Source organism: Mycobacterium sp. BK086 (genome assembly GCA_004362315.1).
Classification (GTDB): domain Bacteria; phylum Actinomycetota; class Actinomycetes; order Mycobacteriales; family Mycobacteriaceae; genus Mycobacterium.
Map to the genome: position 1 here is coordinate 115,343 of SNWL01000010.1, position 230,686 is coordinate 346,028.

The 230,686-nt window shown below is 64.6% G+C and carries 211 protein-coding genes, 1 tRNA gene and 6 pseudogenes; 82 read left to right on the forward strand and 136 right to left on the reverse strand.

The annotated features are described in order from the left end of the window. Window positions 1-257: 257 nt before the first annotated feature. Entirely contained in the window at window positions 258-920 is a 663-nt protein-coding gene (locus EV580_RS32385) for a sensor domain-containing protein (protein WP_166654988.1), read from the forward strand. 142 nt (window positions 921-1,062) lie between these two features. On the opposite strand, the gene EV580_RS33990 is transcribed toward EV580_RS32385, so the two are convergent. Both EV580_RS33990 and EV580_RS32395 read right to left on the reverse strand, forming a co-directional pair. Beyond that, entirely contained in the window at window positions 1,063-1,377 is a 315-nt protein-coding gene (locus tag EV580_RS33990; RefSeq protein ID WP_158279031.1) for a DUF4333 domain-containing protein, read from the reverse strand. 534 nt (window positions 1,378-1,911) lie between these two features. After that, window positions 1,912-3,375 carry a neutral zinc metallopeptidase gene (locus tag EV580_RS32395; protein ID WP_132163785.1) on the reverse strand — a complete coding sequence of 488 codons (1,464 nt, stop codon included), beginning with the start codon at window positions 3,373-3,375 and terminating at the stop codon, window positions 1,912-1,914. Between the two features lie 301 nt (window positions 3,376-3,676). Here EV580_RS32395 and EV580_RS32400 point away from each other — a divergent pair, with 301 nt between their 5' ends. The 4 genes from EV580_RS32400 (at window position 3,677) to EV580_RS32415 (ending at window position 5,019) form a co-directional block, all read left to right on the forward strand. Beyond that, a complete protein-coding gene (locus EV580_RS32400) occupies window positions 3,677-4,024 on the forward strand; it encodes a hypothetical protein (protein ID WP_133696926.1) in 348 nt (115 codons plus the stop codon). A 105-nt stretch (window positions 4,025-4,129) separates the two neighbouring features. After that, window positions 4,130-4,315 carry a hypothetical protein gene (locus EV580_RS32405; RefSeq protein WP_133696927.1) on the forward strand — a complete coding sequence of 62 codons (186 nt, stop codon included), beginning with the start codon at window positions 4,130-4,132 and terminating at the stop codon, window positions 4,313-4,315. Window positions 4,316-4,506: 191 nt separating this feature from the next. Next, complete coding sequence (locus tag EV580_RS32410; RefSeq protein ID WP_133696929.1) at window positions 4,507-4,752, forward strand: hypothetical protein; 246 nt, start codon at window positions 4,507-4,509, stop codon at window positions 4,750-4,752. A 78-nt stretch (window positions 4,753-4,830) separates the two neighbouring features. Continuing rightward, window positions 4,831-5,019 carry a hypothetical protein gene (locus tag EV580_RS32415; protein ID WP_133696930.1) on the forward strand — a complete coding sequence of 63 codons (189 nt, stop codon included), beginning with the start codon at window positions 4,831-4,833 and terminating at the stop codon, window positions 5,017-5,019. Here the strand turns inward: EV580_RS32415 and EV580_RS32420 are convergent, their stop codons facing one another. After that, window positions 5,020-5,472, reverse strand: coding sequence for a hypothetical protein (locus EV580_RS32420; RefSeq protein WP_133696932.1), 453 nt, complete (start codon window positions 5,470-5,472; stop codon window positions 5,020-5,022). 450 nt (window positions 5,473-5,922) lie between these two features. Between EV580_RS32420 and EV580_RS34405 the strand changes: the two genes are divergently transcribed. From EV580_RS34405 to EV580_RS32440, 5 genes are all read left to right on the forward strand, one after another. Continuing rightward, window positions 5,923-6,084, forward strand: a complete 162-nt coding sequence (locus EV580_RS34405) for a hypothetical protein (RefSeq protein ID WP_286171964.1) — start codon at window positions 5,923-5,925, stop codon at window positions 6,082-6,084. Between the two features lie 5 nt (window positions 6,085-6,089). Then, window positions 6,090-6,443 (forward strand): ParB/RepB/Spo0J family partition protein, encoded by a 354-nt coding sequence (locus tag EV580_RS32425; protein WP_286171988.1) that lies wholly within the window; start codon window positions 6,090-6,092, stop codon window positions 6,441-6,443. A gap of 280 nt (window positions 6,444-6,723) precedes the next feature. Further along, the gene (locus EV580_RS32430; RefSeq protein WP_133696934.1) at window positions 6,724-9,846 is read left to right on the forward strand and encodes a hypothetical protein; all 3,123 of its coding nucleotides are present in this window, start codon (window positions 6,724-6,726) and stop codon (window positions 9,844-9,846) included. 449 nt (window positions 9,847-10,295) lie between these two features. Continuing rightward, window positions 10,296-10,700 (forward strand): hypothetical protein, encoded by a 405-nt coding sequence (locus EV580_RS32435; protein WP_133696935.1) that lies wholly within the window; start codon window positions 10,296-10,298, stop codon window positions 10,698-10,700. A 127-nt stretch (window positions 10,701-10,827) separates the two neighbouring features. Beyond that, on the forward strand, window positions 10,828-11,118 hold the full coding sequence (locus tag EV580_RS32440; protein WP_133696937.1) for a YiaA/YiaB family inner membrane protein: 291 nt from the start codon (window positions 10,828-10,830) through the stop codon (window positions 11,116-11,118). Between the two features lie 33 nt (window positions 11,119-11,151). Here EV580_RS32440 and EV580_RS32445 read toward each other — a convergent pair whose 3' ends face one another. After that, on the reverse strand, window positions 11,152-12,078 hold the full coding sequence (locus tag EV580_RS32445) for an FHA domain-containing protein (RefSeq protein WP_286171989.1): 927 nt from the start codon (window positions 12,076-12,078) through the stop codon (window positions 11,152-11,154). A gap of 251 nt (window positions 12,079-12,329) precedes the next feature. On the opposite strand from EV580_RS32445, the gene EV580_RS32450 reads away from it, so the two are divergent. Further along, the gene (locus EV580_RS32450; RefSeq protein ID WP_133696941.1) at window positions 12,330-12,629 is read left to right on the forward strand and encodes a DivIVA domain-containing protein; all 300 of its coding nucleotides are present in this window, start codon (window positions 12,330-12,332) and stop codon (window positions 12,627-12,629) included. Window positions 12,630-12,670: 41 nt separating this feature from the next. Beyond that, window positions 12,671-14,164: a neutral zinc metallopeptidase gene (locus tag EV580_RS32455; RefSeq protein WP_208114685.1), complete on the forward strand. Its 1,494-nt coding sequence runs from the start codon at window positions 12,671-12,673 to the stop codon at window positions 14,162-14,164. Here the strand turns inward: EV580_RS32455 and EV580_RS32460 are convergent. From EV580_RS32460 to EV580_RS32475, 5 genes are all read right to left on the reverse strand, one after another. Next, window positions 14,153-14,527, reverse strand: coding sequence for a WhiB family transcriptional regulator (locus EV580_RS32460; protein WP_166654990.1), 375 nt, complete (start codon window positions 14,525-14,527; stop codon window positions 14,153-14,155). The two genes, EV580_RS32455 and EV580_RS32460, sit on opposite strands and share 12 nt — an antisense overlap. A 50-nt stretch (window positions 14,528-14,577) precedes the next feature. Then, complete coding sequence (locus EV580_RS34410; RefSeq protein ID WP_286171965.1) at window positions 14,578-14,706, reverse strand: hypothetical protein; 129 nt, start codon at window positions 14,704-14,706, stop codon at window positions 14,578-14,580. A gap of 161 nt (window positions 14,707-14,867) precedes the next feature. Beyond that, on the reverse strand, window positions 14,868-16,913 hold the full coding sequence (locus tag EV580_RS32465; RefSeq protein ID WP_133696942.1) for a hypothetical protein: 2,046 nt from the start codon (window positions 16,911-16,913) through the stop codon (window positions 14,868-14,870). A 493-nt stretch (window positions 16,914-17,406) separates the two neighbouring features. Then, window positions 17,407-19,395, reverse strand: coding sequence for a serine/threonine-protein kinase (locus EV580_RS32470; RefSeq protein WP_133696944.1), 1,989 nt, complete (start codon window positions 19,393-19,395; stop codon window positions 17,407-17,409). Window positions 19,396-19,404: 9 nt separating this feature from the next. Continuing rightward, window positions 19,405-20,676, reverse strand: a complete 1,272-nt coding sequence (locus EV580_RS32475) for a DUF7373 family lipoprotein (protein WP_133696945.1) — start codon at window positions 20,674-20,676, stop codon at window positions 19,405-19,407. Window positions 20,677-21,071: 395 nt separating this feature from the next. Here EV580_RS32475 and EV580_RS32480 point away from each other — a divergent pair, with 395 nt between their 5' ends. Then, entirely contained in the window at window positions 21,072-21,359 is a 288-nt protein-coding gene (locus EV580_RS32480; RefSeq protein ID WP_133696947.1) for a hypothetical protein, read from the forward strand. Further along, the gene (locus EV580_RS32485; RefSeq protein ID WP_133696948.1) at window positions 21,356-21,928 is read left to right on the forward strand and encodes a DnaB-like helicase N-terminal domain-containing protein; all 573 of its coding nucleotides are present in this window, start codon (window positions 21,356-21,358) and stop codon (window positions 21,926-21,928) included. Before EV580_RS32480 ends, EV580_RS32485 begins: the two co-directional genes overlap by 4 nt. 48 nt (window positions 21,929-21,976) lie before the next feature. Here the strand turns inward: EV580_RS32485 and arr are convergent, their stop codons facing one another. Continuing rightward, complete coding sequence (arr, locus tag EV580_RS32490; RefSeq protein ID WP_133696950.1) at window positions 21,977-22,399, reverse strand: NAD(+)--rifampin ADP-ribosyltransferase; 423 nt, start codon at window positions 22,397-22,399, stop codon at window positions 21,977-21,979. A gap of 540 nt (window positions 22,400-22,939) precedes the next feature. Between arr and EV580_RS32495 the strand changes: the two genes are divergently transcribed. Further along, complete coding sequence (locus tag EV580_RS32495) at window positions 22,940-23,479, forward strand: hypothetical protein (protein ID WP_133696951.1); 540 nt, start codon at window positions 22,940-22,942, stop codon at window positions 23,477-23,479. 71 nt (window positions 23,480-23,550) lie between these two features. On the opposite strand, the gene EV580_RS32500 is transcribed toward EV580_RS32495, so the two are convergent. Then, complete coding sequence (locus EV580_RS32500; protein WP_133696953.1) at window positions 23,551-23,997, reverse strand: hypothetical protein; 447 nt, start codon at window positions 23,995-23,997, stop codon at window positions 23,551-23,553. 202 nt (window positions 23,998-24,199) lie between these two features. Here EV580_RS32500 and mobF point away from each other — a divergent pair, with 202 nt between their 5' ends. Further along, window positions 24,200-29,263, forward strand: a complete 5,064-nt coding sequence (mobF, locus tag EV580_RS32505; protein WP_133696954.1) for a MobF family relaxase — start codon at window positions 24,200-24,202, stop codon at window positions 29,261-29,263. 468 nt (window positions 29,264-29,731) lie between these two features. Here mobF and EV580_RS32510 read toward each other — a convergent pair whose 3' ends face one another. From EV580_RS32510 to EV580_RS32520, 3 genes are all read right to left on the reverse strand, one after another. Then, window positions 29,732-30,088, reverse strand: a complete 357-nt coding sequence (locus EV580_RS32510; protein WP_133696956.1) for a hypothetical protein — start codon at window positions 30,086-30,088, stop codon at window positions 29,732-29,734. A gap of 42 nt (window positions 30,089-30,130) precedes the next feature. Further along, window positions 30,131-30,685 carry a hypothetical protein gene (locus tag EV580_RS32515; protein WP_286171967.1) on the reverse strand — a complete coding sequence of 185 codons (555 nt, stop codon included), beginning with the start codon at window positions 30,683-30,685 and terminating at the stop codon, window positions 30,131-30,133. Window positions 30,686-30,893: 208 nt separating this feature from the next. Further along, window positions 30,894-31,424 (reverse strand): GNAT family N-acetyltransferase, encoded by a 531-nt coding sequence (locus EV580_RS32520; protein ID WP_133696958.1) that lies wholly within the window; start codon window positions 31,422-31,424, stop codon window positions 30,894-30,896. A 169-nt stretch (window positions 31,425-31,593) separates the two neighbouring features. On the opposite strand from EV580_RS32520, the gene EV580_RS32525 reads away from it, so the two are divergent. Further along, window positions 31,594-32,127, forward strand: a complete 534-nt coding sequence (locus EV580_RS32525; protein WP_133696959.1) for a uridine kinase family protein — start codon at window positions 31,594-31,596, stop codon at window positions 32,125-32,127. A gap of 43 nt (window positions 32,128-32,170) precedes the next feature. On the opposite strand, the gene EV580_RS32530 is transcribed toward EV580_RS32525, so the two are convergent. Further along, window positions 32,171-32,383, reverse strand: coding sequence for a hypothetical protein (locus EV580_RS32530; RefSeq protein WP_133696961.1), 213 nt, complete (start codon window positions 32,381-32,383; stop codon window positions 32,171-32,173). 155 nt (window positions 32,384-32,538) lie between these two features. Between EV580_RS32530 and EV580_RS32535 the strand changes: the two genes are divergently transcribed. From EV580_RS32535 to pknB, 3 genes are read left to right on the forward strand one after another with little or no spacing between them, the layout of a single operon-like run. Continuing rightward, window positions 32,539-32,823, forward strand: coding sequence for a type II toxin-antitoxin system Phd/YefM family antitoxin (locus EV580_RS32535; protein ID WP_502703954.1), 285 nt, complete (start codon window positions 32,539-32,541; stop codon window positions 32,821-32,823). After that, a complete protein-coding gene (locus EV580_RS32540) occupies window positions 32,820-33,095 on the forward strand; it encodes a type II toxin-antitoxin system RelE family toxin (protein ID WP_133696962.1) in 276 nt (91 codons plus the stop codon). The genes EV580_RS32535 and EV580_RS32540 overlap by 4 nt, the downstream gene beginning before the upstream one ends. 19 nt (window positions 33,096-33,114) lie before the next feature. Then, entirely contained in the window at window positions 33,115-35,001 is a 1,887-nt protein-coding gene (pknB, locus tag EV580_RS32545) for a Stk1 family PASTA domain-containing Ser/Thr kinase (RefSeq protein ID WP_133696964.1), read from the forward strand. Between the two features lie 101 nt (window positions 35,002-35,102). On the opposite strand, the gene EV580_RS32550 is transcribed toward pknB, so the two are convergent. Together EV580_RS32550 and EV580_RS34560 are read right to left on the reverse strand one after the other, a co-directional pair. After that, the gene (locus EV580_RS32550; protein WP_133696965.1) at window positions 35,103-36,395 is read right to left on the reverse strand and encodes a cytochrome P450; all 1,293 of its coding nucleotides are present in this window, start codon (window positions 36,393-36,395) and stop codon (window positions 35,103-35,105) included. 211 nt (window positions 36,396-36,606) lie between these two features. Further along, window positions 36,607-37,218: a maleylpyruvate isomerase family mycothiol-dependent enzyme gene (locus EV580_RS34560; RefSeq protein WP_353619874.1), complete on the reverse strand. Its 612-nt coding sequence runs from the start codon at window positions 37,216-37,218 to the stop codon at window positions 36,607-36,609. A gap of 144 nt (window positions 37,219-37,362) precedes the next feature. On the opposite strand from EV580_RS34560, the pseudogene EV580_RS32560 reads away from it, so the two are divergent. Further along, window positions 37,363-37,757: pseudogene (locus EV580_RS32560) on the forward strand (nitroreductase/quinone reductase family protein). A gap of 336 nt (window positions 37,758-38,093) precedes the next feature. Next, complete coding sequence (locus EV580_RS32565) at window positions 38,094-38,516, forward strand: hypothetical protein (protein ID WP_133696967.1); 423 nt, start codon at window positions 38,094-38,096, stop codon at window positions 38,514-38,516. Window positions 38,517-38,670: 154 nt separating this feature from the next. Here EV580_RS32565 and EV580_RS32570 read toward each other — a convergent pair whose 3' ends face one another. The 3 genes from EV580_RS32570 to EV580_RS32580 are packed head-to-tail and all read right to left on the reverse strand — an operon-like array spanning window position 38,671 to window position 40,920. Then, window positions 38,671-38,850: a hypothetical protein gene (locus tag EV580_RS32570; protein WP_133696969.1), complete on the reverse strand. Its 180-nt coding sequence runs from the start codon at window positions 38,848-38,850 to the stop codon at window positions 38,671-38,673. Next, entirely contained in the window at window positions 38,847-40,262 is a 1,416-nt protein-coding gene (locus EV580_RS32575; RefSeq protein WP_133696970.1) for a type IV secretory system conjugative DNA transfer family protein, read from the reverse strand. Before EV580_RS32575 ends, EV580_RS32570 begins: the two co-directional genes overlap by 4 nt. Further along, entirely contained in the window at window positions 40,255-40,920 is a 666-nt protein-coding gene (locus tag EV580_RS32580) for a hypothetical protein (protein WP_133696972.1), read from the reverse strand. Before EV580_RS32580 ends, EV580_RS32575 begins: the two co-directional genes overlap by 8 nt. A gap of 190 nt (window positions 40,921-41,110) precedes the next feature. On the opposite strand from EV580_RS32580, the gene EV580_RS32590 reads away from it, so the two are divergent. The 5 genes from EV580_RS32590 to EV580_RS32610 are packed head-to-tail and all read left to right on the forward strand — an operon-like array spanning window position 41,111 to window position 48,166. Next, a complete protein-coding gene (locus EV580_RS32590; RefSeq protein ID WP_166654991.1) occupies window positions 41,111-42,139 on the forward strand; it encodes a discoidin domain-containing protein in 1,029 nt (342 codons plus the stop codon). Between the two features lie 24 nt (window positions 42,140-42,163). Continuing rightward, entirely contained in the window at window positions 42,164-43,084 is a 921-nt protein-coding gene (locus tag EV580_RS32595) for a conjugal transfer protein (protein WP_133696977.1), read from the forward strand. Between the two features lie 23 nt (window positions 43,085-43,107). Next, window positions 43,108-43,380, forward strand: a complete 273-nt coding sequence (locus EV580_RS32600; RefSeq protein WP_108055181.1) for a glycosyl transferase family 39 — start codon at window positions 43,108-43,110, stop codon at window positions 43,378-43,380. Further along, entirely contained in the window at window positions 43,377-46,223 is a 2,847-nt protein-coding gene (locus EV580_RS32605; protein ID WP_133696979.1) for an ATP-binding protein, read from the forward strand. Before EV580_RS32600 ends, EV580_RS32605 begins: the two co-directional genes overlap by 4 nt. Beyond that, the gene (locus EV580_RS32610) at window positions 46,220-48,166 is read left to right on the forward strand and encodes a hypothetical protein (RefSeq protein WP_133696981.1); all 1,947 of its coding nucleotides are present in this window, start codon (window positions 46,220-46,222) and stop codon (window positions 48,164-48,166) included. Before EV580_RS32605 ends, EV580_RS32610 begins: the two co-directional genes overlap by 4 nt. A 485-nt stretch (window positions 48,167-48,651) precedes the next feature. Here the strand turns inward: EV580_RS32610 and EV580_RS32615 are convergent, their stop codons facing one another. From EV580_RS32615 to EV580_RS32635, 7 genes are all read right to left on the reverse strand, one after another. Beyond that, window positions 48,652-49,368, reverse strand: a complete 717-nt coding sequence (locus tag EV580_RS32615) for a hypothetical protein (RefSeq protein WP_133696983.1) — start codon at window positions 49,366-49,368, stop codon at window positions 48,652-48,654. Between the two features lie 718 nt (window positions 49,369-50,086). Beyond that, complete coding sequence (locus tag EV580_RS32620) at window positions 50,087-50,749, reverse strand: DUF3887 domain-containing protein (RefSeq protein WP_133696984.1); 663 nt, start codon at window positions 50,747-50,749, stop codon at window positions 50,087-50,089. Window positions 50,750-52,035: 1,286 nt separating this feature from the next. Then, entirely contained in the window at window positions 52,036-52,623 is a 588-nt protein-coding gene (locus EV580_RS32625; protein WP_133696986.1) for a hypothetical protein, read from the reverse strand. Window positions 52,624-52,635: 12 nt separating this feature from the next. Next, window positions 52,636-53,292, reverse strand: coding sequence for a papain-like cysteine protease family protein (locus EV580_RS32630; RefSeq protein WP_166654992.1), 657 nt, complete (start codon window positions 53,290-53,292; stop codon window positions 52,636-52,638). Window positions 53,293-53,320: 28 nt separating this feature from the next. Next, a complete protein-coding gene (locus tag EV580_RS33995; RefSeq protein WP_166654993.1) occupies window positions 53,321-53,824 on the reverse strand; it encodes a hypothetical protein in 504 nt (167 codons plus the stop codon). Next, on the reverse strand, window positions 53,821-53,949 hold the full coding sequence (locus tag EV580_RS34415; protein ID WP_286171970.1) for a hypothetical protein: 129 nt from the start codon (window positions 53,947-53,949) through the stop codon (window positions 53,821-53,823). The genes EV580_RS33995 and EV580_RS34415 overlap by 4 nt, the downstream gene beginning before the upstream one ends. Window positions 53,950-54,033: 84 nt before the next feature. Further along, on the reverse strand, window positions 54,034-55,839 hold the full coding sequence (locus EV580_RS32635) for a phospholipase D-like domain-containing protein (protein WP_133696990.1): 1,806 nt from the start codon (window positions 55,837-55,839) through the stop codon (window positions 54,034-54,036). A gap of 197 nt (window positions 55,840-56,036) precedes the next feature. Between EV580_RS32635 and EV580_RS32640 the strand changes: the two genes are divergently transcribed. After that, window positions 56,037-56,681 carry a hypothetical protein gene (locus EV580_RS32640; protein WP_286171971.1) on the forward strand — a complete coding sequence of 215 codons (645 nt, stop codon included), beginning with the start codon at window positions 56,037-56,039 and terminating at the stop codon, window positions 56,679-56,681. A gap of 84 nt (window positions 56,682-56,765) precedes the next feature. Here the strand turns inward: EV580_RS32640 and EV580_RS32645 are convergent. From EV580_RS32645 to EV580_RS32750, 23 genes and pseudogenes are all read right to left on the reverse strand, one after another. Then, window positions 56,766-57,056: pseudogene (locus EV580_RS32645) on the reverse strand (MFS transporter); the annotation flags it as partial. A gap of 133 nt (window positions 57,057-57,189) precedes the next feature. Beyond that, complete coding sequence (locus tag EV580_RS32650; protein ID WP_133696992.1) at window positions 57,190-57,687, reverse strand: hypothetical protein; 498 nt, start codon at window positions 57,685-57,687, stop codon at window positions 57,190-57,192. Between the two features lie 148 nt (window positions 57,688-57,835). Then, window positions 57,836-58,006: a hypothetical protein gene (locus EV580_RS34000; RefSeq protein WP_166654984.1), complete on the reverse strand. Its 171-nt coding sequence runs from the start codon at window positions 58,004-58,006 to the stop codon at window positions 57,836-57,838. 122 nt (window positions 58,007-58,128) lie between these two features. Further along, entirely contained in the window at window positions 58,129-58,443 is a 315-nt protein-coding gene (locus tag EV580_RS32655) for a WXG100 family type VII secretion target (protein ID WP_133696994.1), read from the reverse strand. Between the two features lie 20 nt (window positions 58,444-58,463). Further along, entirely contained in the window at window positions 58,464-60,329 is a 1,866-nt protein-coding gene (gene eccA, locus EV580_RS32660) for a type VII secretion AAA-ATPase EccA (protein WP_133696996.1), read from the reverse strand. A gap of 31 nt (window positions 60,330-60,360) precedes the next feature. Next, window positions 60,361-61,941, reverse strand: a complete 1,581-nt coding sequence (gene eccE, locus EV580_RS32665) for a type VII secretion protein EccE (protein ID WP_133696997.1) — start codon at window positions 61,939-61,941, stop codon at window positions 60,361-60,363. A 3-nt stretch (window positions 61,942-61,944) separates the two neighbouring features. After that, window positions 61,945-63,651: a type VII secretion-associated serine protease mycosin gene (gene mycP / locus EV580_RS32670; protein ID WP_286171972.1), complete on the reverse strand. Its 1,707-nt coding sequence runs from the start codon at window positions 63,649-63,651 to the stop codon at window positions 61,945-61,947. Continuing rightward, window positions 63,651-65,174 carry a type VII secretion integral membrane protein EccD gene (gene eccD, locus EV580_RS32675; protein ID WP_286171973.1) on the reverse strand — a complete coding sequence of 508 codons (1,524 nt, stop codon included), beginning with the start codon at window positions 65,172-65,174 and terminating at the stop codon, window positions 63,651-63,653. The genes mycP and eccD overlap by 1 nt, the downstream gene beginning before the upstream one ends. After that, window positions 65,171-66,709 (reverse strand): hypothetical protein, encoded by a 1,539-nt coding sequence (locus tag EV580_RS32680; RefSeq protein ID WP_133697000.1) that lies wholly within the window; start codon window positions 66,707-66,709, stop codon window positions 65,171-65,173. The genes eccD and EV580_RS32680 overlap by 4 nt, the downstream gene beginning before the upstream one ends. Window positions 66,710-66,809: 100 nt before the next feature. Further along, a complete protein-coding gene (locus EV580_RS32685; RefSeq protein ID WP_133697002.1) occupies window positions 66,810-67,730 on the reverse strand; it encodes an ESX secretion-associated protein EspG in 921 nt (306 codons plus the stop codon). Between the two features lie 87 nt (window positions 67,731-67,817). Continuing rightward, window positions 67,818-68,108: a WXG100 family type VII secretion target gene (locus tag EV580_RS32690; protein WP_133697004.1), complete on the reverse strand. Its 291-nt coding sequence runs from the start codon at window positions 68,106-68,108 to the stop codon at window positions 67,818-67,820. 30 nt (window positions 68,109-68,138) lie between these two features. After that, window positions 68,139-68,453 carry a WXG100 family type VII secretion target gene (locus tag EV580_RS32695; protein WP_108055164.1) on the reverse strand — a complete coding sequence of 105 codons (315 nt, stop codon included), beginning with the start codon at window positions 68,451-68,453 and terminating at the stop codon, window positions 68,139-68,141. A 133-nt stretch (window positions 68,454-68,586) separates the two neighbouring features. Beyond that, window positions 68,587-69,798, reverse strand: a complete 1,212-nt coding sequence (locus EV580_RS32700; protein ID WP_133697005.1) for a PPE family protein — start codon at window positions 69,796-69,798, stop codon at window positions 68,587-68,589. A gap of 13 nt (window positions 69,799-69,811) precedes the next feature. Then, on the reverse strand, window positions 69,812-70,108 hold the full coding sequence (locus tag EV580_RS32705; RefSeq protein WP_133697007.1) for a PE family protein: 297 nt from the start codon (window positions 70,106-70,108) through the stop codon (window positions 69,812-69,814). A 67-nt stretch (window positions 70,109-70,175) separates the two neighbouring features. Beyond that, window positions 70,176-74,417 (reverse strand): type VII secretion protein EccCa, encoded by a 4,242-nt coding sequence (gene eccCa / locus EV580_RS32710; RefSeq protein WP_133697009.1) that lies wholly within the window; start codon window positions 74,415-74,417, stop codon window positions 70,176-70,178. Further along, window positions 74,414-75,949 carry a type VII secretion protein EccB gene (eccB, locus tag EV580_RS32715; RefSeq protein ID WP_286171974.1) on the reverse strand — a complete coding sequence of 512 codons (1,536 nt, stop codon included), beginning with the start codon at window positions 75,947-75,949 and terminating at the stop codon, window positions 74,414-74,416. The genes eccCa and eccB overlap by 4 nt, the downstream gene beginning before the upstream one ends. A 438-nt stretch (window positions 75,950-76,387) precedes the next feature. Next, window positions 76,388-77,416 carry a C40 family peptidase gene (locus EV580_RS32720; RefSeq protein WP_133697011.1) on the reverse strand — a complete coding sequence of 343 codons (1,029 nt, stop codon included), beginning with the start codon at window positions 77,414-77,416 and terminating at the stop codon, window positions 76,388-76,390. Between the two features lie 222 nt (window positions 77,417-77,638). Then, a complete protein-coding gene (locus EV580_RS32725) occupies window positions 77,639-78,064 on the reverse strand; it encodes a hypothetical protein (protein WP_133697012.1) in 426 nt (141 codons plus the stop codon). A gap of 2 nt (window positions 78,065-78,066) precedes the next feature. Further along, on the reverse strand, window positions 78,067-79,794 hold the full coding sequence (locus EV580_RS32730) for an Rv0964c family protein (protein WP_133697014.1): 1,728 nt from the start codon (window positions 79,792-79,794) through the stop codon (window positions 78,067-78,069). Window positions 79,795-80,279: 485 nt separating this feature from the next. Beyond that, entirely contained in the window at window positions 80,280-80,765 is a 486-nt protein-coding gene (locus EV580_RS32735) for a hypothetical protein (RefSeq protein ID WP_133697015.1), read from the reverse strand. Between the two features lie 61 nt (window positions 80,766-80,826). Continuing rightward, a complete protein-coding gene (locus EV580_RS32740; protein ID WP_286171975.1) occupies window positions 80,827-81,708 on the reverse strand; it encodes an EspK C-terminal domain-containing protein in 882 nt (293 codons plus the stop codon). 2,148 nt (window positions 81,709-83,856) lie between these two features. After that, on the reverse strand, window positions 83,857-84,129 hold the full coding sequence (locus EV580_RS32745; protein WP_133697017.1) for a hypothetical protein: 273 nt from the start codon (window positions 84,127-84,129) through the stop codon (window positions 83,857-83,859). A 162-nt stretch (window positions 84,130-84,291) separates the two neighbouring features. Continuing rightward, window positions 84,292-84,975, reverse strand: coding sequence for a hypothetical protein (locus EV580_RS32750; RefSeq protein WP_133697019.1), 684 nt, complete (start codon window positions 84,973-84,975; stop codon window positions 84,292-84,294). 153 nt (window positions 84,976-85,128) lie between these two features. On the opposite strand from EV580_RS32750, the gene EV580_RS32755 reads away from it, so the two are divergent. Further along, window positions 85,129-86,502: a PPE domain-containing protein gene (locus EV580_RS32755; RefSeq protein WP_133697020.1), complete on the forward strand. Its 1,374-nt coding sequence runs from the start codon at window positions 85,129-85,131 to the stop codon at window positions 86,500-86,502. Between the two features lie 33 nt (window positions 86,503-86,535). On the opposite strand, the gene EV580_RS32760 is transcribed toward EV580_RS32755, so the two are convergent. Further along, the gene (locus EV580_RS32760; protein ID WP_133697022.1) at window positions 86,536-87,018 is read right to left on the reverse strand and encodes a helix-turn-helix domain-containing protein; all 483 of its coding nucleotides are present in this window, start codon (window positions 87,016-87,018) and stop codon (window positions 86,536-86,538) included. A 351-nt stretch (window positions 87,019-87,369) separates the two neighbouring features. On the opposite strand from EV580_RS32760, the gene EV580_RS32765 reads away from it, so the two are divergent. Then, on the forward strand, window positions 87,370-87,729 hold the full coding sequence (locus EV580_RS32765) for a WhiB family transcriptional regulator (RefSeq protein ID WP_133697180.1): 360 nt from the start codon (window positions 87,370-87,372) through the stop codon (window positions 87,727-87,729). Window positions 87,730-88,032: 303 nt separating this feature from the next. Here EV580_RS32765 and EV580_RS32770 read toward each other — a convergent pair whose 3' ends face one another. Next, on the reverse strand, window positions 88,033-88,521 hold the full coding sequence (locus EV580_RS32770) for an ion channel (RefSeq protein WP_133697024.1): 489 nt from the start codon (window positions 88,519-88,521) through the stop codon (window positions 88,033-88,035). A 273-nt stretch (window positions 88,522-88,794) separates the two neighbouring features. Between EV580_RS32770 and EV580_RS32775 the strand changes: the two genes are divergently transcribed. Both EV580_RS32775 and EV580_RS32780 read left to right on the forward strand, forming a co-directional pair. Further along, window positions 88,795-90,474 carry an HsdM family class I SAM-dependent methyltransferase gene (locus EV580_RS32775; RefSeq protein ID WP_133697025.1) on the forward strand — a complete coding sequence of 560 codons (1,680 nt, stop codon included), beginning with the start codon at window positions 88,795-88,797 and terminating at the stop codon, window positions 90,472-90,474. Beyond that, window positions 90,464-91,453: a hypothetical protein gene (locus tag EV580_RS32780; protein WP_133697027.1), complete on the forward strand. Its 990-nt coding sequence runs from the start codon at window positions 90,464-90,466 to the stop codon at window positions 91,451-91,453. The genes EV580_RS32775 and EV580_RS32780 overlap by 11 nt, the downstream gene beginning before the upstream one ends. 479 nt (window positions 91,454-91,932) lie before the next feature. Here EV580_RS32780 and EV580_RS34570 read toward each other — a convergent pair whose 3' ends face one another. Beyond that, a complete protein-coding gene (locus tag EV580_RS34570) occupies window positions 91,933-92,052 on the reverse strand; it encodes a DUF1508 domain-containing protein (protein ID WP_133697181.1) in 120 nt (39 codons plus the stop codon). 14 nt (window positions 92,053-92,066) lie between these two features. On the opposite strand from EV580_RS34570, the gene EV580_RS32790 reads away from it, so the two are divergent. After that, entirely contained in the window at window positions 92,067-92,381 is a 315-nt protein-coding gene (locus EV580_RS32790) for a PD-(D/E)XK nuclease domain-containing protein (RefSeq protein ID WP_133697029.1), read from the forward strand. 138 nt (window positions 92,382-92,519) lie between these two features. Here EV580_RS32790 and EV580_RS32795 read toward each other — a convergent pair whose 3' ends face one another. The 3 genes and pseudogenes from EV580_RS32795 to EV580_RS34420 all read right to left on the reverse strand — a co-directional run bounded on the left by EV580_RS32795 (window position 92,520) and on the right by EV580_RS34420 (window position 94,900). Further along, the gene (locus tag EV580_RS32795; RefSeq protein ID WP_133697030.1) at window positions 92,520-92,768 is read right to left on the reverse strand and encodes a DUF2188 domain-containing protein; all 249 of its coding nucleotides are present in this window, start codon (window positions 92,766-92,768) and stop codon (window positions 92,520-92,522) included. A gap of 48 nt (window positions 92,769-92,816) precedes the next feature. Next, window positions 92,817-94,031: pseudogene (locus EV580_RS32800) on the reverse strand (IS3 family transposase). A 71-nt stretch (window positions 94,032-94,102) separates the two neighbouring features. Next, the gene (locus EV580_RS34420; protein WP_286171976.1) at window positions 94,103-94,900 is read right to left on the reverse strand and encodes an HNH endonuclease; all 798 of its coding nucleotides are present in this window, start codon (window positions 94,898-94,900) and stop codon (window positions 94,103-94,105) included. 440 nt (window positions 94,901-95,340) lie between these two features. On the opposite strand from EV580_RS34420, the gene lysS reads away from it, so the two are divergent. Together lysS and EV580_RS32815 are read left to right on the forward strand one after the other, a co-directional pair. Next, complete coding sequence (gene lysS / locus EV580_RS32810) at window positions 95,341-96,783, forward strand: lysine--tRNA ligase (RefSeq protein ID WP_166654995.1); 1,443 nt, start codon at window positions 95,341-95,343, stop codon at window positions 96,781-96,783. A gap of 102 nt (window positions 96,784-96,885) precedes the next feature. Next, a complete protein-coding gene (locus EV580_RS32815; RefSeq protein WP_133697034.1) occupies window positions 96,886-97,911 on the forward strand; it encodes a hypothetical protein in 1,026 nt (341 codons plus the stop codon). On the opposite strand, the gene EV580_RS32820 is transcribed toward EV580_RS32815, so the two are convergent. Continuing rightward, the gene (locus EV580_RS32820) at window positions 97,890-99,074 is read right to left on the reverse strand and encodes a M20 family metallopeptidase (RefSeq protein WP_133697036.1); all 1,185 of its coding nucleotides are present in this window, start codon (window positions 99,072-99,074) and stop codon (window positions 97,890-97,892) included. The two genes, EV580_RS32815 and EV580_RS32820, sit on opposite strands and share 22 nt — an antisense overlap. A gap of 6 nt (window positions 99,075-99,080) precedes the next feature. Further along, window positions 99,081-99,395 carry a hypothetical protein gene (locus EV580_RS32825; RefSeq protein ID WP_133697038.1) on the reverse strand — a complete coding sequence of 105 codons (315 nt, stop codon included), beginning with the start codon at window positions 99,393-99,395 and terminating at the stop codon, window positions 99,081-99,083. A gap of 660 nt (window positions 99,396-100,055) precedes the next feature. Between EV580_RS32825 and EV580_RS34575 the strand changes: the two genes are divergently transcribed. Beyond that, on the forward strand, window positions 100,056-100,241 hold the full coding sequence (locus EV580_RS34575; protein ID WP_166654996.1) for a helix-turn-helix domain-containing protein: 186 nt from the start codon (window positions 100,056-100,058) through the stop codon (window positions 100,239-100,241). Between the two features lie 391 nt (window positions 100,242-100,632). Here the strand turns inward: EV580_RS34575 and EV580_RS32835 are convergent, their stop codons facing one another. Together EV580_RS32835 and EV580_RS34580 are read right to left on the reverse strand one after the other, a co-directional pair. After that, window positions 100,633-101,130: an ImmA/IrrE family metallo-endopeptidase gene (locus tag EV580_RS32835; protein WP_133697040.1), complete on the reverse strand. Its 498-nt coding sequence runs from the start codon at window positions 101,128-101,130 to the stop codon at window positions 100,633-100,635. A 300-nt stretch (window positions 101,131-101,430) separates the two neighbouring features. Then, window positions 101,431-101,904, reverse strand: a complete 474-nt coding sequence (locus tag EV580_RS34580) for an avidin/streptavidin family protein (protein ID WP_133697041.1) — start codon at window positions 101,902-101,904, stop codon at window positions 101,431-101,433. A gap of 104 nt (window positions 101,905-102,008) precedes the next feature. On the opposite strand from EV580_RS34580, the gene EV580_RS32845 reads away from it, so the two are divergent. The 4 genes from EV580_RS32845 (at window position 102,009) to EV580_RS32860 (ending at window position 106,129) form a co-directional block, all read left to right on the forward strand. Next, window positions 102,009-102,188, forward strand: coding sequence for a hypothetical protein (locus tag EV580_RS32845; protein WP_133697043.1), 180 nt, complete (start codon window positions 102,009-102,011; stop codon window positions 102,186-102,188). Window positions 102,189-102,573: 385 nt separating this feature from the next. After that, on the forward strand, window positions 102,574-104,040 hold the full coding sequence (locus EV580_RS32850; protein WP_133697045.1) for a flavin-containing monooxygenase: 1,467 nt from the start codon (window positions 102,574-102,576) through the stop codon (window positions 104,038-104,040). 4 nt (window positions 104,041-104,044) lie between these two features. Then, window positions 104,045-104,497 (forward strand): DUF6314 family protein, encoded by a 453-nt coding sequence (locus EV580_RS32855; RefSeq protein WP_208114687.1) that lies wholly within the window; start codon window positions 104,045-104,047, stop codon window positions 104,495-104,497. A gap of 1,038 nt (window positions 104,498-105,535) precedes the next feature. Next, window positions 105,536-106,129, forward strand: a complete 594-nt coding sequence (locus EV580_RS32860; protein WP_133697046.1) for a hypothetical protein — start codon at window positions 105,536-105,538, stop codon at window positions 106,127-106,129. A 53-nt stretch (window positions 106,130-106,182) separates the two neighbouring features. Here EV580_RS32860 and EV580_RS32865 read toward each other — a convergent pair whose 3' ends face one another. Then, window positions 106,183-106,845: a hypothetical protein gene (locus tag EV580_RS32865; protein ID WP_133697048.1), complete on the reverse strand. Its 663-nt coding sequence runs from the start codon at window positions 106,843-106,845 to the stop codon at window positions 106,183-106,185. A gap of 82 nt (window positions 106,846-106,927) precedes the next feature. On the opposite strand from EV580_RS32865, the gene EV580_RS32870 reads away from it, so the two are divergent. The 4 genes and pseudogenes from EV580_RS32870 to EV580_RS34585 all read left to right on the forward strand — a co-directional run. Beyond that, window positions 106,928-107,353, forward strand: a complete 426-nt coding sequence (locus EV580_RS32870; protein ID WP_133697050.1) for a helix-turn-helix domain-containing protein — start codon at window positions 106,928-106,930, stop codon at window positions 107,351-107,353. A gap of 14 nt (window positions 107,354-107,367) precedes the next feature. Further along, window positions 107,368-107,679 (forward strand): helix-turn-helix domain-containing protein, encoded by a 312-nt coding sequence (locus tag EV580_RS32875; protein ID WP_133697051.1) that lies wholly within the window; start codon window positions 107,368-107,370, stop codon window positions 107,677-107,679. Then, on the forward strand, window positions 107,676-107,879 hold the full coding sequence (locus EV580_RS32880) for a hypothetical protein (RefSeq protein WP_133697053.1): 204 nt from the start codon (window positions 107,676-107,678) through the stop codon (window positions 107,877-107,879). Before EV580_RS32875 ends, EV580_RS32880 begins: the two co-directional genes overlap by 4 nt. A gap of 51 nt (window positions 107,880-107,930) precedes the next feature. After that, window positions 107,931-108,671: pseudogene (locus EV580_RS34585) on the forward strand (tyrosine-type recombinase/integrase); the annotation flags it as partial. Window positions 108,672-108,865: 194 nt separating this feature from the next. Here EV580_RS34585 and EV580_RS32900 read toward each other — a convergent pair. Further along, a tRNA-Lys gene (locus EV580_RS32900) sits at window positions 108,866-108,941 on the reverse strand. Window positions 108,942-109,096: 155 nt separating this feature from the next. On the opposite strand from EV580_RS32900, the gene EV580_RS32905 reads away from it, so the two are divergent. Then, window positions 109,097-111,139, forward strand: a complete 2,043-nt coding sequence (locus tag EV580_RS32905) for a recombinase family protein (RefSeq protein WP_166654998.1) — start codon at window positions 109,097-109,099, stop codon at window positions 111,137-111,139. A gap of 125 nt (window positions 111,140-111,264) precedes the next feature. On the opposite strand, the gene EV580_RS32915 is transcribed toward EV580_RS32905, so the two are convergent. The 5 genes from EV580_RS32915 to EV580_RS34435 form a co-directional block, all read right to left on the reverse strand. Next, window positions 111,265-112,836, reverse strand: a complete 1,572-nt coding sequence (locus EV580_RS32915) for a hypothetical protein (RefSeq protein WP_133697060.1) — start codon at window positions 112,834-112,836, stop codon at window positions 111,265-111,267. Window positions 112,837-112,843: 7 nt separating this feature from the next. Then, window positions 112,844-113,146 carry a type VII secretion target gene (locus EV580_RS32920; protein ID WP_133697062.1) on the reverse strand — a complete coding sequence of 101 codons (303 nt, stop codon included), beginning with the start codon at window positions 113,144-113,146 and terminating at the stop codon, window positions 112,844-112,846. Window positions 113,147-113,226: 80 nt separating this feature from the next. Beyond that, entirely contained in the window at window positions 113,227-113,526 is a 300-nt protein-coding gene (locus EV580_RS32925) for a hypothetical protein (RefSeq protein WP_133697064.1), read from the reverse strand. A gap of 7 nt (window positions 113,527-113,533) precedes the next feature. After that, a complete protein-coding gene (locus tag EV580_RS32930) occupies window positions 113,534-114,955 on the reverse strand; it encodes a DUF4226 domain-containing protein (protein WP_166654999.1) in 1,422 nt (473 codons plus the stop codon). 668 nt (window positions 114,956-115,623) lie between these two features. Continuing rightward, the gene (locus EV580_RS34435; protein WP_286171977.1) at window positions 115,624-115,782 is read right to left on the reverse strand and encodes a hypothetical protein; all 159 of its coding nucleotides are present in this window, start codon (window positions 115,780-115,782) and stop codon (window positions 115,624-115,626) included. 54 nt (window positions 115,783-115,836) lie between these two features. Here EV580_RS34435 and EV580_RS32935 point away from each other — a divergent pair, with 54 nt between their 5' ends. Together EV580_RS32935 and EV580_RS32940 are read left to right on the forward strand one after the other, a co-directional pair. Then, window positions 115,837-116,784: a helix-turn-helix domain-containing protein gene (locus EV580_RS32935; protein ID WP_286171978.1), complete on the forward strand. Its 948-nt coding sequence runs from the start codon at window positions 115,837-115,839 to the stop codon at window positions 116,782-116,784. Further along, window positions 116,781-117,443: a WhiB family transcriptional regulator gene (locus tag EV580_RS32940; protein WP_133697069.1), complete on the forward strand. Its 663-nt coding sequence runs from the start codon at window positions 116,781-116,783 to the stop codon at window positions 117,441-117,443. Before EV580_RS32935 ends, EV580_RS32940 begins: the two co-directional genes overlap by 4 nt. Before the next feature lie 81 nt (window positions 117,444-117,524). Here EV580_RS32940 and EV580_RS32945 read toward each other — a convergent pair whose 3' ends face one another. The 5 genes from EV580_RS32945 to EV580_RS32965 all read right to left on the reverse strand — a co-directional run bounded on the left by EV580_RS32945 (window position 117,525) and on the right by EV580_RS32965 (window position 122,628). After that, complete coding sequence (locus EV580_RS32945) at window positions 117,525-118,370, reverse strand: ParB/RepB/Spo0J family partition protein (RefSeq protein WP_133697070.1); 846 nt, start codon at window positions 118,368-118,370, stop codon at window positions 117,525-117,527. 1 nt (window position 118,371) lies between these two features. After that, entirely contained in the window at window positions 118,372-119,082 is a 711-nt protein-coding gene (locus EV580_RS32950) for a nucleotide-binding protein (protein WP_133697190.1), read from the reverse strand. 624 nt (window positions 119,083-119,706) lie between these two features. Beyond that, on the reverse strand, window positions 119,707-120,375 hold the full coding sequence (locus EV580_RS32955; protein WP_133697072.1) for a hypothetical protein: 669 nt from the start codon (window positions 120,373-120,375) through the stop codon (window positions 119,707-119,709). Then, complete coding sequence (locus EV580_RS32960) at window positions 120,372-121,310, reverse strand: ParA family protein (RefSeq protein ID WP_133697074.1); 939 nt, start codon at window positions 121,308-121,310, stop codon at window positions 120,372-120,374. Before EV580_RS32960 ends, EV580_RS32955 begins: the two co-directional genes overlap by 4 nt. A gap of 880 nt (window positions 121,311-122,190) precedes the next feature. Further along, the gene (locus EV580_RS32965; protein WP_133697076.1) at window positions 122,191-122,628 is read right to left on the reverse strand and encodes a hypothetical protein; all 438 of its coding nucleotides are present in this window, start codon (window positions 122,626-122,628) and stop codon (window positions 122,191-122,193) included. Between the two features lie 184 nt (window positions 122,629-122,812). On the opposite strand from EV580_RS32965, the gene EV580_RS34005 reads away from it, so the two are divergent. Further along, on the forward strand, window positions 122,813-122,989 hold the full coding sequence (locus tag EV580_RS34005; protein WP_165934768.1) for a hypothetical protein: 177 nt from the start codon (window positions 122,813-122,815) through the stop codon (window positions 122,987-122,989). A 12-nt stretch (window positions 122,990-123,001) separates the two neighbouring features. On the opposite strand, the gene EV580_RS32970 is transcribed toward EV580_RS34005, so the two are convergent. After that, window positions 123,002-123,784: a hypothetical protein gene (locus tag EV580_RS32970; RefSeq protein ID WP_133697078.1), complete on the reverse strand. Its 783-nt coding sequence runs from the start codon at window positions 123,782-123,784 to the stop codon at window positions 123,002-123,004. A gap of 178 nt (window positions 123,785-123,962) precedes the next feature. Here EV580_RS32970 and EV580_RS32975 point away from each other — a divergent pair, with 178 nt between their 5' ends. Together EV580_RS32975 and EV580_RS32980 are read left to right on the forward strand one after the other, a co-directional pair. Beyond that, on the forward strand, window positions 123,963-124,907 hold the full coding sequence (locus EV580_RS32975) for a DNA-processing protein DprA (protein WP_133697079.1): 945 nt from the start codon (window positions 123,963-123,965) through the stop codon (window positions 124,905-124,907). Next, window positions 124,897-125,655 carry an amidophosphoribosyltransferase gene (locus EV580_RS32980; RefSeq protein WP_133697081.1) on the forward strand — a complete coding sequence of 253 codons (759 nt, stop codon included), beginning with the start codon at window positions 124,897-124,899 and terminating at the stop codon, window positions 125,653-125,655. The genes EV580_RS32975 and EV580_RS32980 overlap by 11 nt, the downstream gene beginning before the upstream one ends. A gap of 198 nt (window positions 125,656-125,853) precedes the next feature. Here EV580_RS32980 and EV580_RS32985 read toward each other — a convergent pair whose 3' ends face one another. The 3 genes from EV580_RS32985 to EV580_RS32995 all read right to left on the reverse strand — a co-directional run bounded on the left by EV580_RS32985 (window position 125,854) and on the right by EV580_RS32995 (window position 129,236). Continuing rightward, window positions 125,854-126,897, reverse strand: coding sequence for an IS110 family RNA-guided transposase (locus tag EV580_RS32985; protein ID WP_502703955.1), 1,044 nt, complete (start codon window positions 126,895-126,897; stop codon window positions 125,854-125,856). A gap of 345 nt (window positions 126,898-127,242) precedes the next feature. Continuing rightward, window positions 127,243-128,364, reverse strand: coding sequence for a hypothetical protein (locus EV580_RS32990; RefSeq protein WP_133697083.1), 1,122 nt, complete (start codon window positions 128,362-128,364; stop codon window positions 127,243-127,245). Between the two features lie 188 nt (window positions 128,365-128,552). Further along, entirely contained in the window at window positions 128,553-129,236 is a 684-nt protein-coding gene (locus tag EV580_RS32995; RefSeq protein WP_108055425.1) for a sensor domain-containing protein, read from the reverse strand. Between the two features lie 320 nt (window positions 129,237-129,556). Between EV580_RS32995 and EV580_RS33000 the strand changes: the two genes are divergently transcribed. Together EV580_RS33000 and EV580_RS33005 are read left to right on the forward strand one after the other, a co-directional pair. Next, window positions 129,557-130,591 carry a sensor domain-containing protein gene (locus EV580_RS33000; protein WP_133697084.1) on the forward strand — a complete coding sequence of 345 codons (1,035 nt, stop codon included), beginning with the start codon at window positions 129,557-129,559 and terminating at the stop codon, window positions 130,589-130,591. A gap of 282 nt (window positions 130,592-130,873) precedes the next feature. Then, window positions 130,874-132,001 (forward strand): FHA domain-containing protein, encoded by a 1,128-nt coding sequence (locus EV580_RS33005; protein ID WP_166655000.1) that lies wholly within the window; start codon window positions 130,874-130,876, stop codon window positions 131,999-132,001. 347 nt (window positions 132,002-132,348) lie between these two features. Here the strand turns inward: EV580_RS33005 and EV580_RS33010 are convergent, their stop codons facing one another. Together EV580_RS33010 and EV580_RS33015 are read right to left on the reverse strand one after the other, a co-directional pair. After that, window positions 132,349-132,732 carry a hypothetical protein gene (locus tag EV580_RS33010; RefSeq protein WP_132165612.1) on the reverse strand — a complete coding sequence of 128 codons (384 nt, stop codon included), beginning with the start codon at window positions 132,730-132,732 and terminating at the stop codon, window positions 132,349-132,351. A gap of 511 nt (window positions 132,733-133,243) precedes the next feature. Beyond that, a pseudogene (locus tag EV580_RS33015) lies at window positions 133,244-133,516 on the reverse strand (WhiB family transcriptional regulator); the annotation flags it as partial. A gap of 287 nt (window positions 133,517-133,803) precedes the next feature. On the opposite strand from EV580_RS33015, the gene EV580_RS33020 reads away from it, so the two are divergent. Both EV580_RS33020 and EV580_RS34695 read left to right on the forward strand, forming a co-directional pair. Next, entirely contained in the window at window positions 133,804-134,538 is a 735-nt protein-coding gene (locus EV580_RS33020; RefSeq protein ID WP_166655001.1) for a sensor domain-containing protein, read from the forward strand. A 25-nt stretch (window positions 134,539-134,563) separates the two neighbouring features. Further along, the gene (locus tag EV580_RS34695) at window positions 134,564-135,064 is read left to right on the forward strand and encodes a hypothetical protein (RefSeq protein ID WP_133697090.1); all 501 of its coding nucleotides are present in this window, start codon (window positions 134,564-134,566) and stop codon (window positions 135,062-135,064) included. A gap of 269 nt (window positions 135,065-135,333) precedes the next feature. Here the strand turns inward: EV580_RS34695 and EV580_RS33030 are convergent, their stop codons facing one another. The 3 genes from EV580_RS33030 to EV580_RS33040 form a co-directional block, all read right to left on the reverse strand. Further along, the gene (locus tag EV580_RS33030) at window positions 135,334-136,044 is read right to left on the reverse strand and encodes an SDR family oxidoreductase (protein WP_108055418.1); all 711 of its coding nucleotides are present in this window, start codon (window positions 136,042-136,044) and stop codon (window positions 135,334-135,336) included. A 1-nt stretch (window position 136,045) separates the two neighbouring features. Continuing rightward, entirely contained in the window at window positions 136,046-136,861 is an 816-nt protein-coding gene (locus EV580_RS33035) for a cyclase family protein (protein WP_286171980.1), read from the reverse strand. A 257-nt stretch (window positions 136,862-137,118) separates the two neighbouring features. Next, on the reverse strand, window positions 137,119-137,580 hold the full coding sequence (locus EV580_RS33040; RefSeq protein WP_108055416.1) for a VOC family protein: 462 nt from the start codon (window positions 137,578-137,580) through the stop codon (window positions 137,119-137,121). Window positions 137,581-137,714: 134 nt separating this feature from the next. On the opposite strand from EV580_RS33040, the gene EV580_RS33045 reads away from it, so the two are divergent. From EV580_RS33045 to EV580_RS33075, 7 genes are all read left to right on the forward strand, one after another. Next, the gene (locus EV580_RS33045) at window positions 137,715-138,638 is read left to right on the forward strand and encodes a LysR substrate-binding domain-containing protein (protein ID WP_108055415.1); all 924 of its coding nucleotides are present in this window, start codon (window positions 137,715-137,717) and stop codon (window positions 138,636-138,638) included. Between the two features lie 117 nt (window positions 138,639-138,755). Further along, on the forward strand, window positions 138,756-139,613 hold the full coding sequence (locus EV580_RS33050) for an NAD(P)-dependent oxidoreductase (RefSeq protein WP_108055414.1): 858 nt from the start codon (window positions 138,756-138,758) through the stop codon (window positions 139,611-139,613). A 14-nt stretch (window positions 139,614-139,627) separates the two neighbouring features. Continuing rightward, on the forward strand, window positions 139,628-140,731 hold the full coding sequence (locus tag EV580_RS33055; protein WP_108055413.1) for a mandelate racemase/muconate lactonizing enzyme family protein: 1,104 nt from the start codon (window positions 139,628-139,630) through the stop codon (window positions 140,729-140,731). A gap of 87 nt (window positions 140,732-140,818) precedes the next feature. After that, window positions 140,819-142,162, forward strand: a complete 1,344-nt coding sequence (locus EV580_RS33060) for an MFS transporter (protein WP_108055527.1) — start codon at window positions 140,819-140,821, stop codon at window positions 142,160-142,162. Next, the gene (locus EV580_RS33065; protein WP_286171981.1) at window positions 142,159-143,391 is read left to right on the forward strand and encodes an acetyl-CoA C-acetyltransferase; all 1,233 of its coding nucleotides are present in this window, start codon (window positions 142,159-142,161) and stop codon (window positions 143,389-143,391) included. Before EV580_RS33060 ends, EV580_RS33065 begins: the two co-directional genes overlap by 4 nt. Window positions 143,392-143,422: 31 nt before the next feature. Next, window positions 143,423-144,118 (forward strand): 3-oxoacid CoA-transferase subunit A, encoded by a 696-nt coding sequence (locus EV580_RS33070; protein ID WP_133697094.1) that lies wholly within the window; start codon window positions 143,423-143,425, stop codon window positions 144,116-144,118. Then, a complete protein-coding gene (locus EV580_RS33075; RefSeq protein WP_133697096.1) occupies window positions 144,115-144,798 on the forward strand; it encodes a CoA-transferase in 684 nt (227 codons plus the stop codon). Before EV580_RS33070 ends, EV580_RS33075 begins: the two co-directional genes overlap by 4 nt. A 347-nt stretch (window positions 144,799-145,145) precedes the next feature. Here the strand turns inward: EV580_RS33075 and EV580_RS33080 are convergent, their stop codons facing one another. The 3 genes from EV580_RS33080 to EV580_RS33090 all read right to left on the reverse strand — a co-directional run bounded on the left by EV580_RS33080 (window position 145,146) and on the right by EV580_RS33090 (window position 148,699). Further along, window positions 145,146-146,432, reverse strand: coding sequence for a DUF7373 family lipoprotein (locus tag EV580_RS33080; RefSeq protein WP_133697097.1), 1,287 nt, complete (start codon window positions 146,430-146,432; stop codon window positions 145,146-145,148). Then, on the reverse strand, window positions 146,429-146,869 hold the full coding sequence (locus EV580_RS33085) for an Rv0361 family membrane protein (protein WP_133697099.1): 441 nt from the start codon (window positions 146,867-146,869) through the stop codon (window positions 146,429-146,431). Before EV580_RS33085 ends, EV580_RS33080 begins: the two co-directional genes overlap by 4 nt. 111 nt (window positions 146,870-146,980) lie before the next feature. Further along, window positions 146,981-148,699 (reverse strand): serine/threonine-protein kinase PknH/PknJ, encoded by a 1,719-nt coding sequence (locus EV580_RS33090; protein ID WP_133697195.1) that lies wholly within the window; start codon window positions 148,697-148,699, stop codon window positions 146,981-146,983. 719 nt (window positions 148,700-149,418) lie between these two features. Here EV580_RS33090 and EV580_RS33095 point away from each other — a divergent pair. Next, complete coding sequence (locus EV580_RS33095; protein ID WP_133697101.1) at window positions 149,419-150,459, forward strand: IS110 family RNA-guided transposase; 1,041 nt, start codon at window positions 149,419-149,421, stop codon at window positions 150,457-150,459. A 489-nt stretch (window positions 150,460-150,948) separates the two neighbouring features. Here the strand turns inward: EV580_RS33095 and EV580_RS33100 are convergent, their stop codons facing one another. Next, window positions 150,949-151,545: an ATPase gene (locus EV580_RS33100; protein ID WP_133697103.1), complete on the reverse strand. Its 597-nt coding sequence runs from the start codon at window positions 151,543-151,545 to the stop codon at window positions 150,949-150,951. A gap of 34 nt (window positions 151,546-151,579) precedes the next feature. Further along, a complete protein-coding gene (locus EV580_RS33105; RefSeq protein ID WP_132165391.1) occupies window positions 151,580-151,966 on the reverse strand; it encodes a TA system antitoxin ParD family protein in 387 nt (128 codons plus the stop codon). 154 nt (window positions 151,967-152,120) lie between these two features. On the opposite strand from EV580_RS33105, the gene EV580_RS33110 reads away from it, so the two are divergent. Together EV580_RS33110 and EV580_RS33115 are read left to right on the forward strand one after the other, a co-directional pair. Then, window positions 152,121-152,357, forward strand: coding sequence for a type II toxin-antitoxin system Phd/YefM family antitoxin (locus EV580_RS33110; RefSeq protein WP_108055404.1), 237 nt, complete (start codon window positions 152,121-152,123; stop codon window positions 152,355-152,357). Window positions 152,358-152,395: 38 nt separating this feature from the next. Further along, the gene (locus EV580_RS33115) at window positions 152,396-152,776 is read left to right on the forward strand and encodes a type II toxin-antitoxin system VapC family toxin (protein ID WP_286171982.1); all 381 of its coding nucleotides are present in this window, start codon (window positions 152,396-152,398) and stop codon (window positions 152,774-152,776) included. Between the two features lie 204 nt (window positions 152,777-152,980). Here the strand turns inward: EV580_RS33115 and EV580_RS33120 are convergent, their stop codons facing one another. From EV580_RS33120 to EV580_RS33165, 10 genes are all read right to left on the reverse strand, one after another. After that, on the reverse strand, window positions 152,981-153,370 hold the full coding sequence (locus tag EV580_RS33120; RefSeq protein ID WP_133697105.1) for a type II toxin-antitoxin system VapC family toxin: 390 nt from the start codon (window positions 153,368-153,370) through the stop codon (window positions 152,981-152,983). Beyond that, a complete protein-coding gene (locus EV580_RS33125) occupies window positions 153,367-153,606 on the reverse strand; it encodes a type II toxin-antitoxin system Phd/YefM family antitoxin (protein ID WP_108055401.1) in 240 nt (79 codons plus the stop codon). Before EV580_RS33125 ends, EV580_RS33120 begins: the two co-directional genes overlap by 4 nt. Window positions 153,607-154,311: 705 nt before the next feature. Continuing rightward, a complete protein-coding gene (locus tag EV580_RS33130) occupies window positions 154,312-156,915 on the reverse strand; it encodes a LuxR C-terminal-related transcriptional regulator (RefSeq protein WP_108055400.1) in 2,604 nt (867 codons plus the stop codon). A gap of 156 nt (window positions 156,916-157,071) precedes the next feature. Further along, entirely contained in the window at window positions 157,072-158,193 is a 1,122-nt protein-coding gene (locus tag EV580_RS33135; RefSeq protein WP_133697107.1) for a catalase family protein, read from the reverse strand. Further along, complete coding sequence (locus EV580_RS33140; protein ID WP_133697197.1) at window positions 158,190-160,025, reverse strand: peroxidase family protein; 1,836 nt, start codon at window positions 160,023-160,025, stop codon at window positions 158,190-158,192. Before EV580_RS33140 ends, EV580_RS33135 begins: the two co-directional genes overlap by 4 nt. Window positions 160,026-160,081: 56 nt before the next feature. After that, window positions 160,082-161,527: a hypothetical protein gene (locus tag EV580_RS33145; protein WP_133697109.1), complete on the reverse strand. Its 1,446-nt coding sequence runs from the start codon at window positions 161,525-161,527 to the stop codon at window positions 160,082-160,084. Between the two features lie 9 nt (window positions 161,528-161,536). Next, complete coding sequence (locus EV580_RS33150) at window positions 161,537-162,865, reverse strand: CHAT domain-containing protein (RefSeq protein WP_108055398.1); 1,329 nt, start codon at window positions 162,863-162,865, stop codon at window positions 161,537-161,539. Beyond that, window positions 162,862-164,301, reverse strand: a complete 1,440-nt coding sequence (locus EV580_RS33155; protein ID WP_133697111.1) for a hypothetical protein — start codon at window positions 164,299-164,301, stop codon at window positions 162,862-162,864. Before EV580_RS33155 ends, EV580_RS33150 begins: the two co-directional genes overlap by 4 nt. 1 nt (window position 164,302) lies before the next feature. Continuing rightward, window positions 164,303-165,631 carry an alpha/beta hydrolase gene (locus tag EV580_RS33160; RefSeq protein WP_158279061.1) on the reverse strand — a complete coding sequence of 443 codons (1,329 nt, stop codon included), beginning with the start codon at window positions 165,629-165,631 and terminating at the stop codon, window positions 164,303-164,305. 148 nt (window positions 165,632-165,779) lie between these two features. Further along, window positions 165,780-167,012, reverse strand: a complete 1,233-nt coding sequence (locus EV580_RS33165; protein ID WP_133697113.1) for a heme-binding protein — start codon at window positions 167,010-167,012, stop codon at window positions 165,780-165,782. 263 nt (window positions 167,013-167,275) lie between these two features. On the opposite strand from EV580_RS33165, the gene EV580_RS34010 reads away from it, so the two are divergent. Next, on the forward strand, window positions 167,276-167,440 hold the full coding sequence (locus EV580_RS34010; protein ID WP_166655002.1) for a hypothetical protein: 165 nt from the start codon (window positions 167,276-167,278) through the stop codon (window positions 167,438-167,440). Between the two features lie 370 nt (window positions 167,441-167,810). Here the strand turns inward: EV580_RS34010 and EV580_RS33170 are convergent, their stop codons facing one another. The 3 genes from EV580_RS33170 to EV580_RS33180 form a co-directional block, all read right to left on the reverse strand. Continuing rightward, window positions 167,811-168,299 carry a hypothetical protein gene (locus tag EV580_RS33170; protein ID WP_132165403.1) on the reverse strand — a complete coding sequence of 163 codons (489 nt, stop codon included), beginning with the start codon at window positions 168,297-168,299 and terminating at the stop codon, window positions 167,811-167,813. 200 nt (window positions 168,300-168,499) lie between these two features. Next, window positions 168,500-168,817 (reverse strand): hypothetical protein, encoded by a 318-nt coding sequence (locus EV580_RS33175; protein ID WP_108055393.1) that lies wholly within the window; start codon window positions 168,815-168,817, stop codon window positions 168,500-168,502. Between the two features lie 323 nt (window positions 168,818-169,140). Further along, entirely contained in the window at window positions 169,141-170,082 is a 942-nt protein-coding gene (locus EV580_RS33180; protein WP_108055392.1) for a hypothetical protein, read from the reverse strand. Between the two features lie 1,393 nt (window positions 170,083-171,475). Here EV580_RS33180 and EV580_RS33185 point away from each other — a divergent pair. Further along, on the forward strand, window positions 171,476-172,231 hold the full coding sequence (locus tag EV580_RS33185; RefSeq protein ID WP_108055390.1) for a hypothetical protein: 756 nt from the start codon (window positions 171,476-171,478) through the stop codon (window positions 172,229-172,231). A 116-nt stretch (window positions 172,232-172,347) separates the two neighbouring features. Here the strand turns inward: EV580_RS33185 and EV580_RS33190 are convergent, their stop codons facing one another. Then, window positions 172,348-174,099 carry a phospholipase D-like domain-containing protein gene (locus EV580_RS33190; RefSeq protein WP_133697114.1) on the reverse strand — a complete coding sequence of 584 codons (1,752 nt, stop codon included), beginning with the start codon at window positions 174,097-174,099 and terminating at the stop codon, window positions 172,348-172,350. Window positions 174,100-174,364: 265 nt separating this feature from the next. Here EV580_RS33190 and EV580_RS33195 point away from each other — a divergent pair, with 265 nt between their 5' ends. After that, a complete protein-coding gene (locus tag EV580_RS33195; protein ID WP_158279059.1) occupies window positions 174,365-175,402 on the forward strand; it encodes a DUF2278 family protein in 1,038 nt (345 codons plus the stop codon). 256 nt (window positions 175,403-175,658) lie between these two features. Here EV580_RS33195 and EV580_RS33200 read toward each other — a convergent pair whose 3' ends face one another. Together EV580_RS33200 and EV580_RS33205 are read right to left on the reverse strand one after the other, a co-directional pair. Further along, window positions 175,659-177,854: a galactose oxidase-like domain-containing protein gene (locus EV580_RS33200; RefSeq protein WP_133697116.1), complete on the reverse strand. Its 2,196-nt coding sequence runs from the start codon at window positions 177,852-177,854 to the stop codon at window positions 175,659-175,661. 200 nt (window positions 177,855-178,054) lie between these two features. After that, window positions 178,055-178,321 (reverse strand): hypothetical protein, encoded by a 267-nt coding sequence (locus EV580_RS33205; protein ID WP_108055386.1) that lies wholly within the window; start codon window positions 178,319-178,321, stop codon window positions 178,055-178,057. A 1,645-nt stretch (window positions 178,322-179,966) separates the two neighbouring features. Here EV580_RS33205 and EV580_RS33210 point away from each other — a divergent pair. Continuing rightward, a complete protein-coding gene (locus EV580_RS33210) occupies window positions 179,967-181,019 on the forward strand; it encodes a TauD/TfdA family dioxygenase (protein ID WP_133697118.1) in 1,053 nt (350 codons plus the stop codon). A 26-nt stretch (window positions 181,020-181,045) separates the two neighbouring features. On the opposite strand, the gene EV580_RS33215 is transcribed toward EV580_RS33210, so the two are convergent. The 8 genes from EV580_RS33215 to EV580_RS33255 form a co-directional block, all read right to left on the reverse strand. Next, window positions 181,046-181,870: a hypothetical protein gene (locus tag EV580_RS33215; protein WP_133697119.1), complete on the reverse strand. Its 825-nt coding sequence runs from the start codon at window positions 181,868-181,870 to the stop codon at window positions 181,046-181,048. Further along, a complete protein-coding gene (locus EV580_RS33220; protein ID WP_353619877.1) occupies window positions 181,863-183,392 on the reverse strand; it encodes an FHA domain-containing protein in 1,530 nt (509 codons plus the stop codon). Before EV580_RS33220 ends, EV580_RS33215 begins: the two co-directional genes overlap by 8 nt. Beyond that, window positions 183,389-185,956 carry a DUF4407 domain-containing protein gene (locus EV580_RS33225; protein ID WP_133697123.1) on the reverse strand — a complete coding sequence of 856 codons (2,568 nt, stop codon included), beginning with the start codon at window positions 185,954-185,956 and terminating at the stop codon, window positions 183,389-183,391. Before EV580_RS33225 ends, EV580_RS33220 begins: the two co-directional genes overlap by 4 nt. A 290-nt stretch (window positions 185,957-186,246) precedes the next feature. Next, complete coding sequence (locus EV580_RS33230; RefSeq protein WP_133697124.1) at window positions 186,247-187,164, reverse strand: FHA domain-containing protein; 918 nt, start codon at window positions 187,162-187,164, stop codon at window positions 186,247-186,249. Window positions 187,165-188,750: 1,586 nt separating this feature from the next. Then, a complete protein-coding gene (locus EV580_RS33240; RefSeq protein WP_133697127.1) occupies window positions 188,751-189,866 on the reverse strand; it encodes a hypothetical protein in 1,116 nt (371 codons plus the stop codon). A 290-nt stretch (window positions 189,867-190,156) separates the two neighbouring features. Then, window positions 190,157-192,292, reverse strand: coding sequence for a S8 family peptidase (locus EV580_RS33245; RefSeq protein WP_166655004.1), 2,136 nt, complete (start codon window positions 192,290-192,292; stop codon window positions 190,157-190,159). A gap of 115 nt (window positions 192,293-192,407) precedes the next feature. Next, window positions 192,408-193,532, reverse strand: coding sequence for an AAA family ATPase (locus EV580_RS33250; protein WP_133697131.1), 1,125 nt, complete (start codon window positions 193,530-193,532; stop codon window positions 192,408-192,410). An 18-nt stretch (window positions 193,533-193,550) separates the two neighbouring features. Beyond that, the gene (locus tag EV580_RS33255) at window positions 193,551-193,736 is read right to left on the reverse strand and encodes a hypothetical protein (RefSeq protein WP_133697132.1); all 186 of its coding nucleotides are present in this window, start codon (window positions 193,734-193,736) and stop codon (window positions 193,551-193,553) included. 31 nt (window positions 193,737-193,767) lie between these two features. On the opposite strand from EV580_RS33255, the gene EV580_RS33260 reads away from it, so the two are divergent. Genes EV580_RS33260 through EV580_RS33275 form a run of 4 tightly spaced genes read left to right on the forward strand, consistent with a single transcriptional unit; the run spans window position 193,768 to window position 196,503 of the window. Next, entirely contained in the window at window positions 193,768-194,061 is a 294-nt protein-coding gene (locus EV580_RS33260; protein ID WP_133697134.1) for a hypothetical protein, read from the forward strand. After that, the gene (locus EV580_RS33265; RefSeq protein ID WP_133697136.1) at window positions 194,058-194,549 is read left to right on the forward strand and encodes a hypothetical protein; all 492 of its coding nucleotides are present in this window, start codon (window positions 194,058-194,060) and stop codon (window positions 194,547-194,549) included. The genes EV580_RS33260 and EV580_RS33265 overlap by 4 nt, the downstream gene beginning before the upstream one ends. Beyond that, entirely contained in the window at window positions 194,549-195,088 is a 540-nt protein-coding gene (locus EV580_RS33270; protein ID WP_133697199.1) for a Mov34/MPN/PAD-1 family protein, read from the forward strand. Before EV580_RS33265 ends, EV580_RS33270 begins: the two co-directional genes overlap by 1 nt. Beyond that, window positions 195,088-196,503 (forward strand): hypothetical protein, encoded by a 1,416-nt coding sequence (locus EV580_RS33275; RefSeq protein ID WP_133697138.1) that lies wholly within the window; start codon window positions 195,088-195,090, stop codon window positions 196,501-196,503. The genes EV580_RS33270 and EV580_RS33275 overlap by 1 nt, the downstream gene beginning before the upstream one ends. A gap of 27 nt (window positions 196,504-196,530) precedes the next feature. On the opposite strand, the gene EV580_RS33280 is transcribed toward EV580_RS33275, so the two are convergent. From EV580_RS33280 to EV580_RS34015, 3 genes are all read right to left on the reverse strand, one after another. After that, complete coding sequence (locus tag EV580_RS33280; protein ID WP_133697139.1) at window positions 196,531-197,448, reverse strand: ImmA/IrrE family metallo-endopeptidase; 918 nt, start codon at window positions 197,446-197,448, stop codon at window positions 196,531-196,533. Further along, complete coding sequence (locus EV580_RS33285) at window positions 197,445-197,861, reverse strand: helix-turn-helix domain-containing protein (protein WP_166655005.1); 417 nt, start codon at window positions 197,859-197,861, stop codon at window positions 197,445-197,447. Before EV580_RS33285 ends, EV580_RS33280 begins: the two co-directional genes overlap by 4 nt. 61 nt (window positions 197,862-197,922) lie before the next feature. Further along, window positions 197,923-198,120 (reverse strand): hypothetical protein, encoded by a 198-nt coding sequence (locus tag EV580_RS34015; protein WP_166655006.1) that lies wholly within the window; start codon window positions 198,118-198,120, stop codon window positions 197,923-197,925. 535 nt (window positions 198,121-198,655) lie between these two features. Here EV580_RS34015 and EV580_RS33290 point away from each other — a divergent pair. Further along, window positions 198,656-199,114, forward strand: coding sequence for a MarR family winged helix-turn-helix transcriptional regulator (locus tag EV580_RS33290; protein ID WP_133697143.1), 459 nt, complete (start codon window positions 198,656-198,658; stop codon window positions 199,112-199,114). Between the two features lie 265 nt (window positions 199,115-199,379). Further along, window positions 199,380-199,559, forward strand: a pseudogene (locus tag EV580_RS33295) (acyl-CoA dehydrogenase family protein); the annotation flags it as partial. A gap of 15 nt (window positions 199,560-199,574) precedes the next feature. On the opposite strand, the gene EV580_RS33300 reads toward EV580_RS33295, so the two are convergent. The 5 genes from EV580_RS33300 to EV580_RS33320 form a co-directional block, all read right to left on the reverse strand. Continuing rightward, the gene (locus tag EV580_RS33300) at window positions 199,575-200,993 is read right to left on the reverse strand and encodes a wax ester/triacylglycerol synthase family O-acyltransferase (protein ID WP_133697144.1); all 1,419 of its coding nucleotides are present in this window, start codon (window positions 200,991-200,993) and stop codon (window positions 199,575-199,577) included. A gap of 90 nt (window positions 200,994-201,083) precedes the next feature. Continuing rightward, complete coding sequence (locus EV580_RS33305; RefSeq protein WP_133697146.1) at window positions 201,084-202,595, reverse strand: sugar transferase; 1,512 nt, start codon at window positions 202,593-202,595, stop codon at window positions 201,084-201,086. 1,285 nt (window positions 202,596-203,880) lie between these two features. Then, on the reverse strand, window positions 203,881-204,513 hold the full coding sequence (locus tag EV580_RS33310) for a DUF305 domain-containing protein (protein ID WP_108055343.1): 633 nt from the start codon (window positions 204,511-204,513) through the stop codon (window positions 203,881-203,883). Continuing rightward, window positions 204,510-205,739: an LVIVD repeat-containing protein gene (locus tag EV580_RS33315; RefSeq protein ID WP_286171983.1), complete on the reverse strand. Its 1,230-nt coding sequence runs from the start codon at window positions 205,737-205,739 to the stop codon at window positions 204,510-204,512. The genes EV580_RS33310 and EV580_RS33315 overlap by 4 nt, the downstream gene beginning before the upstream one ends. A 592-nt stretch (window positions 205,740-206,331) precedes the next feature. After that, window positions 206,332-206,973 (reverse strand): TetR/AcrR family transcriptional regulator, encoded by a 642-nt coding sequence (locus EV580_RS33320; RefSeq protein WP_108055341.1) that lies wholly within the window; start codon window positions 206,971-206,973, stop codon window positions 206,332-206,334. Window positions 206,974-207,060: 87 nt separating this feature from the next. Here EV580_RS33320 and EV580_RS33325 point away from each other — a divergent pair, with 87 nt between their 5' ends. Together EV580_RS33325 and EV580_RS33330 are read left to right on the forward strand one after the other, a co-directional pair. Continuing rightward, window positions 207,061-207,579 carry a nuclear transport factor 2 family protein gene (locus tag EV580_RS33325; RefSeq protein WP_108055340.1) on the forward strand — a complete coding sequence of 173 codons (519 nt, stop codon included), beginning with the start codon at window positions 207,061-207,063 and terminating at the stop codon, window positions 207,577-207,579. Window positions 207,580-207,656: 77 nt separating this feature from the next. Continuing rightward, window positions 207,657-208,832 carry an acyl-CoA dehydrogenase family protein gene (locus EV580_RS33330; RefSeq protein WP_133697148.1) on the forward strand — a complete coding sequence of 392 codons (1,176 nt, stop codon included), beginning with the start codon at window positions 207,657-207,659 and terminating at the stop codon, window positions 208,830-208,832. A gap of 96 nt (window positions 208,833-208,928) precedes the next feature. Here the strand turns inward: EV580_RS33330 and EV580_RS33335 are convergent, their stop codons facing one another. Further along, a complete protein-coding gene (locus EV580_RS33335; RefSeq protein WP_108055339.1) occupies window positions 208,929-209,363 on the reverse strand; it encodes an EthD domain-containing protein in 435 nt (144 codons plus the stop codon). Window positions 209,364-209,537: 174 nt separating this feature from the next. Between EV580_RS33335 and EV580_RS33340 the strand changes: the two genes are divergently transcribed. From EV580_RS33340 to EV580_RS33350, 3 genes are all read left to right on the forward strand, one after another. Next, on the forward strand, window positions 209,538-209,813 hold the full coding sequence (locus EV580_RS33340; protein ID WP_108055338.1) for a hypothetical protein: 276 nt from the start codon (window positions 209,538-209,540) through the stop codon (window positions 209,811-209,813). Further along, window positions 209,810-210,952, forward strand: a complete 1,143-nt coding sequence (locus tag EV580_RS33345; protein WP_108055337.1) for an amidohydrolase family protein — start codon at window positions 209,810-209,812, stop codon at window positions 210,950-210,952. Before EV580_RS33340 ends, EV580_RS33345 begins: the two co-directional genes overlap by 4 nt. Window positions 210,953-211,030: 78 nt before the next feature. Beyond that, window positions 211,031-211,924: an alpha/beta fold hydrolase gene (locus EV580_RS33350; protein ID WP_132165500.1), complete on the forward strand. Its 894-nt coding sequence runs from the start codon at window positions 211,031-211,033 to the stop codon at window positions 211,922-211,924. A 620-nt stretch (window positions 211,925-212,544) separates the two neighbouring features. On the opposite strand, the gene EV580_RS33355 is transcribed toward EV580_RS33350, so the two are convergent. Next, entirely contained in the window at window positions 212,545-212,844 is a 300-nt protein-coding gene (locus EV580_RS33355; protein ID WP_133697150.1) for a hypothetical protein, read from the reverse strand. Between the two features lie 190 nt (window positions 212,845-213,034). On the opposite strand from EV580_RS33355, the gene EV580_RS33360 reads away from it, so the two are divergent. The 3 genes from EV580_RS33360 (at window position 213,035) to EV580_RS33370 (ending at window position 215,229) form a co-directional block, all read left to right on the forward strand. Next, window positions 213,035-213,709 carry a TetR/AcrR family transcriptional regulator gene (locus EV580_RS33360; protein WP_133697152.1) on the forward strand — a complete coding sequence of 225 codons (675 nt, stop codon included), beginning with the start codon at window positions 213,035-213,037 and terminating at the stop codon, window positions 213,707-213,709. 238 nt (window positions 213,710-213,947) lie between these two features. Beyond that, on the forward strand, window positions 213,948-214,499 hold the full coding sequence (locus EV580_RS33365; RefSeq protein ID WP_286171984.1) for a nitroreductase/quinone reductase family protein: 552 nt from the start codon (window positions 213,948-213,950) through the stop codon (window positions 214,497-214,499). A 319-nt stretch (window positions 214,500-214,818) separates the two neighbouring features. After that, window positions 214,819-215,229, forward strand: coding sequence for a TnsA-like heteromeric transposase endonuclease subunit (locus EV580_RS33370; RefSeq protein ID WP_183519987.1), 411 nt, complete (start codon window positions 214,819-214,821; stop codon window positions 215,227-215,229). A gap of 304 nt (window positions 215,230-215,533) precedes the next feature. On the opposite strand, the gene EV580_RS33375 is transcribed toward EV580_RS33370, so the two are convergent. The 16 genes from EV580_RS33375 to EV580_RS33455 all read right to left on the reverse strand — a co-directional run bounded on the left by EV580_RS33375 (window position 215,534) and on the right by EV580_RS33455 (window position 230,686). Then, window positions 215,534-216,001 (reverse strand): GNAT family N-acetyltransferase, encoded by a 468-nt coding sequence (locus tag EV580_RS33375; protein WP_132165458.1) that lies wholly within the window; start codon window positions 215,999-216,001, stop codon window positions 215,534-215,536. A gap of 409 nt (window positions 216,002-216,410) precedes the next feature. Further along, window positions 216,411-217,289: a TIGR03619 family F420-dependent LLM class oxidoreductase gene (locus EV580_RS33385; protein ID WP_132165460.1), complete on the reverse strand. Its 879-nt coding sequence runs from the start codon at window positions 217,287-217,289 to the stop codon at window positions 216,411-216,413. Continuing rightward, entirely contained in the window at window positions 217,286-217,894 is a 609-nt protein-coding gene (locus EV580_RS34595) for a nuclear transport factor 2 family protein (protein ID WP_132165462.1), read from the reverse strand. Before EV580_RS34595 ends, EV580_RS33385 begins: the two co-directional genes overlap by 4 nt. 167 nt (window positions 217,895-218,061) lie before the next feature. Next, entirely contained in the window at window positions 218,062-219,270 is a 1,209-nt protein-coding gene (locus EV580_RS33395; RefSeq protein ID WP_133697153.1) for a cytochrome P450, read from the reverse strand. A gap of 467 nt (window positions 219,271-219,737) precedes the next feature. After that, entirely contained in the window at window positions 219,738-220,094 is a 357-nt protein-coding gene (locus tag EV580_RS33400; protein WP_183508715.1) for a hypothetical protein, read from the reverse strand. A 97-nt stretch (window positions 220,095-220,191) separates the two neighbouring features. Then, window positions 220,192-220,554 carry a DUF732 domain-containing protein gene (locus tag EV580_RS33405; RefSeq protein WP_108055328.1) on the reverse strand — a complete coding sequence of 121 codons (363 nt, stop codon included), beginning with the start codon at window positions 220,552-220,554 and terminating at the stop codon, window positions 220,192-220,194. 39 nt (window positions 220,555-220,593) lie between these two features. After that, window positions 220,594-220,980 (reverse strand): hypothetical protein, encoded by a 387-nt coding sequence (locus EV580_RS33410; protein WP_166655007.1) that lies wholly within the window; start codon window positions 220,978-220,980, stop codon window positions 220,594-220,596. Between the two features lie 74 nt (window positions 220,981-221,054). Then, complete coding sequence (locus EV580_RS33415) at window positions 221,055-221,594, reverse strand: redoxin domain-containing protein (protein ID WP_165934757.1); 540 nt, start codon at window positions 221,592-221,594, stop codon at window positions 221,055-221,057. A gap of 71 nt (window positions 221,595-221,665) precedes the next feature. Next, on the reverse strand, window positions 221,666-223,318 hold the full coding sequence (locus EV580_RS33420) for an MCE family protein (RefSeq protein ID WP_133697155.1): 1,653 nt from the start codon (window positions 223,316-223,318) through the stop codon (window positions 221,666-221,668). Then, window positions 223,318-224,466: an MCE family protein gene (locus EV580_RS33425; RefSeq protein WP_132165472.1), complete on the reverse strand. Its 1,149-nt coding sequence runs from the start codon at window positions 224,464-224,466 to the stop codon at window positions 223,318-223,320. The genes EV580_RS33420 and EV580_RS33425 overlap by 1 nt, the downstream gene beginning before the upstream one ends. Further along, on the reverse strand, window positions 224,463-225,710 hold the full coding sequence (locus EV580_RS33430) for an MCE family protein (RefSeq protein WP_108055323.1): 1,248 nt from the start codon (window positions 225,708-225,710) through the stop codon (window positions 224,463-224,465). Before EV580_RS33430 ends, EV580_RS33425 begins: the two co-directional genes overlap by 4 nt. Further along, on the reverse strand, window positions 225,707-226,792 hold the full coding sequence (locus EV580_RS33435; protein ID WP_133697202.1) for an MCE family protein: 1,086 nt from the start codon (window positions 226,790-226,792) through the stop codon (window positions 225,707-225,709). The genes EV580_RS33430 and EV580_RS33435 overlap by 4 nt, the downstream gene beginning before the upstream one ends. 2 nt (window positions 226,793-226,794) lie before the next feature. Beyond that, entirely contained in the window at window positions 226,795-227,820 is a 1,026-nt protein-coding gene (locus EV580_RS33440; protein ID WP_132165476.1) for an MCE family protein, read from the reverse strand. After that, on the reverse strand, window positions 227,817-229,010 hold the full coding sequence (locus tag EV580_RS33445) for an MCE family protein (RefSeq protein ID WP_502703956.1): 1,194 nt from the start codon (window positions 229,008-229,010) through the stop codon (window positions 227,817-227,819). Before EV580_RS33445 ends, EV580_RS33440 begins: the two co-directional genes overlap by 4 nt. 4 nt (window positions 229,011-229,014) lie before the next feature. Further along, window positions 229,015-229,857 (reverse strand): MlaE family ABC transporter permease, encoded by an 843-nt coding sequence (locus EV580_RS33450; protein ID WP_108055319.1) that lies wholly within the window; start codon window positions 229,855-229,857, stop codon window positions 229,015-229,017. Between the two features lie 16 nt (window positions 229,858-229,873). Beyond that, window positions 229,874-230,686 carry an MlaE family ABC transporter permease gene (locus EV580_RS33455; RefSeq protein WP_108055517.1) on the reverse strand — a complete coding sequence of 271 codons (813 nt, stop codon included), beginning with the start codon at window positions 230,684-230,686 and terminating at the stop codon, window positions 229,874-229,876.

Sequence of the window (230,686 nt, forward strand, 5' to 3'; positions counted from 1 at the left end):
GCAGGCCGGGTGATGGCAAGAACACGAAAGGATCTGCTGTGGTCACCCCTCCGTCACCGTTGCCCCCACCAGGTTCCGGCGGTGGGCCGTGGCCACCCGCCCAGCCCGCCACAGCGGCGGCAGATTGGGCTCCCCACGCCGTGGCGTCTCCTCGACCCCGATGGCCGTGGGTGGTTGGCGCCGGACTCGGGGCGGTCCTTCTCGCGACCGCCGCCATATCCGGAATTCACTGGGCAATGGCGCCGAGGAAAGGAACGGTGCAACTCGCCGACCCCGCCGGCAATCCGAGCGGATCCGCGGGACTCCCCGCACCGACGATTACCGCACCAGCACCGTCGACGACTGCGCCGCTGCCGGTCCCCGATGGTGCTCAACTGACGGCAATGCTTCCCGATGCCGCAACGGTGAGCGGAATCCTCGGCCTCCCCATGCGTCCCGACCCAGCACAGGGCGGCATCGGGCGGTTCGGCAACTGGGGCGCCGCCCCGCCCGAGTGCGGCGGGTTGATGCCGGCCAACAAGCCGGTCTACGACGCGACACCGGCCCGCGACACCGACACCGCTGTCACGTCGATGTTCGACGACACCACGCATCTGGCCCTGTACGAGGCCGTGACCAGCTTCCCAACCGCGCGGGACGCCCGCGACTTCATCAATGCTCAGGCCCAAGTGTGGCCGCACTGCCGAGGAATGGCGATCACCATCGGTGGGGTTTCAGAGACGTGGCCCAACATCGAGGTCAATCATGACGGCGACACCCTGAACGCGAAGATGCGCCTGGCGTCCGGGACCGAGAGAAGCCAGCAACGACTGCTGGCGGTGCGCGGACTCTTGGTCATTGACATCACGGTTGTCGGTATCGGCGCCGACCAGGTCAAAACCCAGGCGTTGGCCGCAGCCGTCAAAGACCCGCCACGCTGAGGGAGGTGCACCGGGTGATCGAGTGCACGCGGCGCCCGTCGACCGTCTAGCGTCGCATCCAGGTGCAAGGCAATCCATCTCCCCTCTTCCCCCGGCGGCGTTCCTTGCGACGGCTGCAGCGCGAGGCGTCGTCGACGCCAGGTCACTGTGGCCGGGTAATCGTGAAAGTCCCGGCATCGTCGGTGAACGTGGCGGTGAGTTTGCGGTGCGCACCGTCGACCGTGACATCGCAGGTGAACGTGCCGCCCTGTTTTATGGCCGGGTTCTTACCGTCATTGCAGGTGACGCCCGTGACGTTGGTCAGCCCATAGCCGGTGGTGCTATCGGACAAGATTGCGGCGACATCGTGGTCGGCGGCGGCGATATCAAGGGTGTGGCTGCGCAGAAAACCCGGTGCCCACAGCCCGGTGATGAGGAAAACGCCGACTCCCAGCGCGGCGATGGCAGCACCGATCACGAGGCGCGGATGTGGGTTCGGGCCGCCAGGAGCGGATGCGACGTGGCCGGCAGGACTGAATCCGGTCCAATGACCGGCCGAGGTGTGGGGCGGATAGGGCCGGTGGACCGGCGCGACCCACGGCGGTGCACCGGTGTCGGGGGGGCGGGGTGCGGCCGAGGGTAGGGGGTTGTAGTGCGGTCCCGGTCTGGGAGGGGCTGGAGCTGGTGGGCGGCGCGGCACGGCCGACGGTGGTATCACCTCGGTGCGCTCTGGGTCGGCTGCGCCAGCCGGGTCGGGGGGCCGGTGTGAGCGTCCGGGGGCCCCAAGTCCGGCAGCCCCATGTGTGGGTGTCCACGCCGGCGCGGGCTGCGGCGGGTTGCCCGCTGATGGGCGCAGTGTTTCTGCGGGGACGGTCGCCTCCGTGGGGGACACCTCTGGCTCGTTTCCCGGATCTGGTGTCGGTGCGTTCATGGTCACTCCCCACTCGGTGATAGCGCGGGTCGCGGTGCGGTCCAATCTATCGGTGTCTGTTGTCGGTGTGGTCGTGCTAGGTCATTGGAAGTGTCCAAAACACTGGTCGGGGTCGTCGATCAACAGCCCCGCGCGGTAGGCCGCGATGCGGGTGAATCCGGCCGGAACCGTGGCACCGTTCACGTCGCTGGCGACCAGCCCGTTGGTCAGCAGACCGGCAATAGCCTGGTCGATATCGCCGGCGATCAATGTCACCCCGTCGGCCGTAGCCGACATAGAGTCCGGCCGGGCCATATGCCGTTGTGCTGCGCCGGTCAGACAGGCGGTTCGCAGTCCGGTGATCGCCCGATCGAGCGGAAGGTTACGAGCGCGTTGAAGGGCAAGGACGTAACGGGAGGACACCACCGACCATGCGGTGTTCGGGCCCTGGACCAGTTTCACATCGTGCGCTTCATCGGCGGGCGCGCCGAGTCGTTGGAGGGCGGGCAGATCAACGGCGACGGTGTTGGTCTGCGGGCAGTACGACGCCGGCGTCGTTGCTTGAGCGTTCGCGCACGCCGACGGATCGAACGACAAGGTCGGACGAGACGAGGGCGAGAAAAAGGCGTTGAGTTGGTCAATCAGATCGGTCACGGTGTCGCGATCGACGGGGCGCTCGTTACTACGCAGATCACGGCGAGACCCGGCCTGCAGGGCGATCGGAAGCCCTGCGCGACGTCGATCGATCTGGTCCATATCGATTGCGACGCAGGCGGCTGGCCCGGAGGTGAAGCCGGTCTGGAAGGCGGCGACGCGATCCAGCGCGGTGCCGTGGCCCTCTTCGGGATCGTCGAATTTGGTCAGGATCGGATCACGGATGGTGATCACTCCGGCGAGCAGGGTGTTGAGCCCGTCGCCGGTGCTCAAGGTGAAGCGCGCAGAGTTGCCTTCGGCAACCCAGCGCAGGTACACCCCGGCCAGGCAGTCGGCCTGCTGCTCGATCACCAGGACCGGGGCGGCGCGGGTGACGAAGCTCCCCATGCCCTGGACCGCGTGACCGTACTCGTGGGCCAACACCCCGACGATCCCGTCATCGCCGAAGTACCGCTTAGCGGTGGGAATGAAAACACCACGGTCCCAATAGATTGTGCGATCCGGTCGGCAGTACATGGCATTGACCAAGTCGTACGAATTTTCCCCACACACGTCAGGTCCCAGAGGGTTGTTCGCGTCGTAGGACACCGCACCGGCGACCGGATTGAAGGCACCGCCGAACACCGGGCCGTAATGCTGTTTCCAAAAATCCTGCACGTCGTCGAGGGACTGTTCAGCCAAGGTGTCAACGGGGTCACCCTGACTGCCCTGCGCCCGGGTCGTCGGAGCGGGGGCATCAGGGCGAAGGCCGCTGGGACCATTCGTGACCGGAAGCCCCGCAACACCGAACGGGTCATCCAGCGGTGCGACCACTCGGCCGCGGACCGGGCTCGCGCAGCCACTGACAGCCAAGGTCACCACCGCAACCACGGTGAGCAGTCGCCGGCTCAATCGACTGCTGGTCGATGCCATCTCGGTCTCCCCCGAACCCCACAGTCAGTCGCCCCGCGCCGGCCGGCATGCCTTCGACTCATCGCACGACGGCCGGCATAACAGACCGCAGTCCACTGTATTCCAACCGCCCCGTGACGAAGCGCGCCTTCGCCAGCTACCCGAGACTCTGCGGCCCAACCGCGGCCGCCCTTCGGTAGCCGAGGAGCACGCGACAGGTGCCGGGCGTCGGATCCAGGCGTTCTTCGGCATGCGGCCGCCGGTGTGAAACCGGCTGAAATTGCCGTCGGGTCAGTGGCGCCGACCCCCATAAAATCAATGGGTGCAAGACCGCACCGACGCCTCACCGCCGGCGGACCACCCGCTATGTTCGGGCCCCGCCAGCGCGCACAGGATCGCGACGTGGGCGCTTCCGCTGGTGGTTCAGCCCGTCCTGGGGATCGCGATCGGCCTGCAGCGCGCGTTGGCCGCGTTCGGGGTTACCGACCCCCGGGACCGGATCGGGCCGACCCTGGCCGCAGCGGCGGCCGCAGGTCTCGCGGTAGGGGTGGCAATCCTGATCAGACGCTCCCCCGCAGCCCGGATGCGGGCATTAGCCATGAGTCTGCTGGCTGCGGCGGTGACCGTTCCGTTGAGTGCCGTCGGCTTTGCCGTCCTGCTGTACGAATGAGCCCGGTATGTTGACGCCGCAACCCGTTTCACCGTACGAGCATTCGGCCCCGCAAGTTATTTCGCCGCCGCCGTCAACGTGTTCCTCGGCACGACCATCGCCTGGGTGTCGTGTCCGTTCCTCATCCTTTACCTGTACTTCGGTCCGATGCTTGCCATCGACGTGGTCGCCGCGGTGGTCTTGATCAGCCTGAACGGTCTCGCCCGGCAGGTCGGCCGAGGCTTGAGCATCGGTCTGATCTCGGTGCCACTCTCTACCGCGACCGTCTGGACTTCCTACCTGATCGCCTAGCTGCCTAGCTGCCGAGGTGCCGAGCAGGCCGGGCCGGAAACGTCCGCTGGGTGCGGCTTTCGCTGAACGCCTCGTACCCTGCGGCGGAAGGGAGTCCCTGCCTGACGATGCCCCGCACATCGGTGCCGAAGACCCACCGGCCAGAGAATTTGGTGCATCCCACCGCTGTTGGTCGGCTTTAGGCTCGGAAGATGTCCGTTGACTGGGTTTTGATCGGCAAAGTCGCGGTGTTGTCGTTCAACGGGGTGGGGCTGATTGTTCTGGTCGTCAACTACTTTCGTCGCCGCCGCAACGGCGTGACGCCGTGGAGGCCGCCGAACTCCCTCATCCTTGGCTACGATGCGCCGCGGGTGCAGATCGAACATCCGACGAGACCTTCGGACACCGATGGTCAACTCCCGCCGCCGGACTGTCCTCGATCCGGCCCGCACGCGTGAGTCAGAAGCTCACGGCAGCCGACGTAGTCCTCGGCGCCGTGACGTCAACCGGCCGGCCGGCTCAACGCTCACTGCGCCATGACGATTCACCACTCTGGCCAACCGCGCAGGCGCACCGTGCCCGGTGGGGCCGCCGGTGGCCGGGTGCTGCTCGGTCTGGTCGGCGCCGCCGGCATCGTGACGCTCGCCTTCACGGCGGTCTTCCTCATCGCCACCGCCGCACAACAATCCTCACCACCTGAAGTGCTCGGCGTGATCGCCGGGTGATCACTGAGCCCGGGAAAGTCGTTGATCCGCCTCGTATTCGAGGCGCAGCAGATCGAGTTCGCGCAGTCCGGGATCGGCAAGCGTCGCCCGAAGTTCGGTGACGATAGTTGCGATGGTGCCCCTCGGCACGCCCGGATAGGTGATCGCGAGCTGGGTGATCAGCGTGTCCATGGCCGCGTAGTCGGCTGCCTGCGCGCTGCGCTCATCACCCACGTGCTGACGGTGATCCGGTGTCACCGCCAGACGGTGCTCGAGGCGGTGTGCGTCGTAGACGGCGATGATGTGCTCCGCGGTGGCGTCGGGCTGGTGTCGGGCCACAGCGGTGAGGGCAGCCCGTGTCGCCGGCCCCACCCCGACCCCGCTCCGAGGCGGTTGGCCGCACACGAGCGCGCAGTGCAGCAACACCTTCAGCGCCGTGGCGTCGATTCCGCCTTCGCGAAACTCGGATAACACACCACGACTGTACGAGCTGCCGATTATCAGCAGATGACCGGCGTGTACCCATGAAGCGACCAACACGAGGTTGTTGTTGCCCCAGCAGGGGATTGTAGGTATCGGTGCCCAAGTCGGCCTCGGACCGCGGCGGCGGCGAGGTCACTGCGGTCGCATCGGTGTCACCAGTGCGAAATCTCGAGACCCCCATTCCGGCGGATTCCAGTCTTATTTCCTTCTGGCCCTCCGATTCTAGGCCGGCGCCGGCTCACGGCAAGGCCACCGGCGGCGCTGCGCTTGGCCTTCGGCGCGGAAACTTTTCCGGCCACTCGCTGCGCTCGCAGCGCAAAACCTTCCGCCCGGAACCTGGCCGCTCCCTCGGCATCACCGGCCTGAGATATCCAGTGCCAGAAGGCAAAAAGAACGGGCGGCACCTCACAACGCCGATCCCCCTATGAGAAAGGTACGGACATGACCGACACCATCACCACCGGAAACCACAACGTTGCCGGGTACGACGCCGCGACGCTGGAACATCTGGACCCGCACACCCTCGTCCTCGAGACCAATGTTCGCGACAACATCGACATCGACGGCCCGTTCGTCGCCAACTCAAAGAACACGGGGTACTGATCCCCATTTCCGCCGTCCGCGCCCCCAGCGGACAGGTCGTGGTCCGCGTCGGCCAGCGCCGCACCCTAGCCGCCCGGAAGGCGGGATTGACCAGTGTCCCCGTTTATGTCCGGCCCGCCTCCGACGGCGACGACACCGCCTACCTGGTGGCGCGTGTCACCGAGCAGATCGTCGAAAATGACCACAGCCGAGAACTCGGCCATGCGCAGCGCGCCCGGGGCATTCAACAACTGCTCGACGCAGGCGTATCGACCACGAAGGTCGCTCAGATTCACCGGACTAAGCTAACGGCCGGTTCGGTGTTCTCCGCCGCAGTTAGTCGCCTTTATGCCCACCGGATGTTCCTGAGGGCGTCCTAGAACGGCGAACGCCCTCAGGACATGCCCTTGCCTCCTCCCTCGTCCTGTTGGTGCTGAGGAGCACAATGACCGGATGCCGAGAAGCCCAACGCCTGCACAAGCGCGCGCTGAGAGGCAGCACAACTTGCGGCAGGCCCCCAGCCGTGGTGTAGCAGGCGTTTCGGTACTGGTGAGCTGATGGCGCTGCGTAGACATGAGTCGTCGATCGCGTTCTGCACAGCACTGCTCAAGACCGTCACAAGTCGGGTCCGGCCAAACCGGCGCGAAAGGTGCTATCGACATGTCCGACAACGATGAAGACGTCGTCGCTGAGCTCAAAGATTTCGACCTTGATGACCCACTCTTGGAGCCTCCGAGCGTCGTTGTGTCGCCGCTTATCGATCCGCAGCTTGAGTACCTTCCGATTGATCAAATGTCCTGGGAAAACTTCGAACGGCTGCTTCTTCGAGTAGCCGAAGATATCCGCGGCCTTCATTCGGTCATGAAGTTCGGTAATCCCGGCCAAGCCCAGAAGGGTCTCGATGTCATCGGCGTCAACGCTGACGGGAAGGCTGAAGGCATACAATCGAAGCGCCGCAAGAGTTTTACCGCGAACGACCTCGATGCCGCGGTTGAGAAGTACACGACGGCAACACTTTCTTTCCCGCTTGTTCGACTTGCAATCGGGTCAAGCAAACCAATGGCCGAGCGGAAGATCGTGGAGCATCTGATTGATTTGAACGTCACTCTCGCGCCGCTAGAAATCGAGATCTGGGACCAGGACAAGTTGTCGCGAATGCTGCGACCCTTCCCGCAGATCGTCACCGAGTTCTTCGGCCAGGCCACTGCCGCTCGATTCTGTACAGAACACAATGTGATCACGGTGGAAATCGCTGGTGAGGCCGCAGTAGCGACTGCCGATGCTGTGTCCCGAGGACCATTAACGACCGTGAACGGTCGCCAGAAGGTAGAAGAGGCCCGGGTGATTGCATCCACGAATCCCGCGGCAGCACTCGCGATATACCGGGATGTCCAATCGAGTCTAACCGCGGCAGGTTTCCCGGCACACGCAGCAGAGTTCGACGAGCGGGTTGCGCACCTGCTCGTTGCGACGGGTGCTGAAAAAGACGCGGTCGACGTCATAATGGCGCGTCTTTGGGTGGCGGAGCGCAGCGATGATTCGCTGAGTGCGCAAGTCGCTGCCCGGACTCTCAAGTCATTGGCTGGGTTCTCCGATCTGGACTTCATTAAGCCGACGGAGGATTCCTCGGCGTTGTTGGTCTCCGCCGCACTTGTCGCAGAATTCGTGGCAGAGAATCTCCATCAGCCGGTGCCGACGGAGTTGGATTTGCCGGTCGAGTCTACGTGGCATCTGACACCCGAAGATCGTGCTCAGACAGTACTTTTCGCAGCTGAGCGTGCCCTATGCGACGACGACCTCGACTGGCTCATTCGCCAGAAGGATCTAATGGCCAGCAGCGCCTCCGAAGTAGCCTCCGTCCGTGACGATGTTGCATTGAGGCTTGAGTTGGCCATCGCCGAGTCAACCGGTGAATGGAATGACTTGCTCCACAGAGCGCGGACCACGACTCGCAGAGACCTTGGCGCGCTGACGCTAGCCCGATACGCACGTTACACAATGTGGCGGGGCGACTACTTGGGGGCCGACAGGGCGTGGGAGGAAGCGATCAATCACGCCTGCCTATCCCACCGAAACGAAGATGCAATCGACTGGCTCTACAGCAGACGATTGATTGTCAACCGCCATGCCCCCGTGCATGAAGATGAGTGGCACCCCTTGGCGCGCTCGCTGTCGAACCTCACATCCCGACCCCGGTTGGTCACGTCAACTTCGACGTCTCGTGAATACGCCCTTGCAGCGCTGCACCACGGAAAGGAGCGTGTCGCAGCCATCAACTTGCGGCGTTACCTCTGTGATGCGATCCGCTCCGGAAATCTGGTTGACGAGATCGACGCACGTGGATTGCTCGGCGATCTGTACGCCAAAACCAACGAGATGCAGCTAGCAGCCCGACAGCTCATCTTGGCCCACGACTACGAATCCGCCCGGTCCGTCGCTCGAGACCTCGGAGATACCTTTTTGGACGTGTCTGACCTGGCGGAAAGCCCCGTATCATGGGTTACGGCAACAGCTTTCGAATTTACTGCAGGGCAGGCCGACGTTGTACCCGACGATAAAGTCGATAGGCTCGTCGGCACAGCACTCGCGGCAATACAAGACGTCCAGTCGGAACGGCGTGTTGATTCGCCAATCTACAGCCCGCAGATCGTACGGTCCGCCTACAACCTGATCGGCGAGCTATCTGAACGTTTGAATCACGACCACGCTGCGTCGGTGCTGCAGAGCCTCAGCGATCATGTGACAGCTAGGGAGCATCACTACTGGATGACCGACGAAAGTCACATCCGGATCGCCGCCGGCATCGCCTTGACAGCAAGTGAAGATCTTAAAGTGGTTGCGCTGGAACACCTGATGGGTCTGTACGAGCGGCGAGCGCACCCCTTCAGTAACACCGCCATAGATGCGCTAAAGGCCAACATGGACAAGGTGCAGGCCCACCTCCAGCGTCTTGCTGATAATGACCACCACGATGCTGCTGCGCTGCTGGCGACGGTTGACGAACGACAGATCAGGGAGGAGGACTCCCGGGCCGCTGCTCAACGACTGCAGCGTCCCAGTACCAATTCCGCGGGACGGTACGCGGAAGGAACACGGGCAATCAATGACTCCTTGCTTGCCCGCGATTTGTCTCCGGATGAGCGTGCCGCCTGCATCGAGGCACTGCTTGTGAAAGCGCGATCGCCATTCGAGAGCTCGGGCAACCGCCATACGTACTTCATGGCTGTGGCAAATCTGTCCAAAGGGATAGCGGAAGAGCGCCGCCAGGCTTTCCTCGCGGACGTCGTGGACTTCGTGAAGAACCCGCCTCCGTCTCAGCCGGACATTCTCAATGCGTCGATGACTAGTCCGTTGGGAATGATGCGTTGGGATGGGAATCTAGATAGCCGACCATCCGCTGTCCTGGCAGGCGGCTATTTCGCCCACGACGACGGTGAAAAGGGGCTAATTCGAGACCTTGCGTTCCGGCTGATTGGCATCGCAGGTGATCAGGATTACTACTTGGCCCAGTCGTTGCAAGTCCTCAAGGTGGATCTCGCTGAAATCGCGCCGATGCTGGCGCAAGCCGGTTGGGCTCTACGCAGCGTTGCAGCGATCGCTTGGGCCTCGACGGCGACGATCGCACCCGAAGTCGGCGAAAGATTGGGCGCCGACTCCGATGCCCGCGTTCGCCGGTCGCTGGCGACCGCTCTCAAGCAGAGTCCCGAAGCCCGCACCGCCAACGTGCGCGCGAAGCTGGCCAGCGATCCTCGGTGGTCCGTGCGGTCCATTCTTGCTGACTGACGGTCGCTCGCAGTCATCACGAGCTCACCAGGTCTTGCGGCGGCACAGGTAGCCTCAGGAAGTAGGCATGGACACATCTTCACGACAACCGTGATGCGATCACCGCCGCCCTCGGAACGAGCGTCAACTGGTGTCCTGTGTGCGGAATCCGCCTGCGCGCTGGATGATCGGGGCGGCACACGCCGGGATCCAACTGCGGAACTTCCGACTTGCCGATCTGGGCGAGCATTGATCCCGATGCGACGTACAGACCGATCTAGAGAGCGGGGCGGCAAGTATGTATACACGTCTTATGAGACGTGGTTGAGTCGGAAGGCGCGGCAGGGAACAATTCGAGCGTGAGCGCACCGCCTGACACTGCTGGCTGAAACCGCGCCATATTGGCCCCGTCGGACATGAGACCCAAAGTGCCGCAATGCCACCTGAGTGACCGGGGCGATAATCGTGACGTGCTCCGTCAAATCGCCCAAGTCGCGCTGGGCCTGTACTGGTCGGTGTGCGGTGCCCTGATGGCGTTGAACCCGCCGCCGCCGGGCTTCCGCAGGTCGGCGGCGCTACCCTTGATCGGCTGGCTCGTCATGGCCGCCTCGCTCTACCTCGCGGCCACTGCCGCGTTGTCCCGGGACCCGTCCCGGTGGTTATCCGGCGGCCCGCCGCGGCATGGCCGCCGTGGCAGCGAAACTACCCTTGTCTCTTGGCGATTGGTGATCGCCGCGGTGGGGGGTGTAGCGGCTGCGGTGTGGTGCACGTGGTACGGCGTCACGTATGGATACCTGTCCATGCTGGGGTTGGGCATCGCAGCGGTGCCGCTCGCAGCGGTGGGGGTGGCCTACCTCGTGCGCGCATGGCGGTGACCACGCGCCAGCACCCGCGGAACTTGCCGCACGCCCGTCACCGCGGTCAACGCCCTGGCCGATTCCAACGACCCGGGCTGAAAATTGGTGCACTCCACGGTCGTCGAGCCGCCCGATACTGAAACACATGAACACCTCCACAGGCACTTCCAAGACCACCAGCGCCTACTTCGTGCAGACCGCGATCGCTTTCGGGATCAGCTTCCTGGCCGCCGTCGGCGGGATCTTGTTCCTGCCGCTGGACCCCTGGCAGCGTCTCTTCCTCGGCATCAGTGTGCTGTTCATGGTGTCCAGCGCCTTCAGCCTCGCGAAGGTGGTCCGGGATCTGCAGGAAGCCAGCACCGTACGCGTGCGCCTCGACGAGGCGCGAGTGGAAAAGCTTCTGGCCGAACACAACCCGTACGTCAACATCGGCTGACGCGAACCGGCCCGGCACTGCGAACCCGCGCGGCTAGCGCTGGCCGGTGACCTGATCCACCAGCGACTGCAACGCTGCCGCGGTGCCCGGATCCACCGCCACACCGCCCTCGGCGGCGTGCACCGCCGCCGGCTCCAACCCGACGGCGTGCGCCGCCTCGTCGAGACTCAGGCCGGCGGCGCGCCGCGCGGCGAAAAACCGCCACCCCAACGCGGCGGCGGGAGCCTGGGCGGCGTAGCCGATCAACTCAGCCGACGTTTTCCGCACCGCGCCCAGCGCCAGGGCGAGCGCCGGAGCGCCTGGAGTTACCGCAGCGGCCTCGGCGGTGATGCGTTCCAAGTCGCGCAGATTCGCCAACGCGGCGGTGACCCGCGGGGTGAACTGGGGATCGCTGAGCGCGGGCAGAAGAGCTAAGCCCGCGGTGATTGCCCGCAAGGCCACCTCGACGGCCGCGGCGACCAGCTCGGCAGCCGAGGCCGGTGCCTTCTGCGGATCGCTGTCCTGAGGATCGGGTGCCGGTTGCGGTACCGCGGCCTGCCCTGCTGCTGTGCCGACGGCCTCCGGAGCTGGCGGCGGGGCAGCGACCGCTACCCCGCTGACCGGCGCCGCCGTCGTCGTCTCCGCAACGGCATCAGCCACCGGCGGCGCCAGTTGCGTCGGGTCGCTATAGGACAACCCGAACGTCAAAGCCAGTCCCTGCGGGTCGCCAAGGTGGATCGTCATGTTGTCCTGCAGCGGGAAGAAGGAGCCGTAGCGTTGGCCCTGAAAAAACGCGCCATTGCTGCTCAAATCCACCGCCCGCCAGCCCTGCGGCTCCGGTTGCAGCCGCAGATGCTGACGCGAAATCCGTTCGTCGAGGACCTGGATCGTGGCCGTCGTTGACCGGCCGACAATCGCCACCCCGTCGGCCGGATCGAGCAGGCGGATCACCCCTGGAGCCTGCACCACCAGCGTTGGCACCTGATCCAACCCGACCTCCTTGGTCCTCCACCCTGGGCGAATACTACCGACCGCTCCACGTGATGGCAGTCCGATTGCCCCGAGTTGACGCACCACCGCGCGGCGCGTTGCAGCTAAATCCGCAGATAGAGGCCTATTGACTAGGCTTGGTCCACCGCCGGCGGCACAGAAGTTGTTGCATTACATCCAGATATGGACATATAGTTGTTGCACTGCATCAATTTCGTTCCAGCTCGTGAAGGGATTCCGCCGTGGCCAAGAACCACCTCCAGACCATCACCGCCGCCGATATCCGCGATGCCACCTTCGGCAAGCCGCCGATCGGGCAGCAGGGGTACCGCCACGAGGACGTCGACAACTTCCTGCACATGATCGCCGAACGCCTCGACGCCGGCCAGCTGGTGTCGCCGAAAGAAGTCCACGCCATCACCTTTCGCCGTCCGCCCATGCTCCAACGCGGCTACAACGTCGATGAGGTCGACGAATTCCTCGACCGCCTGGCCCTGGCTGCCCAGCAGGAACTGACGCGCCGCGAGCGCGAATCGCACTGACCGAACCCCACCACTGTCCGCCACGACCCGACAAGGTTGCCATGACCATCACCACCCGGAACCGCGGCCGCCGTGGCGCACTGCTGGTCACCGCCCTTGCGCTGTGCCTGACCCTGCTGCTGCCGGGCTGCTCCACGATGGTCGCCGGGCACCCGGTGACGATGCTCTACGACCCGTTCCGGGTGGGCGGGCTGCCCGCCGAGGACGGCCCCAGCGGCCCCAAGCCTGGCGCCCCCGAACCGAACGGCACCGTTGAGGGCACCAACGGTGGCGACATCGACCACCTGGCGCTGCTGAGCATCAACGACATCGAGGAATTCTGGCGCTCCACCTACCCCGGCGCCTTCCCCGGCCAATCGTTCGTCCGGGTGAAGAACCTGGAGTCCTACGACTCCACCGACCCCACCGGCCACGCCGCCTGCGGGGAAAGGACCTACCACCTGGTCAACGCGTTCTTCGCCAACCGGTGCAACCTCATCGCCTGGGACCGCGGGGTGCTCGTGCCGACCGCGAAGAAGTTCTTCGGCGACATGGCGGTCACCGGACTACTCGCCCACGAATACGGCCACGCCATCCAGCGCATGGCCAACCTGGTCAGCCGCAAAGACCCCGCCCTGGTCCTCGAACAACAAGCCGACTGCTTCGCGGGCACCTACCTCCGGTGGGTCGCCGAAGGCCACTCCCGCCGCTTCACCATCAGCACCGGTGACGGGCTCAACCACGTCCTGGCCGGCATCCTGGCCAGCCGCGACCCGATCATCACCCCCACCGAGTCCGACCTGATCGAAGAAGGCCACGGCACCGCTCTCGACCGGATCAGCGCCTTCCAGATGGGCTTCGACACCGGCACTACCACATGCGCGGACATCACCATGGACGAGATCAGGCACCGCCGCGGCGACCTGCCCCTGTCGCTGCAGGCCGACCCGCGCGGACAGATGCAGACCGGCGAAGTCGCCATCACCGGCGACACCCTCACCACTCTGGCCGAGATCCTGGGCACCGTCCTGCGGCCGGCCAACAAGCCCGCCGTATCACTGCAACCCGCGAACTGCCCCGACGCCGGAACGACACCGCCTGTCTCCTACTGCCCGGCCACCAACACCATCAGCGTGGACCTACCCGCCCTCCAGCAGATGGGACGCGCCCAGGACGAATCCAGTTACGTTCTGCTGCAAGGTGATAACACCGCACTATCGGTCTTCACCTCCCGCTACACGCTGGTCGCCCAGCACGACAAGGGCCTGCCCCTGGATTCCGCGGTGACCGCCTTGCGCACCGCCTGTCTCACCGGGGTCGCCCAGCGGGCGATGTCGGCGTCCATCGATACCGCCTCGGGACAGCAACTGGTGCTCACCGCCGGGGACCTCGACGAAGCCACCGCCGGGCTGCTCACCAACGGGCTCGTCGCCAGCGACGTCAACGGATCCATCGTTCCAGCCGGCTTCACCCGCATCACGGCCTACCGCGCGGGCCTACTCGGCACCGCCGACCAGTGCTATCAACGCTTCGCTGGCACAACCCTAGCGAGCTAGGGCACCTCCGGCAGCCAGGTAACGCTGGACTGTGCGTCGGCTGCAACCGAGTTGGGCGGCGATCTGGTTGACCGTCAATCCTGCGGCCCGCAGCCGGTGAGCTTTGTCTGCCGGGATTTCACCGATGCCGAGTTCGGCGGCGATCCGGTCGCGGTGGAACGGGCCATGGCCGCCGTACCATCCCGCTCGGGCATCGGGTTCTTCGGCGGCGAGGGCGAGCGCAAGGCATGGCGTTCGGGCGGGGCAGGTGGCGCAGCGGGCTTTGGAGATGTCGTCGAGATCGCCATCGGGGTGGTAGACGTCCGGATCGACACCGATACAGGCGGCCTGGGTGACGTTGATGCTTGCTGGGTTCGCGATCAAACGCAGCAGTTGTTTGTGACAGTCGGGTTGGGATAAGGGTGATGGGTGGTTCATTCCAGCTCCTGGGTGTCGGGGCGAGCTGGAAGGTTCCGGCGCACCCACTTGATGTCGGCCGGGTCGAAGACCCGGTGTGACGGCAAGCGGCATTCGGGACGTTTGGTCGGTTCCGAGGTGTGCATGACCGTGACCGTCGTGGTGGTCTTGGTCAGCGTTGCCGCCCGCGCACTTGGTGGTGCTGGTGAACCGAGTGTGATCCCGATGTCGCGTTTTTAGTTATAAGGTTTCCGGGGTCGGGACGGCCCCGGGTTGCATGTCCCGGGGCCCTCCGCTTGCACCATGGCTATGCCATCGGCTCCTCCTGCTGGTCGCCCTCGTTGTCGTCGAGGTCCAGGTCGTCGTCCTCGAAGTCGACGTCGTCCGGTTCGTCGGTGTCGGTCTCCTCACCGATTTCGGCGCCGTTGCGCTGGAGCCTGCGGCTCTTCCACACCGGCAGCTTGTCGAGCACGTCGTACAGGATGCTGCGCCAAACGTCGCAATCTGCCTTGTCGGCGCCCAGGGCGTCGATCGCAGACGAACCGTCATCGGCGCGCACGGCCTCGACGGCTTCCACTGCCGCCTCTACGGAGCTGACGGCCGTGGCCAACTGCTTGAGCGCGTTGTCGAGCCGTTCGCCCGTGGTGACGGGTACCGGGACCGGTACTGGTCCAGCACCGGGCCGTGGGTAGGCACTGCGCAGCACGGTGTCTCTGAGCACGACGTCGCGGCCGTCTTGTGTCTTGGCGACTTGGCCATCCTCGCCGATGAGCCGCACCCGCCGTTCGGCGGCGAAGTCGTGAAGTGCTTGCTGGAGCTGGCGGACGCCACGGGGGGTGGTACGCATGCGGTCGATGACCTCGCCGGGATTACGCCGGTCGGGTTGATCGCTGTTGACACTGCCACGGTCTGCGGTCAGGGCTCCGTCGACGATCAGCGGATAGGCGCCGCGGGCGGCGAGTTCCCTTGTGGCAGGGCCGGGTTTACCTGCAGCGACTTCCTGCTCGGCGGCGGCGATGATTTCGTCATGGCTACGCAAAGACGCCGTCCACTCCTCCCTGGTCAGCTCCTGACCGAACGCCTCCTTCAGGTACTTGCGGGTGCGCTCGCGGCGCCTGGGTTCCTCTTCGGGCAGGGATCGCAAGATCAGGGAGGTGGCGATGTCGAAGAGCAGCTTGGTGGTGATCCTGTTGCGGGTGCTCTGTGTGGTGATCGCACAGCGGATTCCCGCGTAGATCTCGGGATCGCGCTCAGTGAACAGACGCACAATGGCGCTGCACCTGATGGCCGCGTCATTGCTGAAGCCGTCTTCGGCTGCCTCCTCAGGCGTCAGCTCGCCGGATATCCACTTGGCCCGTCCGTGGGTGATCAGGTTCCGGCGCTCGAGCTCGTCGATGACCGCGTCGGCCAAGGCTTCGTTCTCGGTGGCAGGACCCCAGGGCTTGGGATAGTCAACGTGGCGCAGCGCGACGAGTGACTTCACGGCCACGCCGAAGTCGGCGACGGTGCTGTCATGCGGTTCGTAGCCCACCAGGAGCAGTGCGGGCATGGTTTCGCAGCGCAGCATCACTGCCAGGTCGGGGTCCACTTCGGCGGGACTGCCCGCCGCATCAAGCTCCTCGTTGAGCTTGCGGACGTGGGCGCGAAGCCGGCGTTCCTCGGCGTTATAGGGCACATCGGCGGAGCGGACGCCGAGGAGGTCGTGGACGCTGGTGGCGCGGCTGGAGCCCTCTGCGGTGACCGGTGCGGTCACGTCCGGCGTGTCATCGTCATGGACGAATGTGGTTGCGACCACCCAGGTTTCGGTCATCACGCCCTGGTTGCTGATGGATTCGCGCCAATCGTTGTTGCTCAGGACGTATTCCCTGGCCTGCCCCGCTGCCCACGCCAGGTGTTCCTGGTTCTGCAAGCGCTGGATCAGTTCCGGCTTACCGTCGGGGTGGGCGAGCGGTTCGGGGAGGGGGGCAAACCGGGTGCGCTCGTCCTTGCCCACCACACCTGATGCGGGGTGCCGGCGTGAGGGACTGATGCGCGGGTTGCGTGGGTCGGGCATGATCGCACGTGACCAAACCTGGGCGCGCACCGCCAAGACGGCCCCACCGGGTACCGGGAGCCGTTCGGGGCCAGCCTCAATGGAACGGCGGACTGCGGAGGGGTCGACAACCGCTGCCGCAAGTGCTTGGGCCGCTTCCTCGCCCATGTTCAGCTGGTCGACCATCTTGTCGACGAGCTTGCGGCTTGCCGGGGAGAGCGCCGGCGTGGGAAGTGGCTCAACCGGACGCGGCAACACCTTATCGGTAGCCAGAGCGGTCGCCGATGCCGGCGCGGAAGGTGCATAGATAGTAGTGGTCATGATTCTCATCCGATCTTTTGTTCCGGGGCGCCCGGGACTTTCCGGACGCTAGTGCTGGTCCGGGGAGATCGACGTGAGATGGCCGTTCCGCTCTCCCCCTCGACGTGCCGGGCGGGAAACCCGGTGAAGCCGAGGCGGCATCGACATCCAGAGTCACGTCCAAGGCGTACCGGCGGTTGTATTGCCGGCGTTGCCGCCCCAACGCCAAGGAGCGCGGGTGAGGATCATCGAGAGGTTCGACGTCGCTGCGGTTTAGGTTACCAGCGTGGGGGTGACACAACTCACCGCGAAGCGCGCCCTGGCGGACGTACGGCGCCAAGATCGTGGTTGCACTATCCGACGGTGTAAAGCTCCGCAATCGAGTACCCGGCCGTTGACATCCCAAAGCTGCAGCGCTGTCGTCGCCACTCGCGGCTGGGTCGAGGGATTGTTCAGGCCCGACTGCTTAACCGCGGTTAACCGCTGCCGCCAGCCGCGGTGATACGGAAAGCCGTCAGTGAATCTGGCGCCCCAACGCATCCACGAGACCAGAATTCAAGAACTCCGTCGCCGCATACCCGCCCGACGTCAACGCTGCGATCGTGTTCGGGTCGTCGACGATGATGGTGGCGCCGCGGTAGTCGACGAACGGCTGCGGCAGCCCGTTGTACGACCCCTGCCCGGCGGCCTTGTCGGTGCGCAACACCACCCGGGCGTTCGGCGCCGCCGAATTCACCTGTGCCACATCGGGAATCGGCCGGGTTTGTCCGTTGTCGGTGCTGCTTCGCTGCCAGGTGTCGGTGTAGCGGAAGCCCAGGCCCTGCAGGTAGGCCGCGGCCGGTGAATCCGCCAACTCCGCCGCCACCCCGGCGTCGGAGACGGTCAGCACCTCGATCGTCTTGCCGTCGAACGCCGGATGCGCCGAGCGCAGATCAGCCTGCGCCGCCGCGGCGGAGTCCAGCAGCTGCTTGGCCTTATCGCTGCGGCCCAGGATCCGGCCCACCCAGCCGAGCTGGTTCTGCCAGGTCCAGTCGGTGCCGGTCGGGCGGCCCACCGTCGGAGCGATCGCCGTCAGCTTGCCGTAGCTGGCGTCGTCGAGATCGCCGGTCGCGATGATGACATCCGGTTTGGCCGCGGCCACCGCAGTCATGTCGAGGCTGGGCAGCACCGGGAAGCCGTCGGTCACCAGCTGCTTGTCCCAGCTCGGCAACACCCCGCCGGCGGCCACCATGACCACGGGCTGAACTCCCAGCGACAGCACCGCCTCACCGTCCCCGGGTCCCAGCGCGGCCACCGCGTGCGGCCGCTGATCGAGGCGGGTGGTGCCATGCGCATGCACCAACGTCTGAGGGGTGTAACCGGGTGCGCTGGACTGCGGCCACCACACCAGCGTCGCGGCGACCGCCACCACCACCGCCAGCACGGCGGCGATCCACCACCGGCGTCGACGCCCACCCCCGCCGACCGTCCCGCCATACACGGATCCCGACCCTGGGCCCGCGCCGCCGGCCAGCGCCCCGGCCGTCCACTGCCCCGGCGGGGCCGGTGGCGGCACCGCCGGGCCGCGCGGCCCGCTGAAGTGCCCACTGGGATAGGTCACCGCCGCATCCGGCGACCTCCCCGACAACGGAGTCCACTCACCCGCGCGCGGGGGCGGCACCACCACCGGCGCCGTCGGCCCCATGTCCAGCGCCGCGGCAGCCGCCCGCGCCAGCTCCTGCGCCGTGCCGTAGCGCTCGGCCGGGTTCTTGGCCATTGCCCTGGCGATCACCGCGTCCATCGCCGGCGGCAGGCCAACCAGCTGTTCGCTGGGCCGCGGCGGCGGGGCATACAGATGGGCGGCAATCACCGCCGACATCGCGCCGCCGAACGGCATCCGCCCGGTCAGCAGCCGATACAACGAACAGCCCAGCGCGTAGACGTCGGCGCGGCCGTCGACCGGATCACCGGCCAGCGCCTCGGGGGCGGCGTAGGCCACCGTGGTCATCACCGCGCCGGTCTGGGTCAGGCCCACCGCCTCATCCAGCGCCCGGGCGATGCCGAAATCAGCCAGAAACACCCGCTGCCCGTCGGCGGACAGCAGAAAGTTGGCCGGTTTGACGTCACGGTGCACCAGATGGCGCCCGTGGGCGTAATCCAGTGCCTTGGCCACCTCGCCGACGATGTGCACCGCGCGGCCAGCCGTCATCCGGCCTTCCTCGAGCTCCTTCTGCGCATCCGAGCCGGCCACGTACTGCATCGCGATCCACAGCTGGCCATCGCTGGCGCCGCGGCTGTAGACCGCGACGATGTTCGGGTGATCCAGGGTGGCCGCCAGGTCGGCCTCCCGGGTGAACCGGTGCCGGAACTGCTCGTCGCGGCTGAGCTCGGCGGAGAGCACCTTGAGCGCGACCAGACGCGGCAAGACCGGGTCGGCGGCCAGATACACCGTGCCCATCCCCCCAGCACCGAGTTCTTGCTGAATGCGGTAACCCCCGATGACCGCACCGGCATCCAACGCCACGTCGCGCCCCTACTTGCCGGCCAGAATGCGGTACTGCGCCGAGACCTGCTGCATCGCATCGGCTTCGTCGGCGGAGAACACCGTGAACGCATAACGGTCGGCCGAGGCCACGCACTTGTAATGCCACTGCACGCGCTGCCACGACGTCGCCGCGGTATCGGGCAGCGCACCCTTGACCCGCACGAAACACCGGGCCCGCGGCAACCCGTGCACTTCCTTCGGCACCGCGCCGATCCCGTTGGTCGACCGCAGCGCCTGCACCAGTTGGGTGGCGAGCTGGGTTGCGCTGTCGGGATTCAGGGCCTGATACACCGTGGCCAACCGCTGACCCACCTCGTCGACGCCGGCAGTTTTCAACCACGCTGTCGCCGCTACTGGGTCATCCTCGAAGTGCAACCAGCCCGCGGTCGGCCACGCACCGATGATGGCAGGCGCCTTGTGGTCGGGGGCCTGCAACGTGTGGGCCAGCAGCTGGCCCGTCGGATCCAGGGGCAGCTGGGCCATCTTGTCCGGCGGGGTCGGCACGAACTTGTCGATCAACGGCTTCTGCAGAATCAGCGCCTGCTGCACCAACAGGTCCGGACCGGCACCCAGGATGTTGTCGGCGGTCCGCGCAATCTGCACCAGGACGTACGGTCCGTGGGCCGTGAAACTGTGCACCACGTGGGCGCCAGACACGTCATAGCCGGTGGCCAGCGCGTCCGGATGACCCGGTATCGGTTTGGGATACGGCGCCGAGGCACCCGCCGGCGGGGGATCCTTAGCGGCCATCTCCCCGGCAGCCGCCGCGGCCGCGGCCGGATCGGGGAAGCGCAGCACCAGGATCTGCAGACTCCGCGGCTGGCTGGCCCCCTCTGCGGTGACCCGCAGCGTGGAGAATCCAGCGATCAACCCGTGGGCAGCGACGACGTCCCCGAGCGGGGCGGCCAGCACGTTGTTGACGGAAATCGTGGCACCGTCGGGCATCACCCCGGTTAGCGCCGTGTCCAGGACCGAGCTGCGGGCCCGGATCGCGTCATCGACCTGCCAGGGACCGACCGTGAACGCGGCCAGCCGCTGAGATTCCAGGATGCTCTGGCTGGCACGGTTATCACCTGCGGTGCCGTAGGGATGGCTGGCGGCGGTCTCGTACGGTCCGGTGTCCATCAACGCCACGCTCGCGCCATCGGAATCGGTCGACTCGGGCGCCTTGACCGCCAGCCCGGCCACGGTGGACGAACACCCGGCCAACACCCCAACCAGCAGTGCAGCCAGCCCGACCCGCACCGTCGACCTGCTCATGGCCCCCTCCGCCGCATCAGCCCCCGCCGCGCTGCGATATCCGTCTTCAGCTAACAACATTTACCACCACAACGACTGTCGGCGCGGTCAACCGGCCGCACGCCCGGCCCGGCCAACGCATGACTAGCGTTCACGCTCGCCGCGAGCCGGGCGAGAAGAATCGAAAAGAAGTATTTCTCCGCCGCGATGTGCATTGCGAAAATCCGCCATTCACCACAACAATCGCCGCCGCCGGTCGCCAATCGGGCGCCGGCCGATCGCCGAATCGAAAAGCGTTGTGCTGGATGGATATCCGTCTAAGAACTAGCCCACGATATTCACAGAAAGATATCCGTCCCCAGCTCCCGAATAACCGTCGCCGATCGTCGGAGTCAATTCCTAAAATGGAAGCAGAAATGGACGCAACGACGACCGCACTGCGTTTCCCGTACTGGCGCTCCGGAGACCCGCTTATGTATCAGCTCACGATCGACCACCAGGGCCAGCGGTGCACCAGCCGGCACCGCCGGTTCGAGGGCGCCCATCGAGCGCTCGTCGCGTTCGTCGTGGTCACCGACTGTTATCTGCACGAGCAACCTGTCGCCGGCCTCGAACGGCGCTATCTGCTCGTGCAGCCAACACCGTCGCCGCGCCGCCCCCAGTGCGCCGGCCACGCGCTCATCGAAGCCCTGACGACGCCATGACCGCGACCACCGATCAACGGCCCGCCACTCGGCGCTTGACGTCAGATTCCCGTGCGGAATCCATTGTCCGGCAGTGGGAACCCGAGCACCAACTACTCGGGGCACTGATGCACCTGAGCGCGGCGCGCGTCACCCCACTCCTCGCCCTGGTGCCCGACCATGCCATCCACCACCCGATGACTCGGTGGGCCTACGAACTCATCCGGGCGCTCGTCGAATCCGGCCGCGATCCCGACCCGGTCGCCGTGCTGGCCGCCGGCAGCCGACAACCGGCTCGCGCAGCGCTGGATCCAGTGGGAGCGCCCACCCCCACCCAGCACCACCGGCTCGCGCTGTACCTGGCCGACGCCTACACCCACACCCTCTCCCCTAGCGCCGCGACCAGTTACGCCCGCGATGTCCTCGACCAGGCCTACCGCCGCAGCTTTCGCGCGCACGGCATGGCGATGGTCTGCCTCGCCGACGCCGGCGCCGACCGCGACACCCTCACCGACCACTTCGCCGCGGCGTGGGAGGAGCTCGCCGACCTATCCCGTCGCAGCCGACGATGCAGTCCTCCGGCAGCATGACCGGCCGCGCTGGCCGCGCTGCGCAGCGAATTGCGTTTCGCCCCAAGCTCAGTTCAGGATCTGACCACCCTCGCCGGACAGCAGCACCGATAGCCGTGCCCGCCATGCCTGCAGCTGCTCGGGTGTCAGCCGCGTCCACTCGGTGACCTCGCCAACTATGCGCAATGGGGCGCCACTGCGGTAGGACCGCGTCGGATTGCCCGGGAACTTCTTATCGGTCACGTTCGGGTCGTTCTCGAACTCTCCGGTCGGCTCCACTTCGTACACCCTGGGGACGGCCTGTCCCGCGGCGAGTTCAGCGGCGACTTCGGCAGCCAGGCCTGCGCCATCCACCAGAGCGGTGAAGTAGATGTGGTTCATCACGATCTCGGGACGGTAGTTCGATGGCCGACCCGCAGTGAGGAACTCCCCCGCCCTCAAATCCGCGGTCGTGCCATGGAAGAACGGACCCTCACCAAGCGGTTGAGACACCTAGAAATCCTCCCGAGTCGCTGCGACGCGCCATCATGGCCCACCACCCGGGCCTTGCCGCAAGCCCCCACCCCTGCCCTATTCTGAAAGTGGCACGGGTGGCGTCGATCTCACGCAGCCAACCCCCAAGTCGCCGGATAAGGCCCGGTCATCGCCGGCGGCATCGGAGCACGGCCTGAACTCCACCCCGCAACACCGCGCTGACGCGCGGCAGGCCGCCTCCCGGCGGCCCTATCCGTAGCCCCTCACCTCACTAGCCGTCAGCGTGCGCCCAGTGTGACCGACAGGGACCCCGTCACCGTCAACCCACGCCCGGCGGGCTCGCCCGTTCTCCGCTTCCGCTCGCTGGCGCTCACGTCCGCTGCGCCCGTGCGGCTCCGGCGGCATTTTCGGCCCTACCCAGCTCGCTGCCGCTCGCGGCCGAAAATCCGCCTCCAGCTTGACCGCCGGACTCTTCGGGGTTGACGGCGCCACCCCGCCGGTCCCCCTACCCCCACGCCAACCGGCGCATCCCCAGCAGAAGCGAAACGGAGCACGATCATGACCCTCTCGCCCACCAGCGTCCACACCACACCCCCGGCCCTGATCACCCACATCGTGGCCACCCTGCGCGGCGACCAGCACGCCGACCTGTCCGTGCACCACGCCCGCACCCCCGACGCGCGCATCGCCGTCACCTTCAGCGGAATCCTGATGGTGCTCTACAGCTGCCAGGCCGCCCAGGGACTCCTGGAAGCCTTCACCGCCGCCCGCGGCCACATCGCCGCCATCCCCCGCGAATTGCCGCCCCCGCCAGCCGATCCCGCCGAGCCCTTTGTACGGACCACGGTGTCGGTCGAATGGACCCGCCGCCCCCACTACGCCGCCACCGCACAAATGACCCTCAACCAGAAGAAGGACCACATCGTGCACTGGACCGAGCTCTACACCGGCCCCATCACCTGGCGCATCCGCGACCAACGGGCCCTGCTGTCCACCCTCGAGACCCTCACCGAGGTGCACCGCACCGCCACCGCGGTCTTCCTCGACGGCAACCAGTACAGCGCCGACCCCGCCGACACCAACTTCCCCGCCGCATAGTCCGGTCCCCGCCCGGTCGCGCCGCACACCACGGCCGGCCGGGCGGGACCACCACCGCTGACCGCCCACAGTCACAGCGCAGGTTCGGGATTCACCCCCGCCACGTGTTCCGGCGGCGTATCCACACGCACCGGAACGTCGACCATCGCAGGCTCGACACCACCACCAGCCGCCGGCGCACCCGCGCGCGCCACCCGCAACAACTCGCGGACCGCCTTCACCTCCAGACCGGCCATCCCGGCGATACCACGCACACTCTCCCCCCGAGCCGCCATCGCCGCCAACGCCGTCCCGCACGCCAACCGCTGCTCCTCGCGACGCGCATCCGCCTGCTGCCGCAGCGCGCTGACCTTCTCGGCCAACCAATCGTCCACCGCGTCAGCCCGCTCCCGCGCCGAAAAGAACGCCGCCAAATCCGCCATATTCGCCCGCGTCCGGGCCGCCAACTCCTCCGCGGCGGCCAACGCCGCCGTCCGCGCCGCGGCTCGCGCCGCCTTCGTCGTCGCACCATAAGCCATACCCCGCACGCTAAACCCAGCCAAACCCCTTATGCCTCACCCAAATCACCCGAATCGCCACACCATCGCGCACCCACCGTCACCTCCACCAGCCCTCACCCAGGCCAGAGATCGGCCATCACACCTCTTGCATTCAGGTCACGAAAAAGTTGAGAACCGCCGTCGCGCAAGCCCCCGCAGCTCCCTAACGTCGAAGCCGGTGATGGGATTACACAAACTGACCGCCGGGGACGGATACCTGTATCTGATCCGGCAAGTCGCCGCATCCGACGCCACCGAGCGGGGCCGACCCAGCCTGGCCGACTACTACTCCGACAAGGGCGAAAGCCCCGGTCGCTGGCAGGGCAGCGGCCTGCCCGCACTCGGCGCACCGGCCGGGCGCGACCCCACCGATCCCACCGTCACCGAATTATGGTCCGTGCCAGCCGGATCCGAAGTCACCGAAGACCAGATGAAAGCACTCTTCGGTGAAGGCCTGCACCCCAACGCCGAACGCATCACCCGCCACCTGGCCGGCATCGGATTCGGGCACGCCGGCGCCACGGCAGCCGCCCGGCTAGGCCGCCCGTTCCGGATCAGCCACGCGGAAAACGACTTCACCCGCCGGCTGCGCAGCGCCTACCTCAGCCACAACCTCGCCGTCGGCGCCCACCGCGACGCGGCGATCGACGACGACATCCGGGCGCGGCTGCGCAGCGCCGTCGCCACCGAGATGTTCACCGAACACTACGGTCGGCCACCGGCCGACGACCGGGAGTTCACCGGCTTCCTCGCTCGCCAGACCCGGGCCGCCACCACCGCCGTCGCCGGCTACGACTTGACCTTCACCCCAGTCAAATCCGTATCCGCGCTGTGGGCGTTGGCGCCCCGCGCACTGGCCGAAACCATCGAGGACTGCCACCACCGCGCCGTCACCGACGCGCTGGCGTTCCTGGAAGAACATGCCGCCTTCTCCCGCACCGGAACCGACGGCATCGCCCAAGTCGACACCACCGGCCTGATCGCCGCCGTCTTCGACCATCGCGACTCCCGCGCCGGGGACCCCAACCTGCACACCCACGTCGCCGTCAGCAACAAGGTCCACACGATCGGTGCCGACGGCATCGGCCGCTGGCTGGCTCTGGACGGCACCCCGCTGTATCGCGCTACGGTCGCCGCCTCCGAGCTGTACAACACCCGCCTGGAGGCGCACCTGAGCGCCACCGTCGGGGTGCGCTTCACCGAAAGCACCACCGCCAAAGCCCGCCCCGTCCGCGAAATCGCCGGCATCCCCGTCGAATTGCTCGAACGCTGGTCCTCACGGCGGACCGCCATCGAACACCGCGTCGGCCAGCTCGCCAAAGCGTTTCAAAGCGAACACCACCGCGAACCCACCGTCATCGAGATGCTGGCGCTGTCCCAGCAGGCCACCCTCGAGACCCGCCACGCCAAACACGAGCCCCGCTCCCTGGCCGAACAACGCCACACCTGGCACACCGAAGCCGTCGAAATCCTCGGCAGTCGACCGGCTTTGGCCGAGCTGATCACCCGCGCCACCGGACACCCGATCGCCCAGCCGCACCCGGCGATGGCGCCGGACTGGGTCGACGAACAGGCCGCCGACATCATCACCACCCTCGCCCAGACCCGCTCCACCTGGCAGATCAACCACGTCCGCGCCGAAGCCCAGCGCCGAATGCGCTACACCGGCCGCCAACACGATCCCGACGGCCTCGACCGCCTGGTACGCAGTGCCCTGGACACCCATAGCGTCACGGTGACCACGCACGCCGACACCGCGATGAACGAACCCTCCGCCCTGCGCCGCCGCGACGGCAGCAGCATCTACACCCGCCATGACACCACCACCTACACCAGTACCGCGCTGCTGGCCGCCGAGCGGCGCATCCTGGCCGCCACCGAACGAGCCGGCGGCATCGTCGTCGACCCGGCCAGCGTCGAGATCGGGATCAAACAGCAGCACGCCGAACGCGGCACCCGACTCAACGACGCACAGGCCGCGATGGTCACCGAGCTGGCGACCTCAGGCCGGCGCGTCCAGCTGGCGCTGGCCCCGGCCGGCACCGGCAAGACCACCGCCATGGCCGCCCTCGCCGCGGCATGGACCACCACCGGCGGCACCGTCGTCGGGCTGGCGCCGACCGCCGCCGCAGCCGAAGTGCTCGGCGTCGACTTGGGCGCCCCCACCGACACCATCGCCAAACTCGCCCACCTCACCATGCACGCCCAGTCGCACCCGGCGTCGGCGGAGGACCCGGCCCGGAAGTGGTTCGACGCCATCGACTCCCGGATGCTGATCGTCGTCGACGAAGCCGGCATGGCCTCCACCGCCGACCTGGATGCGGTGATCGGTCACGCCCTGGCCACCGGCGCCAGTGTCCGACTGATCGGCGATGATCACCAGCTGGCCTCGGTGTCGGCGGGCGGGGTGCTGCGCGACATCGCCGAGCGAACCCCGGCTCCGACGCTGAGCGCGGTCGTGCGGTTCGGCGACGCCGACCGCGGACGGGCCGAAGGAGCGGCGAGCCTCGCACTGCGCCAGGGTGATCCGGCCGGTATCGCGTTCTATTTGGATCATCACCGCGTGCATGTCGGCGCCGACGAGGCCGCCGCCGATCACGCCTACGAGGCCTGGTCGAAAGACCGCGAGGACGGGCGCGACGCGCTGCTGCTCGCGCCCACCAACGACCTGGTCGCCACGCTCAACCAGCGCGCCCGCCTGGACCGCCTGCGCACGGCGGGGCAGGCCTCGGCCGAGGTGCGACTGGCCGACGATCTGCTCGCCTCGGCCGGTGACATCATCACCACCCGCAGTAACGCCCGATGGTTACGTTCGGCCGACGGCACCTGGGTGCGCAACGGAAACCGGTGGCGCATCACCGACGTCGCTCCCGACGGGTCGGTGCTCGCCACCGCACTCCGCGACCCCGACATCATCGACCTGGTGCGATTGCCCGCCGACTACGTCGCCCGCCACACCACGTTGGGCTATGCCGCCACCATCAACGCCGCCCAAGGTGTCACCGCCGACACCTGCCACGTGGTGGGCTCCGACCGGTTGTCCCGCGGCCAGCTCTACGTCGCACTCACCCGCGGCCGCGCCGAAAACCATGTGTATTTCTCCACCGCCGAAGCCGACCCGCACCGCATCCTCACTCCGAAGGCCACTCATCCCCCAACGGCGGTGGACATCCTGTCGGCGATCCTGCGCCGCGACGGTGCGCAGCTCTCGGCGCACAGCGCCCAGGCCGCCGACGCCGATCCGTTCGTGCGGCTGCACCCGGCGGCGGCGATGTATGCCGATGCGCTGAGCCGGGCCGCCGAAGACCGCGCCGGCGCGGCGGTGATGGCCGCGATCGACACCGCTGCCGCCCGGATCGACCCTGCTGTCACCGAGGGGACCGCCTGGCCGGTGCTGCGCCGCAACCTGGCGCTGCTGGCCGTCGACGGCCACGACCCGATCGCCGCGCTGATACAGGCTGCGGCAACACCATTCGACGACGCACACGACCCGGCCGCCGTACTGGACTGGCGCCTGTCTGTTCCGACCGCGTCGGCGTCGGCGGGGGTTGGTCCGCTGCGCTGGTTGCCCGCCGTCCCTGCTGCATTAGCCGCTGATCCACGGTGGGGGCCGTACCTGGCTGCCCGGGCCGCGCTCGTCGCCGATCTAGCCGACCACATCCGGGCCGCCGCCCGCGGATGGACGACGGCCACTGTGCCGAACTGGGGGCGTCCGCTCGTCGCGCGCCAGCCCGAACTGCTCGCCGAGATCGCGGTGTTCCGTGCCGCCCACGACGTCGAGCAGGCCGATACCCGTATCACCGGTCCGCCGCAATACGCCACCCGGTCCACCGCCGTGCAGCGCCTCATCAGCGGGCGCATCGACACCGCCATCCGGCGCAACAGCGACCATGGCCAACGATGGCACGCCATGTTGCAAACAGTCGCGCCCCGCGTTCGTGACGACCCCTTCTTTCCGCGCCTGGCAACATATCTCGACGACGCCGCGCGTGCCGGAGCCGACATTGCGAAGCTGCTGCGGGCCGCCGCGACCCGCGGCGGCCCGCTGCCCGACGAGCTGCCCGCCGCCGCACTATGGTGGCGGCTGGCGGGCAGCCTCGCGCCGGCCACCCTGCAGACCCGCAGCGCCGGGTTGCGGCCACCCTGGATCACCGACCTGCACCGAATCCTGGGCAGTACCACCGCCGAGACCGTGATCGCCGATCCCGCCTGGCCGGCTCTGGTCGCCGCGGTAGCCGCCGCCGACTGGCGTGCCGCCGATCTCCTGGCCGCCGCCGCGGAATACCTGCACGACGCCGCCGACGTCATGGAGCTGCGACCCGACGAATACGCCCGGATGCTGACCTACCGGGTGGAACTGCTCGCCCACGGCGCGACCCGGGATGTCGAGGTTCCGCATCCCGCGGACGCCGCCGATGTACTCGACGACGACGGCCCGCAGGAACCGCCACCCGACCCGCGGGACTACGTCGCCGACGCCGCCGAAGCATGCCTCGACGGACTCGAGTTCACCGATCTCTCGCCGCACCGGCACGCGGCGACGCCCCCCGCCGACACTGACCTCATTGCGCTGCGTGAGCGCCGCGACGCCGCGCGATCACGTGCCAACACCTTGGCGCGCAGCATCTTCCAAGGAGGCGGTCCCGCCGAACGGGCAGCCGCCGAGGAGCTGGCGGCGCTGCACCACCGGCACCGTGAACAGCGGCCCTCTCAGTACGAGCTGGAGCAGGCGCACGCCGACTGGGTCCTCGCCGAAACCACTCACGATCGCCACCACGCCCTGCTCGAGCAGCTGGCCGACGAAATCGCCGACGCCACGCACCGGCGGGATCACGACCTTGCCGACCGCTACCGGCGCCACCAAATGCAGCTGCTGCAACACACCGCCGCCATCGACGCCGCGGTCACCCGCACCCGCGGTGATCGCGATACCGCTCACGAAGCCCTGATGGCAGTCGCGGGTGGCCCCAAAGGCGTTGTCAGCGAGCGGGATATTCACGACCGTCGCATGGCGGCATTGGCTGAGGACACCGCCACGCTCCGCGCCGCCCGAACAGAAGCTCGTGAGCTCGACAACCAATTGGGGCGGGCCGAGGCCGCCGCCGCAAGAGCCTTCGCAACCCGCACCACCGAGGGCGCGGACCTGGCGGAGGAGCTGCCGCTGCGCGCGGCTGGGGAGCTGCACGAAGCCACGCGCAAAACCATTTACCCGCGCCGCGAGACCGACACCGGGCTCGGGTTGTGAAGCTAGGGGCACTGCCCAGACTGGCCTGAGGTCGCGGGGACGTTGTCCCGCTGACGTATGCAACCGCGCTGCCGTGTGCGAGTCGTTGGCGGCGCACGGTTAGACCGGTGCACGCTCGGAGTAGCGCTCGCCTGGCCCATACTTCGTGCATTCACCGAACGCCGGTTGCGCCTCGAGATCGTCGGCGCCGACAGACTCGGGACGTCGGCGCATGATCCGCCGCGGGCATCCTCGCATGCTTGTGCAAATGTGCCAAGTGATCGGATACGAATTATCAAGGGCTGCAGTTATTTTAGGATGTATTGGGAGTAGTTGAGAAGAAGTCGATGGTAGTTGGGAGGGGCGGGAGGTCAACGAGATCGAGCAGCCTTATAGGTCGACATGAAAGAGACTTGAGCGCATAGCGACCGCACGGGTCGCGATTTCTCGCGCGATACGTGTAGCCACCCAGCCTCGCCACACCGGCTGCTACTGGCCATAGGTGTATCGCAGGTTGGCGTTGATGAGCTCTCCGATGCGTTGGCGCATGTGGTTGATCGTGCCGGTGTCGGGCACCGGGTCGCCGACGAACAGAGTCCAACGTAGATCGGTTCCACCGCGGGCCGCGGCGAGGTCGAAACGCACGGAGGCATCAGGGCGCTTGGCCCACAGTGAGGACCAGATAACGTAACGGGGGCGCTCGGCGTCGACAATTTCTGGTTCGACTTCATCGTCGAGGAGGTGCAGCCACGGTCGCACCGGCTGGCGATGGGGGTCGCAAAGATCCTCGAACACAAACCAACACGGTGCGGGCTGGTATCGCTTGCGAGAGCCGACCTCTCTCATCTGCGCTCCTTCCGCCGGCTCAACACCAACGTCTCTGTAGGGTCAGTGCGGGTGAGTCTTGAGTTGTTCAAGCCACGGGTGCGCTGGGTAGGTGCTAGCGATCCATTCGGCAAGGCGCTCGCGGCGTGGGTGGTGCAGCATCCCGAGGACATGCTCGAAGTCTTTCTGATCTTTCGCCTCGCGTTGCTTGGCCTTGAACAGCAACACCACCTCGGGGATGGCGAACGGGATGCCGTCGCTGTGCAGGATCAGTTCGTCGTAAGCAAGTGTGATGGCTGGATTGTGACGGCATATCCAGCGCTGATCGTGGGTCTGGGGCTCGCGGAATACATCGAGGTGGTAGCGGCCGGTTTCAGGGTCGCGCAACCACGTTTGGTGGGTGCGACCGGCGTGCTCGGGATAGGGCCACAGTCGCTGGTCTCCGACAACGTCCCACACGTATTCGGGTAAGGCATTCATGATGTCGGCGAAGCGATCTCGGGGCACGCCAATCTCGGTGTCGCAATGGTCGCGCCAGTGACGGCCGGTGAACAACTCCAAGGCCCATCCAGCTGCGATGTACCAGGGCGCGGTGACGTGCGGCAGCCGGTCGGCCACCTCATGCGGGGACCATCCATCCCAACGTTTTGCGAAGTCGCCGTCGTGCCCGCCCGGGCCGGATCGATGCACAACGCCCATTCTGGGCGCAGATTCACCGCACTGGCAATGGCGTCCGACTTGACGATTCACCGACCGGTGCCATGGACCGGAAGCGAACGAACGATGTAAATATGCGACTCGGCCGACTAGCGGTCCGCTACGGCAGCTACCTGACCGTCGCCAGGCCAAGGTCTCCTCGACCCTGGCCGACAAGGTGAAAACCCTTGCGCTCATACAGACGTCGCGCAGGATTGCGCTGGTGAACGTTAAGGCTCACTGCAGCGTAGGTAGCTGTGGCCCTGGCGAACATCGCATCGAGTAGGGCGCTGCCCACACCGTGCCCGCGGCGCTCGGGTACCACCGCGATTCCGATCTCAGGCAGGGGTGCGCCGTCGGTTCCGGTCAGCAACGGAGGGTGGTGCCAGAAGGTCCAGACTGCCCCGACGTTGTCGCCTCCCTGATCGACAGCGATCACAGTAATGCCGTCGCGGTCGGGTAGGAGACTTTGCACGTCCTCCTCGTCGATGCCCGGAAGCGGCCAGTCCTCGATAACGCAGACATACCGAGCCATTTCAACGATGAACGCGGCGTCTGCACTGACCGCAGGTCTCAGCAGATTTACCACGTTCACGCTCTGATCCTGGCAACTCGACCGGGATGCGGCAACAGTGTTTTGCATGCCGGTCGCGCGATCCAATCGGTGGCAGCTGTGGCGTCAGGCGTGAAGTGGGAAGGGTCGAGTCCGTGCAAAATTTCGGGTGCCCGTCACGCACCGATGACGACCTTCTGGTATCGAGTTGCGCCTCGACTGTGCCATCCATCTTCTCGCCGAAATAAGCCGCGTCTGCGTCGTTCATCATGGAGTAGTGAGCGTTGATGACCTCGTCCGCCAGGCGTCCTGTCGCGCTCCTCGGCTTGGAGCGACGCGGCTTGTCGCGATCGATGGTCCCGGGGGTGCCGGAAAGTCGACCTTGGCGGCACGCCTTGCTGACTCGTGTCACGCCCAGTTGTTGCACACCGATGACTTCGCATCGTGGGAGGACCCTCTCGGCTGGTGGGGTCGGCTCGAAGACGAGGTCCTCAGGCCTGTCGCGGCTGGCCTCGCGGGGAGGTATCAGCGTTACGACTGGAACCTCCGAGCACTCGCCGAATGGCACATGGTGACCCCGGGTGGAGTGTTGATCCTGGAAGGCGTGTCCTCGGCGCGGGCCGCCGTCCGGGAGAGATTGTCACTGTCCGTGTGGGTGGAGACGCCGCGTGATATCCGTCTGGCCCGAGGCTTGGCCCGCGACGGTGCTGACGCAGAGGCACTCTGGGCGCAGTGGATGGACGAAGAAGACGCTCACTTCGCCGGTGACCGTACCCGGGAACACGCCGATGTCATCGTCTGCGGAGCATGACGGCTTGGAGCCCCAACCCAGAATGTCACCGGCATCTCGTGATCTACTTCTTGGTAGCGGTCAGGACTTCCAAGGCAACGGGCTCGGTGAATCGTCCGGTCGGATCGATTGCGAGCAGGGCGGTGGTGATCGCCTCCTCGAAGGCGCTCTGCCGCTCACCGAGCAATCGGCCAAGCGGCAGCGAAGTCGAGTAAAGGTAGCCACTGGATTGTTCGATGGTCCATGGTCGTAGAAATTCATAGACCTCCCGATTCACCTGTCGGAATGCCGAAGTGGCCAATACGTACTCGTGTGTCTGGTGTTTATCGCCCGCCGGTGTCGGGCCGGGGATTTGATCCGGTGGCAGGAAGCGGTGCTGGATCTCCTCGATGGACGTGGACAGTCGCCGGACATTTGGTCATACTTATGACTATGGCGCAGATGAGTTCGTTGGCGGAGACGAAGGCGCACCTGTCTGAGTTGGTGGCTCGGGTGGGAGAGCAGCACGAGCGGATCACGGTGACGGTGCATGGTCGCCCTGCTGCGGTCCTTCTCGCTGTCGATGATCTGGAGTCTTTGGAGGAGACCATTGCTGTGCTGTCGGACTCGGCTGCATTGCGCGCGCTGCGCGAGGCTGATGCCGAACTGGCTCGTGGTGAAGGCGAGGATGAGGCCAGTCTTGGCGCGGCGGTGCGTGCTCGTCGAGCTGGGAAGTGATCGAGCCGGGGTATGAGTTGGTTGTTGCCCCGGTCGTGAGAAGCCAACTTGCTGAGCCTCTTTCGGAGGCTGTGGCATTGGCGGCGTATGCATTCATCACGGGGCCGTTGCTGGATGATCCGCATCGGGTCGGCAAACGATTGCGGCCACCGCTGGATGCTCGTTACTGTGCGCGCCGGGGAACCTACCGCGTGATCTACCGGGTTGACGACCAGAACCGGCGGGTCACCGTCCTGAGTGTCTTCAGCCGCGCCGACGCTTACTGGACGTGAACGGGATCGGCTGGCTGCGATGACGACCCCTCGGTACCTGTCGGACCGCTATGTCGTCGGCGAGATCCTCGGGGTCGGCGGCATGTCGGAGGTTCACCTCGCCCGGGATATGCGCTTGCACCGTGACGTCGCCGTAAAGGTACTGCGCGCGGATCTGGCCCGTGACCCCCGGTTCTATCTGCGCTTTCGCCGCGAGGCCAAGAACGCCGCTGCCCTCAACCACCCCGCGATTGTCGCCGTGTACGACACCGGTGAAGCCGAGACTGACGCCGGACCGCTGCCCTACATCGTGATGGAATACGTCGAGGGTGTGAGCCTGCGCGACATCGTGCACACCGGGGGTCCCATGGCACCCGCACGGGCGATCGAGGTCATCGCCGATGCAGCCTCAGCACTGGATTTCTCCCACCAACACGGCATCATCCACCGCGACGTCAAGCCGGCCAACATCATGATCAGCAAGACCGGTGCGGTCAAGGTGATGGATTTCGGCATCGCCCACGCCATCGCCGACGTCGGCAACCGGATGACGCAGACAGCCGCAGTGATCGGCACCGCCCAGTACCTCTCCCCCGAGCAAGCGCGCGGCGAGCGAGGCGACGCCCGCTCCGACGTGTACTCCCTGGGCTGCGTACTCTACGAGATCCTCACGGGCGAACCGCCATTCGTCGGCGACTCCCCGGTCGCGGTCGCCTACCAGCATGTCCGCGAAGACCCGCTGCCACCCTCACACAAACAGGAGGGCATCTCACCCGACCTCGACGCGGTCGTTCTCAAGGCGCTGGCCAAGAACCCCGAAAACCGCTACCAGAGTGCGGCCGACATGCGCACCGACCTCATCCGCGTCCACAGCGGCCAAACACCCACGGCACCCAAGGTGCTGACCGAGACTGAACGCAGCCACCTGTTGGCTTCAGATCGTGTGGACGACGGCTCACCGCCGACCACCGCCTACGTCGCCTCCCATGGCCGCGACAGGGATCATGATGCCGCAGGACCATTTTCGGTGCGTCGCTGGTTAATCGTGGCTGCGGTGCTGGCGGTGCTGACCGTGGTCGTCACGGTCGCGACCACCCTGGGCGGTGGCGACCAGCGCAACCTGCGGGTGCCCGACCTGCGCGGCCAGCCAGTCCAGGACGCGATCACGACTCTGCAGAACCGTGGATTCAAAGTCCGTGACCCCGTGCCAAAGTCAGACTCCGCTGTGCCGTCTGGCCACGTCATCAACACCGACCCCAACGCAAACGCCACCCTGGCGGCTGGGGACGAAATCAGCATCAACGTGTCATCAGGACCCGAACAGCACCCAGTACCGAGTTGCTCAACCATGACCGCAGAGGACTGCGCCCGCGAGCTTGCCGGCGCCGGATTTGTCCACAACAGACGGTCACGCATCGCCTCGACGACGGTGCCCGAGAACTTCGTGATCGACACCATCCCGGCAGCCAACCAAAGCGCGGCCATCACCACCGAGATCGTCATCGAGGTCAGCGCCGGTGCAGAAACGCGCCGCGTCCCCGACGTATCAGGTCAAACCGTCGATGAAGCGACCCAAAACCTCAAGACCGCCGGCTTTCCCATCATTCTGACCGGGCCCGCTGACAGCACCCGTCCTGCCGGTCAGGTAGCCGCCACCGATCCCCCCGCCGGGGCCAGCGTTCCGGTTGATTCGGCAATCACAGTGAAGGTGTCACTGGGCAACCAAATCCCCATGCCCAACCTCACCGGAATGACCTACTTCGACGTCGTCCCCTACCTCCAAGGCCTCGGCCTCACCGGGCCACTTCTCAACAGCGGCGACATACCAGGCCCCGACACGAGCAGAAACCGAGTCGTCAAACAGGATCCCCCCGCAGGCACCAGCATCAACCGCAGCACCACCATCACACTCAACTACGGTTCATAAGCACACGATGTCTCACTTCTAGAGAAACGAGAGTGATCGTTTCCTGTCTCGAACGAAGAAGCGGTCGTCAATGTATAGGCGTGGCACGACTGCTCAAGGTCTCAGTGCAGTGTCACGGTGGCGCCGTGCCCGGGCACGTGGGTGATACCGCGCCGTTTCATAGGCTCCGAGCGCTCGCTGGTGGGAACCACCGTGCAGCTGCCGAACAGAATGCCGAGCACGATGCGCATCTCGTGCTCGGCGAACGTAGCCCCTAAACAGCGCCGAACACCACCACCGAACGGAATCCAGGTGTTGGCCCCTGGATTGTGCTCAAGGAAGCGCTGGGGCCGGAACTGATCTGGGCTGGGGTAGAGGTCGGGCCGGCGGTGCGTCAGATAGATCGACGGGACGACGTTCACTCCGGCCGGCAACTCGACACCGCCAATTTCGAGCGGCGCTTTCAGTCGCCGAGCGACCAGTGACAGTACTGGCCGCAATCGCAGCGTCTCCTTGATTACTGCGTCGCGGAACTGATGGTCACCGGCGCGAATTTCCTCGACGAGCCGAGCCTGATCGTCGGGGTGACGAACTAGGCGTTCCACCACCCACGCCAGTGCGGTCGCCGTCGTATCGTGCCCGGCCAACAGCAGGGTCATCAGTTCGTCGCGGATCTCGACATTGCTCATGGATTGGCCATCTTGGTGGCGGGTCCGCAACAGCACCGACAGTACGTCGCTGCGCTCCTCGAGATCGCCGCACCGGCGTCGCTCGTCGATCTCGGCGTAGAGAAGGCGGTCCACATTGTGAAAAAGCTTGCGGATCAACGCAGCCCGCACCCTCCGTGGGCCGAGCACTAGCAGCACCTGTCCGGCCACACCTGCCGAAGCCGCGAGCGTGCGCACCAGCTCGGCGCGCAAGCTGTCCAGGCGTGCACCCTCTTTTAGTCCGAACACCACGCACAGGATGACCTCTAGCGTCAAAGACTGCATCAGCGGATGTAGACCGATCGGCTCACCGCGTGGCCAACCAGCGATCGCGGCTTGGGCGACGGCGGTCATCGTGTCGGTGTAGGACGTCAGATGGCTGCCGCGAAACGGCGGCATGAGCAGTCGGCGCTGTTCCATGTGGGCATCACCGTCGAGCAGCAGTACCGAGTTCGCGCCCACGAACGGGCGTAGGAAGCGATTCGCTTGTCCGGCGTGCAGCAGCTCCCGCGGCCCCGTGAAGACTTCCTTTACCGCGTCCGGATGCGAGACCATCACCCAGGGACGCTCACCTGCCAGCCGTATCGTGAACGTGTCACCGTAACGAGCAGCGCATCGCTCCATAAAATCCCACGGACGAAAGATCCAGGCCGCTGTCTGAACGGCGACCGGAAGTCGAGGGCCGGGCGGCAAGACATCAAGGCCCATCTCAGCCACCTCCGATTCGGGATGTAGTGAGGCTCGGCCGTGTCAGGCCTGCACGTAACTTAACACAACTCTAAGAAAAATAAGAGGCATCTAAGTTCGATGCTGAGTTCAAGCGTGGGGTGTCCCGTTTCTAGAGAAACGAGGTCGATCACATCTTGTCCCAGATTCACGGCTCGCAACTCGGCTGATTTATCGAATCAGCGCCACACCTTCACCCTCTAACTCGCTGCGCGCTTGAGCGGCGCGCCCGGTCATGGCCAGTAAGAGGCTCTCGCCGGTGCCGCGGAGTTCTGGGCCCCCGGCCGGTAGACCAGTCGATGTCGGTAGCAGTCAGCCTTAGCCCTCGGGTCTTCCACCCTCCTGCGATGACTGGGCTGATGCGTGCGTAACTCAATGCCGCCCGGAGGCGATCTTCGGGGATCGAACGAGGCAGTCCAAGGGGCCGGCGAATGTCTTGCTGATGCACAAGACACTCGATCAGTGCAACGCGGCCGCCATAGAGCGCTCCCGCGCCAGTTGGTTCGATCCCGCGGCGCATGAGTTCGACCAGCTGCAGCGGACCCACTGACTTGAAGCTCGTTAGCCCCTGAGCATTGAGACGGTCGACGTGGCCTTGCGCATGGAACAGATTGACCGCGAGCCGGGATCGGCTCTGCGCGAGGTACGCGACGGTATGAGCAACGACGTCGCGCACACTCCACCCGTGACACAGGCTGGGCTGACACCACTGCTCAGCATTCAAGCCGGCCAGCATCTCCGCGAAGTCAGCGCGCTCATGTTTAGCGAGTAACCGAACCCGAGCCATGCCATGAGTGTCCGACATGGACAACCGAGGTCAAGCATCCAAGTCCCGCACGTCTCATTTCTACAGATTTGAGAGCGGTCACATCCTGTCCTCAGGACGCGCCGGACACGGTGACCACGCTGGCGTACCTACAAGTGGGGCTTCCCGTAGCAGACTTGCCCGATGGCATACCTGAAGCCGTCGTGGTTTACGAAGAAGTTGAGCAGCATGATGGCTGCGAGCAATATTGCGGAGAGGTTGACTGTCACGAGGCGGGTCAGTGGCGGTCCCCAAGAGGTCGCGGTACCACCGTCGTTGTCGAAGGCGTGAGGTACGTGCTGTCAACCCGTGGCGAAAGCCAGTGGGTGAAGAACGTGCGGGCTAACCCCAACGTGACCCTCACGATCAATGGTGAGTCCACTGCGTACACCGCGACCGAGGTGCCGGTTGGTGAGCGGGCACCCATCATCGCAGCGTTCGAACCGCAATTCGGGAAGCTGATAGTCGGCCGGTACTTCGTCAAGCTGCCCGATGCCGCAGATCACCCCGCCTTCGCGCTCGTTCCGAGATCTGTGTGACGAGCACCGGGAACGGCAAGCCGGGTGGACTGACGTGCGGCTCGTCTCACTTGTGGAGAAACGAGACGGCCGCTCGCGTCGACATTTGAGGTCGCATAGTGTCAGGTCGCGCAGTCTCATTTCTTGTCCCACATCCCGTGTCTCAGATCCTCGATGTCGGAGGTCAATGAGACGGTAGTGGCGTGACAACGATTCGCAAGTGGTCATGACGCTTTCGCGCTCATCGTCCTGCGTGGCATGACTCTGGGCAATTCCCCACGCGACGTCAGCTGACCTCCCGGTTCTTTGCCTCGATGACCGTAGCTGAGCGAGTATCGCGCCCCTAACGTCGCTGTTATGACCGACAGATTTTCGGGACTCCCGACCCGTGCCGAGGCGGTCTTCGCCATGGAACCCGCGGCAACGTTACTGAATCTTGTTGACCTGCTGGTGAAATCGCATACGGCTTACGCGAGGGTGGCGACGCAGACCCACAAGGTCCACGCAGAAGGCCTCACCCTCTCCGATCCCACGGGGCGAGTGGCCGCCGCGGCCGAGCGTTTCCATCACCAGTACTTGGAAGAGGCGCTTCCCAGTCTGATCGCGAGCCTTCAGTTGACGGCTGAAGTCGTTCGGAGTTTCGGGCTTGGGCCGTGCCGGGTCGATGACCCTGTGGAAGCCGCGATCTGGAACAACAAGTGGTTCGTCTACGTCGATCAACTGCGCCCGAGATTGCCGGCGCCGCCGCCCACTGAAGACCGCGGCACCGGCGGACGATGAGACCCGCATCTCCGCGCCGCACGCCGGGGTGCGGCCGAACGACATCAGTGGTTCCACACAATGCGCGACGGGGAAGCCATTGTTGTTACATACCAGCGGATTCCGGTGATTCACCGCAGAAGCCCGGCCTCCCCTTCGCCGAACTTCTGAACGCCTACCAACTCGCCAACGGGTAATCCGGTGAGACATCAGCGCTCGTTACCGAAGTTTCTGCGCCGTCGACGATGCCCTCAACCCACGACACCACCCCACCGACCACCTGAACGATCAGCCATCCCGCGCCCAGTAGCGCGACGACCAACCCGCTGAGCCACGGCCCGCGGCGGGTACTCACCGCGACTCCCGCATCACAGCCACCGCACGCCGATGCCGAGAAGCCAGACCGACTAGTCCCGAGTGAGACGCTTCCCCGGAAGCGCTGCCTCGCAACGAAGCCCGCGCCGCCGTGTCGTAGAGGTCAACGAACGTCGACCAGTCCGGCAGTTCGGTGCACACCCCGGCCGTGCCGCGGATCACCAGCCGGGCGTGATCGGTGTTCTGCGGCAGCAGCCGACGGTAATCCAGCGTGCTCCCCAGTTGGGAGGACAGCGTTTTCGCCCCCGACGCCTGATCGAAAGACTCCTGACGGCGCGTCGTCTGCAACGTCCACTCCTCGGCGCGCTGCAACATCTCCATCTCGGCGGCGCCGAACATGATCAGCGCGGCCGGGAAGGTGTCCCGCAGTTCCCGGGCATACGCGTTGCCGTAGACGGTATCGAGCTGGCTGGAAGCCTGCACCGACACCACGAAGTTCACCCCCAGCCCACGGCCCTCACTGATGTGGCGGCGCAGCGCCGGCATCGGCGCCACATTGGCGGCCTCATCGATCACGATCAACAACCGGTGATACATCTCGTGCCGCGCGGTCTTGGCCCGCCACACCTTCACCAGGTGTTCCAGCAGCGTCACCGCCGCTCCGGCGATCGACCCTTCCGCCGGCGACAACACGTACACCGTCGCAGCGGGGTCAGCCAGCAGCGACTCGTCGAACACCGGATGCTCAACGCCGCGCAACGCCAACCGCATCCACGGCATCACCGCCTTGCGCATCGTCAATGCGATGCTGTCCCGCTGACGCGGATCCATCGCCAGCGTGCGCAACAACGCGTTGCGGAACAACGGTTTTCCCCGCACGATGTCGGCGGCCATCCGCCAACTCGGCTCCAGGCTCAGCTGCCGGCCCGGTCCGGCGTCGAGATCGAGGTTGTCCACCGCCAACAGCACCCAGCCGATGCCTGCGTTATTGCCACGCGGGGATGCCGCATACAGCATCGCCGCCAGCGGACCCTCGGTGTTGGACTCCCAGATCCCGGCGTCCGAGACCTGGTCGGCACCCGACCCGAGCCCGACCGCCGACATCTGCATCATGGTGTTCGCCACGGTCACCGCCTGATCCGGGGTGCGGATCAGCGCGGTCGGGTCAAACGAGCGCGCCGGCACACCGGGATAATCAGCGTCATAGTCCGGGCGCAGATCAACCAGTGCCGACGGGCCGCCACGGCGGGTCATCACCAGCTGCATCAGATCGTCCTTGCTGCTGACCACAATGACGGGCCCGCCCCACAGCACCGCCGCGGGCGCGAGAACCCTTCGGGTCTTACCGGTTTCGGTCGGCGCCGACACCAGCACATGGGCCGCCGAGGACGCCACCATACGCACACCACCTTCTCCGCGCACGAAACCGCAATACGGGGTGGCGCTACCCATCCCGCATCTCCGGGCGCGACGGGGTGCGTTCTCCGGGCGGATCGGGCGGCGCCAAGGCGAACACGCCCGGTCCCGTCAAATCGTTGGCAGCCCAGCCGAAATCGACAGTGTCGTGGCCGGATACCGGCCGCATCGGCCACCAGTCCCGCGCCCCGCCGACCGCCAGCCAGCCCTCGAGGATGCCGTACATCCCGGCGGCCAGCAGCGTGGCCGGCAACTGGGCCAGCAGCCACGGCACCAGCAGCGCAGTGCCCAACGTTGGCCCGGGCCTGTACAGCAACGGCACCGGCACGCCCACTACTACCGCCGCCCACAGCAGCGCCGCCACCGGATAGGACCGCAACGTCATCGGGATCAGCCCCACGATGGCCCCGTAGAGCAGCCGCCCCACCGGCCAGCCGATCGGCGCCAGCAGCGCGACGGTACCCACGATCAGCGCGTCGACAGCGGCGTACGGGGTGTGTGCTCCGCGCAGCAGCAGCGGATGCATAACGTCGTCGTCGGCCGGGTCGACCCGGGCGCCGCTGCGCTCGCCCGCGCGGTCCCGCATCGTGCGGGCCAGCAGCTCGGCGCGGCGCTTCTGGAACAGAAAGCTGTGCTGATGGCGCGCGATCCACCGCCGCCGCACATCATCGAACCGGTCAGGCGCGCAGGTCACCGCGACCCACCCCCCGGAGCTGGAAGGGGCAGGACGGCAGCGTCATTCGCGATCGGATCAGAAGATGCGGCACCACGGGGTTCTGGCGAGTCACGCGCTTACGCTAACGCCGCGCGGATCGCTCAGCTATGGCCGTCGCACAACGATCGCGGCGGCGTTTAGCTGAGGGTGATCCCGATCAGGAGCCGCCGTGACCAGCACCCCACACCAGCCGACCCTGCCCGTGTCGTCGGACTGGGCCGACGACACCGCAGCGTGGCTGGACACCCTGGACGGCGGCATGCGCTCCATCGATCCGCTCTTCGACGACGGCGACCCCACCGAGTACGACATCCTCGACCTGGACGACGAACGCCGGACCCTCGACCTGGCCGCCGTCTTCGACGACCACCACCCGCGCGCCACGGCTGACGACGACACACCCTCCGCGCCGCCCGCCAATCCGCCCGCACCCGAAGACTTCCCGCGCATCCTCGAGCCGCGCTTCAACAAAGCCGTGGCACTGGGCTTCGGTGCCGTCACCACGGTCGTCGCCGTGATCGTCACCGTGACACTGCTGGTCCTGCGTCCCGACGACCCGGCACCGTCCGACACCGTGGTCGCCGCCACCCGGATCAGTGTCGCCCCCGCACCCAGCAGCACCGCCGCTCCCGACACCACCGCCGACACCCCGATCCCCTACACCGCGTCCGCGTCATGCCTGCCCGGATCCACCGCCGCTCAAGCCGTCGCCGGCACCGACCCCACCCGGGCGTGGGTGTGCGTGCGCGGCGGCGTCGACGGCCAGGTCCTCACCCTCGATCTGGGCCGCACCATGGTGATCACCGCGGTATCCATCACCCCGGGCTGGCCGGCCGCCGACCCCACCGGCGCCGACCAGTGGACCGCCCACCGCGTGGTCACCCGCGCGCAGTGGATCCTCAACGACGACGCCACCACGGTCCTCACCCAGGACACCGGCAATGTCCGCGGCGACGCCGTGCAGCCGCTGCCCAACCACGGCGTGCTGGCCTCCAAACTCACCATGATCGTGCTGCAAACCTCCCGCGCCCCCGCCGACACCACCAGCAGCACCCCCACCACATCCGGCGGCGGCCTGCTCGACGACGTCCTCGCCCCGGTCACCGCAGCCGCCCCCAGCCCAGCGGCCGGCACCGACCCGGCCGACGCCACCTTCGCCGTCGCCAGCATCAAAATCCTCGGCCACGCCCCCCAATAGCCCACCGCCACCAAAGGATCCGCCATGCTCACCACCACCTGGCGTCGCCGCCTCGACACCCTGCACACCGGCGCCCGCCGCATTGGGCTGGCCGTCGGCGTCACCTCCTGCAGCGTGGTCGCCGCCACCACCATCTGGGGCTGGCTGTTCCAAACGCCGCCCGACATCGCCATCCCCGCCCGCAGCGCGGTCAACCGAGCCCTGCTGGCCGGCAGCTTCGCCCAGGACTGTGTGGTCAAACTCCTCACCGCCACCCAAACCCAGCCCCACACCCTCGACGACTGCTGGGCCCCACCCGAGCACGCCCGGCTGCCCACCACCCCCGCGATGCTCGTCGAGTCCCCCGCCATCGCGGCGGTCACCCTGCAAGACGACCGCGGTGACGCCCAGCAGTGGAGCGTCGTCATCGTCGTTTCCCAACGCCCGTATGCCAGCGCCACCCCGCACACCGCCTGCTACCGGCTGGCCGTGCTGTACAGCCGCTACGGGCTACGCGCCCCGCTACGACCCGCCCAAGTCAACTGCCCCGGACCCGGCGCCGACATCGCCCTGCACTACCCCGTCACCATCGCCCCGCACACCACCCTGGCCGACACCGTCAGCGGCTTCCTCACCGCGTACCTGACCGGCACCGGTGGCCTGGAACGCTACGCCACCCCAACCTCGGGGCTGCTCCCGCTGACCGGCTACCGCGGCGCCACCCTCACCAAACTCGTTGCCGAGCACACCGTTCCCGACCACGACACCCCACCCGAGGGCACCACCGTGCCCGCCATCGCCACCGCCGAGCTGACCAGCACCCAGTTCACCCCGCTGCTGCTCGACTTCCCGATGACGCTGGCCGTCACCGGCGGCCGGTGGATGGTGGCGGGTCTCGACCTGGCACCCCAGCTGGCGCCCGGCGCCGAACTGATCCCGGTCGTCCCGGGCTCCAACCCCCGCTAACCGACACCAGGAGAACGCCTCTCATGACCACCACCGTGCTCGCCGCCACCGACCTGGTGTCCGGCTCCCGCACCCTCTACAGCCTCGGCGTCACCGTGCTGGTGGTGCTGATCCTCCTCGGCGCCGGCGCCCGGGCGGCCGCCGCGTTCTTCGGCGGGCGCATCGGCGAAACCGTCGGCTGGGCCGTCATCGGCGTGATCGTCGCCGTCATCGTCGGCTCCGGCTACGCCATCTACGTCTCGGCCAAACGCACCACCGACCAAACCGGCATCACCACCGGCCAATTCGGCCAATGACCGACTCCGCCCAAGTCTTCACCGGAGTGCACGACACCCCCGTCTACATCGACGTCCTGTTCGGCAAGCCGCTACGCTTGGCCGTGGCGGTACCGGCCGCCATCGGGCTGACCGTCACCGTGATCGCGACCCTGCGCGCCCTCGACACCGGCCACGCCCGCGCCGTCCTGCTCACCGGCCTGGCTCTGACCGGCGCCGCCGCCGGGCTGGGGGCGCTGACCCCGCACAGCCGACCCAGCCTCGGCTTCCGCATCCGCGCTCTCTGGTCCGCCCTGCACCCCCGGATCACCGCCAGCACCGACGATCTCGCGCTGGCACCCCCGCACCGCGTCGCCGGACACCTGCGGTTCACCGCCCACGGCGTCTACGCCGACTATCTGCTCACCGGACTGCGCTACACCCTGCAACCGACCACCCGCAAGACCGCCGCCGCCGACCGCCACCGCAGCCTGGTCCGCGAATTGCCCTCCGGCAGCTGGCTCTACGGGTTGTCCGCACCGCAAGACCGCCGCCAGCTGCTTCGCGCCATGCTCACCGGGCACCGCGACAACCCCGACTGGATCGCCACCTGCCGCCAGCTCGAACCGGTCCTGGCCGCCGAAGCGCCCCGCACCCGCATCTACTGGCTGTCCATCCCCGTCGACGCCGGCCGCGGTGGACACACCCCCACCGGCCAGCTGACCAAACTGCGCGACTGGATCGCCGGCCGCGACACCGACTCGGCCACCTCCCTCAGCGCCTACCACGAGCTGGCCGACGCCGTCATCACCGCTATCCCCGAAGAATTCGCCCCCCAGCCGGTCACCCCGGCGATGATCGACTGGTTCTGGCGGCACAACACCTGGCGCGGCACCTACACCGACCCCCTACCCGCAACTACCGCGCCGCGGCAGGAGCCCGAGTCACCCGCCCACTTCGACGACGGCGACCAGCAGCACCGCCCTATCCGGCCGTCCGTATTAACGTGGCTGCCGAGCTGGAAGACGCTGCTGCGCACCGCAAGTCCCACCGGTCAGTACCCGGACAGCTACCAGGCGATCCTGCCCGTCGTCGACATCCCCAAAGGCGGCATCGTCTTCCCCGGCTCGGAATTCCTCGACGCCCTTGACGACCTAGACACCGGCGCGGTCTTCGACTTCGCCATCCACCTCGAACTGCGCAGCCGTGATACCGAATTCCTCCGTAACGACCGCGCCAAAGGCAACCTCGGCGACCAGTTCACCCAGCGCCGCGACGCCCGCGACGGTGATGCGCAGCTGTCCACCACCTGGCACCAACTCGCTGAATACAACCGGCTCCTGCTCGCCCACGCCGACGAACGTCCCGTGCACGCAGCCTTCTTCATCGCCGTCGGCGCCCCCGACGAACCCACCCTGCGCTACAGCGTCGACCGCCTCCGCGACGAACTCACCACATCGGGTCAGATCGCCATCCGCGCCTACCGCGGCGCCCAACGGCGGCTGTGGTCAGTGTTCAACCCCGGCACCCCCGTACACGTCAGTGGCGCCGACCAATTCGCCCACCCCACCACCACCGGCAAATGGTCGAGGTTCGTGCCGCTGACCTCTACCGCCGTCGGGAACGCCACCGGAATCCTGCTCGGCCTCAACCGATCCAACGCCGACAATGCCGCCGTCCTGATCGACCTGCCCGGCAGCGCCCGGCGCAACCACAACCCGGTCTTGCTGTGCAGCGGAGCGCCCGGTTACGGCAAGTCGTATGCCGCCAAGACTCTTACCCACGCCGAAATCACCCGCGGCGCCCAGGCGTTCATCGTCGACCCCGGCACCGAATGGGCCACCGCCCTCGGGCATTGGCCCGGCACCGCCGTCATCGACATGGCCGGCGCCAGGTTCAGCTGCGACCCGCTGCGCCTCTTCCCTCCCGACGTTGCGGGCGGCTACTGGCTGGACTATCTGATCCCGATGATGGGCTTGGACCCACGCAGCGTCGCCGTCGCCCGGCTGCGCCGGCTGCTCGCCCCCGACACCCGCGCTCGGCTCGGCATCACCAGCACCGCCGCCCTCATCACCTACCTCGACGAGCTGCAATATCTCACCGGCACAGCCGAACACACCGACACCGACCTGGCCCGAGACCTGCAACCCGTCCTGCTCACCCTGCAATCCTGGGCCACCCACGACTTCACCCGCGCCATCTTCGACCCCACCCTGCCGGCACCGGACCTGACCACCCTGGACGTCACGATCTGGCTGACCGGCAACCTCGAGTTGCCCACCGCCGAGGAGATGACCACCGCGCACCTGCACCGCCAACTCTCCGAACGCAAACTCGTCTCCGTCGCCATCTACGGCATGCTGGTGCGACTGGCCCGGCTCACCTTCTTCGCCAACCGGGAGCGCTTCGGGCTGATCGTCCTCGAAGAAGCCGGGGCCCTGCTCAATTCGCGGGCCGGCGCCGACGACGCCCACCTGATCAGCCGCCGCGCCCGCAAGCACTACACCGGCCTGCTCATCATCACCCAGGACCCGATCGCCGACCTGGCGCTCATGGGTGACCAATTCATCACCCAACACCTCATCATGCCGTTCGAAGACCCCCGGCTGGCCCGACAAGTCGCCGAACGCGCCGGAATCCACCTGCCCGACCACCCCGGCATCGAGGACTACTTCCTGGCCCAACCGGCCACCGAACACCTCCGCGAACCGACCGCCTTCGACACCCCCACCAGCGCCGGCGCCGGCGCCGGCGCCGGCGGCCGCGAACGGGAAGGGCACGGCTTCTTCGTCGACGAATTCCGCCGCACCGCCCCCATCCGGGTGCTCCGACACCCCGACGCCGCGCTCCACGACGCCTTCGACACCACGCCTGGCGCCCGATGACCCGCAGCGCCGAATGGCTCGGCTACCAACTCGCGGCGCACCCCCGCCTCGCCCGCGCCGCCGCCGTTACGCTCTTCACCCACCTGCTGGCGCTGTGGTCGGTCGTCGCCGCCCCACCCGCCGTCGCCGCCACCATGGCCGCGGCACTGGGCTGGACCGGCATCACCGACAGCCACGGCGTCCCCCTCGGCGCCTACTACCTGTCGGTGGTGTCCACCAGCGAGGCGATCACTCAAGCCGGGCTCGGCCTGTCCGCCGACCCGTCCAGCTGGGCGCACTGGCTGGCCGCCGCCGTGACCACCGGGCTCACCCACGACACCGTCGCCAGCTGGTTGCAGGCCCAAGCGTCGGCCTACGTGCTGATGATCTCGGTCGCGCTGTGGCTGCTGCGATTCGCGCTGTCCTCGACCTGGCTGGCGTGGCTGGCCACCTGGTGCCGCCCGCTGCTTGAGGCGATGCGGTCACTGATGGCGCAGCTGTCGGTGGTGCCGATCTGCTTGCTGCTCGGGCTCGTGGTCGGCGCCTACCACCTGGTGTGGCACGGCCACCGGGGCCGCGGCTGGTCAATCATCCTGTCCGCGTTCGCTCTTGGCGTGGTGGGGCTGGCGCTGACCCGCAACCCGCTGGGCGAACTCGACCCCGACCACGGACTGCTCACCACCGCACGGGGGCTCGGTTTTTCCGTCGCCCAAGCCGCGATGAACAACGGCCCCATCACCTCCGGAGGCACCGGCACCCAGGTGCAGAGCCTGACCGGGCTCATCGCCGACGCCACGATCCGCACACCGCTGCAGCTGTGGAACTTCGGCACCCCGATCGACGGCATCGGCACCTGCGGGCCGGCCTGGTCGGCGGCCATCCTCACCGGTGATCCCGCCGCCCCCGCGCATGCGATGACCAATTGCGGTGCACCGCAGGCCCTGTCGTACGCCCAACACCTCGACGGCAGTAATGTCGCACTCGGCATCTTCTACTGCCTGCTCGGCGCGGTGTTCACCTTCTTCGTCAGCTACGTGGCCTACAGCTACGTTCTGGTCGTCTGTGCGGCGTTCCTGCACGCCATCCTAATGGTGATCGCCGCCCCAGCCGCGATGATCGCCGGCCCACCCCGGCGCGCCGCAGTGCGGCGGGCGACGCAGTTCGTCAAAAGTGCAGTGCTGGTGTTCGCCTACGTCACCTACATCTCGATCGCGGCCATGATCGTCCTGAAAACGGCCGCTCCGGGCGGCGGATATGCCGCTCAGGTCGGCATGACCCATCCGGTCGCGGTGCTGGTGCTGATCGCAATCATCAGCGCGGTGGCGACCGGACTGTTCATCTGGCTCAAACGGGAACTGCGTGACGGCACCCGGCATGACCTCACCCACACGCTCACCGACCTACTTCGGCAGGGCCGCAACGGATACGACCGCGGCCGTCGCCGCGACCAGACCGGCCGCCCCGCACCCACGGACCCCGCCGACCGCAGTCGGCCACGCACGGGCACCCCGGTCAACGGCCGCGACCCCAGCCCACGCCGCGTGGCCGGGCGCCGACCACCATCAGGGCCGGCTTCGGAAGCGGGTCGCGGGCCCACGCCCAATTGGCCGGCGCCCTCCGGTACCGGGGCGGCCATGGCGGCACCGGGCCGGACAGGAACACGTGCAGAGAAGGGAGCAACGGTCGCCACCGACGTCGCCGCGCCCGAGGTGGCCGTGGCCGCCGTGGTCGCCAGGCAGATGCGTCACCAACGCCGCTCAGCCCGTGCAGATTCCGGCGATGTCGAACAGCCCTCTGCTCGACCTCAGACCTCACCGCACGCTGTGGGGCCCCCGACAGCCGGTCGAACCGCGGAACAGTCGAACACCAGTCGCGCCAGCAGTATGGAAAAGGCCGCACCGCAGCCGCCAATCGACGACTCTCTCAGTGACGATGGTCAACCAATCACCGGGCGACGGAACTAGCAGACGCCCGACGTGCGAGTGCCTTCCTGTTGCCTCCTCCCGAGCTGCACGAACAGGCGCGGGATGCGAGCGGCGCTAAAGGGAGTGTTGATCAAACCACTCAAGATAGCCGTCGGTGGACGCATGTTGGTCTCCTAGGCCCGAAGCCCGTCGAGGTCGCCTTCGTACTTCGCGAGCGCGAGAAGGCCAGCAACAGACGCGTAATTGATGTCCGTTACAGCGGTTGTCGCGGAGCCGACTCACATACAGAGCAGCGCTTGACGCATCGGTGAAGTAGACCAGTTGACTTCCCGGGAAGAGTACGCGCAGTCACGTGGGTCGATCAGCAGTCTGACCAAGGCCGTCCTACGGCTACTGAACGAGCTCGGCCCAGACGGCCCCCAGCCATGTGACCGCGGAACTTCCAGGCGCCACATCGAGCACCATGAACTGCCGCTCTACATCAGCCGGAACGCTGCGCGTCTATGAGGTGTCGCTGTCGTCGGTTAGGGCTGCGCGAGAGATCGCATCCACTGATCGATGGTCATCCAGATGTCGTCAACCGGTTGCACCTGGGCGTCCGAGACGACCCAGCCGTCGCGTCGATCGACGCTGTCGTCGTCCAGTTCGACACACACCGACGATGCGCCGAAATCAAAGAATAGCGATACCAATTCGTCCAGGTTTGGTGCAGGTTTGGTGCCTTGCACTTCAGCTGAGTCGGTGGTGAGGTCCTCCCCCACGGCGAACAGTTCCGCGCTCGCGGGAAACCCGTTGTGGAATGCGGAGGCGAGCGTGAAGCCATCATGGAGCTGGGTGTAGAACACGCGCGTCGACGTGGGAAATTTGGTGAGGTCCAGCGACGGGTTCTCGAGTGCTGGGGACGGCGGAAAGCCGTACCAGCACACGATTTCACCGGAAGGAACCGCCGAGACGTAGGCCAACAACGGCTTGCCCCCAGACTCAGATCGACCCAGGAATATGCCGCGTCCACTTTCGCGCAGCCGCTCGTGAAGGTTGACCAACGTTCCGGGCAGCGTCGTTTGCCATTGATCAATCGCACGTGCGATGCCTGCCTGGAGTGGAAGCTGTGTTGCCTCCAGCCACCAATCGGGAACCGCGTCCCGCTCGTCGTCGGTCAGCTGGTCTGGGTCAATGACCGCTACTGATTCAAACAGTGCTGTACTCAACAAGTCTGAGAGTTCGCGCGGAACGTCGGCCAAGGTAACCTCGCTTACTGCTCAGTGGGCCAGATATCCAGACCGTACCCCAAGGGGCGCGAGATTGGCCACCACCCAGCACTCCTGGCGGCGGGCCACTACCAGCAACAGAATTACGTTATTCGGGTCGAGATCAACACTTTTCGGCGGCGGTGTCCGACCCAGAAGCGACCTATACGGATGGCACCGATGGGATACGCCGGAATCTCAACGAGACGTTCTACCAGCGCATCTTCCTCGACGAGGAAGGCCTACAGACCAGCGACTTGAACCCGCCATTTGTTGATTTGCAGGCTGCGCTCACGATGACAACGAAAGAGCGGCCGCGACCTCGCCAACGACTAGCACGAAACAAGGCCCCTCTCGGGAGCCTTGCATCGAGCTAGCGACGATCATTCGACCCCTGGATTTGGCTCTTGCTCTTGCCGACATCCTTTCGGGTGCGGGTTCGAGTAAGGTCACTCTGGTGGCGCTAAGGCGTGGTCCTGATGGAACGTTATTCAAACCCGCACTGTGTGGCTGGGGCCAGAACGTCGACGACCTGTCGTGGCGGAAACGCGCGATACTCGACCGTCTACTCATGCCGAGAAGCAGTTGAAATAGCCATGATTCGCGACAAAACACCCAAATCGGGTCGACCTAGTTCGGATGCCGCAATTTTTCCATCGCCCCCGCTGACCCCTATCGGTGCGGAGGCGTTAGATTCGCCATCGCATCGGGATCAGGGATTGAGGATGTAAAGGCCGGCAATCGTTTGATCATCACGAAAGCCGATGCGAGCGACCAACTCACCAGCATCGAAGCGCAGTCGCGTGACGGTCCTTGTGAGGTCCCCCTCGCGAGCGACGTCGGTGTCCCCGTGGCCCTCGTAGTTTCCGACCATTCCTGGGATTTGACGCCACACCGCGGCAAGTTCCTCCTCGCTCAGCCCGTCGTGCATCCTGGCATCGAAGCGAGCGCGAACCTCGGCCCACCGGGCATTGGTGAGATCATCGATGACACTGCTAGCCAGATCGGCGGCCTCAGGAAGTGGCCCCTCTCCTGTTTCAGGATCAATTGGCTCGTCGAAATGGTCGATCCTCGCTTTCGGCATCACCCGAGTGGTCGAGCGTCCACGCAAGACACCTTTGACGGCGCCGCTAATCGTCAGCTCCCCGCCATGGTTGGTGACGTCACCCATAGATAGTCCGCGGAGTTTGGCCCTGGCCCCCGGCTCGATGACGAGTCCGTCCACCGCGCCAATGATATTGGCGTAACCGCCGGACTCAACCGTCAGTGTGCCTACGACCATGCCAACCAAAACGAGCTTTCCCCCGCTCGTCACCCGGACATCGCCGTCGGTCTTACCGAACTTAACGCGAATACCTGAAATTGCCGCTGACATGACCCCAACAATACTGCCAACTAAGGCATACGCCGACCTGAAATGATCGACACGATATGGCCTTTCACGTGCAAACCAAGCTCGTCATCGACATGGCCGCTTAATGCGCGCGGCTGATTCGAGGATTGCGGAACCAGCACCCTCCTTTGACCGTTGGCGTCAACACCACCGTAAACGACACGCCGCCATCGCTTCTATGCCGCACAGCTCAATCAACGGGTGCAAGTCAGGCTGCACGCCACCGAAGTAGTCACTTTTGGGTACAGTAGACGCAATCGCGAGAGCCTGGGGTCCAGTGTGGAGCCTGCTAATGAACAGCGAGCGCTTGGCCCCTGTGGTCATAATTGCCTCCAATTTGATCGAGGTCAAACGCCTAAGGGCAGGCACGACTTTTTAACGCCCACACCACAGCTAGGCGCTGACTGCTGGACTAAGAGTGGGAAGCGGGCACGCCATACGAGAATGAATAGACCTAGTCGGCGTGGAGCCGAAGCGTCACGACTGGCTCGAGCAACCGCCCTCAAGGCCTTGAAGCAAGGCGAAAGCGGTCGCGCCGCCAAAGGAGTTGGCCGACATCGAGGCGGCGATTCATCAGAATCCTGATCCACCTCGCAACCCCGCTGGTCCCTCCGCGACCTACCAAGTCCGTCATAGCTTTGCTTGACGACCTCGCACCGGACGCCTCGATCATGTATACCGCCATGGCGCAACGGCCCACGATCCAACAGGCCGTTGCGCCAACGGGCCTTGTACAACAGAAAGGCTCCCGGGTCTGTCACACCTCTGCCTCGACTACTTCGGGAGATCGAGGCAGCCTGGTGGTCCAGTGCACTCCCATGGTCCACACGTGGTGACTCCGTCTTTGATTGTGCAAGTGCGCGAACAGCCACAGATGACGGTGAGACCGGTTCTTCCACCGAAGTCACCAAATCCGCCGCTCCTGAGAAGCATTACCGCACCGCCTGCGGCGACACCGAGATCGACTCTGACTTCGCCTGGGATACCCGTACCGCCACAGCCACAGTCACTTCCCGCAGCGGGGGCGGAAAGGCGGAATTCCGTTGTCGGGCCTATCCATTCCTTGCAGTGGTGGCACGTCGTCGCAGCGGCATGGACCTTCTCCTTGCACAGCAGCGGACACACGCCGCCGTGGTCAGGAGTCGATACGGACGCGATGTCCGTCAGGCAGTGTTGCATCGCCTTGCGCCGTCGGCAACCTGCTACCGACAGTAGGGACATTCAGAACGTGTTGTTCCCATGGGTGAACCTTCTTCGCTGACGGGACCTTACTGTTGGCGTTTCTGGTGTCCGTATTGTCTGAGCACCTGGAGAACCTCGCGGGCATCGCGACTGCGGTTGGCGGCGAGCCCAGCAGGCGCCGGGGCGATCGGTATCAGCGTGTCCCGCTGAGGATTTGCGTCATCATGCATCCAGAGCCCCGTGAAGTAGAGCGCTGATATCTGCAGAATCCGCTGCTCGGGGGAACCGCCATCGACAGCGGCATGGCGGTGATCGTCAGAGAGGTCGTACGCGACTCCGGCCTCGAAAACGCCTTGAACGAAAGGCCCGTAGTTCATCGCGCGGATCGTTGCGGTGTCCTCGTTGACGTCGGCGTCCGCTAGTGCGACAGCCACCCCATCAAGAATCACGAGGGATCGCCAGCCGTTCGCCTCCGCGGCGGCGAATCCGTCACCGTTGAGCAGCGAATCAAGGCTCAGGATGTAGAGGCGGCGCGGGACAACCGACGTCTTCGAGGCTTGGTAAGTAATCCATCGCGGACTGATGTCGTGAAGGCGGTCCGGGAGCAGATCTTCTGCTACCCGCAGTGTCTCATCGAGTAGTCCATCTGGAGGCGACGGTGGCGCGATCGGCACGGTGGCTCCTTGCTAGGTGGTGAAGTGCACTTGGGTGACAATGCCGTCGGATTTGTAGTTGGTGTTCAGTTCGTTGAGTGGCAGGTCAGACGGTCCGTATGCCGGATCCGCCACAGCCACCATGTTGTCCCTGACGCGGTGCCCGATGATGGCGAGGAAGTGGTTTTGCAGGCGCGGCGGCCGGCTGCTCTTCCAGTGGATTTCCACCACCAGAGGCCGACCCACCGGCCGGTCGCGGATGACTGCGAGGTCGGCGGCGCTGACAGGCCCGTCTTTCTTGCCTTGCCAGCGGCCCGTCGCCTCTAACGCCGGTTGGATGTCTTCCGCCACGTTGCATGGGGACGGCGCCGTAGGGCCAGGGCAGCAGTCATCGCGCCCGAGAAAGGTGTTAACAAAGCTGCACTGGCTGCGGGACGTGCCGTCGTAGTAATTCGCCACTGACACGGCGACCGCGGCCCAGCACCAGTTAGACTGCTCCTGAGGTTGCATCACAAACGGCAATCGCCAGAATCTGCAGTTGTCCAAAGCCGCAGTTGCCCGGGCTTGTTCGTGTAACAGGCGGTTTACCTGTTGACACCAGCCTCGCACACCGGCGGCACAGCCGTCGCGCGCCTCGGCCAGACGATCATTGGCTTCGGTGAGGGCCGCTTGCTCCGCTTCGCATGCCATCGCAATATGCCTCCATTCAAACTCAGAGCTACTCCCACCCGAACACAGCGATCGCGCATACCCCCAGTGCCAGAATGGCCACAATCTGCGCAATCCCGGAAAGCGCCAGGAATCGGTACTTGAAATTGGTGCCGGTGCGCAGCGTCGTGACGGACAGGATCGTGAAATTCGCTGTCTGCCAGCGTGCGTCGATCGGATTGTCTTTCCAGTGCTCGGCGGACAACAGCGACCGCATCGTTGCTTCGTCCACGGCGTCATACGTGCGGTTGAGTCCGGCGATAACCGCGAAGACAGCAGCGGCGAGGAACGCCAGCAGGGCGGCGGCCATGGAAGTCAGTGCGGCACCTTTGAGCGTAAAGTCCTTGCCGAGTATCAGGGCGAAGATACCGGTAGCGAGCGTGGCGAGTCCGGTTGCAGACGTAATCGCCGTCGCCGCCCGCGAGTTGACCTGATCTCGTCGCGAATACTCCCGCGCGAGTTGATCCTTCAGGTACGCGGCGTATTCGACACCCTGCTCGGGTCCACCGCTCATTCGCCGCGGCGGTCCTGGAATCCGGGCGCAACCTCGGGCAGGTGTTCCTTGCCGATATCGATCGGAATGGGCGGGTCGCGACCCTCGGTTTCCTTGGCGTCGTCGTCGGGAGTCCGGGTGATCATTTTGTACTCCAATCTAATTCGTGTCATCACTACCTAGGACGATGCCTCCTGGGCCCCGGGACGGACCGCTGCGAGCGATTGTGATCACGCCGGCGCTTTCTCCTTGGCAGCGGCCGTCACCCAGCTCTTAGCTGGATCCGCGAAGAACATCTCACGCCGCCGGCACTTGAAGCTGTCGGGCTTGAAGAAAACGTCGCTCCACGTCGGTGTCTCGTCCAGGAACTCGCTGCGCCGTACATCGCCGCCGCCGGCGGCGATCTTGTTGGCGGCGTTGCGGGCGAAGAAGTGCCGGAAGATGCGGTCGAACTCGGTCAGGTAGATGTCGGCCACCCGGGTGTCGCCACGGATCAGGAGCATGTTCTCGTCGTTGCGTAACAGCGAGTTTGGTGAGAAGTTCGCCGAGCCGGTGCAGACCAGCGGGTCGTCGGACAGCGGGTCGATGAGCAGGAACTTGGTGTGGATGAAGAACACGAACCCCGCGTGCCGGAAGTGATCCTCCTTCAAGAACCACTTGTCGAGTTCAAACTCCTTGATGCCCACACGCTTACCCGTCGGCTCACCCTTCTTGTCGAAGACATACGTCTCCCCCAGGATGTCGCCGAAGGCGATCTCAACATCGCGGTTCTTGACCAGCTTCTGTCGCAACGTGACCGAGGGCGGTTTCTCCATCAGGACAAAGCGCAGCGTCTCGCTATCGGCAGCCAAGGCATCGGCCAGGTGGGTATCCAGGCTGAACGGAATGGTGATCGCCGCTTGGTTCACGGCATCGCCGACGCGGTCGCCATACCACTGCAGTTGCACGGAGCGGGTGCGCGGCGAGAAGAACGGGACGACCGAATCAGCCGGAATCACCGCCGACGGATCAGGTGTCAGCGCCATGGCACCTTCTCGCGCGGCATCCAGCAGCGGATCGCCGGACAGCAGCTTCCAGTAGGCGAGGTAGGTGGCAGCCACCTCGGCGTCCACCACCACATGGCCCACATTCGTTTGCCCAAGGAATCCGGATGGGGTGAAGTTCGTCGACCCAGTCCACACCTGCGTTGGCTTCTTGTCCGTGTTGAGCCGGACGATGAACTTGTTGTGCGGAATCCCCGGCGAATCAACGTGTCTCGGGAAGAGCACTTTGTGTCCGCCAACCTTGGCGGGCAGTCGGGCCGCCATGATGGCCGCTTCGTTGGCCCCGTGCTCTTCGCCATCGGACTTGCTGGTGTCGTGATAGACGATCTGGACATCGACGCCGCGGTCCAGAGCAGCTTTGAGCGCATCGAGGATTGGCGCGTAGGTGAATTCGTAGGCCGCTACCCGCAGCCCCTCCCCCTTGCTAGCAGCGCCGATGTAGCGCAAGCAGGCTTCCAACAGCCCGCGGGAAAGCCACTGGGTTTCCGGACTGGCAGGATCGGGATTGTCCGGCGGGTTCGGACCGACGTTGTCGAACTCCTCAGCAAAGGCCTGGCTGGCAATCGCGCCGCGGTTGAACCAGATGCCGTGGCCGTGCGCCGACTCTTTCTCGCTGTGGACGTCGAGTACCAAACCCTTGCCTTTGACCAGGGCGCCGGGCTTGCCGTACATCGGCACAATGGTGAAGGTGTAGTCGGTGTCCGGCAGCACGGTGTAGTCCGACCACAGGAAACTCTGGATCGGATGGTCCTCAGTGCTAAACCACGGCCGATGCCCCGGATGCTTCGGATCGACCTTCGGGTCCGGCACTACCGAGCCGAACACTTTCTGCGACCGGAGCCAACTGTGATGACCTATCGCCGGCTTGCGCTGAATACCGAACCCCAGCAGACCCTTGCGCTGCGCCTCGTCGCAGTCCAGCGCCATCAGCACCACGTGAGTACCAATAACCGCCTTGACCCGAAACCCATTCGCCTCAACCAACGTCCGCATGATGCCTCCCCGGCTCGCGGCGTGCCAGATGGCCCTAAACCCCCGGCGAAGCTAGTGACCACCCGGCCGTGAGATCTGCGTACCACGCGCCGATCAGCCGGTGAAGGGTCTTCGCAGAGAATTCATCCGCCACCCCCGAGGTCGAGTGCCCCTGCGCAATCGTTCGAGTAGCGGTGCGAGGGGTGGCAAAAATTAGAGTGGTCGACTACTCGTTTAAAAGCGTGATGCTTACCGTACTGTGCCGCGCGGGGGGAGCCGGACTGGCGATACGACGAGGTGCGCTTATAGCGACGGAAAGCTCGACGCAGCTACGGCTGCTTGCCAGCATCGATCCGCGGCTCTGGGACGTTCTCTTTCCGCCGCAACCGCCCTGGACGGGCAGGGTCGCACCGAAGGACCCCATTTCACAACCCTGGCGTGTGGGATCCCTCACCGAACCGTGGGGCACTGAAAGCAACGACTTCCAGTTGCAGGTACAGATCGCGGTTCGCGATCTCACCCGACGAATCGTCGATGCCGCGGCCACCGCCAGCGCACAGGGCGGTGACGGCGCGGCGCTCATCAGGCGCACCGTCGACGACTGGATTCGCATCGATGACGGTGACGGCATCGGATGGGTGCCACTCAAGCTCTTCTTCCCGCCACTTTGGTGGATCGAGCTCCCGCGGCCATCACGACCGGACGAGCTTGTCGAGCTGGTCCCTGCATTCGCAGCAGCGGCCTGGTCATTCTTGGTGATCGCCGAAACGATCCGCGACCCATCGCTCCACCACGCGATCCACGGCGCCATCGACAGCATCCTCGGCAGAGCCGAACGCTCGTTCGCTGAAATCGGACATTAGAGCTTGTCGGCGGGCAGGATGCCTCGCCTCACCGACGAAAGAGAAACCGCAGCCAGCTAATCATGCTTCTGGCTGACGGATGTGGATGGCGTGGGCGCCGAAGAAGCCCGCCGTGGCCACAATCAGCCCGGCAAGGATGACGAACATGTTGCCACTCAATGTGATCAACGCGCCCTCGACCATAGTGGCGATCGACGCCAATAGCACCTTTTTGTGACCGAAGCGAGAAGCCTCGGCACCGGTACGCAGGGAAGCCCACGTTCCAGCCGGGTAAGCGAGGAACACCAGGCTCACAATCGCCCGTGGCAATTTGAACGGGGCACTCGCCAGCCGGAATCCAAGGAAATTGTAGAGCGCAACGAATCCGCCCATCCAACTATGTCGGTCGCTGTGACTGTCGGACACCCTGGGCGGTCTGCGTGAGTGAGTCGCTACCGCGGCAGCCCGAGCCCGCGCGCGACGTAAACGTATATCGGTCCCAACCGGCCGATGAAGGCATTAGCAGCGGTCACGGGGCGCTGACAACCACCGGAAACCGAAGATCATCGCGTGCCAGGTTGCCCGGAAAACACGGCGATATCGCAGTCAAGATCGGCGGATAGCTTGGCGGCTTGGACATTTCGATCTGTAGCCGATAGCCATCGGGGCCGTACCCGAACTGGTTCGGCTTGTTGAAGCCGTCGCGTTCGAACACGTACCACCCCCAGCTGCGCCAGGCGTCGCCGACCTTGGTGATCAGCTCTTTCGGATCCATGTCACCGGGCACCTTGATATCCCCCATCGTCTGCACATGCACCGGCGCGTTTTTGGGATCCTTGGGCTCGTCGTCACACCACGCGGCCTGTCCCGGATTGACGTAACCATGGCTATCCATCACTGCCCCTGGCGGCAAGACCGCAAGTGTTCGCCTGAGGTAGCCGAGAACCGTGTCCTGGGCCTCCTGCTCGCTTCGCGGCACAACCTCTTTCAGTGACCACCCCTGTGGGGGTGGCGGCGCTGATGTCATTGGCGGACCTCCTATTTCAGTAGCGCCCGTTGGTACAGGGGGGCCAAGCGAGCTGCCGCAGCCAGCGAGAACGGCACCCGCAAGGCACAGTGCGCTGACCACTCGCCCCACGCGAAGCGATCGCGAAATCATCGGCCGCACGCCTTTCCTATCCGGTCGGCACAATCGCCTCGGCCACGATCTTGTCCAGCCGCGGCTGCAGCTGCATCACCTTGAGGTCGGCCTCCATCGGATTGCGGACGGTGGGGCCGGGCACCACGGTGCCGGCCCCCTCATCGATCGCCATGCCCAGCGCGGCGGCGCGGGCCGCGTTCGCCACCGCGAGCGCTTCGTTGCCGTGCGCGCCCAGGTCTGCGCCCGGCTGGTCGCCGCGTAAAAGATCTCACGCACGTCACCGGGATTCCACCGCTCGATGTCGGCGACCGACACCGCCACGACGATCTAGCTCTCCCCGCCCAAGTCCACCCGCGACAGCTCCTGCGCTCCACGTCCCTCAGCGAGATCGTAAATCACCCGCGCCCCAGCAAAATTCGACGCATGCGTACCGAGTTGCTCCACCAGCGCGGTGGTCGTCGCCTGCCACTGCGCCATCTGGGCGGTGAGCGCGGCCGCCGACGCCCCGGTCCAGCCGGGGGCGGCGCCCTCGATCAAGGCATCGGCGGCCGCATGCCGCTCTGCGACGTCGTCGGTGTGCCAGGCCACCGTCTGCCCCGAGGTCGTCAGGTCGGCCGGCGTGACCTTCAGTGAATCAGACATAAATTGTCCCCCTTCCTGTTTCAGATACCCGGTCCGTTGACGGGTCCGCGCCCGCGTTCGGCGTCGGCGACCGCGGAGGTCAGTCCCTCGCTGAAATCCTCGGCGGTGAGCTCTTTGAACCGGCGCAGCAGCGCCTCATCGGCCGGGTCGAAATCGTCGGCGGCCAACAAGGCATCCAGATCCTCGTCGTCGAGCCGGTTGTTGCGGTGATCGCGCGCCTTCTCCACCAGGTTGCGCACGAATCCGCCGTTGCCCAGCCAGTCGATGCCGCGGATCACATCGCCGTCGGGGGTCAACGACTCCTGGCTGTAGTAGCGGGTGAACACCGGGCGCAGCACCGCCTCGGCATCGGCAGCGATGAGGTCCTCGTTCTGGGCCCCCATCAGGCGGGTGAGCTGCCACAGCTCGTCGGGGGTGTAGGAGCAGAACGTGATCGTTGTCGAAAACCGGCGCCGCAGACCCTGATTCGCCGTCAGCATCCGCTCCACCGCCTTGGGATACCCGGCGCCGAACACCACCAGATCGTCGCGGTGGTTCTCCATGTAGGGCAACAACGTTTCGATGATCGCGGTACCGTACGGGTCGCCGTGCGAATACCCCTGGTCGTAGAGGTTGTGCATCTCGTCGAAGAACACCGCCCCGCCCAGCGCGGAATCCAGCAGCGCCCGGGTGTTGTTCTCCGACTCCCCCAGATGGTTGCCCACCAGCCGCGACTTGTTGGTTTCAGCCACCGTCGGCCGGCGCAGCACCCCCAACCCGCACAGCTGCTTGGTCAACGCCCGCGCCACCGTGGTCTTGCCGCAGCCCGGCGGGCCGACCAGCAGGGTGTGCCGCGAGGTCACCGGCACCGGCAGCCCCATCTTGGCGCGGGCGGCGTTGACCTTGGTCGTCGAGCGGATCAACTTCACCTGCTGTTTGGCCTCGGCCATGCCCAGCATCGAATCCAGCTCGGCCTCGCCGTCGAGCAGATACCGGTTGGCCTCCTCGGCGTGCTTGGCCGCCTCGGCCTGCCCCGGCGGGGGTGCGCTGGCCGAATCCCACGGCTCCGTGCGGGCGTCGATCGTCTCGGGGTTGGTCACCAGCAGCCGCCGGGTCGGGTCGTCCATCGCCTCCCGGGCTGGGGTGAACTTCGGGTCCCGCGAGTACACCCGCCGCAGCAGCTGGACGGCGTCGTCCTCCTTGCCCAGATGCCGCAGGCACATCGCCTGGGTGTAGAGCGCCACCGTCGTCGCGGTCGGCACCAGATCGGCGTCGACGACTTCCCGCGCACGCCGGAAGGCGTCCTCGAACACCCCCAGCGATGCCAGCGCCGTCGTGGCCATCGCCGCCGCTGCCGCCCCGTATACCGGTTTGCGCCAGCGCTTCTCGGGGCCGAACAGCCGCAGCACATCGGCCCAGCGCTGGGCGCGGAACTGCAGCAGCCCGGCGGCGTAGGTGTGCAAGTCGGCGTCGAAGGGATCGCTGGGGGCCAGCTCGGCCAGCAGCGCGTCGGCGTCGGCGTAGCGGCCGTCGCGGCCCAGCACCACTGCATGGGCGATGCCCAACGAGTTCTGCGAGGTGATCTCCAGGCGCACGAACAACCCGTCGGACACCGCCGGGGTGAAATCGCCGGTCCGCACCGCCAGCCGGCGGGTCTCCCAGCCCAACGTCTCGCGCGCCGCCCACGCCCCGGCCAGCACCGCCACCGAATCGTCGCCGGCGACGATGCGCGCCAGCCACGCATCGCACATCCCCGGATCCAGCTCGACAGCCTGGCCGAACAACTTGGCCGCCGCCGCCGGATTCTGGCTGGGCATCAACCCGTTCACGGCGATCCCCGAGGCCAGCAGGCCGCGGCTGAACGCGGCCCGCGCCGCTTCTGCCGTGCTGGTTCCCACGCTGGTCATGCGCGCTGCTCTCCTTGTGCGTCGACCATGGTCAGGCCGCCCGCCGCGGCGAACTCACATTGCGCTCCGGCTCCACATCGATGATCACCCGGTGGGTGAACTCGGCGGTGCGGATCACCGCGCTGCTCGCCGACTCCTGCTCCAGATGCACATCGGCGACACTGGCGCTGCCCGGCGCCACCAGCCGCACCGAGATCGCCGCGGCCGGCCCCGGCGGGGCGTCGAGCAGGTCGTAGAACACCGCCACCCCGCGGCCGTCGTCGGGCAGCTCGGCGGGCACCCCATCGAGCACCCGCAAGCCCGTCGCGGTCGCGTCGCGCCACCGCTGCGGGCGCCGGGAGACCACCAGCACCTGGTAGCCGATCGCCGCGGTGCGCAGCGCCACCTGGATCAGCAGCGCCAGCTCCCCGGCCACCGTCACCGCCGCCGACGACCTCGGGCCGGGCGCGGCCAGGTTCATCAGCAGGGGATGCCCACTGGGCAAGGCGCCCAGCAGGATTCCGGTCGCCCCCAGCGGGGCCCGCAGATCCTCGCCGTCGGTCAGCACCCGGTGCGGGGCGTCCAGCGCCGCCGCCGGTGCGGCGATGCTGATCGCCGCCACCCCGAGGTCCTGGCGCCCCGACAGCGGGTTGAGCCCGGTGACCGGGGGCTCACCGAATTCGGTGCTCGCCCCGTAACGCACCAACACACCCACCGACACCGCCCCGTCGACCGCGGGTCGCAGCTGCACCGCGGTGGCGGTGGAATCGGTGTCGGGCACCCAGATCCGGTCCAGGGTGTCGCTGCTGATGTCGCGCGGGGACACCCAATAGGTGGCCAGCGACCCGCCGTCGTGGCGCACCGCCGACCACCGCGGCCGCGGATTCGGCCCCAGCCCGGCGCTCAGCGCCGCGTCCACCTCGGCCAGTGCGGCCGCGTCGAGCACCCGGGCCGGCAGGTGCCGGGCGGTCAGTTCGGCGGCCAGCCGCGCCGCGCACGTCGCCAGGGTGGCGGCCACCGAGTCTCGGCACACCACCGCGGCGACACTGTCGAGCCGGTTCATCCGCAGCACACACCAGGTGCGGCGCTGACCAATCGCCGGATGATCCCCCACCATCCGCGAATAGGTGGCGCCGTAGTGGTGATGGGCGCGCCCGGCGCGCCGGCGGCCCACCGACAGCACATCGATCCCGGCCAGCGTCACATCGAATTGGCGCACTGCGTCGGCGATCACGTCGATCGGCAGGCTGGCCGCCGACTGCACCCGATGCTGGTCGAACACCGACGGGACGTGCGCCGGGCCGTCGACGGCCAGCACCGCGATCAGCTCATCACCGACCGCGCGCAACCCGACGTGGGTGTCGGTGTAGCGCAGCCGGTGATCCTCGGCGCCGGCCGGCCCCGGCGCCACGTCCCGGCGGCGCAACGCCCGCACCACCAACCCGCCCAGCGGAACGCCGCGCCACGCCACCAGCAGCACCAGCACCGCAATCACGCTGAGCCCCAAAGCGATCCACCGCCCGGCGGTCGCCGGGATCTCGGTGCCCGCCCACAGCAGCGTCACCACCACGACGAACGCGGTCAGCACCCGCGCCCACCCGGTGGCCACCCCGACGGGAAACGTCGCCCGCATCGCCTATGAACTCCTTCCGCGCACCAGCGCCGCCAACCCGACGGTCAGCCCGCACAACAACGCGACCGCGCCGACCCCACCCAGCGCCACCCACACCGGGGTCATGTCCCGGCCCACCGGCGGCGGAGGCAACACCAACGGCGTCGAGAGGTGCTGCGGGGGAAGCGGTTCCCCAGCGGGCACGTCATAGGTCAGGGCGGCGACCGGGTCGACCACGCCGTGGCCGACCTGGTTGTCCACTCCACGCGCCGGTGGGTGGGCGGTGGCGATCAACCGAGTGATGACCTGATGGGCGGTCAGCTGCGGATACTTCGCCCGCACCAGCGCCGCCACCCCGGACACGATCGCCGCCGAGAAGGACGTGCCCGCCGGGGCCACCATCTGATTGTCGTGGCCTTCGGAGGCGTTGATCAGGCCGTCGTCGCGCGGCGACAGGCTCACCACGTCGGTGCCGGGCGCCGCGATCGACACCCACGGCCCGGCCAGCGACAGATCGGTCAACGGCGCTCCCACCGAATCGACCGCCCCCACCGTCAGCACGTAGTCGGAGAACCACGCCGGGGTCACCACCGTGTTCACCCCCGCCCAGTCCCGGGGATCGTTGGGGGTCAACGGGTTATAGATCGGGTTCTGCTTGCAGTCGCTGGCCCCGGCGTCGCCGCTGTTGCCGGCGGCGGCGACGATCACCGCGTCCTTGTCGACGGCGGCGTAGTGGATCGCCGCGCCCAGCACCCGCTGGTCGACCATGTTCAGTGCGCTCATGCAGGACACCTCGGAGATGTTGATGATCTTGGCGCCCATGTTCACCGCGTGCACGATCGCCCGGGCCATCGTCGCGATGTCGCCGGCCTTGCGGCGGGTCACCGGATCCTGGTCGCCGAACGCGTCTTTCGGCGAGAACGCCCGCGAGGTCTGCCGGATCGAAATCAGCGTGACGTCCGGGGCCACCCCGGCGAACCCGTCGGCCGGCGGGATCACCGGCGCCGGAACCGGCGGCGGGCCGGGCGGCGGCGCGGGGATGTCGCCCGGCGCGGCCGGCAGCACCTCGTGATGGCCGACCGCGGTCACCGTCGGCCCGTGCGGGCCGCCGCCCGACCAGGCGGCCGGAGCGTCGTCCGGCGGCGGTGGGGGCGGGGGCGGCGGGGCCGGCACCTGCACGATCACCGTCGTCGGGTTCGGCGGCGGCGGCGGGGGCGGCGGGGCCTCGCTGGTCGGCACGGTATCGGGATGGCGGGTCGAACGCGGCGGCGGCAGTGCGGTTTTCCCGTCGGCGGGTTCAGCGGCGATCAGCGAGGCCACCCAGGTGCCGTGTGCATCGCAGTCGTCGAGACCGTCCCCGCCGTCCATCACATAGTCGCCGCCGCCGATCAGGTTCGGCAGCCGCGGATGCGGGCTGACGCCGGTGTCGATCACCGCGACGCTGACACCGGCGCCGCGGCCGAACTTCCACGCCTCGGCCAGGTTCAGCATGTCGGCGTACTTGGGCTGCGCCCGGTAGTCGGTGCCCGGCAGCGTCGCCACCCGCGTGCAGTAGGCGCCCTGGCGCATCGGTTGCGCCGGGCCGGGCGGGCCGTCCGGGGGCACCGCGGTCGGGTCGATGCTGGGCGGGTCGATCGCCGCGGCGCGCGGCGCCCCGCACAGTCCCGACACTGCGACCAGTGCGGCCGCCGCTGACACCGCCGCCGCCCGTAATCCGTGGTGAGCGGCCATCATCGGTACCTGATCGCGGCGAAGACGTCCATCAGCCAGAACCCCAGCGGGAACACCGCCAGCAGCAGCACGTATTCGGCCCACTCCACCAACTGACGCAGCAGCGGGTTGTAGATGGTGTTGGGCACCACCACCGCGGCGACCAGCCCGGCGCCCGGCACCAGCAGCATCACCGCACACGCCACCAGCAGCGCCGGCAGCGTGTCGAGGCCCACCGCGTACCGCAGCGGCACCGCCACCGCGGTCGCCACCGCTGCCGCGGCCAGGATCGTCGACTGCCGCCGGTCGGTGTAGGACCGGGCGTGCAGCAACACCGCACCGGCCAGCACCCCGGTCAGCACCAGCGGCAGCCAGCGCCGATCCATCCGCGGATCGCACAGCCACACCCCGCAGATCACCAGCAGCACACCGAAACCCGACAGCAGCCCGGTGATGGTCGCGTGCGCCCGGTCGGTGGCCACCGCCACGTCCCGCACCGACTCCGGGCCCTCCAGCTGCGGGTGCTCGCCGCCGGCGACGACCACCGCGCTCGGCAGATCCGGGCGGGTCTCGAAGATCCAGCGGCCCGACGCCGACGGGAACACCGGCAACCGGATGCGGGCGGCTTGGCGCGCCAGCGAGGGGGTGGCCTTCAGCCCGACCACCACCGCCAGCAGCACGCAGGTCAGCAGCGTCACCGCCGAGGTCATCAGCAGCATCCGTAGCGCGCCGGTGACCAGCACGGTGCCCGCCAGCACGATCACCGCCGTGCCCAGCGCGGCGTGGCGGCCGGTGAACCGGACGATCAGCACGGCGGCGGCGAGCAGCACCGCCGCACCCAGCGCGGTCTGCGGGGCGCCCAGCGGGCCGGGCACCGCCAACCCGGCGGCCACCGCCGCCGCCCCCGCACCGGTCAGGGTCAGCACGTCGGTGATGAGGCGGCGGATCGGCCCGGCGCGCAGCCCGGCCACCGCCGCCGCACCCAGCACCAGCACTGCCGCCGTGGCGGCGACCGACGCCGGGATCCAGCCCGGGTGCGCGTGCCGCCACGCGATCAGCAGCCCCAGTGTGGCGGCGACGGCCGCCGCGACCATCGTCACCCCGACCTGGGCGGCCCACCGTGGCCTGACCGGCTGCCAATGCTTGCTCAGCTCGGCCGGGATCGCGCTGGTGACGTGTTCGATGACCGGGACCCGGGATTCGGTGTCGTCGAGGAACCGCAGCCACAACCGGGTGCCGTCGACCACCCCCTGATCGGCCAGCGACCGGTTGGTGCGCAGCGCCGAGCCGTCCACCCAGCACAGCGCCCACCGGCCGCGGCGGGTCAGGTCGGCCGCCGGGGTCATCCGCGGCGCCGCCACCTCCCCGAGGCGGGCGTTGACCAGATCGACCAGCGCGTTGATCTGCATGCCGACCGGGGCGACGGCATCCACCCGCACCCCGATCAGCACGTCAGCGGCGATCACCCCGACCAGCACCCGATGCGCCGCCCGGGTGTCGTCGGCGGCGGCCACCGGTTCGGCGCGCTGGGACAGCGCGGTCACCGCACACCGCCGCCTGTGGTGGCAAAGCCCTGGGCCAGCCACGCCGCCAGCGCGATGTAGGCCAACTGGGTTCGCCGGCGCAGCGCCTCGAAGTCCAGCACCGCCGAATCCCGCAGGTGGGCATCCCACGGGATCGTGGTGACCGCCCCGACCCGCGGTCCCAGCGAGTTGCGCACCGAGGTGACGAACTCCTTGTCGGCGCTGCGGTACACGTCGTTGAGCACCACCACCGAGCGACGCAGCAGATCATGCTGGTTGCGGGCGTCCAGCCAGTCCAGGGTCGTCTCGGCGGCGGCGGCGCCGTCGAAGTTCATCGTGCCGACGATCACCAGCGCATCGACGCGGTCGAGGAACCCCTTCATCACCCGGTGCTCGATCTGCGGGCCGGAGTCGATGATCGACAGTTGATAGAAGCGCCGGGTGCGGGCCAGGGTGTCGGCGAACATGTCCTCGGTCAGCGGCAGCGGGTTGGCGACGTTCTGGTTGCCGGCCAGCACCTCCAGGCCTTGGGCGTTCTTACCGGTGTAACTGCGTGCCTTCGGGTAGCTGATCAGCGCGTTGTCGGCGAGGAACTCCCGCGTCGACGCCGTCGCCGACGGGTCGATCAACCGGCCGAGGTTGCCGTAGGTGGGGTTGGCGTCCAGGGCGATGACCGGCTCGGTGCGGTACAGGCCGTACACGGTGCCGATCCCGGCGGTCACCCGGGACTTGCCCACACCGCCCTTGGCCGAGATGACACCGATCTGGTAATTGCCGGGAATGTTGGAGCCGATCAGGGCGATCTGGTCGCGCAGCGCCCGCTCGGCCGGCCCGGCCCCCAGGTTGATCAGGTGCCCGGAGCCCACATACACCGCCTTGCGCCACCCCATCTCCGGCGGCACCTTGCGGGTCTTGACCAGCTCGTCGACCCGCAGATGCCCGGTGGCGGCCTGGGCCTGCCAGCTCGAGGCCGCCGCGGGACCGCCGGCGGTGGCTGTCGGCCACACCATCGCGTTCCCGAGGTCCGGATGCGGCGGAGCGGTCGCCGGCCCACCCGTGCGGTAGCCGCCGGCCGCACCGGGGTGCGGGTCGCCGGTGCCGGCGCGCGGATACTCCCCGGCCCCGTGGTGCTGCCCGTTGGCCGCCGACCAGGCCGAGGGGGCTGCCGGCTCCCGCGGTGGCGGGGTCGTCGGGTCACCGGCCGGCAGCAGCGGGCGCACGCCCCCGCGGAAGAGCTCGCCGCCTGCCGGGCGCGGCGGCAGCACCGACGCCGCGACGCCGGGGGCCGCGGTGGCGTGCCGCGGTGCGGCCGTCCACGGCGGCACCGGGGTGGTGCCGGCCTCGGCGTCGACCGCCCCGGTGTCCGGGTCATGCACCGGCGGCAGCACCGAGGTGGTGCGCTCCTCGGCGCCGGGGAAGCCGGCACCGGGTTCGCTGATGTCCGGGGTCTGCGGGCCGGCCGGTTCGCTCACCGGCTCGGCGTCGGGCTGGCTGGCGGCGGGTTCCCGGCCGGTTTGTTGCGGCTCGAGGTAGCGGCTCGCGAACTGCGGATCCATGGAACACCTCACTTTCTCACCACGGGCGTCAGAGGAATTCTCATCACCCTGAAATTGGTAGCTGACACAAATTTCGAGCAGGCATCTCACATTTGCTGAATCAGAAACGGCGGTGGTCGTCCCAGGAGCGGATGTCCAGACTCGACAGCACCGCTTTGAGGCCCTGCTCGACCTGCCCCACCGTGGCCGGCGCGATCGTCATCCACTCCTGATCCGAGCCGCGCACCGCCGCCAGCCGGTACAGCGCCACCCGCCCGGCCTCGGTGCTGCGCACATCCAGCGTGCACACCGAGGTGTGCACCGCGGCATCGACATGGGCGCGGGCGTAGGCCACCGCCTCGGCTACCGGGTGGTCCATCAGCTCGGCGAGTTCAGCCAGCGCCGCCCCGCGCAGTCCCAGGTCCCGCAGCCCGCCGTCGCGGCCGGGATCGTCCCCGTCGCCCCCGGCGCGCGCCGCCGCCACCGACAGCACCTGATCCAGCGGCAGGTTCAGCGGTGTCAGCCGCGACGGCGCCGCCGCGTGCGCGCTGTCGAGCAGGCTCAGCAGCACGACGGCCAGCCAGTCCGCGCCGCCCACCCCGGGGCCGGCGGCCACGTCGTCGATCGTGATATCGCCACCCGAGCGGGCCGCCGACACCCAGCGCCCGTCGCGGCGGGCCAGCACCACCCGCAGCTGGTCCTCGGGCACCGCCCGCCAGGTGCTCGGATCAGCCAGATCCGGTATCCCCCAGGTCATCGGGCCGCGCGAAATCAGCATCGCCATCTCAACGTCGGGGGCGGCCAGCACCGCCAGCCGGCGCGCCAGCGGCGCCACCACCTGCCCATCGCCGTCGACCAGGCCGGCGTCGCGCAGCGCGTCCAGACCGGGGTGCGCAGCCAGCCAGTCGTCGCCGCGTGCCGCGCCGTAGGGCCGGGCCCGCAGTTCCGCGGGCAGCGCCGGGATGCCCTGCAGCGCCTGCAGTAACCACAAGCCGTCCAGGTTGACCGTGACGTCACCGAGCGTCGAATCCACCGAAGTCATCGCATCTGTCCTTCACTCGCGCGGCCGGTGGCGGCACCCGCGCAGCCGCAAGACGCCGCCACCACCGCGTGATCCGCCCGTGTGGGGCTAGATCATCCAGCTCTTGCCGACCACGTTGTCGGCGTCCTCGACCTGCCCGCGCGCGTTGGTGATCTTGGCGCCGTGATCGTTGAGCGCCTCGAACACCACCGAGAAGTTGCGGTTCAGCTCGGTGACGAAGTTGGCGTAGCCACTGCTGCCCACGCCACCCCAGAAGTCCGCGCACGCATCGACGTCGCTGCGGATCTGGTTGTACAGGCCTTCCATCGCGCCGGCCTGGGCGCGCAGGGTGGCGGCGTGCTGATCGACGTCGCCGTACTGCCATTCGATCTGAGGCATCTGTTCTTCTCCTTGGGTAGTTGGGGTGGCTTACAGCGAACTGATGTGCGGGGCGCCGCCGCCGAGGACGTTCTGCCCGGCGACTTCCTGGTCGTGGTAGTGGTCCGCGCTGGTCGACAGGTTCGTCGACACGAACTGCATCTGGTCGTGGATGTTGCGGAACGCCTTCATCAGTTCGCCCATCGTGTCGAACGAGGCGTTCTGGGCCAGGCCCTTCCAGCCCGCGCCGGAGATGTCCTGCGCCGAGGCCCAGGCCACCTTCGACTCCTGGTCGATCGCGTCGGCGTGGCCGTGGAAGCGCTGTGCGTAGGTGCGCATTTCGTCGGGATCGGTCATCAAACTCATCGGAGTTGCTCCTCACTTGTTCTAACGGTTTATTGCTGTTTGCTGCTTGCGTTAAGCAGTATCGGCACCGGCGCGCGCTACTGCCACGGTCATCGGCTTATCGGCGTGGAAATTCCGGCCCCCTTCGTCGGCATCATCGTGGCCTCGGCAACACCCGGATCGGGGTGCCGTAGCGCGGTCCGGACGCCGAGTCGCCCGACTCGCGGCCGCCCATCGCTCCCATCGGCGCCATCCCGGTCGCTCCCCCGCCGGACGCGGCCGCCGGAGCCGCCGTCGCCGGTGCGGTCGCGGTGGTCAGCACCGCGGTGCTCGTGCCGGACTGCTGGGCGCTGGCCGCCCACGTCGCCGGCACCGACAGCCCACCGAGGCGGCCCGCGCCGCCCAGCCCGGCCGAGATCGCCCCGAGCCCGCCGCCACCGCCGCCCAGCCCCGACAGGCCCGCCCCGAGGCCCCCGCTGAGCGCCGCTGCCGGACCGGTTGCCCCGGCGGCGTTCAGGCCGCCGAGCATGCCCGGGTTGGAGACCATCGACATGAACGGGCTCAGCAGCGACTGGAATTGACCCATGCTCTGCAACGGTGCGGAAAACCCTTGCATCGCCGGCTGCGCCAGGCTCTGCAGCATCTGCGGGAACATCCCCATCAGCTGCGGCGCCATCGACACCATCGACTGGGCGTCCATCCCGGCCGGCATCGCCGCGCCCTGGGTCGCCTCGGCGGCGTGCTGACCAGCCTGCCCGGCGGCCTGCCCGCTGGCTTGGGCCACCGACGCCGCCTGGGTAGCCAGTCCGCTCGGGTCGGTCATCGGCGCCGGCGGCACGAACGGCACCAGCGTGCCGGTCAGGCCCGCTGCGTCGGCGGAGTAGCCGTACATCACCGTGGCGTCCTGACCCCACATGTGGTCGTACTCGCCCTCGGTGGCCGCGATCGCCCCGGTGTTGAACCCCATGAAGTTGGTGTTGACCAGCGTGACCAGCAGGTTGCGGTTCGCCTCGATCAGCGGCGGGGGCACCACCCCGGCGTGCGCGGCCTCGAACACCATCGCCGCCTGCGCCGCCGCCGCCGCGGCCTGCTCACACTGGGCGGCCGTCGCCATCATCCACACCACGTACGGCGCGGCTGACGCCGCCATCGAGATCGACGACGGGCCCAGCCACGCGGCCCCGGTCAGCGCCTCGAGCACCGACTGGAACGCCGCCGTCGACGATCCGAGCTGGGCGGCCAGCGTCTGCCAGGCCACCGCCGAGGCCTGCAGCGACGCCGACCCCGGACCCGCCCAGATCCGCCCGGAGTTGATCTCCGGGGGCAGGACACCGTAGTCGAGGGCGCCGATCGCAGGAAACGTCATGGCGGTGACCCGTTTAGAGGGCGGCGATCGCGCCCGCGGCGTCGACCGCCTCGTAGGTGCCGGCGTTGACGGCCAGGTTGGCGACCATCATCTGGTGAAACGCCGTCGCCATCGCGGAAACGGCCTGATACACCGCGCCGTGGGTGGCGAACGCCGCCGCCAGCATCGCCGAGGTCTCCTCCATGCCGGGCGGAATCACCCCGGTCGTCGGGGCCGCCACTCCGGCGTTGGTGGCGGTCATCGTGGTGCCGATCCCCATCAGCCCACTGGCTGCGGTCGTCATTGCTGCCGGCTCTGTCGAGACGAACATTCGTGCCTCCCAAACTCGTGGTTTCTTCGATCCTAAGCAGGCTTTCAGCCCGCACCTGACACCAATTTCAGCTCCCCGGCCGACCCCCTCCGCCACCGGCCGGCACGGCAGCGACCTGCACATATCGGCCGGATTCGGCGCTGGTGAGCAGATAACCGCGGCCCGGGGGCATCGGGTGGCCCTTGAATCGCCCGCGGACGAATCCGGCGTCGCCATCGGAGTCCATCACTAGTAGCGGGGCGTTTGCCTGCAGCATCGACGACACCAGCGGATCGGCCCGGTAGGCGCCGGCCCAGCCGCCGAAACGGCGGGTGTAGATGATGCGCAGACCGACGTCGGCGGCGGCGCTGACCATCGCCGCGGTGCTCGCCCCGGGCACCCGCGCCTCCAGCGGCGAGTCCATCCCCGGCGGCAGCCGGTCGGCGTCATCGACGATCAGGAAGATTTCCGGGCCCTCCCAGCGGTGCGCCAGGCTCTCCTCCACCGACAGGCCCGCCTTCGGGGCGCGCTCGGCGAGGATCGGAACCAGCTCGGCCATCAGCTGCCGCACCCCGTCGGGGGCGTACGCGAAGCGCTCCAGGTAGTCGTCGCCGAGCACCCGCAGCAACTCCCGCGACGGATCGACCAGCCACACCTGCGCCGGCGGGCGGTCGTCCCCGGCGGCGGCGGTGGCCCGCGACGAGCCCGGGGCATACACCCGGGCGATCTCGGCCATGATCGCCGCGCACGCCATGGTGCGCCCACAGTCGTCGGCGCCGGTGATGAGCAGATACGGCGACTCGGTGCCCGACAGACCCACCGGCGTGGTGAATTCATCCAGCGCCCAGACGATTCCGTGCTGACCGAGGTGCCGGGCGCTGTCGCGCACCGCCCCGAGCTCGACCCGTTCGGGCAATCGGCGCACCGCCGGGGCGGGCCGGTAGCCGGCGGCGACCCGGGCGACCGCGTCGACCACACTGGCCGAGTCGAAGGTGGTGCCGTCGGTGTCGCGCAGCGCCGGGCGCGCTGTCATCGTGTGCAGGCCCACCGGGTCGGCGCCCTCCCGGGGATAGTTCTGCGGCACCATGCCGCGGCCCGGCCGATTGGTCGGCACCTTGGCCGCCATCGACGGTTTGACGTCGCGGGCGTCCTCCGGGGCGGCCAGCTTCAGTTCGATGCGCTGGGCGAAGGCGGTACGCACCCCGGGCGGCAGGTTGTTCTCCTTGAGCACCGAGGCGATCACATGGATGCCGAAGCTGCGCCCGTCGGCGATGAGTTTGTTGATCTGCTCGGCGATCTGATCCTTGGAGCGGATCGTCGACACCGGATCGGTCAGCGCCTTGTAATTGTCGACCACCAGGAACACGTCGCCGAACGGGTCGTCGGGCACCGCACCGGGCTTGCCGGCGAACTTGCGCAGCCGGAACTCCTCCACCGAGGTCACCCCGCACGCCGGGAAGCTGCGCTGCCGGTTCTGCAACAGCTCCAACAACTCGGCCACCGTGCGCCGGATGCCGTCCTCGTCCAGGGCGTAGGCCACCCCGCCGACGTGCGGCAGCCCGGCCACCGTGCCCAACGCCGGCGAGGACAGCGCCAGGCAATAGAACTGCACCTGCTCGGGGGTGTGGGTCATTGCCGCCGCACAGATCAGCGACTGCAACGTGGTGGTCTTGCCCGATTTCGTGCCGCCGATCACCAGCAGGTTGGAGCCCTCCCCGGCGGCGTCGACCAGCAGCGGCTGCTGATCGTGCTTGTACGGCCGATCGATAATGCCCACCGGCAGAACAAGATTGGGGTGGGCGGCGTACTGGGCGTCCCACGGCCGGCCCAGATACATCTCCACCACGTCGTCGACCGGGCGGGGGGCGTCCAGCGGCGGGCGCCACAGCCGGTAGGGCTGAAAGTCGATGCGGCGCAGCTGATCGATGATCACCTTGCCGACCTTGGGCCGGTCCAGCACCCCGTCCTCGTCGTCCTCGGCGCCCGCGATCTCGGCGACCGGCCCGGCCGGGACGGCATCCTGGGCCCGCAGCGGCAGCGGCGCCAGCGCGGTGGTGAACAGTTGCGGCTCCAGGTATTCCAGCCCCAGCGCGGAGACACTGACCTCTTCCTCGGCGGCCACCCCCGGCTTGCGGTAGTCCCGCCACAACGACTCGGTCTTGAACTTCGTCAGCTTCTCGGCGGTCCCCAACCGCATATAGCCCAGGCCGACCTCGCGGGGCAGGTTCACCGCGGCCGGCACCCCCGCCGCGGCCGCTGAGGCGGCGGTATTGGCCCGCAACACCAGCCGGTAGCCGACGTTCTCCAGCAGCTTCTCGGCACGGGTATCGATGTCCTGGGAGGCCATCAGCAGATGCACCCAGTACGAACGGCCCTGGCGGCCAATCTGATCGAGCACCTCGTGGGCGTTGGCCTTGATCCGGAACAGCTCCTTGAACTCGTCGATCACCACGATCAGCGCCGGCAGCGGCGGCAGGTAACGCCCGGCGCGGGCCTCGCGGGCGGCGATCGCGTTGTAGTCCTCGGCGTCATCGGCGCCGGCGGCGTTGCAGATCTCCTTGCGCCGGGCGATCTCGCCCCACATCGCGTCGATGAACCGGTCCATCAGCCCACCCTGATCGGACTCCAGATCGGTGATCACGTGCGCCACATGCGGGGTGCCCTCGAACGGTTTGACCCCCGCCCCGCCCTTGCAATCGGCCAGCACCATCTGCACGTTCTGCGGCGGATGGCCCAGCATGATCGCCTCGATCACGGTACGCAGCGCGGTGGTCTTGCCCGAGCCGGTGGTGCCGCTCATCACCCCGTGCGGTCCGTCGCCGCCGTTGTTCATGTCCTTGAGATCCAGCATCACCAGCTCACCGGTATCGGTGCGGTTGCCGAACGGAAACCGCAGCCGCTCCGGGGAATTGATGTCCGCCCGCGGACCCCACAGCGCCGCGAAGTCGATCCGGGCCGGGTCCGCGATGCCGTAAAACGACAGGATGTCCCGCGGCCGGGAGTGGTCGATACCGTCCCCGAGGTCGCCGAGATCGTAGGCCTCGGCCAGCCGGAAGCGGGCCATCTGCATCGCGAACCGCTCGGCGTCCTCGCGGGACAGCTGATCGGCCAGGGCGAAGAACGCCAGCCCGTCCTCCTCGTAGGCCGCCCAGGTGTGCCCGTCGCGGGGCACCGCCTCGACCACCGCGCCGGCGCCGATCCGCAGCTGCCGGGCCGGCCCGGCGCAGGCCGGCACCGACCCGCGCAGGTCGAAGAACGTCACGCCCTCCACCCCGGCCTGCCCAATCACCGAATACCAGCCGGTGTCGTCGACATCGCTGATGACCACGGTGTGCGGCAACGGGGCGATCGTCTCGCGCACCGCGGCGTGCCGGGGCCGGAACGCATCCCGCCCGCGGATCACCTCGGTGAACTGCGCCTCGGAGAACTCCGCCACCGAGGAGTACACCATCCGCAGCGGCCCGGCGGCGTCCTCGACGCGCTCATCCCCGGCGTGCGGCAGCCACTTCACCCAATCCCATTGCGCCGCATCGTCGGTCACCACCATCACCTTGAGGTGATCGGGTCCGTGGGAGAACACCAGCTGGCACACCAGCGCCCGCAGCAACCGCAGCGCCGCCTCCCGGTCCCCGTCGAGGCGGTAGCCGGGTTCGACCAGCAGCGAGATCAGTGCCGGCGTGCGGTAGGCGACACTCTGGTAGCGGACGAACTCCTGGAGCGCCTTGCCGGTGGCCGGCTCCAGCTCGATATCGGTGGGCATGTCCTGCGGCTCGGAGAACGACACCGCCTCGGCCTCGGTCAGCGCGGTCATCCCCACCCCGACCCGGGCCACCCCGAACCACGAGTCCCGCCCGGTCGGGCTGCGTTCCCACATCCGCGGGCCCCCCAGGGCGGCTTCCAGGGTGTGCACCGGCGGGTGATACCAGCGGTAGTTGCTGTCCAGGGCGTCGGCGGCTGAGCCGACCCGCTCGCGCAGCTCGTCGAGGACCAGCAGGAAGCGGGCTCGCAGCGCGTCGAGCTTGCCGCGCGACATCTGCTGGCCGCCTCCGCCGCCGAAGCGGCCACCGAACAGCATCGACACCACGCCGAACACGATCATGATCGGGAAGATCGAATAGGCCCCGTTGAAGGTGCGCGCCCCGGAGGCGAACGACACCACCACCATGCCGATGACGATGCCGACGATGCCGATCCCGACCACCACGATCCACCACGGTTTGCCTTCCGGCGGCGGCACTTTCAGCGGTGTCGGCAGGGCGATGGCTTCCGGGCGGATCTCCGCCGGCGGTTTGACCGAGCCCGGGGCGCTGCGGGCGAATCCCAGTTTCATTTCGGCTGCTCCAACGTTCCGACATTGACATCCACCGGCAAGATGTCGTGACGGACCAGCGCATCGGCCTTCGACAGCATCGGGCCACCGGCCAGCAGCCGCAGCACCGCCCACGGCGCCGGCTTGGGCGCGCTGGCGAAGCCCAACGCCCGCAGGGTGTCCTGATCGCGAGCCACCCCGAACCGCACCCCGGACTCCGAGACCCACCACAGGCTTTCCTGGGTGGCCGCGGTGGGGCTGTTGCCGGTCAGCACAACGTAATTGGCGTAGCCCGGGGCGAAGTACACCTGGTCGGCCTGCACGCTGGCCTTGTCGGCCCTGACCATCTGCACCGCGGCGCCGGCCTTGTCGGCGGGGACCGGGATGGTCGGCCCGGACACGATCGCGGTGACCGCCTTGGCCTCGCCGTCGCTGCGCTGCCACCAAAAACAGGTCGCCGGATTGGCCTGGGTGTCGACCAGCTGCAGCGGCGCGTCCGGATACACCGACAGGTCCAGTGCGTTCACCGCGGGCATGGCCGCCAGCGCCGAGCCGGCCACCACCGGGATCGGTGCCCCGGTGCCGCTGGCGTTGGCCAGGATCTGCGCCACGATCGGCGAGACCTGCTGCACCCCGGCGGACAGCACCACCGAATAGGTGGTCTGCCCACCGACCTGCGGGGTGGAGATCACCGTGCCCACCGGACCCGGTGGGTTCGGAAACCCAGCGGGCGCACCGGCATTCGGGATGGCCGGTACCGTCAGCGCCGGGCCGACCGGGATGGCGTCGAACAGCCCGCGGCTGATCGGCCGGGCGGCCGCCAGCGCCTCGTCGGACACCCCGAGAGCCAGCAGCACCGGCCGCTGGGTGGGGTCGACCTTCGAGCGGCGACCGTCGCGGATCAGCCACACCTCATCGGCGTAGCGCAACAGGATCGCATCGCTGGCGGCCAGGGTGCGCCGGCGGTCGGTCAGCGCGGGCTGACCGTCGATGACGGTGGTGGTGACCGGTTCCGGTGCCCCGGCGCCGAAGGCCTTGGTGACCGCGTCGCACACCAGCCATGACGAACTCGCCGGCGCGGTGGCGGTCAGCTCCGACGGGGCACCCGGGATGCCGACGATGGCACCGCGCGGCATCGCGTCAATCTCGCTGCGGCGCACCCGCACTGGGTTGGCGGGCTGGCCGGCGATCAGCCGTGCCGAGGCCAGGTTCAGCGCCGGATACAACGTGGTGCCCACCTTGACGTAGAGGGCACCGGAGGTTTGGTCGGCGATGATCACCGAGTCGCCCACAGATCCGGCCGGGCGCAGAAACGACCAGAACAACGCCCCCAGGCAGATCACCACGGTCAGGGTGATCGAGGCCAGGATCGCCATCGTCTGGCGGCGCCCCGGCTCGGATTCCATCCGCACCCGGCGCCGCGTCAAGCCCAGCTCGGCGCGGCGGGCCATGAATGCGTGCGCGGTGACCTGGGTGCGGGTGGCCAGGCCCAGGCCCCGGCCGAAGCGGCGCCGCCGCTCGCCGTCGATGCTGCCCGCCCCCTGCTCTGCCAAGGTCCGCTGCTCCTTCTCCCAATCCGCACCAGGGACCCGGGACGATTAACGGATGCGCAATTAACTGTTATCTGCGCAACCGTAAATTGGTGTCGTACGCAAACACGACATTCGGGTCACTGCATTCAACCTATCGCGAGTCAAGAACCCCCAACTACACCAATTCTGTTCAGGCTACTGATCATTGTGGCGAATTTCTGCCCTCGGAGGCAAACGCTGGCACCGCGATACCACAGCAGTCACAGCCATCACAGCAAATACTCTGCCGAATCACAGGCAACCCAACAGGCGTTGCTAGGACGTAACAGGACTTACGGCCGCGACGGATTCCGCAGCGCACATTCGGTCACACTGCGAATCGCCGCCACACCCGCCGGACCGAGTCGGGGTTTCCGTCGCGCTATATCTCCCACGGCGGCTGCGCGCCTCTCGAGCGGATCAGCCGGCGACGCGACGTACCACCACCGTCCCGGACGGAATGCTCGAATACTGGACGTGGCCACCGGGGGTCGGTGCCTCGATCACCATCGTCGGGGACACCGCCAGCTGCACATGCTCGGGCACCCCGGGTGCCGAGAAGTTCGACAGCACCAGGTCGCCCGCGCGGACGTCGCCACGACTGACCGGCGTCCCGGTGTGGATGAGGTCGTAGGTGGTGCGCGGCAAAGCGATGCCGGCGTGCTGGTAGGAGTCCTGCACCAGCCCAGAACAGTCGTAGGCGCGTGGGCCGCTGGCACCCCAGATGTAGGGCAGACCCAGTTTGGTCTTGGCGTAGGCGACTGCCTGTTCGGCGGCGTCGCTGCCGCGGCCGTCATGACCGAACATCTGCGTGAGCGCCGCGCGGTTCTCCCCCGCAGCAGAACGATGCGGCAAACCCTGCCGCCCAACACTTGTCAGTGCTCCCAGAGCAGGCATTCCGCCCAGGGCGGGCAGGCCACCACCGCCAGCACCAGCCCCGCCGAAGCTCAACGGTGCGCCACCACTAGACATGCCGGCCATCCGGAACGCCGCGGCGACCTGCCGTAATCGCAACGCCAACAACCGATTCTGGGCCTGGGTGGTGCCGATCTGGCGCTGCATCGCGGCCAGCTTGCCGTCCATCGCCGACACCAGGGCCTGCACGCCGGCCGGGGACCGCGTCGCCTGGGCGATCGCTGCGGCCTGCGAGCGGGCCGCACCCCGCACCGCGGCTGCCGTCGTGTGGCCGTCGGAGACGTCGCGCGCTCCCCGTTCGCTGGTCGCGTCGGTCTCGTCGTTGAGATCATCGAAGCCCTGCGACAGAACACGATACGAGTCACCGACAACAGACACACCCGATGAGAGTGTTCCGCCCGCGAGTGGCGCAGCGGGCGGCGACAGCCCGTTGGTGCCCCCGGCTGCCCGGACCCCGGTAGGCGAGAACAGGGCCTGCGACGAGCCGAGCGCCCGATCGACCTCTCGGACATACGACGCGGTCGAGCCACTCATGCACTTAACCTAAGGACCCGGTCGGCGTACAGCTACGGCGATAAGGCGTCCTTACAGTGCAGAGGCAGGGCCGTCGTTTTCGCAGCTCAGGATTGGGTGATTAATTGTCAGCGGTCGTCGCCGAATGCCTGCAACTGACGCTATAAGTTGTCGGCGCAGACATCCGCATTGGCTTTGCCAGGCGGGCGGCGCTTGACGAGATTTCTGGCATGCCGGCGGCGCTCACAACGAATACCCTTCGTTGTATTTCGCGAGAATCCCCCGATGCGCGTCGTCGTAGTACTTGACGATGTGATCCCTGACCCACTCGACTGGATTCGCGTACGAGCGGTACTCCGCTATAGCTGCTCTGAGCGTCTCGGGAGTTGCAGGTTCTCGCGGTTGGGCGAACCTGTCCAGATAGTGCCATTTCGTCGAGTTAGGACCGAATTCGTTTGGAGCGTCGACCGGTGCGATCATGCAGTTGGTTTCGCCGTCACGCCGAGACTCGTAGATCTGGATCTTGCAATCGTTGGACCGGTAGTAGACAACGTGTGGGGGCCGCCCGCCCACGAGTGGGCGTTCGTCGATCTCGTCAACTGTGAAGCCGCGCTCCGACAGGAGGGAGCCGATGATCGTTTGTACGTCACCAGAAAAACTGTCCGGCATGTTTATCCTCCTTCATACACCCAGGAATCGCCGACGCGGCGATATCCATAGGCGGCGGCGTTGTTGTTGAGGTAGTCGATCTCCATCGCGGAGAACGTCCCCCTGCGAGCCTGAGCCATCTCTTCCAGCGACGAATACTCCGCGTGATCCAGAAGGTAGTCGATGCGTCCGACCTGACTTTCCATCTGGTTCCGCAGGAACTGCTCGTTGACCCGCCATGCGAGAGCGTTGGCGTCCGACTTGCTCAGACCCTGGGTGATGGCGTCCCACGTGGGATCGCCAGTGTCGAAATAGATTCCGCTGAGACCGCGTGCGTCACCGATGTAGCCTTCGTCTTGATTGACGAACCTGCCCAGAACGACGCGATCCGGATTCTCGCCCACATAGTGGGTCGATAGATCAGCCACTTGCTCCGCCAAACCCCGCACCGGGCCACCGTGCTCGAACGCATGCCGGAGATCAGCAGCAGCTTGGTCGGCCCACGACGTGTAGGAGCCTGGTGTGTCCAAGCCGATGGGTGCGTGCGGGGACACCACCGGACCCTTTTCCAAGACGCCCGGCCCGATCTCGCCCAATCCCCGCGAAACGAGGGCGCCTTCACCGCCAAACACCATGCCCGGCGCCGCAATCGCGGCGTCAGCGGACTTCCCACCCAGGTAGTAAGCGGCGCTAGGGGAGTCCAGTGCTTCTTTGACTTCGCCCGCAACGGTTCCGAACGGATTGGTGACCTGATCGTTCGTGCTCTTGAGTAAGCCTTCCCACGACTCCAGCACTCCGGGAGCCCCCGGGCCGCCCTGTCCCAGAAGGTTTTTGACGCCCTGCTCGGTATCGAACCAACGATCGGCGAAGCCCTCCCCGAAGCCGGGGGGCGGCATCGGCTCCGGCGTGGGCGGCGTGTACGCCGGAAGCGGCCGACGCGCCGCGGCCATCATGGCGTCGAGCCGCTGCTCGATCTGGTCAGCTGGCACGCCGTCGCGCAACATCACCTGGCGGGCAACGCCTTTGAACTGGTCGATCTCCTGCTGAGAGATGGGGTGCGGGGCTTGGCCCGGCACCGGCTTGTGCATCTGATCCAGCATCCACGGCAGACTGCCCGGGGTGTGCTCATCCGCGGTCGGATCGGTGGAAGCATCGTTTCCGGTGAGCATGTCCTGCAGGGTGGGCGGTTTGCCTGATTGAGCGGGCGGTGCACCTTGTCCGGGAGGCGCGGCGGGACGTCCCGTCCCCGCGCCGGCGGGTATCGGCCGCTTCCCGTCGGCCATCTCGATCGCGGTGGCCAGTTCGGTATCCACCGTGTTGGCATCAGCGAGGATGGCGGTCAATTTCGGCTGCAACTGCTCGGTCTTCAATAGCAGCTCCATCGGATTCTTGATGCCGGGGCCGGCGACGACGGTGCTGGTAGCGGCGTCGATCTGCATGCCCAGACGCGCGGCTTCGGCCCGCAGATCGGCAAGCCGACGCTTGATCGCCTCAATGTCGTCAGCCGCCTTGCCCGCCGCCCGGGCCACCGCCGCGGCCTCGCTGCCGTGAGCATCGAGATCGACGCGGGTCCGCCCAACTGCCTGCCGAGCGGCCTCGGCGGCCGTACCGTCCCAGGTGGCGAATGCTCCGAGCCCCGCGAGCCCCTCGGCGGCGTCGCGGGCGGCGGCAGCCCGCTGCTGGGCAGCGTAGAAGACCTCTCGCACCGAATCGGCGCTCCACCGATCAATGTCCGCGACTGAGAGCACCACGACGTCTCAGTCTCCGCCTCGAGCGAGACCCAGCGCCAGGTCGGTTACGTCGCCATCAGTCGTGACAGGGTCCGGCTGCCGGCTGACATCTGCTGCAGGATCGTCCTGCAACCTGTCCCCCACCATGACTCTCTCCGGCTTGCTTCCTACATCGACCAGCGTGTTTGCTGGCTCCTGAGCGCAACGATACCGGCTGCGCGTCAGCCACCACTACGCCAATAATCGCGAGAAGTCGCGTAGCCGCTGCCTCGACGCTGAGCCCAGCGTGAACCTCGGTGAATTAGCCACGCCGACGTAGCCGCCCTCGGGTGTCGGTCGGAACGCCATTTTCAAAGCCGCCGAACTGGACTCCGTTGACCGAGAAGCCACCGCTCCTACGTAGGACGTCCGCCACCATCGCTCTCAGTGAATCAGCAACACTTACGCGCATCGCGAGCCACTCTGTCAGCGACCATGATCACATCGGCGGTGACGCCAGCCGGCGGTTACCGGTGATCAGGAAGGTTGGCGCCCAAATCCATAGCAGCAGAACGTATCCGCTCAACTTTGCCCGACAGGTCATCCTGAACAGTCGTGATATGCGTCTGCATCCGCGCCAACGCGTCGTCCATACGCGAGACTAGTGCCTGCAGCGATTCCGGGGCGGTTGACCCGACGTCGCGGGCTTGCGCTTCCGACCGAGCGCGGTCGCGGATCCCCTGGGCGGTGATGCGAGCGTTGCTGGCGGTAGTAGCCGCGTCAGCTGCGGCCAGATCGCCGGACTCCACTGCGGCGGCGGCCCGCTGCGCGTACACGATGTAGCTTGCGGCGCGCTCGTTCGCTGAATCGACGAGACCACCCTGCCCCTGCTGGGTGACCGGTGACACCGTCGGCAGGACCGTCACGGTCGGGGAGGCGGTGTCCGGGAAGAGGGTGCACGCGGCCGTCAGGATGCGATCCATTTCGGACAGGTATTGCTGCGCCGCGTCCATGAAAGCAGGATAACGACTTTCACGCCGAAAAGCTCACCCTCGCTGGCAGTTCCATCGACTGTTAGACGGGGACAGTGTTGAAGGCGAGCAGGACGCCGGCAGTGGCTGCCGCGTAGACGATGTCGGCGGTGGAGCCGCCCTCACAACACATCAGTGTTTCCAGCCGACGGCAGTGGACGTACTCGACCTGGTAGGCCAGCAACTGGCCCGGCTCCTCGATACCGATCAAGCCCGGCCGCTGCGAACTGGCCATCAAACGCTGCCCGTCATATTCGTTCCGCAGCCCCGCCCACTCGTCTGCTGACGGCCAGCGCTGCGAAATCAAGCTGCGGGCAATGGATTGCGCGATCCCCGACAGCTCCGGACCGCCATCAAAGCTCACCTGCTGGATGACCTGGCGCAGATACGCACTCACCGCAGCGGCCTCCCCGCGCTCCAGATCGTGGAATAGCGCCGGCTCGACGGTCTCCAGCCGGTGCGATCGGTTACGCGTCAAGTTCGATGCTTGTGCCTCGAGCGGATTGCCGCTCGGTGCGACGCCGACAGCCACGTCCGGGGTGGCGTCGGTGACGACGTCGGAGTCCTGCGGCCAGGTGGTGGCGATCGCCGAAACGACATCACCGCGGGCTTGAATGGCGCGCAGCACCGTCTCGGCCGGATTGGTCCAGCCGAACCAGCGCGCGTCGAACGCGGGATCGTGGCCGGCTGCCAGCACCATGGCGCGCGGGATGAAGACATCCTGGGGAATGTAGGAGGCGCCTTCGTTGGTGGCCACCCACATCTCGGGCAACCCCGATGCTCCCCGCGCCACCGCCACGGCCCAGTGCAGCACCGGATATCCGACACTCGACGCCGCCGCGAGGTCGGCCAGTGCGGCGCGCGCCGACTCCAAGTCCGACATCGACACGTCGCGGCTCACTCGCTTGGGAGTCGGATCGGCCACTGCAGGAACGAAACCCGCGGCAGCTGCCCCCGCGCCCCCAAGACCCGATGCCGGGGATGTCGACGGCGGAGGAAGCGACGGTGCCGCCGACCCACCGCCGGCAGCCGCCGCTGGTGCAGGCGGCATGACCGAGCCATACGACGTCATCGGACTCGCCGGAGCACTCCCTCCCGCAGCCGTAGACGTGCCACCAGACGATCCTGACGAGGCCGACGCCGCCAGCGGTCCGGCAGCTGCGGCCGGTGCCGCTGACACCGGTGTCGAACCGGGTCCAGGTGGCGCTGCCAGCGGCCCCGGCGGCGCCTGGGGTGGTACGGAAGGGAATCCACTCGCGGCTTGGGCGCCCGCGGCCAGTCCCTTCCCGAAATTTTCGCCGAAAGCCGATGACAGCGCTTTCGAGGCCTGCTGCGGAAAAGCGCCAGGGTTGGACGCTGACGCCGATTGCGAAAGACTGCTTGCCATAGACGATCCCGGATTGCCAACAAGCCCCGACAGCGAACCGAGGCCACCACCTGCGCTGCTCAACGGCGAACCGCTCCCCCCGCCAGCCGAGGGCAGCGACGGCAAGGAAGGGAGCGAAGGCTTGCTTTCGCCGCTGGGGACTCTGGCCGGAATATGCCGACCGCCTATTGGAGCATCGAGCCCGGGCGTTCCGAACTCGGCAGGAACGCCCGGTGTCTCGCCGGGGGTCGGCTTATCGCGGCCTCCTGGTTGAGTGGCTTGGGTTTCCGGGTCACCGCCAGCGGGTTGGTCACCGCTGGGACCTGGCTTACTTCGACCACCGCCGTCGCCATCTCCTTTTCCGGTTACAGGGCTCTGCGGCAACGGGACTGTATTCACGAAACTCTTGATCTCGTCACCGACGAAACCAGTTAGCTCTGTTGAATATTGCTGGATCAAGGTGCGGTATCGAGGAAGGACGTCGCTGAAGATAACCGGCTCGCCCTTGTTCGATCGGAGCTTCTCTTCGATCTCCCGGTGGGCACTGTCGTGCGCGTCCCGCATCTTCGTCTTGATCCGCCCGACGCTGTCGCCCAATCTCGCAAATCCGGCACCACTTGTTTGGAGGGCTTCGGATAGGCGGCTGTGCAAGACGTATTCGGCGCGGTAGTGCTCTTGGGCCGCCTCTGCGCCAGATCCATCCGTCCAGTACGCGTCGAACACCTCATCTGTTTTCGCTAAAGCATTTGTGGCAGCGGCACTATGCTCGTGTCCGAGCCGCGTCAATCGATTGCCTACGTCGCGCAACGCGGATTCGGACTCCGTGGGCCACACGCCACCGATCAGAGTCTCAGTGAACAGGCGCTGCGGCCTAGGCACGTCTACGCTCGAGGATGGCAGATCCGGGGCGACGGGATCAGCAGCACCGAACATGTCAAGCATCTGCTGAGCCACGATTGATCGCGAAGGATCAGGACGACCTGCGCCTTGAAAGGTGCCCGGAGCCGCATCGCTGGATGTGGCAGAGATGTTGACCATTAGCGTGGCAAACCGCACGCATCTGCGAAGCGGTCAGTGGCAGCGTTCGATGCATCATTGAGCCGAACCAGCTCTTCGGTCGAAGCGTGACCTGTTGCGCCCGCGACGAGGTTCAATTGGCCAGCAATGAATGATCGCGCGGTATTTGCAACATCATCGGGAACTTGGGATGTGATTGAGTTCTGAACCAAAGCGGCGCTATTAATCGTCCGAAGCACGACGGGGAAGTTGAGTGCGCCATCAGTTGCGATGGGCCCCTGCGAGTCAGCGCCCCGTGTAGCGGCGTCAAAGGCTTGACAGAGTTGGGATTTCGCGGCCACACCCTCGCCGCTCGCGACTGGGGCACTTGACTGTGGTGAGGGAGACGACGTCGACGCGACTGGCGACTGAGCCGAACCGCGATCGCCTGCAATGGCATACGTGGTGGCAGCCGTCGCTGCCACCGCCACGATCACGATTCCGGTGAACGCAGCCAACAATCCCCACGGCTTTCCGCTGGGTCGGCCAGGTGGAGGTCCGAAGGCACTGGGTTGGACCGGCGGACCACCGGGCGACACCGGGCCACCGCCAACGGGCGCACCTGGGTGGTGCGGCATGGACGACGATGGCGGCGGCTGCGGCGGACCGTCCTGTGGGCCCCAGGGAGACGTCGTCGTCACGGCTTCCTCCTCAGGAAGACAGAATCGTTTGACCGGTCTGTTCGGTGTTTTGCATCGTCGCTACGCTCGTCGCGGCCTGGGTCATCCCCGTAGCCACCCTCTCCGACAGATCCGCGGTGTAACCGGCGAGCACCGCTTCGACCAGGGCGCTGTAACCGCTGACGTAGTTGCCGACCGGCAGCACCGGAAGGCCGCTGGCCAACACCTGGGCACGGAGCTGCCCGGCACTGGTCAGCCCGGCGCTCGTCGACTCGGGCTCCATCGCAAACTCAGCTGGCGCCATTCTGCGATCCTAACCGCGCTGGCCCACCCGTTGCACCGCCAAAATCGCCCGAAACCCCGCAAACCGCGTCCCGTCGGTCGGCGCCAGCCAGCGCGTCAAGACGACCCACCTGCACCATCCGGCATTGTCGTTCCCACCTCGGCCAAAGCGTTTGCCACAGTGTCAATTTAGGAGGGCCGCCAGCCGCGGATCGTCGACCCAGCGATCGCCGAGCACCGCGGTGGCCGTCCACAGACAAAGTGCGGGGGCCGGCGGTCCGACCAAACGCAGCGGTAGCTGGTCCGTGCCGAAGCCCATCGTCAACGACCACCGCTCGAGGTCGGGATGAAAGTCGCTGACCAAGTCGTACGAGAAGCTGTCCCATCCCACGGGCGTACTGCACAGCACCCGAAACGATGTGGCGACGACGCGGGTGGTGCGCGCGTCCCGCCACCGCGGAACGGCGTCACGGCGAGCAGCCACCTTGCGGTGATGGTTGACCGCCGCGCTGGCCACAACGCTTCCTACGAGCAGCGCAGGCCGGCCCAGCGCAATCCACGTTGTTGTGTCGTACCGCCCGTCACCCCCGAACAGCCGCGAACACACCATGTCAGCCGACAACACAACGGCCTCCTTGTCGTCGAGAACCGGACCCCACAGCTCGATCTCCGGCGGCTCAACACCGCGGGCGTACCGCTGGGCGCTGGCACAGGCATAATTCCACCACTGTCGCCACAGGTCGTCGGGTCCCGACGCGAGCGGGTTGGCGCTGCCACAACGCAATGGGTCAGGTAAGCGCCCGCCCGTTACGGCGGGAAGGGTGTTGCGACCCGGGCCGACAGTCCAGGCCTTCGATGACGCGGGCATGACGCAAGTATCTCGGCCCCCACTGACACTCAGCTACGGCCAAATCGTCCACTCCCAGAAATTGCCGCAGTCCTGCGTCCGAACGCGCGCTTAGGCTCACATCAACCTGGCGTCCAACGACGCAACCCTCATCCGGCTACAGGCGAGGAACTCGTGGTCTATCTCAATATCAGCCCAGACGAGGTGATCGAAGCCGCCCAACAACTACGGTCGGCGCCGTCGGACAACCAGCTGACAGCACCTGCGGTCATACCGGTGGCGCACGACCCCGTATCCATCGCCATCGCGAGCACCGTCGCTGCCCGCATCAATGCCATCGGTGCCCTCAGTGCCTTTGCCGCCGCAATCAGCGCCGCCCGCGCCGCCATGCTGAACGACAGCGCCGCAACGTATCTCGACCTCGACACGGCAGGGCAAACCGTGCTCGGCGGGAGCGGCTCGGTCGAGCCACTTCCCGCACCGACCACCGTCGATCTCCCTAGCGCAATCCCTCCTGCGGTGCAGCCCCCGGTCGTGGAAACCGTCCCGGGTGACGGTCATGCCATCGCCACGCTCGTCCACAACGGCGACACCTCCGGCATGATCGCCGCAGCCGACTGGCTCACCAGCCACGCGACCACCCTCGACGACACGGTAGCCGCAACAAACGGCGTCGCATGGCAACTCAACGCGGTATGGCCCTCGGACTCAGGACAGGTAGCCGCCGACCGCATCGCCGAACTTGCCACCTGGTACACCACCCACGCCGCGCACGCCCGCGCCGCCGCCACTGCGATCGACACCCACCTGCAGCACTACCGCACGGCAGTCGCTGCGATACCACGCCCAGAACAGTTCGACGACAACAAATCTCGACTCGAGGCTGCAATCCGCGCCAACAACAGCCCGGGCGGCCTCGGCCGCTACAGCGGCGTCATCGCCGCGCTGCGGTCCCAACGGACCCAACTCCATGCCGACGCTCTCGCCGGATTCAGCGCCTACCAAGTCTCTGCCGCAGAACCCGCTCTGGTCGGCGATCCACTGACCGCGCCAACACATCCCGACGGTATCCAAGCCACTAGCTACGACATGCCGCTGGCCCCCGCCGACCAGAAACCACACGGCCAGGATCCCCGGTACTGGATCGACCTCGACCGCATCATCCCTGTGCCACCCGGACAGGTCGCCCCGTACGGCACCATCCCGATCGGGCCGGGGCTCTACTACCCCGACCCCAACTTCCCCAGCGCCTCAGCGCCGCCGGAGGCCAAACATCCCCTCGACATCGCTGACATCACCCACCCGGGTGCGGGCGCCCTCGGGCCGCACGGCTACCAACAACTGGCACCGAACGTATGGGCCCCCGATCCCACCAGCGGCTACCAGCCGGTGCCGTCATGGGCGCCCCAACAACCTATCGACGTGCGCGACATCCTCCACCCGCCGGCAGGTCAGCTGCCTCCGTGGGGATACGTCGAGTACCTGCCCGGCTGGTATGCCCCCGGTCCCGCGCTCACCAACACCCCGCCGAGCCCGGCGCCACGCTAATTGGCCCTGCATCCGACGGCTCAGGCGCTCACCTCAAGCGATGGGTGCGCGCAAGTCGACCAGCAGCTGAATCGCCACCCCGCGCTCGGCGTCATCCAGCCACGGAAGGACCGTGACGATCGCCTCCTCGGCCTCCTTCGCTGACCGGGTGATCTCGGCCAGCAGTGCCTTCTGGGCATCACCCGCCATACCCTCCCGGATTCGGGCGAAAGTAGCCTTCAGCGACACAACCTGACGGGCGGCCCAAAATCGGTCGGATTCCGGTGGCTCGCTTGGCTTTGCCTGCTCAACGGTCGGTACACCGCCAGCCAGGATGGCGTCGATGCTGCCGGACTCCCACTGCAGCACCTGCTCCAGATTTCGGCGGCTGCGTGGGCGGAGCCGGCCGGCGCGGTTGTTCTCCACCATGCGAAGGGTTTCCACCGAGGGGCCGCCGCGCTCCACGACGTCAGGTTGCGTAAGCCCGAGCTCTTTTCGGCGCTTACGCACCTCCAGTGCCAGCTGCTCCCACGACATAGTGTTCTCATTCTGCCTGACGAACCGGTAATCAACCGCACTCGACCCCACAAAACCGGCAATTTAGGGCGCATGTAGACACCAAAAGGCAACGCACGGAGCGATGCGGCTCCGGCCCTCCGCCATGGGTTCTCAAGATTCCGACATCAAAGCCCGTCTGCAGTACCCGTTTCCGCCCGCAAGACTAGCGCGAGACATGACGGTGGAACACTGCTAGTCTACCGGTAATTACCGGTTATAGAACGGTAATTACCGGTTTGGTGCGAGACGCGACCTCGTGCTCCAGATGAAGGGAACCACGTGACTACGACAAATCAGGGTGCTCGCCTCGGTGTCAGTGACCTGCAGCGGATGCTGGCCCCGGACCGCCGGCGATTGTTTGAGACGGACGTTGAAACCCCCTGCCGTACAGACGATCCACTGCAGCGCGAACTGTGGTTCTCGCCGTTTCGTGACCGAGAGCGTGCTGCTTACCAGTGCTTGGACTGCCCGTTTCTGGGCCGGTGCGGATATAACGCGGTGGTCAGCCGCGCCACCCACGGGGTGTGGGGCGGAGAGGTCCTGCCTGGCGACTACACCGAGGAGCTGTTGCCGATCTACCAACGCCTGCTCGACCAATTCGCGGAGCGACAGGAGGTAGAGCTCGGTGGTGCTCCAGCGCCCCCGATGCCCGATCTGGCTTCAGTTCGTCGGCGTCGTCGCGCAGCGTAATCACCGCGCTGATAACCGGGAAGCCTCCGCGGCCAGCGCGGTTGAAAGTCTCCGGGAAAGCAGTTCGGCGGACGGCACGAGTGCACACTCGGCTGTCGTCGCTTGACTTTCTAGATGCGAACGCGACGAAATGCACCGACCCGGGCGTTTGTCGCGGCAAGCTCTGGCAGTTCCCCATCATCACCCCAGGTCAGAGTGGTTGGTTCTGATGGCCGGCCCAAGTCTCCTCAAAGCGTGGCGGCGATTCTTGCGCGATTCATTCGAAGCTTCCGAAAGGCCTCAAAATAGACGCGGCGGGCCGGATCACTTGTCCGAGGCAGACAGAAACCGCTGGAGCGCAACACCCAAAGCGGCTGCGATCAGGAATAGGCTCAAGACCATCTGCACGGTCACCACCATCCGCGCCGCAGCGCTGACCGGGTGGATGTCACCCATGCCGGTTGTCGTGGCGGTGCTGATGGTGAAATACACCGCATCGACTTTCGACAGCGGAGGCGCAAACGCCTCGCTGGATTGGGCGGAGAGCGTGGCATACCAGCACGCAAATGCGCCCTCGGTGAACGATATGAATGCAATCACCTCGAACGCTGTCCGCGCCGCTGAGTTGCCAGCCTTTGGGCCCACGTATACCGCGCCAATCACCGCAACCAAGCCGACAACCGCGACCGCTCCCATCAAGCCCCAATTGAGACCGAACGGCGGCGTCCAAACGGCCAACATCCCCCAGGGGAAAGCTCCAACGAAAAATATGGCGACAAACCAGGGCCGGGGCATCAGCGATTTCCACGACATGGCGAGCAGGGTACGGCCCAAATCGAAGCATGCGGATGAACCCGGTCGGCGCGTTCGCGCTTCAGGCAGCGTTCATCGGCAACTGCCACGTCACTCACTTGGCGAAGCGACGCCATATCCCGCGCCCCATCCATGACAAGGGAGCCAAGCCCGCCGCTTGTACATCGGACAGCACTCGGCAGATGCCCGTAGGCGCAAGTCTGCATCCGATTGCGTCCAACGGGTCGGCGGGTTTGCACAATCCTGTCGGCTCCCTCAGGCAGGATGTTGGCCATGCTGCCTGGGGACACCGCCTCACAACGGAAGGCTCGTGGTGCATTTTTCACGCCAACTCCCGTCGCCCGATTTCTAGTCGATTGGGCCGTGCAGCACCCAACGAGTGCAGTGCTTGAGCCGTCGTGTGGCGAGGCAGTATTCCTGCACCAGATTGGACAGCGCCGGAGCCACACTGGCCAACTGGTGGGGGTTGAACTTCACGCGGCGTCGGCTCGCAAGGCAGAGAAGTCGCTTCGCGCCGAAGGTGTGAAGGCGCGGATTCATTCGGGTGATTTCTTCTTGCACTCCGAGTTTGGCAAGTACGACGCTGTCGTAGGAAATCCACCGTATATCCGATACCAAGACTTCGTTGGCGAGTCACGTTCCCGCGCAAGAGAGGCCGCCCTTCGTGCAGGCGTGCCGCTGACCAACCTCGCTTCGTCCTGGGCGGCGTTTACAGTCCACGCCGCTCTGCACTTAAAGACCGGTGGGCGGTTGGCTTTGGTGCTGCCAGCGGAACTGCTGACGGTGAATTACGCCTCTCCGGTACGTCAGTTTTTGTTGGAACACTTCTCGGAAGTCAGACTTGTCATATTCGATCAACGGATCTTTCCCGGCGTCTTAGAAGAGGTTGTGTTACTGCTTGCGGACGATTACCGACCCGACGGGGACGTATTCACCGATCACATGACACTATGGCCGCTTCGGGACGCGGCTGGCCTAACCAATCTGGCAGCATGGCGACGCTGGACGCCGCCGCATAAGACCGCGAAGTGGACCGGCGGGCTGTTGTCTGCTGATGGGTCGAGTGCCTACGACGCGGCCCTCAGGTCAGATACATTCGTTCCTTTGGAGCGTTGGGGTGACACCACGCTCGGAATGGTCACCGGAGACAACCGCTTCTTTACATTGTCCCCGAACAAGGTCGCTGAGCTTGGCCTTGGAGAATCCGACGTTATTCCCTTGTCTCCACCGGGATCTCGGCACCTACGAAGGCTCACGCTTACGAAGAAGGAATGGATAGACCTCGGCAACAACGACGGCCAGGCTACTTATCTGTTCCGTCCATCAGGTGAACCGTCGAAAGCCGCCTGGCGCTACATCAAGTCGGGCGAGACTCTCGACGTTCATCGAGCGTACAAATGCCGCGTGCGTTCGCCTTGGTGGCGCGTGCCGTATCTTCGGCCCGCTGACCTCTTCCTGACATACATGAATGCCGATACCCCCCGCATCGCCAGCAACGGCGCGCGGACGCATCATCTAAATTCGGTGCACGGCATCTACCTCCGCGACAACCTCCGCGCCGTCGGGATGAGTCTGTTGCCTATTGCCTCACTAAACTCTGTAACCCTGCTCGGAGCAGAGACGGTCGGTCGCGCCTATGGCGGCGGAATGCTAAAAATCGAACCGCGGGAGGCCGACCTGCTTCCCATGCCATCACCCGAACATGTTCAGCGTCAGGCTGGCGCACTCCGCCACATCCGACCTCTTGTCGCCAAGCAGTTAAGTGCAGGACGACTTCTCGACGCCGTTGCCCTCGTGGACGATGCGCTACTGGTAGCCAATAGCGACGCCCGTGCGAGCATCGATACTGGGTGTGCGCTTACGACCGACGAACTCCACAGCATCCGCAGCGACCACGCCACCCTCACAGCGCGGCGACTAGCGCGAGGACGGTCGGCCCGCAATGCCGAGTAAACCCTCCGCCAAAGCGCGGGCATGGCCCCTATTCGACGCAATCGTTGATCGGGCAGAGCGCAAGGATGTGAACCCATGGGCCAGCGACGGCACGGCGTACGAGCCTGATTTTGACACGCTGGAGACGCTTCTTGCTGTGCCACTGCACCTCGCGGCTACCACCCAATCTGGTGTGCCAGCACTGGCGTTCGATGTCTGGGTTGCCTACGAACTGCGACGGGCAGGACTTGACCCGGACGCAGTATGGCCGCGCGCAAGCCCTCCACGGGTTGTCGATCGGGACGTCATTCTCTTCGTCGAGAGGATGCCAAAGAAGATCAAGGACGAGCTTTGGGATCGGTTACGCAAAAGCACTGGTGTGAAAGGGGTTACAGCGGCGTCTGCGAACATTGCAGGTAAGAACTACCTCAAGCAAGTCGACGTCATCATGTCGCACTGGCAGACGGGTCCCGAAATCCTCATATCAGGCAAGAGAATGGACTCGTCTTTCGGCAAGAATGCCGCGAACCGAGTCGAGGAGTCCTACGGCGACGCGAAAAACCTCGCACTACGACACCCTCTATCCGCGCTGGGATTTGTCTTTGGCTTGCGCTCAACGTGTTACACCGAAGAACCCAGAATATTCGACTGGATAGTTGACCTGTTGAGCAAGCTCAGTCGAGAAGACGGTGCGTACGACGCGTGCGCCCTAGTCATCCCCGAGTATGAGGGCGAGACACCAGAAGAGTCTGAAAATGACGACAGCGGCGCTGTTATGGAGCCAGATGATGTCGAAGTCGAAGACGTTGACGAAGAAGTCCAGGGCGGCATCAATGCGGAGCTTGGCGAGTTGCCACATTTGCGCCTTCGCCACGATCTAGTGCCCGCTGAGATCAGCCCTGCTCGTTTCTTCGCAGTCATCATCACAAAGGTGCTCAATAACTCCAGCGTGACGCAGCACGAACGAGCGCGTGCACTCCGACGCACGGCGAGATCGTAGACGCGCCAGTCCACAACACGAACAGCGGTGTGGACGCAATTCCCAGCTGCTGCGAAACTCTGCCAAATCCAATAACATCCGGCCAGACCACCGGCGTCGCCGACTGTTTGGTGACAGGCTCCATCGAAGCGGATTCATCCGACGACGCGAAGCCGCCGGACAGGAGTGGCACCCGGAATGGGAGCGACTGTTTACCCATCAGGAAGGTGACGAGATCGAGGAAGGCAGCATGGGCGAGATCCGGGCCAGCTACAACAAGCTGCTAGCTGCACTGGTCGAAGACGTACAGCTTCTGGCACCGCGAGATCGATACGCAGAGTGGCCGTTTCGTCATCAATGCTCGATGAGGGGTACGACGCAACCCACTAACTATGCCCCTACAAGCCTGGGGACATTTCGCGATCAGCCAGTCGAAAGAGCCAACCGCCAACGAGCCAGTTTCCAGCTTGGCGCCGTTCGGGACGGCGACGGCTACCGCGTCAGTCGGACAGATCGACGACGGTGGCGCCTGGAGCGTTCGTCTTAACCGACTCGATGCCGTTCCCAGTTCGCGACGAACATGTCCCAATCTCCGGATTCTCGAGCGGCGCCGATTTCAGCTAAGACGCTTCCAATGAGCGTCTTCTGGAAGGCGCAGAAATACGCGGGTGGCTTGGTGATCTCGGGCGAGAGGTGCCAGCTATTGCCTGATGCAGGCATCGTCGTCGAAGTTAAGAAGACACGTCCGACGCTGGTTGATAGAGGAGTCGGCAGCGAACTGGCGGAGGACGTCACACGCTACAGCGACCCAGCGGCCAATCGAGGAGCGACGACGCTGGTTTGTTTCGTTCACGATCCCGGCAGGCTTCTGGTCAACCCAGTTGGCCTCGAACGAGACCTCGCCCTTGCGAGCAACGAGCGCCTAAACGTCGTGGGCATCGTCGGCTGACGACGGTAAGCCTTGTGCGAGTGGCGAGGTCACCACAATCTGCTCGACTAGGTTGCAGCACGCGCAACGGCCAGGCGAGATAGGTCGTAGGCACTGTAAGCCCGCTGACGGTCACAGGACTTGATCTGCGGCCGGCGCCTAGCGCGTATCCCGCGGCGGGTTCGGGTCGTTGCCCGGGGCAACAGTGTCAGAATCACGTATTTTGCCGTCGCGGCCGTGAATCGTGACCTCGCCACCACCGCTGTTCTTCACGATTTCACGAGCCCGGCCAATCGCCTCCGCTTGCGTATCGGTGTGCTTACTGGACCGCTCGGCACCCGGCGCCTTGATATCCCACCCGCCTTTGGGATTCGGCACTACGTGTCGACTATTCGGGTTGTTAGCCATCTCAGACCTCTCCTTCTGTGGGGTCGAACTGACTCCACTCGCCGCACGCTAGCAACAGGCACCGACAACGGGTCTGCTGCACGAATGGGTGACAGTTTCGGTCACGCGGGCCGGTGGGGTCATGATTGCTTCGAATTCGATCGGGGTCAACCGGCCGAGGCCGGCCTGGCGGCGGCGGTGGTAGGTGCGTTCGATCCAGGTGACGATCGCGATCCGTAGTTCTTCGCGGGTGTTCCAGCGGCGGTGTCAGCGGCGGTTGAGCACGTTCTTCTGCAGCAGACTGAAGAAGCTCTCCATGGCGGCGTTATCGCCCGGCCGCACCGACGCGGCCCATGGAGCCGACCATCCCGCGACGGTTGAGGGCACGGACGAATTTCCGGCTTCGAAATTGCGACCCTCTGTCGGTGTGAACCACGCAGCCGGCGACCTGACCGCGGCGGCCGATCGCGTTGCTCAGTGCGCTGGTCGCCAGCCGTGACTTCATCCGCGAATCGATGCTGTAGCCGACGATGCGGTTGGAGAACACGTCCTTGATCGCACAGACGTAGAGCTTGCCTTCACCGGTCTGGTGCTCGGTAATGTCAGCCAGCCACAACTGATTTGGTGCATCGGCGGTGAAGTCGCGTTCCACGAGATCGTCGTGGACTGGCGGACCGACCTTGCCGTTCTTGCCGCGTTTCTTGCCGAATACGCTCCACAGCTGGTTCTGCGAGCAGATCCGCCAGGCGGTGCATTCGGCCATCGGCTCGCCGGCATCGCGGGCCTCCTCGACCAGGTAGCGGTGGCCGAACTCCGGATCGTCGCGATGGGCGTCGAACAGGGCGTTGGCGCGGTAGGCCTCGATGTACTCAGCGTCGGTGATGGGATTGGCCTGCCACCGGTAGTAGGGCTGGCGGGCGAGCTTGAGTACCCGGCACGTCACCGCGACGGGGATCCCGTCGGCAGCGAGCTCCTTCACGAGCGGGTAGATCCTTTTCCCGGCAGATTGGCCTGCGACAGATACGCCGCGGCCCGCCGCAGGACCTCGTTCTCCTGCTCCAACAACCGGTTTCGGCGACGCAACTCGACCAGCTCCGCCGACTCACCGGTGCTCCTTCCCGGTTTGGTGCCCTCGTCGATATCGGCTTGGCGCATCCACTTGTGCAGCGTCATCGGGTGCATACCGAAATCGGTGGCGATCTGCTCGATCGTCACGCCGTCATCGCGGTTGCGAGCCACACGTACGACATCGTCGCGGAACTCACGAGGGTAGGGCCTGGGCACAACGACATCCTTCCAGCCCGCCCACGCTGGGCAATCCAACTCAGATGTCACCTATTCGTGCAGCAGACCCCTCACTGACCAACGTCGGTTGTTACCTGGCGCTCTGCAATCTGTCTAGCGACCCATTCCCGGTACCGGGCGACGTCCTCGTCAAACTCCGCGTTTCCGTCGTCGATCGGTCTTGCCGGCCCTGGTAATCCCGCGAGTTCGCGCAACATCGGTTCATAGTCCGGCACAAGTCCCTTGTGACATGTTCCACATAGGGTGACGAGGTTCTCCTCTGCCGTCGGGCCGTCAATGCGCCAGGGGATGAGATGGTGCACGTGCAGCTCGAGGTCGATGTGATCACCTGGCCGACGGCCACAGATCACGCATCGGTAATTATCGCGCTTTAGCACCCGCATGCGGAGCGTTCGGTTGGGAGTACGACGGTCGATTGCTTGATCGGCCATGTGTCCCGTCGCAAGGAATCCGAAGCCGCCGACCTCTACTCCACCGTCATGCACACTCTCTATCGGGCTAATCACGCCAGGCATACGCTTCTCAGCGAACTTCCGTTCCACCAGTGCGTTTCCGCCTCGTCTAACGAAGAGGGCAAATGCGTGATCGTCGTGCACGACAAGCCATGTCTGATTGATGGAATTCCACAATTGCGTCATTTTGACCGCATCTACGAGGCTGGCTTGTCGCATCTCCCAGCGCGGGTTTCGATCCGACCAACCGACAAAGCGGGTCTGCGCGTGCCATACAGGCTGTCCCCGTCGGTTTGCGCGCAGCGTGAGAGCGAAGTACTTGGCGCCCGGCCGCGCAATTGTCAACTCACGAAGGCGCTGAGCACGATCCCCGTCGCCATGAGTCGTCTCATCCACGCGCTGAATATCCCACTCCGCGACGCGGTCGAGCGGTACCCTGGCCCGCGCAGCGATGGTGCGGGGACTCGCGATCTTCTCGCGGCTCAGATTCCATCTGCAGCCTGCGAGAAAAAGCTAGCCGACCTATCGATAACATGCTATATTGACCAGTTCATCAGCCCTCACGATGACCGGGAGCAGACAGCGCTAACTTCGACGACACTCAGATCGCCAACCTGGCGCACCGCGTGACTCTATGGGGTAACGGACATAAGTCTTATTATGAATTAGCGGACCCGCGGCCAAGTCTTTAAAACACTGACCGTCGGACTAGCATCCTCCTTGCTAGAATCCACAAGCTTCTCTGCGGCTCCACACAGCCCTAGATTGACCTTCATCGGGATGGCATGTTCAATCCTGGCCAATGCCCTGTTAAGACGAAGAGATTGTTACCCATTATGCAAGCCTACAAAGATCGCGGCAATCCAGAGCGACAGTACTCGTACAACAAGACTCACGGCGTTGACTCGATTCTGAAGCTAATAGATGATGGCGACAATCGTGAAATAGCAACCGCTGGCCGCCTTTTGGCGATACGCGATCAAGGCGGTCTAATTTTCTGCGATCTCAACGACATGCACGGATCGGTACAGCTGGTAGTGGATACTGGCACGACGCCCGATGCCGACGAATTTCAGAAGTTGACTATCGGCGACTGGATTGGTGTTAAAGGGTCCTGCGGTCGTACGCGGCGTGGCGAACCAAGCGTCTTTTTGTCAGACTGGGTGAAGCTCGCCGCTACTGAGATCGCATTTCCCGATAAACACAAGGGAATAATCAACGCTGATACTCTGGCGCGCCAGCGGTACCTACATCTAGCCTCGACCCCCGAAGCGCGAAATCGGTTCATTCAGCGAAGCAAGATCGTTGCGCTGATCCGCGACTTTCTACATAAACGCGAATTCATTGAGGTTGAAACCCCTATACTCCAGCCAATTCACGGGGGCGCTCATGCCCGGCCGTTTGTGACCCATCACAATACGCTTGACATTGATCTCTACCTCCGCATCGCACCCGAATTATATTTAAAGCGTCTGGTAGTTGGTGGGCTCGAGCGCGTATTTGAGATAGGGCGAGTCTTTAGAAACGAAGGCATGTCGACGCGTCACAACCCAGAGTTCTCGATGATGGAAGCGTACGCGGCATATTGGGACTATACAGATCAAATGGATATGGTCGAACACTTAGTCCAATATATTGCGATTCATCTCCATGGGACGAGCGTCATCAGCTACCAGGGTCAAGTAATCGACCTCTCGCCCCCTTGGCAAAGAATCAGCCTAGAGGACGTGGTGAGCGATGCATTGGGCGTCAAAGTCTCTGTTTCCAGTCCGGTCGATCGCCTGAAAGAACAGTGCCAGAAACACGACGTCGACTTCTACAACGATTACGGTCCTGGCCGCATCCTTCTAGCACTCTACGAGAAATTAGTTGAGCACAAGCTCCAGGGTCCTATTTTCATAACAGAGTATCCTACCGAAGCCTCACCGTTGGCCCGCAGGCATCGAGCCGCGGAAGGGTACAGTGAGCGCTTCGAAGTTGTTGTATGTGGAAGAGAACTCTGCAACGGCTACACCGAACTCAACCAATCGGCCGAGCAACTCGAGCGGTTCCGCGAGCAGGAATCCGCCATTGAGTTCGACGATGAGGCAATGAAGATGGACCACGATTTCATACGAGCGTTGAAATACGGTCTACCACCGACTGCCGGGGTCGGTATCGGGATCGATCGCCTGACCATGCTCTTGACCGACTCACCTTCGATCAAGGATGTGATCCTTTTCCCGACTCAACGAGGGGAGCGAGCCTCAAAGAACTACGAGGGCGGATTGGCACAGTAATGTCGGCTCGCACCTTCGTACACCTCGATATACGCGATATCGAGTGGACAAACGGATACATTCTGTCGGCAACGAACCACGATCAGCGATAGGGGCAAAAGGATGGACAGGGATCCGCCAAATTCGCAGGGCGCATCGACGACTAGTTCGATCGGGGCATGCTGGCCACCTGAGGCCGCGTCCAACAACAGAATCCGCGGGTTCTTCCCCACTGCTATCGAAAATGCTCAAGGAGTCGCCGGCTTCGCAGAACAGTTCTCAGAGCAGATCGAGGATGCAACGCGGACCGGCGTCACCCGAGTGACGATCCGATTCGTTGGCAACCGCGACGCCGTCATGGCTTTACACGATCACGACATCAGATGCGAAGGGGTCTTGCCACTACATGGCCTGCCGAACTATGGCATCGTCTACGCAGCCTGGATATCACCCGACCGCGCTGTGGACGATGAGACATTTGACCGCCATCACCAGCTGATTTCCGCTACACGCGCGCCCCAGGATCCCGAAAAACATCCACGGTCAGGGCTCAAGGAAAGAGGGTATCGACTCCATCTGATACCGCCATCAACCCCGGATGGCGAACGCACATCCGCCGCGCCGCCCCTCTACGAAATATTCGAGACTTTTGGTTTCAGCCCTGAGGGCGTGCACAATCTGCTGTCAGACCATAACAACACTATTGCCTATATAACTGATCAGCAGGGCAACGTAGCCTCAACAGCTGTTGCGGAAAACGGGCGAATTCAAATCAATGGCATTGGCACTTTAAACCTTTATGAAATCACTGAAGGAGCCACAGTCCAACGGCTTCGCGGAAACGGATTGTATCAGGCTCTGACATGGGAATTAGTGCAATTTATTAAACAAACGTCTACCGAGCATGTCCACGCGATTTACGGTGAGAGCAATTTGGCGTCGAAGGGCGTAGTCTATGCAGCTCGACGAAACAGCCGACGCTTTGTATCAGAAGAAGCACACCACTACGAAATGCATCATAATCCGAGCTTCGGCATCCTCGCCCAAAACTTCAAAGTGTTCGATGGTGTCGAAGAACGCGACTTCAATGACTTCGCGCTATCCTATTACGACCTTGGTGAGTTGCCTTACGCCAGCGAACTGAGCTGACGAAAGTACTTCTCAAATAGAGAATCATAAACCGATACCGCTTGTCCTAGCGATTCAGCGGACACCCACTCGTTGGGCGAGTGAATATTGCCACCCTCAGGCCCCAAAACCAACGCGGGAATTCCTAGCTCGTTCGCAAACACATTTTCATCGCCGACTGACCGCCCATAATTGATATACGGTTTGGGTATCTGCAACACAGTCTGGATTGCGGAGGTCGCTGATTCCACGAGTGAGTCATTCTCATCGATCTCGTAAGGTTCCATGTACTTATTCTGACGTGGCACTAGCGATGCGGACGCAACCACGTGACGTCGCAGACTAAGAGGAATCCGGAGAGATTTGACGACGTCATCGCAAATCTGATTGAGTTCATTGAGGCACGTGTCAACGGTCTCAGGAATCACAAGATGGCGTTCGATTTCAAGTTCGCATCGCTCCGGAATTGAGAGCCCCTCTGCAGACGCGCTGATGCTCGCCACATATTGACTTCCCTCCTTCAGCCGTTCGTGGAATGCCGGCTTAGCATCCGCTATCTCCCGCGCAATTCGCGATGCAATGTCGATTGCATTGACGCCCTTATCCACGTGGCCGCCATGAGCCGAGAAGCCCTTCACCGAGATCTTGAATCGAGCGCGCCCGCGCCGGCCCAGAGTTAGTACGTCGGCCCCACCGATCCGATCTGCCGATGCTCCTGGCTCTACGGAAAGTATGTGTTCCACACCTTGAAGCCAGTCTGTACGTTGGGTGGCAACCCGCCAAGCTCCTGCCGATGCGTTCTCTTCGTCTACCGCCAATAGCAGCTTAATCGGAATCGATCGCGGTAGGCGCTCGACGGAATCAAGAAGAGCGGCAATCCCACCCTTCATGTCGCAGGCGCCTAATCCAAAAAGTTTGTCGCCGTCCGGCGTGAGGCTGAATGGGTCCGTATCCCATCCTTCGTAGACGGGAACGGTGTCTATGTGGCCGTAGCACAGGAGCGGAGCAGTCCCTTCGCCGCGACGAGCCAGCAAGTTGAACCGACCATCGCCCACGCGCTCGCGACCAACGTCAAACCCCTCGCGGCGGAGGTAATCTGCCAGCCACTTGCCGATTGCCTGTTCATGACCGAAAACAGAATCGAAACTGACGAGGCGCTGCAATAGTGGCAATACGCTATTCATACCAGTCTACCTAATCGGTCCCAGATCGCCGGAGGTCCATATCCCAATGCCGTTCGGGTAGTATCGACCACCAATAATCGCGGGCCCCTTAAATGTATCACGACGACGCGATAATAAGTTCTTGCGCCACATCCCGTGGGTGTCTTCCACGCTTCCACGCTCGCTGAAGAGGAGCGCACCCCCAACGTTATCGCATTGATGCTCAGCGAAGAATGCAAGTACGCTCGCCAGCAGCTCCGGATCAAGATCCAGCAGCGGCCCTTCCTCGTAGAGGGCATCAATGACCTGGCAATTTAGGGGTTCATTAGTCGCGCTATGCATTGACATAATGTTAACACCTCCTTGACGAGCCTCCAAGTCCAGCAACCACGTTAAACCTGGTCATTGATGTTTCAATGGAAATCTGCTGTGCATGCCCTGAAGAGCAGGTTTGCCTAATTTAGGTCGTTACGCTATCAGGCAGGTTGCTGCCGGACAACCTCTATACAACTGCGCCCCTGCGAGGACGGCGCCATCCCGGCCCCTTACTCGGCATCACCATCCCCGACGTTCAAGCATGCCAATGGGGTTGTTCCATAGCAGGTCAGCAGCTCGACGCATCGACCGAAGGCATGCACCTGCGGACCGCTGAGGATCTAGGTCAGACTCGATTGATCGCAGCGGTTGCCAGATCCCACGCATCAGCTAGCGGTGGACGTGATGCCGTTGCTAAGCGCAATGTTGTGACTGCACCCATATTTTGTTCGCAATTGCAATATGCGTCACCATTGACTTACGACTAGACAATTGCATAGATCCGATCTCCCCTGACGTTTTCGAAACGGCAAGTGTGTGAGCTCCCCTGCCGAACGAGGCGATGACGGCCCTTAGTCAGTTCAATCCGAACAAGTTGTTGCCTTGCCTGCAGGGTGGCGTCTCTGATGTTGAACACTCGCGTCGCTAGCGTCCCCGCCACCACGACGGCGGCGCATCACTGCACGGTTGCGAGCCGAGGTTGTTGCAGCTTATGAGGCCGGACACGCGACTCAGGACGTGGCCGAGAGGTTTGCTATCGCGCGTACGACGGTCCTCAAAATACTGAAGCAAGCTGGCGTGCCAGTACGGAGGCAGTCGCGCCAGTACTGGCAGCACCGCCCTAGTGGCACGTTTGATTGCCCGGCCTGCTGACAGCTGGGTCTACCGCCATACGCACAGGCGACGAAGAGCTTCGCGAAGGGCCGATCCTGTCCTCGGTGCAAATCGAGCGCGCAATAGACCTGTTTCTGCGCGTTCGATGATTTTGCGCACGCCCGCTGGGCGCAGTAGCACAGTCGCATGAGCCATTCAGCCAATTCGAGTCGGATTCAAGCCGCCGCCGCAGTTGCCCTGAGGTTGGCCTCATGGGAGAACTGCTTAGCCCGCAGACGGCCGATCGGCTGAACCGTCTGTCGAGGTGAGTTTCTTGAACATGAGCCGTTGTGGCTACAAAACCCAGGTGCTGACGCGATTGCTCGAGCGGGTCTAGGTACATCTAGACGCCACTCTCGCTTAGCTGAGTAGACGCATCTGCGAACTCGTACTATTGCCCGCTGACCCGGCTCCGTGCGGACGCCTGGCGCCGCGCAATGAGGCGCGCGCCGGTCGCGTCCATACGCCAGCGGGCCAGATCAGTGCTTACACCGAATTGGAGTGCGATCTCTTCATTAGTTGCCTTCCGCCGGGCGAGCAGCTTGGCGGATTCGAATGGGGCGAGTAACTCGTCGGCGATCTCGGCCGCTTCCTCGTCCTGAACTTGGTTCGCGATCCGGCAGCCCCGCTCGTTGACGAGGCTCGTGTCGGACTTGTGCTCGCCGAACACATGTGCCAGTTTGTGACCCATCGTCGATCGACGCCGAACCGGTGGATGCGAATCATTCTCGACGATGACCGCGCCGTTGCCGATGGGGACGAGGCCCCCGACAACGTCGGACCGCGCACGAACAAAATGGTCGCGTATCTCACTGGTGACAGGAAGGCTGGTCAGGGGAATCTCCGCGATCCCGTACATCGCCGCAAGCGATGCAAGGGTCGAGCGCATCCGTCGAGCTTAGGCCGATTTCACGGCGCAAACTCGGCAGTTAGGTCAGCGCGAAGCTGGCACCCAGCTGTTGCAATGTCACCGCATTGACGACACCGGTGACGAGAAATACTGCACGACAATAGAATTCGCGGACTAGTGATCCAGCCTGGGGCTCGAAATCGCCGCCCACGGTAAGGTGTGGATGCGCCGGGTAGTCGGAGTTGAGCAGTACCTGCAGATGCCTAACCCTGTACCCGCTGTCGCCGATCTGAGCACAGCACCGGCGCCATTCGGTGCCACCTGCCAATTTCCCTCTGACTACGCTCCCGGGTTTGCGATTGGCGGGTTGACACTGGGGGCAGCTTTACCAAATCTCGTTGCAAGCCGGAGCATTTCCGGTGTCGGCGGATCTCTGAAGAAGATATCCACACTGACGTTAGTTGACTCCCAATCATCGGCTGCTTGCGTCATACCAGTCAGAAGCCAGGTGGTCGTAATGAACTCAATTTCTTGGACTACGTGATATTGGCCTGCCCAAGCTGTTATAGAAGGCTTGCGAACTGGGTCCCCGTCGTCGCCCGTGTCTGGCGGGTCCCAGACTACGACCCATGCAATGACCTGGTCAGACAACTGTGCATCATCGCACCTACCAGTGAGTGGAAATGTCCTGTTCGTAGCCTTTCCGACATTAGTCTGGTAAGAGCCGCTAACCTGACGCTGATCTTTCGGGTCGGCTAGATTCAATGTGACTTTGGATCCTATCTCGTTGTACCACTCTCCGTTAATTGGCATTTACGCTCCTCGTCCGACCGGTCAGGATGAATACAATCAGCGGCCGGGAGTCAACCAACGTCTGGTCGCTATGTATAAGATTATCAACCAAAATCAGGGGTGACATGACTGAGCTCGGCGCTGCAAAAATTGAACCATTTGATGAAACCGTTGTCGTAGGGACGGCCACGGACCAGGTCGACCCACAACACCGCCGGGCCGTTCACTGCACCTCAAGTTTCTTCGATATCTTCGTTTCGATGATGCTGACTATGCGCAGTGGCGACACGCGGGTGCGTACTTGACCCTTTACCCGCAAGGTCGGCGTTGAGTTCGCCACCTGGTACCAAAGACGCAGGGCGCCAACCATTTGCTCGTACACCCGCGCCCATGACACCACTCTCATCCATCCATCTCCCCAGCCCACCATCCTGGTCGGCGAACGCTCTGTGCGGATAGCTCTATACTTGTGAGCTGCCCCTCGCCGATCCAACGCAGCACGACGGGCAACCGATGGACCGCTGAAACTATTGACACAGAACATTCCTGGGTCCAAAGCGCACGGAAACGTAGCTGCCCCATTAGCCTCGACGACGTGTCACGCCTAAACATCAGCAGTTCAGATCACAGAATCGCGAATCGACATCGGAACCCCGGTATCGGCCATCGGCGAATGCTGGAAACGGGTCAATGAGCAGTTCGGCTCGCACCGTCGCAGTAATAGGGGCAGGTCCCGGCGGATTGGCCGCAGCCAAGGCGGCAGCAGACTACGACCTGCGACCCACAGTGTTCGAAAAAGCGCAGACGATAGGCGGGGTATGGCGACACGACGGATTGGCATGGCCAGGTATGTCCACCAATCTCTCATATCCGCTGTGTGCGTTCTCAGACCTCCCGTGGCCGCCTGGTACGCGCGACTTTCCTTACCGCGACGAAGTGGCCGACTATCTCGGGCGTTACGCGCAGCAATTTGGTCTTGTCAAATATCTGCGACTTGGTAGCGAAGTTGTCGCCGTGCGACGCCACGGTCAAAGTTGGACGGTGTCATCTCTTGGTCCGGAGGGTCCAAGGGACGAACGTTTCGATGCTGTGATCGTTGCCTCAGGAGTGTTTTCCCGACCTCGCGTACCCCAACTGCCGGGGAGGTTCGCCGGGTCCAGCATGCATAGCAGTCAATACCAGTCAGCGTCGGGTCTGCCTCGTGGTCCGGTTCTAATAGTGGGACTGTCTTTCAGCGGTGGCGAGATTGCTGCAGAGGTCTCAGAGTCAGGCCGACAAGTTACGGTCGTTGTCGGACGCTCGCCTTGGCTTATACCTCGCTTGCAGGATGGTGTGCCGGCAGACCTCGTCGGCTTCACGCGGCGCGAACAACAGGATCGATCTGGGCTGTCGCCCGAAGAGGCCAATCGGCGGACGAATCGCTACTACGACACCTTGGGAGCCAACCCTGGGCTTCTCGACCGCCGGCTATGGATTGATCCAGAATCGACCGCGCCAGTCTTCGTCCTGCCCGGAGATCATCTCCCGGAACGACTCCGGGCCGGCAAAGTGCGCTTCGAGCCCGGCCGCGTAGCGCGGCTCGAGCCCGCGGCGCTTGTGCTCGATACCGGGTCGCAGCTGACGGGCACAACCGTACTGTGGTGCACGGGCTACCACCCGGACCTTTCTTTCCTCTCCAAACGACTGCGGCTGCTGTTACGATACGCGCCTAACAATCTTTTGCAGCCGGTGTTTCTCTACAAGTGCACATTCCATCCTAATATACCGCGCATGGCGTTTGTCGGCCTTTACCGCGGTCCGTTTTTCGCCGTATTGGAATTGCAGGCTCGATGGGCTGCGGCGGTGCTCGCCGACGAACTGACCCTTCCTGTTGAACCGCTGATGAGGGATGGACTTGAAGAGGAGCGGCAAATACGCAGGGCACGCCCGAGGCCCCAGTTCCCCCATGATTACATCGGTCTAGCGGATAGCATCGCGAAAGAACTTGATGTGCTGCCGAATCTCGAACCTTCCGATGAATACCACACGGCCACTTGGAATGGTCCAGTTATCGCCGCACAGTATCGGCTTCGAGGTCCAAAGAATCGCCGTGAATTCGCTGCATCACAATTGGAGTCGGTGTACCGTATGGCGAATCGGCGCGGGCCCTCCTCGTAAGCCCATGATCATGGCCAGCGGCAAAGACTTCAGTCCACAGCAATTGTTCAACAGTCTGCGGGGAAAGTGGGCACTGAATCGAGTTCTGTCCAGCGGAGAGCGCATGAGCGGAACCGCGTGTTTTCGGTATCTCGGCCCTGCACTACTGCACTATCGTGAAGACGGTCTGCTCACTGTCACCGGCGAGAACACCGTTCCGGTGTATCGGGAGTACTACTATCGCTTGGATCAGAACCAAATCAGAGTCTGTTTCGCAGACCACAACTACGACCGTCCGCTTCACGTCCTGCGATTCGCGGAGGGACGAGTTGCGACCGATGTGCACCTATGTGGCCCTGACACGTACGCTGGCTATTACAACTTTTCCGCTGACGACCGGTTCACGATAAATATGGAAGTATCCGGACCGCACAAGGGCTACACCATCCTCACCACTTACCATCGCGCCATCAGTTGACCATTCGTTCGACTATCGGAGTAGGTGGGATCTTGACTGCGCGACGAGCAGACAACCCACACCGTTGGTTATTTCATCGATGGTGGGGCCGGAGCGCGATCATCAGGGTGTAAGTAATCACTATTTTTGAATGCTTTTTTGTATTCATTTTTTTGACCCTTAACAGATATGGAAGTATCATAAAGGTGTTAAAATGATCGTTCAAAAATGATGATTACTTACACTATACCAATACGTAATCGAGCGCGGAGATGAAATTGTTTCAAAGAGTCATGACTTATCGCCAACCTCCGTGCGAAATCTCGCATTTGCACTCTGCCGTGTGGGATCAGGCAGTATGGGATATGCCGCCGAGGCACTTACAACTATCGCCCGTCTTGGCGCAGTTGTGTCAGAACACGTCGCCGAGTTCATTGAAGTCTCGCCTCTTGGACTTTGGCTCGGCCGTGCCGCTGACGGCGCATTACGAAGGGAACCTACGGGTAGAACTGCAGGCGATTCTCGCCAGCTCATCGCCGATTACACACGAGTAGCGCTAAATCTGCGAGAAGACATCTCGCCAGACATACCCGCCGCCTGCACTGGACATCTGCGACTGCTGCGCCGCGTCGCACTCGATAACGAGAACCCAAGCAGCGTCCATGCAGCGAGCACCCTGGTTGCGATCGCGTATGACGCGACGCTGTCTCCTCGGTGGAGGCGGTTCGCCCTTTGGGCAAGCTGTGAACCCGCGATTCGACAACCATCGCTATTCCAATCGCGGTTTGAGGCCGCCTTGTCAGACCTTCGAGACGACCCGGTATTGACGGACGTTGTGGCCCAACTCCTAGGTCACACCCAGGGAGCGCCTTCCTATCGGGAGTGGGGCGAGACCAGCCCGTCAACTTTCGATGCCTTTCTTCAAGATAACAGCGGGGGTCACCGGGCGTCTTTACGTGGCCCCTTGATTCTTATCCCGCGACTGACAAAGTCCTTTCACGCTATACGTTGCGAAATTATAATGAAGATGATCAATCGATCATCACAAGCGTCGACAATTTGTCTAAGGTTGGCCCTGATATAAGACTGCGGCTGCTTGACGCGTTGCACGAAGCAATTATCCATCCAGGGATAGTGCGGATCCAGGCAGCTATTGATATGTTCCGTGCCGCCGGGCCAGACGTCGTTGATGCAGTGGTACAGACAATCTCGCTAATCTTGGAGAAGGGCGGGGTCCTAAAAAATCACACAAAGCATCACCCGGCGTTGATCGAGGGCTGCCTTGAAATCCTCGGAGGGATGCGTTACTACCGCTCACTTCCGCTACTACTTGATGCCACACATCCAAAGTTTGGTCAGTTCATTAACGCACGTGCAATCTGGGCCATCGGCGATGTGTTGTCGTATCCCGGCAATGAACGATATAGAGACTTTAACGGAATCACACAGGTCCTCACCTATGCACTTTCAGACTTGAGCCTTTCAGTCCGGCGCGCAGCTATACACACAATTGCTGTCGCTAAACTCACAGAATTTGAAGAGGACATTGCGCCGTTAACATCCGACACCAGCGACCTCCGCGACTGGGCCAGATGGTGTTTCGCGTCGTGGAGGGGTGACAACTTCATCAATGAACCTCCAAACCTGATGTAGCCGATAGGTTTGGGATCTCCGCGTCCACCAATACCTGGCATGAAATCAGGTGATCAGCGAAGCCGGATGACTGGCGATCGACTCAGTATCGTCAATGTCTTTCGGGGCCGAGTCATTGCGACATAAAGATTGCGAACACTTCCAATGTTGTCAGCATCGCAGATGATTGCGTGGTCGTACTCGAGACCCTTTACGAGAAGAGTTCGAGAGACGACACGCTGATGCCGCCTCCGCCCGGTGTAGCGCAGTTTGTCTCGGATCATCGAAAGCGTGTCATGCATGCTATGACCAGGATTGAGGGCGACGGCTTCTATGGCGGCGAGCGTATCGCGCCAGGCTTCAATACAGTAAAGCCTGCCTTCTTTGGCGGATTCGATCGCTTTCATCGCACGCGCGAGATTTGGCAACGATGGGTTTGCAGTAAGCCACTCAATCACGGACAACGTTGCCACGAGTCCAGGTCGACTGAGCCCCTGAAAACTCTGACCCCGCTCAAGCCGCCGGAGGAGGGGTTGGTTGATTTCCCCAAATCCGGACAAGCATTGTTTGGCAAACCTGGCGAGCCACAAGGCATATTCCTGTGGGTCGGATCCTTCGAGCGCAGCAAGGCTCTCGTGCATGAATCTCCCGTTAATGTCCTCCATCACTGCGTAGGTTCCGCCGAGCCGTCCAGCGGTCGTCGCGTTGTCGTTGCGCCATTGATTGAGAATCAGCACCGATTCGTCGGAGGTCCGCAAGGCGTTCGCGGCCGTCGAAATCGCCCGCTGACCCGCAGCCTCCCAGGTAAGTCCAGGTATCGTGACTCCGGAAGAAACCGCCCATCTCACGAATCTGATCATGGTCAAGCGCAATCAGTTGCAGCTCAGTGTGAATGAGGTCGCCCGCCGTGCCGATATCTCCCCCACCATGATGTGGCGAATTGAGCAGGGGCTTATCTCGAACACGCGCATCGACCGTCTGCTCGCAATCACGGACGCGCTCGACATCACCAGGACCGACCTGTTCACCACCATCGGTTGGCTGCCTGCTGGTGATCTCCCAACGGTCAGTACCTATCTTCGCGTCAAGTACCAGCACTTACCTGATGCCGTCATCCGACATATCGCCCGCCACGTCACCAAGATCCTGCACGCGTACAACAACCGCACGGATACTGACGAAAGCTGTCCAGAGTGCACCAACCAGTCGCCTGACCATCTCGCCGACCACGGAGGGCAATCGTGAATTCGGTTGCCCCGATGCGGGATGCGCAGGCGCGCGAGGTACTTCGCGCAATTGGCCATGCGGCTCTGGCGCTCGCCGACGGCCACACCATCGACGACGGCATCGCACAGCGGCTGCTCGCAAGTCAGACCGCCGGAACCGATGAGGCAACGCTGTTGACCGTGCCCGAAGCCTGCGCGCGTCTGCGTATCAGTCGCTGGAGCTTCTACGAGCTGATCCACCAAAATCGATTGCGCACCGTCACGATCGGCCGTCGCCGCTTTGTTTCGCAACCCGAGCTGAACGCCTTCATCGGCTCAGTGAGCGGCTACGGGAGCACAACATGACCAGCGGGCATGCCAACGGCGAGGGCACGCTCTACCGCCGCAAAGACGGGCGGTGGGAAGGCGCCGCCTACGTCCCGACCGCCAGCGGCAAGCGGAAACGCATTCGCATCTATGGAAAAACCAAGGATGAAGCACGTGCCAAACTGACCGCTCGCCTGTCCGACGCTGACCGCAACATACCGGTCAGTGACGTCGGATAGACGACCAGTCGGTACCTCGACTACTGGCTGAGTGAGGTCGCGCCGCTCACGCTGCGCCCGAAGACACTCGAGCTGTACGAGTCGATCGTTCGTATCCATCTCAAACCACGTCTCGGAACACGGCGGCTGACCGAACTGTCAGTGACGACGCTGCAGCATATGTTCAATGAGCAACTCGCCCAGGGTAACTCGGTTCGCCTCGTGCAACTGACCCGCACCGTCCTGAGTGCCGCACTCACCCGTGCCATGCGCGAGGAACTCGTCTTTCGCAATGTGGCCCGGCTCGTGACCTTGCCGACCTGGGAACGTAAGGATCTCACCCCGTGGACAGCCGAAGAAGCGCGCCATTTCCTTACGTCGGCATTTGCAGATCGACTCTACGCGGCCTTCCTGCTCCTCATCGTGTATGGCATGCGCCGCGGCGAAGTGCTCGGCCTGCGGTGGTGCGACATCAATTGGGATACCAACCAACTCCACATCACCCAGCAGCTGCAGCAGGTGGGCAATGCACTCCAGGTCGGCCCGGTCACGACCAACGCCGGCAAGCGTGACCTCCCGCTGCTTGCGCCCGTTCGGGCCGCGCTGAGCGAGCTCCAAGCGGCCAGCGAGGCGGAAGACGCATCATCAGATCTCGTCTTTCTCAGCACGGATCGCACTCCGATATGGCCGCGCAACTTCGTCAATCACTTCCACGACCTCCGCGAACGCGCCGGACTGCGACGCATCACCGTCCATTACCTGCGTCACACCGCGGCCACGTTGCTCAAGAACCTCGGCGTACCACCACGCGACGTCCAGCTCATCCTGGGTCATGCCCAGATCACGACCACGCTTCAGCTGTACCAGCACGGCGATGTCGCCGCACAACAAACAGCGCTCGACCGTGTGGGTCGAGCGCTGCTCGTGACTGCTGATGACGGCACGCGTTGCCGTCAAATCCAGTCGTCAACAACTGAATTGGTGTTCGAAAATGCATCGATTATCTCTGGAGGGCCAGGAGGGGCTCGAACCCTCGACACCCTGCTTAAGAGGCAGGTTTCGCTAGGGCAGCGAGACTCGCTCACCTCAGTGGTCAGACAGCTGCGAACACGCACAAACACGCACGTGCTCGGCTACGTTGCCGTCAAAAGTAGCCGTCAAAGCACCCGATCACGCGCTCATTCCCGGCATTGCGCATGACCACATCTAACGGCCCGTTTCGAAGGTGGACTCCCCATATGCAGGTTGACACCCCTACCGCTGTTATTTATCTGCGTGTCAGTACCAAGGAGCAAGCGACGCGCGGAAGCGACACCGAGGGGTTCTCGATACCCGCCCAACGTGATGCGTGCGAACGGAAGGCTCACGCACTAGCCGCCACTGTCACAAAGGAATTCGTCGACGCAGGCGAATCTGCGAAGTCGGCGGATCGGCATCAGCTCCAAAAGATGCTTGAATATCTCACCCAGCATCCGACGACCTACGTCATCGTGCACAAGATCGACCGGTTAGCACGCAACCGCGCAGACGATGTTCAGATCAACCTTGCGATCCAAGCCGCGGGAAGCATTCTGGTCAGCGTGACCGAGAACATCGACGCCACTCCGAGCGGCATCCTTCTCCACGGCATCATGTCCAGCATTGCGGAGTTCTATAGTCGCAACCTGGCGCACGAGGTGAGCAAGGGCAGCCGACAGAAGGCGATGAACGGTGGAACGCCGACCATAGCGCCTATTGGATACCTGAACGTTCGCGAGACTGTGGACGGCAGCGAAGTACGGACTATTCGTGTCGACTCTGAACGCGCGCCACACATAGTTTGGGCGTTTCAGCAATATGCGACCGGTGAATGGAGTTTACCGAAACTTGCTGCGGCGTTGGAAGCGCGCGGCCTGACACAACGTCCAACACCCAAACGACCCGCCCGCGCTCTACCAATGAACAAGCTGCACAAGGTCCTTCGAAACCGTTACTACATCGGGCAAGTCACTTGGGAGGGCATCGAATACCCCGGCCGCCATGAACCGCTCGTCGATCCCGCGGTCTTCGACCAGGTACAACATGTGCTTGGGGCACACCGGCAATCGGGCGAACGGTCATACCGCAGGCGACACTATTTGGCCGGCTCGCTGTACTGCGCTCGGTGTGGTGCCAAATTGATCTATGCCATATCGACCGGAAAGCTCGGGACTCGCTACGCGTATTGGCTCTGCGGCGGGCGCCATAATCGCAAAAACGGCTGCGGCCGCAGCTACATCGCAGCCTCAAGGATTGAAGACGCAGTGATTGAACTGTGGCACCGGACTCAGCTGCCACTCAACACAATCGAGCAGATACGCGCCGGTCTATCCGACGATCTGTTGACGTTCACGTCCCACGCTAACAATGAACTACGCAATCTGAGACAACGTATTCGCGATATCAAACGGGAGCGGCTGAAGTGGGCCGAGCTCGCGATGGACGGGACGGTGCCACGGGACATCGCGAGAGACAAACAGCAGGTACTCGCGTCGACCCTTGGGCAGCTCGAACACCAGCAAGGATCGCTCCAAGCAACCAGCGTCGATCAGAACGCGGCTTACGACGCTGTACTCGACATCCTTGGCAAGTGCGCGGAGGCGTACGAGCGCGTGCCCGACGCCCTCCGACGCGACTTCAACCAGGCGTGCTTCGAGCGGATTCTGGTGGACGAAACTGATGGTGAACCGCTCATCAACCGCGCTGATCGCACAGATGTGATCGAAATCCTGACGACGGCCACGGTCACCCCGAAAGGACATCCTGATGGTCAGGGTGTCCTGCCGATGACGACCCATTCGACCGTTAAGGGTTCGATGATCGTCTCTTTGGTGGAGCTAAGGGGAATCGAACCCGTGACTTTCTCGATGCGAACGAGACGGCCTTGGCTTTGGAGGCGTCGGCCGTGTTGGTCACGTCGTGAGTTAGCAGTTCGGCGGGTTGGCAACGTTCGATCCGCGCGCGGCAAGATCCCGTCTCGTCTGCGATCCGAGGTGTCCGGCTCGCGAACGCACCACCGTGGCAGGCAGTCGCTACTCCGGCGCCGACACAAACGGCACCCCCAGAATGTCCGGCTCAAACCCGGGAGACCCAGGAGCCAAATACTTTTCGAACAACGCCATCATCTGAGCGTGCACACTGGCCCGGGTCTGGCGCAGCACATCGGTGATGATGGCTTCCAGCTCGACGTTGGTGTAGTCGCTCAATGCGGTCGGGGCGATCTGCAACTCCAGCAGGGTGCCGTTGCTGTCGAAGCGCGCTGACACCGCCTGGTGCACGGGCTCGGGGGCGATGCGGGCGGCGGCCTCGAGGAAGGCGGCGTTGCGGGCCCGCCAGTGGCCGATGGAGGCCACCACCTGGGCGACGTACTCGTCATCGGGCAGGGCCATCAGTCGTCACCCGCCTCCTGGGCGCGGCCGCGGCGGGCTTCGCGGCGCCCTTTGACCGGTTCGGCATTGGGTGGTGTTTCCACCCGCAGCCGCCGCGGACCATACAACCGCTGGTCATTCTCTCCAGAGCTGGAGCCGGCACCGCCGACCGGCATCATCGGCGGCAGCATTGCCGCACCAGCCGGCACGGGAGCCGGCGACGCGGGAGTGACGCCAGCGCTGAAGGTGGCCGGCGACGCCGTCGCCGGGGCGGCCGCGGCCGCCGGCGCGAGCCCGGCCGTCAAAGCGCCTGGAGCAGAGGCCGGTTCGGTATCACCGGGCTGCGGGCCGTCCCCGGCCGAGACCACCGCCTCACGGCCACCTCCATCGCCGGCATCGCCCCGTCTCGTCCCGGCGGCATCACCGCGCGGCGTGTCGTTGCCCAACAGCCCGCTTGCACCCTGGGCCAGTCCGCCGGCCAGTCCCGTGCCCACCTGCTGCAGTTGCTGCGCTGCCCCATTGAGCGCACCCACGAAGCCCCCGGCTGCACCCAGCACGCCGCCGAGTACCGCCGGGACTACTGATTGCATCATCTCCTCCACCGGCGCGGACAATCCGCCGCCGCCCACCACCGGATCCGCCTCCGACCCAATGTCATTCGGCGGCACGCTGTCGGAGTCCTCAACCGAAGCCAGATCACCCTGCGGCACAGCAGATCCGGAAGTAGCACCACGCTCCCCCATGAGGTCCGTGTCAGCCTGGTAGCCCGCATAACCGGTCAGCCCGTCATGGTGACCGGCAGCGAGCTTGGCCTGCAGAACATGGATCGGGCTTGTGAGAGTGCCCAACGAGCCGGGGTGAGCATTAGCCGCGACCGCCGCCGCGATCCGCGCCTCGAGGTCGTCGAAAACCTGCGGCGCCGGGATCCGGTCGCGGGCGCGCGCGAAATCATCGGCGTGCGATTGCATCTCGTCCGCCAGCTCACGTGCAGCCCGTGCCTGCCCGGCATACCCCTCGGACAAGGCGAATAGATGACCGTCGGCCTTCTCGGCCGCCGCCGACGACCAGCTGTCCTGCGCCTGCGCACGGCCGGCACCCAGGTCCGCAGCGGCCTCTAGGCAGTGCGCGGCGTACCCCTCAAGAGCCTCTGCCGCCGCTGACATGCCGGCGGTCGAGCCGCCGTGGATCAGTTCGGCGGCCTGCTTGCCGGTCATCGGCTGCACACCGCTCGTGCTCACCACCGCAACCGGGGGCACCACCCCCGGCGATGTCGCCGCCCCCGATTCGACAGTCGGGCCACCCAGGACGGCTCCCGACTGCCCCGCGGCAGCCGTGATGTCCTGCGCCACATACATGTCCGCATTCGTCGACAGTCGCCATCCGGCGGCGGCCGTCGCAGCGTCGAGGGCCGCGGTCGCCGCCAGCAGGGCGGCGGCGCGCGTGCCCAGCCGTTGAGCCGCGGCGTGCGAGGCGGCGTCGGCGGCGCACGGGGTGACGGTCAGCGCGGGAAGGGTCCCGGCGGCAGCGGCTGCGACATGAGCCGCCGCCGCGTGCACACCGTCGGGATCGACCCGCAGCCCGCCGCCACTCATCGTGCCGCTAGCTGGTCAGCGCCTGAGCGCCGCCGGCGTCGGTGTCCCGGTAGGTCTGAAGGCTGGCCCGGATATGGGTCGCGACGTCGTCGGCGAAGGCACCCATCCGCTGGCCGCAGTCGCGGCGGGCGGCCAGTACCTCGGCGTAGGCCGCCCCCACGGAGGAGGAGCCGATCTTGCCGAAGGCCGCCCGGGCCGACTCGATGGTGTCGTCGTCGACGTGCATGCGCTGGCGGGCGTTGTGCGCTTCGTCCTGCCACCAGGCGGCGTGGTCTTCCCACGCGTCATAGTCCAGTGACAACCCGTCCATGGTGACCTCCGATGTCAGGTGTTGGCTTGAGCGTAGAGGCCGCGCACCACGCTGTGCATCGGCTGAATCCGGTCGGTTTTCTAGAAGTTGAGGTGGCGTGCCCGGTAGGCGGCGACCTCGTCGGCGTCGGGGTAGATCGGGGTGGGCGCCATGTCGGCGCCGCGCTCGTTCATCTGTGCCCGCTCGTCGCAGCGGGCCCGCATTAGCGCCGCGGTGTAGAGCCGCACTAGCCGCTCCCCGAGCAGCTCAGCCGTCCAGTCCGCATTGACCTGCGGTTCGAGCTGCACCCGCAGGGCATAGCCGTGCCGGTCCAACTCCACCATGACCGCACCATCACGCGAGGCCTCCACGTAGGTGCGGTCCTCGATCTCGGCCGTCATGTCTGCCTTACTCCTTCGGCGTCGCCCCAGGCGGGGAGGCCGGGGCTGGCATGGCCGGCGCAGGAGTGGATGCCGCCGGCTTGCTCCAGCCTAGGAAATCATTGCTGGCCCCGAGTGCACCAATTGGCTGTAATTGGCCATCCAGCCAGATTTTCCCGTGACCTATCACCAGGACCGGTGGCCGGGAGACGAATTGTGCGATGTCCCCGGGTTGCAGCTGGCTGGGATCGACGGGATGCAGGACCGGTGAGCCCGGCGGTGCCAGCTCGATGCCGGCCGCGTGATATGCGTCGGTCACGGTGCTGCCCGACAAGACGGCGCGCAGGACCTGAGCGGACTGTGGGTCCGGAGCCTCGACGGTCGTTCCGTCCGGCAGGGCGACCGCGCGGAGCGGGTCACCGCCGGCCGCCGGGGCGCTCGCCGGTGCCGCCGCGGACGGGGCTGGCTGGGCATCGGGTGGCGGCGAGGCAGCCGCCGGCGGCTCGGTGCTTCGGGAAGCAGGCTCCGCGGCCGGCACGGCGTCTGCCGGGTGCGTCGGCGGCTGGTCGTGAAACGCGTTGACCGGTGCCTCGTGCGGTGCGTCCCGCTCCCCCGCGGACCCCGGGGACAGCCCGCCGAGCTGGCCGAGCGACCCCAGCGCCGACCCCAACCCACCCACAGGGCCGGAGCCGAGGCCGTCGAGCCCGGCCAGCGCGCTGCCCAAACCACCCAACCCGGACAACGCCGCCAAGGGATCCATCCCCATCGACGACCCGATCCCACCCAGCCCCGCCAGCGGATCGACCACCGGCTGCTGGGGCGGTGACGACGAGCCGGAGTCCGTACCGCCCTCCCCGGCGGGGGCGGCCGCAGTGTCGTTCGTCGAGCCGGCCGGTGATGCGGCTGACGGACCCGATCCGTCCGGAGTGTTCGCGTGGTACTCCTCGCCAAGGTCGTGCAGCACCTGCGCCTGGATGCCCGCATCGACCTGGGCATCGCTAAGCACCTGCTGGATCTCGCCCATCTTCTGATCGACGAAACGCTGAAAGGCGGTCAGCGACGCGGGATCTGACGGTCCCGAACCCAGTTCGCGCTGTTTGGCTGAAATCTCTGCCAGGATCGCTGTCACCTTGTCCCGTGCCGCCTGGTTTGCGGCGAAGATCTGCTGGAGCTGGGCGGCCAGCTTGTCGTCGGTGCCTGCGGCGGCTGCAACACTGCCCCGGTAGGTGTCCCCGGCCGCCCCCGCCCCCTCCACCAGTCCCCCGGAGCCCGGCGGTGCCGCCGGTGCCGGCGCGGCGGTCCCGACCAGCGGGTCGGGGTGTGCGGGTGGGGGCGGAGCGCTCGGATGCCGGCCGGCGAACAATGTTCCGGCGGCGGTGACCAGGTCCACCACGTTGCGCACGGCGTCCTCGACCACGTCCTCGATGTATCCCGGAACTCCGATGCTCACCAGCCGTCCTCCGCCACGTTGATTCCGGGCACCGGGCCCGGCGTGGTCACCATAGGCAGACGCAACGGCGTTGAACTACGGCCGTCGACGGCCACCTCACCACGAGAATCTCCCGGGTTTCGGTGCGGCACAGGCAGCGTGGCGGTCCCTAGAGTGAGGATCATGGCGAGGATGTCTCCTGGCGCCAGGCCAGGTCGGCGAGCAGAGGCTGACACTGCCGTGACAGATGTGAACAGTGTTGCGGCGTGTCACGCACCGATCCCGGGCGCATCTGAGGCATCCTCGACCATGAGGTGACGGATATCCGTCACGACCGGCAGGACGGATACCCGTCAGCCTGACTAAGGCAGGCGGACCCTTCTGCCCGGACGGATATCCGTCACCTCACCCACAGATGGCGGATATCCGTCATCTCCAACCGGACGGATGTCCGTCCGCGTGAGACGAAAGGGGTTCGGCCACAACGCTTCCGGGCTGGTTGCCGCCAGTCGCGGCACAACTGCATAGGTCAAGCGAAAGCCCCTCCAACGCGAAACCCCCGGCCATGACGGCCGAGGGTCGTCGATTCGGGTTGCCGCCCAAATCGGTGTGCTTTCGCGTTCTCCCCACTTCCAAAGGGAATCGTCATGAAAGACGCATTCCACGGTAGCGCACACCCATCGGTCGGTCTAGACCTGGCGCACCGTGGCCAGTACGCCCATGCCCTTCGCCCCTACCGCGGCTGCACGAAGGTGCGACCGCGCCGCGGTGTCGCGCGCACCGCGCCCCAATGGATCCTCCGCGCCGGCGGCCACTGCGCCGACCACGTCCCTCGCGTTGCACTCCACATCGACGTCCCATGGGCATCGATCCCCTGCTGGAGCGGTCGGTCCCGTCAATGGGTGCACACCACCGTCCCCAAGGCCTACAAAGAGCGCTACGACACCCATGTCCGGCCTGTGATGCCGGGAAACCCGGTGAGCCTCAAAACAGTAGTGGCCGTCGCCGAAGCACGCGCCTCGTTCGCCGATCACCGTACCGGGCGCGAGTGCCGGCCCACCAACGCACGGCTGGCCGGGATCACCGGACTGTCGGTCCGGACGGTGCAGCGCGCCTCGACGACGCTGCGCCTGCTGGGGGTGGCCACCGAGGTGGTGCGCGGTCGCCAGCGCACCCGGGCCGAGCGTTTCGCCAGCTGGCGCGTCGGCGATCGGGGCCGTGGCTGGGCATCGGTATGGGCTTTGCACGACAACCGATTTCGAACGCTGTCACCCCATCCCGGAGGGTCTCTTTTAGTTCATAAAACCTCACCTAAGAAATCACTAACTACCACCAGCCAGCGCCAAGGCGCTGGTCGCAGCGCCGCTCCGCGGCGCCGAAGCCTCGACCAACAAGGGCTCGCCCTAGCAAACGCCTGGCTGTGCGACGAGCAAAGTCCCCCGTGGGCTCGGCGCTACCGCACCGGAGCGCCGTGGGCGGCGATCCTCGCCGGTCCCGCCCGACACGGTTGGACGCCACGGGATCTCAACCAGCTGCTCACCGACTGGATCGGCACCGGACATTGGCTTCCGGACAGCCCCCACAAGCCGATCGGGCTGCTCGGCAAGGTCCTCGCCACGCACGGCAACCTCGAGGAACGCCCGTCGGCGCTGGACGTCGCGCGCGAGGAGGCCGAGCTGGCGGCTGCCCGGCAGCGGGTGCAGCGCCAGTTCGAGGAACGCGAAGTCGCCGACCAGGCACGCCAGTCGGGGCGGGCGGCGCTGGGCGGCTCCGGTCATGCCGCGGCGCGGCACGCACTCAACGAGATCGCGGCGCGCCGCCGGCGCCGCGGGGGCGGAACGGCACGATGAGCCGCGTGCCGGGCTCGGGACCGGGGGCGTCGGCTGGCCTGCCATGCCACGCCGATCCCGACCGGTGGTTCAACCGTGACGACCGCAGCGTCGCACTGCGCGGTTGCCTGGCTTGCCCGGTGCGGGGCTGGTGCGCCCGAGAAGCGTTGCGCACCAAGGCATCCTGGGGAATGTGGGCCGGCATCTGGCTTGACGGCGAGGATCGTGTGGCGATCGACTACTTGACTAGCGTGGCGACAGCCCCGCCCCCGCCTGTCGTGCTGCATCAGCAGGTGGGGACGCTGAATTGCCCTGCACCCCAACAGCCTTACGCTCCAGCGGCCCCGTCGGCGTTGATCAGAGCTCGCGCCAGTGGGCACTGCGAAATCATGCTCGACGGATGCTGCTACACCGGCGATGTGCTCCTGAGCCGCACCACCGGCGACCCCGATCCGGACCCAAGCACGGCCGCCCATGGCTTCCTGGCGTGCGCTCCGTGTCGGTCCCGCCTGGACCAACCCGCCCGCATCGCCACACTGGAGCTCGGCTACCGGGCCCACTCCCCCGCCGATATGTACTCCACACCGTTCTATTGGCGTCAAACCCGTTGGGCCATCCTGGATCCGGGCGGTCAGCTCCAAACCGCGCCCCACGCAGCCCGGCAGGCCCGGGCGAGTTGAGGGCTGCAGTGGCCGGCTACGGTAAACCATCGCAGGCAAATGCTGTCCCGTGCGACGCAGGGCCAGCGAGGCGTCGCGGCACTAAGAGTGCTCGAGCAGTCCCATGAGTGTCTTAAGCCCATCGGCACCGAGGAACTCGCGGAGGGCACCGGCCAATAAGGCCGGATTGGTATCGAACTTGCCCAAGGCAGCCGTTACCGCACGCGTGGGCACGGGGGGCTTCCGCTGCCGCGATCCCGGATCGTCGGACGATTCTTGGTCGGCCTTCGCTTTGTCCAGCGCGGCGTTCCACCGCGCGACCTGTTCCCAGTGCGGGACCCGGGCCAGCGTGCGGGCTTCTCGGATGGCAAGCTCGCCGCGGCGCAGCGCAGTCTGGAGCTCGGGCGCGAGCTGCAGGAGCGCTCGGCGTTGAGAGACCCAGGCGGCCGTCTTGTGCAGCCGTTGGGCGGCGATATCGGCTCGACCGCATTCGACGACCAGCGATTCCACCGCCTTGGCCTCTTCGATGACATCAAGGTCTTGCCGGTCGACGTTTTCTGCGATGGCTGCCGAGATCAGGGTGATACGGTCGCGGGCGATCTGGTCGTTGACGACGATGGCGAGATCGGTGCGCCCGTACCGGTGAGCGGCAGCGAGTCGGCGGCAACCGTTGATGACCACGTAACGGGTGCGGATGGCATCGTCGGGGTACAGCGCCAGGTACGCCGACTGAGTGACGACGGTGACGGCCTGCAGCTGCAGGTCGGCGATGGACTCGAGATCTTTCAGATCACCGAGGTCATCGCGCGGGTTACGCGGATTGGGCGTCAGATCGCGCAGCGCAACCGTGCGCGGTGTGGGCGTCGGTGTGGTCGCTTTCTCGACCGGCGAGTGGTCCCCCACGGCGCTGGCGAGATCGGCGAGGCTGGTGCGTTGCCCACGGCCCATGTCAGCGTCCTCCCCCGATGTTGAGCTCGAGCGCGAATCTGTAGAAGTCTTCGCGGGCTTGCAGGGCGACGCGGTTGAGGGGGTACTCGGTGACAACTTGCCCGTCGGCACTGGCCCGTGCGTGCAGCTTGTAGTGCCGAATCACGGTCTTGGCCAGAGGCCAACCATTGGCCTTGACGAACGCTTGGGTCTCCCGCAGATCACCCTGCCCGTCGCGCGGGTCCCAATTGTTGATGACAACGAGGTACGGAATGCCGCGCGGGCGAATGACCTTGTTGATCGTGCGGGCAGTGGGGTCAAAGCTCAGCGGCTCGGTTTCGATGGGCACGATGATCTGATCGGCGACGTCGAGGACGGCACGCAGCGCGTCGGCGGACGGGCCCCTCCCCAGCGGGTCGTCGCCATCCTCGCCGGCGCTGAGGTCGATCCAGCCGGGGGTATCGATGTACACGTGTTTGATGCCGGGGAGGTTCTTGATGCCGGCGAGGCCTTCGAGGTCATCGTGCGCCTGGACGACATGGAAGGGGAGATCCTTCATGCGGGCCGCCCACCACACCGCCGAGCCCTGTGGGTCGACGGACACGGCGGCCACCGGAGAGCTCGCCTCAGGGTCGTCATCATTGAGGACGTCGGCGGTGACGGCGGCCAGATTGACGGCGATCGTACTTTTGCCGACGCCACCTTTTTGATTCAGAACAACGTGAATAGCCATGAATGGCCTTCCGTGTGCTTCCCCCGCACTGCGGGGTACTTCGGATCGGTCGCTGTTGACAGTAGTGGCCGATGCGCGTTTTGGGGTTGTCGGCCACAGCGACACACCGGCAGAGTGCACCACATCGAACCGCGCCTCCGGCCGCGCTGCGCACCTGTTGTTTGCCACTTAACCGCGGTTAATCGGAAATCGCCTCGCCAGGCCGGTGAATCCGCACCAAACGCTTGTCCACCGCAGCCGTCGGGATTGCGCTGACCGTTGCTGAGGCGATATCCAGTTGCCGGCGGTTGCCCCCGTGCTCGGCTTGCGGTCAGGCACTCCCCCAGCGCTATAGCGCGCTGATCGTGCCCAGCGCGCGTTCGCCCGCAGCTTGCCGCGGGACGTTTCCTGGAGCCGCGTCACAAACCGATCGTCCCGGTTGACCGCGGACGGGTAACGCCGACGTCGGGCAGCGGCCCTCGGGCGAGATGGGCGATGTGCAGCAAGCGCGGTGGCCGCCGGAAAACCGGGCGGCGCGCGCCCTGGCCGTGGCAGCGCGATGCGCTCCCGAGTGCCGATTTCGCGCCCGCGGGGGACGGTTTCCGCCCTACCCGAGGGCTGCGCCTATTGCGTCACTGTGACGGCTTAGGTGAGGTTGAATTCGTAACGCAGGGCCTGCTCGACAAGCGCGCTGCGGGTTCCAGCTCCCCACGCGGGAACAAGCTCGTCGAGGCGCCGGCCGTTGGCCGCGTTGACCCCAGAGAGGACGACGGTGCGAGGAGCGACCGCGTGGCGGCGGCGCCGCGGCACGGCGCTGGACGACGGGCGAGCGAACAGGCCCCCCTCCCCGACCGTCTCCTCCATGGTGTCCCATGTTGTCGCGAGCCGATCGGCGTGCCGTTCAATCGCATCCAGAACGATGGCGCCCATCGGGCGGGCCAGGCCACGCCGGCTCTTCTTCTCCGCGATCTGGAGCTGGTAAAGCGCGTCGTACACCTCGGCGGAGAGCAAGACTTCCGGCGGCCGGTAGCGGGTCTGCACCTGTCCCGCGCTGGCCGCGGCGGCCACACTACGTAGCCGGGATGCCGGTGTCGCAGCGGGCAACGGCTTCGCGGCTGACCGCTGCGGTGCCGGTGTGGCGGGTGAGGGTGCGGCCGGCGCGGACAGCGGTGCAGCCGTCGGCGCCGGCCGCGGTGTGGTCGTAACGGTTTGCGGCCGCGGCGGCGTGGGTTTTCCGGGCCACAAGTCGTCGAGATCGTCGTCGAGCGCTGATGGATCGAAGACGGGCTTGCTCTTGGCGCGAGGCGGTGTCATCCGACACGCTCCTGGGTCTGCGCGGCCGCCATGGACTCGAAGCGCGCCAGCCGTTTGACGATCTCGCGGACGAGCTCCTGGTAGTCGGCGGCCAGCGGGCTGGGGTCACTGGTCCACAGGGCACGCTCGGGACTTTTATTGTCTCTCAGGCGCGAAAGGCGAAGGCGGCGGTCATCATTGGCCAACGCGACCAGTTCGCCGGCGGTCTTGTGCAGTGTCCGCATGTCGACAGCCGCGGCCGGAGCGGAGCGGATGGTGATGTCGAACGGGGAAGTCCCGCTCCCCTCGAGCATCTCGTTGATTTGGGCGAACACTTCTTGGTTGCGTTTCACGGCGCGGGGGTTGACATCGAAGAGCAGTACTCCGAGCAGCTGGATGAGGGCGCCGTTTTTGCGGGCACGCCAGAATCGTTGGGCAAGACGCGCGACGCCGCCGATGCTGGCCTGATCGTCGCGAGTGGGAATCAACAGATAGTTGGCCACCGACAGGTAGGTGTCCAGCAGCGGTACGTCGCCGGGCCCTGAGTCGATGACGACCAGGTCGTAACCCTCGGCTTGGCACAGCGCCTCGAGCTGGGTCTGCAGGTGCTCAGTCATGTTGATGCCGCTTTCGGCCATCAGATGGGCGCTGGCGCCAACGACTGCCACTTGCGGGCCGCCCGCAATGACGTCGAGGTTTGGACGGACGTCGCGTACGGGCGCCAGCGGCGCCCCGAACTGCAGTGTCTGGGCCAGCGATCGGCCCTTGTCCCCGTCGACGCCGAGGTCTTCCACGGTCACGTTGGCCTGCGGATCACCGTCGACCACGAGCACGCGGTATCCCCGGCGGCCGCCGGCGGCAATCATTTCAGCGACTGCGGCGACGGTGGTCGACTTCCCCACCCCGCCCTTCTGGTTGGCCACGAGGATGGCCCTGGCTGGTCCGTTCATGGTCATGCGCGGCAATTTACCGACAACACGCACGGTTACCCGTCAGGCACACGGCCGTGAGTCCGAACCGTTACTCACCTGACCACCAGGACGGGTTCTCCGGCGGCGTCCCGCCTGATTATGTGGCCGAGTTCCCGCACGGCGGTTATGAAGTGTCGCCGCAGGTGGGTTCGGCAGTGCCACCGTGCGCCACCACGTGGGTACCGGCGCACGCGTCCCCGACCGCATTCACGTACGGGTGTCGGTCCCGTGCTACGGCGGTCCGCCGGTGCGGATGTCCCGCCGTGTGGTCGCCCGTGGAACAGCAGGTGAACACCGCGGTGGAGACGTCCGGGTGCACGGACGTGAAAAGTGCCGCCGTAGATCGGTCATTCATGCGGTGGCACGGACGTGTCAACGGACGGCGTAATCCCGGTGAAGTGACGTTGATAGCACGGCTTGACAGCCGTTGAGCACCCGTGAGTGACACGGGCAATCACGCGGGATAAGAGCCGTGATATATACGGAAACTCGTCCGGCGTTTGTCCGCAAGTTATCCGTATTTTCCAGGTGAGAGGCCTAGCGAGTGATCTAGGGGAGTGACCGCATGCGCTCGGGCCGGCGTGGGTGTCCAGCCGCGCCGCACACGCCTACGGAGGTGGCCTGCGGCCAGACCGGGGGAGGTCGATCAGGAAGACCCGCCCAAGCCCGGACCCGCTGCGACCACACCCGGCGACATCGTCGTCCACTGCGATCGCCGGCGGTCTCGCACAATTCGACGCCACACCCGAAATGCTCGCCGAGACGCTGTGCGCCGACTCGGTACGGACGGCATTTTGAACTCTGCTGGCTTGCGGGCGGTTTGTGCGAAGCTGAGCCCCGGGGCCGTCTCGGACGGCCACCCGACCTACAGGTCGGCCAGCTCGCCCAGATGCCCCGGGGTCATGAACTGTGCCAGCGCGTCCAGATAGTTGCGCGCCACCGCCCGGTATTTGTCGGCGGCTTCGTGCGTCGACTGGTCGGCATCCAGCAGGTCCTGCTGCGCGGCGATCAGCAGCCGGTTCGCCTCCTGCAGCGACACCACCTGCGCACGCAGCTCCTCGACCACGGCACCCGGCGCCCCAGAGGGGACCGCGCCCGGCTCGGGTGGTAGTGCGTCGGTATAGACGTACCAGCGCAGCCTTTCGGGGCGCGGCATCGCCCCGCCGCGCAACTCACCGGCGGTGATCGCCCGGATCAGCGTGCGCGGATCTTTCCCCAGCCGGGCTGCGGCAACCTTGAGCGACACGACCGACCCTTGCGGCGTGGTCTCCACACCGGCCGGTGGCTGCTTGGGTTGCGTCATCGCGTGTCAGCCCGCTGCGGGGCATGCTCCTTCCGTAGAAGCATTATGCTCCTAAGTAGCGGCATCGTAGTGGCATCCGACGCGCTGACAGCGGCAGATGTTGCTAATTAAGGACATATGTGGCGTAAACTAGCGACATGCCGCCAGGCAGCGCCACGACTACGAGGGTGCCGAAGGAGTGAACGTGGGCAGGGTCAAGAGCGAAACGCGCCAGCTCACCGAGGGTGTGTATGTCCGGTTCTCCCCGGCCGATCTCGGCGAGCTGCGCCAAGAAGCCGAGCGCCTCGGCGTTAGCGTCGCCCACCTGCTGCGCGAGTCCGCCCTGCACCGCGTGCGGCCGGCCGACCTGCGCGCCTCCTGACGCAGGCGGCCGCTAGTCCGCTGCCACGACTGGCCGCCCGGAGCCCGCACTGGCGCCGATCGCGGCGAAGTCGCACCGTAACCGGTCAGCGCGGGCCAACACCGTATGCACCGCGAACGGTCGGCTGCTGTCCAGCTCGAGCACGGCTGGCGCGGTCCGCAGCTCCGCACTAGCCAGGCCCAACACCACCATCGTGGCGGGGCGCAGGTCATCATCACGGGCGTCGATGACCAGCTCGTCGAGCCACTCCCTGCCCTCCTCATCGATGGCGAACCGGTCGGCCTGCCCCGCCAGCTCGTCGATCACCGCGAGGATCTCGTCGCGGTGGCACTCCACCCAGGCCAATTCATCCGGGGCACGCTCGCGGGCTTCCTGATCCAGACGCCGCGCGGCGCGGGTGATCTTCTCATCGGGCCGGTCGTACCGCAGTAACGCTTCAAGACGGTCGATCCTGTCGAGGACGCCCTGTTTGCCCACACCGACCTGAGCGCCCAGCTGGGACAGAAACAGCCCCCGGTCGCGGCCGGCGCGCAGAAAATGCAACTCCCGGCGCCGATCCTCCCACCACAGCCAATTATTCAGCGTCAACGCATCGCACACATCGGCCTGCAAAACCCAGCGCGGAGTGCTCGCACCGCTGAATTTGCGCAGGTAATCGAGGACTTCACGAGGGTCAGAGTCCGGCGAATCCGGTAGCCGCCAGCGATGGGGATCATCGACCTTCGCGCGCCGACCCGCGACCATCACGATGGCCCGACCCACCTCGCTGCGATGGACTTTCGGGCGTGCGGCCACCCTGTCAGTATTTCACTGACGGATAAATCGGCGGTTAACTGGCGATACGCGTGTCGTAACTGTGCGCGCCGTGACCGCGGGCGCCGAGCGTCCCGACCCGGTTACGGTCCGAGGAAGTTCACGCGACTATCCGCCTCGCCTGCGGGCGCTGTCAGCGGACGGCCCTACTGTGCTCATCATGGAGCCCGATGTCCATGCCGAGCACATCGCGATGCTGGCGCTGCTCCAAGAGCGGCCAGCCTTGGCCGGCCAGCGCCGCGGCGACACCAGCTGGCCAACCATCTCCGCGGAAGTGTCGCTACGCGGCTCGGCCTGCGCACTCTGGCAAGACCTGCACCCGCTCACCTTCGACGGGATGGATTTCCAACCAGAGATCGACCGCGCCCACGCCCGGCTGACCGCTTGGCGGGACACCGATTTTCGGCTGATCACCGTCCTCGACGAGGACTACCCGCTGCGACTTCGCACCGTCCACGATATGCCGCCGATTCTGTTCGTTAAAGGACACCTACACCCCGACGACGTCGGCGTCTCGGTCGTCGGAGCCCGCGTGGCCAGCCCACGCGGCCGTACGATTGCCAGCCACATCGCCACCGGGCTGGCCGAGCGCGGCATCATGGTGATCTCCGGACTCGCCGCCGGCATCGACACCGCCGCACACCGCGCCACCCTGGCCGCCGGGGGACTGCCGATCGGCGTCATCGGCACCGGGATCACCGGCGTCTACCCGGACAACGACGCCAGCGCGCAGCTGCACCGCCAAGTCGCCACCACCGGTGCCCTGGTATCCCAGTTCTGGCCCGACGCCCCGCCGCACCGGCACAACTTCCCGCTGCGCAACGCCACCATGTCCGGGCTCGGCTACGCGTCGATAATCGTCGAAGCCGGAGAACACAGCGGCACCCGTCACCAGGCCCGCGCCGCCCTCGCGCACGGCCGACCGGTCATCCTCACCGATACCGTCGCCACCGACACCGAGTGGGGCCGAACCCTGGCCGGCCGCCACGGTGTCTATGTCGCCGGCAGCACCGCCGACGTCCTGGGGATTGTCGAAGACATCATCACCACCGCCCGCACCGCCGAACTCGCGGTCCTTCCCGGCACCGACGACGATGCCCATTGACCGCGTCGCCAGCGTGCAACGACTGCTCACCAGCACCGCTGGCGGCTACCTGCACAACGTTGTCCGGGACGCCGGACGCACCTGCTCGATCTGTACCACCCCGGTCGATGGATACCCAACCTGTTGGCGGTGCAGCCAATCCGCGTCCCTCGCCGGCGTGGCCGACCTCGTCGTCCCGCTCACCTACGCTATCGCCGGGCAGCAATCTGCGGTGATGCTTCGCCACTACAAAGACGATCTCAACGCCGGTGTCCGATTCCAGCACCTCCGGATCATCAACTGGCTGCTCTACCTCGGCCTCGCGCAGCACCAACCGTGCATCGAAGCCCTTGTCGGACAACCGATCACCCGCCGGCTGGCCATACCGTCATTGCGCGGCCGGCCCGGGCTACACCCGTTCCTGGCACTGGCCCACGACATGGGCGCCGCCGACCGATCACCCCTGTTGGCCGCCGCACCGCACGCCACCGAAGATCGCATCGTCACTGACGAGCAGTTCGTGCTGTGTCCACCCATCGACCTCACCGGACAGCATGTCCTGATCCTCGACGACACCTGGACCACCGGCTCCCGGGCGCAATCAGCGGCGCTGACCCTGCGCCGCGCCGGCGCCGAACGGATCAGCGTCCTGGTGATCGGGCGCTGGGTCGACCCGGACTTCGCCGACAACGCCCGGTTTCTTGGCCGCGGGTGCACCCGGGATTACGACCCGCAACGATGTCCGGTGACCGGCGCTACCTGTCCCTGAGACGCGACTGCTCCAGCGTCACTGTGACGAATCGTGGATGGGGGAGGGGGATGGGCGGAACCCGACCTAATGGTGGTCCATGCCGCGGACCACGCGCGTGCACCCCAAAGACGGGCGATTTCACTATCGTGCGGGGTGCCACTCAGCCCGAATACTGCTGCAGGTAAACAAGTTTCGATGAGCAGGCACAGACTTCGCCTAGTCCGCTAGCAGCGACCGGTCGGCGCGCAAGCGCGTGTAGATGCTGCGAACCACACGACGTTTCAGGGCCGAAAAGGCTGCGCCGTGAGATCCTTTCCGGTCCCGGACTTGGCGGTAGTACTGCTCGCCCGGCGCACCCTTCTTGATCTGGGTCAATGCGATGATGTGCACCGCGGCGTTCACCTGGCGGTTGCCGCCACGGAAGGGCCGCAGCTGTCCGCGGGTTGTTCCCGACCAATCCGGAATGGGGGCCACGCCGGCCCACCGCGCGAAGGCCGCCTCGCTTTTGAAGCGGCCCACATCAGCGGTTTCACCAACGATGCGCGCAGCGGTAAGCGGTCCACAACCATGAAGCTCGAGCAGCGAGGGGGCGGCTGAACGCACCACTGTGCCGATGCGGCGTTGCAGTTCGTTGATCCGCGGCGTCGCGTCCTGAACGTCCCACAGCTCCTCGCCGGCGATTTCGGCCACCAGCCCGTGATGCCGGGTGAGCATGTCCGCAACCGCGGCTTGCGTGGTGCTCCAGCTCAGCGCGCCGGGCTTGACCTCATAGGTGGGATCTATTTCGTGGAGGTGCCACAGCAGGCGCTGGGTGGCTGCTGTCCGGTACTGCACCAGGTCATCGCGCCGGTCGAGTAGCAGCTTCAACTGCCGGGTGCGTGGAGAGTGCGTGGCGACCGGCAAGTCGGATTCGCGCAGGGCGACTCGTGCAACGGCCAACGCGTCGATCGGGTCAGACTTGCCCGGGGTCCGTGAGGTCTTGCGGCTGCGGGCCATCAGGTGGGTGGGTACTCGAACGACTCGATGTCCCGCGTCGATCAGCTCGCGTTCGAGCCGAACAGTCAGACTCCGCACATCCTCGACAGCCCATAACAGTTCGCTGCCAAAGGATTTGCGGGCCCAGCGGAATGCGTGATGATGACCGGGAGTGGTCGCCTGAACGGTGCGTTCGCCGAGTGCCCGGCCCTGTTCGTCGATAGCGACCATGGTGTGGCTTCGTTTGTGGGCGTCGACTCCGATGATGATCACAACTGCCTCCATGGGCGTAGGGCGTTGCGCAGCACGGACGGCTGGGCCTGCGGCCTGGCATTATGTGATCGGGCCAGCGGGTGCGGCAACATCATGGTGGGCCGGGCCGCAGGGTGCGGATGTACCACCCAGCAGGCGGTCGACAGCCCGGAGGCCGTCGCCGCAGCAGCGCGTCGCAGGACACGCCGGGTTCTGCTGACCGGCGCCGACACCATCCATCGTTGCAGTACCGCGAGGGCCGCATGCTCCTAGAAGCCAGACCCGACAGCAGAACCACCATCAGGATATCGCGGTGCAAAGATGCTCCGACACACCAATTTTGCCAACTCGCGCACGCGGGGGCGGTTGCCCTGCTGTTTAGGGGTTCACCGGAGTCAGCGCCGGCGTCCAGTGGGTGACCAGGTCGTTGGCGGCGACCTGGTTGTAGCCAGCGAAGTGGGTGCTGGTGGTGTTGGCCGGCTGGGCCATACCGACGACGACCTGACCGTTGTACTCGTAGAGCGCAAAGGTTTTCAGGGTGTCGATCGCCTGGGTGAACTTGTCGGCATCTGCGGGATCGGCCGCGTCGAACACGATCCGCCTTGGCCCCTCGTTATCGACGATGCGGTAGGTGAACGTTGCGAACGGAATATCGACATCGACCGGCCGCAAGGTGGCGGTGCCGTCGGGGTGCAGTTCGAGTCGAGCGGTGCCGGCGAAATTGGTGAACTGGCCGCCCTGCTGGGCGGCGAGGTCGAGAGTCGCGGCGGGGGTTTTGCAGTCCGGCGCCGGTGTGCCGCAGGCATATACCGCGACCACGGTGCTGCCGTTGGTGTTGGCGTCGCTGATGTGGCGCACGGTATAGGTCGGATCGACGGTGGTGGTGGTGCGCACGAACGCCTGCGCACCGGCACTGAACGTCGCGGTGGTGGCGGAGACCGGCAGCGGTCCACCCTGGGCGAAGCCCTTCTCGAGCCCATCCCTGAGAGCGCGGCCGCCGAGATCCTCGTAACTCAGCGTGTCGTAGCTGGTGCCTTCGACGCCGGTGCTCTTGACGGTGGGCCATCCCTTGCTACCAGTCGGCCCGGGTGCGACGGTCTCCCTCAGGTCGGTGGTTACCCACGTGCGTTGGGCGGGCGCCCAGACGATCTCGTCATCGGCAAGTGGTTCCCACGCGCTGGTCGCCGGGTTGAATGCGAAAGCTGTTGCCTTGGCCGTGTTACCGTCCCTGGCGATTGTGTGGCGGTAGCCGACGATGGCGACGCTCTGACCCGTGGGTTGGCGCAGGATGTTGTAGAAGCCGGCTTTGTAGACGTTCATCGGATCGGGTGCGGCGCTGAAGCCGTCCAACAGGTCTGGCTGCTGAAGTGTCTGGGTCTGTTGTGGTGTCGCGCTGATAGCTGGCTGCGCGGGTTCGGGGTTCGACTGGCAGGCTGCTGCGGCGAGAATTATCACGCATGCTGCCGCGGCACTGATCCGCCGGCATGGATCGTCGTTCATCATTTGCTCCTGCGGCTCTCGATGGGTGAGTGTACTTGCTGGACAACGCTATTTCGGGGTCTTTACATTGGCGCCCAGCGAGATTGGCGGGGCCAGATGGGTCGGTCGATCGCGATGTGCGGTTGCGGGCTGTCGCGCCCTTTCCGGGCTACGGATGCGACAGGTGCCCAGGCGTACTCCGCTCGCATTCACGATTTCGACTGTGTCGCAATGGCATCGATCAACACCGCACCTTGACCGACCGGATCGTCGACCGAGCTGCAGACGACGACGTCGATGACCATGTCGGCTTTGGCTGCCAGGGCCCGCTCACACCGCGAGCTCGGGCCGATCTGCGCCAGGGTCATCGGGGCCCCCGCCGCGGAGACCGGTTGGCCCAGTTGCCACGGCCTCGACGCTCCAGACGGGGGGATCACCGTCACGACCCGCTGGGCGCACGCATCCCACTGCGCGGCCGAGTCCTGAAGATACTGCCGAGCGTCGGCGGGGGAGCCGAACTGCACAGCAGTCTCTTGGACGAGGTGTTGCGCGTCGGCGTCTTTGCCGTCGGCCAACACCGTGGTCACCGTCGCGATCCATGGACGGCCGGCGTACGCCTGCTGTTGACCAGGCCGCCACGCACCCAAGCAGTCGCTCGGCGAGATCCGCGCCGCCGTGTCGGTCAGTCGTGGACTGGACCCCACCACCACGATGTTCGGTGACCCGGTGATGGCCGAGACCGCAGCCGCATCAGCCATGCCCGCTTCCGGCCCGGCTTGTGTGTTGCTCCAAAACGTCGGCGCTGACACCGGTGCCGCGCCGGCGGAGGCGAGCCCCACGGTACCGGCGACGACGGTGAGCCCGGCCAGAGCGCTGATCGAGCTGCAAATCATGCGACATCCTCCTTGACCTTGGTGGTGCTCGCCACTTCGACGCACCAACTGTGCGACAACTATGACAGAGATATCAGCTCGATGCAACAACTAATTGGGCCGAGCGTCACGCTGCGATATCTGGATCATGCGCGGGTGGATGCACACGGAAAAGAAGTGTTTAGCTGGAAAATGAGCGGACATCGCCAGTAGCTAAACCAGCATGCCAGCGTCGCGACAACGGTTTGCGCATCAACTAAGGCGTTGCATTAGTTGTGGCGCCGTGCTTCACTTGTTGCAGCAGTACGGCGACCGCTACCGCCACCGACAAGGAGACCACCATGCACACCACCCACCCCGGCTCCCCGGCCGGCGCCGAAGACCTCACCGTCCCCAGCCCCACCGCCTGGCGCGCCCGTCCCTGGCTCGGCAGCCCGGATTACCGTCCGGCGCCGCGGCCACTCGCCCCGGCGGCATACCCCCAGGCGCAGGACGGTCGGCAGGTTTTGCGCCCCGCCATCGGGCTCGCGCCGACGGCCCCCGCCGCCGCTGCCGGGCCCTGGGTGCGCGGCTACCCGGCGATGCCGCTACCCGGCCCGTGGGCGCCGCCGGCTCCGCCACGAAGCAAGCGCCGGTGGCTGATCGCCGGCGGTGCCGCCGCCACGATCGCGGCCGTCGTCGCCACCGTGGTGACGGTCGGTGTCAGTGACGATTCCGTGCCCGCAGCCACCTCGACGCCGACCATCGCCCCAGCCACCGCCGCGGCGGCGCCGACCCCGACTGCCCCGACCACGCAGCCCGTCTCGACAGCGGCCCTGACCAGTCTGCTGCTCGACCCCGCGGCGATCAATGCCGCCATGGGCGTCAACGGGATGGACGTCCGCGCACCCGGTACCCGGGATGCCCTCTTCACCGATACCCTCGACCAGCCGCAATGCGCTGGGGCCTGGGGACCGTTGCTGCAAGCCGCCTACACCGGCAGCGGCTACCTGGCGGTGCAGAGCCAGATCCTTCGCGAGCCCACTGACGATCAGTGGCTGCACACTGTCTTCCAGGGGGTCGTCAGTTTCTCCAGCGCCGAGAAGGCCAAGGCCTATGTCAGCAGCGAATCCCAGAAATGGGGACGATGCACCGGGGTGACCCTGAAGGTCGTCGGGTCAGGCGATCACGGCGCCTGGACCATCGCCTCGGCCAACACCACCCGAACCGTCCTCACCTCGCTCGCCACCTTGGAGGGTGCCCGGGGATGGGGCTGCCAGCATGCGATGACCGCACGCAACAACGTGGTGGTCGACGTTGCGGCGTGCAGCGTCAACCCCGGCAACCAGGGCGAGACGATCGCCACCAGGATCGCCGATCGCATCCCGACCGCCTGATAACTCCCATGACACTGCCCCGGCGACGTCGCCGGGGCAGTGTTGCAGCGCCATAAGGCGGGACCACAAGTTGTAGCGGATGAATGGTCGGTGCTGTTCGCCGAGAGGCGGCGCGAGTCGGGGCGAGATCCCCACGGCACCAGGAAAATCCGCCGTCAAAGGCGACACGATCGCCCGTGGTGGCCCGGTATGCCACCACCGCGTGACGCAACATCAATGCTTCAAATTGAGGCTGCCATCCGGTATGGTGTTGTAGCGGTGAGACAGGATAGAAGGGCGCCGATGGAGACCACGGAACAGATCACAACAACGCCCGCCGGCACCACGCCGGCCCTCGTCATCGAGGTTGATGGCCGCGGTTACACCGCCCAGCCGTTCGACGGCCCCATCGTGGTGGGGCGGTCGTTTCCCGCCCAAGTGCTCGTCGACCACTCCTGGATTTCTCGCACCCACGTGCGGCTCGAACCGTCGGCACAGGGCTGGACTGCGGTGGACATCAGCCGCAACGGGATGTTCCTGAACGGTGAGCGTCAGCCGGCCGTACCGATCACCGGTGATGTCACCCTGCATCTCGGCAACCCCGATGGCGTCCCGGTGCATCTGCGCCTCACCGAGGCCGAGGCTTTCGACAACGAAGATGACGATGACTTCGCCGAAGACAGCGACCTCGAGGTCACCGATCCCGGCGTGCTGCGCGCCGGCCGGGCGGTAGCCGCCCGGCGCGAACAACTCGAACTCAGCCAGCGGTGGCTCGCCCGCGAGAAGATCGTCAACGGAGGAACCCTGATCGCGTTCGAAAAGGGTCGCCGCTTCCCCCGACGCCAGACATTAGCCCGGCTCGAGGAGGCACTGCAGTGGCCGCGGGGGACGATCCAACGACTGCGCGACGGCCATTACCCACCCGAAGCTGTCACGGCCGTTCCCACCGACGACGACCGCACCGCGGCCGTCACTGGTGTCACCGGCAGCACCGTGCAGGCCCCATTGATGGCCGAAGCGGTGCAAATGGCTCTGGGCGGTCTCAACGCCGCCATCGAGAATCTTCCTGCGCCAAGCGATTCAGCCTTCACCGCACGTGCCAGCGCAACACTGTCCGACCTGCGCCGACTAGAAGCGGTGGCCTCCAGCGCCGCCCGCGGCGCCAAGGGCGCCCCGGAGGTCGTCATGACGTTGAGCGCGGTGCGCAAGGCCTACACCGAGCTGATGCTCAAGGCCGCCCGGGCACCTGGAGCCACCCTGGGCCAGCGCCTATTCGCCGCACGGCACCGCGCTGAGCTCAACCAGGAGGAAGCGGCCAACGCTGCCGGCGTGCCGGCGGACACCATCATCGCCACCGAAGCCGAAGATCGGCTGGCCCCCGACGCCATCGCCGCCATCGAGGCGTTGGTCACCGCGCTGAACCGCCGCTGAGGTTAGTGATCGACCGCGGCCTCGATTCCGCCAGACGGGCATTGCGGGGTGATCACCCAATCCGACGGCGACAGTCCGCGCACTCGCCCGACAGGAGTTGGAGGAATTCGCCGACTTCGTGGCGGCGTTGGCGCGACAGCAGTGCAGCACCGACAGCGTTTGTCACAGATGCGCGGTGAACCGCCGCGGGGACGCTCGGGTTGATGGAGATGTTCGCCCGCGGCCCGACGATGGGGGCACCGACTGGAGGACCCGGCTGGTCCGGGCTGGTCTGCGGGGGCACCTGGCGCGCTTCAAGAAGTTCGTCCCGACGCAAACACACGCCGACGGACCGCCAAGGACTCTGCTCAGTCTGTTGGAGGTCGGTGGATCACTGACGGGACTTCGCTGATTTCGCACACACCGACCTTGTGTTCGGCGCCCAGGCGAAGAACTACGTTGCGGGCCTGCGCGGCGACCGGCCATCCAAATGCGACGTAGATAATGGAGTATCCGATCGCGTAGTCGGCGCACTCAATGTCGTCGTCCCACTCCGGAGCGTCGGACCCGTTCAGCGGCGGATAAATACCAATTAGTTCGCGATAGAACGAGCTGAGCGCGGGAGTGGTCACGGCGGCGTCGTCGTACGAATGCGGTTCAGACCACTCTGCCTGCTTTTTGAACCACTCCAACAACGAGACGTCGTCTGCGGGCACCCCTTCCGCCGCAAATGCAAAGATGTCGTACGACAATTGACTGAGGTCCTCCTCCCGAACCCAGAACCCAGAACCCGACTTTCGCACGGTCAGTGGTTGAGCAGCATAGCGTTCGTACGATCACCCTCGAAGCTGTTATGCCTCAATGTCGTAACTCGAAGGCAACTGCCTAACAATTACCCCGCGGCGCCGATGCCAGCCAGCCAAGGGCGTCAATGAGTTGCGTTGCCTCGTAATGCCCACGCTAGGCCGACACTGCATAACGGTGAGGAATTGGACATGCCGAAACGCGACTCTTGTTCAAGCGACTCTGAAACCCATGGCGGCAAGAACCATTCAACCGTCCGATCTCTGCGCGATTTTGCGGTCTTCGGATATGCGCCTGCCGCTCAGCCGCTCGACAGTGGCCCCGGGCACGTCAGGCAACGGGCAGCCGACTCGACTATCCGCGTCCGTCGCCGGCTTCCCCATCCCTCGGCCCATCGTCTGATTGGCCGGCCACCGAAGTGCCGTCCGGGTCCTGCTCATCGACTGGCCAACTCGGGTACCGCCGGCGCTTGCGCACGGGATAGCCGCCGCGCTCGGCCAATGAGCGCAGCTGGCGCAGTGCGAAAGTGCGGCCACGGCCCCCGGCCGGGATGACGATCCCCGCCCACAAGCCCTCGGCACCCGCCGTCTCACAGGCCTCCCGCGCACACTGCCACCGCAGCGGGCAGACCCGGCACAGCGCCTTGGCGCCCTCGTCGACACGCTCGGTCCAGCGGTCCGGATCCACTTGGCACGCCAGTACGTGCGAATCCCAATCCTGCGCCAAGTTCACGATCGCACCTTCCTCCGTAGGGTTACGCTAAGTTGTCGCATCATTGGAGCACATAGTTGTGGCGTCACGCAACAACATAGTTGTTGCGACGGCGAGTACGACGTCCCTACGCGACAGGGATATCATGGTTGACCTCGCTAAACATGCCGCGAAGATCCCCATTTCCCGACCGCGGAGTCGCGTGCTCAGATCGCGGCAACACCAAAACCAGCCCAATATTGTTGCATAACATGTTGCGATGCGATACTGTCGCTACAACATCAGTACGAAGGGCTCAGGGGACGATCATGGGAATCCGCACCGCCGCCGCGCGCGGCGTCACCATCGCCATCGCGGGGGCCACCGCATGTGCCGCCCTGTCGGGATGCACCGCAGTCACCGGCGGCGACGCCGTCGCCAGCACCAACCGCGCCCCCCTGCAGGCGCCGGTCTACGACGCCGGCACGGTCGAACAGATGCTGCTACCGACCAATCAGGTCAACGTCGTGATGGGTGCGGCCGCGATGGCGTTGCACAAGACCCGTACCGATATGTTCCGCCCAGATTCCGGGTTCGCTGACGCGACATGCATGGGTCCCTGGTACCCGGCGGTGAGTTCGACCTACGCCTCCAGCGGCTGGACAGCAGTGCGCAGCAGCGAGTTCACCGATGTCACAGGCGATAGCGCCGGCGCTGATAATCATGTCGTGATCGAGGCGCTGATCGCGATGCCGTCGGTTCCTGCCACGACCGCGTTTTTCAAAGACGCTCAACGTATTTGGGCGGGATGCGCGAACCGTGACTTCACCGCCTCCGGCGCCAATGGCCGGTCGTGGAATTGGGAGTTCGCCGACCTACAGGCCAACCAGACCACCCTCACCATGCTGCAGACCCAGGAAGCCGGTGGCGGGTGGGCCTGTGAACGCACACTGCGGATGTCATCCAACATCGTGGCCGACACCATGGCCTGCGGGGTGGATGTCAGCGGCAAATCCAGCGCGCTGGCCGCGGCCATGATCAGCAACATTCCCGACAACCAATAAGCCCAACACCCTCAAGGAGACCGATATGAACACCCCGCAGCAGCCTGCACAGCCCTTGGCGTGGGCTCCCCAACCGCAACCGACGTGGCCCAACACCGCGTCGCCGCAACACCCACCGATCAGGCCGAACACCGCAGTGCCGCACCAGCAACCGATGTGGCCCAACATCCCTGCACCGCAACAGTATCCGGTGACGGGCGCCCACCCGCGCAACCCGTACGCCGCCGCGCCCTACCCGGCGGCACTCCTGTACCAGCCCAGTGGCGAACCGATCTTCACCGTCCGGCTGCGCAAGCACACCGGCCTGGGGCTGGCCTGGCTCAGCCAGACCTACAGCGTCACCGGAACGTTCCACCAGTGCGAGGCCGCCATCAAAGACGCCCAGCGCCACAATCTGGCGGCCGGATGGTGGAGCATCGCCTCGATCGTGCTGTGGAACTGGATCGCCCTCGGTGAGAACACCAGCGCCCGGAAGGCTCTGCGTCGCAACGCCAGCCACTACGGCTACGTCCCAGTGCCGCGCTAACTACGGCGACGGCCGCTGGCGGGACAGAGGGCAGCCAAGCCAGGCGAACGGCCGCGACACTAGTTGAACGTCAACGGCGCCGGCTGCACTTGGCAAGTGGGTCTGAGGGATTCTGCGAATCTCGGCGCGTTCGCGGACGGTCTCTTCAACCTGCGGAAATCGTTCGTGACCGTTCGTGCTGGACTGGTTTGTGTTATTCAGTTGTGACACGCTCGCGACAGCGGCGGCTTATGCCGGCGTCCAGTGACTCATAGAGCGTGGCACGTGATTCAGATCGGTGCCACTCCGACGGTCAATCCTCCGCAGACGTAAATCGTTTGTCCCGTGATGAATCCGGCCTGCTCGTCGAGCAGGTAGGCCGCGGTGTGGGCGATGTCGGCGGGCGTTCCCATCCGTCGGACAGGTATGGCCTCGGTGATCTGCTTCGTCCGGCCGGCGTCGTTGGCTTTCGCGAACAGTTCGGTGGCGATGGGGCCGGGGCCGATGGCGTTCACGGTGATTCCCTCGGGTCCCAGTTCCAGCGCCCAAACTCGGGTGATGCCGATCAGCCCGGCCTTAGATGCGGAGTACGCGGTGCGCAACTCCTTGCCGAGAGCGGCGCGTGATGCCATGTTGACGATCCGGCCGAATCGGGCGTCCGACATCCCGGGCAGCAATGCCTGCGTGCACTGGACGGCGCACCGGAGGTTGAGCGCGTACGCACGGTCGACGTCGTCGAGTGATTGTTCACGCAAGAGCGCCGGGAAAACGGCCCCAACGTTGTTGATCAGACGGGTAATCGGGCCGTCGGACAGCGCCGCATCGAGCGCACGGGCAGTGTCGGCGGTATCAGACAAGTCCGCGATCACGGTCGTTCCGACCGGGCCGGGTTGTCGGTCGAGCACCACGACGTCCCACCCGCTGTCCACTGCCTTCTCGGCGATGGCCAAACCGATTCCGGACGCGCCGCCAGTGATGAGTATTCGCTCTGCTGTCGTCATTTCATACCGTCGCGATCGGGGTGACCGGCGACCCCGTGGCACCGGGCAGCCGAAGGGGTGGGGCAGTGACAAGGAACCGGGATCTGCCGGCGGAGCGTAGGTAGGTCGCCAGCTCCGAGAGCCACCACAATTCGCCCAGGTGCACTCCAAGCCGGAATAGGCAGAGCTCATGTAGCGGGAGAGCAGGAGCGCCTACCGGTTTGGTGGTCGGTGGGAATACCTCGACCGCGTAGTTGTCGGCAGCGATCGCGGCCACACCGCTGCTGTCAATCCATTCGTGCAGGCCTTGGTCGGCGCCGTCGAGTACTGCGCATACGTTCAACGAATCGGCACTCGGCCGACCATCCTGTGCCAGGACTTCGCGGGCAAACCCGGTATGCAGAACCAGAATATCGCCGGGTTCAACCACCACATTGTCCTTGGCAAGAATGCCGGCGAACGTGTCGAAGTCGACGATGGTGCGTTCGATGCCGAGGTGCGCTGCCAAGTCGACGAGCACGGCGCGGCCCTGCACGCCGTGGCGGGCCATGTGGGTGATGTCGACCGGGCCGGCGTTCGATGTCGAAGCGCTTCCGGTGGCCGCGCCGTCGACGTCGGTGAGGCTCGACAATCCGGCGGCGCCGGAATCTTGTGGGCCAATGACGTCGACGCCCGCTCGCCACCCGTTGTAGTACAGGAGTTCGTCGATGCTGTCGGCATCGGCGTCGAACGCTGCGCCTGCATGCCCGAAGGCATCCCACTGCGTCGAGTACTGAGTGTGCAGGACCACGAAATCGTCTGACATCACATCGGTGGCACCAGGAATCGCGACGCTCATCGGACAATTGAAATTGACCGCGCCCGCCCGCGTCGTCGGCCGCACGATAGGTGGAAACCTGTTGGCGTTGAGTGCCATTCCCCCGGGTAGGGTCAGGGGAAGCGACAGGCTGAACACTTGGCCTTCGCGCACTTCGGCGATTCCTCGCAGCACCTGTTGTGGTCGGATCATGTTGAGTCGACCGAGGGTGTCATCTGGGCCGAATTCACCCCAATTGGATCCCTGGGGTCGGCGCTTCCACCGTGCCGTCACAGTCGTCAGTGATCCGGGGTCATGACCTGGTGGATCTCGATGACATTGCCGGCCGGATCGGTCAGGAAGATCTGGTCCCAATCCTTGACCGCCCACTCGCCGTAGTCGGCGAACGGGATTCCCTGCTCCTGCAAATGCTTGCGCACTTCATCCAGATCGTCGGTGCGGAACGCGTAGTGGCCGGTCAGCAGGGGATTGATGGTGTGGCCCATGCGTGGTCCGAGGAAGGCCTGTCGGCGCCCGGCGTGGATCTGCAGGTCGACGTCCTCGTCACCGCGGGCGTTGAAAAACGCGACATTGGAACGCCATTTGTCGTCGTCCCCTCCGTGCCGGTCGTTCTGGTGACCGAGATGCTCGACCATGGGTGGCAACGGATCCGCTTCCATACCCAGCGCAGTCCGGTAGAACTCGTGGAGTTCCTCCATGTTGTCCGACACGACATTCACATGATGCAAGCGCAGCTTCACGGGTGCTTTTCCTTCCTGACTCACAGTGGCCGGTTGACGTGGCCTAGATGACATGCTGCCCCGCTGAGTCTTATGATTCCAATACCAATCACATTCATACTGATACGTAAACAATAAATATGTAGGTGACGTCCATGGATCTTCGCGATCTCCAGGCCTTTGTGGCGGTGGCCGAGGAGCTGCATTTCGGTCGGGCGGCCGCCCGCCTGCACATGGCGCAGCCACCACTGAGTAACAGGATCAGCCAACTCGAGCGGGAATTGCATCTTCAACTCTTTGAGCGCAGCACACGCAGCGTAAATCTGACCGACGCCGGAACCCGGCTGCTGACTCCTGCGCGGCGTGCACTTGGGCAGGTGCTCGCGGTGAGCGAGATGGCAAGAGCGATCAGTTCGGGCGGGGAGGGTGTGGTGCGGATCGGCTTCGCTGGCGCTTCGAGTCAGCGAGCGGTTCCGATGCTGGCCAACGCGGTCCGGCGGACCTATCCCGGTGTGGAGTTGGTCCTGCAGTCTCAGACCTACGTGTACACCGCCTTCGACGAGTTGACTTCGGGCGACCTCGATCTGGCCTTCGTCCGGGTGCCCGTCACAAACCCCGAATTGAGCTATCGCGTCGTCGAGGTCGAAGACGTGCTGTGTGCTCTGCCTGAGGATCATCGGATGGCGGGACAAGATGATGTCCGCCTCGAGGAACTTGCCGATGATGGCTTCGTCAGCCTGCCCGAAGGTGCGCGGTCGATGCTGCGCGCCACCATGTACGGAATGTGCCTAAGTGCCGGCTTCCCGCCCAAGATTGTGCAGGTCGCGCCCGACTCGGCGACTGTGCTCGCTCTGGTCGCTGCCGGGGCGGGCGTGACCATCACGCTCAGTTCGGTCCGGCCGGCACAAAGCGTGGGGATCGTCTACAAGCCGATCCGTGGGACAGGCCCGGCCCGTCTGTACGCCGCGATCGCCTGGCGGTCGGACAACACGTCGCCGGCCCTTGCGCGCGTGCTCGAAGTCAGCGAATGGGCGTTGCCCACTCCTGATTCATACGGCCACGATATTAACAATTCCTGATTTCGTGTTGGACAGTTAAAAGAAAGCGTCGTTAGCTCTTAGCAACGGGTGTGAGCCACATCGCGCCCGAGCGAAGGAGTGACCGACTTGGCTGATCGATCCAATCCTCTGCCGACGATGACTGTCACGGTGGTGGGTTTCGGTGCCATGGGCGCGGCGATGGCTCGCCGCCTCGTCAAGGACGGACACGCCGTCACCGCGGTCGACCCAATCCCGGACGCCCGCGGGCTGGCGGCCGGTAGTGGAATTCCCGCATTCGCCGACATCGGTGAGGTCCCGCGTTGCGACGTCGTCATCGTCCTGGTCGCGACGGGGCAGCAGCTACTCGATGCCGCCAAGGCTGCGGTTGCGCAACGCGTGGTGACTGGTGAGACCTGGGTGATCTCGTCCACCGTCGGGCGGCGAACGGCGCGTGAAGCCGACGAACTGCTCAGTGCAGCCGGTGCCGCGGTCATCGACGCACCGGTGACCGGCGGCGTCCCGGGCGCGACGAATGGGACTCTGCGGTTCCTGGCCGGTGCGCCACAAGATCGAATCGATTCGATTGCCACAGTTTTAGCGCCACTGGGTGTGGTCAAGGTGGTTGGTGAGCGCCCAGGCGATGGGCAGGCGATGAAAGTCGTCAACCAACTGTGCAGCTCAGTGCACCTCGCCGTTGCGGCCGAGGCGATCGCGCTGGCTGCCCACCTTGACCTTGACCCCGCCACCGTCGTCGACGTGATCAGTGGGGGATCAGGTTCGTCCTGGTTCTTCGATGATCGCGGCCCGCGGATGGCGCGGTTCGGCGCCACCCCCGAAGTACTGACCCGCCTGGCGATTCTCGTGAAGGACAACGGACTCGTCGAAGAGGAAGCCGATGCCTATGGCGCCCGGGTTCCACTGCTCAAGGCTGCACGACGGCAATATCTGCGCGCCGTTGAGCTCGGGCTTCTCGAAGCAGACGACAGCCAGATTATCCAGACTTATCTCGATTAAGGGACCTCATACACATGCAGATCGTCGCTGTCCGGGCCATCCCATTCGCCATCCCGTATCGCAAGCCGCTGCACTTCGCGAGCGGTTCCATCGACGTCGCGGACAACGTGCTTGTCGAAGTCGAAACCAATGACGGAATAGTCGGTTTCGCCGAAGCCCCGCCGCGCCCGTACACCTACGGCGAAACCCAGGTGTCCATCGTCGGGGTCATCAACAGTCTCTTCGCCCCGGCCGTTGTGGGAGAGTCCGTGCTCGCCCGCGAACGAGTGCGAGCCAAGCTGGCTAGGACCGTCGGTAACCCCACCGCTAAATCCGCCATCGATATGGCCATGTGGGATGCGTGGGGCAAGACGATTGGCCAGCCGGTGCACCAACTTCTGGGCGGATACACCAATCACCTCCGGGTCAGCCACATGCTCGGATTCGACGACCCGGCGGCGATGGCAGAAGAAGCCCTCCGCATGCGCGACGAGTTCGGGATCATGTCTTTCAAGGTCAAGGTCGGCCGAGTGCCCATTGACCGAGACATCGCAGTATGCCGGGCGATCCGCGAAGCACTGGGCAACGAGGCGGAGATGTATCTCGACGGCAACCGCGGATGGTCGGCATCGCAAGCCGCTCGCGCCCTCCGCGAACTTGCGGATGTCAACCTGTCCCGGGTCGAAGAACTCTGTCCGGCCGACGACGTGATAGGTCGACGCTGGCTCGTCCAACAGTCACCCATCCCGTTCGTGGCCGACGAAAGCGCAACCACCCCAGCAGATGTCACCCGGGAATTGCTCTCTGGAGCCGCTACCGCGATCAGCATCAAGACCGCACGTACCGGCTTCTCCGACTCGCTACGAGTGGCACATCTGGCCGAAGGGCTCGGCGTCGAGACTGCCATCGGAAACCAGATCGACGGCCAGATCGGCACCGCCTGCTCGTTGGCATTCGGTGCCTCCCAACGGACTACTGCCAAACAAGCTGCGGAACTATCCAATTACCTCGACATGGCAGACGACCTGCTCACCGAGCCCCTCGAGATCGCTGACGGGCTGATGACCGTCCGACCTGAGCCGGGCCTAGGCATCGCGATCGACCCGAAGAAACTCGAGTATTACCGCAAGGACCGATGATCGATGATTCCCTCGAATCCGACGGACACACAGAACAGCGTTGCGAAGGAACAGCTTTCGCAGAAGACCTCACGGATGGACAAAGCGATGACAGATGGCACTGCAGTATTGATGCCCGACATCGAGGTTGGGATCTACCGCAAGATTCTGCTGAGGATCACCCCAATCGTCATGCTGGGAATGTTCATTTCCTACATTGACCGCGCGAACCTTGGCGTCCTTGCGAAACCCATGTCCCACGACCTTGGCCTGACCGCCGCGACGTTCGGTTTGGCCGCAGGATTTTTCTACGTCGGATACTGCTTCTTCGAGATCCCGTCCAACATGGCGCTGGCGAAATTCGGTGCCCGGCGGTGGATTGCCCGAATCATGGTGTCCTGGGGCGTTGTCACGATGCTCATGGCACTGGTCCAGAACGACGTCACTTTCTACATTTGCCGCACCATGCTCGGCATCGCCGAGGCCGGATTTTCTCCGGGCGCTCTTCTGTTCCTTGCCATCTGGTGCCCGCCTCGCCTGTTGACCAAGGCGTATTCGATGGTGAACCTCGCAGTACCTGTCGCATTGGCGGTTGGGTCGGTGTTGACTGCGAGCCTGCTCGTTCTCGACGGCACCTTCGGACTGGCGGGCTGGCGCTGGGTGTTCCTGATCGAGGGCGTGCCGGCGATCCTCCTCGGCATCTTCATCTGGTTCCGGCTGCCTAGCACGCCAAAGGACGCTCCATGGCTCGATGTGGCCGAAAAGGCCTACCTGTCTGAACACGTCGTGCAAGACGACAGCGCCAAAGCTCACGAGGTTCGGCAATTGGTGGCGGCGCTTAAACGTCCGGCGGTTTGGCTGTTCGTCGTTCTTTACTTCTGCATGACCATCGGCTACTGGTCGCTCACCTACTTCCTGCCGACCATCGTCGGGGAGCGGTTCGACGTCGGACCGTCGGGCGCGGGGTTCATCTCGGCAATCCCATGGGCATTCGCCGCGGTCGTGATGCTGGTGGTTCCCAAGACCGTCGGTCGCAGCGGTGACCGGCGATGGCACCTCACCGCGATGCAGTTCGCCGGCGGTATTGGTCTGGCCTTCGCGGCGACGACCGGCAGCGGTGTCGGCGCCCTGATCGGCATCAGCCTTGCCGCCGCGGGATTCTTCGGATCATTGTCTACCTTCCAGTCCATGCAGGCACAGGTATTCGCCGGCGGTCTGGCCGCGGTGGCGCTCGCGATGGTCAACGGCCTGGCCAGCTTGAGCGGTCTGGCCGGCCCGTACGTGGTGGGACTCCTCAAGGACGCAACAGGATCCACGAACAGCGGCCTGCTGATCATGTCGGCATTCTTCGTGATCGCCGCGGTGATGATCAACATCATGACGCGCTGGGCGGACTCCCTGACCGGCGGAATCCATGGCACCGCAGGCCGTCAAAGGTATCGGGTGTCGTGACACATCGAGACCACGCTCAGGACATCGTTATCTGTGACCCGCTGCGCACGCCGGTCGGCAGGATGGGCGGAGTGCTCGCGACGTTGACAGCCACGGACCTAGCCAGCGTGGCGCTGCGGGCGCTCGTTGCGCGGACGGGCCTGAGCGAGGGGGACGTCGACGACGTCATTCTCGGCAACGGCTACGCCAACGGGGAGGCACCTGCTATTGGCCGGGTCGCGGCGCTCGACGCCGGGTTGGGTGTGGGCGTACCGGGACTGCAGATCGACCGCCGCTGCGGCTCTGGTCTGCAGGCCGTTCTCTATGCCGCGGGACAGGTCGCCACCGGCGCTGCCCGCGTGGTCGTGGCAGGTGGTGCTGAATCGATGTCGAACGTCGAGCACTACGCACTCGGCCTGCGCACGGGGATCCGGCAGGGTTCCGTCACCTTGGTTGACCGTCTGGACCGGGCACGCGAAACTGCCGGAGGCTCAGCCCATCCCGTCGAAGGCGGGATGATCGAGACCGCTGAGAATCTGCGCCGCGAATACCGTATCAGTCGTGATGACCAGGATGAACTGGCCTTACGATCGCATCAACGAGCGGTGGCTGCCCACGATGCAGGCCGCTTTTCCAGCGAAATCGTCGCTGTCACGATCCCAGGCAAGCGGGGAGCTCCAGACGCGGTGGTAGACCGTGACGAACACCCACGCGCCGATATAACCATCGACAAGCTGAACACCCTTCGTCCGGTCCGGCTGAAGGTTGATCCTCACTCAACCGTCACCGCGGGCAATGCCTCCGGTCAGAACGACGGCGCCGCGCTCTGTGTCGTCACCACTCGCGTACATGCCGAAAAGAGTGGCCTGACACCACTTCTCGCGCTGCGATCATGGGCTGTCACGGGCTGCCGCCCCGAAGTGATGGGCATCGGACCCGTGGCCGCCACCGCGACAGCGCTGAACCGTGCCGAACTCGCCCTGGACGACATCGACGTCATCGAACTCAACGAGGCGTTCGCGGCTCAAGTGCTTGCCGTACTGGCCGAATGGAAGATCGACGCGCTCGACGAGCGGCTGAATCCCAATGGCTCGGGAATCTCACTGGGCCACCCAGTCGCTGCCACCGGAGCCCGCATCCTCGCCACCGCCGCGTACGAAGCCCGCCGCCGAGACGCGCGCTTCGTCTTGGAGACCATGTGCATCGGCGGTGGCCAAGGATTGGCCGCGGTGTTCGAGGCAGTGCGATGAACGTCGAGTACGACAACGGGCGGAGTGTGCGGTGAGCAGAACCATCGTCTGTACAGCTGCTAAAGATGCAGTCGACGGGATAAAGGACGGTTCCACCATTCTCGTCGGCGGCTTCGGCATGGCAGGCATGCCGACCACGCTCATTGACGCGCTCATCGAACAGGGCGCGTCCGAACTCACCATCGTCAGCAACAACGCGGGTAATGCTGACACCGGCCTGGCCGCTCTGCTGGCCGCGGGGAGGGTCATCAAAGTGATCTGTTCGTTTCCGCGACAATCAGATTCGTATGTCTTCGACGCGCTCTATCGGGCGGGCAAGATCGACCTTGAAGTGGTGCCACAAGGCAACCTGGCTGAACGTATCCGGGCGGCCGGGGCCGGCATCGGCGCCTTCTTCTGCCCGACAGGGGTAGGCACCCCACTGGCTCAAGGTAAGGAGACACGGACCATCGATGGCCGCGACTACGTGCTCGAGTTCCCGATCCGCGGTGACGTCGCGCTCATCGGCGCGCACATCGGGGACCGCGCCGGAAACTTGTTGTATCGCAAGACGGCACGGAACTTCGGTCCTGTGATGGCGACCGCCGCATCGCTGACCATCGCCGAGGTCTCCAGCGTCGTCGACACCGGGGACATTGACCCGGAAACGGTGGTGACGCCAGGCATCTTCGTCGACCGCGTGCTGGACCTGTCCACACTGACCGCTACCCACAGGGAGGGATCATGACCGACACGCTGGGCGCGTCATCGACTCTCGAGCATCTCGACCGTGGCCCGCTGAACCTGCGGGAAATCGCGGCAGGGGTTGCCCGAGACATCCCGGCGGGGTCCTACGTCAATCTGGGTATCGGGCAGCCGACCGCGGTGGCCGACTACCTCGACCCGGCCGCCGGGGTGGTGCTGCACACTGAGAACGGCATGCTCGGCATGGGCGGCGAAGCGTTCGGCGAGGCCATCGATCCCGACTTGACCAACGCGGGCAAGATCCCGGTCACCGAAACCCCTGGCGCGTCGTACTTTCACCACGGCGATTCCTTTGCCATGATGCGCGGCGGTCACCTCGACGTCTGTGTGCTGGGCGCGTTCCAGGTCAGCGAGCGTGGCGACCTGGCGAACTGGCATACCGGCGCGGCCGATTCGATTCCCGCAGTCGGTGGAGCGATGGACTTGGCCATCGGTGCGAAGCGCGTCTTTGTGATGATGACGTTGTTCACAAAAGACGGCAGACCCAAATTGGTTCCACAGTGCAGCTACCCGTTGACGGGACTGCGGTGTGTGAGCCGGGTGTACACCGAACTAGGTACCTTTGAAATCGATAATGTGGGAGAGGCCGGCATACGGGTGCTCGAGACGTTCGGGACCAGTATCGCGGCGCTCGCTGAACGCATGGAAGTCGAACTGCACTGATCTGAGATCTTATGGCCTTCGAACAACCGTGACGCCGGTCCGAGGTTCAATGCGCGGCCCTCACGGAAGTGAACGGCGCGATCGCGGCCTGGTTCGTACGAGGGCACGCCAGGCTGACCGCGCCGCTCAGACTCATTTCGCCGGCAGGAGCGTTCAACGGCGCAGATGAATTTGGCGCGAGCATTCCGGGAGTCTGGCATCGAGCCGACACGATCGCCGATGGCCGACCACCAACCCGCATCAGGGCATGGGTGGAGCCGATGCCGGGAATCGAACCCACGTCTTGGGAAGCCTATGACCGGCAGTTCCTTCAGCGCCGACTACCAGTGTCTGGCTAGCCGTCCGTCTCACCCAGCCAGGATGCGATATTGAGCCGCCAACTGTTGCTGAGCTTGATCCAGTTGGCGGGCAACGGTTTTGATCATGAATCGGTCGACGGCGGCCACACACCAGTAGCGCGAGATCACGCCGCCCAGCTGCGAGGCCCGGATGCACCGGCTGTTAGGTAGGCCCGCTACCGGTGCGGTGGCTTGCGCCGACGGGGTGGCGGCGACGAGGTCGCCGTAGGCCTTGGTCAACTGCTGGGCCGCAGCGGCGTCGCGGGCCTGATAGAGGGTGTCGAGGTTGATGGACACGTAATCCACCCCGGCATCGGCGAGGAGCGGGCCGGCCTGCACCGGATTGTCTTCGAAGTGCAGGGCCCCGTCGCGCGGGTAAGCCGCACCGGTGGTCGAGGTGGCCCGGTCGGGCGGCGATGGCAGCGTGCGGGCGACCAGCCCGGTGGGATCCAGCGGCAGGGCGGCGAACTGGCCGGGGTCGGTCGGGGTGAAGGCGTCGATCAACGGCAACTGACGATCCAGTGTCCCGGAGACGAGCTGAGCGGCGCGGTCAGGTCCCTCGACGGCGCGAGCCGACTGCAATAAGACAAACGGTCCGCGCGAGGTGATGGCGACCAGCTCCTGCACCCTGGCCGCACCGTCAAGGTAGGTCAGTTCTGTCGCTGCCGCCTCGGGGTGCCCCGGGATGGGAACGGCCCGCTCGGGCTCGGTCACAATCGGTGTCGCGCTGGGGATCCGGGGCATGTGCAGCGACGCGGTCACCATTCCCTGGGCCGCAGCCGTCGCCGCGTTGGGATCGGCGAACCGCAGCACGGCGTTACGCAGCGAGGTCTGGTCGTTGGGTGCGGGGGTGTGCCGGTCAGACACGAAACCCACCACGAACGGGAGCCCGTGGGTGCCGAGCGCGGTGATCTGCGGCCAGCTCACACGACCCATGTCCTTATCGTTCTGCACCACCGTCGCAGGTTCCGGACCGGCCGCGATCAGGGTCGCGTCGGCCTGCCACGGTCCGGCGACGGCGGCGGCCATTCGACGACCTTCGACGAGGCGACCGATCTGCTCGGAATTCGCCGACGCCATCGGCGGCAGTGCCGCCGTGGGGTAGCCTCCGGTGTTCAGCTGGGCCGGATTGACTGCCGCCGCAGCCGAAGTCGAGCCCGCCGGCGCGGTGGCGTGCTGCCCGGCGGTGGTAACGCTGCAGCCGGCGAGGCTTGTCGCGATCAGCGTCACCGAGGCGGCGGCGCACCACCACCGGCGGCCGGTACCCCAAGGGCCGATCGCCGCACCTGCTATCAACGGGTCACGCAGATCTTCCAGCCGTCCTCCCGCTTAAGCGGCAACTGGACGGTCGAGGTGCCCATGGTCTCGTTCTCAGCGTCCATAGTGACCACGGCGGTATCGCCGGTGACCTTCGGGGTGATGGATTTGACCTGCGTCAGCCCGTTGTCGTGGCGGGTCTTCTTCAGCATCTCCATCACCACGCCGGTGAACTTCTGGCGCATCGCGGTGCACAGCAGGTCGGCATAGGCGTCCCAATTTTGGGTGTTGTAGGCATCCTGGTAGGCCAGGACGGTCTCCTTAATCTGGTCCTCGTCGCTGGGTGGCGGCGGTGGGGGAGCGGCGACAGTCGTGGCCGGGGCGGCTGTGGCGCTCGTCGGCGCACCGGTTTGCTGGGATACCGGTTGGCCACCGCTGCTGCAGGCCACCAGCGCGGCGGCGGCCAACAGCGACATCGCTGGCCCGGCAAATAATCTTGATGCCACCCGCACCTCGGCAAACCCCCATCAGCGCCCACAAGAGTTACCAACCCACGCTATCGTAGCGAACCGTGGACCCGGTAGGTGTTACTGGCGCGGCACCTTGGCGGCCATCGCGGTCACCAACGCAACAACGTCGTTGCCGCCGGCGGAGTGGCATTGCCGGACATCAATGATCACGTTGCCACGCACCTGCATGCCCCGCTGACACGAGGTGCCACCACCGGCCAGGGTGGCTGCGACGGTTACCACTCCGTTGCTGGTCACCGAGGGAGCTAAGGTCCAGGTCTGGGCCGGCGCTCCCGGTGGCGTCACGATCACCGCCTGAGTCCCGCACACCCCCCACTGGCCGCGCTGAGCGACCAAGAACAGCCCGGCCTTCTGGCCGTCGGAGAACGCGACCACCGACTGCACGACACCGTCTTGCGAGGTTGTGGAGTTCATTGCCCGCAGCGACTGCACCGCCACCGCGGTCGCACCACTCCCGGCATAGGTGCCCTGTTGCGCTGGGGCCCAGGAGCCCAGACAGTCGGTGGGCGCCACCGTGCCCGCATCGGTGAGGAAATCGCTGCCGTCCGACTCCAACGTCAGGCCACCCGGAATTTCGTTGGGAGTCAACAGGATCGACCGGAGCTGCGATCCCGACACATCGGTGGCAAAACCTCCGGCCGCCGAGGGTGACGGTGACGGCCCCGATGTCGTCACCGGGGGGCCCGCCCCCACCGAGCCGGCGTCGGTGGGCCACGCCACCACGGCAACCGCCGCCACCACCAGCACGACCACCCCCGACACTGCGGCGGCGACCAGCCCCCGTCGGCGCCGACGCGGGGGCGCAGCGCTGGGCGGTGGCGCCGACGACGGTCCCGCCATCATCGTGCGGGGTCCGCTGGGCTGCCACCACGGGCCGGCGGCAGTGGGAACAAAGTCGGGGTAGGAGACCACCTCGCCGCTGGGAACAGCCGAGAACGGCATCGCGGTCAGACCGGGGGAGTCGTGCAACGCGCTGGCAGCGGCCGCGCCCAGTGCACCCGCCGACGCAAACCGATCCGCCGGGCTTTTGGCCATCGCCGTGGCGATCACCATGTCCAACGCGGCGGGCAGGGACGGGACGAAGTCAGTGACCCGCGGCGGTGGGGACTGCAGGTGGGCCATCATCATCGCCGCCATCCCGTTCGCGGAGGAGAACGGGGTCTTGCCAGTCAACAACCGAAACAGCGTGCAGCCCAACGAATACACATCGGCGCGGCCGTCGAACGGCATGCCCGACAGCACCTCCGGGGCGGCGTAGGCCACCGTGGCCATCACCGAGCCGGTCACCGTCAAGCTCACGTCGTCGAGCGCCCGGGCAATCCCGAAGTCGCCCAACAACACCCGCTCCGCCGGGCTGGCCTGGCCAGAGAGCAGAAAGTTAGCCGGCTTGACGTCGCGGTGCACCACATTGCGGGCGTGCGCATGGTCGAGAGCCTTGGCGACCTCACCGATGATGTGGACGGCACGCTGGGGAGTCATCGTTCCGGTGCGCAGCGCGTCGTCGGCGTCGGTGCCCTCGACGTATTGCATGGCGATCCACAGCTGGCCGTCCTCGGTCTCGCCCCGGTTATAGACCGCGACGATGTTCGGGTGATCCAACGCCGAGGCGACCTCCGCCTCGCGGATGAACCGGGCCCGGAAATCGCGGTCGCGGGAGAGCTCCGCGGAGAGCACCTTCAGGGCGTCATGGCGCGGCAGAGTCGGGTTCGCCGCCAGATAGACCGCACCCATGCCGCCCGAGCCGAGCAGCTTCTCGATGCGGTAACCGCCGACCATCGACCCGGCACTCAACACGGGAAGTCCTTGCGACCACCCCGCCCGGCGCCGGCCTCCACTGCCACCACCTCCGCCTTCCCTGTTCGGCTAAGCACACCAGCTGATGACAGCATCCAACGCGATGAGGTCCCTGACCGGCAACTAATCACCGCTCGTGTCGGCGCTCCCGGCCTCACGACCGGTCGGGACAGTCGTTCACCCGGTGATCGGATCACCCGATCGCGACGCCCGCCCGTGAATGCCGTCCGGCGGCTCAGCGGGGTGGATCGCCAGCCACCCGCCACGGGCAGCGGCGGCCCGGCCACCGCCCCGGACACGGGTACGTCGCTACGGTTCGCTGACGCCCCGGCGACTAACCACCCGGGTGCATCGGGTGACCTTCGGGCCGAGAAATTAGCGCAATCCGCCTGGCGCAGCGCCGGTTAGGGTTGGGATGTCCCGTTCACCGGTTCAGTCTGATCCATAGAATTCGTGCCGCCTGCGGGTTGGCTCTCGTTGGGAGTGTCGACGCTCCGAGCGTGCGGGACGCGGCGCGCTGCACTGGCGCGTCGCTGCTCTGGGTGGATGGCCTGCAAAGGTCCGATGCTTGGCCCGGTGTCTGGCCGGAGTGTTTCGTGCCGCTCCGAGGGCTGGCGATTATGGACGCTGCCGACACCAGGTCGAGAGCAAACCCGTTGTTGGAGAACACGTCACACGTCCGCCGCCCCATAGGAGTCGAGATGATCGAGGTCGTTATCGGAGTTGACGCACACAAGAGGACGCATACTCTCGTCGCGGCTAACGTCAACGGCCGCAAGCTGGGGGAGAAGACGATCCCCACGACGAGCGCGGGGAATCAGGCCGCGATCCGCTGGGCGCGACAACGATTCGGCGGCGGTCTGGTGTGGGGGATCGAGGACTGCCGGCCGCTGACAGCGCGCCTGGAACACGACTTGTTGGCCACCGACGCCAAAGTCGTCCGGGTACCGCCGCACCTGATGAGCCGATCGCGTGCCTCTTCGCGCACACCCGGCAAGTCGGATCCCATCGACGCGCTCGCGGTGGCCCGCGCCGTCTTGCGTGAACCCGATCTGCCGGCGGCCTTTCATGACCCGGTGTCATTGGAGTTACGGCTATTGGTGGACCGGCGCGAAGACCTCGTCCTTTACCGGACCGCTACGATCAACCGACTGCTGGCGCGGGTCCACGAACTCGACCCTACGCACACCCATTCGTCCAACTGGCACTGGAAGAAGGCCAGAGAAACCATGCGGGACTGGCTGATCCCACATGCCGGCCTGACCGCGGAGTTGGCCCGCGACGAAATCGCCGACATCATCGCCGCATCCGAATCGATCGATGCGCTGTCCCGGCGCATCGGCGGGCTGATCCGCGGCGTGGCGCCGAGTCTGCTCGCCCTGAAAGGTTGTGGGGAATTGACCGCCGCCAAGATCGTCGCCGAAACCGCTGGCGTGCACCGCTTCAAAAGCGAAGCAGCCTTCGCGCGTCTCGCTGGAGTGGCACCCATTCCGCACTGGTCGGGTGACGCCAATGTGCGCTTACGGCCGACGCGGCGGGGTAATCGCCAGCTCAACACCGCGTTGCATCGCATCGCCGTCACCCAGATCCGTTGGGACGGACCAGGCAAGGTGTACTTCGAACGACGACTCCACGACGGCGACACCCGCAGCCAAGCGTTGCGATCGCTGAAACGCCGGTTGGCTCGGGTGGTCTTCAACCGACTCCGCGCAGACCAGCCCCGTCCCGCCCTGCCTCTGTAACCGTTGAGGCGTCCTAAGCTGGACACATGGCGGTGTGCACCGTTGCGGACTGCGACCGAGAGTTCTACTGTCGCGGCCTCTGCCGGCGACATTACGAACAGTGGCGCCGCGGAGCGCAGCTCGACGCCCCCCTGCAGCGGGTCGCCAAAGGCCGCTACACCACATGCACCATCGACGGGTGTGACCGTCCGCACCGCGCTCATCGGTTGTGCCAGTTGCACTATCACCGGTTGTGGTCAGGTCGGTCGGTCACGACAGCCCGGACGAATGTGGGGGAGGGACATCCCCGCGCGAAACTCACGGCCGACCGGGTCCGCGCTATCCGGCAGCTTCGCGCCGAAGGGTGGACACTGCGCCGGCTGGCGGCGCAGTTCGGCGTCAGTGGACACTCCGTGCACGCGATCGTCGACCGCCGCACGTGGAGAAACGTGGTGTGAAACAACTTCGAGAACTCCGAGGCGGCGCCACCGTCATCCGTGGCGACCCGGGCTACGGCCGTTCCGGCAGCGCCCCAGGCCAGCGGGTGGTGAGCACCTCAGGCGTCCACCGCGGCCAGGTGGGGGAGCCGACCACGAACCCCCCGGACACCTGCGCCACGATGCGCGGACCCCGAATGCCGCTGTTGTCGTAAAAGGTCGCCGAATCGGCGCGACCTGCAGCGACGGCCACCAAGGACCACAGCCGGTGATAGCGCTGGCGAATCTTGATGTCCGGCACCGAATGTCCACCGGCAGCGACCCGATGTCGCACCCGCGCCACGGCAAGCTCTTCGGGGATGAGAACCGCATGCACCACCACCACATAGCCCCGACCCTGTGCGCTGTCGACAAGCTCGAGTTTGGACGGGTGCGAGAATACGGTCTCCGCGATGAACGACTCCCCGAGCTCGATCAATCGTGCCCTCGTGCCGGCCGCGACCCGCGCTGCCTCGTAGGAGTGCCCGGCGGGATCCTGCGGCCAGCGCTGCTTAGCGATCTCGTCGGCATTGACGTAGACACTGCCCGGCAGCAACGACGCCAAGGTGAGTTCGATGAAGGTGGATTTGCCGGCCCCGTTGGAACCGACGACAAGGTCGAGCCGCTTCACCGCGAGCGGTCAGCGTCGAAGAGCGCAGACCTCATCACTGGCTCGGCAGTGGTGAGGAGGTGCCGTCGGGCCGGTATTGGACGAGCTCGCCGTCATCATTGAGCGCGACGGTGGTGATGCCGCGCGCCGCCAACGTCGCGCCGTAATCGGCACGCGCCAAACTCTCGTCGATCGCCGCCAAGACCTCGGCATGGAACACGACGCCTTCCTCGACGCCCAACTCACTCAGCGGCGTGGCGCCGCTGAGTGCGGCCTCCACCTTGCGTCGGGCTGCACTGTGCTGACTCGACACCGCGCGACCCACCCGCGCCCAGTGGTCAAGCTGCTGCTTGGCCGACCGGCTCTGACGGGCGCCCTCGGCCGCGGCGCTGGCGAGCAGGTCTGCGGCAATGCGTGTAACCCGGTCTGCCGTATCGGTCACGATCCACCTCCGCGTGTAGCAATCTGCTACGAGTGTAGCAGATTGCTACAGCCTCCACGCCATCCTGTCGCTGGTCAGATAGTGTCCTGACGTAGCCGGCGAAGGCAGCCGTGCGTCCCTTGTGGGGGTGTATCACCGGTGATACACTTATGTTATGGAGTCAGTCACGGTCCGCGACCTCCGCAATAACGGGGGAGAGGTACTTCGCCGGGTCGAGCATGGCGAACGCGTCGTAGTGACTCGTGACGGTATGCCGGTAGCTGAGTTGCGACCGCTTCCGCGGCCCAGCGTCAGCGCTGCTGAGCTGATTCGGCGGCGCGAACATCTGCCACCGGTCGGTGTCGTCGAGTTCCGGCGTGACATCGACGATCTGATCGATCCGTCGCTATGAACAGGTCGGACTCGCGAGGAATGCTGGATACCTCCACGGTGATCCTGCTGGGCGAAATCACCGACCCGATGACCCTGCCGGTCGAGTCGGTGATCAGCGCGATCACCTTGGCGGAGCTCTCTGTCGGCCCTCACGTCGCGCGGTCTGGCGACGAGCGCAGCGCGCGACAGCAGCACCTGCAGCAGGCCGAAGCGGACTTCGCGATTCTGCCGTTCGACGCCGATTGCGCGCGGGCGTTCGGCGGCGTAGCCGCCGCTTTGCGTGCCGCCGGGCGGAAGCCGGCGGCACGGGCGTACGACGCACTAATCGCTGCGAGTGCGATCGCGAACGGCCTCGGTCTGTACACCTGCAATCCCCACGATTTCGCGGGGATTCCGCGTTTAGATCTGCACCCGGTACCGAATCCGCGAACCGGTTAGATGGGCCCCATCTAACGCATTACGTCACAGTGCGTAATGCGGCCGCGCTTGCCCCTCAGGCTATTTCGACCCTCAAGAGCCGGGGCGACCTCCGCCGGGCGGAGGCCGCATCCGAGTGCCGGACGATCCGAGACGCGCAAGGTTGATGAGACAACGCCTGCGAGACGATCTGGCCGTCTGGCCAGCCAACGGGAGGCGAACAGCTCACGCTCGCAAGGTCGGAGCGAGCGCGGCGTCGAGAATCTTTGCGTCGCGGGTCGCGATCGTGAGATCGCGGCGCAGTGCCTGGGCGACGATCACCCGATCGAATGGGTCTTTGTGCTCCCACGGAAGTCGGCCGGCCAGTATCGCGTCCGGCGACTCGATGGGCAATTCGCTGGTGCTCATGTCAGAAACAATGTCGGTCCAAGCCGACAGGAGTGCCTCGCCGTCGAGGCGACCGAGCCGCGTCTTGATGGCGATTTCCCATGCCGAGGCGGCCGTCACCCATACGCTGGTCTTCGGGTCGGCGATGATCGCTAACGCGGCGGTGTCGACCTCGGACGGAGCGCTCGCCAGCCACAGAAGTGTGTGCGTGTCCAACAGGACGTTCACAGGTCGGCGCTTTCCCAGCGAGCCAATTCCGATTCTGGCAGCGGCTCGTCGAAATCGTTGGGCACCACAAGGTTTGGTAGTTGCCCGAACTTCCGCGGCACAGGCTGCAAAGGCACCAGTTTGGCGACCGGGCGGCCGTGATTCGTGATCGTCACAGCCTTACCAGTGCGTTCGACTTCAGCCAAGAGGGCATTGAGCCGGTTCTTGGCCTCCGTGCTGGTTATGGTCATGTCCATACATCAAGGTTACCGCTAAATACGCTATTTACGCTAGCTCGATTAGCGTGAATGCTGGTCACAACACCGATGGTCCCAGGTAGTTTCGGCCGGAGCCCGCGCCTAGCGCGACCTGAGGCTGGTCGATAACGCCACCGTCCCGGGTGGGGTGTGGCTTTCCCGACAGCCCGATTCGTTGAGCAAAGCCGCCAAATCTATTGCGAACGTCCAGTCGTGACCACACCCAAACAGTCTGCAATCACACGGAGATCATAGACTGGGCATCGGCTGCGCTCTTGGCCCAATGGAGCGCAGCCGCGATGTAGGTGGATCGGTGGTAGGCGGGGCAGCTCAGCGTTGCGCCTACGGGAGGACCGAGTAGATGGCGAACCGTGTGGGCCCACCGTCCTTAGTGCCAGCTCCATCCGAACGTTGCTCGCTCCCGCAAGCTGGTTCGACTGCTGAAAGACGTTACGATGTCGTTGATGTCGCCGGAATGGCACCACCTATCGCTGTCCACACCCAAGTTGTAGAGCACGGGTTCAGATTCATTTGGTCACTTCGCCTGCCCGACCGGTCAAGACGGGCGTCAGCACTGCTTCTCTCTGTCACGCCGCTCGTGCGGACCAGCCGGCAGTTGGCGCCCGCAATGCTCTACTCGATCTATCCGACTTTTCCGACGAACGACTGAGTAGCGCACAGGGAATCCCGATGCGGTCAAGCCCGTTATTCGGGATCCATGTCGGGCCGAACGATCTTGGCCAGTTCCTCGCGATCGGCAACGTCGAGTTTGATGCAAGCCCGATAAATGTGTCCTTCGACGGTGCGAACTGACACGGTGAGCTGATCGGCGATCTCGCGGTTGGACAGCCCGGCAGCCACCATCATCGCGATCTCGCGTTCCCGCATGGACAGCGGCAATGGTCGTGCGGCCGACCTGATCGCCGGAGTGGCCGCACCCCCGCATTGGGTCGCCAATCGCAGTGCGCGCGCGGAGGACTCGGCCTTCTTGCGTCGCCCCCGCTCGCCTTCGTGCAGCGGCACGGCTTGGGCAGCTGAGTCCGCCGCCGACAGCAGCATTCCCATCGCCTCGAACTCTATGCTGACCACGTCGAGCCCCTGCCCGTCACCGGCGGCCAGTGCCGCTGCGTGCCGTGCCTGTAGTGTGGCCACCGGGCCGTCGATCTGGTCGGCGAGCTCAGCCAGCCGTTGTGCCACAGTAAGATCGCCGAAGCGGGCTGCGTGGTGCAGTGCCTCTGCCTCCACTGCGTATTGTCCGGACCGACGTGCCAAGTCGGCAGCTTCGTGGGCCAGCTCAATACCCTGGCGTTCACCGGTCTTCGCGGCTGCCAGCGTGGCTTTCGCGATGAGGCGGTGGGGCTCGTGCAGGGCAACGTAGTCCCCGCTATGTTCCTTGGCGTCGGCCAGCACTCGTTCGGCCTGGTCGATTTTGCCGATCGCCGCATAGGCCCGCGCCAGCAGGAGCCGGGCCGGCAACCGCCACGGCAGTGACGCTTCGGCGGCCAGCGCCGCTAGCGCCTGCTCGATGGAGGTGATGGCCTCGGGGAAGCGGCCGCGGTGTGTCGCGACCAATCCGGTGGTGATCTTGGCGATGGCCCAGGCGAGGAATTGGCCGGCGGAGGAGAATTCCTCGTAGTCTGCGGCACGCTGGTCTGCGAGGTCGAGGTCGCCGGCGTACGTCAGGGCCAGAACATCGCAGTAGCGGACCATAACTCGGATCATGCCGTCCGTCGCTTTCTGCTCCGAACGGCAGCGGGCAGCGATCGGATCGAATGCAGCGCCGCGCCCGGCGACTGGCATGGCGAGGCCAGCGGCAAACGCGGCGAAGTCGACGGCTTGTTTGGGTGCATGCTCGTCCGCCAGTACCGCCTGCGCAGCGGCAATGCCATCATCTATCTGGTTTTGGTGCACAGCGATCGCTGAGCTAGTCGCTTCGACGATGAGCCGCAGGCTCGGATGTTCCACGCGTTCCCACAGCAGGCTCAGCATCTGGTGGGCGCGCTCGACGTCGCCCATCGACCAGAACAGGATGGAAAGCCTTGGGATGCCCCACATAACGAGCTGTAATTCGTCGAGGTCATCCGGCGAGAACCGGGCGAGGATCTGTTCGGCTTCAACCGGGTGTCCCTGCCACAGCAAGGTGCGTGACAACAATTCGGCGGATTGCACTCCGCCGTCGCGCTCGAAAGCGGCCCGGGCGAGGTGTTCACCGAGAGGCACGTTGGATAGGAAGATCGCATCCTTGGTGGCCGCGAGAAGCAGCCCGCTATCCACCGGCTCGTCACTGTCGACCGAGAGCCGGGCCAGCTGCAATCGGCTGGCCGCAGAGTCCAGTGATTGCTCGCGCAATACGTTGACGATGCGTCCGCGCAGCCTGCGTGCCGATATCGTTCCGATCCGGCGGCGCACCACATCGCCGTATAACGGGTGGCTGAAGCGAGCGTTGAGCTTGGCGCCGTCTTGGACAACACGGATCAGTCCGGCGATCTCAGCGGTGTCGACAGCATCTTCGCCGGCCAGTTCACACAACGTATCGACGTCGAGCGGTTCACACAGCGCGAGCAGTTTGAGGGTGTCCACCACGTCGCTGGACAACTTGTCTAGACGGTCTTCGAGCAGCGCCGCCAGGCCGGAGGGCACTCCGGCGTCTCCCCGCAGCTGCCAGACACCGTCGACCTCAGTCAGTGTTGCGGCACTGAGAGCTCCTTCAACCATGTGCCGCAAGAACAATGGGTTGCCTGCCGAGGTGTGCCACATGACGTCGGCGGACAGGCCTTCCAGCGTTCCGCCGAGCACGGTTTCGATTAGTGCGACGCTTTGCGCTTTGGTCAGCGGTGCCAGCTCCAGGCGGCGCAGGTGATGGTCTTTCCAGAGCGCGGTGACCGCGTCAGGGACGGGTTCGCCGCTGCGCACGGTGGCGACGATAGTCCCGGCGCGTTCGACGGCGATCTGGTGCAGCAGCGTGGAGGACAGTTGATCAAGCAGATGTGCGTCGTCGACGCCGATTACGGTGTCGGGGCTGGTGATGACGGCATCGCGAGCAGCGGCCATCAGCGCCACCGGATCGCGCGAGCCCGTTGGTGGGATGCGGTGTGCGAATACGCCGAGGGGGATGCTGCGGGAGGATTCCGTGCAGCCCACCCACGCGACGTCGGTTTGTAGCGATTCGGTGACGGTTCGTGCCAGTGTCGTTTTCCCCACGCCGGCCGGTCCGACGAGCACGACGCCTCCGCCGCGGTCGGTGATTAGCGTCGAGCGAATCGACTCGAATTCCGCGGGCCGATCGAGCAACTGCCAACCCCTGCCCATTGGGGCGGAGTGTAACAGCCTGCCGGGCGTGTCGTTTCGGGAATCTGAGTGCCATTTTGGCGCGGACTCCACCGCCGCGTTGGCGTGCTGTTCCGATGTGGGCACTGTCCTCATCCTCCGTTTGGCTGGCGGTGCGACGAGAAGGCCGCGGTGTGTCTAGGCGGGCAGATCGGCCACGTCGGCCGGTTCCATGCGCGCCACGTTGTTGACCCGGTGGCGGAAGTCGCTGGAGGCCTCGTACACCAGTTTCTTGAGTCGGTTGATCGAGCCGAGTGGACGGTGCGCGGCCAGTCCGCGCCACGAGTTGAACGACAGCACGTCGTCGCCGAAGCGGCGTCGCTCAGGTGTGTCGGGGTCCTGAATCCCGAAGGTGATCTTGGCGACGCCGACATGCGGGGAATCCTCCTCGGGCCACGGCACGGTGGCGTCTTCGATCGGCATCATTGTCGGGTCGGTGCACAGCTGCACCTGCAGTTCGTATTCGCAGACGTTGGTGGCGCAAAACTCGACGACCATGTTGCGGAACGCATCTGGCCCTGCTGACGCCGGCACCAGTTGCCCCTCAAGCGCTTTGACCGACTCCGACAACGGCACATATTGCAACTTCGCCACGTACTCCCCGTAGCGCAGTGGGGCAGAGGAATAAAAGGTCAAGCCAAGGAGGTGGGTGTTGGGTTCGCTGAAGAGCTCCAACGCGGTCGGTAGCGACAGTTTCACCCGCTTGAGAACGGACTGAACCGCGCCCAGCGTGCGCCCGAGAGCCAGCATCATCGGGTCCGGTACCCGTGCCAGCAGCCACGCCATCGGCATGCCGCGCTTCAAATAGGCGTGCGCGTCTGGGAAGGGGAATTCCCGGTGGGTGACGAGAATGAAGTCCTGGGTGCTCGCATCGTCGTCGGCCAGGGCCCGCGGACCCGCCACGCCAAGGACTTTGATCCCCAGTCCCCGAACGCCCCGGGTTGCATCAGTGCGCAACGCGCCCGACGTACTCGAGAGGCGGGCGATCACCGGGTAGGTCGCTGGGGCGGCGAATAGTCCTTGACGCAGGTGTTGGGGCAGGTCGGGATAGATCGTCAGCTCGCCACGCAGGATGCCGTGGCTCTTGGCGTGGGCGTCGCGGATGCCGTGGTGATACTTCTTGAACGCCCACTCGTTGTTGCCGTGGAGCGCGTCCGCGATTCCCTTGATCAGCTCGGCCTCGTCGGGGCGTGGGTGTTCCAGGTCATCGCTGTAGCGCAAAAACCGTGGCGACTCGGGAGTCTGCAGCGCGTCGGTCATCGTGATCTCGTTTCCGTAGTCGTGGCTGTCCAAGGCGCGAACGGATTGCTCACCCCGACCAGTGCCGGCCGCAACGAGGGGAAGTGCCGCAGCAGCACGCTGCGCATGTCGTTGTTCTTGACCCAGTCGAATCCCACTTCGGTGTAGATCTCGGGGGTGAAGTCGGCGGTGAAGAACCGGTCGCTTTCCAGGCGTCGCGATGCCATCAGAATGAAGATGCGAAATGCGGTGTCGCTGAACCCGAATCCCGGCGGCTTGGGTTCGGCGTACATTCCGATCATCAAGTCGACGCTCTCGACATCGCCGTAGATCTCCTCTAATTCGCGGGCCCAGTCCGGGTTGTCGGTGAGCTCCCCGAACGACGCGACGGGCTTGAGGTGCAAGAGGCGGCGAAATTCGTTGTAGCGCGGCACCGCCCGTTCCCGTGTCCGCAAGATATCGACCGCGGCCAGGTCGAGCAGCTCCCCGTCTGGCCGGTGGAGCTCTTGGAGGTGGCGCGGATAGTTATGCAGGGTGATGGCACCGGGGTGGGCTCGACCGAACGAGTAGAAGATATCGGCCATGTCGAGCTCGGACAGCCGATCCCGCACCTCAAGCACCGCAAGATCTGGCAGTTCGTGGCGGGCAAGCTCAGAATCGTCAGCCACCGATCGAAACACGAACTCGTCGGGGATCAGTGGATGCATCCGGTAGACGGCGACGAACTCTTCGGTCAGCGAGTACGGGACACCGTGGAAGTTCGTTGGCGATCCCGGAATACCCTGCAGGACTTCGTTGTCGGTCAGCCGGCCGAACCGGCGGGCGAATTTCTCGCCGAGAACACCGAACCAGTTCGCCCGCATGGCGAATACCGTCGTGGGGTGGGCGATGATCGCCGGAGTCCAGTCCAAGGTGTGGATCTTCGCCATCAACGCGGCGTTGACCAGGCGTGCGGCGTCGTAGAGCTGCTGGTCTGACAACTGCGGGTAGACGGCCGCAAGCCGGTCACAGATCGCGTTGTGCTCACGCATGAACAACGAATGCAGGATGGCCAGACCCACCCAGAAATTGCCGGCCGTGCCGGTGAGGTCGACGTACGCTTCGACATCGGTAGGAGGCAGGCCCGCGTCATCGATGCGCAGCCGACCACCAGACTGGGTGCGCAACGCCTTCGCGAAAACCGGTTCCGTGCCATAGATTTGGGAACCATCCCACCAGTGGCTGTCCTGGGTGATATACGTTGGCGGTCCCCATCCGCTGACGTTGGGGTCGGGTGCGGTGCGTTTGATCCTCATCGGATCCTGCGGCCACGAGTCGCCGGGTTCCAGCGGGATCGTCCAGCTGTTGCTGGCCGAGGTGTCGTGGCTGAGCCAGTCATGCACCTCGAACTGAATCCAAGCGGCGGCGAGCAGGTTCAGCGTAGTGGCCGGCTGAAACTCGCTGCGGGTCAGCAGCGCCCGGCTGATCAGGCGCGGGCTCGGCCTCAACAGCTGATCGGGGTCCTCCCGATAGGCGTGGGTGAGGGGAACGTTGCGGCCGAAACGGCAGCCCACCGCCCCCATGAGCGGATCGTCGAGATTGTTGTAGGCGCCCGACAGGGTACGCGCGGTGCGGTGGTTGGCGATTTCGTCATCATTGCCGGCCAGCTGCTCTCCGCAGCCGCAGCCGCAGCCGCAGCCGCAGCCGCAGCCGCAGCCGCAGCCGCAGCCGCAGCCGCAGCCGCGGCCACTGTCGGTGAGGTTATTCGCGCGAAGGCGCGCCCGAAGCCCGACTAGCACCGGGATCCCCAGCGCTGTGGGCAGTTTGGACCAGCCGATGCGGCGGTCCACCTGTTCAGCGACCCATGACAGCATCCGCGTCAGCGTGTACGTCACCGTGGTCCTCCTCGGGCTCCTGGCGATATTGGTTCTCAGTTGGCGGGCGTCGGAATCGCGACGGTCGGATCGCCGAGCAGCACCGTGCAGGCGCGGTCGTAGGCGGTGACTTTGTCGTAGAGCGCCAAGTCGAGTGCGGATCGGCGGGCCTGCGGGTCGGGCGCGACGGCGTGAGTTTCAAGGGCTTGCGTGTGCTGCAGGAGCAGCGTTCCGACGGCCGTATAGAGCCGGGCGTTGGCCATGCCCAGGCCGACCGGTGCACCGCGGCAGACCTCGTTGTACATCAGGCGACAGACCCAGTCAGTGAGCTGGGCCTTGGTAGGCGGGAACCACAGCGTCCACTCGAAGGTGGGCTCCACGTGGCCGATGAAGGCGCGCAGGGGGCGCGCGGCGCCCAGTAGCGCGGCGGGCAGCGGCGAGGTCACCGCGCCGACGGCCGACACTCCGTCCAGCACCCGCCCGGTGTCGGTGGACGTGTCGAACAGGTTGCTGTAGATGCTCGGTCGCTGCGCCCCGGCGGAGCAGCAGGCTTGTGCGAACCAGATCGCGCCGTCTGGTTGCCACTGGTTCAGCAGTTCGTTGGGCTCAATGATGCTGCGGTCGGCGTCGACGAGCAGGCCTAGTTGCCGGCGCATCTCGTCGGTATCGTTGAGCGGGGAGGTATTGCCGTGGCTGGTCGTCACGACGACGCTGGGGCGCGAGGTTTTCAGAGCCGCGACAAGTAGCGCCTTGGTGGCGTGCACGTTGGTTCCGTCGATGAATGCGGTCGCGTGCAGGTCGGTGTCCTGGTGATAGAGGTCGTATAGGGGTGCGGCGACCGCGTCGCGCATGAGCGGGGTGATGTCGCCGCCGTGGTTGACCGCCCAGATCACCGGCGAGCTGTAATCGGTTGTGCTGCCTTTCCAATTGTCGATGAGGGCGTGCACGTAGTTCGCCAAGCCGGTGTCGTCGAGGTCGAGGCGACCGACCTTTCGCACCTGGTTGAGCTTGAATTGCAGCGTCCACGGTATGTCTCGGGGTGAGCCGACTATCAACAGGTAGTCGGGGATTGCGCCGGCTGCGACGCCGATCGGAGCGGTCGCAAAGGTGATGTCGGTACACGTGGTGTAGTCGCGCAGGGTGTTGAGAGCGTCGGTATCGGTGCGGTAGCGCAGCACCTTAGACGCGGGCCGCTCGGCCAGCAGCGCGCGGATCGGTTCGGGTGCATCGGAGCCGGTGCGGCGTTGGTCGTCGGTGAGGTCAGCCGCGTCGGGCAGGATGACGCCCCAGCCGATTTCGGGGTCCTGCCATTGCTGCGCCGGCACCGGTGGCGGCGGCAATAGCGCTTGGTCGGCGCGCAGGGCCGCCCGCGAGAGTGTCCATTGGTCGCGCAGCGAACCGAGCGGTGCACTGGCGGCGCGCTCTCCCATCCACGCGTTGCACCGCACGGTCGCCAGCGCCGCGAAGTTCGGCGGCACGAATCCAGCTGGAGTGGAAGGCATTTCGGTGCCTCAGTCGCTCGGGCCGGTGGTGCCCGCGCCGTCATCGTCGGGCGGTCTGGTCATGTTCCTCTTGATTTCAGGCGGCAGGTCCATTTGCGCCAAGATCTGCTCTGCGAGCTGGGCCTTGTCGGCCGCGCGGGCGACTGTAGGATCGGCGGGTACCTTGAATCGGAACCGATCTGGCCGCACGATCACCACGGGCAGCGTCCACTTCTGCGTAGTTGTGGCGGCGTGATCGAAACCCTGTCCTTGGTCAGGGCATAGCTGTCGCCGGGCATCGATGGTCAGGGTCGCCCAGTCGAGTTCGCAGGTACCTTCCTTGGCCATCAGAGACCTCATCTGGTCGAGCATCGATTGGTAGAAGGTGCGCGTGAATGTCGCTGCGTCGGTATCCAATACCGGTTTGCGCATCCCGACGACCGCTTGAATGCCCTGCTCGCGGACGAGGAGGTCGGCCAGCGAGCGGGCTCCCGACTGATCTGGGTTGTCTGCGGTACTACAGGCATTGAGCACGATGGCCCACGGCGACGGATAGCCCGGCCGTACAAGGTCGCGGACCTGCCTGGCCTCGAGTCGATGTCCGCTGGTCTGCGCGCCGGCCGCAATGTCGTTGGCGGTGGCGATCTCCAGGTGTGCACCGCCGAGGGTGCTGCCGTGGCAAAACAGATGCAAAATGTGTGGACCGAACTCGGTGATCTTGCTCTGCAGGTCAACGTATTTGACTGGCACCAGTCCGACGGTCAGCCACGGCGGGCCGTTCGCGTACAGCTCGTCGTGCAGATCGGTGTCCGACATCAATAGCAGGACCCTCACATCGGCGGTCGAGGCCGCGATCGCGTCGTGAAGCGACTGCCACTCATTGCGCGAGTCCACGCCTAGCGATGACAGCACGGCGGCGATTCGAAATGGTGGCGCGAACGAGCGGGTCAAGACCTTGCCCGCATCGCTTTGCAGCATCCGCCCGATGGGCCATTTTTCGAGCGTCAGGAATTTGTCGTCTTTCCACAGCATCTCCCAGGCGAAGTCGTGGAGTTCTTCGGCGGCGGTCAGATCGAAATACATCGGCACACGGCGCCCGTTGCGCGCCAGTGTCGTGCGTGCGTCGAGGACTTTACGGACGGTCTCGCCGGTGTAGAGCGCGTTGAAGAGTTCGGATCCGGTCGCAGTGTTATCGGTCTGCTGCCCCAGGCGTCCGACGACGGCACTGATGTCAAACAAGTTCAGGTCGTAGGTGTCCCAATCTCCGCTGGTGGGTTCCCGCACAGACAATGTCGTAAGTGGCTGCTGTGCGGCCAGCCCACGCAGCTTCTGGAAGCAGAACACGATTCGGGCTGTCATGAGATCCCCGTCTCGCCGTGCTGGTTACTCCATTGCCGCACCTGCTCGTTGAAACTGTCCGAAACGTTGCGCAGCGCATCGATGGCATCGGGATTGGGTGAACCGCCGGCGCTGCCGATCATTTGGGCGTGCAGCGTTTCCAGCGTGCGTGCGCCCGACGCGACCCAGCCCGGCGCGTCAGGAGCGGCCAGAACACTGAGGGTGTAGTTAGAAATCAGCGCCGACGTGCCATCAGGCTCGGTCAGCGCGGCATCCGCTGCGGATTCGTTGGCGGAACGTTCCGCAGTGGTGAACCACGCGGTGATCAGCGGATGCCAGCACGACACGTCGGGCATCGCTGCCTCGGGTATCTTCCCCGTGATCATGCGCAGGGATTCCTCAGCCTGATCCTGGCTCGATTGGGTGACACGAACGGCGCCGGCTGGCGTCGCCGGGTGCTGGTGCAAAATGACGACCCCCGGCCGGGTTTCGGTGATCGCAGTGGCAAGATCCCGCAGTCCTGCAGGACTTGCGTTTTCAGCCGGGGCGGTGATCAGCACAGACCACGCGCCCAGCGAGGTCAGGGCTGCACAGAGATCGGGAGCATCAATGCTCCGTTCTGGGGCTTTCCCGAACATCGTGCGTCCGTCGGCATCGATAGACACACTTTGCTCTGGAGGTTCGCTCGCGACGGAGGGTAGTGCCAACACGCCGCGATCACCCCGGAACGACCCGTGCCCGATCAACTGCAGAATGTCGATGGCTCTTCCCTCAAGCGCGGATCCGATCCATGCGCGCCAGCCGATCGTCGTCTCGTGCGGCGGATCGTGGACGGTGACTTTGTGCGTTGCGGCGCCACTGGATTGCATGTCGGCGTGGGCGCCGACAATGTTGCGAACCCCGTCGCAGTCGCCTGCCGGAACGAAGATGTCGATGATCAGGTCTTTGTCGGGGAAGGTGTTTCGCCAGTCGCTCACCGCATGGGCCACCGCCGCCTTCACCGAAAACGGCGTCCGGTGCGGCGAGCAGCCCGCCACGATAGCGACAATCAACGGCCATTTCGCGTGTGGCACAAGCTCATAACGGGGCAATCTGACCAGCGGCACAGGCAGGTGCTCGGCAAGCAGCCGTTCCCAGGGGACAAGGTGCAGGTAGCCGCGTGGTGCCGGCAGGTCCAATAGGTACACCGGATCCTTGAAGGTGGCGACCTCGCGCAGGGCGCTCAGAATCTGCCGCAGCAGGTCGTCGGGTATCTGCAGTTCGTCTTCGGTGATGTCGCGTCGGGACGTGATGACGTCGGGTAGGCCCAGTCGCGTCGTCGGTTCTGCGGCGATCTTCGTTGGCGCATCCGAGCCGCGCAGCACCTCGAAGGCGGCTAGGGTCGCGGCGCTGGAATCCGGGGCGGACTGGACCTGGATCCGCAGCACTGGCACATTGGCCTCGATGACGTCGGCCATGTCAGTCCCGGACTTGGGAGAGCAGCATCCAGGCGGTCGCGGGATTGGCGACATCGCCGTGGCCGGAGATGACCTCATCGGAGCGAACACCAACGATTTTCGGGTCGGCCCCGAACGTGTAGTCGGTGGGCGGGAACGCGGCGTCGACGGTGGTGCTCGCGACGCCCTGCGGCCCGTAGCCGCCGAGCGCGGCGTACCGGCTGGGCACCGGGGACTCGGAGGCGATCTCGGGTTCACCGAGGTCTCGGTCGCGGCGCGCCGCGAGATGGAACAGCCGTGTCAGCGGGACGTCTTTTTTGCTGAACGTGCTCATGATGGGTTTGGCAGTGCGTGCCGGCGCATGGCTGTATCCGCCGGCCAAGTCAGAGCCGGGGATGGCGCCGGCCGGTGCGAAGCAGTAGCACGAAGTCGCCGCCTGCAGCAAAAGCACGGAGTTGACGGTGACGGAATCTGCGGCACTGGGTGCACATAGGGCCGACAGCACCACCTTGGCTCCGTAGGAGTGCCCGATGAGATGGATGTGGGCGTCGGGATTGGCCGCCCGAAGCGCAAGCAGTGTCTGCGAAACCCCGGTTGCTCCGACGCGCCCGGCACGGTCCTTCATCATCAGTACTGTTGCTGCCCTGATTAATTGGCGGGGATCGAGTAGATCGCTCAGGGCAGCGACCTCGGGTTCGGCCGCGCCGCCCGTATCGGCGAGGCCTCCCACCCGGCGGCTAACCGACTGATTTGCGGACTGGCTCAGTTGGCGGGCGATGTCGAGCAGTTCAGTTGCGTCTGGCTCCGCCTGCCCCAGTTCGTCGGGTGCCTTGCCGAGGGCCTTGGTGAGCAGCCTGGCCGCCTCAAGCGCCTCCTGCTCGTTGACACGGTCTTTCGTCAGCAGCTCACTGGCGCGTGCGGTGAGTTCGGAGGACAGGTTCGCGGTCAGCTCGAGCAGGTCCTGCGTGTCGGGTGCCAGTGCCCCTAGATCTGGAGCTGCGGCGATTTGCGGGGCTTGCTCGTCGGCTCCGACGAGGACCGCGCTCGGCCAAAACACGCCGGCGAGCACTGGGGCGTATCCCGGCCGGGGCGGGCCCGTGATGTGCTGGCGCACAGCAAGGTAGGCGGTGATGAACTCGTTGTAGCGGTTGAGCGCAGTGGGCCAGGTGTTGTTCCAGCCGTGGGAGAAAAGGAAGATGTCCGATGCTGTTGTCGCGTCCCCGAGCAGACGTTGGCGGGTACGCGGGCCCACGCATGTGCCCTCCTTGTCGAACGGGATGACGTAGAACGGTGCGCGGGTGTTGCCAGGTCCGTCGACGACGCGCGTGGGACCTTCGAGTGGGGTGGTCATGCAGTCACGTCCTCTTGTTGTTTGCCTGCATAGGGATTGGCGCCGAGTGACGCGCAACATCTGTTGCGCGTAAGTGCGGGGACGTTCGCCGGACCCGTGATCCGGCGAGCGTCCCCTTCTTGACCAACTTGACACTTGTTGCCCTCGCCTAGATGTCGTGGGCAATTGGCTTGGCGGGCACGAGCGTGGCTACTGATACGTGCGGCCAGGTGAGATTCGCGAAGTTCAGCGATACGTTCTGGGTGTATTGGATCTGTGGATAGGTCACGGTGACCGTTTGTGGGCTGGTCAGCGCCGTCGCGGACGTCACCGCGAACGTCGGTGCGGGTGCCCCGGAGGGTACCGTCGGCGAGACCTTCTGTGTCTCACCGGCCTTCAGCGGTCCGACGGCGATATCGACCTGGACGGTTTCAATCCAGAAGATCGACGACATCTGGACTGCGTTGGCGTTCGGACCCGAGCCGTCGTCGCCGACGAGGAACCCGATGTTGTCGGTGCCTCCACCGGGCACCGTGACTGAGTGCGTGTCGACGATGATGACGTCGGTCGAGGTGATGTTCATGCCTGCAATGTGGTCTCGCAGCATCGAGTTCGGGTCGTCGAGCAGCGCTTGGGTAAGTGCCGGGGCGATCGACAGGTCCTGCGGGATGCGTGCCGTCTCGGTGTTTGACGCGGTCTGGCTGGCGAATGGGATTGGCGAGCCGGGGTTGCCGATCGGGAACGGGGTGATGTCGACCCGGTCGATCGTTGGTCCTCCCGGTACGCTGAACGCGCGACCCTGGGCGTTGATGGTCGTGCCGTGGGGGATCGATGCCATCCGCGCGAAGGTGGCCTCGGTCTGGGCGGGGTGCTCGGTCGCCGGCACGATGACCCATAAGCCGGGCTCGAGGTGAATCGGTGTGGTGTTCTTCGGGTCGGTGACGTCACTAATCGTCTGCAGATACGGCACGCCGTTGAGGAAGATGTCGCCCTCTACCTCACCGCGGTTGGGTACCGCGCCCAGAGGGTCCTGGAACGATAGTGATTCGATGGTCAGGTTCAGCTCGAGGATGTTGTCGCTGCCGGGCTGTGGTTTCGGTAGCTGGGTGGGTGTGGCAGGGTTCTGCGGCCGGAAGATCGTGTTGAAGCCGCGTCCGGTGAAGGTTCCGGTGAACGCCTTGAGCGGGCCGAGGTCCGGCGCGATATCGGCCGGGGCTGGCGGCGCAACGCCGGGCTCGACGGGGACCTCGTTGATGACGAAGCCGGCCGGAATCTGCACCGCAGCGGTCAGTTTGGTGCGCGGCAATTTCCGACGCGCCGCCACGGGGACTTGAGTGGCCGCCTTTGCGGACATCTTGGTCGGTGATTTGCCAGACGTCTTCGTCGGCGTCTTGGTAGCCATATTCTTCACCCATCGGCAGAAGGAACGGTGTAGTCGAAATGGTGTCCGGGATCGTCGGCGCCAGCACGCGTACTGCGGTACTCGAATCCACGCGGCCCCGAGGGGGGCGTGTCGAGTAGTCGGCGCGCGTCTTGGATTATCTGACGGCCGCGGTGCGCAACTGGCGGGTGCCTCGGGCAGGCCCGGTTGCGACCTTGCCGGTCAGCCGGGAAAGCGAGATTCGATCCAGTCGGGGTCGCGATGAGTCGAGTAGTGCGCTACCCGTGTTCGCGACCGTGCCGCGACCCACGATGGGCAAAGGGGAGCTCAGCAGTATCCAGGCCCGGGAGGTGAAGCCGGTGATCGCGGCCCTGATGTTGGTCAAAAGCGACGACGCAACTGCGGAGAACCTGTTCGTTCCGATCGGCGGCGGTAAGGAGCAGCGATGATGGCAGGCTCGGGTCGGGCACCGACGTTTATCGACCTCAACGAGCACCTCGCGACGGGAGCACAGTGCACACCGGGCCCTGACACTGGGTTCAATGCGGACAGATCCGAAAGCGCCACAGAAACTTTCGCTTCATGCTTCGAGCAGTGCAGACCGCTTCGAACCCATTGCCCGGGGCCGGCGGCTCAGGCGTCTCACGGACACGCCGGTCGGTGGATGCCGGTCTGCCGCAGGGTCATCGACCAGTTGCTAGAACGAGAGGATGGAATCGGCCAGGGCATCTGACGCATTGGCCGTCGAAGCCAACGCGGCCCCGCGCAGCGCCGAGCCCAAGACGGCGCAAGGAGTTCTATCACGCAGTGGTGGCGTTGCTACATCCAGTGACGCACGATCCGGACGCCGCGAGTGGCCGCAACAACGAGCGCGAAACCGCCGACCAGGCTGGCGAAGATGATCTCGACGTCTTGCGCCTGATCGATGGGCCAGGTGAAGCACGCGCTCGCAATAACGGCACCGGTGCTGATGAGGCAAGCGATAATGTCAGCAACGAGGTGCTGCGTGCTCGCGGTGCGGATGCCGCTGCAACTGGTTGCGTCGGCGTCGACATCGCTATGTGGCAACCGATGCCACATTTCCCCGAGCTGTCCACAAATCAGCGCTTCGAGCTCTTTCTTGCCCGAGTCTTCGGGCCATTCTCGATAGATTGCGAGAAGCGCCTGCAGCCGGTCTGCGGGGGTCTTGCGCGCGTTGAACCAGGCGACGAACGCCGCGATCGCGGCTCCGCAAACCGCGGCTATGGGGGCAATGATGTCTTTGGACTGAACATCAGCGGAGGCTGCCAACATGGTTACCGCAGTCATTTTGGTTCACCGAATTCACTTGCAGGGAGTCTTGTCCGCCGGTCGAGTGGTCGCTCGCCCAGGTGACTGGTTGACCGAAATGTTCGCGGTTGCGCCGCCCGATGGCCGCACTGCAACTCGCCAGCCCGCCTTGGGTTGACTATTCGAGATACATTGTCGGGCAATCATTGCAGCAGCAGCAGCGTCGCCCGATCGGAATCCTAGAACAGGGTCGTTGATTCGACGTCGTCCAGCGCGGTGATAGTCACCATAACGTCGATGGGCGTGGGCGAGTCGGCGTGGATATGGAATTCCACCCCACCGTCGCCTCCCTCGGGATCGTGCGGGCCCACGTTCGTCACGTACACGTCTGCGTCTCCCAAGAACGGGCGGCCAGCAATGCCGGCGATACCACCGGAGAACCGGAACTGGCACGCTGTGATGATGACAGCCGAGTTCTGATGGATAGCGGCGAAATTGTGGTTGTGGCGCACCCTGCCTTGCACGCCGCGCAGGATGATGCGGGTTGATTGAGCCATCGTCGGCCCTTCCTCGAGTCGGTGGTGCTTGTCCCCTGCATCATCGAACTCAGCGAGTTGCGCAGGGTAGGGTAGATCGCTACTTGATTGACAGCGGCGTCGCCGCGGAACACGAAGTGCGAATTGGGAATCAGCCGGTGTCTGGGTCTGGAGCACCCGGGCCAACAGTGACCGCACGGCCGGCGCCGTGTGGCGCTGACGGTCGAAATTACGGCGCTTGCCGGTCTAGCTGGGGCTGCAAGGGAAGTCGGCAAGACATTCAACGAACTGGGCTCGCTTCGGCGGTGACGACCCGCTGAGTCGAACCGCCCTCGACCTGCAATTCAGTGTTGCGGTTCTTCGACCGGCCCCTCCGCTCCGTGGACGGCATTGGAGTAGAGGAATTGGACTGGTGTCTTACGCGGCCCGGGCATGGTGAGTACCTCTTTGAAGACTTCGTCCAACGAGTTGGCCGAGATGGGCTGGTCACCTATCTCCTGGCCGCTGCGGGAATTGAATCCGATGAAGCGCTGATCGTTCTCTCGGATGGCGTCACCGACGTCAGGGTCCGTTTGGGACTCCATCAGCTCGTGATACAGCGTGCACACCACGTTCTTCCACGGAGTGCTGAAAAATGGAATGCCGTTACGCCGGCCCGAGCGGACGGCGGAGTATGCGTTGGCCGAATAGTAGAGCGTGTGGTCCCGCCCATTGCGCGAGAAGTGCACCGATCCGTGATAGCCGCCAAGGCCGTTGCGGGAACTGGAGTCACCCAATTTGAGGACCGTATCCGGTGCGAGCAACAGATTGAAGACCGTCCGATCGTGGTCGGTGGCGAGGATCAGGTTGCGGTCGAAGAGGTCGATAATCTTGTTTTGGACGTCCGGCTCATCCATCTCGTCAACCTTGTCCTCGTCCAGGGTGACCGAGGGCGCGACGTCATATGCGAGCGCCTTGCCGGGAAAATACTGTTGAATCACATTCTTGAGTTGCTTGTCACGCATCAGCCGAGTGATCGCGTCGTCAATGTTCTCCACATCTCCTGGCGCAAAGTCGCCGCCGCGTCCGAGGTAGATGTTCTGGAATCCCATCTGCGGAAGCACCTTTCCTCCGTGGAAGACCAGATCGTCTTTCGGCGACGCGCTGACGCCCGGTGCAAGCGCCTCACGCACATCCTCATCGGTGCGGCGCGCCTCGTTCCTGTAGTAGCAGTATTCAGCTTGAGATCCTGGCGCCACTTGTATCCGCATCGGGTACGGGAAGTTCTTATATTTGGACTTGGTCATTTCTCTTGCTCCTATGGTGTGTGGCGGCAAGGCGGTGGTGTGGTTCACGCCACCCGTTGGTGGGCGCCACAGTCGTTGTTTCGGTGTGGTTTTCAGCTTTTCGCTTAGGGTTTCGGACTCCAACGCATCGGTGCGTTTGCCAAGCGAGACGTTGGGAGCCAAGTTGGTTCGGAGCTGGGGAAGGACGGCCTGGTCAGCTCGCGACTGCGTCCGCCGTCCCAGCGACTGGCCGAACGTCGTAGAGATGCAGAGGTCCTTCGACGAGTTGAGGTCCCCCGACCGACGTCAACTCGGTCGTGACCAGGCCCACGGCTGCGAATACTGCGGCATCGACTCCCGCGTTGACTCTTGGGAGGATGAGTCGGAGATGCGTGCTGCGTAGGTCTGCAACTTGCTCGATGAGTGCGGTCACCTCGATGCCGTCGTCACTGTTGCGCAATTCAGCGTTCGTCACGGAATTCCCGTCGATCCGTATGTCTACGACGGGGGTTCCCCCTACTCCGGAGACGTCGACAATGCCGTCAATGCTTCCCACCAAGACGTAGTGGTTGGCAGCTCTCGTATTCATGCCAGTGTCCTTCATGGTGTTGTGGACTCCGAGCGTTTCGGGAATCCGATTCCTGCAGAACATCTCCCACGAACAATCGGCCTGCCGTGGTGCTCGTTGAGCCCGTTTCGTTGCCGATCCGATTCTCGGTCGGTCACCGAACCGCGGTCCCGAGTAGTCGACTACTTGACTTCTACGGTGGTGACTGCCGCCGCACCGTTGCGCGGCGCGGCCTCAGGCGTCGCGCGTGGCAGCCATAGGTCTTGTCGGTTCGCTGGTTCGAGGACTTCGGAGCGAGCGCTGGGCGGTAATTCGGCTGTCAGCAGGGTGGGCCTGGGGGCCGCTTCATCGCGGGCCCCTGGCCAGTGAGCAAACGTCCTGTATCGAGCAGTCGCATCTACCTAGCGGCCAAACGGGTGCCGCGAGGTCGCCATGGTGGAGCCCCGGCTGTATCGGGAGGCGATCAAAGGGAGAAGCAGGGTGACTGGGTCGACGGGTATGCAACCATGTAGCCGACAACGATGAGCGCGTGACGCACCCCTTCGAAGTGGCACCGTCAAACGAGATCGACCATGCAACGATCTGTTCGTGGGGGACATCTTGACTTACGCCGAAATCGTCACTAGCCCTTTTGGATTGATACGCATAGCGATCGCGCACCAGCTTCATCGATCGTGCGGTGTGCCTCAGCACACCCGTGGAGTCCTGCCACGGTGCGTCGCGAATTCGGGTAGCTGACTACTCGCGACGAGGAAGTGGCAACGGCATGACCATCGAAGTAGCCGCGCAATACGTGGCCAACGGCGGCTTCTGACGGGACGCCGGCGAGCAAAGGGGAGTGGTTGCGTGGTCGATTCAGTCGAAATCAAAGTGAACATCGACGCCTCCCGTGGCGATGCGCTCGCGATGCTGGGGCAGGACCCCGCGGAGGGGTCCACACGGCAGATTTGGTTCGCCGAGGAGCGTGCCGGTGTAGAGCGTGGGTCCCTACCGTTGTTCGCCCGTCACGTCGTGGTCCGGTTGCGTAGCGGCGGCGACACCGACGACCTCACGGTGAAGTTGCGACCGTGTGAACACGCGCACCTGATCGGCCGATGGGCGCAGAACTTCGACACCAGAGTGCTGGAGTACCGCATCGAAGAAGATTGGTCAGGGCAGCGCCGCGTCCTGGCCGCCTCGGCTGTCAGTACGCGTTCGCGTGGCTCGCTGCTCGAGATGGTCGGACCCTTTGCGGATCCGGCATCGGCCATCACCATCAAACAGCGTCAGTTCCTCAAACTGTGTGCCCCGCCCGAGGTCCGCGTCAATCATCTGGTCGCCCTGGGGCCGATTATCTCCACGAAGTGGGCGGCCGTCGAGATAGGCCCGTGCACAGTCAATGTCGAACGATGGATCACCGGCGAGATCGACATTGTCGAGCTGTCTATGCGGGCAGAACAGAGGAAGCACGAGTCAGCGGCCGAGTTCGAAATACGGGCGACCGCCCAGCAACGCTCACTGGAAGCGAGCGCACGCGACCTCGGCCTGCCGTTCGATGCGCACGGCGAGACCAAGACCCAACGCGTGTTGGCCTCACTCGCCCGGATTCCAGTACCGCGGTGAACACCGTCGCCGCCGCATTCGGCAATGTGGGCGCCCGGCTGGCCGGAACGGCGCGGTGATTCCGATGGCGCATTGGTGGGACGCGTATTTCGACCGAGCTGGTTTTGCTGCGCGGTCTAGCTCGAGAAGGTGACGCGGTCACGGAATGCCTGGGTGTCGGGTTTGTAGAACCGGTCGAACCACGTCTCGTCGGCGCCGCTGATTGCGGTCGGCTTCTGCAATGTGATCTGTTTGGGGGCAGCCGCTTTGGCCAGCCGATTGCCCTGTGCGCCGAAGGCGCTGCGCATCCGGTTGCGGAATTGCAGGTGATCGAATACTCGGACGGCCTCGATGGCATAGGCGGTCGCGATCTTCGGGTCGTCGATCATGATCAACTGGTCGCCGTTGCCCGCTTCCCCGGAAGGGGAGAAGTTACTTGAACCGGTGAACACCTTGGCGGTTGGGAGATTGAAATCGGTGACGACGAATTTGTGGTGGATGTTGCGGCCTTTGCCGCCGGACCATTCGGTCTTGAATGGCTCTGGCGCGTGTGCTGCCAGGTAGGCGAAGTCGACGACGCCGATGCTGCCGTCGGGTTTGACCAATTGGAGCTTGCCCCGGGTGTCGACCGTCCCGTAGCTAAATACGGGCCGGTTGATGAGCCGGCGGAACGCTTCGACGGTCGGTCCTTTGGTCATTTGACTCAGGAAGGCCACGGAGTACAAGACGGAGGAGGACGCTTGATCGATGGCCGCGCGAATCGGGTTGAGCGACAGCTCTGTCTCGCGGTGCGGTGAGAAGCACAGCTGGATTGTCGGCTTGTTTTTCGTGGTGACGACGTGCCAGCGTTTGGCGAAGTCGTCGTCACGGAACGTCGTTGGGCTGGCGAAGGCCACGTCGAACATTTGCCCGTAGAGTGCCGCGACATCCGGAGAACGAAACACCAACATGTTGTTGGCCTGGATGTACAGGCCGCGGTATGTGAAGTTGGTCGAGCCGCACAACACCGACTCGGGCTTCCCGTTGCGGCGAGTGATGAAGACCTTGTTGTGCTGAAGGTTGTGGAAGTGGGTGCGTGTGACGCGGCCGCCCGCGGCAGTGAATCTTTGTGCGCTGCGTGATTCGGTGCTGTTGGGGGCGTTGTGGGGATTGTCTTTGGCCGTCGAGTTGTCGATGATGGCGCGCAGTCGTGGCCCAAACGACTCGATCGCGGCGACGATATCGGGTTCGTTGAGGTCATAGGCCATCACGTCGAGCGTGAGCCCACTGTCGGCTTCTGCACGTTTGAGGAAGTCGAATAACAGCTCGTAGGCCTCGAAGCCCAGCCAGCTGTAGATACTTTCGCCGCGCTTGTTCTTCGTCGTCGACTTCGTGAAGTCCAATCCGTCGCTGGCGTCGGCGGGAATGATGTCGGATTCGTTGCCGAACTGGTCGCGGTAGGCCTGAGAGGAAGCGAAGTTACGGGTGAACCCGACATCCACAAGGCCGTCGTAGGTGATCGCCTTGTTCTCGATGGCCAACTGGAGTTGTGTGCCGGTCTTCAGTTCGCCATCGGCCGGCATGTGTTGCTTGGTGACCCGGTAGGTGTACGTGCCGTCGGTGGGCTGGGTGGGGAAGTCGACCCAGCGGAACTTCTGGAACGGTGCGGCAAGTGAGCTGAACAGGCGGTCGCCGGTGACCTCGTTGGCTGCGCCCTTCGGGTAGGAGAACGCGATGCGGTTGCGTAGCGGCGCGAAGTCCTTGGCGCCGGGGCTCTTGACCTCGATGGAGAACCCAACGAGATCCGGTTCGGGATTGGCGACGTCGAACCCTATGAGATTCATCCGCTCACCGCGACGGATCGTGGCGGTGAATCCCTTTTTGTAGGCTTTGTTTTCGAATTCGCTCATCGTGAGAACACCCCTTGCGATCAGTTGCGAACGGTGTGCCATTTGACATTCTGCGCACCACGGCGGCGGGATACCCGCGTAGTGCGCTACCCGACTTCGACTGTTCATCTGACGGGCGGTGGCCAGCGAGTAGGAGTAGAAGTCGCGCTGCGGATTTCGAGTAGCGCGCTACTCGCGCGGGCGCCTGTTGATGTCGATAGCCTGCGGGGCAGCAGCGCACTCGCGGACCCAGATATTTCCGGAATCAGTCGCAAAAGAGGGGGATATGGACACGGGACTGGAATATGGGGTACTCCGGGCCCGGCCCGATCTGGCTAAGCGGGAAGATGGCGGCTCGACACCGCATCTGCAGATCCGGGCACTCGACGAGTTCGGTGAGCCGTGGCGGGTCGCGGTGAATGTCCAGTCGGATGACGGTAGCGAAGTGGTGTTCTGGATCGTTGATCCGCTCGTCGGGCATCCGATCCTGGATTCTCTGGAGGACGTTCCTGCGGGCTTCACTACCACCGCCGCCAGATCGGCGCACTCGCTAGATTATGTGAAGGCGCCGCTCTTCGACTTCGCGTTGGGCCGCGCGCTGCCACCCAGCGGCAGCGCCAACGCCGATGACCTTCAGGATCTGCTGACGTTGTATCTCACTCAGTGCAAGGCATCCGGCGGTGAACTGTACGCATTCGGTGCGCAGTTCGACCGCGACTTGCATAAGCCAATCGATGCCGAGTTCGGCAACACCGACGGACTGCACGGCGTGCACGACATTCACATGAACCAAGGCAACGTCGGCGCGCACAGCGGCGACAATGGCCCGTTCCATGACGGGGGATTACTCCTCGGGTTTCCCGACCGGATCATGGGGATATTTCTGGCATTTCAGACCCAGCGGGTTCCGACCGATAGGCTGGGTGCAGCGTCGGCCGACGCGCAGCCGTTGTCGACAGTCATCGCCAGCCAACCCGATGGTCCCCGGCAGGTCGCCGTCGGGGTGTATCTCGAACGTGCCTTGATTAACCCGGTGGGCACCGATCCGGGCCGCGAAGTAGTCGTCCTCGGAAACCTCACTACTGCAACGAAATCGCTGCGCGGATGGCAATTGGTCGACCTCAATGGCCGGGTGACGAAGCTCGATGTGGAGATCCCTTCCGGGGCATCGGCGATCGTGACGCTCAATGGAAGCGGTGTGCAGCTCGGCAACAGCGGGGGAAACCTTATTCTGCAGGACGATCAGACCGCTCAGGTCGACAGCGTCACCTATTCGGCGGCCGATGCCGCGCCTATTGATCGCTACGTGCGCTTTCAGCGGTAGGCGTGGCAGATGATGAGGTCGCCCGGGCGCGCTGGTCCTGTTTGAGGATGATTTCGGCGATCAATTTTGGCACGGGTGCCCTCGGGTGCGGCCGCAGGCAGCAGCCATATCAGCCGGGATGTACCCATCGCGCCCCATCGAGTTGTCGTGCAGTGCAAGGTTTGTCACGCACCCCGCGAGCCCGATGCCCAGGGAGTCCTGCCCGTCAGGCCCCGGATGGGGGAGAAGGGGTCCGTGAACGCGATGAGTAACCGTGTCAATGGTTCTCGACACGGCGCACGTGTATTTCATATCCGTCACGAGTCTGGACCAACGGCCCGCTGACAGTTGTCTTCAGATCTGAAGACGTGTCCGATGCCGCGTCGTCGAGAATTGTGTAGGCGCGAATTTCGTCGTCTTCCAACGGCTTACGCCCTTGTGTACCAGCATCCCACTGGATCTTGTCAGTCGCTTGCAGCGGGGCGAGCCTGACAGCCGGCCTGGAAGCGTTCGCGGCCAGGTAGAGGGAACCATCGTCGCGGCGCAGCTCACCCGTCAGGGTGATTTCCGCCCCGCGCCACTCGTATCGCCCGTTGACGATTGCGTCGAACTGCTCGATCCAGCGTTGCAGTGGCGGCAAGCCTGGGCCGGCGAAGAAAACCTGTGCGGTCGAGTCGTGTGCGTCGGCCAGCGGAGCAACGGATTGCACCCCTTCGAGCCGGCCCAGGGCCTCGTGAGCACCACCCCAGCATGCGCCGAGCCCATATGGGCATGTGCTCGTCAGGCCGACCACAACGCGCGTCCCCGTGGCTTCGCGGACTACTGCTGCGTGGTCTTCGAGTTGTGTGCGCTGCGGGAGTTGCGGGCGCAACAAGGCCGCTATCCGCCGCCTGACCTGCCCCAACCCGGTGCCTGCGGCCGACGCCAGCCGCGAGACGGTGGACGGCTGAATTTGCAGGATCGCCGCGACCGACGGCACGCCTTGGCCGTTGAGGATGAACATCATATAATGCCCGGGTGGGCACAGTTTCGGTGACGCCGGCGCAGTGACCTTGAGTTGCCCGTTCTCCACCCTGAAAGCAAGCCGGTTGACGCGCTGACTCTGGTTGAATGCGTGCGTCGTCGAGGACAGCCGAATCCAGGTGATCGCCGAGATATCCTGTGCTTGTGGGCTTTCCACAGCAAATGTGGTGCCGTAGGTGAGCGCGCCGGCGGGAACCGAATCGATCTGCGGTCGCGGCCCGCGGAACAAGTAGGGCGGGCTGAAGACCTGGCCGTTGCGGTGGGTGTGGCGTGGATCGTTAGGGCCGTCGCCCTCCTTGAACTCGCCACCGCCGGCGCTGAGTACCGTTGCGTCAGGCAACAAAACCGCTGTCGCGTGATAGCAGCGGTCGACGCTCTCGGCGGCAAGAACAGACCACTGTCCAGTCTTTGGATCCCACATCTCGGCTTCATGGACTGGCTGGCCAGGATCTAGATTGTTGAACCCGCTGCCCCGGGTACCGCCGGTCACGAGCACTGAGCCGTCGGCGAGCAGCGTCGCATTGTGCTGGCGGCGGCCGAAGTTCATGGCGCTGGTTGGTTTCCATTGCGGTGCGGGATCGTTGAAGTCGACGATTTTCGCTTCATTGGTCGGCGCTGTGTTGTTCACGCCGCCCCCACCACCGATATAGAGAATCTTGTCGGTGTCGAACATCACCGCCGGTGCGTAGTCACGTTGACCCGACGCATGGGTGGCGGTGCTTTGCTGCCACGCTCCGTCTCCATCGGTGCTGAGCAGCCAAGTCGACTCCAGCGGACCGGAAACGAAGACTCGCCCGTCAGAGAGGACGTGGCAGCGAGGATAGAGATCCATCGAATCGAGAGGGAACGGTGTCAGGGACCGCCAACCTCCGTTTGACCAGATCTGCGGGCGGCGCTCGTGCAGGACCGGTGGATGGTGGTCGGTCATCCGGCAACCGGCCATCACGAGTACGCCGCCGTCGGGCAACGCGGTGGCGGTCGGATACCAGCGGCCCGTGCTCATCTGCTGGGTGGGGTGCCATATGCCGCCGGCACTTTCAGCGGGATCGAAGATCGATGCTTGGTCTAGACCGTCGGTGTCGAAGAGGTGGCCGCCGACAGCCAGCAGCCGCCCGTCAGGCAGAAATGCGTGACCACCACAGAACAGGTTTACCGTTGTGGTGCCATCGGGCAGGGTGGGCTGCGGCGTGGGCACGGTCCGAGCCGCCGTCGGGTCGCCGTCCTGGGTCGGCTGTGATGGGTCCCAGATGAAGGGCGAGCATTCGTGCGGATCGAGGCTGCCGTCGGGGTCGTCTCGTCGGCCCCACATCAGCACTCGCCCGTCGGGCAGAACATGGGTGTGGATTCCGACGTTTGGAAAATCTAATACTGGTCCCCACCGGCCGATTTCAGCTTCGGCGGTGACTGCACCGACGGGTGGTGGCGTGCCGGTGTCTGCGCCGTTCGTCATTGGTCACCCTTACCTAGGTCCTCGTGGTTTCGGCGTTTGCCTCTCGACGGTATTCGAGGCCTACGGCTAGACGCTGGCACCGCCAGCAGGCGGTGGCTTGCGTAGTGGACTACTCGATTTCCCAACCCCGCAGTGCAGCCTGGCCGGAGCGCCTTGCGAGGCCGGGTGCTGTCGGCCTGCCGATCAAGCGAGCAACACCCTCAACGGCAGTTCTCGGCGATGTCGGCCTTGAGACCCGCCAAAGAGTCCTGGTCTTCCGTCAGTTGTTCGGTCAACTCGGCGAGAGCATGCTCCATGACGGCGATGCGCTCCTCGTCAGGATTGGGTTCGGCCTTCAGCCGTTTGATCTCGGCCCGCTGCCCGTCAACGCGACGCTTTTCACGTGCGACCGTAACCTCAATGTGGTCGGCCTGCTGCCGTAGCCTGTCACATACGCTTACGAGCGCTTCTGCCGTTGTCTTGGCCATGTCGGTTCCTCATCTCGTTGTCGTCGATGCGGGCCCCGAGCCGGGGGTTGCCCCATCGATACCGAGCCCAGACTATTGACTTGCGAGCAAGTGCAATTGAGTAGCCGACTACGCGAGTCGGAGAATTTCGTGAGCATCTCTTCGTTGATGTCGTTGGGAACAAACGAAATAGGTAGACACCACAGGTGGTTCGAGTAGTCAGCTACGCGTGCCGGGCAATCCTTGCACCATCGACACTGGATGTCGTAGTAAGACAACGCGACCGCAGCATCGGTGATGGGGTGACCGCGCAAGAGGCGAGCGGGGGTTCGCCGAACCAACGGGGGAGTCATGAACTTACGTCGAACAGCTACAACTCTTGCGACTCGGCCGCGTGCAGGCGCACCAACCGTGACCGCGATCGCCATCGCTGCCACGCTAATTTGTCCGAACCCGACTGCTAGCGCCGATCCAGACCCTTGGGACGCGGCCACCAAGGGCGCTGTTTGCGCCCTCACGACCACAGCATTTACCGCGGTCGCAGCGACGCTCACCCGTGGCCGGTCGGGCTCGAAATGGCTCATGGCTGCGGCCGGCGGAGGGGCGGGCGGAGCATGCCCAATTGTGTTTGACCGTTGGGCACGTGGCCTACAGGGCAACCTCGACGTCACATCCCCCAAGGGGTTGACGGTTTCGCAGCAGCTGTATCAAAGTCAGCTCGCTGCGGGCCTGCCGATGGATCCACGATCGATAGATCGTCGGGCACAATGCGCCGGCTGGCTGCCCGTATCTTCGGCCTACTACAACATGTGTCTCGACTACGATTTGGACCCACTTTACCGTTAAACCAGGAGGTGGTCGGCGGGTACCGCCGCACGCTGATACGAATAGAGCCACAGCCGCGGCATGTCGTGACTGCGAACTCGCGGGTGACCCACCTTTGCGACGACGTCCCCGGGGAGAGCGGTCGACCGTACGGCGCAATTCAGAGTCATTCGTCGCCCGCCAGGGGATGCACACTGTGAGTTTAGGCAGCGAGCCTTGGCGAAGGATGCATATTCAGCCCTCGGTGGGGTGGGCCGACGCGAATGCTCCAGGCCGACCTCGAGCGCATCACACGTTGCTGATCCCAACCGATGCGTCGCTGCACGTCGGCGGGCCCGACGATCACTGCGCCGTGGTCGAAAACGCACGGATTGGTGCGCTCATCGCCGGACACGTCAATCATGTCCTTACCGCGTGGGGTCGCCTCGCGCGCACGTGGGTTATGCGACGTGAGCGGGTTGGTTGTAATGGATATTTGGTTACCGATCGAGAGTTGAATTGTGTAGCTTGCGGCGGAGCCGCACTCTTCGGTATCACCAAATGGCGTGCATTGCATTGGGTGGCGCCTCAACGGCGTTCGCTAGATGGCCGAGTTTCATCGGATAATTCCATTCGTTAACCAATTTCCTGCGGTGCCGCGAATCGACCAAAATATTCATAGATAATGCAAGTCCAGATCTCACTATTTCGGACCGATCGTCGCTGGTACCAGGGGGGAAGGTCGCTTGTCCAGTCTTAATAATGAGAGTGGCGCGCTCATATTTGATCCTTTCGGCGCGAATAGACCTTATTCAAGAATTGAGGGGCAAGCAGAAAATGCCAATGAAGGGTATCGATCCGAATGTCACTCAACAATACGGAAAAGCGGGTTAAGCTCGCCGAGCAGCTCGGTGTACGCATCTCTGCCCCCAGGACGTCAGCGGAGGCAGCCGTCGCCAACGGCCTTGCCGTGGTCACATTGACCGATAGCGACCGTCTAGTGCTCGAGGGACTGGCCTCGGAGCTGAGGGTCGACGCCGAGCTCGACCCGGCGCAGTTCGTCGAGGCAGCACATGTACTGAGTCGTGGGCTGCCGGCTTCGGTTGTCACCGCCGAGTACCGCCTCGAAGCACTAGGCTCCGCACTGTTGCTTCAGAACATGCCGATCGGCCCCATCGGGCCGACACCGTCGGATCCCCTCAGTGCAGGCACACATCGAACGGTGCTCGCTCGGGCCGCGGCGGTCGTGATGTCCGGTTTAGGTCATTTATGCGCCTTTCGTGGGGAGTGCGATGGACGGCTGATTCAGACGCTGGTACCGGTCAAGCAGGATGCGGCGCATCAAATGTCCACTGGCCGGGTCGATCTGATGGGGCACAGCGAGCAGGCATTCAATCCGACAACGTGCCCGGACTTCGTGGGACTTGCGGGCTTCCGGGGCGACCCGAACGCGGCGACCTTGCTGATGTCGGCACGTACGCTCATCGACGCGCTGCCGTCCCGCACGGTGCGGCTGCTGCACGAACCGGTCTTCTACACCACCGTCGACGCTAGCTTCATCCGCCTCGGCGTTGCCGACGAGCGTCGCGGTCCGATGGCTGTTCTGGCCGGTTCCTACGAAGACCCGGTGATCCGGTTCGACGACGATCTGCAAACAACCGACTCACCTGACCACCGCGACGCACTCGAACAACTGCGCAACGTATGGCGACACGAGCGGCTGGCTGTTGTGCTGGGCCCCGGCGACATGCTGATTATCGACAATTCGAGGATCGTGCACGGCCGTACGGAGTACTACCCGCTCTACGACGGCGGGGACCGGTGGCTGGCGCGGTTGCAGGTGCTCAAGTCCCTCTCGGTGTCGCGGTTCGCTCGGCGCCGTACATCGCCGGTGATCGAACTCAACGGGGTGTAGCCGGTCGCGCATGGACATCGCCTTGGCTAGGACGGCGGCACCAACGCGGCGTGTCCCCGTTCAGCGAGAACCTGGGACACTTCGACGACATCCTCATGGGTCAAGATCCTGTTCTCGGCGAGGCGGCGTAGGAGTTCCATGGGGGAGCCTCGCTCCCATTCCTCAGTGATGATTCGTCGCCATATCTCTCGGTGAACGTCTGAGGGATTGACCTTGAAGTACTTCTTGATATCGGAGACGCTCATTTTCTCGGGGAATGAATAGCCCGCCAAGTACTGGTGGAACTCGTAGGTCAGAGCGTGGCGGTACCTTTCGTTGACCGACAGGTAGCTCTTTAGACGCTTCGAGGCCTCGATCGTCTTTTCGGCTGCTTCGAATCGGCGTTTTTGTGTTTCGTGTGGATCTTGAGCCCGTCGGTCGGCCGTCACCTGATCGACATGAGGCACCGACACGAGCACGACATAATTCGGTGGCGCGACTGCAAGCCGGTAGATATTGCCGGGTGACAAGACATGGCCGCCGGTCTCCCCGGGCAGCAGCGTGATGTCGGCCGCGAGCTCGACAGCCCGATACGTTTCGGCGGATGAGGTTTCTGTGATCGCCGCGATGTGGAGGGGATAGTCGGGATCGAAGTTTTGTACCTGGACGACCCCTGATTCGTCGTAACGCAGCGCCGCGACACTCAGGCTGCGTGACAGTGAGCTGTCCTGCACGCGCGGTACGCCGAAATGATCGATGCCACCCGAAAGGAAAGGCCGGTCGAAATACACTGTCCCGAAGTCCAACGGGAAAGCCGGCACGCCGGTGCTCGGCGGCCTGACGATTGGCACGGGCGCTAGGTCGTTACTCACCGTAAGCCTCCTCAATAATGTCGGCGACAACGACGGTGATGTTGTCCAGCAGAGTGTTTCGCGGTCCGACAGGGTTCTCCAGTGCCAGCCGCACCAGGCCGTCGGCGAGCTCCCGCGGGGTCTTGCGCTGGACCGGCGCAACGCGGAGCTCGGAGGTAACTACGCTGATCGCGCGGGATCCGAGCGCGTCGAGTAGGCCGTCGGTCGTGATCAGGTACCGTTCCCCGGCCACGGCGCGACGCACCCAACGCAGAGGGTTTACGCCAGTGTTGTCGTGGCCGAGGGCGTGAGCCAGAACGGGCGAGTTCGTCGACATCGTCTGTGCGCGAGTCAGGGGTATCACTGAGCCATCAAGTCCGGCAACAAATACCGCGCCGTCGCCGACGTGGATCCCTTCGACCTCGGGCTCGCCGGCACTGCTCGACAATCCGATTACGTCGACCGTGCTTGCCAGCTCACCCGAGCGTTCGTCGCGGCCGACCTGCTGAAGGGTGCTGTGGAGATGCGCGACAAGTTCGGGCAACGGATACGTGGTCAACGCGCCGCCGGTCAATTGATCCCGTAGAACCTGAGCGGTGACCATTCCGCGGGAATCATCGCCGACCGCGTCGGCGACGACAATTCGGCTGGGCCGCACGGCGTACAGATCGTTGTTGTGTCTGCGGTCACCTGCCGACGTCGCACCGGCGGCCCGGAATCGCACTGTTGACAGCGCATTCGTGCCCGGTGCAAGGGCTGTCGCCGACGCGCCGGATGTCTTGCCTCGCCAGGGTTTCTGAGACTGGTGTACGACCAGATAGGTGGCCGCGCCAAACCGTACGCGGTCTCCCTCGGCAACCAGAGTCGGTGGACCCGCGCGCGGCACAGGACGCTCGTTAACGAAAGTACCTGAGTTGCTGCCGTTGTCGTGGACGAGCCACCCGGAGATGCCGCGTTCGAGTATCGCGTGGTCGCGGCTGACGGTCGGGTCGCCGACGACGACATCGCACGAACTGGCACGGCCGACCGTCACGCGTGCGCCTGACAGAGGTATCGGTAGAAAGTAGGTAACGTCCTCTAGCACCAGCGCCAATTCTTGAGCCGGCACGGCCGCGGAGGGTTCGGAGGATCGTGGTGGCACCGCGACGGATGGGACGTGTCCCTGCCGTTGGCCGTCGTGTCCCACGACGTGCGCAGTGCGTCGTTGAGTGTGGATCCTCAGTGGGCCAGGCCATTTTGACACTCCCAGTCGTCTGCCGACTCGACCGCTAAACACGCTTGTTCCGCTTAGCGAACAACGGGCCACCCTCGTCGAATGTCCGCGGAACCGCCGACGTCGTATTGCGGCAGCGATGGTGACGACGATGGCGGCCAACAACAGCAGCCCCAGCGCTGGCGTCCACCACGGCGGCAGCCGCAACCGGCCACTTGGCTGCGTCAGCAGTGCAGCCGCCAATAGAACAAGAGTCATGATTAACACTTCCATCGAGAGGTTTGCGCGATGGGTTGTCCAGGGCGCCGAGCAAGGGTCTGCAGCGGTCATAGATCATGCCGCCAAGTGGGCGATTCGGTGTCGATATGTTGCGGTGTAAGAGTCTGTCCGCCGCCGAGGTGAGGCGCAGGGTCTCCCAGACGATGTGTCGAAGTCTCTGCACCGTCCGGGTAGTGCTGGTCGCCATCCACAGTCCGCGCCAAATCCGCTTGAGCGCCCAGATTTCCAACTGGTAGATCGCAATATCGGGCATCCAGCAGGACGTCTTTGATCTCGGCCATGTTCAGACGCAGCCGTTCGATGAACGCGGATGTGTCGCCGGGCCCGGGATTGCGCTGGGGCGGATCAGCGCATAGCCATTGGGAAATGAGACGGTCGAATGTCTCGGGGACGAGGGTGTACTTCGACAGCCGAGTCGGAGGGGTATGCGCGACGAACTCGGTCAACGCCTTACCGTTGGGCACATTGCCGTGTTGTTCTAGCCCGATGCGTATCGCCTCGCGGCGGTGGGGTGCTTCGCCGACGACCATCCAATACCATGTCGCAGCAAAGGCATACAGATCGGCGTGCAAGAGGTAGCTGCCCCACTCTGGCCGTTGGCGTGTTCGCTGCTCGGGCGGTGAGAAGTAGTTGGTAAAGGTTGGCCGCTCGGTGGCGAGGGCGTCGCGACCGTGGGCAAGCTTGGACAGCCCCCAATCAAAGATTTTCAAGGTGTGCGCCGCATCGTCGTCGACGCCGATGTTGGTGGGCTTGATATCAAGGTGGGTGCGGGGTTCGGGCAGTGTCCAAGCGGCAACAAGACCATTGAACACTTGCTCTGCGAGATCGAACGTTTCGCCCAAAGTCAAAAGAGGCAGCTGTTCAATATACGTCTGCAACGTCCATGGGAACATCTTGGTGACCACCACAACGTCACGGCCGGAGGTGTTCACGTAGTAGATGTGCGCGTGGTTCTCGTGACCGATGCCGACCGGTATGGCGTGCGCCTCAGCCATCGCGGCACGCAACACTGCACCGCCTCTTTCGTTTGCGGCCCAGTAGATCTTGACCGCGAAGTCGAAGTCAAAATCCTCCGCGACGTGGTGTGCCCGAAAGACCGCGGATTCGTCGGACGTGTGGACGCGCTCATCGAGAAAGTACTGACCGGCCACCACACTGCCGACGTCGACAACGCTGGTCTCAGGTTGAGGAGCGGTGATCGGAAATTCTTTGTGGGAAACGGATTCGCCAACGTCAGCAGTGCTTGCCGGCGGCGGAGTTGCGAAATCCGGAGGCGGATAGGCGCCCCGGCGCTTCGATAGCTGAGTGCGTGCCTCGTCCAGATACTCGTCAACCAGCGCGCCCGGATCAGCGTCAGCAGTCATCACCTCTCTGGCCGCGCCGCCGACGGCTGCGAGGGCATGCGAGGCCAACGCTGCCTTCTCCTCGGCGGCCGCCAGGTCAGTGTTTCTGTGCCACTGGGTGATCAGGGATTTTTGCTCACGAGCCGCAAGCCGGTCTTGTGCATCATGTAGCGCTAGGTCGCGGTCGTATTGAATAGACGCGATGGCGCCATAGGTTTGTCGCATGGCCTCCACGCGACCGATGCGTTCATACAGTGTTCGTCCCGACGTCATTTTCAGCAGCGCTGGCATCAAGTCGACCAGCAGCAACGCCCCGGTTAGAAACCACCGCACAAGCTGCAAGCGCGGGTTGTCGGTCAACACGTGCTCGAGGGCTTCTTCGCGGATCAGGAGGCCGCCGTCGTCGCGGATAGTCGCAGCTCTGCGGTCAATCTCGCCGGCGATCAACCGACTTAGCTCGGCCTGGTCCTGCGCGTGCTTCGTGATCGCCGCGGCCAGTATCCCATCAGCGTCGATACGCGCATCGCGCTTTCGGTTGTAAATCCCTTGGGCTGTATAAGCTTCCGGACCGTTGCCGACATCACCCGTTCCGCCGGTGCCATGTAGCTCGGCCTGCCAATCCCCATATGCATTGCTCTCCGCGACGGAGGAATCCTTCTGGTTGATTTGCGCGGCGGTAAGTGCAGCTTCGATCGCCATGCTCTGCTGCACAAACGAAGCCTCTTGAGGCACAGTATCGTTGAGCTGTTTGATTTGGCCGCTATGGATCTTATCGATCTCGTCGGCGATATCGTCGCGAAAGATACCGAGGATGATCGGCTCGGCAATCAACAGCCCGATTACACCCGCCAACAGCAGTCGGCCGCCGAAGTAGCCTATCTTGTTCCACCAATGTCGCGGGCGTTCACCGGGTTCGAGATTCCCGTAGTCGATCGTGGCGGTGATCCACCGATCAATCATGAACACCACGAGCCCCCACGTGGAGCCCACGGCGACGAAATACGCGCGGAAGCCACCGAGCACGGTGGACAACAGCAGTACCATTGCCGCCGCGCCGGCGAGCGCGGTCAGGCACACGATCCCGCCAGCACACGTTAGCCGGGCTCGTTCAGCCCGATTGGTGATCCAGCCGAACTCAGCACCGGCAGCCCATAGGAGAGGGCTCCTCCAGGTCGGTGTCGGCTTCACTGCCGCGGCATGCCCCGAAGGTCCGCGCGCGTCCACCGGCCACGCTTCCCCGGCTGATTGCGGAAGGTCGCGAACTTCATCCACCGCGTAGCTCCCCGACGGTCGGTGATGCCCTCATCTCGATTGCCGCCTGACCGCCGATGACGAGCATCTGTTCTGACACCGTTCGGCCCGTACCGCGGCCTATGGCAGCTGTCGATGGGCGGCGACACGCAGCACCATGGCGCATTGTGACTCCGAGCTGCGCGAGACTATCGATGATTTTCACCGTTGACCCTTCCGTCGATGTGACCCCCAAGTTTGACAGCAATTCCGCGCAGGTCGCCGGGGAAATCAGTGCTCAATATTCAGAATGCGTATACCGTCCCGAACCGCTACCCTTCGGCTCCTTTGCCGGTGTGGATCACTGACCGTAATGCCGTCGAGTGGCGTCCCCAGGCCACCACGTCCCCGTCGTGCAGCTGCCGCCAGCCGCTCACGGCCACGCCGTTGACGGCACAACCGTTGGCGCTGCGGTCCGCTATCCACCAAGCGCCACCGTCATTCCGAACTACGGCGTGGACACGCGACATCCAGGGATCGAGGGCAATCTGTACGTCAGCGTGTCGGGAACGGCCGATTGTGGCTGACGGCGCGACGACGCGGTGGACTCGACCGTCGGTTGCCAATTCAAGGTACTTTCCATGGCCACGGCCGGCGCTGATTGAGATGGATGTGTTGCTAGTGGAGTGTCCGTCGTCACGGCGCGTCGACGGCACGAATGCCCGGCCGGGGACGGCTGGAGCGACCGCCTGCACCCAGCAGGTGCCACGACGCTGCCGGGGAGTCGACTCGATCAGGATCGATGGGGATCCAGAGAAATCCTGTACCGCAGCGAAGCGACGGATGGTTTCGAGGTACTGGTCGGTGAGATACTCCATGATGGCGTCAGTGCCGTAGTGCGCCACTAAGGCGCCGTGGTCGTCATCGTTGAGTCTGACCCGCACGATGCCGGGAGCGTGTGACCACCACTGCTCATGTCGGATCACGCCCGGCAGAGCCTCGACAGCCCGATCGACAACCGTCAGTGGGTCTTTCACCGGGCGCCAGGTCCGCTGTACGCGCACAGCGCTTACCAAGGCGGCCAGTACTGCGCCAAATGCAGCGACTACAAGCGTCGCAACTACGATATCGCGTGCTGATACCTCGACCAGGATCCACAGCACACCGACAGCACTGAGCACGACCCGCGTCGGGCCTGGCCGATTGCGGAAACCGTTGTGCGGCCACAGCCGGAAGCGTGAAAGCGTCATAGGCCCCTCTGAGTGTGCGCGAATGTAGTTCCAGGCAAGCAGCAAATTTCTTCGAGTACTAGGGCAGGCGTCGCTCAAAATTGAGCTTGCCTGTTCCACGGCACGGGGGCGATCCGACGGTTTGGCGCAGCGGTCGTGTGGATCGATCGCTCGGCTGAATTCCCTGGACACGTGAGCCGACGGCTCCTAGGCAAGCTTTTACATCGCCGTGGCGCCCCCTCGCACGCCCGGGACTGAGCCGCCAACGTCTGGGCCCGCCAGCCGTCGACCACCGCAGTGAACACCGTCTCGTCGGCCGGCAGCAACGAGACGTCGTCGCGACGCAGAATCTGCCGGAAGTTCATCAGCCATCCCGGGTCCTAACAGCGAGCCCAGCGGTCATCGAGGACCGTGATCGCCGAGCGGACTCGACTACGAAAGACCCAGCGGTGCATTATAATTCGTCACAGTGACGTATCGATGCCATAGCACCGGATGGGTTCCGGTCGCTGAATCGGCGCCTCGGAGCTATCGGGTCGGGACTGCAACCACACGGACGCCGACGCGACGTCGCAGGTCCATCGTGCTCAAGCCCCGGCGATACCTCGACGGCTATCCAGGCCGGACCACCGCATAATCGGGGCGGCCGGCATACCGCCTGAATTGGTCGAGTAACCAAGGACTGCAGGGGATTTCATAGGATACAAATGGCACTGGTTATTACCGATAACATATCTTATGTCAGGTAAGCGTGAGAGATGCTGTACCCCCGGGTATTTCTCGTCACCATCATCAATTGCAGTATCCCCCTCGACCACGCGCACTGCAGCAGTTGGTTAGAATTGAATGAGACGACGCGCCCCCGGCTGCAGGGTGACGGCTGTCTCTCCGGAGAAGGCGATACCGCGCGAAGGCTGCCTTAGGTGGCTGTCTTGTGCTGAAACGCAGAATAATTCGCGTGCGGAGGGTGAGGTTGCGTCGGCTATGCGCCACCGTCAACAATGCAATGCGCTCTGCTGCAACGGTATTGCCAGATAGACAGAATCGCAAGGGCTCGTAACCCCGAGGCGCGCGCCTCGGGGTTACGCTCAAGTTTGGTCGATTCTTTGATCGTCTGAGTACATCTGGCGAGGACAACTTCTTCGTCGGACCTATTTGGAGGGTCCTTCCGAGAGAGATCATCTTGTCCCTAAGCGACGCACTGGGCGAGGCCATCCTGTTGAATGATCCAGCGACACTTCAGGAAAAGGCCGAAGTGGTCGCCATGGCCAAGTATCACACCACCGCTCTGATTGGGATCTTGCGCTCACATCTAGGCGCTCAGCACGACCGTGAAACGTACAAGCGACGCCTGATCTATGTGATGGTTTCAACAAGCGTATGTCCTGTCGACAAGCCTTTCTCCCGGCACGTCGACCGTAAAGGGACCCGGTCGACGTCGCGCAACCTCATCCTCGGACCCGAGGGAGCATGTCAGGGCTGCCGATTTGACCGAATTGTCGGGACAACAACGGTTTAGGACGGGCACGTCCATCGTCAGGGCTGACCGTGGCGGGTGCTACAGCGCTGCGCCGCCCAGCGATGATAGGCGCCCTTGGTTGGTGGGGTCAGTCGTGCGGGTCGGTTGGCGGCTGGGGTTGGACGCGGTAGGTGCCGATGTTGGTGCCGTTGGCTGCGTTGCCTCGCGGATATGGTTTGACCCGGATTTCCTTGCCGGACCGATCGTGGCGGACGTGTCCTCGAACGTTGTGCAACGGCATTGCCTTGTGGTCCTCGGCGCGGTGCGTCGGTGACGTCGTGGCTGTGACGTCGATGAGGACGGTGCGTTCGTCGGTGCGTGGTGCGGCCGGCACGCGGTACTGACCGGGCCTGACTTCCTCCCGCATAGTATGCGGTTGGTTGAGGTAGGCCAGGATGTCGTAGAGCTGCGTAAAGGCGGCCTGCTGGTGAGAGAGTCGACGGGACCAGAGCTGGTCGGCGAACTCCTCGCGGCCAATGAAAATCCCTGTGGCATCCAACATTACCATGTCGGGCTGGTCGTAGAAGGTGATCTTCTTCTTATCTGAGATGACCAGCGATACCGCCAGGCGGTGGCTCGCCGTGCGAGTGATGTGCGCCCCGACCCGGTAATGCGGGGTGCGCCACTCGATCCACGTATTGTCGAATGGTGGGAGCAACACCGCGCGTACGGGGCGCGGGGCAACGTCGCCTTCGACGGTGAACGGGGTGGCGGACAAAAAGGTTGACCGCAGTCCGGCCAGGCGTTGGATGGTCGCGGTCTCGGAGCCTTCGCGGGGTGTGAACTTGGGCGCTAGTTTGGCGGGCTTGGTGCCGGCTTCGACGATAGCGAGGACCGGAAATAGGTCCGGATCCGTTTGGGTGGTAGATGGTTGGAGATGCGGTGTCGCTACGACTGTCGGGGTGGGTCGGGTCTCGGCAGGGCGGGCTTCGGGTAGCCGACCTGCGTGGACTCGATCGTGCAGGTGTTTGGCCTGCGAGTGCAGGTCCCGGTCTAATCTGCTGGTCAGTTCGGTGGGGCGCAGCTCGTCGAGCATGGCGTCCAGGCGCCTGGCATATTCGTTGGACAGGCGACCACCGCGGTCGACGATGGCGCGCATCCCGTCGAGCGAAATTTTCAATTGCTCGTGGCGGGTCATGAGGACGAGGTGCCGCGTCGGCTGGTGTGGGCGTCGGGGCGATTTCCTCGCGTCGGCGTCCGCCATCACTCGGATCCCTCCTGGCGGCACCCGGCGTGCGGCCCGCTCACAGTTTACGAGCCGGTGACCGGCCCATGGCTACCGTCGAACAAGAAAACTATTGTGAAGGCGCAGCAGGGTGTCGATCGCTCGCGCAGCGCGTTCTGCTGAGTTTCAGCAAGTACGTCCTAGCGACAAGCCTCTCCCCCGGCGTCTCGGACCGCACAGGGGACCCGGTCCGCATCAGCATCGCTTAGCTGGTCGCGCCGTCGCCGCACCGCAGCGGTTCGACACTGTGCGAGCCAGATTCGGTTCCATCACGTCCGCACCCGCAGCCGTCCAACGTCGATGGCCAAAGCACTCGGATAGCGCAGCGCGGCGACCGCGGCCAGGCCATCGTTGTGAACGGGGAGCGTTTCGTCGGGGCTCTCGAGCGTGACGATCACGAAGACCCGCTGCGTCAGCGGCTCGATTGTGCTGTCACGGGCCGTGAGCCGTAGCTTCAGTGCCCAGTCACCATAGGCATCAACACCGCCCCATTTCTTGCGGTATGTCTTGATCGGGCTCCACTTTCCCCGATCGATGAGATCCTTTTCCCAGCTTTGACTGTCACCCATCTTGCCCTTGAAGGTCTCTTTGCCGTTCTTCATAGTGTATCGGCCGAAAGAGGACTCCACGCACGTTCGGGTGCATTCTTCGCCGAACGCGGGATCGATCACCGGAGCATATGAAATCGTCAGCGCCACTGTTGCTTTCATCTTTCCGGCAGCGTCGATCAAACACTCCGGCAGCGGAAACGGCCGCTTCTCCCAGTTGACCCCGCTGACCAGTTCGACTTCGTGGATCGAGGTGAAGGCATTGGGCCGATCGAACAAGACGACTGACTCGCCGTGCGGGCGTCCGGCGCCGTAGTAGGGGCGCTGTTCATCGGAAATCGCCATATTCGCGACCGTCGCGCTATGCACGACAAGCCCTTTGACTAGTTCGGGGGCAATGGACTCAACAGCGCCACCGACGAGCAGGTCCGACCAGATGTTCGCCGCGATCGAGCTGACGATTGGAGTCGCAAAGCTGGTACCTACCATCTCGAGTTTGAAATCGCCCGGGCCCAGAGACTGCACACCGTAGCCGGAGAGTTGCTCGGATTCGTCGAAATCGCCTGACCAGTAGGTGACTTCGGGCTTCTGTTGCCCGCCGAAGCTGGGTCCGCGCCGACTGTAGGACGCCACCGCGCCGCGAGGCGTCAGGCCGCCGAGGTGTGACAGTGATCCGACGGTGAGACTGCGCACCGCTTCAGCGGGGACGGCGAGCCCGTCCTCCTTCCCGGGGGAGCCGTCGGGCGGCCATGTCCGTCGTAGCCCCGGAAAGTTGCCCGCTGACTGCACAAATAGGACGCCATGTGTGTCGGAGAGGAGGTCCAATTCCTGGCTCAGGGTGCCGTAGGCGATCGGATCCATGTGTTCTTCGTTGTTAAAGGAGCAGTTCCAGATTCGGGGACCGGTCGGTCCGGATTCATTGAGCACTTCGGTTATCCGGTCGATGAGGACATCTTCGCTGACCTTCCCTGCCGGCAGGACCTGCGCATCGAAGAGCAGGGCCGGGTCGAGCGGAAAGTCCTCGCTGTCATCGTTGAGCTGGCGACTGGCGACAACCAGACCGCCAACGAACGTCCCGTGGGTCGTGTCGCTGTCAGGCGGAACCTCATAGGCCCAGCGGCGCCGGATCCAGGCATCGAGTGCCCCGTGTTCGATACCGCTATCGAGGATGCCGACCATCGCATCGATATCGACGGGGTCGGGTACCTGCACCTCGCCAGGGCCGGCGACCACCCGAAATGATTGCGGGCCAACGGGTGCTGGTGCGTTGTAGGCCGGTGCCAGCACTGCGCTGCGGATGCCGATGAGCGTTTGCAGCGACTGCACGGTCGCGTCGTCGGTCACTTGTAGATACAGGGCGGTCCGGGTTCTGCTGCCCGCTGTGGACATCACCGGCAGGCCGACCAGTTCCAAGTACTGACCCAGTGTCTGGCCGTCCTGCCACAATGATTGCAGGGACAGCCAGGGAAAAAGCTCAACCCTCAACGGTGTGGAGTGTGCTCGGGCAGCATCTAACAGGCTCTGCGCCGACGAAAACTCCGCCGACGCCGCAGCGTCAGATACCGGGTCGAAGACGCGAAACGACTCGAATGTCGAGATGGCAAAGGTATCCCGCTTGCTGGTGCGGGTGGCGATGAGTTCGGCGAGCGCATTGGTGTTTTCGGGTGTGGCTCGGCTGATCATCTCGCCGCGGGCGCCACCAGCCACCGGCATCAGATCGGCATCGGCCAGGAACTCGTAGGGCCGGTTGGACTTTGCCAATGCTTCGTCGCGCACCCGGATCGCGACCGGAGTCCCCTGAACAGCTCCGGGCCGGTCAGCCGCCGCGATCTGCCGCACCGAGGACAGCTGTGTCACCAGGCCAGACCGCAGCTGCCGATCGACGGTCACTATCGGCGCGGGAGTCTTGCCGCCACCCTTTTTGCGGGCGTACTCGCCCCGCTGCGCGGGTAAGACGATGATGGGTTCCAGATCAGGCATCGGCGGTCACCTTCCCGATGGCTTTTGATACCTGGCGGGTGCTGACACCGAAGCTCTCGCTGAGAGCTCGTACGGTGAACACGTCCGGGGCCCATTCCCTGAGCGCTGCGATTTCCGACGCACCATCTTTGAACTTCTCGTAGGAGTCGAACCAGAGCACTCGCGCCAGCCTGCGCAGCATCGTGGGCAGTGGCAGCATGTCGACTCCCTGTTTCACAGCCACTCGCCACATATCGTTTGCCGCCGATGTGATTGCCGAACCGGACAGCCCCTCGGACAGATCGACAAGTCGACTGAGGTCGGTATCGGCAGAAGCGAGCTGGGCCAACGTATTTCGCCAAATCAGCGTGCGCTCGGCGGCGCCGGGCAGGTCGACCTTCAGGGTGTAGTCAAATCGCCGCCACACCGCGCTATCCAGCAGCTGGGGATGATTGGTCGCGGCCACCAGGATCGTCGAGGGATCCATGGCGTCGATATTCTGCAACAGCGAGATGACCACGCGCTGCAGCTCACCAATCTCGTGAGAATCCCCACGGTTTTTGGCCAGCGCATCGAACTCGTCCAGGAATAACACACATGGCATTGACGCATTGAAGTCGAACACGGTGCGCAGGTTGCGGCTGGTCTGTCCGAGCAGCGACGACATCAGCGCGTCGCTGCGGCTCAGCACCAGGGGCAAGCGCAGATCTTTGGCGATGCGCGCAGCAATACTGGTCTTGCCGGTACCCGGCGGCCCGTAGATCAGCAGTCGATTAGATGCCGCTACGCCCTTGGCTGCCCACGTGTCATACATCTGCACCGACTCGAGGAAGTCGCCGAGGCGATCGCGTACATACGGGTGCAGCACGAGCTCGTCGACGGGCAGTTGCTCTGCCGGGGTCACGTCCACGATCGCGAGCATGTTCTCGACGTCGACCGGCGCCTTGGCCACACTCGACGACGCGCCGATGGCGGGTCCGGGCATTTTCGCCAGCACGGCGCGGACCGCGCGTGCCTGCCTCAATTCGCAGTCGCCCTCAAGCTTGGCTGCCAGCAGCTCTCCGTAGGAGTGCGCCTTGCGTGTGTCATGCATCAACGCCGCGTCCAGGATCTTCACGACCTCCGACAGATGCTCCACGACCCTCCAACTCGATAGCTACGTCATTGCTGTTTCGGAAAGCGGCGCACTTGTCCCGGAATATTTATCAAACCAGGCGAATTCACCGAATACCGTCACGATATCAGTCAGATCTGTCTCACGGATAGACCAGCTGCTTGATCTCCAAGCACCGCTTGCTTTTTCTTCAAGCAGCGCGTAGCTTTCAAGCAGAGCGCGATCCACCTTCGGATCGCGTCTGAGATGAGGAGGACCCATGACCATCGCCAACGACCGCGCCGATCGAGGCAACGCGCACGATCATCACGACTGGCTCGAACTGCGCATCTTCGCGCCCCGCGACCCGGAGGAACGAACCTTCGTCTTCGACAGCACCACCGTCGTTGGCGAAGCGGCCCGCGAGGTCGCAACGGCGTTCGGCTACGCCGAGGGAAACCACACCTTTCAGAATCGCCAGGACGACGTGCTGGATCGAACGACGACGCTGGCCCACGCCCACGTCCACGATGGTGAGCTGCTCGAACTCATCGATGTCGGGGGCGGGGTATGACGGTGACGGACCCGCGCGTCGCGCGGGCGGTCATCGACGCGGAGATGGCGGCCGTAGCGGCGTGGGCTGCTCGTAACGGGTGGGACGTCCGGATCGACATCGACGGTGGCGTCGAGGGTCCGGTGCTGCAAGCCCGAACGGCCCATCCAGTAACCCACGTGCCGATTGTGTTCTACGCCGAATTGCACGATTACCCGGTGCTGCCGCCGGCATGGACCTGTCGCGACGCAGCCGGTGCCGTGAGCGCGGCGGCCTTTCCCCTGGCGGGAACGCGGCCGGGACTGAGCGGCTCGATCTTCCACGGCGCGCTGGTGCTCTGCGCCCCGTGGAACAGGCTGGCGTACGGCGCCCACGGCGGCCCCCACGCCGACTGGACGGATCTGACCGCTTGGAAGTCCATCGGCGGCGTGACCCAGGCGCACACCCTGGCCGACATGCTGGCCTCGATCGCGGTGCACCTGTCCGCCAGTCCGGGAACAGTCTCGTGATGCCGGTGCACCGGCGCACCCCGCTGCCGACCGCACCGGCGCGCGGCAAGCTGTTGGTCGCCGAACAAGTGCTCTCCCCTACCCTGGCTGCGCTGCGCGCGAGCTCCGGGCCCGACGGCCAGCACGAAGGTCTGGTGCTCTGGCTAGGCAGGACCGTCGAAACCACCACGGTGGTAATCGCACTAGTTTGCCCGCCGGCACGCACCGGGCGCGACTTCGTCCTACTCGACGAGCGCGCGGTTGCCGCCGCCTCCCGCGCCGCGCGCGGCTGCGGACTCGGCGTGGTCGCTCAAGTGCATAGTCACCCTGGCCGGGACACGCGCCATTCCGATGGCGATGACCAGCTAGTCCTGATGCCGTTCGAGGGAATGTTCTCCCTGGTGGTGGCGTCCTATGGCAGTGGCTCGATAGAGCCCGGCCGCGGCGCGGGTCTGCACCAGTACCAGGATCGGCGCTGGGTGCGCATCACCGACGACCAGACCATGGTGGTGGTCCCCGCAGCGCTGGCCGTGGCGGCCTCCGCCGGGAGAGGCCACTGATGACTCCCGAGCAGATCACGCAGTTCTACTTCGCGCGCGACGCCCGAACCGTCAGCTACGGCAGCATTGCCGAATCCCTTTGCGCCGAAGTGGTCCTCGTCATCGGTGCCGCCGCCGCCGCGCGCCCCGGTCAAGTCGCGCTGCTGGCAGTGGTCAACATGATGGCGCGCACCCACCGCTACTTCAGTATCGAGGTGCCGCCACTGCCGCTGGTCGCGTCATCACTCACCACCGCCACCTCGATCGCAGAGGCCGTCGGACAGACCGTTCTGGCCGCCAACCCTGCGGCCAGAGTCGTTGTCAACGGGAGGCGCATCGATACCAATGACATCACCGACCCACCTCGGCGCCAGGTATCGGCGGCAATCGGCGCCGATGTGACTGGGGATTTCGACATGTGGCTGGGCTGGGCCGGTGGGCTCGGACTCCTGACGACACACCCCATCCCCACCACCGATGCGGACTCCGGCGTCCTCGGGGCTGCCACCGCAGCGTGCATGGCCGCCGGAGGCCTGTTCCAGCGCAGTCACGGTCATCCCGTCCTGCCGGGCGCAGTCAACCTCGTCGAACGCAGGAGTGCGAGCGGCGAGGATGTCGCGACGGCGGCGATCGGTTCGGGCACTGACGGTCTCGGTACCAGCAGCATCACCGGCCCGATCGACGCAGGCGATGTGGCTGTCGTCGGCGCTGGCGCCGTCGCACACTCGTTGGGCTGGTGGACAAGGGAATTCGGGCACGCCGGGTCGTGGAGCGTGATCGACGGCGACGACGCCGAATTGTCCAACGCCAACCGGTGTATGGCGATGAGCGCCGCGGACGCCGGGTGGCCTGGAGGGCTGCCGGGTCCGCCGGCCCGGACAAAAGCCGACGTGCTCGCCGACTTCCTGCACGCCGAACCGGTACCGACGTGGTTCGACACGCAGATTCCGGCGGTGCGCCCAGACCTTGTCCTGGTCCTCGCCAACGAACGCGGAGTGCGGGCGCACGCAGCCGCCCTGGGAGAACCCGTTCTCCTGCACGCCACCACATCCTCATCCTGGACCGCCGAGTTGCACCGCCACCTACCCACAGCTGACGACTGTCCAGCCTGTCGGATTCCTGCGGCCGCAACACCGGCCTTCGCCTGCGCCACAGGGCCCGTCGGCCCCGCACCCGACTCCGGTGATGCCGCACTGCCCTTTCTGTCCGCAGCGGCCGGTCTGATGCTGACCGTCGCGCTGTTCCAGCTGTCCCCGGATCAGGCACTGATCACGGGTCGCCACAACCACTGGCGATTGAGTTTTGAACGCGGCGTGAGCCTGCGTCCCTCGGTGCACGCGCCGAGCTGCCCACACACCCTGCCGACCGCGGCCCGCCGCACTCTGCACGCGGCGCAGCCGCGCAGGCATGACCACCTCGACCCTGCCTATCGCTGACTCATCCCGTGCCCGGCCGTTGTCCGATCAGCGGGGCCGGTGCAGGACCTGCACATGCGGGCGGTGCAGCGCGAGCCGAGGACGGGGCCGCAGCAGCACGAAATGCAATCGCAGCGTGGCACATTCAGCCAGGAAGGTGACTGCGCCCCGCTTGGTGTCGAGAGCGATCTCGGTCTGTGTTTCATCCAGACCGGTCTGAGCGGTCACGGCGTGCGCGGCAAACCGGTAGTCGGTCAGCGTCACATGCTCTCCGAACAGATCCGTCACCTGTCCGTAGCGATCCCGGAAGGACTCCGATTCCACGCACTGCGTGTCGAACACTTCTAGACCTGGCCGGCCACCCCGATACTTCGTTATCTTTCCCAACACCAGCAGTGCGACAGGCCGCGACGCGTGCGCGACATAGTGCCGCATCGCCGCATGGCCCGAGGTGGCGAACCGCGTACTCAACTCCAGCGGCACCGCGAGAGACACCGCACGGCTATCGGTCATCTGGGTGAAGCGATCCACCCCGAATAGCAATTCCGCAGCGAATGCGTTGGCCTCCCGCTCCAGCTCGGCACGGCTGCGGGGATCCAGTGTCGCATCGTCGTCTAGGTAATACGCTCCCTGATGCCAAGGCATTGCCTTGTGCCCCAGTTCATGCCCGTGGGTGAAGCGACGCCGGTGATGCGGCAGTTCGGGGTCCAGATAAATGACGTCGTGGCCAAAGCCCAACGCGCCCAACACCCGTGACGGCGCCGACCGAATTTTCCGCAATAACGCCGCGTAACGCGGCGGGACATCGTCGCCCGCAAGATATAGATCCTGGGCCGGATGCAGGCCGATCGCCGCTTCCACGTCCGCGAGAGGAACGGGTAGGGTGTCCGCGGCGCCTGCAAGACTCAGCGCGCCCCGGGCACACTTGCGCACGTCCTGTAGCGACGGCACCATGAGTGCACTCATGATCTGTTCTTCTTCCGTGATTTTAAGAACTCGAGGTAATCGCGGAGCAGCTCCTGATCTTGCTCGTCAAGCTCCTGCAGTGCGCGCAGCGGAACGCCGGCGACCGTCTGTGGCGCCACGGTGACTTCGCTGGCGCTCTTGGGTATTCGATGACCCGCGCGCGTCATCAAGTCCGCATAATCGATGTCGTACACGTTCGCCAAGTGGTACAGCACACTGGGAGAAGGCTTTTCGACGCTGCCCGACTCAATCTGACTCAGATAGCCGTTGCTGACCGACTTATCGGTCGCCGCCTCGACATCACGAAGCGTCATGTTCAACAGGCCGCGGATCTGGCGCAGGTATGCTCCCAGCGAGGCGTCAGATGACGTTCTCGCTGCAGTAGTCTGATGCGAAGAGCTTTTTGCTGCCATCATTACAGTCTCGCCGCTCGCGCTCAGTATGGCAAGCAATGCGTACTTTGGGGCGCAGATTTTACTGTGGCGATGCCGCCTCACGAAGTCGCAGCCGTGTTCCGTGGCCTTTGGCGATGAAGGTTCGTGAATCACACCCACGCGTCAAGCTGATGCGCTCGTGCTCACCGACTAGCTCCAGCACCGCATCTTCATAGGCGATCAACGCCTGCTCCATCCCGGGGCGCGGCCAAAGAAACACATAGAACCTCAGCTTCACCGTTCCAAGAGTGCCACGCCGCAGTGCTGCATCAGACCAGCTTTGCGGCATGGTCGATGACCAACTTCGCCCTCAGCATCGGTGCCCTTCTCGCGTTGCAACCGCTCACCATTACGGAAATGACAACTTCACTGAGACGAATGAGACCAACGCCGTCTCAGTGAACTTGGCACTTTCGCAGCTCGCGGATGACAACTTCACTGAGACCGGACATTCTTTTTCTTCTTGTCGTTGTCCGGTCTCAGTGAAGTTGTCATTTTTCGCAGTGAAATATCCATCAAATGGATTCTGGGCGGTTCCAGTGCCGAGTGTGGACGACACTGTCTGCCTCGGTGGAGAACACCCGGGTTTGGATGAGCGACGGCGTGGTCGGTGAAGTTGCCTTGCCGTCCAACAATCAGACTGGGACCGGACACTGGTTGCCCGCCGCCGAACCAATCGGCTACAGCCGTTCCTGTCACAAGTTGTTTGAGTGCAGGTACGAAAACCGCGCATACCGCGGTCGACGGGCACCGACAGGTTAGACTAGCGAACTATGGTTGAGGTCGAATCGCAGGTTACCCACCTGTCTGATGACCTGCAACGGGTGCTCGTGAAGGTGTTTTCGGTCTTGCGTCGCGCCGACACCAAGTCCAATAACGCCGGCGCGGACCTCACGCTCGCGCAGGTGTCGATCCTGATGACCCTGCTCGACCGGGGTCCGATCCGGATGACCGAGCTTGCCGCATGCGAGCGGGTGCGCACCCCCACCACCACCGTGGCGATCCGTCGCCTGGAGAAGCTGGGTCTGGTCAAGCGCTCGCGGGATCCCTCCGACCTGCGCGCCGTTCTCGTCGAGGTCACCCCTCAAGGACGGGTGCAAAACCGCGAGGCGCTGGCCGTGCGGAGGGCGAATCTGTCGGCCCTGCTGTCGAAGTTGACCGACGAGGAGCGGGACACTTTAGTCACCGCGCTTCGGCCGCTGGAGCGGTTGGCCGAGCAGGCCGAGAACTAGGGCGTGTCTGACAAATGGGTTAGCCAGATTGTGATTGCCCGCAGGACCGCGGCGCGCCGGTAGTCGATGGCCCGGTGCTGGAACTTCTCTCGCCCCGATAAACATCTGTTAGGCCGGTGCATCTCGAGCGCGGCGGAAGCGCTCAAGCCCGATCTGTGTGCGGCGCTGCCGCGGTCCGTCTTCGCGATCGACGGCCGCCAAACTATGGGTCAGGTCAAACTGTCACCTGATCGTGCAGCAGACCCAATTGTCAGACACGCCCTTAGGTGCCGACGATGGCGCGTTCGAGTCGTTACGCACATGGAATGCAAGCATGGCCGACGCGAGGTGGGCAGCCCCGTCATGGCCACAAGCCTACGGCTGCCGCGGCGCGACCGTGCTCGAACAGCTCGTCTACGCCGAGGAACTGGCCCGCGCTCGCGCCCCCGTGCCGCTCAACGTAATCGTGGGCCGACCTACATCAGCGCACCACGCCCACCGCTGTTTCGAGTTCGGCCAGGCACCGCTCGGTCAGCGGCACCACCGACTCGATGTCGGGCATCACGTCGGGGCCCGTCAGATAACTGAAACTAATGCGGTCGGCGTACGAGCACACCGTCACGTTCAGTGTCAGGCTGTCGTAGACCATCCCCACCGGATAGATCTCCTCGACATGCGCTCCGTTCCAATACATTTCGGTCCGTGGGCCCGGAACACTCGAGATCGGAAGGTTGTATCCGGGGCGCACCTTCGGCGCAAACCGCACCTTCAGTAACAACACAGTCAGGGCTTGGGTCGGCACGAGCAGCAACAACGATGCTCCCGACCCGCGGCTGGCCACCTGCTGCTTTCCTTCTGACATCGACCGGTGGATCAGATCCAGCCGTTCGGCGGGGTCTTCCAGGTCGGTGCCCAGCGTGCACGGCCAGAGACCAAACTTGTTGCCGTGCCCGTCGTCCGGCCCGTGCTCACGGTCACGGTCACGCAGGGTGATCGGGCAAATGGCCACCAGCGACCGTTCGGGGAGTTCCCCGTGGTCGAGCAGCCAGCTCCGCAACACCCCGGCGATCACCGCGACGACGACGTCGTTGCCGGTCACTGCTACCTCCTCTTGCACGGCGCGGATACGGTTCTTCGACAAGCTGGCGGCCGCGACGGTGCGCTCGTGGCCGAGTCGGCCATTGAACGGGGTGTAAGGAGCGCCCATAGGCGGAATGGTCGTGTCTGTCGTCATGCCGGCAAGCAGGTTGGATACCTCGCCGGTGACAACTTTCTCGACCAGCGCGGCGCTCGACGTCGCGGCACGCACCAGCGATCGCAGCATCGTGAACGGATTCGGTAACCTCCCGTGCGCCGACGTGACCCGCGCGGTGGGTTCGTCGTGCTGGGCTGTATGAAGCGGCGGCATAGACCGGCGTGTCGGGTCGGCGCTCAGCGCGTCGGTGATCATCTGGAAACCGGCGACGCCATCCATGACGGAGTGGTGCACCTTCACGTAGAAGGCGAAGCGGCCATTGTCGAGACCATCGATCAGGTAACACATCCACATCGGGCGAGAGGGGTCGAGGCGCTCGGGGTACAGCTCACCAATCAGCCGCCAGAATTCGTCTCGGCCGGTGCCAGGCGGCAGTGTCCTGCGCTGGACATGCTGGCTGATGTCGAGGTTGTCAGCATCACGCCAGACCCAGATGCCCCCGGTGCCCAAGCCGCGATGGGGATATCGGCGAAGCCGCGGGTCGATTGGGTCCGTTGCGGCGAGCGTCTCCCGATACAGTTCGTCGACGTACCCTGGCCCCGCATCCTCGGGGGGCGACAGGATCAGCACGGCGGCCGTGTGCTGCGGGTGGCTCAGCGGCTCCACGGTAATCATCGCCGCTGCCAGCGGATCCAACTTGTCCATGGGTCCAGACTCCAATTTGCAATAGAGCGCCCCCGACGCACCTTGAGGTCAGTAACCCCACATGGTCGCGGCGTCCGCGCCAATATTTCATTATCGGTGTACGGCGGCCCTAAGGCGGGAGGGGGTCGCGCTGCGAAGCACGGTTAAGACCGTCAGCGCCAGGATCTTGAAATCCAATCCAAGGGACCAGTTCTCGACGTAGTAGTTGTCCCACTCGGCGCGGTCGGCGATGGAAGTTTCGCCTCGCAGCCCATGGACCTGTGCCCATCCGGTCAGTCCGGCCTTGACCCGGTGGCGTTCGCCGTAGCGCTGGATCTGTATTTCGAACAGATCGACGAACTCAGGCCGCTCTGGCTGCGGGCCCACCAGGCTCATCTGGCCCTTGATCACGTTGATGAGTTGTGGCAATTCATCCAGTGCCGTAGCTCGAAGGATCTTGCCGACCATTGTTCGCTGGCGCGGTCCCTCGACACCTGTCGGCGCGCTGCCACGATCGGGAGCGAAGGTTTCGGCGGCATCTGCGGTCTGCATGGTCCGAAATTTCAGGCGCTCAAAAATCTGCGCATCCCGCCCAACCCGCTGTTGGCGGAGGAATACGGGCCCCGGCGAACTAACCTTGACCACCATCATGAGAGCCAGGAACAGCGGCGAAATGACGAGCAGCCCAACGCTAGCCAGTACTCGATCACCAAGGTGTTTGACGGCGAAGTCCCCACCACGGGGATTGGTATGGGGAATCGCGAGCAGCGGCAGACCGCCCACATGATCGACGCGTGCTCGCTCCCCGACTACATCGAACATCCGAGGAACCACCCACACCCGCAAATCATGGTGATGGGCGACGCGAATGATGGGCGTTAGGAGCTCGTCGGGCACCCGTGAAAAGGCGATGATGACCGCCTCAGCACCGGTGTTGTGGATCGCTTCTTCAATGGAGTCTGGTGAGCCGAGTCTCGGGACGTCGAGGGCGGACAGGCCGTCGGATCCGTTCCACGGTCGGTCTACCGACAACAGGCCGACCGGTGCGAGTCCATAGTCTGGGGACTTCGTGAGGCGGTCGACGATTTGGTGTGCAACACGCCCGTTTCCGATGATTAGTGTTGGGGCCAGCAGACGACGCTTTTGACGCAGGCGGCGTTGGGCGATCGCTCCGATCGACCGCAGCGTCAGCATCATTGCTGTTGCGCACATCCATACCTTGGAGACCAGCAGGCTCGGCTGACCGGGCACTGCGGCGAGAAACATGGCGGTGAGCGTGAAGATCGCCGCCAGCGACACCGCCGTGGTCACCGGACCGATTTCGTTGACGAACCTGCGGTCTAGACCGTGGCGATACCCCGACCGCAGGGCCAGAATCACGATCATAAGCGGCACGAACAACGCCACTATCCAGACTGGCGCCGTATTGGCTTGGACTCGGTAGGCCCACCGGACGCCGAGGATCACCGCGGCGGTGGCTACCACGGCATCGGCCGACACCAGCAGGATCGTGCGCAGCGGCTCGGTGCGAAGGGCAACTGCAAAGGTGCTATCGACCGGTGCGAAGTCCAGCAGTACGCAATCGTCTGCGGTCTTCTGGGCGGACGTGTTCGTTGTCGCCATCGGTCGCTCAATCACCTTGTTGCTTCATCAACAGAGGATAGTGGAAGTACCCGTCAGCCACCCTCAAATGACCCAAGCATATTTGCTGTCCGAGGATTCCGTGCTTCGCGTACACGAAATATTCGATGTCTATCGGTGCAGCAAGAGCACGTACCGGACGACGAAGTTCCCGCCGCAACAGAAGACCCCGATACGGGCGGCTACGTACCTCGTGGCACCGGTGCCCGGCCGGCCGGGATGGCGATTCCCAGATGCGAGCATGACAATGCGATGTTCGCCGTCTTCAGAATGGCCGGCATCGATCCACCTATCGGATGTTCCGCGATGTGTACCGTCGCCGAACAATGTGCGTCCGAACACACTTGGCGACCATTGGGGCCGCTGACCCTCTTGCGGACACAGCGCAGCATCGGTTCCCGTCGCGCCGTTGGCGCCCCTACGACAACGCGCGCCTGCCCGAGATCGGAGGGCACGGCACCGCTATCGACGAGGGTTGCTCAGCGGGTACATGGACCGATTACTGACTGCTGCCGAACATGACACCGCGGCATTGGAGTAGTTCGTCAAGGTGGCCTGGCTTGTCGACACACCGATTCGGCTGCTTCGTCCTTCGATGATGTGGCGTGCCATCTCGGCCAGACGACGCAGGCAAAAACGAGGCGTTGCTCGCGTGGGCTGAAGGCACGAGGTTCGCGTTCCGGGTCGACGGCGCATGCAAGCGCTCCGGAGTTTCACGCCTGGGTCGAGGACTACCACTTCGATTCGGACGGTCCCTGCACCTTGTTGAGTGTCGGCATCGGCAGCAAGCCGCGACGTGCCTTCAGGCTGGCCGCAACAGTGCTGCTGTGCGCCTTGACCCTTGTGCTGACTCGTGCATGTCACGACCTCGAACATGGCCGCTGGCACTCTAGGCCGTCATCGAACTCTTTGCCGCTCGGCGTCATTGATGGCGCGCGCACCTCCTAATGCAGATCGTCCAAGCCTAAGAACCGAAGGCTGGAAGTAATTGTGTAGACCGCGAAGTCGGACAACTACCCGATAAAGATGCCTCGCGTCGGCGTCGACCGGATGCAACCAGGCCGAGCGGTGGCGTGCCATCAAACCGTTTGTCTTAACCCGGATAGGCGATCGATTCGTCGCCGTTTCGGAGATGACAACATCATTGAGACCGGACACGTCACTTATCCGCCTCTTGTCCCGCTAAGGCTGCGACCCGGGCGGCGACCCGGGCGGTGACGGCATTGAAGAAATCAGGCCCGTGGTATGCGTCGCGTGCAATGGTGGGTCAGGGATATGGCAGCGTTGGGACGCTGCGTTGTTCAAGCAGGATGGTCATCAATCCGACTTCTTGTGTTTGTTCCTCGACCATGGCGGCGGCGGTTTTCCGCACGGTGTCAATCAGTGTGTGCTTGTAGGCGTAGGCAGCCATGTCGATGCCGCCTTGGTGGTGCCGAATCATCAACTGCAGGAATAGGATTTCGTTGTCGCGGCCAGTAACGCGCTGCAGTCGGGTGAGGTCGTCTTGCGAGGCCATACCCATCATGGCGCCCCGAGCTGGGTGTTGGTTGTGCGCGACACCACCCATCCATTTCGTCGGTGACGAAGAGGTCATTGGTGCCCCGACGATTTGTAGCCAGCCCATCATGATGCCGATCTCTCGGATTTGGGTGAGCCGGATCTGGTCGGCCAAGGCACGTACTTCCGGTGCGGTGTCGAGTGTGAGCATATCTGCCATGATGGCGGCTTGTTGATGGTGGACGATCATGTCTTGGGCGAAGCCGATATCGGTTTCCGATAATGATGGTTGCCTGGGTTGGCGATCGTTGAACACGAAGCTGAACACCGCCGCGGTCAGGACCGCGCCGATTGTCGCCGCCACAAGCAATTGGACGGCGCGTCGACTGGTCGGTGCTTTCATCGGGGTGGGTACACCGACGGGTCCAGTCGCAAGGTCATGAAGCCGTTGTCGGAACAGGTGACGAACAGCAGGTTTCCTCGGAATTCCGGTGGTGACATGCACCAGTCGGCGGTGAGGTCTGCGACGAAGCGACCGTTGCGGGTCAGATCACTTGCTTGTGCTTGGTCGTTGAGGATGGCGCGCGCGACCGCGAAGGTCCCTCCGAGGGGAAGCGAACCAACGTTTTCGAAGGTCGCGTGTGTCGAGTTGGTCAGCTCTGGTTTCTTGTCGGCCTGTGCTGGAGGGTTGTAGTAGGCGATTTCGTGGATGTTGTTGGGGTCCCGGACGTCGAAGACTCGCACGCCTGCTTGGGTCCATCCGCACGCGAGCGCTTGGGGCTCGACGCGGCGGTCGACTGAGCAGTAGTGCGGGTCGTAGGCGAAAAACCCTGTGCTGGAGGCGCTGCTGGCCCAGCGGTCAGTGTGGCCCGGTAGGTCGATGGCGAGTTTGATGACGTTGACGAGTCGCAGGTTGGCGGGGTCGGAGGCGTCGAAGAGCTTCACCCCACCGGAGCCCATTTCGCCGACCTGGAAGATGTAAGGCACGCCGCGATAGGTGGTGTAGATGCTGTGTTGTTGCCCTTGACCGTCGAGCCAGTGCTTGTCCCCCCGCAGCGGCAGCAGCTGATGCATCGTGAAGTCGGGGGCAGCACGTTGTTGAACGGCTGTGGTATCAAGGACGTTCAGTCCGAACGCCGTTGACATGTACATGGTGTCGCCGTCGGGGGTGAAGTCCATGCCGTGGTTTGCCAGTCCGGCTGGCGCGCTCCACACCGTGTGCGGGTCAGTGGGATCGGAGACGTCAAGGGCGCTGACCCACATTTGTCCTGACGCCCAGTAGGTGTTGCCGTCGGGTGAGAATGCGCCTTCGTGGGTGAGCATGGGGATGCGCATCCCGGGTATCGATCCTCGGCCGAGATTGAGTAACCGTGGGTGTGCGCAGTCTTGGGAGATGTCGTAGATCGAGAAGTATCCCAGACCCAACACGAAGGGGACGCCGGTGCCTGCGAGCAGGCCCCGAGTGTCGTTGACCTTCAGCGACTCCCAGGTTCCGGCCATCATGGCGGGTTCGGTCAGGGTGTCGGTGAGCTTGGGATTCGCCGGATCTGACGCATCGATGACTTGTAGGCCCGTGGTGTGCGGCCAGGTAGGGGCGATGTAGGCGCAGCTTCTATAGGATGCGCTCACGAAACCGGCACCCTGACCTTGGTATTGACCGACCAGGTCGATATTGCAGTTATATCCTTGCGCGCTGCGCCCGGAAACGCGGTCCTCTACGGTGACCTCGCCTTGCAACCCGGTCTCGACGCGGTCTTCGGATCGGCAGCTCGCCGGCTGCACCGCGGTCGGCCAGACGTCGAGTGTGTCATCGAACCCCGGCGGCGGTTCCGCCCCCGCGGGTGGGCAACTAGCGAGGATCAGGGTCGCCACCGCGCACAGCGTCGCCGCACGCCTTAGGCCGCGAAAAGGCAAGTGTGCCTCGTCATCTGCGGATCCGGTTTCACACCGTCGTCTCCCGCCATGCCGAACGACTGCTAGCGCCATTGCCAGCTCCCCCACAATTAATTGATCATCGCCACCGACGCACCGCGTCTCCGAAGGGCCAAGCGTGCAGCCGTGCCGGCACCGTCGACCGCGGTGGTAGCTCGACAGCCGCAGCGATGGCCGATGGCCCCCGGTTAGGCACGGTGGATTGGCCCCGGAGCTTGTCAGTTGCCATAAGCGATTTCCGCGCTGCGATGGCAACCAGTGGTGTCCGGTGTGGTCGAAGTCTGTCCGGTCATGTCACCGGCGCCTGCCACAGTCCGACGACCCCATCGATCAAGCCTTTGCTGGCCTGTTCCCAGCTGTGGCAGCCTGCTTTTTGTTCGGCGAGATTGCGCTCAAACTCGGCGCTGGTATGCACCAGCATTGTCCGCATCATGATGGTCCGCTGTGTCCGGACGTAGTCGGGTAGCTCCTGCACGCAACAGGCGATGCCGTCCGTGATCCGAAGGATTGTTGGCGACTCCATCGCGTTCTTGGTGACGATGCGCTGATAGGTCGGATCCATCATGACCTGGGCGGCGAAGCGCGCGTACCAGCTCGGGCTGCCCTCAGCTGCGAGATGCTCTGTGACCGGTTCCGCCAGGCATGTCACCCACTGGCGCAGCGTCGCCGGCTGACAGGCATCGAGCTTGCGGCGCCGCAGCTCCTCGATCGGGTCGGCGTGACGCTGCTCGATGGCGCGAACGAGATCTTCCTTAGTGCCGAAGTGGTACACCACCGCGGCGGTATTGCCCTGATTGGCGGCCTTAGTGATTTGCCGGTGCGTCACCGCTGCAACGCCATTTTCAGCGAAGAGCCGTTCGGCCGCGGCTATCAGCGCAGCGCGGGTGTCCTCCGCGCGTGGCGACCGCGCCGTCGTGGTAGCTGACGTCATGACAAGGCAGTCAACCTCGACCCTTGAAATAAGTCAAACATTTGTTTTACTTTGTGCGTTGCTGCTACCGATGCGTTGGGGAGGGCCATGGCGAATACGACTGGCGATGTTGTCGCCATCACCGGGTTGGTCAATCTGTACGGGATTGCCGTGGACAGCCAGCGCTGGGAGCTGTTCGACCGCATCTTTTCCGCCGACGTTCACGCCGACTACGGCGCGTCGTCTCACTGGACGGATCTCGACCAGTTCAAGTCTGATTTTGCTGCGTTTCACGACCCGTTCGACTCGACCCAACACACCATGTCCACTCACGTGGTTCACGTCGACGGAGATCGTGCGCACAGCTTCTGCAACGGCGGCTGGCGCCTCGTCCGTAAAGCTGTGGACGGCAACCCGCTATGGGATGGCACCGGCTGGTACGACGACGCCTGGGTGCGCACAGGCCACGGGTGGCGTATCGCGCAACGAGTGTGCCGCATCACCTGGTGGACCGGTGACCCCTTCGTCAACGAAACGATCCCCGGGGTGAAATTCGAGTTGACCACCACGGTGCTGCGGCGCGAAGCCGACGCCGGGCGCATCGGCGTACTCACCGCGTGCGACTAGTCGGTGGCGAACGAGGGGCAACTGGCCGCCAAAGTCATGAGGTTGATCACCAGAGGTGACCGCCGAGGGAGAAAATGATGCAGTTGCACTTCGATGCCGACGTCGAGCGGTTCCGTGCTGAATTCACTTCGTTCCTCGACGAGCACGCCCCCGCGCAGGCCCAGACGTTCGAGCGGTCACGCTCGGCATCCCACATGCCGCAGTGGGCCAGGAATTGGCAGCGCGTACTTTTCGACAACGGATGGCTGCTGCCGGCGCAACCATCAGAGTTCGGCGGCCGCAACGCGACCGTGCTGCAGCACTTCGTCTACCTCCAGGAACTCTGCCGCAGGCGAATCTATCACAGCCTGAACCCTCAAGGCGTCAACATCGTTGCTGCGTCATTGATTTCATTCGGCTCTGACTACCAGAAGGCCCAGTGGGCAATTCCGGTGTTACGTGCCGAGATGACGGCCTCGGTCGGCATGAGCGAACCTAGCGCAGGATCAGATCTGGCATCACTGCGCACACGCGCTGTGCTCGACGGCGACCACTTCATCGTCAATGGGCAGAAACTATGGACCTCGGGCGCCCACGACGCGGACTTCCTCCTGGCCTTCGTCCGTACCGACGCAGCGGCGCCCAAGCACCACGGCATCAGCGCGTTGATCGTCCCAACCAACCTCGACGGTGTCCAGTGTCGACCGTTCGCCGATCTGTGCGGCGAAGACAACAAGGACTTCAACGAAGTCTTCTTCACCGACGTGGCTGTACCTGCCGAGAACCTCGTCGGCGCCCTCAACGATGGATGGAGCGTCATCAACGGATCTCTGGGCCACGAACGGACCATGATGTGGCTTGGCTTCGCCGACCGAATCGACAATGCACTCGCCGATTTCCGGCCCCGGACCGAGTTGGAACGCGATCAATATGCGTCGATAGTGATGGACCATTACGCGCTCCACGCAATGGGTTCCACCGCATTATCACGCGCCGCCCGAGGAGCACCGGACGCGGCGTCGGTGGCCATTCTCAAACTGTTCGGAGCTGAAGCCGAACTGCGTGCGACCGACGTGGCGCTGACAGCTGCCGGGACGGAGGGGCTGATTCACCCCTCCACGTCGGGCCGCTACGCGCACATGAACCATGACAGCTACTTCGCCAGCTGGTTTGAACGCTACGCCCGCAGCTTCTCCGGCACGATCGCCGGCGGAACCTCCGAGATTCAGCGCAATATCATCGCGACCCAGATCCTCAAACTTCCCCGACGCTGACCTAATTGACCGGCCTCGAAAGCCGGATGGCGCCTCGGTGGTCGAGCCGGATGCGCAGCCGTCACCCTGTGGTCGTGCGTGCGCGCTCACACCGACTCAACCAGTGACACCGGCATCGTCGCCGCCATGCACGACGTGCACGCTCGTCGGCTCACCGCCTGGCCCCATCGGCGAATCGAACTCGAGCACCGAGCACACCGGATTGCTGTGCGAGGCGAACAGATACTCCTCGTCCTCCTTGATCGACGGCAACCGATCCGGTGAGCCGATCACGCGTTGCGATGCCTCGAAATCCTCACGGCTGTTCCACCAAATCTCCATCAGGCAGTCAAAGCCGGGGTCGATGACCTCGCCGGTCACCGGATTGCGCTCCGGCGTGAGATAGCGCCGCACATACCGCACAGCGTTCGGAATCGAGGGCGTGCGTCCCGCTCGCTCAGACAAGCGAGAGTGCTGATGCTCGTAGTAGTTCATGAACTCCTGCATGGACATGTCCGGGCGCTTACGAAAAAAGCAGACTTGCTTGAACATTCGTTCCCCACTTTCTCTGTGGACCCGACGATGCACTTTGGCTCGTTGAGAAACGGTGAGATATCCGTTAGAGTCGGACTCTAATCTACTAGAGTTGGTTGACCGCGGGCGGGACTTCGGTGCGTACTGATGTGTCGCGCAATATGACTGGCAACTTCGGGAGGCCGTGCCGCAGTGCAGTACGTCGACGAAACCGCGGTTCTGCTGACCGACGCCCGCGTCCGCATCTTCTTTCCGTCGAATCAGGAGCTGCGCACGTCGGTCATGCGGGAGCCGTTCGCCAGCCGGGGCTTCGCCGACTATGCGATGGATCTGTTCCCCGCCCGGGCGGGAAACACCTTGACTGTGCACGCGACCCTGAAGACCAATATCCCGGTTCTGAACCCGAGTGGGTCCCGGTCGCGTCCGCCGCCGGTGCGGCTCAATAGCGCAAGCAAGGAGGCCGCGTGACTACCTACACCAACCCTCGGGTGCCCGCCACCGAACGGATCGCCGTGCGATGCGTAGACGCGGACGTGCACCCGATGCCCAAACGGGGTCAGCTCATCGAGTACATCCCCGAGCCCTGGCGCAGCAATTACTTCACGAATCACGCGGTTGGCGACCTGATCTATTACGACGCACCCGATTACGCTCACGCCTACGCGATGCGTGTCGATGCTTTTCCTTCCGACGGTGAATTCGCCTGCAGCGACCCCGAGATGGCGTTTCGTCAACTCATCATGGAGGCCGGATCGGACATCGCCATTCTCGAACCCGCGGCCTACCCCGCGCGGATACCGGAGGCCGAGCATGCGATCAACTCAGCACTCAACCACTGGCAGGCCAATCACTGGCTCGACAGCCACAACAACTGGCACGAGCGCTGGCGTGGCTCGATCTGTGTCGCAGTAGAAGCGCCTGAACTGGCTGCCCTAGAAATCGAGAAGTGGTCAGACCATCGGTTCATGGCGCAGGTTCTGATCAAAGCCGAGCGCCGACCGTCGTGGGGCGATCGGAAATACGACCCGATCTGGGCCGCGGCCACCAAGCACGACATCACCGTCAGCTGCCACCTCTCCCGTGGCCAATTCGACGAATTGCCCATCCCGCCGGTGGGATTCCCGAGCTACAACCACGATTTCATGGTCAGCTACTCACTGCTGGCCGCCAACCAGGTGATGAGCCTGATCTTCGACGGCACGTTCGACCGGTTTCCCACTTTGCGGATTGTTTTCGTCGAGCACGCATTCACCTGGATCTTGCCGTTGATGTGGCGGATGGACGCCATCTACGCCAAGCGCAAATCGTGGATGGACATCAAACGCAAGCCCAGCGACTACGTCAAAGACCACATTAAGTTCACCACCCAGCCGCTGGACTACCCCGAAGACAAAACGGAACTCCGCCGAGCGTTGGAATGGATGGAGTGTGAGAAGATCCTGCTGTTCAGCAGCGACTACCCACATTGGACGTTCGACGATCCGCGTTGGCTGGTCAAACATCTGCCTGAGCACGCCCGTGAGGCCATCATGTTCCGCAACGGCATCCAGACCTACAAGCTGCCCGACACGGTGCCTGCCATCGAGGGCCAGGCCCGGGTGTTCTGACGTGGTATCCGCGCTGACATTTTTCAGGAACCCAACGGCGACGACCGCGCGGGTGGTGCAGTCGTGACGACGCCGATAATGCGGACGCCAAAGCTCGACGGACGCGAGAAGATCATGGAGATCAACGGCGGAAACGTCGTCTACGAAATCCTGGGCGACACTGGAGAGTTCGTCGTTCTGACCCCAGGTGGCCGCTACAGCAAAGACATCCCAGGACTGCGGCCGCTGGCGCAGAAGTTGGTCGACGGCGGCTACCGTGTGTTGTTGTGGGACCGCCCCAACTGCGGCAAGTCTGATGTGCAGTTCTACGGCGACAGCGAATCACACATGCGCGCTCATACCCTGCAGCAGCTGATCACCAAGCTTGAAATCGGCCCCTGCATCATCGCGGGAGGCAGCGGCGGAGCACGCGATTCGCTGATCACCGCAATGCACTATCCCGAAATCGTCACCAAGCTGGTGGTGTGGAACATCGTGGGGGGTGTCTATGGCTCATTCGTGCTCGGCGCCTATTACATCGTGCCAAGCATCCTGGCTGTGCGTGGCGAGGGGATGAAAGCGGTTGCCCGACTGGATGAATGGCAGGAATGCATCAAGGCCAGTGCTGTCAACGAAGAACGTATACTCGCCCTCGATGCCGATGAGTTCCTCAAACTCATGCTCCGCTGGCTCAATGCGTTCGTACCCAAGCCCGGTCAAACCATTCCCGGTGTCGCAGACGAGATGTTCGACAACATCACTGTGCCAACGCTGATCATCCGCGGCGGAGAGAACGACTTGGATCACCCCAAGCGGACCTCCCTGGAGATCAACTGCTTGATCAAGGGATCGCAGCTAATTGACCCGCCCTGGCCGGAGGACGCCTGGGAGCGAGCCGGTGAGGACCGCGCTTCGGGAAAAGTGCAGCGCTTCAACTTGTTCGATACCTGGGAGCAGGCGGCCCCCGCGATCCTGTCCTTCTTGAACGCCTAAGGCCGGCCGGCGCCAACAATTCGCGACACCTAGCCTACCGCGCGCCGAACATCGTGCCGACTGGAGTCGACACGATGTTCGTACCCGCTCCGGCGAGGGAGGAGCCGACGATGCTACCGACACGAGATCTATTGTCGCGACGGCTGGGCGCTCGCGGCTTCGGCGCGTGCGACTGACCATACCGCCGGGCACCCGTCAGCTCGTCCCCTGAGGTCGCTCTGCGAGCGACACCCAGCGAGGGGGCGGGCTCACCTCGCTGATGGGCGCTTCCGTGCAGTCGATGAGGGTGCCTTTGCCCCCGGAACTTTGGCGGCGTTTCGCCGAAAGCCGCAGCCGCATAACCGTCGTCGGTCAATGTGAACACCTCGGGACAAAGCGCCGCACTGACCGTGCAGCACATCGAGTGGACTGTGCGCCAACGACTACGGTCCGTGCTGCCACTCCGCCAACAGCGTCAAGGGGCGGCGAAACCATTAACGACGTCACCGTCGCCAGGTGCGAGAAACGCATCCATCACAAGGTCGGCCAGCTGTCACATCGCGTTCGCGTTCTCCCTGAGGCGCTTCGGTGTGATCAACCGCATCAACAGTGCACGGTGACTGGTGCGCACCGGCGGGAGCTTAGTCGCCGAATGGAATCTCGTCGCGATGCGCTGCGATGAGGGCAGCAATGTGTCTTCCCGCCTCAGCGGTACAGGGAAACCAAGGAAAGGGGCCGGGGGACACCGTGATGCACGAAGAGAACGTCTCCGCGTCGTTGTAAACATCCACGGCCGCTTGCCATCCCGACACCGTCGCGACCTCGTGATGAGGTTCACGGACAACGGGGCAGCGCGTACGCAACGACTCAAAGAACCGGTACGGGTCCGCGGCAACATGCAGATCGCGAATGTAGTTGACCGACATCGGGTCGTCTGCCATGTGCAACCTGCCTTCCTCGGCCCGATGCATCTCCATTTTCTCAGAGTGGCATTTGCGGCGGCGTTGGGTCCACGCGGCGGACACGCCGCACCACGCCACAGAGAGAGATACGGCAACTCGCCGATTTGATGCCCGAATACTTGAAGCTATCGCCGGGCCGGGCTGACCTCCGTGGCTAAGATTACGTCTTGTGGAGCGGCGCAAACCCGACGGCGACGAGCGTCGCCGAACGCTGTGTGACGCGGCGATTCGACTTCTCGCCGACGAGGGCGCCAAGGGGTTGAGCCACCCAAGAGTCGACCGTCAAGCTGGAGTGCCCGCCGGGAGTACGTCGTTCTATTTTCGTACGCGCTCGGCCCTGTTGCTCGCCGTGGCTAAACGTCTTTGCGAACTGGACTTGGCGGACTTCACCCGGGCAGCCGAGGCGCTTGACGACAACGATGTGAGCGCCCACGAACCTTCGGCGCTTGCTACCACGATCATGGCCTCAGCGCATGAACCCGGGTTGAGCCGCACGAAGGCACGCTTTGAACTGCTGCTTCATGCGAACCGCGAACCGGCGATCGCTGATGTGTTCCGGGCTAACTTTGCGTTGTTCACCCAGTTGCACCGAGACCTCGTCATCCGATCGCAACCTAACGGGCAACTCGATCGGGCGGTGATTGACGAACAGGTTGGCGGGGTCATGAGTTTCGTCAGCGGCGTGTTGATGAGGCTGGCCGCCGGTGACCGGCCAGTTACGAGCGCCGAGCACCTAGACCAGCTGCTGGCCGGCGTCATCAACGGCATCGCCCACGCACGTCACGTGGGCCCGTCGCGGCCGGAATCGCTGGCCAATGCACGCCGAGCCTCGGCCAGGACCTGAGTGGACAACGCCGGCCGGCGGTGCGCAGCCCCGTGATCCCCGCCATCCGGTTCGAAGGGACAGCTTCTTCTTAACGGATTGTCCTGCCATCTAATAATCCTGCCACCCAGCATCTAATAGTTTAGAGTATGGGTGGGCGCGTGTACAGACTAGAACGGCTCGGCGCATGCGCCGCTTACGTCGCCCCTGTCCTCGTCCACGGCGCACTTATCGAGCGGCCGCCGCCGACAGAGGACTGATGGAAACCTGCTGGCATCTCCAGCTGCTAGACGACAAGAAGTCCAAACAGGAAGAACGCCAGATGAACGATGCAAGTGCGGCGGCAATTCGGGCCGGTCGAGGCAATTGGGCAACAGAACACCGTCAGATGTATCTGGACTCAGGCGGGACTCGGGGCCACATTATGGACATCTCCGACGTCGGCGGACATACCTTGACAACCCACTGCTTACTCAAGACGAGCGGCCGGCGGTCCGGCCGGACGTTCATCAACCCCCTCATTTATGGCACCTTCGCGGGCGAGGTGGTAATCGTCGCGTCGAAGGGTGGAGCGGACCGGCACCCCGACTGGTATCTCAACATCCGCGCACACAAGTACGTCGAATTTCAAATCGCCACACAGGCCTTCCGCGCCAGCTGGCGCGAACCCGAAGGTATTGAGCGCAAGGCGGTTTGGCGATACATGGTGAGCATCTTTCCCCCCTATTCTGCATACCAGGAATCCACTGACCGCGCGATACCACTCGTGCTGATGGACGCGCTGGAACCAACCGACTCGTTCGGTGTCTAACTCCGTCCAAGGTTGGGCACTTCAGTGACGGCTTTGTCGGGTCGGAAGCGACGATGAACAGATGGCTGGTCGGAAGCGGCATCGTCTCAGCCAACTTGACATTCTCACAGTTAGCGGATGACAACATGACTGAGACCGGACAGTCGTAGGTAGACAGCGTTGGCCGGCCAGTTGCCCCCGATGTTGCGAGCCGGCAGGTGGGCGCCGAGGTGAGCGGCGTGCCGGTCGAGACTGCTGAGCATATCCGGTGGTTTTATTCGTGGAGCGGCAAACGCAACTATGACGGCCGGTGGTGGCTCTCCACGTCGCGTAGGCATGTGTGTTCGAGTCGCTGTTAGAGCGTGATGCCTTGATGGTGGCGGACTTCACCGCGGAGGTGGTCGTCGTTTCTGCTCAGCCGCTGGCGTTTCTGTGGCCGTGTGGCACTGTGCATGCGGCGCACCACGTTCCGGACTCTTTCTTGCGGCTCTCGGACGGCGGCGGCTGCGTCGTAGACGTCAAACGCGCCGACGTCCTCGCGCGTGCGCAATCCCAGATTGCATTAGCGGAGGCAGCGTGCGCCGAGATCGGCTGGCAGTACTGCGTCTTCACCGGCGTCGCCCCCACGCTGGACCAGAACATGCGCTGGTTGTCTGGTTACCGCCACGACCGCTACCGGCCCGCCCGAAGCGTGCTGGCCGTCGTCGACGACGTGTTCAGCAGCACTGCCCCGCTGTCCGAGGGTGCGTGATGGGCGACCGCACGGTGCGCACTGCCGGTGAGCATCATGTTCCAGCCTCGCGCAGGGTACGAATATATTGCGACAGTGTGGATTTCGGGATCGAGCGACCGTTGACATTCAGGCAGTCGGTGCAGGGTCGCGGAAGCTCACGCTGGCTCAAAAGGAGCTCGCCGCCAACCCGTAACATCGAACACTGTTGTCAAGCAACGAGTCGGCATCGTCGACGCGTCCGCCTTGCCTACGGGATGGCCGAGTCCTGCGGTGTGCTGGGCACCCGGCAGTTCTCGGCTCGACGATACGACCCAGCGGAGCGTCACCCAGACCGTGATTGAGCCCTGACGCCTATCACCGCGAAGCCCAACCGCTCGTAGAAAGCCTGCGTCGCATCACGACGTGGGAATCCGGGTCCGGGAAGTCCAACTTCGAATTGTGAAATCTCGGGCGCAGCTTCATCCCGCAAGAATTTGATCAGCCGTGCTCCGATGCCATGACTGCGCCATGAACTGGTCACCCAAAGCTCCTGGATCAAACAGTATTGGCCGCCCGCCCTCAAGGCCGCCTGTTTCGAATACGTGAGCACCCCGGCGATCTCACGCGACTCAGACTCTCGCGCTACGAGCACACCGCCGACATGGCGCGACACCAAGAACTGGTACGTAGATTCGAAATTCGCCATCATCCGCGCAACATCGCCACTCAGCTCTACCAGCAGTGACGCGATGGCGGTACGCACGTCTTCCAAATCACTCCGGTCGGCGAACCGCACATCGAAATTTGTCACACCGCCCTCTTCCGGGAACGACCAAGCACGCCAAATCGCTGTCAATGCTAGGTCAGTACTTGGTGACCGCGAAGAGGCTGACCCTGCTTCCTCGAAGTGCGCCGTGGGCAATTTGCACGCCAGTGGCCGAGCTCGGTGCAGAGCCCGCCGGTGTCCGCCGTGTAGGCGTCGTCTAGGTGCGCTCGGTGCTTGGCTGGTGTGCGGGAGGCGATTTGGAGCAGTCGGCTTTCTTCGTCGAGGACACTGAGTAGGTACCGGCCGCGGATGGTGAGTTGGGTGCGCAGGGTGGGCACGGGGTGGCCCGAAGTCTCAATCCCGAGTCGGGTACGACGTCGGCACCGGGGCCGATTCGCCGCACCCAGGGTCCAACCACGCCCAGGTCACGGACTGCTCGATACGTCGCGTGCTGTTAGCACACATGGGGTAGCACTTCGTCGGCGAACCGCTTGAGACCATCGAGGGTGTCGACGCCGACCTGGAGGGAGTGGACGCCGAGTGCTTCGTAGGCCCGGACCCCGTCGAGGGTGGTTGCCCCTGGGCTGCTGCAGTAGATCAAAAGCGTTGATGGGTCGCGGTCGTGGCGCTCTGCGGCAGCGCGGAGGGTGGGGAGCATCTCTGCTAGCCGTTGCGGTGACATCTGCGCGGCAATCCAGCCGTCGCCCAGCCGCGCGGCGCGGTCGATCGCGGCGACGCTGTGACCACCGACCAGGATCGGGATGGGTTGCTGCACTGGGCGCGGCTCGGGATCCATCGCCGGGACGTCCCAGAACTCGCCGTGAAACTCGACGTGCTTGCCCGGCGCGGTCCAAAGGGTGCGCAACAACGCAATATGCTCGTCAGTGCGGGCACCGCGCCGGTCCCACGGCATGCCCATGGCGTCGGCCTCTTCCTTCAGCCACCCCGCGCCGACCCCGCATATAACGCGCCCACCCGAGTAACGGTCGACGGTAGCCAGTTGGCGTGCGTTGAGCACCGCATTGCGGATGGCCAACACTTCCACCGCACTACCGATGCGGATCCGGTGCGTGACCGCGGCGACCACCGCCATGGTGGTGATGAGCTCAAAATTCGGCGACAGCAGATCCGACACCGCATCCTCGGCGATCATCGCTGGAGTGCGCGGCAGTACATACTCCGATTCCACATAGCGCGGCATCACCACGTGATCGGCGCCCCACAACACCCCGAAGCCAGCATCGTCGGCGGTCGTGCACCACTGACGCACCCACTCGGGAGTCGCGTGCGCACCCGTATGTGGAATGCCGAGCCCGATCTCCAATCGAGTCATGTCCCGCGCTCGGGCAATGGGCGAGGACCACGCGCCCAAAACGATTCGAACGTCGGAAACCCCTCGGGCAGTTGCATTCCTCGCATGGGTCCTTCAGTCGAAACGGGTGTCGTCACCCGATCGGTTCCATGCTCCGGGTGGCCGAACTCTTGCCGGTACCACGACTTGAGGACGCGACGGCGAAAGAACCATTCGTCGCCAACACGCTCGTACGTGTCGAAGTACGCCAGTGCCATGTCAAACCAGTGCTCCGGGTCGAGTACGTGATGCTGGGCGCGGCAGTAGACCACACCGTGCGCGCGGTGATCGTCGTCGAGTTCGATGGGATGGTTAGCAACCAGGTGCATCGAGCAGTGGAATTCGCGGAGAACATGGTCGTAGAACGTCTTCACTCCGTCACGTCCGGGCCCGTAACGGCCATTGTCGACGTCCTCGACAAAGAGCGCGGCGATGCTGTCGACATCCTTGCCATCGACCGCTACGGCATACCGATCCGCCAGTTGATGAATCTGGTCGCGCGCGATCATGTGGTCGAGAGCGCGCGGATCAGATGATCGCCGCGTCACGATCGCATCCTCGCGTCTCCCCGTTGAATTCGACGGCATGTATGCCGGCGGCCGGCAATGTCGACCACGTTGTCACGAATCGGGCCGTCCGATGCACGAATGACGACCCTGGATGCGGAACCTCATCGGTTGGACAACAGGCATCAAAGCCGCTGTAGGCCAACATGTTCAGCATCGTGTGGGTGGGCGACTCCCCCGCACCGAGCTCACCACGAGACAGGCATGGAGTGCACACCGAAGACGCCCATCCCATGCCGCAGGTCCAGCGACTCCAACGGCACGTTGAGCCGCAGCTGTGGAAGCCGGCGCAGCAATGTGGGTATCGCGATCTCCATCTCAGCGCGGGCCAGTAGCTGTCCGATGCACTGGTGGGTACCGTAGCCGAAGGCAATGTGACCCTGGTTGTCGCGGTCGATGTCGAAGGCGTCGGGGTCATCAAGGAATGCCGAATCCCGGTTGCCGGCAGGGAGATTGAGGATCATGCCCTCACCGGCGCGGATGAGCTGGCCGCCGATCTCGATGTCCTCTGCGGCGATGCGGTCGACGAGGCTGGTCACGATGGTCAGATAGCGCAGCAGTTCTTCGCAGGCCTTTGCGATCACTTTCGGGTCGTCAGTGTCGCGTAACCGGGCCATCGCCTCGGGATGGTGCAGCAGATAGAGAGTGCTCAACGCGATCATGTTTGCCGTCGTCTCGTGCCCGGCCTCAAGCAGCAGTACGCAATTGGCGGCCAGATGGAAGCGGTCGAGGTCGCCGGCGAGCACGTGTTCGTGCAACACCCGGCTGATCAAACCGTCCGTAGGATCCTTCTCCTTCCGATCGATCAGCTCGGTCAAGTACAGGAACAGCGCGGTGGTGGCGGCATCGTGCGCCTCTTTCGTCGCCTCCATGTCGAGCATGACATTGCTGTGTTCCCGGAAGAATTCGTGGTCTTCGTAGGGCACCCCGAGCAGCAACGAGATGGCCAGTGTCGGAACCGGCAATGCAAAGCCCTGCACGAGGTCTGCGGGCGCACCCTTGGCGATCATCTCGTCCAGGGCGGTGTCGACCATCTCCTGGATTTTCGGGCGCATCGCCTGGACTCGTTTGACGGTGAAGTCTTTGGTTAGCATGCGGCGGATGCGGTTGTGCTCGGGATCATCCATGCGCGGAAATACCTGGAACCCCCCTGGGAATTCCTGGATGAGTTTGCCGGCCGTGTCGGCGCTGACCCGGGGGTCGGTCAGTGCGGTCTTGATGTCGTGATAGCGGCTGACCGCCCATACCGTATTGCCGTTCCACTCCACGCGTTTCAGACCGTCCTGCGCGCGCCATTCGGCGAATTCCGCAGGCGGATCGAACGGACACGACGCCGCACGCACTGGTGGGAAAGCGGGAAGGGTACTCGTGTCGTTGGTGTCGCTTGTCGTGCTCACAGCTCTCCAGGGGTTGGCGGTATTGAGAATGTCTGCAGCGTGCGGCGATCCGCGTGGCTGCTGGCGCGTTGTGGAGCCCTCGCAAATCGCGATCCTCGTCCAGCGGTTCCGTGATGTCCAAGCTCGGAATTTCCTCCGTTGGACACCGGGTGTGCCACGCCGTCGCGCAGTCCCACCTCGCGGATCCGAAGGCTTCCTTGATCATCGACCATATTGAGTACGGGCTGCGTTCGCAATAGCGACTAGCGCTCCCTGTAGCTGCCCTCCGCGGCGCCGTCGAAGACGCGGATCCACGACGTGTCCCGCAATGGGCCAGCGGGCACCAACGCAGGTGGTTCATCGATCGGTCGTCCGCGATCAGCGGGATTTCGATAGCGCCTGCCGATGCCGCATCACGTGGCACCCGGCGGCAAAGCTGCCGGCGCCCGCACGCGGGTCGGCCGACAGATCGCGGACCTCGAGGCGCGCTAGTCTTCGGACCAGTGATCGGCACGCACCCAACGGGTTTCACCGCTGCCATCCTCGTGTAGGGCCGTGGCGCACAGAAGAAACAGGCCATCCGGAGCTTGAGCCATCTGGTTGTAGGGCTGATCGCAAGGTGCGTTGAATTCCCGGATACCAGCGACGGGCAACGCCCGAAAGTACCTGGGCGCCAGACCCTTCGCCGAGTCGCAGAAGACGACTCGTCCCGTCGGGGTGGTGGCGAAGACGTTGTAGATCACGTTGTCGCAGTAGGCGCCGAGCTCGACGACCCTGTTGATTCCCGGCACACAGCTCGGGTCGTTGCAGGCCGGACCAGGATCGCCACGCGCCGCAAATGGCATGGTTGTCCCACCAAGCAGCACCGCTGCAATGCCGGCGTGAATACTTCTGCACCACACGATTGCGTGTCCCCTTTCTCGCGGAGTGCGCGTGCGGTTGTCAGGACGGCAGGTTGGGTATGCGGCCCTGAGGGGGTATTGCGGTGGTGTAGTCATCCGGGCAGAAAGCGCGGGTCGCCAACGCAATGAAGTACCGCGCATTGCGGCGAGTCCAACGCTGGTCGTTAGCAACGGCCTGTACTGCATCGTCGTAGCCGGTGCCGCTCGCCCACTCGTCGCAAACGTTGTGACCGACACCGAGGATGTAGGGCTCCGCGAAAGGCCAGAACCATTTCTGCTGAGTCCGATAGAGCTCGTAGAGGAACCAGTCTTCACTTGCATCGGCCGACGCCGTGGGCGCAGCGCCAAAAGCCACCGCTGAGATGACCACGACGGCGACTGGGTAGTAGATCACGCGCCACATAGGGTTTCCTTGAGTCTAATTCGGATCGGTCCTGGGGTGTCACGTCGTTGGTTCGAGCGCAATATCGGCACTGTCGACCGTGGTGGGACCGCCACACTGATCGCCGCGGACGGTTTCGACCGAGCCCGTCAGCGTGTCGCCGTTCCACGTCCAGTGCTGTACCAGATCGCCAGCCGGTGAGCTCGGGCAAATCGCGGGATCAACGGGATATGAAGAGTCGGGCCAGTTTCCGAGGTACACCGACATCGTCCACGAGTTGTCGGTCAGGGTTGCATAACCCCGCCAGCCCCGGGAACTGGCGACAGAGGCGGCGCAGGCAGGCGTGCAGGCAGAGGTGATCGTCCACGTCGACGGGCCGCCGTGAGCAGTCACCACGGTGTACTGGCCGGCTAACGGGCTATCGGCTTGTGCGGGAACATCCGTCACCACCATCCCTCCGACCGTTGCTGCGGCGCTGCAGGCAAGGGCAATGCACACAGGCCGCCGCGATGTGCGCATCATCAGTTACCCGTCAATGCCGCGACACGCGCCGTCAGATCGTCTTCGGACATGGGCATCGCGATGTTGTTGACGAGGTCTCCTGACCCGTCGGGCCGCAGGAACGCCCAGGCCGACGGCCAAGGCACCCCGAACGATCGCCATAGTTCACCGTTAGCGTCGGTGAGATTAGTGAACTGCAGCTGGTAGGTGATCACGAACCGCTTCATCGAGGCGGCGTCCCATCTGCCCGCGACTCCGAGGAACGTCACTTGCGGATTCGCTGCCGAAACCCGGCTCAGAACCGGCGCCTCCTGAGCGCAGACTCCACAGTCGGGCGCAGGCGTCCAAAACCAGATGACGGCTGGTTTGCCGATCAGAGTGCGGCCATCGAACAGCGCGCCGGAGAGCTGTGTTCCGTAGAACCGCAGCCGTTCGGTGTTGCCTGCGAGCGCGACATCGGCGTGCGCGGGTGCCGGCTGCAGGTTGAACACCACGGCGACCACCAATGCGCCGACGCCGAACGCCGCAGCGGCCCATCGTGGCGAGATCGCTTGCCGCATCTGACCACCTCTTTCTTCGATCATGCCCCGCGGATTGGCGCCGGGGCCGAGCTTCCATCGCCTCCCGAGCGCTATTCGCTGAGAACCAGGTCCTTCCAGGTCTTGTGCGCTGTCAGGGGGACGAGGTCGGCTTGGCGGTAAACCCGCCCGTCTGCGCCGATGTATTCACCGGTGCGGGGGTTGTACATCGCTGTAGCAACCGCACCGGCCGGCGCTACTGCCCCGCTGAAGCCGGCGGCGGGCGTGGATGGAACGGGCGGGTCGGTAGCGGCCGCTGATCCGCTTCCTTCGGCCGGAGGTGGCGAAACTGGCGGTGGGGCAAGGCCGTCGCTGTTGTAGATATCCCTCGGCAGCGGCGACACCGGCAGACCGGGCGGTGGGGGCGCCGGCGGTTGGGTCGGCGGGACGCCGGGCCCTTCACCTGGTGGGGAGTACAAACCTTGATCGGGGAACCAGCGGCTGTCGGGTGGAACGCCTTGGGCTTCCAGATTCGGGTCGCGGGGGAATGGCCCGATCGGCGGATTGCGCTGGGCCAGTGGCTCGTAGTTTTGGTCGCTGTTGCACATCGCGGCGGTCGGTGCGCGTTTGCCGGGCTTCCGGATGCACGGGTAGTTGCGCAGTCCGCGGACTGCGATCGGTGAATCTTGCGGCAGTTTGCAGTAGAGGCCGTCGGGTGTGTCGATGGTCGTCGTGTCCGAGGGTGCGCGCCACGCGCTTGGCGGCAGGTAGCCGACGTTGCATGTTGGCGGGTCGTTGAACTCTTGCGCATAGTTGCCCAGCAACATTCCCTGCGGATTGTGGGCGGGTGAGCCGGTGATCAGGCCCGCGACGTAGGGCGGGTACAGAACGAGGACCTGTTCCAGCGATGCGTTGTAGGTTGCCGTGATTTCGCCGAGGGTGCTCAGATTGGCCAGCAGAATCGGAAGGGTGGGCTTGAGTTGGTTGAACAGACGGGTGGCTTCCTGAGCGAACCCCGGACCGGTCTGCAGCAGGGTTCGTATCTGAGGGTCGTTGTCGCGCAGTTGATCTGTCAGTCCGGCCAGACTGCGTGACCAGACACGGAGCGCGTCGATGGATGTCGTCTGGGAATCCACCAGCGGTGCCGCGTCATTGAACAACGCGTGCGTCGGTTCACCGGCGGTGTCGAGGGCAATGGAGAAGGTGGCGCTGGAGTCGATCAGAGATTGCAGATCGTACTGGCCGCCCTTCACGCTGTTGTAGCCCTCGTCGACGAGCGTGTGCAGGGAGCCTTCGGGCATCGTGGCCAACAGCGTTTTGACGTTGTCCAACACCGGGCCGATGGCTCGCGGGATGCTGGTGTCCGCGACGGCGATGACCGAGCCATCCTGCAGGAAAGGAGCGCCCTGGCTACGGGGACGCAGGTCGACGTACTGCTCCCCCACTGCTGAAACACTGCGGACATGTGCCTCGAGATCGGCCGGGATCTGAGCCGTACTACTCAGCGACAGGGTGGCGTCCACGGCAAGTTGGGAGCCGTGTTTGGCCAATTGCACCTTTGTCACTCTGCCGACCTGAACGCCTCGATAGGTGACATTGCTGAAGCGGTACAGTCCGCCGGTGGCGGGTAGCTGCAGGGTCACGGTGAGGCGGTCCAGGCCCAACAGCGACTGGATCTGCATGTAGGTGAACGCCACCGACAACATCCCCAACATGCCTATCACCACGAAGATCCCGAGCTGAGCACGCACTATTCGAGTCAGCATCAGCGCCCCCCGGGGACGGCCGGAGGCGATTGCGCAGGGTTCGTCGGGTCAGCAGCCGGCGGCGTGCCCGGGTTCTGCTCGGCGTAGCCAGGATCTCCCAAGGCCGCCTGCAGCGCGACGCCGATGTCACCCCACCGGGTGCCCGCCAGCAGATCGTGTTTGAGTCTGGGCAGGGTGAAATCGAACGCACCGGCCAGGTTGACGTAGTCGCCCTTCACAGCGTGGTCGATGAAGTACTGGTTTTGCGGGAAAGTTGTCGCCGCCGCAATTGCCGTGTCGATGTCCTCGCCGACATCGGCCAGCGCGCGCACAGTGGGCTCGAGGTGGCGCAAGTTCGCCACGAGGTCGGTCTTCACGTCGCTGATGACACCGGTAGCGGTGTCGCTGAAGACATGAAGTTTGTCCAGCGCAGCAGTCAGACGGGGTTCTTCGCGAACCAGGATGTCCAGTGCCGGAGGCAACTCGGCCAACGCCCGGGTGATGGTGTCGCGTTGTCCGGCGATCGTGGCGGTCAATGCGTTGAGCTGTTCCATGGTGGCGATGACGTCGGCGCGCTGGGCCGCGAACACACCGACGAAGGTATCGAGCCGGGTCAGCAGGTCGCGGATCGCGCCCTCGCGTCCGTTCAAAGCGTTGTTGAATTGCTTGACGATGTCGCCGATTTGGCCGAGGCCGCCGCCGTTGACCACAACCGAGAGGGCGGCGAGGGTCTGCTCCGTGGTCGGCGCAGTGGTTGATCGGCTCAGCGGGATCGTCGAGCGCGCGGGGAGCTGGCCAGTGGGGACCGCGCCCACCGGAGGGTCCAGCGCGATGTGGCTCGACCCGAGCAGGCTGGTTTGTCCGACGGTGGCAGTCGCGTTGGCGGGCACTGTGATGCCGGGTTCGATGAAGACGGTGACGCGGGCGTGCCAGTTGTGCACCGACATGTCGCCGACACTGCCCACCGTGACGTCATTGAGCTTCACCGGCGAATTCGAGTCCAACGAGCCGACATCGGAGATGTCGATGTAGTAGACGGCGGCGCCGGGGACCCGTCCGGTGGCCCCCGGTAGGGGCAGCGAATTCAACCCGCGCCATTGGCATCCGCTCAACGACAACGTCACGGTCACCACGATCGCGACGCAGGACCACCTGCGGGTGCGCGTCATTTCGGTTGCGCTTCCGCTGGCAGCAGCATATCGGGCAGCCCCTGCGGTGCGGGTCGCTGCGATTCAGGCGCTGCGGGGGCGCCCGGAATCAGACCGGGCTCGGTGTAGATGAGCCGATCCGGGGGTACCGACGGTTTCAGGAAGGGGTTCCACGCAATGGGGAGCGTGTTGAAGTTGAACAGGCGCATCAACGGTCCCAGGTACTCTGCACACTTCTTGGCGGTCTCCGTTGGGTTGTTGTTGGTATTGGTGACGAGTGCACCGCACAACAGCTGGGGCAAGTTGGAAAAGCCACTGAAGACGAACGTTCCCCCGCCGCCGCCCGTCAGGGGGTCATAGATGTTGTAGCCATTGGCCAACACGTTGGGGAAGATGTGCAGCAACTCCTCGACTTCTCCCTTGTTGTCGGCAAGGTTCTGCGTGACGTCCGCTAGCCGGACTACTTGCTCGGATGTCCTGTCGCGGGTGGCGGCGACGAACCGCTGCACGTCCCCGACGGCCACGGACAAGGTGCTCAACGCGCCGTCAAGGTCTGACCGGTTGCCGTCCAGGACACTGGATAAGGTGGCCAGCCGGTCCTCGAACTGGACGATCTCCTGATTGCTGTCGCGCAACGCGGTGACGAATCGCTGCAGGTTCTTGAGGATGTCGACAATGTTGCCGCTGCCCTCACCGAGGATGCGTGCGACGCCCGATAGTTCTTTGAGCGTTTGGCGCAGCTTGTCCCCGTTGCCGTCCATGGCCGCCGCGGCGCTGTCGAAGAATCGGCCCAGTGACCCGGTCGGTGCGCCGTTCGTGGGGCCCAATGCGACGGCAAGCCGGTCGAGTTGGTCTTTGACCTCGTCCCATTCAACCGGGACCGCAGTGCGGTCGAGCGGAATCACGTCACCGTCGCGCATCGTCGGACCGGTGGTTTCGTAGGGCGGACTGAGTTGCACATAGCGTGCGGCGATGAGGTTTTCGGCGACGATGATTGCCTGGGCGTTGGCTGGGATCGGCACGTCTTTGTCCACTCTGAACGTCAACCGTACGGTAGTTCCTTCCGGTTGGATCGCCGAGATTGTTCCGGCTTTGACGCCCGCCACCCGAACGTCGTCGCCGATATAGATCGATGGGGCACTGGTGAACACCGCGGTGATTGTGGTGGGCCGGTTCAACCGGTTGTAGCCGAGCATCGCTGCGGCGCAGACGATTACGCCGATGAGTACACCGGCGCACAGGCGCCGGGCTAGGGGCCGGTTCATTTGCGGGGTCCTTGAGGGATGTAGGGAGATTCCTTTCGGCTGTAGCAGTCACCGGTATCGCCACAGGTGGGCAGCGGAAACAACGTCCGCGGCTGCACGCGGAATGCCCAGTCGATGAACGGCTGCATGTAGGATCCGGGCAGCAGGTTGCCCAAAGTTACGTTGGCGTATGGGCCGCCGGCGACGGATTCACCGTTGGTTTGAGCAACCTTTCGCACGCCAGTGATCGACTTCGCGAGGTTGTCCCGGTTCTTCTGCAATACCGCGGTGACAGAGTTCAAGCGGTCCAGCGTCGGAGCGAGGTCGGCTTCGTTGTCGTGCACCAGGCCAGACAGCTGCTTCGCGACCACCGAGATGTTTTGCAGCAAACCGACGATCGCGTCACGCCGGTCGATAAGGACACCCAGCAGCGTGTTCGCATTGAGGATAAGGGCGTTCATCTGCTGGCTGCGCTCGGCGAGGACGCCGCTGACATTGCCGGTGCTGCCCAGCAGTTCGCGAAGCGATTCGTTGCGCGCGTTGATGATCTGTGACAGGCGGGACAAGCCGTCGAATGTTGGCGCCAATTGCGGCGCGATGCGGTCGAGCGTCGTCGAGAGTGTATCGAGGGCCAAGTTGAGCTGTTCGGTATCGGTGCCGGCGGAATTGGTGGTCAGATCGCTGAGGGCATCGGTCAATGAATATGGCGACGAGGTCCGAGACAGCGGAATGACCGCACGGGCATCGAGTCGTTGTGGACCTGCCGATTCCAGAGTGAGCACCCGCCGTCCTAGCAGGGATCCGATCTTGATGTGTGCGGTGGTTTCTGAACCCAACCTGACGGATGCCTTGACGGTGAAGTCGACCAGCACCTTGCCGCGATCTAGCGACACCGCCTTCACGGTGCCAACGGCGACCCCCGAAACTTTGACGTCGTTGCCCGGCATCAGCCCGCCCGCTTCGGCGAACATCGCCTGATAGGGGATGGTGGTGGCCAAAGTGACCAACATCTGGGGTGCAAGACCGATCGCGATGACGAGACCGACGAGAACGACGCCGATGAATCCCGATCGAATCAGCTGTTGGGCACGGTATTTGAGCATCGTTACTCCCGACAGCGTCCGGCATCGGAGTGCACCCACGGAAGGACCAGCACTTTTCCGGACGGGTCGTTGACTCGCAGCGTCAGGTCGCACAGGTAGTAGTTGATGAAGCTGCCGTAAGAACCGATGCGGGCGAGTTTGCGGAAGTTCTCGGGCGCTTTCTGCAGCGCCCCATCGACGTAGTCCTTGTGCATGTCGAGGTTGGGCGCCACGCGTGCGAGTTGATCGACAGCGCCGGCCAGCGGCACACGTACGTTGGCCAACAGATCTGCCACCGAAGCGGTTCCCTTATCGAGCGCGTCGATGGCGCTGCCGATGGGTTCGGCGTCATGCGACAGTGACCCGACGAGTTGTTGGAGACGATCGATGGCAGCGGAGAACTTGGCGCCATCTTGTCCGACCGTCGCCATGACATCGCGCAGATTGTCGATAAGCTGCTGCACGACCTCACCGTGATCGGCCAGATCGGTGGTGAAGGATGTGGTCTTGGAGAACAGCGAATCCAGCGTCGTGTCCTGCCCCTGAACGATCTGCAGCAGTGAGCCGGTCAGTGCGTTGACCTCGTGCGGATCGAGGCTCTGCACAACGGGTTTCAGTCCACCTAATAACAGATCGAGATCCAGCGCGGGCGCTGTCCGGTCGCTGGGAATGGTGGAACCCGCCGGCAACATCTGGATCGGGCCGGGCCCGTCGAGTAGGGCGAGGTAACGATCACCGACAAGGTTCTGATAGCGGATGACGGCCCGGGTGCCGGTGGTGAGCTGCACGGAGTCGTCGACGTCGAAGCTCACGGTGACGTGCTGGTCGTCACCGAGCTGCACGCCGGTAACAGTGCCCACCCGGATGCCACTGACCCGGACAGACTCCCCGGAGCGTAGGTCTGAGGCGTCGGTGAACACCGCCGAATAGCTCTTGGCTCCGCCGGCTTGGACTTGGATGAAGCCCATGTATAGGAACGTCGACGCGAAGGCCATCACGATGATGAAGATCGTGAATTTCACGAATGCCGCGCTGCGCAGAATGCTCATCCGGGCTGACCTATCTGCGCGACGTTACGGGGCGGCCCGTCGATCGGACCGAACAGCAGTTGCTTGAGTCCGTCGCTGTTGAGTACGACTCCCTGGTTGCCGTACTTGAATGGGTTGGCGCCGACATCGGCAACCAGGAATGGCGCGGTATCGCCGTGGGGCACAGGCAAGAACTCACAGTGCGGGCCACCCGTTGCGCCCACTTTGGGCAGATCGTCCGGGTACCGGTAACGCTCACGGCCGAGCGTGAAGTTGACCGATGCCGGGTTGCCACTCTGGTAGCCGACCGGCGAGTCCCTGTCGTACTGGGCAACCGCCTTCAGCCCGCAGGTGAGCACAGGGTTGTAGCGGTCGAGCAGTGTTGACGTCGGCAGCAACAGGTGCACGACATCGGTCAGGGTTGAGTGGTTTTGCGCCAGCACCTCATTGCCGGTGTCGGCCAATCCGATCACACTGACCAACAATGTGTCGAAGTTCTGCTGTTCGTCGGTCAGGGTGCGGCTCATGGCCGTGACGTTCGCCATGGTCTTCAGCAGATCGGGGGCCGCGTCGTTGTAGGCGGCAAGGACTTGAGGAGCGACCGAGAGTTCGTGGGACAGCGCCGGTAGCGACGGTTCGATCTTGGCCAGGGCGGCGTCGAGGGCGGCTAAGCCCTGGCCGAACTGGGCACCGCGGCCACTCAGCGACCGGGAGATCACCCCGAGGGCTTCATTCAGTTTCATCGGCTCTATCTGTCCCAGGATCTCGGCGAGCCTTTCGAACAATGTGTTGAATTCGACGGTGACCTGTTGCGCCTGGAGAACCTGTCCGGCGTACATGCTGCGCGCGGACGGCTCTTGTGGCGGTATCAGTTGGACGAACTTGGCGCCGAACACCGTGGTCGACGCGATGTCTGCGACGACGTTGGCCGGAATCTTCGCCAATTCGGAGGGATCGATCGACAGGTGCAGCACGGCGTGGTTGTCCGAGCGTTCCTCGATCGACTGCACGGTCCCGACCTGCACACCGAGCATCGTTACCTTTGCATCGGGATCCATTACCAGTCCAGCACGCGGCGCGACGAGCGTGACCGGAACACTGCGGGTGAAGCCACCTGCGAACGCGGTCAACGCAATTGTGACGATCATGACCAGCACGGCGGCGAACGCGACGCCGGTCACGAAGCGAAACATTCTTGGCGACAGGTGCATTCGATCACCCGGACAAGTTGAAGTTGCCGTTGGTGCCGTAGATGGCCAGCGACACCAACAGTGTTATCGACACCGTCACCATCAATGAGGTGCGGACGGCGTTGCCGACCGCCACGCCCACACCTGCTGGTCCCCCAGACGCGAAGAACCCGAAGTAAGTGTGAATGAGCAGGATCGCCAGGGCCATGAGAATCGCCTGCACGAACGACCACATCAAATCGATCGGGTTGAGGAAGGTCGCGAAGTAGTGGTTGTACAGTCCTGCCGATTGCCCGAGCATCTCCACGGTCACGAATCTGCTTGCCAGAAATGACGTTACGACTGCCACCGCGTAGAGCGGCGCGATCACCGTCATCCCGGCGACGATCCTGGTTCCGACGAGATAAGCGATTGGCGGGATCGCCATCGATTCGAGTGCATCGATCTCCTCGTTGATGCGCATGGCGCCCAGCTGGGCGGTTGCGCCGGCACCGAAGGTGGCGGTCAGGCCGATGCCAGCGATGACCGGAGCGGCTATGCGGACGTTGGCGAACGCTGCCAGGAATCCGGTCAACGCCTCGATGCCGACATTGCCCAGCGAGCTGTACCCCTGCACCGCGAGTGTCGCCCCGGTGGAAACGGTCAGAAAGCCAACGATCGCAAGGGTTCCGCCGATAGTGGCAAGGGTCCCCACGCCCATGCTGATCTCGGCGATCAGGCGGATCGTTTCACGTCGATATCGCAATGCTGCGCCCGGTGCCCCGACGAGCGCCTTCCAGTAGAAGGCGGCATGGTCACCCAATTGCCCGAATCGGTCGACGGGCGCATTCACCGCGCGGTATACGCGGGGGTAGACGGCTTCTAGCATTGTCTGGCCCCTGTCATCACGCTGTCACCTGGATGCCGATCGCGGTCGCGATGACGTTGATGACAAACAGGCACATGAACGCAAAGACCACGGTTTCGTTGACGGCGTTACCCACCGCTTTGGCGCCGCCGCCAGTGATGATCAGGCCGCGATAACACGCGACCAGCCCTGCGGTCAGTCCGAACAAGGCCGCTTTGACGCTGGAGATGATCAGCTCGGGTACGCCGGTGAGCAGCGTGATACCCCCGACGAACGCGCCCGGGTTGACCTTCTGAATGAACACCGAAAAAACGAACCCGCCGCAGATTCCGATGAGGCACACCAGGTTGTTCAGCAACAGCGCCACCAGCGAGGACGCCAAGATGCGGGGAGTCACCAAGCGATGCACGGGGTTGATGCCCAAAATCTCCAAGGCATCGATTTCCTCGCGGATGGTGCGTGCCCCAAGATCGGCGCACATCGCGGTCGCTCCGGCCCCAGCCACGACCAAGACGGTGACGATCGGTCCGATCTGCGTGACGGCCCCGAACGCCGCGCCCGCTCCGCTGAGGTCTGCGGCGCCGAGTTCACGCAGCAGGACGTTGAGTGTGAAACTCACCAGGACGGTGAACGGAATCGCCACCAGCAGCGTCGGCAACATCGACACTCGGGCCACAAACCAGGCTTGCTCCCAGAACTCGCGCGCGTAAAAGGGGCGGCGGAAGGTGAATCTGATTGCGTCCGCCGACATCGCGACGAAACCACCGATCGCCCGCATCGGCGTGCGAATGTCGACGCTCAGCAGCGGTAGTCCAGTCCCCCACCGGTCAGCGCGATGTCCTGCAGTCAT

What these genes read in the sequence shown, in the direction of transcription:
- EV580_RS32395 (WP_132163785.1), bottom strand. Translation starts at nt 3,375, where the DNA reads ATGGCATCGACCAGCAGTCGATTGAGCCGGCGACTGCTCACCGTGGTT.
- EV580_RS32410 (WP_133696929.1), top strand. Translation starts at nt 4,507, where the DNA reads ATGTCCGTTGACTGGGTTTTGATCGGCAAAGTCGCGGTGTTGTCGTTC.
- EV580_RS32415 (WP_133696930.1), top strand. Translation starts at nt 4,831, where the DNA reads ATGACGATTCACCACTCTGGCCAACCGCGCAGGCGCACCGTGCCCGGT.
- EV580_RS34405 (WP_286171964.1), top strand. Translation starts at nt 5,923, where the DNA reads ATGACCGACACCATCACCACCGGAAACCACAACGTTGCCGGGTACGAC.
- EV580_RS32430 (WP_133696934.1), top strand. Translation starts at nt 6,724, where the DNA reads ATGTCCGACAACGATGAAGACGTCGTCGCTGAGCTCAAAGATTTCGAC.
- EV580_RS32440 (WP_133696937.1), top strand. Translation starts at nt 10,828, where the DNA reads ATGAACACCTCCACAGGCACTTCCAAGACCACCAGCGCCTACTTCGTG.
- EV580_RS32455 (WP_208114685.1), top strand. Translation starts at nt 12,671, where the DNA reads ATGACCATCACCACCCGGAACCGCGGCCGCCGTGGCGCACTGCTGGTC.
- EV580_RS34410 (WP_286171965.1), bottom strand. Translation starts at nt 14,706, where the DNA reads ATGCACACCTCGGAACCGACCAAACGTCCCGAATGCCGCTTGCCGTCA.
- EV580_RS32465 (WP_133696942.1), bottom strand. Translation starts at nt 16,913, where the DNA reads ATGACCACTACTATCTATGCACCTTCCGCGCCGGCATCGGCGACCGCT.
- EV580_RS32475 (WP_133696945.1), bottom strand. Translation starts at nt 20,676, where the DNA reads ATGAGCAGGTCGACGGTGCGGGTCGGGCTGGCTGCACTGCTGGTTGGG.
- EV580_RS32480 (WP_133696947.1), top strand. Translation starts at nt 21,072, where the DNA reads ATGGACGCAACGACGACCGCACTGCGTTTCCCGTACTGGCGCTCCGGA.
- EV580_RS32485 (WP_133696948.1), top strand. Translation starts at nt 21,356, where the DNA reads ATGACCGCGACCACCGATCAACGGCCCGCCACTCGGCGCTTGACGTCA.
- EV580_RS32495 (WP_133696951.1), top strand. Translation starts at nt 22,940, where the DNA reads ATGACCCTCTCGCCCACCAGCGTCCACACCACACCCCCGGCCCTGATC.
- EV580_RS32500 (WP_133696953.1), bottom strand. Translation starts at nt 23,997, where the DNA reads ATGGCTTATGGTGCGACGACGAAGGCGGCGCGAGCCGCGGCGCGGACG.
- mobF (WP_133696954.1), top strand. Translation starts at nt 24,200, where the DNA reads ATGGGATTACACAAACTGACCGCCGGGGACGGATACCTGTATCTGATC.
- EV580_RS32510 (WP_133696956.1), bottom strand. Translation starts at nt 30,088, where the DNA reads ATGAGAGAGGTCGGCTCTCGCAAGCGATACCAGCCCGCACCGTGTTGG.
- EV580_RS32535 (WP_502703954.1), top strand. Translation starts at nt 32,539, where the DNA reads ATGGCGCAGATGAGTTCGTTGGCGGAGACGAAGGCGCACCTGTCTGAG.
- pknB (WP_133696964.1), top strand. Translation starts at nt 33,115, where the DNA reads ATGACGACCCCTCGGTACCTGTCGGACCGCTATGTCGTCGGCGAGATC.
- EV580_RS32550 (WP_133696965.1), bottom strand. Translation starts at nt 36,395, where the DNA reads ATGGGCCTTGATGTCTTGCCGCCCGGCCCTCGACTTCCGGTCGCCGTT.
- EV580_RS34560 (WP_353619874.1), bottom strand. Translation starts at nt 37,218, where the DNA reads ATGTCGGACACTCATGGCATGGCTCGGGTTCGGTTACTCGCTAAACAT.
- EV580_RS32565 (WP_133696967.1), top strand. Translation starts at nt 38,094, where the DNA reads ATGACCGACAGATTTTCGGGACTCCCGACCCGTGCCGAGGCGGTCTTC.
- EV580_RS32575 (WP_133696970.1), bottom strand. Translation starts at nt 40,262, where the DNA reads ATGGGTAGCGCCACCCCGTATTGCGGTTTCGTGCGCGGAGAAGGTGGT.
- EV580_RS32595 (WP_133696977.1), top strand. Translation starts at nt 42,164, where the DNA reads ATGCTCACCACCACCTGGCGTCGCCGCCTCGACACCCTGCACACCGGC.
- EV580_RS32600 (WP_108055181.1), top strand. Translation starts at nt 43,108, where the DNA reads ATGACCACCACCGTGCTCGCCGCCACCGACCTGGTGTCCGGCTCCCGC.
- EV580_RS32605 (WP_133696979.1), top strand. Translation starts at nt 43,377, where the DNA reads ATGACCGACTCCGCCCAAGTCTTCACCGGAGTGCACGACACCCCCGTC.
- EV580_RS32610 (WP_133696981.1), top strand. Translation starts at nt 46,220, where the DNA reads ATGACCCGCAGCGCCGAATGGCTCGGCTACCAACTCGCGGCGCACCCC.
- EV580_RS32620 (WP_133696984.1), bottom strand. Translation starts at nt 50,749, where the DNA reads ATGTCAGCGGCAATTTCAGGTATTCGCGTTAAGTTCGGTAAGACCGAC.
- EV580_RS32630 (WP_166654992.1), bottom strand. Translation starts at nt 53,292, where the DNA reads ATGGCATGCGAAGCGGAGCAAGCGGCCCTCACCGAAGCCAATGATCGT.
- EV580_RS33995 (WP_166654993.1), bottom strand. Translation starts at nt 53,824, where the DNA reads ATGAGCGGTGGACCCGAGCAGGGTGTCGAATACGCCGCGTACCTGAAG.
- EV580_RS34415 (WP_286171970.1), bottom strand. Translation starts at nt 53,949, where the DNA reads ATGATCACCCGGACTCCCGACGACGACGCCAAGGAAACCGAGGGTCGC.
- EV580_RS32635 (WP_133696990.1), bottom strand. Translation starts at nt 55,839, where the DNA reads ATGCGGACGTTGGTTGAGGCGAATGGGTTTCGGGTCAAGGCGGTTATT.
- EV580_RS32650 (WP_133696992.1), bottom strand. Translation starts at nt 57,687, where the DNA reads ATGACATCAGCGCCGCCACCCCCACAGGGGTGGTCACTGAAAGAGGTT.
- EV580_RS32655 (WP_133696994.1), bottom strand. Translation starts at nt 58,443, where the DNA reads ATGTCTGATTCACTGAAGGTCACGCCGGCCGACCTGACGACCTCGGGG.
- eccA (WP_133696996.1), bottom strand. Translation starts at nt 60,329, where the DNA reads ATGACCAGCGTGGGAACCAGCACGGCAGAAGCGGCGCGGGCCGCGTTC.
- eccE (WP_133696997.1), bottom strand. Translation starts at nt 61,941, where the DNA reads ATGCGGGCGACGTTTCCCGTCGGGGTGGCCACCGGGTGGGCGCGGGTG.
- mycP (WP_286171972.1), bottom strand. Translation starts at nt 63,651, where the DNA reads ATGGCCGCTCACCACGGATTACGGGCGGCGGCGGTGTCAGCGGCGGCC.
- EV580_RS32680 (WP_133697000.1), bottom strand. Translation starts at nt 66,709, where the DNA reads ATGGATCCGCAGTTCGCGAGCCGCTACCTCGAGCCGCAACAAACCGGC.
- EV580_RS32685 (WP_133697002.1), bottom strand. Translation starts at nt 67,730, where the DNA reads ATGACTTCGGTGGATTCGACGCTCGGTGACGTCACGGTCAACCTGGAC.
- EV580_RS32690 (WP_133697004.1), bottom strand. Translation starts at nt 68,108, where the DNA reads ATGCCTCAGATCGAATGGCAGTACGGCGACGTCGATCAGCACGCCGCC.
- EV580_RS32695 (WP_108055164.1), bottom strand. Translation starts at nt 68,453, where the DNA reads ATGAGTTTGATGACCGATCCCGACGAAATGCGCACCTACGCACAGCGC.
- EV580_RS32700 (WP_133697005.1), bottom strand. Translation starts at nt 69,798, where the DNA reads ATGACGTTTCCTGCGATCGGCGCCCTCGACTACGGTGTCCTGCCCCCG.
- EV580_RS32705 (WP_133697007.1), bottom strand. Translation starts at nt 70,108, where the DNA reads ATGTTCGTCTCGACAGAGCCGGCAGCAATGACGACCGCAGCCAGTGGG.
- eccCa (WP_133697009.1), bottom strand. Translation starts at nt 74,417, where the DNA reads ATGAAACTGGGATTCGCCCGCAGCGCCCCGGGCTCGGTCAAACCGCCG.
- EV580_RS32720 (WP_133697011.1), bottom strand. Translation starts at nt 77,416, where the DNA reads ATGAGTGGCTCGACCGCGTCGTATGTCCGAGAGGTCGATCGGGCGCTC.
- EV580_RS32725 (WP_133697012.1), bottom strand. Translation starts at nt 78,064, where the DNA reads ATGCCGGACAGTTTTTCTGGTGACGTACAAACGATCATCGGCTCCCTC.
- EV580_RS32735 (WP_133697015.1), bottom strand. Translation starts at nt 80,765, where the DNA reads ATGGACGCGGCGCAGCAATACCTGTCCGAAATGGATCGCATCCTGACG.
- EV580_RS32745 (WP_133697017.1), bottom strand. Translation starts at nt 84,129, where the DNA reads ATGGCGCCAGCTGAGTTTGCGATGGAGCCCGAGTCGACGAGCGCCGGG.
- EV580_RS32750 (WP_133697019.1), bottom strand. Translation starts at nt 84,975, where the DNA reads ATGCCCGCGTCATCGAAGGCCTGGACTGTCGGCCCGGGTCGCAACACC.
- EV580_RS32760 (WP_133697022.1), bottom strand. Translation starts at nt 87,018, where the DNA reads ATGTCGTGGGAGCAGCTGGCACTGGAGGTGCGTAAGCGCCGAAAAGAG.
- EV580_RS32765 (WP_133697180.1), top strand. Translation starts at nt 87,370, where the DNA reads ATGCTGGCCCCGGACCGCCGGCGATTGTTTGAGACGGACGTTGAAACC.
- EV580_RS32770 (WP_133697024.1), bottom strand. Translation starts at nt 88,521, where the DNA reads ATGTCGTGGAAATCGCTGATGCCCCGGCCCTGGTTTGTCGCCATATTT.
- EV580_RS32775 (WP_133697025.1), top strand. Translation starts at nt 88,795, where the DNA reads ATGCTGCCTGGGGACACCGCCTCACAACGGAAGGCTCGTGGTGCATTT.
- EV580_RS32780 (WP_133697027.1), top strand. Translation starts at nt 90,464, where the DNA reads ATGCCGAGTAAACCCTCCGCCAAAGCGCGGGCATGGCCCCTATTCGAC.
- EV580_RS32790 (WP_133697029.1), top strand. Translation starts at nt 92,067, where the DNA reads ATGAGCGTCTTCTGGAAGGCGCAGAAATACGCGGGTGGCTTGGTGATC.
- EV580_RS32795 (WP_133697030.1), bottom strand. Translation starts at nt 92,768, where the DNA reads ATGGCTAACAACCCGAATAGTCGACACGTAGTGCCGAATCCCAAAGGC.
- lysS (WP_166654995.1), top strand. Translation starts at nt 95,341, where the DNA reads ATGCAAGCCTACAAAGATCGCGGCAATCCAGAGCGACAGTACTCGTAC.
- EV580_RS32815 (WP_133697034.1), top strand. Translation starts at nt 96,886, where the DNA reads ATGGACAGGGATCCGCCAAATTCGCAGGGCGCATCGACGACTAGTTCG.
- EV580_RS32820 (WP_133697036.1), bottom strand. Translation starts at nt 99,074, where the DNA reads ATGAATAGCGTATTGCCACTATTGCAGCGCCTCGTCAGTTTCGATTCT.
- EV580_RS32825 (WP_133697038.1), bottom strand. Translation starts at nt 99,395, where the DNA reads ATGCATAGCGCGACTAATGAACCCCTAAATTGCCAGGTCATTGATGCC.
- EV580_RS32835 (WP_133697040.1), bottom strand. Translation starts at nt 101,130, where the DNA reads ATGCGCTCGACCCTTGCATCGCTTGCGGCGATGTACGGGATCGCGGAG.
- EV580_RS34580 (WP_133697041.1), bottom strand. Translation starts at nt 101,904, where the DNA reads ATGCCAATTAACGGAGAGTGGTACAACGAGATAGGATCCAAAGTCACA.
- EV580_RS32845 (WP_133697043.1), top strand. Translation starts at nt 102,009, where the DNA reads ATGACTGAGCTCGGCGCTGCAAAAATTGAACCATTTGATGAAACCGTT.
- EV580_RS32850 (WP_133697045.1), top strand. Translation starts at nt 102,574, where the DNA reads ATGAGCAGTTCGGCTCGCACCGTCGCAGTAATAGGGGCAGGTCCCGGC.
- EV580_RS32855 (WP_208114687.1), top strand. Translation starts at nt 104,045, where the DNA reads ATGATCATGGCCAGCGGCAAAGACTTCAGTCCACAGCAATTGTTCAAC.
- EV580_RS32875 (WP_133697051.1), top strand. Translation starts at nt 107,368, where the DNA reads ATGCGGGATGCGCAGGCGCGCGAGGTACTTCGCGCAATTGGCCATGCG.
- EV580_RS32880 (WP_133697053.1), top strand. Translation starts at nt 107,676, where the DNA reads ATGACCAGCGGGCATGCCAACGGCGAGGGCACGCTCTACCGCCGCAAA.
- EV580_RS32905 (WP_166654998.1), top strand. Translation starts at nt 109,097, where the DNA reads ATGCAGGTTGACACCCCTACCGCTGTTATTTATCTGCGTGTCAGTACC.
- EV580_RS32915 (WP_133697060.1), bottom strand. Translation starts at nt 112,836, where the DNA reads ATGAGTGGCGGCGGGCTGCGGGTCGATCCCGACGGTGTGCACGCGGCG.
- EV580_RS32920 (WP_133697062.1), bottom strand. Translation starts at nt 113,146, where the DNA reads ATGGACGGGTTGTCACTGGACTATGACGCGTGGGAAGACCACGCCGCC.
- EV580_RS32925 (WP_133697064.1), bottom strand. Translation starts at nt 113,526, where the DNA reads ATGACGGCCGAGATCGAGGACCGCACCTACGTGGAGGCCTCGCGTGAT.
- EV580_RS32940 (WP_133697069.1), top strand. Translation starts at nt 116,781, where the DNA reads ATGAGCCGCGTGCCGGGCTCGGGACCGGGGGCGTCGGCTGGCCTGCCA.
- EV580_RS32945 (WP_133697070.1), bottom strand. Translation starts at nt 118,370, where the DNA reads ATGGGCCGTGGGCAACGCACCAGCCTCGCCGATCTCGCCAGCGCCGTG.
- EV580_RS32950 (WP_133697190.1), bottom strand. Translation starts at nt 119,082, where the DNA reads ATGGCTATTCACGTTGTTCTGAATCAAAAAGGTGGCGTCGGCAAAAGT.
- EV580_RS32955 (WP_133697072.1), bottom strand. Translation starts at nt 120,375, where the DNA reads ATGACACCGCCTCGCGCCAAGAGCAAGCCCGTCTTCGATCCATCAGCG.
- EV580_RS32960 (WP_133697074.1), bottom strand. Translation starts at nt 121,310, where the DNA reads ATGACCATGAACGGACCAGCCAGGGCCATCCTCGTGGCCAACCAGAAG.
- EV580_RS32965 (WP_133697076.1), bottom strand. Translation starts at nt 122,628, where the DNA reads ATGACGCAACCCAAGCAGCCACCGGCCGGTGTGGAGACCACGCCGCAA.
- EV580_RS32975 (WP_133697079.1), top strand. Translation starts at nt 123,963, where the DNA reads ATGGAGCCCGATGTCCATGCCGAGCACATCGCGATGCTGGCGCTGCTC.
- EV580_RS32980 (WP_133697081.1), top strand. Translation starts at nt 124,897, where the DNA reads ATGCCCATTGACCGCGTCGCCAGCGTGCAACGACTGCTCACCAGCACC.
- EV580_RS32985 (WP_502703955.1), bottom strand. Translation starts at nt 126,897, where the DNA reads ATGGAGGCAGTTGTGATCATCATCGGAGTCGACGCCCACAAACGAAGC.
- EV580_RS32990 (WP_133697083.1), bottom strand. Translation starts at nt 128,364, where the DNA reads ATGAACGACGATCCATGCCGGCGGATCAGTGCCGCGGCAGCATGCGTG.
- EV580_RS32995 (WP_108055425.1), bottom strand. Translation starts at nt 129,236, where the DNA reads ATGATTTGCAGCTCGATCAGCGCTCTGGCCGGGCTCACCGTCGTCGCC.
- EV580_RS33000 (WP_133697084.1), top strand. Translation starts at nt 129,557, where the DNA reads ATGCACACCACCCACCCCGGCTCCCCGGCCGGCGCCGAAGACCTCACC.
- EV580_RS33005 (WP_166655000.1), top strand. Translation starts at nt 130,874, where the DNA reads ATGGAGACCACGGAACAGATCACAACAACGCCCGCCGGCACCACGCCG.
- EV580_RS33020 (WP_166655001.1), top strand. Translation starts at nt 133,804, where the DNA reads ATGGGAATCCGCACCGCCGCCGCGCGCGGCGTCACCATCGCCATCGCG.
- EV580_RS34695 (WP_133697090.1), top strand. Translation starts at nt 134,564, where the DNA reads ATGAACACCCCGCAGCAGCCTGCACAGCCCTTGGCGTGGGCTCCCCAA.
- EV580_RS33030 (WP_108055418.1), bottom strand. Translation starts at nt 136,044, where the DNA reads ATGACGACAGCAGAGCGAATACTCATCACTGGCGGCGCGTCCGGAATC.
- EV580_RS33035 (WP_286171980.1), bottom strand. Translation starts at nt 136,861, where the DNA reads ATGAGCGTCGCGATTCCTGGTGCCACCGATGTGATGTCAGACGATTTC.
- EV580_RS33045 (WP_108055415.1), top strand. Translation starts at nt 137,715, where the DNA reads ATGGATCTTCGCGATCTCCAGGCCTTTGTGGCGGTGGCCGAGGAGCTG.
- EV580_RS33050 (WP_108055414.1), top strand. Translation starts at nt 138,756, where the DNA reads ATGACTGTCACGGTGGTGGGTTTCGGTGCCATGGGCGCGGCGATGGCT.
- EV580_RS33055 (WP_108055413.1), top strand. Translation starts at nt 139,628, where the DNA reads ATGCAGATCGTCGCTGTCCGGGCCATCCCATTCGCCATCCCGTATCGC.
- EV580_RS33060 (WP_108055527.1), top strand. Translation starts at nt 140,819, where the DNA reads ATGACAGATGGCACTGCAGTATTGATGCCCGACATCGAGGTTGGGATC.
- EV580_RS33075 (WP_133697096.1), top strand. Translation starts at nt 144,115, where the DNA reads ATGACCGACACGCTGGGCGCGTCATCGACTCTCGAGCATCTCGACCGT.
- EV580_RS33085 (WP_133697099.1), bottom strand. Translation starts at nt 146,869, where the DNA reads ATGTCGCTGTTGGCCGCCGCCGCGCTGGTGGCCTGCAGCAGCGGTGGC.
- EV580_RS33090 (WP_133697195.1), bottom strand. Translation starts at nt 148,699, where the DNA reads ATGGTCGGCGGTTACCGCATCGAGAAGCTGCTCGGCTCGGGCGGCATG.
- EV580_RS33095 (WP_133697101.1), top strand. Translation starts at nt 149,419, where the DNA reads ATGATCGAGGTCGTTATCGGAGTTGACGCACACAAGAGGACGCATACT.
- EV580_RS33110 (WP_108055404.1), top strand. Translation starts at nt 152,121, where the DNA reads ATGGAGTCAGTCACGGTCCGCGACCTCCGCAATAACGGGGGAGAGGTA.
- EV580_RS33125 (WP_108055401.1), bottom strand. Translation starts at nt 153,606, where the DNA reads ATGGACATGACCATAACCAGCACGGAGGCCAAGAACCGGCTCAATGCC.
- EV580_RS33130 (WP_108055400.1), bottom strand. Translation starts at nt 156,915, where the DNA reads ATGGGCAGGGGTTGGCAGTTGCTCGATCGGCCCGCGGAATTCGAGTCG.
- EV580_RS33135 (WP_133697107.1), bottom strand. Translation starts at nt 158,193, where the DNA reads ATGACCGACGCGCTGCAGACTCCCGAGTCGCCACGGTTTTTGCGCTAC.
- EV580_RS33140 (WP_133697197.1), bottom strand. Translation starts at nt 160,025, where the DNA reads ATGCTGTCATGGGTCGCTGAACAGGTGGACCGCCGCATCGGCTGGTCC.
- EV580_RS33145 (WP_133697109.1), bottom strand. Translation starts at nt 161,527, where the DNA reads ATGCCTTCCACTCCAGCTGGATTCGTGCCGCCGAACTTCGCGGCGCTG.
- EV580_RS33150 (WP_108055398.1), bottom strand. Translation starts at nt 162,865, where the DNA reads ATGACAGCCCGAATCGTGTTCTGCTTCCAGAAGCTGCGTGGGCTGGCC.
- EV580_RS33155 (WP_133697111.1), bottom strand. Translation starts at nt 164,301, where the DNA reads ATGGCCGACGTCATCGAGGCCAATGTGCCAGTGCTGCGGATCCAGGTC.
- EV580_RS33160 (WP_158279061.1), bottom strand. Translation starts at nt 165,631, where the DNA reads ATGACCACCCCACTCGAAGGTCCCACGCGCGTCGTCGACGGACCTGGC.
- EV580_RS33165 (WP_133697113.1), bottom strand. Translation starts at nt 167,012, where the DNA reads ATGGCTACCAAGACGCCGACGAAGACGTCTGGCAAATCACCGACCAAG.
- EV580_RS33170 (WP_132165403.1), bottom strand. Translation starts at nt 168,299, where the DNA reads ATGACTGCGGTAACCATGTTGGCAGCCTCCGCTGATGTTCAGTCCAAA.
- EV580_RS33175 (WP_108055393.1), bottom strand. Translation starts at nt 168,817, where the DNA reads ATGGCTCAATCAACCCGCATCATCCTGCGCGGCGTGCAAGGCAGGGTG.
- EV580_RS33180 (WP_108055392.1), bottom strand. Translation starts at nt 170,082, where the DNA reads ATGACCAAGTCCAAATATAAGAACTTCCCGTACCCGATGCGGATACAA.
- EV580_RS33190 (WP_133697114.1), bottom strand. Translation starts at nt 174,099, where the DNA reads ATGAGCGAATTCGAAAACAAAGCCTACAAAAAGGGATTCACCGCCACG.
- EV580_RS33195 (WP_158279059.1), top strand. Translation starts at nt 174,365, where the DNA reads ATGGACACGGGACTGGAATATGGGGTACTCCGGGCCCGGCCCGATCTG.
- EV580_RS33200 (WP_133697116.1), bottom strand. Translation starts at nt 177,854, where the DNA reads ATGACGAACGGCGCAGACACCGGCACGCCACCACCCGTCGGTGCAGTC.
- EV580_RS33205 (WP_108055386.1), bottom strand. Translation starts at nt 178,321, where the DNA reads ATGGCCAAGACAACGGCAGAAGCGCTCGTAAGCGTATGTGACAGGCTA.
- EV580_RS33210 (WP_133697118.1), top strand. Translation starts at nt 179,967, where the DNA reads ATGTCACTCAACAATACGGAAAAGCGGGTTAAGCTCGCCGAGCAGCTC.
- EV580_RS33220 (WP_353619877.1), bottom strand. Translation starts at nt 183,392, where the DNA reads ATGACCGCTGCAGACCCTTGCTCGGCGCCCTGGACAACCCATCGCGCA.
- EV580_RS33230 (WP_133697124.1), bottom strand. Translation starts at nt 187,164, where the DNA reads ATGACGCTTTCACGCTTCCGGCTGTGGCCGCACAACGGTTTCCGCAAT.
- EV580_RS33240 (WP_133697127.1), bottom strand. Translation starts at nt 189,866, where the DNA reads ATGGCGGACGCCGACGCGAGGAAATCGCCCCGACGCCCACACCAGCCG.
- EV580_RS33260 (WP_133697134.1), top strand. Translation starts at nt 193,768, where the DNA reads ATGACCATCGCCAACGACCGCGCCGATCGAGGCAACGCGCACGATCAT.
- EV580_RS33265 (WP_133697136.1), top strand. Translation starts at nt 194,058, where the DNA reads ATGACGGTGACGGACCCGCGCGTCGCGCGGGCGGTCATCGACGCGGAG.
- EV580_RS33270 (WP_133697199.1), top strand. Translation starts at nt 194,549, where the DNA reads ATGCCGGTGCACCGGCGCACCCCGCTGCCGACCGCACCGGCGCGCGGC.
- EV580_RS33275 (WP_133697138.1), top strand. Translation starts at nt 195,088, where the DNA reads ATGACTCCCGAGCAGATCACGCAGTTCTACTTCGCGCGCGACGCCCGA.
- EV580_RS33280 (WP_133697139.1), bottom strand. Translation starts at nt 197,448, where the DNA reads ATGAGTGCACTCATGGTGCCGTCGCTACAGGACGTGCGCAAGTGTGCC.
- EV580_RS33285 (WP_166655005.1), bottom strand. Translation starts at nt 197,861, where the DNA reads ATGGCAGCAAAAAGCTCTTCGCATCAGACTACTGCAGCGAGAACGTCA.
- EV580_RS33290 (WP_133697143.1), top strand. Translation starts at nt 198,656, where the DNA reads ATGGTTGAGGTCGAATCGCAGGTTACCCACCTGTCTGATGACCTGCAA.
- EV580_RS33300 (WP_133697144.1), bottom strand. Translation starts at nt 200,993, where the DNA reads ATGGACAAGTTGGATCCGCTGGCAGCGGCGATGATTACCGTGGAGCCG.
- EV580_RS33305 (WP_133697146.1), bottom strand. Translation starts at nt 202,595, where the DNA reads ATGGCGACAACGAACACGTCCGCCCAGAAGACCGCAGACGATTGCGTA.
- EV580_RS33310 (WP_108055343.1), bottom strand. Translation starts at nt 204,513, where the DNA reads ATGAAAGCACCGACCAGTCGACGCGCCGTCCAATTGCTTGTGGCGGCG.
- EV580_RS33320 (WP_108055341.1), bottom strand. Translation starts at nt 206,973, where the DNA reads ATGACGTCAGCTACCACGACGGCGCGGTCGCCACGCGCGGAGGACACC.
- EV580_RS33325 (WP_108055340.1), top strand. Translation starts at nt 207,061, where the DNA reads ATGGCGAATACGACTGGCGATGTTGTCGCCATCACCGGGTTGGTCAAT.
- EV580_RS33330 (WP_133697148.1), top strand. Translation starts at nt 207,657, where the DNA reads ATGCAGTTGCACTTCGATGCCGACGTCGAGCGGTTCCGTGCTGAATTC.
- EV580_RS33335 (WP_108055339.1), bottom strand. Translation starts at nt 209,363, where the DNA reads ATGTTCAAGCAAGTCTGCTTTTTTCGTAAGCGCCCGGACATGTCCATG.
- EV580_RS33350 (WP_132165500.1), top strand. Translation starts at nt 211,031, where the DNA reads ATGCGGACGCCAAAGCTCGACGGACGCGAGAAGATCATGGAGATCAAC.
- EV580_RS33355 (WP_133697150.1), bottom strand. Translation starts at nt 212,844, where the DNA reads ATGGCAGACGACCCGATGTCGGTCAACTACATTCGCGATCTGCATGTT.
- EV580_RS33365 (WP_286171984.1), top strand. Translation starts at nt 213,948, where the DNA reads ATGGAAACCTGCTGGCATCTCCAGCTGCTAGACGACAAGAAGTCCAAA.
- EV580_RS33385 (WP_132165460.1), bottom strand. Translation starts at nt 217,289, where the DNA reads ATGACTCGATTGGAGATCGGGCTCGGCATTCCACATACGGGTGCGCAC.
- EV580_RS34595 (WP_132165462.1), bottom strand. Translation starts at nt 217,894, where the DNA reads ATGCCGTCGAATTCAACGGGGAGACGCGAGGATGCGATCGTGACGCGG.
- EV580_RS33400 (WP_183508715.1), bottom strand. Translation starts at nt 220,094, where the DNA reads ATGCCATTTGCGGCGCGTGGCGATCCTGGTCCGGCCTGCAACGACCCG.
- EV580_RS33405 (WP_108055328.1), bottom strand. Translation starts at nt 220,554, where the DNA reads ATGTGGCGCGTGATCTACTACCCAGTCGCCGTCGTGGTCATCTCAGCG.
- EV580_RS33415 (WP_165934757.1), bottom strand. Translation starts at nt 221,594, where the DNA reads ATGCGGCAAGCGATCTCGCCACGATGGGCCGCTGCGGCGTTCGGCGTC.
- EV580_RS33420 (WP_133697155.1), bottom strand. Translation starts at nt 223,318, where the DNA reads ATGCTGACTCGAATAGTGCGTGCTCAGCTCGGGATCTTCGTGGTGATA.
- EV580_RS33425 (WP_132165472.1), bottom strand. Translation starts at nt 224,466, where the DNA reads ATGACGCGCACCCGCAGGTGGTCCTGCGTCGCGATCGTGGTGACCGTG.
- EV580_RS33430 (WP_108055323.1), bottom strand. Translation starts at nt 225,710, where the DNA reads ATGAACCGGCCCCTAGCCCGGCGCCTGTGCGCCGGTGTACTCATCGGC.
- EV580_RS33435 (WP_133697202.1), bottom strand. Translation starts at nt 226,792, where the DNA reads ATGCTCAAATACCGTGCCCAACAGCTGATTCGATCGGGATTCATCGGC.
- EV580_RS33440 (WP_132165476.1), bottom strand. Translation starts at nt 227,820, where the DNA reads ATGAGCATTCTGCGCAGCGCGGCATTCGTGAAATTCACGATCTTCATC.
- EV580_RS33445 (WP_502703956.1), bottom strand. Translation starts at nt 229,010, where the DNA reads ATGCACCTGTCGCCAAGAATGTTTCGCTTCGTGACCGGCGTCGCGTTC.
- EV580_RS33450 (WP_108055319.1), bottom strand. Translation starts at nt 229,857, where the DNA reads ATGCTAGAAGCCGTCTACCCCCGCGTATACCGCGCGGTGAATGCGCCC.
- EV580_RS33455 (WP_108055517.1), bottom strand. Translation starts at nt 230,686, where the DNA reads ATGACTGCAGGACATCGCGCTGACCGGTGGGGGACTGGACTACCGCTG.